The organism is Lutibacter agarilyticus, from assembly GCF_900188235.1.
Classification (GTDB): Bacteria; Bacteroidota; Bacteroidia; order Flavobacteriales; family Flavobacteriaceae; genus Lutibacter; species Lutibacter agarilyticus.
Map to the genome: position 1 here is coordinate 288357 of NZ_FZNT01000002.1, position 230686 is coordinate 519042.

Annotated in this window: 182 protein-coding genes (2 of these 182 only partly in view); 98 read left to right on the forward strand and 84 right to left on the reverse strand. The window is 31.1% G+C overall.

The features are described from left to right. From CHB67_RS03955 to CHB67_RS03975, 5 genes are all read right to left on the reverse strand, one after another. Positions 1 to 525, reverse strand: partial view of an OmpA family protein gene (locus CHB67_RS03955; protein ID WP_089380444.1) — the 5' end (the start) only. 891 nt of this gene lie to the left of the window's left edge; 525 of the gene's 1416 nt are visible here — the first part of the coding sequence; its start codon is at positions 523 to 525; its stop codon lies off the left edge, out of view. A gap of 112 nt (positions 526 to 637) precedes the next feature. Then, positions 638 to 2002, reverse strand: coding sequence for an OmpA family protein (locus tag CHB67_RS03960; protein WP_089380445.1), 1365 nt, complete (start codon positions 2000 to 2002; stop codon positions 638 to 640). Positions 2003 to 2118: 116 nt separating this feature from the next. Further along, positions 2119 to 3312, reverse strand: a complete 1194-nt coding sequence (kbl, locus tag CHB67_RS03965; RefSeq protein WP_089380446.1) for a glycine C-acetyltransferase — start codon at positions 3310 to 3312, stop codon at positions 2119 to 2121. Between the two features lie 31 nt (positions 3313 to 3343). Continuing rightward, positions 3344 to 6490: a UvrD-helicase domain-containing protein gene (locus CHB67_RS03970; RefSeq protein WP_089380447.1), complete on the reverse strand. Its 3147-nt coding sequence runs from the start codon at positions 6488 to 6490 to the stop codon at positions 3344 to 3346. 145 nt (positions 6491 to 6635) lie between these two features. Continuing rightward, complete coding sequence (locus CHB67_RS03975) at positions 6636 to 7076, reverse strand: hypothetical protein (RefSeq protein ID WP_089380448.1); 441 nt, start codon at positions 7074 to 7076, stop codon at positions 6636 to 6638. A gap of 100 nt (positions 7077 to 7176) precedes the next feature. On the opposite strand from CHB67_RS03975, the gene mfd reads away from it, so the two are divergent. From mfd to CHB67_RS03990, 3 genes are read left to right on the forward strand one after another with little or no spacing between them, the layout of a single operon-like run. After that, positions 7177 to 10554, forward strand: coding sequence for a transcription-repair coupling factor (gene mfd / locus CHB67_RS03980; protein ID WP_089380673.1), 3378 nt, complete (start codon positions 7177 to 7179; stop codon positions 10552 to 10554). Further along, positions 10555 to 11418, forward strand: a complete 864-nt coding sequence (locus CHB67_RS03985; protein ID WP_217900250.1) for a DMT family transporter — start codon at positions 10555 to 10557, stop codon at positions 11416 to 11418. Positions 11419 to 11424: 6 nt separating this feature from the next. Further along, positions 11425 to 11793 (forward strand): hypothetical protein, encoded by a 369-nt coding sequence (locus tag CHB67_RS03990; RefSeq protein WP_089380449.1) that lies wholly within the window; start codon positions 11425 to 11427, stop codon positions 11791 to 11793. Here the strand turns inward: CHB67_RS03990 and CHB67_RS03995 are convergent. Together CHB67_RS03995 and dprA are read right to left on the reverse strand one after the other, a co-directional pair. Then, positions 11790 to 12386 carry a beta-phosphoglucomutase family hydrolase gene (locus tag CHB67_RS03995; RefSeq protein WP_089380450.1) on the reverse strand — a complete coding sequence of 199 codons (597 nt, stop codon included), beginning with the start codon at positions 12384 to 12386 and terminating at the stop codon, positions 11790 to 11792. The two genes, CHB67_RS03990 and CHB67_RS03995, sit on opposite strands and share 4 nt — an antisense overlap. 72 nt (positions 12387 to 12458) lie before the next feature. Next, positions 12459 to 13562, reverse strand: a complete 1104-nt coding sequence (gene dprA / locus CHB67_RS04000; RefSeq protein WP_089380451.1) for a DNA-processing protein DprA — start codon at positions 13560 to 13562, stop codon at positions 12459 to 12461. A 96-nt stretch (positions 13563 to 13658) separates the two neighbouring features. Between dprA and CHB67_RS04005 the strand changes: the two genes are divergently transcribed. The 3 genes from CHB67_RS04005 to CHB67_RS04015 all read left to right on the forward strand — a co-directional run bounded on the left by CHB67_RS04005 (position 13659) and on the right by CHB67_RS04015 (position 17864). After that, positions 13659 to 14591 carry an HU domain-containing protein gene (locus CHB67_RS04005; protein ID WP_089380452.1) on the forward strand — a complete coding sequence of 311 codons (933 nt, stop codon included), beginning with the start codon at positions 13659 to 13661 and terminating at the stop codon, positions 14589 to 14591. A 68-nt stretch (positions 14592 to 14659) separates the two neighbouring features. Beyond that, positions 14660 to 15166 carry an acyl-CoA thioesterase gene (locus CHB67_RS04010; protein WP_089380453.1) on the forward strand — a complete coding sequence of 169 codons (507 nt, stop codon included), beginning with the start codon at positions 14660 to 14662 and terminating at the stop codon, positions 15164 to 15166. A 130-nt stretch (positions 15167 to 15296) separates the two neighbouring features. Continuing rightward, complete coding sequence (locus CHB67_RS04015) at positions 15297 to 17864, forward strand: glycoside hydrolase family 3 C-terminal domain-containing protein (protein ID WP_089380454.1); 2568 nt, start codon at positions 15297 to 15299, stop codon at positions 17862 to 17864. 136 nt (positions 17865 to 18000) lie between these two features. Here CHB67_RS04015 and CHB67_RS04020 read toward each other — a convergent pair whose 3' ends face one another. From CHB67_RS04020 to CHB67_RS04040, 5 genes are all read right to left on the reverse strand, one after another. Beyond that, entirely contained in the window at positions 18001 to 19476 is a 1476-nt protein-coding gene (locus CHB67_RS04020) for a tetratricopeptide repeat protein (RefSeq protein ID WP_089380455.1), read from the reverse strand. A gap of 102 nt (positions 19477 to 19578) precedes the next feature. After that, entirely contained in the window at positions 19579 to 20802 is a 1224-nt protein-coding gene (locus CHB67_RS04025; protein ID WP_089380456.1) for a murein hydrolase activator EnvC family protein, read from the reverse strand. After that, positions 20802 to 21509, reverse strand: a complete 708-nt coding sequence (locus tag CHB67_RS04030) for a DUF4292 domain-containing protein (protein WP_176461208.1) — start codon at positions 21507 to 21509, stop codon at positions 20802 to 20804. Before CHB67_RS04030 ends, CHB67_RS04025 begins: the two co-directional genes overlap by 1 nt. A 69-nt stretch (positions 21510 to 21578) precedes the next feature. After that, positions 21579 to 22502, reverse strand: a complete 924-nt coding sequence (locus CHB67_RS04035; protein ID WP_217900251.1) for a tetratricopeptide repeat protein — start codon at positions 22500 to 22502, stop codon at positions 21579 to 21581. A 62-nt stretch (positions 22503 to 22564) separates the two neighbouring features. Further along, complete coding sequence (locus CHB67_RS04040; protein WP_089380459.1) at positions 22565 to 24238, reverse strand: ABC transporter ATP-binding protein; 1674 nt, start codon at positions 24236 to 24238, stop codon at positions 22565 to 22567. A 268-nt stretch (positions 24239 to 24506) separates the two neighbouring features. Here CHB67_RS04040 and CHB67_RS04045 point away from each other — a divergent pair, with 268 nt between their 5' ends. Beyond that, entirely contained in the window at positions 24507 to 26369 is a 1863-nt protein-coding gene (locus CHB67_RS04045) for an ABC-F family ATP-binding cassette domain-containing protein (RefSeq protein ID WP_089380460.1), read from the forward strand. Between the two features lie 95 nt (positions 26370 to 26464). Here the strand turns inward: CHB67_RS04045 and CHB67_RS04050 are convergent, their stop codons facing one another. Next, positions 26465 to 27181: a 3'-5' exonuclease gene (locus CHB67_RS04050; RefSeq protein WP_089380461.1), complete on the reverse strand. Its 717-nt coding sequence runs from the start codon at positions 27179 to 27181 to the stop codon at positions 26465 to 26467. A 246-nt stretch (positions 27182 to 27427) separates the two neighbouring features. Here CHB67_RS04050 and CHB67_RS04055 point away from each other — a divergent pair, with 246 nt between their 5' ends. Both CHB67_RS04055 and CHB67_RS04060 read left to right on the forward strand, forming a co-directional pair. Beyond that, positions 27428 to 28138: a response regulator transcription factor gene (locus CHB67_RS04055; RefSeq protein WP_089380462.1), complete on the forward strand. Its 711-nt coding sequence runs from the start codon at positions 27428 to 27430 to the stop codon at positions 28136 to 28138. Further along, a complete protein-coding gene (locus CHB67_RS04060; protein WP_089380463.1) occupies positions 28128 to 29177 on the forward strand; it encodes a sensor histidine kinase in 1050 nt (349 codons plus the stop codon). Before CHB67_RS04055 ends, CHB67_RS04060 begins: the two co-directional genes overlap by 11 nt. Here the strand turns inward: CHB67_RS04060 and CHB67_RS04065 are convergent. The 6 genes from CHB67_RS04065 to rnpA form a co-directional block, all read right to left on the reverse strand. After that, positions 29145 to 30158: a glycosyltransferase gene (locus CHB67_RS04065; protein WP_317045690.1), complete on the reverse strand. Its 1014-nt coding sequence runs from the start codon at positions 30156 to 30158 to the stop codon at positions 29145 to 29147. The genes CHB67_RS04060 and CHB67_RS04065 overlap by 33 nt on opposite strands. Before the next feature lie 33 nt (positions 30159 to 30191). Continuing rightward, positions 30192 to 31463 (reverse strand): phosphoribosylamine--glycine ligase, encoded by a 1272-nt coding sequence (gene purD / locus CHB67_RS04070; protein ID WP_089380465.1) that lies wholly within the window; start codon positions 31461 to 31463, stop codon positions 30192 to 30194. Positions 31464 to 31481: 18 nt separating this feature from the next. Next, a complete protein-coding gene (locus CHB67_RS04075; protein WP_089380466.1) occupies positions 31482 to 32078 on the reverse strand; it encodes a sugar transferase in 597 nt (198 codons plus the stop codon). A 4-nt stretch (positions 32079 to 32082) separates the two neighbouring features. Beyond that, the gene (locus CHB67_RS04080) at positions 32083 to 33771 is read right to left on the reverse strand and encodes a DUF6909 family protein (protein WP_089380467.1); all 1689 of its coding nucleotides are present in this window, start codon (positions 33769 to 33771) and stop codon (positions 32083 to 32085) included. Between the two features lie 61 nt (positions 33772 to 33832). Next, a complete protein-coding gene (locus CHB67_RS04085; RefSeq protein ID WP_089380468.1) occupies positions 33833 to 35470 on the reverse strand; it encodes a S41 family peptidase in 1638 nt (545 codons plus the stop codon). After that, a complete protein-coding gene (rnpA, locus tag CHB67_RS04090) occupies positions 35457 to 35843 on the reverse strand; it encodes a ribonuclease P protein component (RefSeq protein WP_089380469.1) in 387 nt (128 codons plus the stop codon). Before rnpA ends, CHB67_RS04085 begins: the two co-directional genes overlap by 14 nt. Positions 35844 to 35934: 91 nt before the next feature. Here rnpA and CHB67_RS04095 point away from each other — a divergent pair, with 91 nt between their 5' ends. Continuing rightward, positions 35935 to 37113, forward strand: coding sequence for an acyl-CoA dehydrogenase family protein (locus CHB67_RS04095; RefSeq protein WP_089380470.1), 1179 nt, complete (start codon positions 35935 to 35937; stop codon positions 37111 to 37113). Positions 37114 to 37185: 72 nt separating this feature from the next. On the opposite strand, the gene glmS is transcribed toward CHB67_RS04095, so the two are convergent. Genes glmS through CHB67_RS04110 form a run of 3 tightly spaced genes read right to left on the reverse strand, consistent with a single transcriptional unit; the run spans position 37186 to position 41406 of the window. Next, positions 37186 to 39039 (reverse strand): glutamine--fructose-6-phosphate transaminase (isomerizing), encoded by a 1854-nt coding sequence (gene glmS, locus CHB67_RS04100; protein ID WP_089380471.1) that lies wholly within the window; start codon positions 39037 to 39039, stop codon positions 37186 to 37188. Between the two features lie 13 nt (positions 39040 to 39052). Then, positions 39053 to 40579 (reverse strand): DUF4270 domain-containing protein, encoded by a 1527-nt coding sequence (locus tag CHB67_RS04105; RefSeq protein ID WP_089380472.1) that lies wholly within the window; start codon positions 40577 to 40579, stop codon positions 39053 to 39055. A gap of 17 nt (positions 40580 to 40596) precedes the next feature. Further along, positions 40597 to 41406 (reverse strand): glycogen/starch synthase, encoded by an 810-nt coding sequence (locus CHB67_RS04110; RefSeq protein ID WP_089380473.1) that lies wholly within the window; start codon positions 41404 to 41406, stop codon positions 40597 to 40599. 107 nt (positions 41407 to 41513) lie between these two features. Between CHB67_RS04110 and panC the strand changes: the two genes are divergently transcribed. The 4 genes from panC to radA are packed head-to-tail and all read left to right on the forward strand — an operon-like array spanning position 41514 to position 45119. Further along, on the forward strand, positions 41514 to 42353 hold the full coding sequence (gene panC, locus CHB67_RS04115; protein WP_089380474.1) for a pantoate--beta-alanine ligase: 840 nt from the start codon (positions 41514 to 41516) through the stop codon (positions 42351 to 42353). Positions 42354 to 42391: 38 nt separating this feature from the next. After that, complete coding sequence (gene panD / locus CHB67_RS04120; RefSeq protein WP_089380475.1) at positions 42392 to 42742, forward strand: aspartate 1-decarboxylase; 351 nt, start codon at positions 42392 to 42394, stop codon at positions 42740 to 42742. 1 nt (position 42743) lies between these two features. Next, complete coding sequence (locus tag CHB67_RS04125) at positions 42744 to 43718, forward strand: lysylphosphatidylglycerol synthase transmembrane domain-containing protein (RefSeq protein ID WP_089380476.1); 975 nt, start codon at positions 42744 to 42746, stop codon at positions 43716 to 43718. A gap of 42 nt (positions 43719 to 43760) precedes the next feature. Next, on the forward strand, positions 43761 to 45119 hold the full coding sequence (gene radA, locus CHB67_RS04130) for a DNA repair protein RadA (RefSeq protein ID WP_089380477.1): 1359 nt from the start codon (positions 43761 to 43763) through the stop codon (positions 45117 to 45119). Between the two features lie 50 nt (positions 45120 to 45169). On the opposite strand, the gene CHB67_RS04135 is transcribed toward radA, so the two are convergent. Together CHB67_RS04135 and CHB67_RS04140 are read right to left on the reverse strand one after the other, a co-directional pair. Further along, entirely contained in the window at positions 45170 to 45916 is a 747-nt protein-coding gene (locus CHB67_RS04135; RefSeq protein WP_089380478.1) for a uroporphyrinogen-III synthase, read from the reverse strand. Positions 45917 to 45932: 16 nt separating this feature from the next. After that, the gene (locus tag CHB67_RS04140) at positions 45933 to 46595 is read right to left on the reverse strand and encodes a DUF4271 domain-containing protein (protein WP_089380479.1); all 663 of its coding nucleotides are present in this window, start codon (positions 46593 to 46595) and stop codon (positions 45933 to 45935) included. A 70-nt stretch (positions 46596 to 46665) separates the two neighbouring features. Here CHB67_RS04140 and CHB67_RS04145 point away from each other — a divergent pair, with 70 nt between their 5' ends. The 3 genes from CHB67_RS04145 to CHB67_RS04155 are packed head-to-tail and all read left to right on the forward strand — an operon-like array spanning position 46666 to position 49149. Further along, the gene (locus CHB67_RS04145; RefSeq protein WP_089380480.1) at positions 46666 to 47385 is read left to right on the forward strand and encodes a polyprenol monophosphomannose synthase; all 720 of its coding nucleotides are present in this window, start codon (positions 46666 to 46668) and stop codon (positions 47383 to 47385) included. An 11-nt stretch (positions 47386 to 47396) separates the two neighbouring features. Beyond that, on the forward strand, positions 47397 to 48746 hold the full coding sequence (locus CHB67_RS04150) for a dihydroorotase (protein WP_176461209.1): 1350 nt from the start codon (positions 47397 to 47399) through the stop codon (positions 48744 to 48746). A 34-nt stretch (positions 48747 to 48780) separates the two neighbouring features. After that, on the forward strand, positions 48781 to 49149 hold the full coding sequence (locus tag CHB67_RS04155; protein WP_176461210.1) for a DUF4296 domain-containing protein: 369 nt from the start codon (positions 48781 to 48783) through the stop codon (positions 49147 to 49149). Positions 49150 to 49241: 92 nt separating this feature from the next. Here the strand turns inward: CHB67_RS04155 and CHB67_RS04160 are convergent, their stop codons facing one another. Continuing rightward, the gene (locus CHB67_RS04160; protein WP_089380675.1) at positions 49242 to 50246 is read right to left on the reverse strand and encodes an NAD-dependent epimerase/dehydratase family protein; all 1005 of its coding nucleotides are present in this window, start codon (positions 50244 to 50246) and stop codon (positions 49242 to 49244) included. An 82-nt stretch (positions 50247 to 50328) separates the two neighbouring features. Here CHB67_RS04160 and tyrS point away from each other — a divergent pair, with 82 nt between their 5' ends. Beyond that, positions 50329 to 51615 (forward strand): tyrosine--tRNA ligase, encoded by a 1287-nt coding sequence (tyrS, locus tag CHB67_RS04165; RefSeq protein ID WP_089380483.1) that lies wholly within the window; start codon positions 50329 to 50331, stop codon positions 51613 to 51615. A gap of 203 nt (positions 51616 to 51818) precedes the next feature. On the opposite strand, the gene CHB67_RS04170 is transcribed toward tyrS, so the two are convergent. Next, on the reverse strand, positions 51819 to 52799 hold the full coding sequence (locus tag CHB67_RS04170; RefSeq protein WP_089380484.1) for a LuxE/PaaK family acyltransferase: 981 nt from the start codon (positions 52797 to 52799) through the stop codon (positions 51819 to 51821). A gap of 89 nt (positions 52800 to 52888) precedes the next feature. Here CHB67_RS04170 and CHB67_RS04175 point away from each other — a divergent pair, with 89 nt between their 5' ends. From CHB67_RS04175 to amaB, 3 genes are all read left to right on the forward strand, one after another. Further along, the gene (locus tag CHB67_RS04175) at positions 52889 to 53425 is read left to right on the forward strand and encodes an RNA polymerase sigma factor (protein WP_089380485.1); all 537 of its coding nucleotides are present in this window, start codon (positions 52889 to 52891) and stop codon (positions 53423 to 53425) included. Positions 53426 to 53441: 16 nt separating this feature from the next. Continuing rightward, positions 53442 to 54662 (forward strand): outer membrane beta-barrel protein, encoded by a 1221-nt coding sequence (locus CHB67_RS04180; protein ID WP_089380486.1) that lies wholly within the window; start codon positions 53442 to 53444, stop codon positions 54660 to 54662. A gap of 130 nt (positions 54663 to 54792) precedes the next feature. Further along, a complete protein-coding gene (gene amaB, locus CHB67_RS04185; protein ID WP_089380487.1) occupies positions 54793 to 56334 on the forward strand; it encodes an L-piperidine-6-carboxylate dehydrogenase in 1542 nt (513 codons plus the stop codon). Between the two features lie 141 nt (positions 56335 to 56475). Here amaB and CHB67_RS04190 read toward each other — a convergent pair whose 3' ends face one another. The 17 genes from CHB67_RS04190 to CHB67_RS04270 all read right to left on the reverse strand — a co-directional run bounded on the left by CHB67_RS04190 (position 56476) and on the right by CHB67_RS04270 (position 71537). Beyond that, the gene (locus CHB67_RS04190; RefSeq protein ID WP_089380488.1) at positions 56476 to 57207 is read right to left on the reverse strand and encodes a metallophosphoesterase; all 732 of its coding nucleotides are present in this window, start codon (positions 57205 to 57207) and stop codon (positions 56476 to 56478) included. 36 nt (positions 57208 to 57243) lie between these two features. Continuing rightward, positions 57244 to 58386, reverse strand: a complete 1143-nt coding sequence (locus CHB67_RS04195) for an ATP-binding protein (RefSeq protein WP_089380489.1) — start codon at positions 58384 to 58386, stop codon at positions 57244 to 57246. Positions 58387 to 58394: 8 nt separating this feature from the next. Next, positions 58395 to 59150 carry an SDR family NAD(P)-dependent oxidoreductase gene (locus CHB67_RS04200; protein WP_089380490.1) on the reverse strand — a complete coding sequence of 252 codons (756 nt, stop codon included), beginning with the start codon at positions 59148 to 59150 and terminating at the stop codon, positions 58395 to 58397. 105 nt (positions 59151 to 59255) lie between these two features. Beyond that, the gene (locus CHB67_RS04205; protein WP_089380491.1) at positions 59256 to 60176 is read right to left on the reverse strand and encodes a hypothetical protein; all 921 of its coding nucleotides are present in this window, start codon (positions 60174 to 60176) and stop codon (positions 59256 to 59258) included. Positions 60177 to 60268: 92 nt separating this feature from the next. Then, the gene (locus CHB67_RS04210) at positions 60269 to 60748 is read right to left on the reverse strand and encodes a hypothetical protein (protein WP_089380492.1); all 480 of its coding nucleotides are present in this window, start codon (positions 60746 to 60748) and stop codon (positions 60269 to 60271) included. Positions 60749 to 60909: 161 nt separating this feature from the next. Continuing rightward, on the reverse strand, positions 60910 to 61770 hold the full coding sequence (atpG, locus tag CHB67_RS04215) for an ATP synthase F1 subunit gamma (RefSeq protein WP_089380676.1): 861 nt from the start codon (positions 61768 to 61770) through the stop codon (positions 60910 to 60912). 97 nt (positions 61771 to 61867) lie between these two features. Then, the gene (atpA, locus tag CHB67_RS04220; protein ID WP_089380493.1) at positions 61868 to 63445 is read right to left on the reverse strand and encodes a F0F1 ATP synthase subunit alpha; all 1578 of its coding nucleotides are present in this window, start codon (positions 63443 to 63445) and stop codon (positions 61868 to 61870) included. Positions 63446 to 63490: 45 nt separating this feature from the next. Beyond that, entirely contained in the window at positions 63491 to 64033 is a 543-nt protein-coding gene (gene atpH / locus CHB67_RS04225; RefSeq protein ID WP_089380494.1) for an ATP synthase F1 subunit delta, read from the reverse strand. A 9-nt stretch (positions 64034 to 64042) separates the two neighbouring features. Continuing rightward, positions 64043 to 64543 (reverse strand): F0F1 ATP synthase subunit B, encoded by a 501-nt coding sequence (locus CHB67_RS04230; protein WP_089380495.1) that lies wholly within the window; start codon positions 64541 to 64543, stop codon positions 64043 to 64045. A 76-nt stretch (positions 64544 to 64619) separates the two neighbouring features. Next, positions 64620 to 64811, reverse strand: coding sequence for an ATP synthase F0 subunit C (atpE, locus tag CHB67_RS04235; RefSeq protein WP_089380496.1), 192 nt, complete (start codon positions 64809 to 64811; stop codon positions 64620 to 64622). 32 nt (positions 64812 to 64843) lie between these two features. Then, a complete protein-coding gene (atpB, locus tag CHB67_RS04240; protein WP_089380497.1) occupies positions 64844 to 65929 on the reverse strand; it encodes a F0F1 ATP synthase subunit A in 1086 nt (361 codons plus the stop codon). Between the two features lie 118 nt (positions 65930 to 66047). Continuing rightward, positions 66048 to 66431 (reverse strand): hypothetical protein, encoded by a 384-nt coding sequence (locus tag CHB67_RS04245; protein WP_089380498.1) that lies wholly within the window; start codon positions 66429 to 66431, stop codon positions 66048 to 66050. Further along, positions 66412 to 66651 (reverse strand): AtpZ/AtpI family protein, encoded by a 240-nt coding sequence (locus CHB67_RS04250; RefSeq protein ID WP_089380499.1) that lies wholly within the window; start codon positions 66649 to 66651, stop codon positions 66412 to 66414. Before CHB67_RS04250 ends, CHB67_RS04245 begins: the two co-directional genes overlap by 20 nt. Continuing rightward, the gene (locus tag CHB67_RS04255; protein WP_089380500.1) at positions 66617 to 67021 is read right to left on the reverse strand and encodes a bactofilin family protein; all 405 of its coding nucleotides are present in this window, start codon (positions 67019 to 67021) and stop codon (positions 66617 to 66619) included. Before CHB67_RS04255 ends, CHB67_RS04250 begins: the two co-directional genes overlap by 35 nt. Before the next feature lie 23 nt (positions 67022 to 67044). Then, the gene (porW, locus tag CHB67_RS04260) at positions 67045 to 69228 is read right to left on the reverse strand and encodes a type IX secretion system periplasmic lipoprotein PorW/SprE (protein ID WP_141119676.1); all 2184 of its coding nucleotides are present in this window, start codon (positions 69226 to 69228) and stop codon (positions 67045 to 67047) included. Between the two features lie 94 nt (positions 69229 to 69322). Next, positions 69323 to 70018, reverse strand: coding sequence for an ABC transporter ATP-binding protein (locus CHB67_RS04265; RefSeq protein ID WP_089380502.1), 696 nt, complete (start codon positions 70016 to 70018; stop codon positions 69323 to 69325). A gap of 49 nt (positions 70019 to 70067) precedes the next feature. Further along, complete coding sequence (locus CHB67_RS04270; RefSeq protein ID WP_089380503.1) at positions 70068 to 71537, reverse strand: DUF5687 family protein; 1470 nt, start codon at positions 71535 to 71537, stop codon at positions 70068 to 70070. Positions 71538 to 71956: 419 nt separating this feature from the next. Between CHB67_RS04270 and CHB67_RS04275 the strand changes: the two genes are divergently transcribed. The 6 genes from CHB67_RS04275 (at position 71957) to CHB67_RS04300 (ending at position 77902) form a co-directional block, all read left to right on the forward strand. Next, complete coding sequence (locus CHB67_RS04275) at positions 71957 to 73003, forward strand: ferredoxin--NADP reductase (protein ID WP_089380504.1); 1047 nt, start codon at positions 71957 to 71959, stop codon at positions 73001 to 73003. Positions 73004 to 73038: 35 nt separating this feature from the next. Next, a complete protein-coding gene (locus tag CHB67_RS04280) occupies positions 73039 to 73716 on the forward strand; it encodes a LysE family translocator (RefSeq protein WP_089380505.1) in 678 nt (225 codons plus the stop codon). A gap of 24 nt (positions 73717 to 73740) precedes the next feature. Next, on the forward strand, positions 73741 to 74517 hold the full coding sequence (locus CHB67_RS04285; RefSeq protein ID WP_089380506.1) for a Rossmann-fold NAD(P)-binding domain-containing protein: 777 nt from the start codon (positions 73741 to 73743) through the stop codon (positions 74515 to 74517). 81 nt (positions 74518 to 74598) lie between these two features. Then, positions 74599 to 74982, forward strand: coding sequence for a hypothetical protein (locus tag CHB67_RS04290; protein WP_089380507.1), 384 nt, complete (start codon positions 74599 to 74601; stop codon positions 74980 to 74982). 96 nt (positions 74983 to 75078) lie between these two features. Continuing rightward, complete coding sequence (locus tag CHB67_RS04295) at positions 75079 to 75648, forward strand: heme-binding beta-barrel domain-containing protein (RefSeq protein WP_089380508.1); 570 nt, start codon at positions 75079 to 75081, stop codon at positions 75646 to 75648. A gap of 112 nt (positions 75649 to 75760) precedes the next feature. Next, entirely contained in the window at positions 75761 to 77902 is a 2142-nt protein-coding gene (locus CHB67_RS04300; protein ID WP_089380509.1) for a prolyl oligopeptidase family serine peptidase, read from the forward strand. Between the two features lie 197 nt (positions 77903 to 78099). Here the strand turns inward: CHB67_RS04300 and CHB67_RS04305 are convergent, their stop codons facing one another. Beyond that, on the reverse strand, positions 78100 to 79554 hold the full coding sequence (locus CHB67_RS04305) for an ATP-binding protein (RefSeq protein WP_089380510.1): 1455 nt from the start codon (positions 79552 to 79554) through the stop codon (positions 78100 to 78102). A gap of 74 nt (positions 79555 to 79628) precedes the next feature. Then, entirely contained in the window at positions 79629 to 80084 is a 456-nt protein-coding gene (locus CHB67_RS04310) for a 3-oxoacyl-ACP synthase (RefSeq protein ID WP_089380511.1), read from the reverse strand. A gap of 52 nt (positions 80085 to 80136) precedes the next feature. On the opposite strand from CHB67_RS04310, the gene CHB67_RS04315 reads away from it, so the two are divergent. From CHB67_RS04315 to CHB67_RS04325, 3 genes are all read left to right on the forward strand, one after another. Further along, positions 80137 to 81069 carry a TIGR01212 family radical SAM protein gene (locus CHB67_RS04315; protein WP_089380512.1) on the forward strand — a complete coding sequence of 311 codons (933 nt, stop codon included), beginning with the start codon at positions 80137 to 80139 and terminating at the stop codon, positions 81067 to 81069. Positions 81070 to 81143: 74 nt separating this feature from the next. Continuing rightward, positions 81144 to 81872 (forward strand): sulfite exporter TauE/SafE family protein, encoded by a 729-nt coding sequence (locus CHB67_RS04320; protein ID WP_089380513.1) that lies wholly within the window; start codon positions 81144 to 81146, stop codon positions 81870 to 81872. Between the two features lie 174 nt (positions 81873 to 82046). After that, entirely contained in the window at positions 82047 to 83180 is a 1134-nt protein-coding gene (locus tag CHB67_RS04325) for a saccharopine dehydrogenase family protein (protein ID WP_089380514.1), read from the forward strand. Here the strand turns inward: CHB67_RS04325 and CHB67_RS04330 are convergent, their stop codons facing one another. The 4 genes from CHB67_RS04330 to CHB67_RS04345 form a co-directional block, all read right to left on the reverse strand. Continuing rightward, positions 83181 to 83726 (reverse strand): acyl-CoA thioesterase, encoded by a 546-nt coding sequence (locus tag CHB67_RS04330; protein ID WP_089380515.1) that lies wholly within the window; start codon positions 83724 to 83726, stop codon positions 83181 to 83183. Then, positions 83719 to 84084 (reverse strand): 6-phosphogluconate dehydrogenase, encoded by a 366-nt coding sequence (locus CHB67_RS04335; protein ID WP_089380516.1) that lies wholly within the window; start codon positions 84082 to 84084, stop codon positions 83719 to 83721. The genes CHB67_RS04330 and CHB67_RS04335 overlap by 8 nt, the downstream gene beginning before the upstream one ends. Before the next feature lie 135 nt (positions 84085 to 84219). After that, positions 84220 to 86397 (reverse strand): xanthine dehydrogenase family protein molybdopterin-binding subunit, encoded by a 2178-nt coding sequence (locus CHB67_RS04340; protein ID WP_089380517.1) that lies wholly within the window; start codon positions 86395 to 86397, stop codon positions 84220 to 84222. Between the two features lie 2 nt (positions 86398 to 86399). Continuing rightward, positions 86400 to 86876: a (2Fe-2S)-binding protein gene (locus tag CHB67_RS04345; RefSeq protein WP_089380518.1), complete on the reverse strand. Its 477-nt coding sequence runs from the start codon at positions 86874 to 86876 to the stop codon at positions 86400 to 86402. 234 nt (positions 86877 to 87110) lie between these two features. Here CHB67_RS04345 and CHB67_RS04350 point away from each other — a divergent pair, with 234 nt between their 5' ends. Continuing rightward, positions 87111 to 88040: an SPFH domain-containing protein gene (locus tag CHB67_RS04350; RefSeq protein WP_089380519.1), complete on the forward strand. Its 930-nt coding sequence runs from the start codon at positions 87111 to 87113 to the stop codon at positions 88038 to 88040. A gap of 1 nt (position 88041) precedes the next feature. Continuing rightward, positions 88042 to 88359 carry a heavy metal-binding domain-containing protein gene (locus CHB67_RS04355; protein ID WP_089380520.1) on the forward strand — a complete coding sequence of 106 codons (318 nt, stop codon included), beginning with the start codon at positions 88042 to 88044 and terminating at the stop codon, positions 88357 to 88359. A gap of 111 nt (positions 88360 to 88470) precedes the next feature. Here the strand turns inward: CHB67_RS04355 and tatA are convergent, their stop codons facing one another. The 4 genes from tatA to CHB67_RS04375 all read right to left on the reverse strand — a co-directional run bounded on the left by tatA (position 88471) and on the right by CHB67_RS04375 (position 92150). Further along, entirely contained in the window at positions 88471 to 88671 is a 201-nt protein-coding gene (gene tatA / locus CHB67_RS04360) for a twin-arginine translocase TatA/TatE family subunit (protein WP_089380521.1), read from the reverse strand. Positions 88672 to 88760: 89 nt separating this feature from the next. Next, on the reverse strand, positions 88761 to 89432 hold the full coding sequence (locus tag CHB67_RS04365; RefSeq protein ID WP_089380522.1) for a head GIN domain-containing protein: 672 nt from the start codon (positions 89430 to 89432) through the stop codon (positions 88761 to 88763). Between the two features lie 12 nt (positions 89433 to 89444). Then, entirely contained in the window at positions 89445 to 89837 is a 393-nt protein-coding gene (locus tag CHB67_RS04370; RefSeq protein WP_089380523.1) for a DUF302 domain-containing protein, read from the reverse strand. Between the two features lie 63 nt (positions 89838 to 89900). Next, complete coding sequence (locus CHB67_RS04375; RefSeq protein WP_089380677.1) at positions 89901 to 92150, reverse strand: ribonuclease R family protein; 2250 nt, start codon at positions 92148 to 92150, stop codon at positions 89901 to 89903. Positions 92151 to 92263: 113 nt separating this feature from the next. On the opposite strand from CHB67_RS04375, the gene CHB67_RS04380 reads away from it, so the two are divergent. The 6 genes from CHB67_RS04380 (at position 92264) to CHB67_RS04400 (ending at position 96454) form a co-directional block, all read left to right on the forward strand. Next, a complete protein-coding gene (locus CHB67_RS04380) occupies positions 92264 to 93184 on the forward strand; it encodes a diacylglycerol/lipid kinase family protein (protein ID WP_089380524.1) in 921 nt (306 codons plus the stop codon). Positions 93185 to 93259: 75 nt separating this feature from the next. Further along, positions 93260 to 93418, forward strand: coding sequence for a hypothetical protein (locus CHB67_RS17160; RefSeq protein ID WP_176461211.1), 159 nt, complete (start codon positions 93260 to 93262; stop codon positions 93416 to 93418). A 602-nt stretch (positions 93419 to 94020) separates the two neighbouring features. Continuing rightward, a complete protein-coding gene (locus tag CHB67_RS04385) occupies positions 94021 to 94458 on the forward strand; it encodes an RpiB/LacA/LacB family sugar-phosphate isomerase (RefSeq protein WP_089380525.1) in 438 nt (145 codons plus the stop codon). Between the two features lie 53 nt (positions 94459 to 94511). Further along, positions 94512 to 95420: a cation diffusion facilitator family transporter gene (locus CHB67_RS04390; protein ID WP_089380526.1), complete on the forward strand. Its 909-nt coding sequence runs from the start codon at positions 94512 to 94514 to the stop codon at positions 95418 to 95420. A gap of 2 nt (positions 95421 to 95422) precedes the next feature. Beyond that, complete coding sequence (locus CHB67_RS04395; protein ID WP_089380527.1) at positions 95423 to 95866, forward strand: GNAT family N-acetyltransferase; 444 nt, start codon at positions 95423 to 95425, stop codon at positions 95864 to 95866. Between the two features lie 3 nt (positions 95867 to 95869). Next, positions 95870 to 96454 carry an NUDIX domain-containing protein gene (locus tag CHB67_RS04400; protein WP_089380528.1) on the forward strand — a complete coding sequence of 195 codons (585 nt, stop codon included), beginning with the start codon at positions 95870 to 95872 and terminating at the stop codon, positions 96452 to 96454. Positions 96455 to 96463: 9 nt separating this feature from the next. Here CHB67_RS04400 and CHB67_RS04405 read toward each other — a convergent pair whose 3' ends face one another. The 4 genes from CHB67_RS04405 to CHB67_RS04420 all read right to left on the reverse strand — a co-directional run bounded on the left by CHB67_RS04405 (position 96464) and on the right by CHB67_RS04420 (position 100073). Next, positions 96464 to 98896: an ATP-binding protein gene (locus tag CHB67_RS04405; protein WP_089380529.1), complete on the reverse strand. Its 2433-nt coding sequence runs from the start codon at positions 98894 to 98896 to the stop codon at positions 96464 to 96466. A 68-nt stretch (positions 98897 to 98964) separates the two neighbouring features. Next, positions 98965 to 99204 (reverse strand): CBU_0592 family membrane protein, encoded by a 240-nt coding sequence (locus CHB67_RS04410; protein ID WP_089380530.1) that lies wholly within the window; start codon positions 99202 to 99204, stop codon positions 98965 to 98967. Position 99205: 1 nt separating this feature from the next. Next, complete coding sequence (locus tag CHB67_RS04415; protein WP_089380678.1) at positions 99206 to 99547, reverse strand: cupin domain-containing protein; 342 nt, start codon at positions 99545 to 99547, stop codon at positions 99206 to 99208. Positions 99548 to 99557: 10 nt separating this feature from the next. Then, entirely contained in the window at positions 99558 to 100073 is a 516-nt protein-coding gene (locus tag CHB67_RS04420; RefSeq protein ID WP_089380531.1) for a DinB family protein, read from the reverse strand. Between the two features lie 96 nt (positions 100074 to 100169). Here CHB67_RS04420 and recA point away from each other — a divergent pair, with 96 nt between their 5' ends. The 8 genes from recA to CHB67_RS04460 all read left to right on the forward strand — a co-directional run bounded on the left by recA (position 100170) and on the right by CHB67_RS04460 (position 107247). After that, positions 100170 to 101180, forward strand: coding sequence for a recombinase RecA (gene recA / locus CHB67_RS04425; protein WP_089380532.1), 1011 nt, complete (start codon positions 100170 to 100172; stop codon positions 101178 to 101180). Between the two features lie 222 nt (positions 101181 to 101402). Next, the gene (locus tag CHB67_RS04430) at positions 101403 to 101849 is read left to right on the forward strand and encodes an ATP-dependent zinc protease family protein (RefSeq protein WP_245813420.1); all 447 of its coding nucleotides are present in this window, start codon (positions 101403 to 101405) and stop codon (positions 101847 to 101849) included. A gap of 1 nt (position 101850) precedes the next feature. Next, positions 101851 to 102726 (forward strand): 30S ribosomal protein S6--L-glutamate ligase, encoded by an 876-nt coding sequence (gene rimK / locus CHB67_RS04435; protein ID WP_089380533.1) that lies wholly within the window; start codon positions 101851 to 101853, stop codon positions 102724 to 102726. Further along, positions 102716 to 103675, forward strand: coding sequence for a succinylglutamate desuccinylase/aspartoacylase family protein (locus CHB67_RS04440; protein WP_089380534.1), 960 nt, complete (start codon positions 102716 to 102718; stop codon positions 103673 to 103675). The genes rimK and CHB67_RS04440 overlap by 11 nt, the downstream gene beginning before the upstream one ends. Before the next feature lie 3 nt (positions 103676 to 103678). Next, complete coding sequence (locus CHB67_RS04445; protein WP_089380535.1) at positions 103679 to 104620, forward strand: ABC transporter ATP-binding protein; 942 nt, start codon at positions 103679 to 103681, stop codon at positions 104618 to 104620. 49 nt (positions 104621 to 104669) lie between these two features. Continuing rightward, positions 104670 to 105251, forward strand: a complete 582-nt coding sequence (locus tag CHB67_RS04450; RefSeq protein WP_141119677.1) for a TetR/AcrR family transcriptional regulator — start codon at positions 104670 to 104672, stop codon at positions 105249 to 105251. 75 nt (positions 105252 to 105326) lie between these two features. Then, on the forward strand, positions 105327 to 106112 hold the full coding sequence (locus CHB67_RS04455; RefSeq protein ID WP_089380536.1) for an SDR family NAD(P)-dependent oxidoreductase: 786 nt from the start codon (positions 105327 to 105329) through the stop codon (positions 106110 to 106112). Between the two features lie 28 nt (positions 106113 to 106140). After that, positions 106141 to 107247 carry an MBL fold metallo-hydrolase gene (locus CHB67_RS04460; protein ID WP_245813422.1) on the forward strand — a complete coding sequence of 369 codons (1107 nt, stop codon included), beginning with the start codon at positions 106141 to 106143 and terminating at the stop codon, positions 107245 to 107247. Positions 107248 to 107327: 80 nt separating this feature from the next. Here CHB67_RS04460 and dinB read toward each other — a convergent pair whose 3' ends face one another. After that, positions 107328 to 108422 (reverse strand): DNA polymerase IV, encoded by a 1095-nt coding sequence (gene dinB, locus CHB67_RS04465; protein ID WP_089380537.1) that lies wholly within the window; start codon positions 108420 to 108422, stop codon positions 107328 to 107330. 87 nt (positions 108423 to 108509) lie between these two features. Between dinB and CHB67_RS04470 the strand changes: the two genes are divergently transcribed. Further along, positions 108510 to 108902, forward strand: a complete 393-nt coding sequence (locus tag CHB67_RS04470) for a hypothetical protein (protein WP_089380538.1) — start codon at positions 108510 to 108512, stop codon at positions 108900 to 108902. 70 nt (positions 108903 to 108972) lie between these two features. Here the strand turns inward: CHB67_RS04470 and gdhA are convergent, their stop codons facing one another. Then, positions 108973 to 110316 (reverse strand): NADP-specific glutamate dehydrogenase, encoded by a 1344-nt coding sequence (gdhA, locus tag CHB67_RS04475; protein WP_089380539.1) that lies wholly within the window; start codon positions 110314 to 110316, stop codon positions 108973 to 108975. A 250-nt stretch (positions 110317 to 110566) separates the two neighbouring features. Here gdhA and pheS point away from each other — a divergent pair, with 250 nt between their 5' ends. Together pheS and CHB67_RS04485 are read left to right on the forward strand one after the other, a co-directional pair. Then, positions 110567 to 111586, forward strand: a complete 1020-nt coding sequence (gene pheS, locus CHB67_RS04480) for a phenylalanine--tRNA ligase subunit alpha (RefSeq protein WP_089380540.1) — start codon at positions 110567 to 110569, stop codon at positions 111584 to 111586. Positions 111587 to 111631: 45 nt separating this feature from the next. Beyond that, positions 111632 to 112033: a hypothetical protein gene (locus CHB67_RS04485; RefSeq protein ID WP_089380541.1), complete on the forward strand. Its 402-nt coding sequence runs from the start codon at positions 111632 to 111634 to the stop codon at positions 112031 to 112033. 6 nt (positions 112034 to 112039) lie between these two features. Here CHB67_RS04485 and CHB67_RS04490 read toward each other — a convergent pair whose 3' ends face one another. Then, positions 112040 to 116137, reverse strand: coding sequence for a PAS domain-containing hybrid sensor histidine kinase/response regulator (locus CHB67_RS04490; RefSeq protein WP_089380542.1), 4098 nt, complete (start codon positions 116135 to 116137; stop codon positions 112040 to 112042). 266 nt (positions 116138 to 116403) lie between these two features. On the opposite strand from CHB67_RS04490, the gene CHB67_RS04495 reads away from it, so the two are divergent. Continuing rightward, on the forward strand, positions 116404 to 117468 hold the full coding sequence (locus CHB67_RS04495) for a lactonase family protein (RefSeq protein WP_089380543.1): 1065 nt from the start codon (positions 116404 to 116406) through the stop codon (positions 117466 to 117468). On the opposite strand, the gene CHB67_RS04500 is transcribed toward CHB67_RS04495, so the two are convergent. The 5 genes from CHB67_RS04500 to CHB67_RS04520 all read right to left on the reverse strand — a co-directional run bounded on the left by CHB67_RS04500 (position 117457) and on the right by CHB67_RS04520 (position 121282). Next, on the reverse strand, positions 117457 to 118350 hold the full coding sequence (locus CHB67_RS04500; RefSeq protein ID WP_089380544.1) for a hypothetical protein: 894 nt from the start codon (positions 118348 to 118350) through the stop codon (positions 117457 to 117459). The two genes, CHB67_RS04495 and CHB67_RS04500, sit on opposite strands and share 12 nt — an antisense overlap. A 51-nt stretch (positions 118351 to 118401) precedes the next feature. After that, positions 118402 to 118929: a menaquinone-dependent protoporphyrinogen IX dehydrogenase gene (gene hemG / locus CHB67_RS04505; protein ID WP_089380545.1), complete on the reverse strand. Its 528-nt coding sequence runs from the start codon at positions 118927 to 118929 to the stop codon at positions 118402 to 118404. A 159-nt stretch (positions 118930 to 119088) separates the two neighbouring features. Then, the gene (locus CHB67_RS04510; protein WP_089380546.1) at positions 119089 to 119280 is read right to left on the reverse strand and encodes a cold-shock protein; all 192 of its coding nucleotides are present in this window, start codon (positions 119278 to 119280) and stop codon (positions 119089 to 119091) included. A gap of 84 nt (positions 119281 to 119364) precedes the next feature. Next, the gene (locus tag CHB67_RS04515) at positions 119365 to 120360 is read right to left on the reverse strand and encodes an NAD(P)H-dependent glycerol-3-phosphate dehydrogenase (RefSeq protein WP_089380547.1); all 996 of its coding nucleotides are present in this window, start codon (positions 120358 to 120360) and stop codon (positions 119365 to 119367) included. Between the two features lie 52 nt (positions 120361 to 120412). Beyond that, positions 120413 to 121282, reverse strand: a complete 870-nt coding sequence (locus CHB67_RS04520; protein WP_089380548.1) for a fructosamine kinase family protein — start codon at positions 121280 to 121282, stop codon at positions 120413 to 120415. A gap of 89 nt (positions 121283 to 121371) precedes the next feature. Here CHB67_RS04520 and CHB67_RS04525 point away from each other — a divergent pair, with 89 nt between their 5' ends. The 3 genes from CHB67_RS04525 to dut are packed head-to-tail and all read left to right on the forward strand — an operon-like array spanning position 121372 to position 124104. Continuing rightward, positions 121372 to 122826, forward strand: a complete 1455-nt coding sequence (locus CHB67_RS04525) for an oligosaccharide flippase family protein (protein WP_089380549.1) — start codon at positions 121372 to 121374, stop codon at positions 122824 to 122826. A 1-nt stretch (position 122827) separates the two neighbouring features. Next, positions 122828 to 123670 carry an alpha/beta hydrolase gene (locus CHB67_RS04530; RefSeq protein WP_089380550.1) on the forward strand — a complete coding sequence of 281 codons (843 nt, stop codon included), beginning with the start codon at positions 122828 to 122830 and terminating at the stop codon, positions 123668 to 123670. Between the two features lie 2 nt (positions 123671 to 123672). Beyond that, positions 123673 to 124104: a dUTP diphosphatase gene (dut, locus tag CHB67_RS04535; RefSeq protein ID WP_089380551.1), complete on the forward strand. Its 432-nt coding sequence runs from the start codon at positions 123673 to 123675 to the stop codon at positions 124102 to 124104. A gap of 98 nt (positions 124105 to 124202) precedes the next feature. On the opposite strand, the gene gltX is transcribed toward dut, so the two are convergent. Beyond that, positions 124203 to 125732, reverse strand: a complete 1530-nt coding sequence (gltX, locus tag CHB67_RS04540) for a glutamate--tRNA ligase (RefSeq protein WP_089380552.1) — start codon at positions 125730 to 125732, stop codon at positions 124203 to 124205. Between the two features lie 478 nt (positions 125733 to 126210). On the opposite strand from gltX, the gene CHB67_RS04545 reads away from it, so the two are divergent. From CHB67_RS04545 to CHB67_RS04585, 9 genes are all read left to right on the forward strand, one after another. Next, positions 126211 to 126633: a hypothetical protein gene (locus CHB67_RS04545; protein ID WP_089380553.1), complete on the forward strand. Its 423-nt coding sequence runs from the start codon at positions 126211 to 126213 to the stop codon at positions 126631 to 126633. Between the two features lie 105 nt (positions 126634 to 126738). After that, positions 126739 to 127368, forward strand: a complete 630-nt coding sequence (locus CHB67_RS04550; RefSeq protein WP_089380554.1) for a hypothetical protein — start codon at positions 126739 to 126741, stop codon at positions 127366 to 127368. Positions 127369 to 127374: 6 nt separating this feature from the next. Then, complete coding sequence (locus tag CHB67_RS04555; RefSeq protein ID WP_089380555.1) at positions 127375 to 128151, forward strand: sensor histidine kinase; 777 nt, start codon at positions 127375 to 127377, stop codon at positions 128149 to 128151. 5 nt (positions 128152 to 128156) lie between these two features. Further along, complete coding sequence (locus CHB67_RS04560) at positions 128157 to 128801, forward strand: response regulator transcription factor (RefSeq protein ID WP_089380556.1); 645 nt, start codon at positions 128157 to 128159, stop codon at positions 128799 to 128801. 47 nt (positions 128802 to 128848) lie between these two features. After that, the gene (locus tag CHB67_RS04565) at positions 128849 to 132142 is read left to right on the forward strand and encodes a DUF4175 family protein (protein ID WP_141119678.1); all 3294 of its coding nucleotides are present in this window, start codon (positions 128849 to 128851) and stop codon (positions 132140 to 132142) included. A gap of 4 nt (positions 132143 to 132146) precedes the next feature. Then, positions 132147 to 132560 carry an rRNA maturation RNase YbeY gene (ybeY, locus tag CHB67_RS04570; protein ID WP_089380558.1) on the forward strand — a complete coding sequence of 138 codons (414 nt, stop codon included), beginning with the start codon at positions 132147 to 132149 and terminating at the stop codon, positions 132558 to 132560. 34 nt (positions 132561 to 132594) lie between these two features. After that, positions 132595 to 134466 (forward strand): tRNA uridine-5-carboxymethylaminomethyl(34) synthesis enzyme MnmG, encoded by a 1872-nt coding sequence (gene mnmG / locus CHB67_RS04575; protein WP_089380559.1) that lies wholly within the window; start codon positions 132595 to 132597, stop codon positions 134464 to 134466. 300 nt (positions 134467 to 134766) lie between these two features. Next, the gene (locus CHB67_RS04580; protein ID WP_089380560.1) at positions 134767 to 135627 is read left to right on the forward strand and encodes a class I SAM-dependent methyltransferase; all 861 of its coding nucleotides are present in this window, start codon (positions 134767 to 134769) and stop codon (positions 135625 to 135627) included. A gap of 229 nt (positions 135628 to 135856) precedes the next feature. Continuing rightward, positions 135857 to 136408 carry an OmpH family outer membrane protein gene (locus CHB67_RS04585; protein ID WP_089380561.1) on the forward strand — a complete coding sequence of 184 codons (552 nt, stop codon included), beginning with the start codon at positions 135857 to 135859 and terminating at the stop codon, positions 136406 to 136408. 188 nt (positions 136409 to 136596) lie between these two features. Here the strand turns inward: CHB67_RS04585 and CHB67_RS04590 are convergent, their stop codons facing one another. The 3 genes from CHB67_RS04590 to CHB67_RS04600 all read right to left on the reverse strand — a co-directional run bounded on the left by CHB67_RS04590 (position 136597) and on the right by CHB67_RS04600 (position 138673). Further along, the gene (locus CHB67_RS04590) at positions 136597 to 137124 is read right to left on the reverse strand and encodes a hypothetical protein (RefSeq protein WP_089380562.1); all 528 of its coding nucleotides are present in this window, start codon (positions 137122 to 137124) and stop codon (positions 136597 to 136599) included. 10 nt (positions 137125 to 137134) lie between these two features. Next, positions 137135 to 137464, reverse strand: coding sequence for a hypothetical protein (locus tag CHB67_RS04595; protein WP_089380563.1), 330 nt, complete (start codon positions 137462 to 137464; stop codon positions 137135 to 137137). Between the two features lie 66 nt (positions 137465 to 137530). Next, complete coding sequence (locus CHB67_RS04600; RefSeq protein WP_089380564.1) at positions 137531 to 138673, reverse strand: DNA polymerase III subunit; 1143 nt, start codon at positions 138671 to 138673, stop codon at positions 137531 to 137533. A gap of 252 nt (positions 138674 to 138925) precedes the next feature. On the opposite strand from CHB67_RS04600, the gene CHB67_RS04605 reads away from it, so the two are divergent. The 9 genes from CHB67_RS04605 (at position 138926) to CHB67_RS04645 (ending at position 148273) form a co-directional block, all read left to right on the forward strand. Continuing rightward, positions 138926 to 140113 carry a phosphoglycerate kinase gene (locus CHB67_RS04605; RefSeq protein ID WP_089380565.1) on the forward strand — a complete coding sequence of 396 codons (1188 nt, stop codon included), beginning with the start codon at positions 138926 to 138928 and terminating at the stop codon, positions 140111 to 140113. A gap of 126 nt (positions 140114 to 140239) precedes the next feature. Next, entirely contained in the window at positions 140240 to 140698 is a 459-nt protein-coding gene (gene mscL / locus CHB67_RS04610) for a large conductance mechanosensitive channel protein MscL (RefSeq protein WP_089380566.1), read from the forward strand. A 90-nt stretch (positions 140699 to 140788) separates the two neighbouring features. Further along, complete coding sequence (locus CHB67_RS04615; protein WP_089380567.1) at positions 140789 to 141826, forward strand: aldo/keto reductase; 1038 nt, start codon at positions 140789 to 140791, stop codon at positions 141824 to 141826. A 336-nt stretch (positions 141827 to 142162) separates the two neighbouring features. Beyond that, a complete protein-coding gene (locus tag CHB67_RS04620; RefSeq protein ID WP_089380568.1) occupies positions 142163 to 143410 on the forward strand; it encodes an alginate export family protein in 1248 nt (415 codons plus the stop codon). Positions 143411 to 143421: 11 nt separating this feature from the next. Further along, positions 143422 to 144039 carry a cytochrome c nitrite reductase small subunit gene (gene nrfH / locus CHB67_RS04625; protein ID WP_089380569.1) on the forward strand — a complete coding sequence of 206 codons (618 nt, stop codon included), beginning with the start codon at positions 143422 to 143424 and terminating at the stop codon, positions 144037 to 144039. Continuing rightward, positions 144032 to 145522, forward strand: coding sequence for an ammonia-forming cytochrome c nitrite reductase (nrfA, locus tag CHB67_RS04630; RefSeq protein WP_089380570.1), 1491 nt, complete (start codon positions 144032 to 144034; stop codon positions 145520 to 145522). Before nrfH ends, nrfA begins: the two co-directional genes overlap by 8 nt. 206 nt (positions 145523 to 145728) lie before the next feature. Then, positions 145729 to 146985 (forward strand): cytochrome c biogenesis protein ResB, encoded by a 1257-nt coding sequence (locus CHB67_RS04635; RefSeq protein WP_089380571.1) that lies wholly within the window; start codon positions 145729 to 145731, stop codon positions 146983 to 146985. After that, on the forward strand, positions 146982 to 147785 hold the full coding sequence (ccsA, locus tag CHB67_RS04640; protein WP_089380572.1) for a cytochrome c biogenesis protein CcsA: 804 nt from the start codon (positions 146982 to 146984) through the stop codon (positions 147783 to 147785). Before CHB67_RS04635 ends, ccsA begins: the two co-directional genes overlap by 4 nt. An 11-nt stretch (positions 147786 to 147796) precedes the next feature. After that, entirely contained in the window at positions 147797 to 148273 is a 477-nt protein-coding gene (locus CHB67_RS04645) for a hypothetical protein (RefSeq protein ID WP_089380573.1), read from the forward strand. 221 nt (positions 148274 to 148494) lie between these two features. Here the strand turns inward: CHB67_RS04645 and CHB67_RS04650 are convergent, their stop codons facing one another. From CHB67_RS04650 to CHB67_RS04660, 3 genes are all read right to left on the reverse strand, one after another. Beyond that, complete coding sequence (locus CHB67_RS04650; RefSeq protein ID WP_089380574.1) at positions 148495 to 149517, reverse strand: DUF481 domain-containing protein; 1023 nt, start codon at positions 149515 to 149517, stop codon at positions 148495 to 148497. 66 nt (positions 149518 to 149583) lie between these two features. Beyond that, positions 149584 to 150552: a tryptophan--tRNA ligase gene (gene trpS, locus CHB67_RS04655; RefSeq protein WP_089380575.1), complete on the reverse strand. Its 969-nt coding sequence runs from the start codon at positions 150550 to 150552 to the stop codon at positions 149584 to 149586. A 73-nt stretch (positions 150553 to 150625) separates the two neighbouring features. Continuing rightward, entirely contained in the window at positions 150626 to 150865 is a 240-nt protein-coding gene (locus tag CHB67_RS04660; RefSeq protein ID WP_089380576.1) for a GlsB/YeaQ/YmgE family stress response membrane protein, read from the reverse strand. 84 nt (positions 150866 to 150949) lie between these two features. Here CHB67_RS04660 and CHB67_RS04665 point away from each other — a divergent pair, with 84 nt between their 5' ends. The 16 genes from CHB67_RS04665 (at position 150950) to CHB67_RS04740 (ending at position 193449) form a co-directional block, all read left to right on the forward strand. Next, on the forward strand, positions 150950 to 151708 hold the full coding sequence (locus CHB67_RS04665; protein ID WP_089380682.1) for a lysophospholipid acyltransferase family protein: 759 nt from the start codon (positions 150950 to 150952) through the stop codon (positions 151706 to 151708). Positions 151709 to 151733: 25 nt separating this feature from the next. After that, entirely contained in the window at positions 151734 to 152393 is a 660-nt protein-coding gene (gene trhA / locus CHB67_RS04670) for a PAQR family membrane homeostasis protein TrhA (RefSeq protein WP_089380577.1), read from the forward strand. A 76-nt stretch (positions 152394 to 152469) separates the two neighbouring features. Then, entirely contained in the window at positions 152470 to 158028 is a 5559-nt protein-coding gene (locus CHB67_RS04675) for an Ig-like domain-containing alpha-2-macroglobulin family protein (protein WP_089380578.1), read from the forward strand. 80 nt (positions 158029 to 158108) lie between these two features. Continuing rightward, positions 158109 to 160448: a penicillin-binding protein 1C gene (pbpC, locus tag CHB67_RS04680; RefSeq protein WP_089380579.1), complete on the forward strand. Its 2340-nt coding sequence runs from the start codon at positions 158109 to 158111 to the stop codon at positions 160446 to 160448. Positions 160449 to 160513: 65 nt separating this feature from the next. Further along, positions 160514 to 161251 carry a LytR/AlgR family response regulator transcription factor gene (locus CHB67_RS04685; RefSeq protein WP_089380580.1) on the forward strand — a complete coding sequence of 246 codons (738 nt, stop codon included), beginning with the start codon at positions 160514 to 160516 and terminating at the stop codon, positions 161249 to 161251. Between the two features lie 4 nt (positions 161252 to 161255). Further along, the gene (locus tag CHB67_RS04690; protein ID WP_089380581.1) at positions 161256 to 162581 is read left to right on the forward strand and encodes a sensor histidine kinase; all 1326 of its coding nucleotides are present in this window, start codon (positions 161256 to 161258) and stop codon (positions 162579 to 162581) included. Positions 162582 to 163013: 432 nt separating this feature from the next. Beyond that, positions 163014 to 165344 (forward strand): type IX secretion system anionic LPS delivery protein PorZ, encoded by a 2331-nt coding sequence (gene porZ / locus CHB67_RS04695; RefSeq protein ID WP_089380582.1) that lies wholly within the window; start codon positions 163014 to 163016, stop codon positions 165342 to 165344. Positions 165345 to 165346: 2 nt separating this feature from the next. Further along, entirely contained in the window at positions 165347 to 166063 is a 717-nt protein-coding gene (recO, locus tag CHB67_RS04700; RefSeq protein ID WP_176461212.1) for a DNA repair protein RecO, read from the forward strand. Positions 166064 to 166065: 2 nt separating this feature from the next. Continuing rightward, positions 166066 to 168513: a TonB-dependent receptor plug domain-containing protein gene (locus CHB67_RS04705; RefSeq protein WP_089380584.1), complete on the forward strand. Its 2448-nt coding sequence runs from the start codon at positions 166066 to 166068 to the stop codon at positions 168511 to 168513. Positions 168514 to 168612: 99 nt separating this feature from the next. After that, a complete protein-coding gene (locus CHB67_RS04710; RefSeq protein ID WP_089380585.1) occupies positions 168613 to 173619 on the forward strand; it encodes a LamG-like jellyroll fold domain-containing protein in 5007 nt (1668 codons plus the stop codon). Between the two features lie 319 nt (positions 173620 to 173938). After that, the gene (locus tag CHB67_RS04715; protein ID WP_089380586.1) at positions 173939 to 178996 is read left to right on the forward strand and encodes a LamG-like jellyroll fold domain-containing protein; all 5058 of its coding nucleotides are present in this window, start codon (positions 173939 to 173941) and stop codon (positions 178994 to 178996) included. Between the two features lie 697 nt (positions 178997 to 179693). After that, positions 179694 to 184979, forward strand: coding sequence for a choice-of-anchor D domain-containing protein (locus CHB67_RS04720; RefSeq protein WP_089380587.1), 5286 nt, complete (start codon positions 179694 to 179696; stop codon positions 184977 to 184979). Positions 184980 to 184994: 15 nt separating this feature from the next. Next, positions 184995 to 188888, forward strand: a complete 3894-nt coding sequence (locus tag CHB67_RS04725; RefSeq protein ID WP_089380588.1) for a M14 family zinc carboxypeptidase — start codon at positions 184995 to 184997, stop codon at positions 188886 to 188888. A gap of 4 nt (positions 188889 to 188892) precedes the next feature. Further along, on the forward strand, positions 188893 to 189126 hold the full coding sequence (locus CHB67_RS04730) for a hypothetical protein (RefSeq protein ID WP_089380589.1): 234 nt from the start codon (positions 188893 to 188895) through the stop codon (positions 189124 to 189126). A gap of 272 nt (positions 189127 to 189398) precedes the next feature. After that, the gene (locus CHB67_RS04735; RefSeq protein WP_089380590.1) at positions 189399 to 190451 is read left to right on the forward strand and encodes a T9SS type A sorting domain-containing protein; all 1053 of its coding nucleotides are present in this window, start codon (positions 189399 to 189401) and stop codon (positions 190449 to 190451) included. A gap of 196 nt (positions 190452 to 190647) precedes the next feature. After that, positions 190648 to 193449: a GEVED domain-containing protein gene (locus CHB67_RS04740; RefSeq protein ID WP_089380591.1), complete on the forward strand. Its 2802-nt coding sequence runs from the start codon at positions 190648 to 190650 to the stop codon at positions 193447 to 193449. A 48-nt stretch (positions 193450 to 193497) separates the two neighbouring features. Here CHB67_RS04740 and CHB67_RS04745 read toward each other — a convergent pair whose 3' ends face one another. Both CHB67_RS04745 and CHB67_RS04750 read right to left on the reverse strand, forming a co-directional pair. Next, entirely contained in the window at positions 193498 to 194109 is a 612-nt protein-coding gene (locus CHB67_RS04745; protein ID WP_089380592.1) for an FAD-dependent oxidoreductase, read from the reverse strand. Between the two features lie 12 nt (positions 194110 to 194121). Beyond that, complete coding sequence (locus CHB67_RS04750) at positions 194122 to 194703, reverse strand: MarC family protein (protein WP_089380593.1); 582 nt, start codon at positions 194701 to 194703, stop codon at positions 194122 to 194124. A gap of 90 nt (positions 194704 to 194793) precedes the next feature. Here CHB67_RS04750 and CHB67_RS04755 point away from each other — a divergent pair, with 90 nt between their 5' ends. From CHB67_RS04755 to CHB67_RS04770, 4 genes are all read left to right on the forward strand, one after another. Further along, on the forward strand, positions 194794 to 195363 hold the full coding sequence (locus CHB67_RS04755) for a DUF3109 family protein (RefSeq protein ID WP_089380594.1): 570 nt from the start codon (positions 194794 to 194796) through the stop codon (positions 195361 to 195363). A gap of 22 nt (positions 195364 to 195385) precedes the next feature. Beyond that, positions 195386 to 195916 (forward strand): hypothetical protein, encoded by a 531-nt coding sequence (locus tag CHB67_RS04760; protein WP_089380595.1) that lies wholly within the window; start codon positions 195386 to 195388, stop codon positions 195914 to 195916. Between the two features lie 337 nt (positions 195917 to 196253). Beyond that, positions 196254 to 197228 carry a ribonucleotide-diphosphate reductase subunit beta gene (locus CHB67_RS04765; RefSeq protein WP_176461213.1) on the forward strand — a complete coding sequence of 325 codons (975 nt, stop codon included), beginning with the start codon at positions 196254 to 196256 and terminating at the stop codon, positions 197226 to 197228. Between the two features lie 296 nt (positions 197229 to 197524). Then, complete coding sequence (locus CHB67_RS04770; protein ID WP_089380597.1) at positions 197525 to 199906, forward strand: ribonucleoside-diphosphate reductase subunit alpha; 2382 nt, start codon at positions 197525 to 197527, stop codon at positions 199904 to 199906. 303 nt (positions 199907 to 200209) lie between these two features. Here CHB67_RS04770 and CHB67_RS04775 read toward each other — a convergent pair whose 3' ends face one another. Further along, positions 200210 to 202468, reverse strand: coding sequence for an inorganic phosphate transporter (locus tag CHB67_RS04775; RefSeq protein WP_089380598.1), 2259 nt, complete (start codon positions 202466 to 202468; stop codon positions 200210 to 200212). Between the two features lie 406 nt (positions 202469 to 202874). Here CHB67_RS04775 and CHB67_RS04780 point away from each other — a divergent pair, with 406 nt between their 5' ends. Further along, positions 202875 to 204638, forward strand: a complete 1764-nt coding sequence (locus CHB67_RS04780) for a Na/Pi cotransporter family protein (protein WP_089380599.1) — start codon at positions 202875 to 202877, stop codon at positions 204636 to 204638. A 235-nt stretch (positions 204639 to 204873) separates the two neighbouring features. Then, the gene (locus tag CHB67_RS04785; RefSeq protein ID WP_089380600.1) at positions 204874 to 207123 is read left to right on the forward strand and encodes an inorganic phosphate transporter; all 2250 of its coding nucleotides are present in this window, start codon (positions 204874 to 204876) and stop codon (positions 207121 to 207123) included. Positions 207124 to 207192: 69 nt separating this feature from the next. Here CHB67_RS04785 and CHB67_RS04790 read toward each other — a convergent pair whose 3' ends face one another. Continuing rightward, the gene (locus CHB67_RS04790) at positions 207193 to 209757 is read right to left on the reverse strand and encodes an outer membrane beta-barrel family protein (protein ID WP_089380601.1); all 2565 of its coding nucleotides are present in this window, start codon (positions 209755 to 209757) and stop codon (positions 207193 to 207195) included. 141 nt (positions 209758 to 209898) lie between these two features. Then, positions 209899 to 211089, reverse strand: a complete 1191-nt coding sequence (locus CHB67_RS04795; RefSeq protein WP_176461214.1) for a porin — start codon at positions 211087 to 211089, stop codon at positions 209899 to 209901. A 491-nt stretch (positions 211090 to 211580) separates the two neighbouring features. On the opposite strand from CHB67_RS04795, the gene CHB67_RS04800 reads away from it, so the two are divergent. Continuing rightward, complete coding sequence (locus CHB67_RS04800) at positions 211581 to 211928, forward strand: toxin-antitoxin system YwqK family antitoxin (protein WP_089380602.1); 348 nt, start codon at positions 211581 to 211583, stop codon at positions 211926 to 211928. Positions 211929 to 212000: 72 nt separating this feature from the next. Here the strand turns inward: CHB67_RS04800 and CHB67_RS04805 are convergent, their stop codons facing one another. From CHB67_RS04805 to CHB67_RS04815, 3 genes are all read right to left on the reverse strand, one after another. Beyond that, positions 212001 to 213194 carry a multidrug transporter gene (locus CHB67_RS04805; protein WP_089380684.1) on the reverse strand — a complete coding sequence of 398 codons (1194 nt, stop codon included), beginning with the start codon at positions 213192 to 213194 and terminating at the stop codon, positions 212001 to 212003. Between the two features lie 34 nt (positions 213195 to 213228). Further along, the gene (locus CHB67_RS04810) at positions 213229 to 216060 is read right to left on the reverse strand and encodes a TonB-dependent receptor (RefSeq protein WP_089380603.1); all 2832 of its coding nucleotides are present in this window, start codon (positions 216058 to 216060) and stop codon (positions 213229 to 213231) included. 118 nt (positions 216061 to 216178) lie between these two features. Then, the gene (locus CHB67_RS04815) at positions 216179 to 216562 is read right to left on the reverse strand and encodes a carboxypeptidase-like regulatory domain-containing protein (RefSeq protein ID WP_089380604.1); all 384 of its coding nucleotides are present in this window, start codon (positions 216560 to 216562) and stop codon (positions 216179 to 216181) included. A 158-nt stretch (positions 216563 to 216720) separates the two neighbouring features. Between CHB67_RS04815 and CHB67_RS04820 the strand changes: the two genes are divergently transcribed. Together CHB67_RS04820 and CHB67_RS04825 are read left to right on the forward strand one after the other, a co-directional pair. Then, positions 216721 to 218052 carry a deoxyguanosinetriphosphate triphosphohydrolase gene (locus CHB67_RS04820; RefSeq protein WP_089380685.1) on the forward strand — a complete coding sequence of 444 codons (1332 nt, stop codon included), beginning with the start codon at positions 216721 to 216723 and terminating at the stop codon, positions 218050 to 218052. A 26-nt stretch (positions 218053 to 218078) separates the two neighbouring features. Beyond that, positions 218079 to 222254, forward strand: coding sequence for a proprotein convertase P-domain-containing protein (locus tag CHB67_RS04825; protein ID WP_089380605.1), 4176 nt, complete (start codon positions 218079 to 218081; stop codon positions 222252 to 222254). 9 nt (positions 222255 to 222263) lie between these two features. Here CHB67_RS04825 and dxs read toward each other — a convergent pair whose 3' ends face one another. Next, a complete protein-coding gene (gene dxs, locus CHB67_RS04830; protein WP_089380606.1) occupies positions 222264 to 224048 on the reverse strand; it encodes a 1-deoxy-D-xylulose-5-phosphate synthase in 1785 nt (594 codons plus the stop codon). A 60-nt stretch (positions 224049 to 224108) separates the two neighbouring features. Between dxs and CHB67_RS04835 the strand changes: the two genes are divergently transcribed. Further along, entirely contained in the window at positions 224109 to 224558 is a 450-nt protein-coding gene (locus tag CHB67_RS04835; protein ID WP_089380607.1) for a nucleoside deaminase, read from the forward strand. On the opposite strand, the gene CHB67_RS04840 is transcribed toward CHB67_RS04835, so the two are convergent. The 3 genes from CHB67_RS04840 to aspS form a co-directional block, all read right to left on the reverse strand. Continuing rightward, positions 224559 to 224804 (reverse strand): hypothetical protein, encoded by a 246-nt coding sequence (locus tag CHB67_RS04840; RefSeq protein WP_089380608.1) that lies wholly within the window; start codon positions 224802 to 224804, stop codon positions 224559 to 224561. Positions 224805 to 224813: 9 nt separating this feature from the next. Beyond that, complete coding sequence (locus tag CHB67_RS04845) at positions 224814 to 226604, reverse strand: chloride channel protein (RefSeq protein WP_089380609.1); 1791 nt, start codon at positions 226602 to 226604, stop codon at positions 224814 to 224816. Positions 226605 to 226970: 366 nt separating this feature from the next. Then, entirely contained in the window at positions 226971 to 228722 is a 1752-nt protein-coding gene (aspS, locus tag CHB67_RS04850) for an aspartate--tRNA ligase (RefSeq protein WP_089380610.1), read from the reverse strand. Positions 228723 to 229070: 348 nt separating this feature from the next. Between aspS and CHB67_RS04855 the strand changes: the two genes are divergently transcribed. Continuing rightward, positions 229071 to 230686 carry the 5' portion of an AMP-dependent synthetase/ligase gene (locus CHB67_RS04855; RefSeq protein ID WP_089380611.1) on the forward strand. It continues 184 nt past the right edge of the window, so only the first 1616 of its 1800 coding nucleotides appear in the window; its start codon is at positions 229071 to 229073; its stop codon lies beyond the right edge, outside the window.

Here is a 230686-nt window from a genome sequence, read left to right on the forward strand (position 1 = left end):
CCAAAACTTTGCGCCTAAACCACTATTAAAAGAGCCTTGATTTTTAAACACAACATTATTATCACGGTTTCCACTTTGCATGGTGAAACCAGCTCCTAATAACGCATAGGGATCAAAAAAACCAGTATCACCAATTAGCATATTTATATTATAGCTTGCATTTGCATCAATAGCAAAATAGGGTACACTTTTAGTTAAAGTTGTATTCCCTAACTGTGTAATTTGATTTATAGTAAAAGCTAATTCAGCATTGAAACTTTTATTAATGTAACGGGATAATGATAATTTTGAAGGAGCTGAAATATAGTTATAATGAGCATTTAAATTAAAAAATTGATCATACCATTTGGTTGGGTTACCCACATTAGAAGTCATTCCTTTAATATTTGTTGAGTAATGATCTATTGCATTTACACCAAAACCAATCATCCAAGGGTTAGCCTTATCTTGAGACCTTGTAGTTGTTATAAAAAGAAAATTAATGGCAATAAAAAAAAAGCAGCTAGTTAAGTTACACGTTTTCATATCTTTTTTTCCACTAATTTAAGTCATATATAATGAAATCACAAAGTAATTTAAAGCAAAAAAGCCATCCTTTTTGAGGATGGCTTCTTTAAAATTTATAAATTATTATAAATTATTTTACTAATTTAATTTCAACACGTCTGTTGATTGCTCTTCCAGATCTTGTTTTGTTAGAATCGATTGGCTGAGATTCACCATAACCTTTAGCAGTTAAGTTTTCAGCTTTAACTCCTTTAGAAATTAAGTAATCTTTTACTGCATCAGCTCTTTCTTGAGAAAGTTTAAGGTTGAATGCCTCACTACCAGTGCTATCAGTATGTCCTTCAATATGGAATTTTGAGTTTGGATATTCAGTAAGTATTTTAGAAGCAATATCTAAACGACCTGTTGTTTCTGATTTAAAAGAAGCTCTTGAAGAATCAAAATATACAGTTCTAGCTAATTCTTTTAAAGTTTCAGCGTGTTCTTCAGATAATTCTACTGGACATCCATTGTTTGAAGCTGGACCAGGAACTGTAGGACAAGCATCATCTTTATCAAGTACACCGTCACCGTCTGTATCTGGCCAAGGACAACCTTTGTTTGCTGCTGGACCTGCTACTGTAGGACAAGCATCATCAATATCAACTACACCGTCACCATCTGTATCAGGACAACCTTGGTTAGCTTTTGTTCCTTTTTCATTTGGACATCTATCATCTTTATCTGGAACACCATCACCATCTGTATCAGGACAACCATTGAATTCAGCTAAACCAAATACATCTGGACATTCATCTTCAGAATCGATAACACCATCACCATCTGTATCAGGACAACCATCAAATTCAGCTAAACCAAATACATCTGGACAAGCATCAAATTTGTCATATACGCCATCTCCATCAGTATCAGTTCCTCCCATTTTGAAAATAATTCCAAGAGAATGTTGAAAATGAGCTTTAAGATCGCTTTCAAAAGTTTGTCTTAATTTAGACTCTAAGTTTAAACCAACTTTGTCATTAAACCAAAAGTTCATACCTACACCTGCATTTAATGCTGCTGTATTATAATCATCCATCCAAGTGTAACCACCACCTACTAATAAGTATGGCTCCCACCATCCTAATTCAGCAACACTAGCAATTGACCATTTAACTGTACCATCAACTGTCCAGAAAGCATAATCGCTAACGCTCATATCTCCCATTTTTTCAATTTTATTGAAACTTCCCGCAGCCTCAAAACTGAATCCATCAGCTAAATGTCTTCCAACAGTTAATCTGCTAATTGCTGGAACAATATTCCAGTGATCCTCAGCATTCATAAACTCGTTGAACCAATTCCCTCCCCAATCTGTATTAGGGTTGGTTGGATAAAAATCTACTGCGTTTACACCAAAGCCTACTGCCCAAGGATTGTTTTCGTCCTGTGCATTTACATTGCTGAAACCTGTAACTAATAACAAAGCCAATAAGGCTACTTTTAAATGTTTCATTTTCAAAATTTTAAATTAAATGTTCTTTTGTTAATAAATAAATAAGCCGTTAAAACTTAATATATCTAGACAAAAATACAAAATTATCTTGAACATGGTATTTTTTTTTAATTTTTCTAAACTATATTCAACTTTAACCCAATTTTAACAAACGCTTCAATAGCCTTATCTAGATTATTTTTAGTATGTACTGCGGATAGTTGGACCCTAATTCTTGCTTTTCCTTTAGGTACTACTGGGAAAAAGAATCCTATTACATAAATACCTTCTTCCAAAAGCAAATTTGCCATTTTCTGAGCTAATTTAGCATCATACAACATTACTGGTACTATTGCTGAATCTCCTTTAACAATATCAAAACCAGCATTCACCATTCCCTCTTTAAAATAATTAGTATTCCACTCTAACTTATCTCTTAGAGAAGTATCTTTTGATAACATTTCAAAAACTTTTAATGAAGCCCCTACAATTGCTGGCGCTAATGAATTTGAAAATAAATAAGGCCTTGAACGTTGACGTAATAATTCTATGATTTCTTTTTTTCCTGTTGTGTAACCTCCCATCGCACCTCCTAACGCTTTACCCAAAGTGCCTGTAATAATATCAACTCGTCCCATTGCGTTTTTTAACTCTAAAGTACCTCTACCTGTTTTACCTATAAATCCGGCAGCATGACATTCATCAACCATAACCAACGCATCATATTTATCGGCTAAATCACATATTTTATCTAAACTAGCAACAACACCATCCATAGAAAAAACACCATCGGTTACAATAATTTTAAATCGATGCTCTTGCTTATTGGCTTCAATTAATTGTTCTTCTAATGAAACCATATCGTTATTATTATACCTATAGCGTGCGGCTTTGCATAAACGAACACCATCAATTATTGACGCATGATTTAAAGCGTCAGAAATAATAGCATCCTCTTGCGAAAATAATGGCTCAAAAACACCTCCGTTTGCATCAAAAGCTGCGGCGTATAGTATGGTATCTTCAGTTTCATAAAATTCAGCAATTTTTTCTTCTAATTGCTTATGAATATCTTGAGTTCCACAAATAAAACGAACTGACGACATTCCAAACCCATGCGTATCCATGGTATCTTTTGCTGCTTGAATAACTTCAGGGTGATTTGATAAACCTAAATAATTATTAGCACAAAAATTGATAACTTCTTTACCTGTACTTAATTTTATTACAGCGTCTTGAGACGAAGTAATAATTCGCTCTGACTTGTATAAACCAGCTTCCTTAATTTCTTGCAATTCTTTTTGTAAGTGTTGTTTTATAGTACCGTACATAATAGTTGATTTTTATAAATTTTCTTAATTTTTAAACTGCTTCAACAGTAATTTCTTCATTAATATAAACCAATAGTTTTTCAGAAATTTGATACTGTAAGCTTTCCAATACTTGAGCATATTCATTCACTTGATACCTGTGTTTTTTTTCTGGCTTTCCTGTTTTATAATCTATAATTGTTACTTTATTATCGTTAAAAACCAAACGATCTGGTATCACAATTTTTTTTTCAGAAGTTAAAATTTCACGTTCGTTAAAAACTACATTATTTTGATCAAAATATTGTGCTAATTTTTCATGAGTTACAATTTTAGTAACTAAAAAAACTATTTCGTCATAATAAGCTGAAGTAATAATTCCTTTAAACAAGTATTGTTTTACTACTTCAGAAATATCATTACTCGTTTTTATTTTTGATAAAATTTCATGAATTAAATTACCATAAACTATCGCTTTTCCTTGTTCGGTATCCCAAAGCAATGATGAATTTGCAACGATAGCTATATTGTGATTTTTCCATGAATTGCTAATAAATTGATGTTGCGTAGTATTTTTACTTTCTTCTTTTATTTCAAAGTTTCCTCTTTCAGGGTTTCCAAAGCTGTACACCAATTGTTCTGAGTTCCATAAATTTTGACTTTTTAAATAGTTGATAAAAAGTCCAGATGTGAATTTTAAATTTTCTTCAGAAGTACTTTTTGAAATTTTTAATTTTGTAACCACATATAATTGCTCAACCGCTCTGGTTAGCGCAACATATAAAATATTGTAATTATCTAACTCTAGCTCTTCTTTTCTTTCGTCAAACAATTGAATTCCTTGTTCGCCTATGTAATTTAGTTTATTGCTGTAACTTACAAGTAACGACTTTAAATTGCTTGTTTCGCTTTTATAAGAATACCAAACTTTTGGATCAATTTGATTGTAAATATCAATATCATACGGATAAATTACAATAGGAAATTCCAAACCTTTTGACTTGTGAATGGTCATAATTCGTACTGCATTTTTAGCTTCAGGAGCAACAATACTTAACTTGTCTTTTTTTAGTTCCCAATACTCTAAAAAACCACCTATTGAGACCTGCTTTTTTTGTTGATATTCAAAAACTACATCTAAAAAGAATTGAACATTTGAGTCTGATTCGTTTATCAATTGAAAACTACGAATGCAATACTCTATACTTTCGTAAAATGGACTTTGAACAAATTCGTTGTAATTAAACATGATATTGAACTTCCTCAATTCTTCAAAAAATGGCTGATTTTCTAGGTGTACAAATTCGTTTAAAAAATGATGTTTATCTTCAGTGATTTCTAGCTTTTCATATAAATAATACAAAAGCTGTACCTTGAATTCTTTATTCAACGGGTTTTGAATTACATTCAATAGATTGATGATAAAATCTACCTTCGGACTGTTTTTTAACAGCAGTGTTTCCGACGAAATAATTTCAATTCCTTGTTCTGTTAAATAATCGGCAACTTCAACTCCTTGTTTTTTTGTTCTCACCAATACGCATACTTCATTTTTTTGAAATTTAGGATCGAGATTATCAATAATTCCAAATACTTTTTTTGGAAATAAAAGTGCTTTTTCTTCTGCATCATCAACCTCTTCAACAAAGTCTATTTGCACATAACCACCTTCATTTGAGTTTAGTTTTTGATTGTTTCCTTCAGCATATAAATTACGATAGGCTTCGTTTCCTAAAAATTGTGAAATATGTGTAAAAAAAGCATTATTGAAGTTGATTACTTCGCTAAAACTCCTAAAATTCGTCCCTAAATTTGAAACTTCTTTTTCAACATAAAAAGGTTTTCCTTTAGCGTCTTTATTAGAAAGTTCTATAAATTGCTCTGCTTTTCCGCCTCGCCAACGGTAAATCGATTGCTTTGCATCGCCCACCAACAACAACTTCCCTTTTTCACCCAAATCATTTTCAGAAGTAATTGCATTTTCAACCAACGGAATTAAATTTTGCCATTGCAATACTGAAGTATCTTGCATTTCATCAATAAAATAATAGCGAAATTTCTCCCCAATTCGCTCATAAATAAATGGTGCTGGTTCGTCTTTTATGGTATCACTAATTAGCTGATTAAATTCAACGTTTAGCAATATATTATTTTCTTGTTTTATGTCTTGTAAAGCATTGTTTATGTGACTTAAAACAGCTAACGGAATTAAGCTATTCAAAAATAAATCGTTCAATGTTTTTTTCTGAAATAAAACTTCTGATTGGTTGTATAAATTCAGCAACTCAGGTACAGCTTCATCAATAGCAGATTTAATGGCATCAGATTTAGATTTTGAATAAAAAGTTCCTTCTTCAATTCGTTCCTTTAATTTTCCTTGATCAAAAAACTTTGCTTTTTTATAATCGGAAGCTAATTGCTGAAAGTGCTTTGGAATTAACGAATAATAAAAATCTTTATCTGCAACTCCCGTGTTTTGAATAATTTCTAGGCCTTCTTCTCCAATAGTTTTAAAAGCAGCTGCTATATTTTTATTTTCGGTTACAAGTTGTTGCTTTAAATTGGTGAATTCATCCTTAGGTATTTCAAGTAACGATTTTAAATATTTTCCGTGATTTTCGTTTAAAATAAGTTTGGCAAATTTTTTAAGATCTAACGAAATATCCCACGATTTATCATCGTCTAATTTTTCAATAGCATAACTTACCAAAGCCGAAGTTAGCTCTTTACTTTCTCCTATTTTTGAAATTACAATATCAACCGCTTCGTTCAATAAACTTTCGGTATCCATTTCAACTTCCGAATTCAAAGGAAGATCTAAATCATACGCAAAAGTTCTTATTAATTTATGTGTAAAACTATCAATGGTAGTAATATTAAATGCCGAATAATTTTGCAAAATGGCATTTAAAACAATTTTTGATCTGCTAAAAATAACCGCTTCGGTTAAATTGGTTTCTTCACAAATTATTGGAAGCATGTTATTCTGCTTTTTTAGCGAAAAATCTTGCAAATTTTCAATAACACGCTCTTTCATTTCACCCGCGGCTTTATTTGTAAATGTAACGGCTAAAATTTGTTGAAATTTATAAGCACTATCGCTTGATAGCAGTATTTTTAAAAATTCTTTTACTAAGGTAAATGTTTTTCCGCTTCCGGCAGAAGCATTGTATATTTGATAAGATGCTGAATTTTGCATTGTAAAAATTTAGAATGCAAGTTAGTAAAATATACGATTTTAACGTGTGATTTAATTGCAGTTTCTATACGAATAATTTTTACCTGAATTTAGCTTACAAACCAAACTTAAACCATGATAAAAATGAGACATTATCTAAAACTTGCTATCGATTAATTTTATCTACTTTTTTAATTGCAGCTTTAAAATCATCTATATCTGGTTCAATTAAAAAGAAATCTATGGCTGCTTTTACAACCTCTCTCGCAGTATCAATAGGAAACCCCAAACCAACGGCAATTCTATCCATAATAGAAGTTTTATCTATGGTTGGGTTTTTATCAATAAACATCATTTTTGTTAAATCGTATAAGCGCTCTAAACGATCCTCATAACTCACAGGTGGGTTTACAGGATAATTGGCTGGATTTTTTAAAATATCCTTGAATTCAGTTTTAGAAATATCTAGCCTTTTCGCCAATCTTTTCAATAATTCATACTCATCGGCGTCAATTATTTTATCCAATAATGCAAGTCTAACAATATTCGCAAAGTGCCCCTTATTTTCTTCGTGTAATCCTGATGGATATAAATCTGAAATTGTCATAACTTTTAAAATTTAAATTCTTCCTTATAAATTTAAGGAATTATTGTTAATTTTTTTTGCTTTTTTATTAAAATGCTACCTTTGACAAAATTTGAAGTTTTTGAGTAAGCAAAATATTTTAAAAAGTTACGAGCAATTGGTTCAAAAAAAACAATTAGCTCAATTATTATCAAAAGACAAACACCATTTTCAAATCTCGAATTTGGTTGGATCTTCATTGTCTTTTGTTGTTTCTGAAAGCTTTAAAGAAACCGAAAAACCATTCCTTTTAATTTTTAATGATAAAGAGGAAGCTGCCTATTATTTAAACGACTTAGAGCAGCTAATTGGCGAAAAAGATGTCCTTTTTTATCCAGGATCGTATAGAAGACCTTATCAAATTGAAGAAGTTGACAACGCCAATGTGTTGTTGCGCTCTGAAGTTTTAAATCGAATCAATTCGCGCAAAAAACCTGCAGTTATTGTAACGTATCCTGATGCCTTGTTTGAACAAGTGGTTACCAAAGCCGAATTGAACCGAAACACGTTAAAAATTGCTGTTGACGATAATTTAAGTCTAGATTTTGTAAATGAAGTGCTGTTTGAATACAAATTCAACAGGGTAGATTTTGTAAGTGAACCTGGTGAATTTTCTGTTCGTGGTGGAATTATTGATGTGTTTTCGTTTTCGCACGACGAACCTTACAGAATAGAATTTTTTGGTGATGATGTAGATAGCATCAGAACTTTTGATGTTGAAACACAACTTTCAACTGAAAAATTGACCAAAATTAGCATAATGCCTAATGTTGAAGACAAAACATTAGATGAAAAACGAGAAAGTTTTCTAAAATATATTTCTTCAAAAACAGTCGTTTTTACCAAAAATTTAGATGTACTTTCAAACAGATTAGACAAACTTTTTCGCAAAGCTACAGAAACTTTTAAAGAACTTTCAACCGCTATAAATCACGCAGAGCCTGTTGAGCTTTTTTGCCACGGCGAATTGATAAAAAAACAACTCAACGATTTTACCAGTGTTGAAATTTTAAATGCACATCATACAGAACTCGATTCAAAAACAACTCAAAAAATACTAAAAAACAGCTCAAAAGAAGTGGTGGTTTTCAACACAAAACCGCAACCCTCATTTAATAAACAATTTGATTTATTAATTGAGAATTTACAACAAAATACCGAAAAAGGGTTTACCAATTATTTGTTTTGTGATTCGCAAAAACAAGCCGAACGATTTCATGATATTTTTAATGAAGTAGAACAAACAGTAACCTACGAAACCATTGTTTTTCCTTTATATCAAGGATTTATTGATCTTGAAAATGAAATAGTTTGTTATACAGACCATCAAATATTTGAGCGTTACCATAAATTCAGATTAAAAAATGGTTATGCTAAAAAGCAGTCCATTTCTTTAAAAGAATTAACCAATCTTGAAATTGGCGATTACGTGACGCACATAGATCACGGAATTGGAAAATTTGGCGGACTTCAAAAAATAGATGTTGAAGGCAAAAAACAGGAAGCTATTAAATTAATGTATGACGATCGTGATATTTTATACATTAGCATTCACTCGTTACATAAAATTTCAAAATACGCTGGTAAAGATGGTAAACCTCCTAAAGTTTACAAATTAGGATCTCCGGCTTGGAAAACATTAAAGCAAAAAACAAAAACACGCATTCGTCATATTGCCTACAATTTAATTGAATTGTATGCCAAACGTAAAATGCAAAAAGGGTTTCAATACCAACCCGATAGTTATTTACAACATGAGTTAGAGGCTAGCTTTTTATACGAAGACACACCTGATCAATCATCTTCAACCCAAGATGTGAAAAATGATATGGAAAGCGAACAACCTATGGATCGATTGGTTTGTGGAGATGTTGGTTTTGGAAAAACAGAAGTTGCTATTAGAGCTGCTTTTAAAGCTGTTGATAACGGAAAACAAGTGGCTATTTTAGTACCAACCACCATTTTAGCTTTTCAACATTTTAAAACCTTTAGTGAACGTTTAAAAGATTTCCCTGTAACTGTTGATTATTTAAACCGTTTTAGAACGGCTAGTCAAAGAAAAGGTGTATTAGCAGGTTTAGAAGACGGATCAATTGATATTGTAATTGGTACACATCAACTAACAAATGCAGCAATTAAATACAAAGATTTAGGCTTGTTAATTGTTGATGAAGAACAAAAATTTGGAGTTGCCGTAAAAGACAAACTAAAAACCATTAAAGAAAATATTGATACGCTTACATTAACCGCAACACCAATTCCTAGAACCTTACAATTTTCGTTAATGGCAGCACGTGATTTATCGGTAATAAGTACACCACCGCCAAACCGTGTTCCTATTGAAAGTCATGTAATTCGTTTTTCAGAAGAAAATATAAGAGATGCTATTCGGTATGAAATTCAACGTGGCGGACAAGTATTTTTTATTCATAACCGAATTGAAAATATTAAAGAAGTTGCCGGTTTATTACAACGTTTGGTTCCTGATGCTAAAATTGGCATTGGTCACGGACAAATGGAAGGTAAAAAGCTTGAAAACTTAATGCTTTCGTTCATCAATAATGAATTTGACGTATTGGTTTCAACCACAATTATTGAAAGTGGTTTAGATGTTCCAAATGCAAACACCATTTTTATAAATAATGCCAACAACTTTGGATTGTCTGATTTACACCAAATGCGAGGACGTGTTGGTAGATCTAACAAAAAAGCCTTTTGTTATTTTATAACGCCGCCTTATCATATGATGACGGATGATGCGCGTAAAAGAATTGAAGCTATTTCATTATTTACAGATTTAGGGAGCGGAATTAACATTGCCATGAAAGATTTAGAAATTCGTGGTGCAGGTGATTTGTTAGGTGGAGAACAAAGTGGTTTTATAAACGATATTGGTTTTGATACGTATCAAAAAATACTTAGTGAAACTATTGAAGAACTAAAAGAAAATGAGTTTAAGGAATTGTACAAAGGTGAAGCCGACAGCAAACCTAAAGAATATGTAAAAGATATTCAAATTGACACCGATTTTGAAATTTTATTTCCAGATGATTATGTGAATGTAATTTCTGAACGGTTGAATTTATACAACCAATTAAGCGCACTAAAAACAGAAGAAGAATTACATACGTTTGAAACTGAAATTATTGACCGTTTTGGAGAGTTCCCAGCACAGGTTGACGATTTATTAGACAGTGTTCGTATTAAATGGATTGCCAAACATTTAGGAATTGAACGCATTATTTTAAAGAAAAAAAGAATGCTTTGTTATTTTATTTCAGATCAACAAAGCGAATTTTACAATACGCAAATTTTTAAGAATGTTATTAATTACACAACTAGCAATCCTACAACCTGCGTTATGAAAGAAAAAGAAACTAAAAACGGCTTGCGTTTATTGTTGACATTTATTCACATAGATTCTATAAAAAAAGCATTAGAAATACTTCAAAAAATATAAATGAAAAATACACATTTAAAACACCTTGTTGAATTAAACATTGCAATGATGTTTGTAAGCACTTCAGGTGTTTTAGGAAAGTTTATTGCAATGCCTCCACCCTTAACAATTTGGTGGAGAAGCTTTTTAACAATTTTTTGTTTAGGAGCCTATATTTGGTACAAAAAAATAAACTTAAAAGTCCATTCAAAAAGAGATTTAACCACCATTTTAATAAGTGGTTTTTTTATGGGAGCCCATTGGATAACTTATTTTTACGCCTTAAAACTTTCAGGGGTAGCTATTGGAATGTTGGCGATGTTTACCTACCCTATAATTACCGTTTTTTTAGAACCTATATTTTTTAAAACAAAGCTTGACTTAAAACATGTTTTTTTAGGCGGCTTGGTACTGGTTGGTATTTACTTTTTAACTCCCGAGTTGACTATAGAAAACAATGTTTCTTTAGGAGTTTTATCAGGAATTGTTTCGGCTGTTTTTTATTCCATCAGAAATATTTTAATGAAAAAGAAAACTTCAAACTACCATGGTTCTATGCTAATGTTTTATCAAATGATTGTGATAACCATTTTATTAGTCCCTGTATTTTTTATTTTTGAAGCAAATCCATCAACAAATGATTGGCTTGGTTTAGCTGCTTTGGCATTGTTTACAACCGCCATTGGTCATACGCTTTTTGTATTAAGTATGAAGCATTTTTCTATAGGAACCATTAGTATTATAAGTAGCATACAACCTATTTACGGTATTTTATTTGGCATGTTATTTTTAAGTGAAATACCTGCTTCAAAAACCATTATTGGAGGATTTTTAATTCTTTCAACAGTTGTAATTGAAAGTTATTATTCACATAAAAACAGGTAATTAATTATGGAATTTTTTAGAATTATCGACAAGCAAGTTACAGAAGAAATAATTCAAAATAAAATTACACCTGAAAATTTAGAACTTTTTACTGAAAGTATGTTCCTGCTTGAAAAAGTTAAAAACAATTTTAGCGGCGCAACGCTTTGGGGTGGATTTTTAATTAGTTACGATCAAATTAAAGGCGGTATACGATTTGCTTTATTAGATTGCCCCAACGCATTACAATGGACCATTACAACTGGTTTTTCTCCTGAAAGAACTAAAATTCTAATTCACGCCACCATAAATAGAACTCAAAAACCTTTAGATTTTATTAAGGAAGTGAATGAATTTTTAGATGAATGGGAAACAGGTTTAACTACTCAATTTTAAACCGTAAATTTCATTTCAAAATAATCGTTCACATCAACAACCATCATACCTACAGCTTCTGCAGCTTGAATTCCTAAAATTCCGTCTTCAAAAACCACACAATCTTTTGGAGCAACCCCCATTAATTCGGCACATTTTAAAAAGGTGTCTGGTGCTGGTTTAAAATTCATGACATCATCAGCGGTAATAATTGGATTAAAATAATGCTTCATCCCTAAAATAGATAAGGTTCTTTGCGCTCCAATTTGCGTACTTCCTGTACCAATAGACATGGGTAATTTTCCGTGATATTTTCGAACAACATTGGTCACCACTTTAATTTCCTGTGTTTTGGTAACCAATTCTTTATAAACTTTGGCTTTTGCTTTTCCAACCTCATCGGTATTCATATCAGTTCCAAACGATTCATTTAACTTTATAATAGTTGCTGCTTTTGGCATTCCGGTTAATGTTAAAAACAACTCTGGCGTAAAATCTATTCCAAAAGGAGCAACTGCAGTTCTCCAAGCTTCAAAATGACTTTGCATAGTATTTGCTACTGTTCCGTCTAAATCAAAAATTAATCCTTTGGCTCTTTTTGGTATTTCAATCATAAAAAAAATTTAAGTATCAAAAATAGGCATAAAATTAACTTCAACATACGTTTTAACAATAAGCTTTGTTAATTAAATGGCCTCATACAATTTACCGGGCAAAGGTTTTACAACACCTTTCATTTCTAAATTGAACAAAATAGTGGTTGTTTGGTAAATAGGTAGGTTACAATTTATTGAAATGATATCTAACAATTCTTTTCCATTTTCCATCAAAAAATCATAAATGAGTTGCTCTTTTTCATCTAACTCAACAAATAATTTCTTTTGAATTGGAGCACTTACTTTTTTCTCTACATCCCAATTCAACATTTCAATTAAATCTGTTGCTGAAGTTAAAATTGCTGCCTTATTTCGTTTAATTAAATCGTTACACCCTTTGCTAAAACTATCTGTTGTTCTTCCAGGAACTGCAAAAACATCTCTACTATAAGAGTTTGCAATATCAGCGGTTACTAAAGAGCCTCCTTTATCAGCCGATTCAATAATAATAGTCGCTTCAGAAATTCCAGCAACAACCCTATTTCGTTTTAAAAAATTTTCACGAATTAAAACATCATTATGCCAAAAATCAGTAAAAAAACCACCGTTTTTATGCATTTCTGAAATGTACTTTTTGTGTGATTTTGGATATACTTCTTCAAAACCATGCGCCAATACTCCAACAGTTGTTAGGTTGTTTTTAATGGCAGCTTTGTGAGCACAAATATCAACTCCGTAAGCAAATCCGCTTACAATAATAGGTTTGTACTGCGCAATATCTGCAATAAGTTTCTCGCAAAAATCGCGACCATAACTAGTGATTTTTCGAGTTCCAACAATACTAATAATAGGTTGATTGGTTAATTCAAAATTTCCTTCTTTAAATAATAAAATAGGAGCATCAATACAATGTTTTAATTTTTCGGGATAATTAGCATCAGCAAAATACAAGGTTTCAATGGCATTTTTCTGAATATAATTTAATTCCTTTTCGGCTGCTTTTAAGTTATTTTTGTCGAATAAATATTGCAGCGTACTTACACCAATACCGTTAATTTTTTCAAGGTTACTACGCTTCTCATTTAGTACATTTTTTGCACTTCCACAGTGAGCTATTAACTTTTTTGCGTTGATATCACCAACGCCTTTTACCCGTTGCAACGCCAAAACGTACAACAATTCTTCTTCAAGCATATTTTAACAATTTGAGTGTCAAGTTATAAAATTATTGTTAATAAAAAATAGGATAACTCTTTATTTTTAGATTGCTTTTCTCTTATATTTGTTTTGATGACTTTAGCAAACTACATAGGCGATTTATTATACCGGTATGAATGTGTAATTGTTCCTAATTTTGGAGGTTTTGTAACCAATGAAATTTCGGCAAAAGTAAACCACTTTACACATTCTTTTTACGCACCTTCAAAACAGTTAACTTTTAATGCCCATTTACAAAATAACGATGGGTTATTGGTAAATTACGTGGCTTCGGTTAAAAGTGTTTCGTATTCAAAAGCTCTTGAACTTATAGAACAAGAGGTTGCTTCTTGGAAAACTAGTATTGCTAATGAAGAATTTGAATTAGAAAACATAGGTTCGTTTCACTTAAATACTGAAGGAAAATATATTTTTGAGCCTACAAATTCAGTCAATTATCTAACTTCTTCTTTCGGATTAAGTTCGTATGTTTCACCTGCTGTTAAACGTATTGAATACAAAGAAAAAGTAACACAATTAGAAACAGTTGCACCAATTCTTCCTTCGGAAGAAAACAAGCGTAAAACACCTGCTTTTATTAAATATGCAGCTGCTGCAGCTATTGTTTTTACTTTAGGTTCGGTTGGCTGGAATCAATATCAAAAAGCTGAATACAATACGTTAGTTGCCGAAGCTGAACAACAGCAACAAAAAGTTGAAAAAACAATACAAGAGGCTACTTTTGTAATTGAAAATCCGTTACCTGCAATTACACTTAATGTAACTAAAGAAACGTATAATTACCATATTATTGCTGGAGCTTTTAGAGAACCTGTAAACGCTGAAAAGAAATTAAACGTGTTACTTAAAAAAGGGTATAATGCTAAAATTTTAGGTGTTAATAAATGGAATTTGACACAGGTTTCTTATGAAAGCTTTAACTCTAGAAATGAAGCTGTAAATTCTTTAAACACTATCAAAAAATCTGAATCTAAAGATGCTTGGTTATTAGTAAAAGAGTACTAAAACCACAACACTTTAGCTTGTCCTTTTTTTTATAAAAATAGCTATATCTTTGCTAAAACTTCAATAGCATGATAAAAACACCTAAAGAATCTTTAACTATTTTAACTGATGTTGTTTTACCAGGTGAAACAAATCCGCTAGGAAACTTGTTTGGTGGCGAATTGTTGGCAAGAATGGACAGAGCTTGCAGCATTGCTGCCCGAAGACACTCACGTCAAATAGCAGTTACAGCCACCGTAAATCATGTAGCGTTTACCAAAGCCATTAAACTTGGAAGTGTTGTAACTATTGAAGCCAAAGTATCTCGCGCCTTTAAATCGTCTATGGAAGTCTATGCTGATGTTTGGGTTGAAGACAGAGAAACTCAAGAAATTACAAAAGTAAATGAAGGTATATACACTTTTGTAGCTGTTGATAAATCTGGAACTCCCATTGAAATTCCGCAAATAAAACCCGAAACCGAGTTAGAAATAGCACGTTATGATGGCGCTTTGCGCAGAAAACAATTAAGTTTGATACTTTCAGGAAAAATGAAGCCTGCTGAAGCTACTGAATTAAAAGCGTTATTTTCTTAGTTAAATCCTTGTTTAAAACACTGTAATTAAACCAAATACACCCTTGTCCTAATTTTGTCCATATGCTTTTGTGCATATTTGATTTTTCAAATTCTAATTTTGAAATAGAATTAAATTAAATCAAATATTTATGAAACAAAAAGCACTATTTAGCTGTTTACTTTTTATTGTTATTAGCATTTCTGTAAATGCACAGGTTTGGAAAAACTCAAATGCGAATATTGATGAACGCGTTGAAAGCTTACTGTCAGAAATGACCCTTGAAGAAAAAATTAGTTACTGCGGTTCAAAAATCCCTGGAATTGAGCGATTGGGAATTTCAGATTTTGAATGGTACGGAGAAGCCTTGCATGGAATTATAGCTTGGAACTGCACTCAATTCCCACAAAACATAGCAATGGGCGCTACTTGGAACCCCGATTTAATGTTTGATGTTGCAACAGCAATTTCTAATGAAGCAAGAGCATTAAAAAATATAGGTAAAAAAGAAGTGATGATGTTCTCTCCAACGGTAAATATGCCACGTGATCCTCGCTGGGGTCGAAATGGAGAATGTTATGCTGAAGATCCTTTTTTAATGTCTGAAATGGCTAGAATGTATGTAAGAGGAATGCAAGGTAACGACCCTAATTATGTAAAAACGGTTACTACAGTAAAACATTATGTTGCTAATAATGTTGACAAAAATAGAGAAAGAATTCATTCAAATATTAACAAAAAAGATTTGTATGAATATTATTTCCCGGCTTATAAAACCTGTGTTATAGATGAAAAAGCTACAGGTATTATGACAGCTCTTAACGGTTTAAATGGTGTTCCTTGCTCTGCAGATAAATGGCTTGTAAATAATGTCTTAAGAGATCAATGGGGCTTTAAAGGTTATGTAATTGCAGATTGGGCTGCTGTTCAAGGAATTGAAATAAATATGAACTATGCCAAATCTCAACCGGAAGCTGCGGCTATGGCAATAAAAGCAGGAGTTGACCAAGAATGTTATCGAAACGAGGTGAAATTAGCTCCAATGGTAAACGCTTTAAAACCTGCAATTGAACAAGGTTTATTAACTGAAGAAGAACTAAATGTTACCGTTCGTAGATTACTACGCCTTCGTTTTATGACTGGTGATTTTGATGAAGCTTCGTTAAATCCATATTCAAAAATTACTGAAGATGTGCTTGAATCTGAAACACATAAAGCACTAGCACTTAAAGCTGCTGAAGAATCTATTGTTTTATTGAAAAATGATGACATTCTTCCTTTAAAAAAGAATAGTCAAAAAAAATTAGCTGTTATTGGACCATTTGCAAATAGATGTTGGATGGGTATTTACTCTGGAATTCCAAAAAGTAAAATAACGCCTCTTGATGGAATTAAAAATGCTATCAATGCTGAAATTAAATATGCTGAAGGCTGTTCTGTAACGGCTGATGCTTTGGATGCTGAAAAAATTGAAGAAGCTGTTAAAGTGGCAAAAGAATCTGACTATGTAGTGTTAGTTGTTGGTAATGATGAAAGTACCTCAACAGAAAATATAGATCGAAATTCACTAAAACTTCCTGGAAATCAACACAAATTGATAACAGCAGTTCAAAAAGTGAATAAGAATGTAATATTAGTTTTAATTCCAAGTGGTCCAACCGCAATTGCTTGGGAACAAGAAAATATTCCTGGAATTATTTGTGCTTGGCCAAATGGACAAGAACAAGGAAATGCTTTGGCAAATGTATTATTTGGAAACGTAAATCCAGGGGGAAAGTTAACTTCAACTTGGTACAAATCAGACAATGATTTACCTAATATGCACGATTATTCTATTCAAACTGGAAGAACTTATATGTATTTCAAAGGCGATCCATTATACCCTTTTGGTTACGGTTTAAGTTATACTAATTTTGAAATTAATTCAATAAAAACTGATAAAGAAACTGTTAATACTTCTGAAGATATTATCGTTTCAACAAGTGTTTCAAATAAAGGAAAAATGGATGGAGATGAAATTGTTCAAGTTTACATTAAAGATCTAAAATCATCACAAACCTCACCTATAAAAGCACTTAAAGGTTTTAAAAGAATTCATATTCCTGTTGGAGAAATAAAAAAAGTGGATATTAAAATTCCTTATGAAGCGTTTGCACATTACGACACTATTTCAAATCAATTTATGGTTGAAGCTGGGAAGTTTGAAATAATGATTGGTAAATCAAGCAACAACATTATTAAAAGAAAAGCTATCGAAGTTAAAGGAGGAATTATTCCTGCTATTAAAGTTGGCCAAAAAAGCGGATATTTTAACGAAAAAGACCAAAACCGAACTAAAAATTGGGATTATCTTTATAAAAACAGCGCTAATTTGAAGGTTTCTACCAAAGAAAAAGACAATAACGCTCCATGGGCTGCATATGAAATTACATTTATTGATCCTGGATTTTATGTAAACTCTTGGAATGCCGAATTAAATTTTAAATCTGCCTCAAAAAATGCGGTTATTGAAACTTCAATGGAAGGTGCAAAAATTAGTTCATATCAAGTACCCGAAAGTTTAAAACTTAAAATAAAAATCCCAATTCCACCAGAATATGGAAAACCTGTTAAACTTAAAATTAAAACTCTTGAAGGCGAAGTAATTCATAAATCAATAACAATAATTCCTCCAGGAGTTAAAAAACCGTTTGTAATTAGTGAAATAATTACTGAATAAGAATAAGAAATTTCACAACAATTGTTCAATAATAAAAGGTATTACAGCGAAATGAAGCAATCTGTTTTTCTAAAATAGATTGCTTCATTTTTACATTCCTCGCATAATGTTTTGTAGTTGCTTTTTGATTAACTTTTTATATCGTATTTATATAAGTTACTAAATTTTCATCTCTAGTTAAATTCATTTTTTTACGCAACCTATACCTAGCCTTGTTAATACTATCTGCCGAAACACCTAAAATTTGAGCCATTTCTTTACTCGAAAAATTTAATTTAATCAATGCGCAAAGCTTTAATTCATTTCGACTTAAATCACTGTGCTTCTTGTAAAGAGAATCATAAAACAAATTGTTTATTTGCACAAATCTAGCCTCAAACTCCTCCCAATTCTTCTTGGAATTTACATTAATAGTGTTCCTAATTTTATGTATAGATGCATCACCTTTATCTTGCTGAATTTTTTCTAAATCAGTCTTTATTTCATCTAACAACCTATCTTTTTCCATCAATTGTAAAGCTGTTAAAGTCAATTCTTTTTTCTTCATTTCAACTTCAGAACGCGTACGCTCTGTAATCAATTTTTTTTCTAATTGGTATTTCTTTTTTAAGGAAGTTACCACAACAATAGCTGCTATTATAAGGGTAATTAACAGAGCAATTGAAAAGCCTAACTGAAGATTTAATTTTTCTTCTTCACTTTTTAAATTTTCCAACTCTTGTTGTTTTTGAATTCGTTGGTTTTCAAGTTTAATTTCTCTATAAGAATCTTTAATTTCAAAAAGCTGCTTATTTCTTATACTTTGACTCCCAAACAAACTATCTCCTAACTGTTTAGATGCTTCCATTTGTTCAAAAGCAATTTTATTGTTTCCTAAACTGTAATTTAATTTTGAGGCTTTAGAAAGAAGTTCAACCCTTAAACCAATTCTAGTATTTTGTTTAGAAATAGCTATTAAACTTTTATTGTAATACTCCAAAGCTTTGTTTTTATTATTCATTTCTGAATAAAAATCTCCCCACATTGAGTACAATATAGAAACGTAAGAATGATTTGAAGGTGTTTGTTTTGTGATATCAATTAATAGTTCTTCAGCCTTTTTATAATTACCTTGTAACGTATTTAAGTGTGCTTTTTCAGTTAAAATATATAATTTTTGGTCTATTGGATTGTTCAATGAATCAAATAGTTGTTCGCAAATTTTTAATTGGCTTGCAGCTTCATCATATTTTTTTTGCATTCTGTACGTAATTGCTGCTGAAAAGTGTAAATTTCCTTTAGCTTTTACTGATAATTCTTTGGTTTTATTGGCATAATAAAACATTGAATCTACACAAGAATAAGCCTTTTCATAATTATGAAAAATAGAATAAAGCATTGAAAGTTGTTTGTATGCTTTGTACTTTAAACTTGGATTTTTAATTGAGTCTGCCACGTTTAAAACAATCCATAAATTATCGTAAGCATTCGGATAATCTGCTGAATCTGTTAGGTTTTTTGCTTCAATCAATTTATTTTCTGTAGAGATAAAGAGCGAATCTAATAAATGATTAGAATGTGAATTTTGAATTGTATCTTGAGATGGAATTGCAAATAGAGAACTGCAAACCATTAAATAAAGGAAGGTAAATGTGAAATGACAATTTTTCAATGATTAAGTTATTGAGTTTGGTTTCTACTTTCTTCAGAACTAATAATTACTATTTTTTACAACTTACATTCTATAAATCCAATTCTTTGGATTTTCAGTAGTTGTATTTTTTGACAATACAAATCCAATAATAGTTTTACCTGATACTTTATCTGTAAAAATTGTACCTATTTCTTGTTTTGTTTTTACTTTATCGCCTTTACTAACAAATACGTTTTCTAAATTTTTATACACGGTAATATAATTACCGTGCTGTATTAAAACCGCTTTTTTATTTCCAGTAGTTACCTGAACGGCTAAAACTGTTCCATTAAAAACTGCGCGTGCTTTACTTCCTTTATCGGTTACAATTCTAACACCATTACTTTGAATGGTTGCTGTTTTAACAATTGGATGGCGTTGTTTACCGTAATACATCGTCACAAATCCTTTTTCAACAGGCCAAGGTAATTTCCCCTTATTTGCCACAAATTGAGAAGCCAACGCTTCTGCTTCAGCCGTTAAGGCAAAAGAAGTTGATTTAGATTTTGTCTTAGATTTCGTATTTGAAGCTGCAATGGCATCTCTAATTATTTTATCAATTTGAGCATTTATACGTTCTTCTTCTTTTAAAAATTGCCTAATCTGCTTTTTGTATTTATTTTCTTTTTCTTGAACTTGACTCAATAAACCTTGACGTTGTTGTTTTTTCTTTTCAATAGCAAGTTGCTCTTGTTTTTTCTGATCTAACAGTTTTTGTTTTAACTGTTTTTTCTCTTTTAAGGTTTCGCCCATTGCTAGCAATTCAACAGTTTTAAGTTGAATTTGATCCCCTTGTGCTTTTCTAAAAGAGGTGTATTGTTTCATATACTGAAACCGCTTATATGCTTGAAAAAAGCTTTGAGAAGACAGTAAAAACATAATTCGGCTATTTTGAGATTTACTTTTGTAAGATTTGTAAATCATAGCTCCGTAATCTTTTTTTAGCGCTTCTAAATCTCTTTTGTTTTGGTTAATTTCTAACTGGTTAAGGTATATCTCGTTGGCTAGTTCTTTTGATTCTTTTGAAATTACATGAATTAACTCGTCACTAGTTTTAATTTTCCCATCAAGTTCAAGCAACTCAACCAATACATTTTTTTCCTTCCTTATAGTGTTTGAAAGTAGTGCGTTAATATATACTTTGTCTTTTTGAAGTTGAATTCTACGCGCTTCTAAAACTTCTCGTTTTGTTTTTTTTTGAGCCGAAATATGCACACTAAAAATTAGTGCTATCAAAATAAAAATGTACTTAGTTTTAAGCTGCATTATTTTAAGGTAATTTCTGTGTAACCACTTGGTATTGAAAATGGAAAGGTTAACTGTTTATTCAACTCAACCGAACGATATTCAATAGCTATATTGGTTGTTTTTTTATCATCAATAGTTACAATATCTAAATTTTTAGGAATTTGCTGCCCTTGTATATCTTGGTAATTTGGATATGAGACTAATAACAATTGTTCTTTTTCAGGATGACGAATTTCCTGCTTGTCTAATTTAAAGTTTTTTGGGTTCAGAAAAAATAAAATACCAAATAAATCATTTTCTTTTCTTGGAACTAATTGATAGGTTTTATTTATTATTGAAGAATTATATTTTCCATCTTTTAAATTTAAAACTGCCTCTCCTAATAATAAATTTTGAACTTTTTTATAATCTAAATCTGTTCCCAACCATTTACTTAGCAGTGAAAAATCTCCATCAAAATATGTGTTTTCTAATTTTTCATAATAACTAACACGTGTTGGCGTAATCATTACTTTAGCAATAGGTATCCCAAATTTGGTTGCACTCATCCAAATGGCTTTATCTTTCTCTAAACGCAGTTTAATATTTATAGAAACTGATTTATTTTTGTCTTTATACTTCGCATTTAATTTGGCATCAATTGTGTGCTGGTTAAAACCACTTTCGTAATGATTTTTAATCATTTTTTTGGTTGAAACCACTTCAATAGTATTAGAATCTATCATGTTTTTTTTGGACTTACACGAAGTAATTCCCAAGAAAACAAATACTATTATTATTAATCTATAGTTCATTTAATTATGTTGTCTTAATTTTTCAGCTTTCTGTTTGTATTTTAAAGCTTCATTTTTTTTATCCAAACCTTCATAAGCAATTGATAGCTGCTCATAATAACTGGCTTCTAGTTCATTGTTATCTATAACAAAATCAATGCCAATACTTAAAACGGCAATTGCTTCATTATATTTCACTAACTTATTTAAGGCCAACCCGTTCATTAAATACAAAAATGGCTGAGTTGGAAACAATTCCAACGCATCTTTACTGTCACTATATAACAAATCAAAACTTTCAGTACTTAGTTCTGTTTTTAAAATTTGCTGTAAAATTTTAAACTCTTTATTATTAGCGTATTCCTTTTTTAAGGTTGAAATATCAACTATTTCAGTGTTAATTTTAGGTTTATCTGTTGTTTTTTCAATGGCTTTTTTTCTATTTTCAAGATATTGTTTGTAGCCTTTTATTTTTGAAGTTGCTAAAGCTTTATCCTCAATTTCAACAATCAAAGATGCTGCTTTTTCAAAATTTCGGTTTTGCAAATACAATAAAACTAACTCATCCGAATATTCAGTGCGTGTTTCAACTATTTTTTGTTGAATTTTAATTGCAGCTTCAAAATTACGTTGCGCTTTATAAATAGCCACTTTATGTTTTAATAAATGCACATTATTTGTATCTTTCAACAACGCTTTATCTATAAATATTTCGGCTTCAAAATATTTTTTTAACTCCAAGTAATTTTTTGAAAATTCAAATTCAACTGCCTTACTGCTGGCATCTATAGCCATACATAACTCTAAACTTTCAATAGCTTTTGCATAATTATTGATTGCTTTTTGCTTTAAAGCTTCAAAAAAATGGGTTTGAAATTCTAATTTTTTTTCTTCATCTATTAATTCTTGCGCATAGAAACTACTGGAAATTGCTAGAATTCCCACAAAAATTAAATTGAATAAAAATTTACGTTTCATAGATGGGCGCAATATACAATTTATTGAAGTTAAATTCCTTTTGGAATGGCGTCAATTAATTTTTGAGTGTAGGTTGTTTTCGGTGTTTTATAAACTAGATCTGCGTCTCCAATTTCTTCAATTTTTCCTAGATTCATCACTACTAATTGATCAGACATATATTTTACAACTGCTAAATCGTGCGATATAAAAATATAGGTAAACCCAAAATCTTGCTTTAATTCATTCAACAAATTTAAAACTTGTGCTTGCACTGAGACATCTAAAGCCGAAACCGATTCGTCACAAATAATCAATTTTGGTTTTAAGGCAATGGTACGTGCAATTCCAATACGTTGACGCTGCCCACCCGAAAATTCGTGCGGATAACGGTAAAAATGTTCCTCATGTAATCCAACACGCTTTAAAATATCAAATACGTATTGTTTTCTTTCTGCGGAAGAATTCAAAATACCGTGCACTTTCATAGGTTCTATAATGGCTTTTCCAACCGGAATTCTAGGATTTAAAGAAGAAAAAGGATCTTGAAATATAATTTGTACTTCCTTTCTAAAACTTTTTAAGGCTTTTTTTGAAAGCGTAGTTACATCTTGTTGTTTGTAAAATAGTTGTCCTTTTGTAGCCTTTTCTAAATGTAAAATAGTACGACCCAATGTTGTTTTACCACAACCAGACTCTCCAACCAACCCTAAAGTTTCACCTTCAAACAAGCTAAAAGAAACACCATCAACAGCTTTTACTGTTGTTGGTTTTCCAAAGAAAAAACTGGTATCAGTATTAAAATAAGTAGCTAAATTATGTACTTCTAACAAAGGTTTGTTTGCATATATTTTTTTATGAAATTCATTTCTTTGTTCCGAAGTATACACCTCGTTTTTAATCGTTTGTTCAACAAAATCTTGTACCGTTGGCAATATTTTTATGCGCTCGGTTAAACTAGGTTTTGAATTAATTAATGCTTTGGTATAATTATGTGTTGGCGATTTAAAAACTTGCTTTGCAGCTCCTTGCTCCACAATTTCTCCTTGATACATTACTAAAACTGAATCGGCTATTTCTGAAACCAATGCCAAATCATGCGTTATAAAAATAATACTCATTTGGGTTTCTTGCTGCAGCTCTTTTAACAGTTCAATAATTTCTTTTTGAACGGTTACATCCAACGCTGTTGTTGGTTCATCGGCAATTAAAATTTGCGGTTTGCAAGCAATGGCCATGGCAATCATAACACGTTGTTTTTGACCGCCAGAAATTTGATGTGGATATTGTGTAAAAATTGTTTCGGCTCTAGGTAGTTTTACTTTGTTAAACAATGAAATTACTTCTTTTTTAGCCTCAGATTTTGAGATGTTTTTATGTTGTAATAATATTTCTAAAACCTGATATCCACAGGTTAAACTTGGATTTAAAGAACTCATTGGTTCTTGAAAAATCATAGAAATTTGATTGCCACGTATTTTTTGAAATTCCTTTTTTGAAATTTTTGTTAAGTCGGTTTCATTAAAAAGAATAGCACCTTCAACATTTGCATTTTTATCTAACAAACCCAAAACAGCTAATGAAGTCACCGATTTTCCGCTACCAGATTCGCCCACAATTCCTAAAATTTGTTGTTGCTTTAACTCAAATGAAATGTTGTGAACTACGGTACTTAGTTCATTGTTTGATTTAAAAGCAATAGAAAGGTTTTGTATTGAGAGCATTTCTTATTTTTTGATAAAAATACAATTTATTTTGAAGCTTTAATGAACCAAATAACCAAACCTAATAGGTTTTTGAAACCTGTTAGGTTTAAAGCCCGTTACTTTTTTTGCGTTAAGGATAGAGCTATTTGTTTGAGCTCTTTTTTTGTTGCTTTTCGCAATAAAAAAAAGCGAGTAGCGAAAGCCTGACCCAATGGGGAACGCCCAAATAATTTAAATTGTAGTAATGGCTTTATTTTGTGTAATTTTGCGGCAAATTATACGGTGAATGAATTACTTATCAGTTGAAAATATTTCGAAAGCTTTTGGTGAATTAGAATTGTTTAGCAACATTTCTTTTGGAATTAATAAAGATCAAAAAATTGCTTTTATTGCTAAAAACGGGACTGGAAAGACGTCTATGTTGAATATTATTGCTGGTTTGGATAGTTCGGACACTGGGCAAATTGTAAGCAGAAAAGATCTTAAAATTGAGTATTTATCGCAAGAAGATGCTTTAAATGATGCTTTAACTGTTGAAGAAACCATTTTTGATTCGGATAACCAAACTTTGAAGGTTATTGAAGCTTATGAACATGCCTTATTGCACCCAGAAGATGAAAAAGAGTACCAGCGTGCGTTTGAAAAAATGGAACAATTGAATGCTTGGGATTTTGAAACACAGTTTAAACAAATTCTTTTTAAGCTAAAATTAGACGATTTAACGCAAAAAGTTGGCGATCTTTCAGGTGGGCAACGCAAACGTTTATCGTTGGCTTTAATTTTAATTCATAAACCCGATTTATTAATTTTAGATGAACCTACCAACCATTTAGATTTAGAAATGATTGAATGGTTAGAAAGTTATTTTGAAAAGGAAAAAATAACTTTGTTTATGGTTACGCATGACCGCTTTTTTTTAGAGCGTGTGTGTAATGAAATTGTTGAATTAGACAATGGTGGTTTTTATACCTACAAAGGAAATTATTCTAACTATTTACAAAAAAAAGAAGAACGTATTGAGCAAGAACAAGCAACGGTTGATAAAGCCAAAAACTTGTTTAAAAAAGAATTGGATTGGATGCGTAGGCAACCAAAAGCTCGTACTACCAAAAGTAAGAGTAGACAAGACGATTTTTATGTAATTAAAGAAGCAGCATCTAAACGAAGAAACGACCATAAAGTTCAGTTAGAGATTGATATGGCGCGTATGGGAACTAAAATTTTAGAGCTTCATAAAATCTCAAAATCGTTTGGAGATTTAAAAATATTAGAAAAATTTGAGTATAATTTTTTACGTGGTGAACGTATTGGTATTATTGGAAAAAATGGTACTGGAAAATCTAGTTTTTTAAAAATTATTACTGAAGAAATACCTGTTGACAGCGGTAAAGTTGTTGTTGGTGAAACTATAAAATTCGGCTATTACTCTCAGGATGGAATTGTTATAAAACCGGGTCAAAAAGTTATTGAAGTTATTAAGGAATTTGGAGAATTTATTCCGTTAACTAAAGGACGAAAAATTTCTGCAGCTCAATTACTAGAACGCTTTTTGTTTAGCCGTAAACGTCAGTACGATTTTGTTGAAAAATTAAGTGGGGGAGAACGCAAACGTTTGTATTTATGTACCGTTTTAATTCAGAATCCTAACTTTTTAATTTTAGATGAGCCTACCAACGATTTAGATATTATCACCTTAAATGTTTTGGAAAACTTTTTGTTAGATTTTCCGGGTTGTTTATTAGTGGTATCGCATGACCGTTATTTTATGGATAAAATTGTAGATCATTTATTTGTATTTAGAGGTGATGGTGTTGTAGAAGATTTTCCTGGTAATTATTCTGATTTTAGAGTTTATGAAGATTCTAAACCTAAAGAACAAGCGGTTATTATAAAACAACTAGAAACGAAAGAAAAACCTGTAACCAACAAAGCAAAACTATCATACAAAGAGAAAAAAGAGTATGATGGTATTGAAGGTGAAATTGAAAAATTAAATAAGAAAAAAAGTGAAATTGAAACTCAGTTTTTAGATGCATCGCTTTCTGGTGAAGAAATAAATGAACTCTCTATTAAACTAAAAGAAATTTCAGAATCAATTGATAAAAAAGAGGAACGTTGGTTTGAACTTTCTTCTAAATTAGAAGGGTAAATATTGAGAGCTGTTGTCTTTCTGAACCTAAGTGAAGAATCTCAAATAGTAGATTCTTCATTTCGCTATCGCTACATTCAGAATGACAAAATTTTCTAAACATGTACAATATTCAGTTCCTCAATTAAAGGTTCATTGTTAAAACGCAATAATAATTGTGCAATAGCAATGGTGTCTTTTTCGCAATAGGTTACAATGCGTTTTATGTTTTTTTCTTTGTAATATACTGCGCCAACTTCACTACCAGATATATCATCTTTAGGTGAAGAAATTCCTAAAATAGCAGTTAATAATTTAAGTGATGTATAATGCTTATAATCGCCAAATTTCCACAATTCCATAGTATCTAAATGTGGAATTTCCCAAGGTTTTTTTCCGAATAAATTTAATTTTTCAGGCAATGAAATTTGCTGAATAATCATTCTTCTTGCTATGTACGGAAAATCAAATTCTTTGCCGTTATGCGCACATAAAACGTGTTGTGGTTTGTAAAAATGTTTGGTTAATAATTCTTTAAAGTCTTCTAAAATTTTAACCTCATCACCATAAAATGAAGTGACTCTAAATTTTCTTTCATCAGAATTAAAGTGTGTAAAAAATCCAACCGAAATACATACAATTTTCCCAAATTCAGCCCAAATTCCGGCCCTGTCATAAAACTCTTCCGCCGTAAATTCTTCTTTACGCTGGTATTGTGTTTTTAACGCAAAAAGTTCTTGTTTTTCTTCTGATAAATAATTGAAATTTTCAACCTCAGGTACTGTTTCAATATCCAGAAAAAGGATATGTTCAAAATTAATCTTAGTATTCATTGCAAATTTTTATTTAAATATAATAAATTCTAAAATAGTGCACTGCTATCTATTTTAAATTTCACTTAAAATAACTCTTTTTTGGTTTTTCCCTTTCAAAAAAAGCTGAAAATTGGTGTTTTTCCCACAAAAATTAAGGTTATGTAAGTTTAATGTTATGTAATTGTTATAATTTTAAATAGTATATTCGTAATGCAAACTGCTATTAATTTATGTTTACATTTGACTGTTTTTATTAAATAAATTATGAAAAACTCAGATATTAAAATACTACTTGTTGATGATGAACCTGATATTTTAGAAATTGTTGGTTACAATTTAAAAAATGAAGGGTACAAAATATTCACTGCTAAAAACGGGGTTGAAGCCCTTAAAATAGCAAAAGCAGAAATTCCTCATCTTATTATTTTAGACATCATGATGCCTGAAATGGATGGTATTGAAGCCTGTGAAAAAATTAGAGCAACCGAAAGTTTATCACATACATTAATTACTTTTTTTACAGCTCGTGGTGAAGATTATTCTCAAGTTGCTGGATTTAATGTTGGAGCTGATGATTATATTACAAAGCCTATTAAACCGAAGGTTTTAATAAGTAAAATTAAAGGGTTGTTAAGAAGAGTAAATAAAACTGCTGAAGGCGTTTCAAAAGATCAAAATCAAAACCAAATAAACGTTGGTGGTATTGTTATTGATCGTGATGAGTATATTATTATTAAAGATGGTGAAAAACTTTCACTGCCAAGAAAAGAATTTGAATTGTTTTCATTACTAGCTTCAAAACCTGAAAAAGTATTTAAACGAGATGATATTTTAAATCTTGTTTGGGGAAATGAAGTGGTTGTTGGCGGAAGAACTATTGATGTACATATTAGAAAACTACGTGAAAAAATTGGTGATGATTATTTTAAAACCGTAAAAGGTGTTGGGTATAAATTTGTAATTAATGAAGATTAAAAAAACATATTCCTTTGCTTTTTGGACTTCCTTAATTTTAACATTTACTTCATTAACTGTTTTTTATTTAAGTTCTTATTTTTTCTTAAATAGACATTTACCAATTACAACAGTACTTATATTTGTTGCAATTATATATTCATTTTCTTTTTTCATCATTCAATATAGAGTTGAGAAATTTATCAACCTACGAATTAAGAAAATTTACGACAATGTTTCATTATTAGACGCTTCAGACCTAAATAAAACAGCTGTTTCTGCCGATTTAGATAAACTCTCAAGGGAAGTTCAACAATTTGCTAAAAACAAACAACAACAAATTCGAAACTTAAATCTTAGAGAAGATTATCGTCGTGAATTTTTAGGAAATATTTCTCACGAATTAAAAACACCTTTATTTACAGTTCAAGGTTATTTATTAACCCTAGAAGATGGAGCTATGAACGACAAACGTATTGGTAAAAAATACTTAAAAAGAGCCAATAAAGGAGTTGAACGTTTAATAGCTATTGTGAAAGATTTAGATTTAATTTCAAAACTAGAATCGAATAATTTAAACTTAAAGAAGCAATCTTTTAATATTGTTCAATTGGTGCAAGATGTATTTGATTTATTAGAAATTGAAGCTAAAAAACGCAATGTAACTTTGCTTTTAAACAAGTATTATGAGTATCCAATTATGGTTATTGGTGATATTGAACGCATTGAACAAGTACTTACCAACTTAATTATGAATTCTATTAAGTATGGAAAAATTAATGGAGCAACCGTTGTTAGTATGGAAGCTATTGAAAACAGCAAAATACTAATAAAAGTTAAAGATAATGGTGAAGGAATTAAAGAGGAGCACATTGATCGCCTTTTTGAACGTTTTTACCGTGTAGATCAAAGTAGGTCTAGAGATCAAGGTGGTTCGGGCTTAGGACTCTCTATTGTAAAACACATTATTGAAGCGCACGACGAACAAATTTTTGTAAAAAGTAAGAATGAACGTGGTTCAGAATTTTCATTTACTTTGGAACAATTTAAAGCTATGTAAGTCTATTTCACTATTGTATATTTTAAATCCTGTATAGTTTTCTGTTTTCTTTAAATCTTGCATCTTAAAGTCATCTTGTTGTTTAAAAGGCGTAATTTTATCTTCAGAAAGTTTTTTAGCTAAATATTGTTGTTCCTGTTGCCCCGGCGTAGGAATAAAAAATGCTTTTTTTCCTAAAACTGCTACATCCATAATTGTTGAATAACCTGATCGTGCAATTACTAATTTACTCGAATTTAAAGCGGCTTCTAATTCTTCACTTAATAAATAGTCCTTTATTTGAATATGTTTAGCTGCTGAAATTTTTATTGAAGTATTTAAAACACCTCGTACAAATAGAACACTTCCTTTGTAGTTTTTAAGCTCTTTTAACAACTTTTCTTCTAATAGGGTTCTTTGTGGTTCTGGACCAGACAGCAATACTAATAAGTCGTATTTTAACGGTTTTTCAATAAAAATAAACCGGCTTAAAATACCTATATATTTTAGGTTGAAATTATTATCTTTTAAATGCCCTAATTTTCCAGATAAGTTCAATTCATTAGCAACATCGGGCACCCAACATTCGTCAAATTTTTTAATGATTTTTTGATGAAAAGCAGTCGATATTTTTGTTGTAAGTCCAGATAAAACTTGTAGCTGATGCGTAATATAAACGGATGGAATTTTTGAAGAATAAACGCCAAATCTATTGTCTGAAATGATGCCTTTAATTTCTTCTTTTTCAATAATTTCAGCGGTTACTTTTTGTTCTTTTTTAATGGCTAAAAAAACAAAAGGTATCCTAAAAAACAGCTTAAATTTTAAATTTTTACCGCTTTTAGCATACCTTATATTATACGATGGAAGTGTGTAGCTTTTTAAAAAAGGAAATTCTTTTTGAAGCAACAACAACGCCTCACCATCACTTGCTAAAACAGGTTCAAAACCCGCTTTAATTAGCGCTTCAATAATAGGGATGCAACGTGTTGCATGTCCCAATCCCCAACTTAATGGAGCTACAAGAATTTTTTTTTACAAGTCAAATCCAATATCTGTTCTAAAATTCATGCCGTTAAAGCATATTTTCTCAATGCTTTTGTACGATGTTTTTAAAGCATCTTTAAAATCGCTTCCGTAAGAAGTTACAGCAATTACTCTACCTCCATTGGTTACTAATTTACCATCAACAATTTTGGTTCCTGCATGAAACGGAATTGAATTTTCAACCGTGTTTACACCTAAAATTTCTTTTCCATTTTCATACGCTTCAGGATATCCACCTGAAACTAATACAACGGTACAAGCGCTTTGATTTTTAATTTCAATGGTTTTAGTGTGTAATTCTTTATTTCCTGTTGCAATTAACAATTCTAAAAAATCACTTTCAATCAATGGAATTACAACTTCGGTTTCAGGATCTCCCATTCGGCAATTGTATTCAATTACTTTAATTTCACCTTTTACAAGAATTAAACCTATAAAAACAAAACCAACATAAGAAATATTATCTTTTTGAAATCCATCAATAGTCGGTTTAATAACCAATTCATCAATTTGTTTCATTAATTCATCAGTAGCAAAAGGTACTGGTGAAACAGCTCCCATACCACCTGTATTTAACCCTTTATCGCCTTCACCAATACGTTTGTAATCTTTGGCGCTTGGCAAGGTTACATAGCTTTTACCATCGGTTAAAACAAAGCAGCTAAGCTCAATACCATCTAAAAATTCTTCAATAACAACTTTACTACTCGCTGCACCAAATTTTTCATTGGCCAACATGTCTTTTAACTCATCTTTAGCCTCTTGTAAATCGTTTAAAATTACCACACCTTTACCTGCAGCTAAACCATCAGCTTTTAAAACATAAGGAGCATCTAAAGTTTCTAAGAATTTATACCCTTCTTCTAAATTTTCGGTAGTAAAACTTTCGTACGCTGCCGTTGGAATGTTATGACGGTACATAAATTCTTTGGCAAATTCTTTACTTCCTTCTAATTGTGCCGCATATTTTTCTGGTCCAATAACAGGTACATTTTTCAGTTCATCATCCTTCAAAAAGAAATCATGAACACCTTTCACTAAAGGATCTTCAGGCCCAACAATTACCAATTCTATATTATTTTCAATAACCGCTTTTTTTACGGCCTCAAAATCTGTTTGACTGATTTCTAAATTGGTTCCTACCTCTTTTGTTCCCGCATTACCTGGTGCAATAAAAAGTTCATCTAATAAATCACTTTGTGCTATTTTCCAAGCCATTGCGTGTTCTCTTCCTCCTGATCCTAAAATTAATACATTCATAATTGTGTGTTGTGTTATCTATCTTCCTTTTCCTTGAAATACAATAACTATTGTATTCAAAATTACTTTAATATCTGTCCAAAAACTTAGATTATCTAAATAAACCAAATCGTATCTGGCACGTTTTAACATTTGCTCTAAATTATCAGCATAGCCATATTTTATTTGACCCAATGATGTAATTCCAGGCTTTAACAAAAGCATTTTTTTATATTTTGGAAGTTCTGAAATTATTTCATCCAAAAATAATTGTCGCTCAGGTCTAGGCCCCACAATACTCATTTCTCCTCCTAAAACATTCACAAATTGTGGAATTTCATCAATTCTATATTTGCGCATAAATTTACCAAATTTTGTAATACGATTTGCTTCGTCTATTGATAATAATGGATCATTTACGGGCGCACTTCCTTTCATACTTTTAAACTTATAAATATAAAATGGTTGACCGTTTTTGCCAATTCTTTTTTGTTTAAAAAACAAATGTTCTCTAGATTCTAAAAAAATAATAAGAGCCACCAGTGGTGTAAGCCAAGTTAAAATTGTAATAACTACAACTAATGAAAAACTTATATCGAATATTCTTTTGGGAAATATGTAGCGCCTTTTGTGCAACGAATTAAAATATTTGTTCTAAAATTTTATTTGTAATTACATAGGTTGGCAAAACACCTGTGGTTCCTAGGCCTCCAGAGGCTAGCGTACTACCCGTTTCTAATGGATTATCAGAAGCGTAATATGCATAGCGAACCTTAACTTTACTTGAAATATTTCCTCTAATTTTTGATGCAGCCTGAATTGCTTTTTGGTAATGAGCCCCTTCCATTTCTAAGCCTGTAACTTTCCAAGTAGAATCATGGAAGAATTTTAAAATGTCTTTATTTTGAAGGGAAGTTCCTAAAACAGTAACCATAGCTCCTGTATAAACACCAACTCCACAACCTTCAAATCCTTTCTTTTTTAGCTGATTTTTAAATGGATAATTATCGGCAGTTCCTTCAAAAATATGAGATGACGGAATCATAATATCTCCTTTTCCTCCTTCTAAAATACCAGCTTTCCCCATAATAGAAACAGATTCAACATTTAAATGGTGTTTTTTACCTTTCGCACAAATGTATGGCTTGAGCAACTCATCCATTGTTTCATAAGCTTGCTCTCCAAACGCATAATCCATTACAATTATTACAGGTTTTTCCTCGTGCTCTGCACTATGTTCTATTGTATATTGCGTTTTGCTAATATCAATTTTATCAGTATCAATTATTTGAACATTAATATTTGTTCCAGAAGTATCCTTAATATAGATTAAACCATTTTTAGAGGCATATTCCTTTACTTGTTTTCGTAAATCTTCATTATCGTCTTTACTTAACAATTCAAATAACGAAATGGTATCATTATCAACTATTTGATTTGGCAATACCAATGGCGCGTAAATAGAATTCATAACACTGTGCATATTGGCACTAATAATGTGAATAGGGCGCTCTAGTAAATTATTTTCATATAAGGCATCCTTTATACTATTTGCCCACATTTCACCATAAATATGATGTCCAATGCGCTCGCGTAATACGGGGCTAAATGTAATAGTTCGTTTTAAATTATGCACTTTTTCTTGAATGGCTAAATGTCCTAACCAATAAATAACTTGAAAAAAACGGTCTTCATTATTTTTTTCTGAAAGCTCTAAATGTACGGCTTGAGTTTCAGCAAATGTTCTACCTAAAATGCTTGCCATATGCGCCAACATAATATCGCGCTCATCTTTAGACAATTTTTTATTGTGAAGTACAACCTCTTCTAACTTTTTCCACTCTCTTATGGTTGCTGTTTCTTCGTTGATTAAAACTTTATCAGCAATTTTGTGAGACTCTATAAACAGAAAAGTTAAATGCGTAAGAATATCGTAAATTTCAGATCTTCCTCTGGTAACTTCAATATTCATTTGATCTTTATCTATTCTGAAACAATTTCTTCTTCGTTTTGGAGGAACAATTGCTTTAAAATGCGAATTTGAATAACCTTCATCGGCAGTTAAATTTACAAACCTACATTCTTCAATTCCAAAAGGAAGTCTTTCAACCACATAAATAAGTCCGTTTAATTCTACTTTTTCCTCCGCAATTGACCCATAAATTTCAGGTCGAAGTAATAACAACGATTGTCTTAAAGCATCTCCAGAAATTCCCATTGGCTTGTAAAAACCACGTGTAAATAAATGGCGCATTGAGATGTACAAACGTTCAATGGCGCTCGATGATTCTTGAGCTCTGGTTCTATTTAATATTTTTGTGTGCTGCATATTCTAAATTTGGAGTTCAAAGGTACGTATATATTGTTGAACAATAAATTACCAACTTCTTTTAGTTTTTTAAAATCTTTTGATAGTTTGAAGTATTATTTAAAAGTGAAACGGCTTCTATAATGGTTGCATCAAAAACTACTTTTTGCTGATAAATACCTTCTTCATAATGGTATCTTTTTACAATTTCTTCAGTTAATTTCGATAAAATTTCATTTTTATTTTTATCGAATTCTTTCATTTTTTCTGAATGAATATTTTTTAACAAGGCAGCATAACTCGATGTTAAATTTCCATTTAAATTTTCCTCTTCAGCAAGTTTCGTTACTTTAACTAACTCGGCTTCTGTTTTAGTTTCAACATCTGTTTGATGCTTTGAAATGTAATTTTTTAATGAATTAAAATCTGAATCGGTTAAATTAAACTTTGAAGCCTCTGAGATGGTTTTATGTTCATAGAAATAATTGGTTGCATAATTAAAAAAAGCATCTGAATTTAATAAAACTTTTGTTGTTTCAGTAGTTAGCGGTTTTTTAATTTCAACATCTGGTAAAATTCCACCTCCACCAAAAACAGTTCGTCCGTTTGCTGTTTTATAAGCCTCTCTTCCTTGGTCAGAAAATTTAGGAATAGTTCCTTTATCATCGCGATTGGTATAATCTAGTTCTTGAATACATCTTCCGCTTGGTGTATAATATTTTGAAATGGTGATTTTTAATTGCGTACCGTACGAAAGTGGTAAGTAACGCTGTACCAATCCTTTTCCAAAAGAACGCTCTCCAATAACCACGGCTCTATCATAATCTTGCAACGAACCTGCTAAAATCTCAGAAGCCGACGCTGAATGCCCATCAACCAAAATTGAAATAGGAATTTCTAAATCTAACGGCTGCTCTTTTGTTTTAAATGTATCGCTCCATTTTTTTACTTTTGCTTTGGTTGTAACTACTATTTTATCTTTAGGAATAAAGAAATTTGTGATTTTAACCGCTTCATTTAACAAACCTCCAGGATTACTTCTAACATCAATTATCAGCTTTTTCATTCCTTCGGCCTTTAAGCTTAAAAAAGCATCCTTTACTTGTGCCGAAGCTTTTTCGTTGAATTGAGTAAATGAAATATAACCAACTTCAGCATCAATCATAGTATAAAAAGGAACCGGATTTATTTCAATTTTTTTACGAGTAACTTCAATATTCAATAGCTTTTTTTGACGCTCAATTTGAAGATTTATGGTTGTATTTGGCAAACCATTCAACAATGCTGTGATACCTTCACCTTCAAAATCTGCCACCAACATGTCTCCAATTTTTATGATTTTATCACCAGGTTTTATTCCCGCTTTTTCAGCAGGAGAATTCTTTAAAATTTCGCGAATGGTTAACGTTTTATTTTTAAAGCGTGAAAGCGCTCCAATTCCGCCATAATTCCCTGTAGCTCTAATTCTTGAATCTTCAACCCCTTGCTCATCATAGTAACGTGTGTAAGGATCTAAATTAGAAAGCATGTGGTTTACCGCATTATTTGTAATTTTTGCGGGATTTATTTCATCTATATAATACATATTTAACTCTTTAAAAAGAGTGGTGTAAATATCAATTTGTTTTGCTACTTCAAAAAAATCAGATTGAAACGCAGCAGAAACAGCAACAGAAATTACCACAAAAACACCTAGTATCCATTTTTTAATTTTGCTCATCTTCCTTAATTTGGTTCAGTAATTTCACACGTAATTTTTCAAAAGTCGACTCTAAACCGGTATAATTTGGTTCATCTTTAGCCATATAAATAAACATAAATATGTATTGTTCATTTAAATTATCGGCGAAAGCATGTTTGTTTTTTCGATATACTTCGCGCATTAATCGCTTAATTCTATTACGGTTTACAGCTAATTTTACATTACGTTTAGGAACTGAAAAACCTACTTTAATAGGAAATTCATCATTGTGTTGCACTGGTAAGTAAATCAGTTGCACAGGAAACTTTTTAACACGTTTTCCTTCAGCAAATAATTGACCAATAAAAATTTTACTCTTTAACTTTTCGTCTTTTCCTAACGTATATCTCATCATTACAAATGTAAGGAATAAAAGATTTTAAAAAATGAATTTCAAAAGAGTTTAATTCCTAACTTTGTTTAAAACCAAAACTATTTAACCTATGTCACAAGATTTATTTCAAGCACCAGACTACTATCACATGGACGATTTATTAAGTGAAGAACATATTTTAGTTAGAGATGCTGCAAGAGAATGGGTGAAAAAAGCTGTTTCGCCAATTATTGAAGAAGCTGCTCAACAAGCAAAATTTCCAACATCAATTATTACTGGTTTGGCTGAAATTGGGGCTTTTGGACCTTATATTCCTGAAGAATATGGCGGTGCTGGGTTGGATCAAATTTCATACGGGTTAATTATGCAAGAAATTGAACGAGGTGATTCAGGTGTGCGTTCAACAGCTTCTGTGCAATCTTCATTAGTGATGTATCCTATTTACAATTATGGTTCAGAAGCACAAAAACAAAAATATTTACCAAAATTAGCCAATGGAGAATTTGTAGGTTGTTTTGGATTAACAGAGCCTGATTACGGTTCAAATCCGGCAGGAATGGTAACCAATATTAAAGATAAAGGTGACCATTTTTTATTGAACGGTGCCAAAATGTGGATTTCAAATGCCCCTTTTGCCGATATTGCTATTGTATGGGCTAAAAATGAAGAAGGACGAATAAAAGGCGTAATTGTTGAACGTGGTATGGAAGGTTTTTCAACTCCAGAAACACATAATAAATGGAGCTTAAGAGCTTCAGCCACTGGTGAATTAATTTTTGAAAATGTGAAAATTCCGAAGGAAAATATTTTACCTAATAAAGATGGTTTGGGCGCTCCACTTGGCTGCTTAGATTCTGCACGTTATGGAATTGCTTGGGGAGCAATTGGAGCGGCAATGGATTGTTATGATACTGCTTTGCGCTATGCTAAACAACGCATTCAGTTTGATAAACCTATTGCAGGAACTCAATTACAACAAAAAAAATTAGCTGAAATGATTACTGAAATTACTAAAGCGCAATTATTAACTTGGCGTTTAGGAGTTTTAAAAAATGAAGGAAGAGCTACAACGGCGCAAATATCTATGGCAAAACGAAATAATGTAGATATGGCTTTAAAAATAGCCCGAGAAGCACGACAGGTTTTAGGTGCTATGGGAATTACTGGAGAATATGCTATTATGCGCCATATGATGAATTTAGAAAGTGTGATTACGTATGAAGGAACACACGATATTCATTTGCTTATTACAGGAATGGACATTACAGGAATTCCGGCTTTTAAGTAGCTTTTATACATAAAAAAAGGGCGTCTAAAAATAAATTTAGACGCCCTTTTTTAGTGTGTTTTTATAAAATTATTACTCCACCGTAACAGATTTTGCTAAGTTTCTTGGCTGATCTACATTACAACCTCTCATTACTGCAATATAGTAAGACAATAATTGTAAAGGAATTGTAGTTAATAAAGGTGTAAATGGCTCTAAAGTATCAGGAATTTCAATTACGTGATCTGCAATAGCTTTAACTTGCGTATCTCCTTTAGTTACAATAGCTATTATTTTTCCTTTTCTAGATTTTATTTCTTGAATATTACTTACAACCTTTTCATAATGACCTTTTTTAGTAGCTATTACAACTACTGGCATAGATTCATCAATTAAGGCAATAGGCCCGTGTTTCATTTCCGCTGCAGGATAACCTTCCGCATGAATGTATGAGATTTCTTTTAACTTTAAAGCACCTTCTAAAGCTACTGGAAAATTATAACCTCTACCTAAATACAAACAATTTGGAGCATCTTTATAGATTGCTGCAATTTTTTCAACCTCCTTATCAATTTTCAATAATTCTTCAACTTTAGAAGGAATTATACTCATTTCTTGAATATAATTATGATAATCAGATATTGATATTTCTCCTTTTAGATGCCCTAATTTTAAAGCAATTAATGAAAGTACTGTAATTTGAGTTGTAAATGCTTTTGTTGAAGCTACTCCAATTTCTGGACCGGCATGTGTATAAGCACCTGAATCTGTTTCTCTTGCAATAGAAGAACCAACTACATTACAAATTCCAAAAACAAAAGCACCTTTAGATCTTGCCAATTTAATAGCCGCCAATGTATCTGCTGTTTCACCTGATTGTGAAATAGCAATTACAATATCATCTTTATTAATTACAGGATTTCTATACCTAAATTCAGAAGCATATTCAACTTCAACAGGTATTCTAGCTAAATCTTCAAATAAGTATTCTCCAACCAAACCTGCATGCCAAGATGTTCCGCAAGCTACAATTACAATTCTTTTTGAATTTAAAAATTTGGTAATGTTGTTATCAACACTTCCCATTTTAATAATATCCTGATCTGGCAACAATCTACCTCTATAAGTATCTACAATAGCATCAGGTTGTTCATGAATTTCTTTGAGCATAAAATGGTCAAAACCACCTTTTTCAATTTGATCTAAATTCAATTGTAACTCTTGAATATCTGGAGCAACAACTGCATTTCCATGAATTTTTCGAACTCTAATTTCTTTATTTAGTTTAATAATCGCTAATTCTTCGTCATCTAAATAAATAGCATCTTTTGTATATTCAATAAATGGTGAAGCGTCTGAAGCTATAAAAAACTCTTTATTATCATCTCCAATTCCAATAGCAATAGGGCTTCCAAGTCGTGCAACAATTATTTCATCAGGTTTACTTCTATCAAAAACAGCAATTGCATAAGCACCAACAACACTTCTTAAAGCTATTTGTACAGCGTACCCTAATTTGCATTTATTTGTCTTTTTTACTTCTTCAATTAAATTAATTAATACTTCTGTATCAGTATCGCTTTCAAAAGTATAACCTCTTTTAATTAATTCTTTTTTAAGGGTGTCGTAATTTTCAATAATACCATTATGTACAACCACTAAATTACCACTATTTGAGACGTGTGGATGTGAATTTACGTCATTTGGTACTCCGTGTGTTGCCCAACGGGTGTGTCCTATACCTAAAGTTCCTTTGGTATTATTTTTTTCGGAAATTTCTCTTAAGTCTGCTACTTTACCTTTAGTTTTATATAAACCTCCTTCATTAATTTCATTAGCTAAAACAATTCCGGCACTATCATACCCTCTATATTCTAAGCGTTGTAAACCGTTAATAACAATAGGGTAAGCTTCTCTAAAGCCTAAATAACCTACAATTCCACACATAGCATTTTAATTTTTAATTATTTATTTTAGAATAGAATATATCTAATTTTACTCTTTTATCTTCAAAGTCAGGATTTTGATTGTAAAGAACTACTCCTTTTGGTGACCAGCTGTATTCTTTAATTGTGGTATCTACTGTGCTAGTTGGTGAATCAGTTGGGTTATATACTTTAATGCCAATTGTAACTAGTTCATCAGGATCTTCAGATAATAAAACTTGAGAAATGTAATCTGTAATTGAGAATACATATTTATAAGGATTTCCGTCATCATCATACTCTAAACTAGCTCCAACTGTAGCTATACCTTCGGTCATCATATCCAAAATCTGCTCATTGTCTTCGTAATTATAAATAAATAATCGACCCGGAGCAATATTACTAGATGCATTTTGATCAACAAAAAAGGTTAAGGTTGCTCCTGTAATTAAGTACATATTTTCTCTAATTTCAGGTAAGTCTTGACCTTCAAATAAATCAATAGTAGCTAAAGAACCTGCAGCTCCTTGCACGTACAATCTGTCAGGACCACTTTCTTGAATATTTGAATTATCTCTTTCTAGAACATTTGACCTAGTGGTGCCAAAATTAAAATTGTATGATTGCTTAACTCTAACTACGCCTTCTCCAGTAACACCATCGCCATCTTTATCTTCATCTGTAGCTTCATCTTCATCATTAGAGTAATAAATGGTCATTTTTGAATTTGCCATAGACAAAGAGATAAGGTGAGACTCATTACTATTAGTTGCAGTAGCTTCTAAATAAAAACCTCTGAAATAACGTATAAATTCGTCCACAGAAGAAAATTCTGAACCAGAAGCGTTGTCAACGAATAGTTGTTGAATCATCGCTTCGTTTAATGGTAATTTTATAGTTGGAATTGAACTCGTTTCCTTTATAGTATCAGTATCATAAACGGTAATTCCATCAGGCATATATCTTTTTATATACGCAACGGTATCATTTGAGTTTACTTTAAAGTTTTCAGTAAAAAAAGGTGTTGATGATTTTTGAAAAACTTTATCTGAATAATAAACCATTGGTTTTGATGGATCTGTAGGGTCTAATGTATTTAAAAAAGTTTCTAACTCGTACACACTTAATTTAAAATCCTGATCTGTATTTCCAATAATTGAATCTATTTCAAAAACAGGCTTACCATCATCAGCATCATCTTGTGCTGTAACCTGATAAGGAATATAAATAATTACTGAATCAATTGCAGCATTCTCTCCATACGTATATAAATCACCTACAGCAGGTGGAATTATTTGAGATACTAAAGATCCTTTCAACGCTCCAAACTCGGCATCTGAATATACTCCCAATAAGTATTGAGGCAGACCGTTGGCTGGAACTCTTAAAACATTTTCAGTACTTGTGGTTGTTTCAGCAACAAAGTCACCAATGGAAAACTTATTGTTATCTATAATATCAACTCCAATATTTTTAATTTCTTTTTCACAAGAAACTATTGTAAAAAATACGATGGAAAAAAAACCAACGTATTTTAAAAAAGTTACAACTTTTGTAGTCATATATATTTTCTGATTTTTTATTGTAAAACTTGAGTTAAGTAAAAATCTGTATAAGCACCTTCAAATTCTTCCTCTGAAAAATATTCAAGTACCGGTTTTTCACTTTTACTTAAATATGCTGTTAGTTCTTCTGGTAATTCTTGACTTGCTTTAATTACAGCATCAGAATGCTCCACAGCGTTTATTAATAAATTAGTGTAGTTTGGGGTTGCTATTGTTTGAGCTTTTGACTCGTCAATTTCATCAAATTTCACTTTTTCAAGGAATTGATCATTTAACGTCCCCTCAAAACCATTATTGTAAAGCGAAGTAATTATTTTACTATCTGCAAATAATGGATCATTTTTATAATATTCTTTAATGTATAAAGGTAATAAAGAAGCCATCCAACCGTGCACATGAATAACATCTGGAGACCAATTTAATTTTTTTACGGTTTCTACAACTCCTTTTGCAAAAAATATGGCTCTTTCATCATTGTCTTCAAAAAGGTTATTATCCTCATCAGTAAACAATGCTTTTCGCTTAAAATACTCATCATTATCAATAAAATAAACTTGCATTCTTTCTTTTGGAATTGAAGCTACTTTAATTATTAATGGCATATCCATATCGTTTATAACCAAGTTCATACCCGATAAACGAATAACTTCATGCAATTGATGTCTTCTTTCGTTAATTAAACCGTATCTCGGCATAAAAATTCGGGTTTGCCCCCCCTTTCCGTGAATCATTTTAGCCACTTCAAATGAAGTAGTTGATAATTCGTTTTCAGGTAAATAAGGCACAACTTCTGAAGAAACAACCAATACTCGCTTATCTTTCATATTTCAACTCTTAATTTTAAAGATTATGCAAAATTACGAAAATTTATACAGTTTTTAGCTTTAAAAATGTAAGTTTGCACGCTTTTAACGTTTATTAACAAAAGAAAATGTTAGTTTTTGCTAAAATAAAATCTGTACAACAAAAAATTGAGTCGTTAAAGAAAGGAACTACTGTTGGTTTTGTACCAACAATGGGTGCTTTACACCAAGGACACTTATCGCTTATTGAGCAAGCAAAAAAAGAAAACGACCTAGTTGTTGTTAGTATTTTTGTAAATCCAACTCAGTTTGACAACTCCGAAGATTTAATCAACTACCCTAAAACGATTGATACAGATTTATCACTTTTGAAAGCTGTATTTTGTGATGTTGTTTTTACACCATCTGCAAATGAAGTTTATGCAAACAACGTACAATCAGCGGCATTTAATTTTGATGGTTTAGAACATCAAATGGAAGGTAAATTTAGAAATGGGCACTTTGATGGCGTGGGTACAATTGTAAAACGGTTGTTTGAAATTGTAACACCAACAAAAGCATACTTTGGCGAAAAAGACTTTCAACAATTACAAATTATTAGAAAAATGGTTGAAAAAAACCAACTATCTGTTGAAATAATTGGATGTCCTATTTACCGTGAAAAAGACGGCTTAGCTATGAGCTCTAGAAATGAAAGATTGACAAAAAAGCACAGAGCAATAGCTCCTTTTGTTTACAAAACATTAAAACAAGCTAAAATAGAGTTTGGCACAAAAAATGCTTTAGAAGTTATAAATTGGGTTGAAAATAAATTTAAAAAACAGCCTTTATTAGAGCTAGAATATTTCGAAATTGCCAATGAAGATGATCTTCAAACAATAAAAAATAAAAATGAAAAGCAAAAACACCGGGCTTTTATAGCTGTTTTTGCAGGAGAAATTAGACTTATAGACAATATAAGTTTATAAATATGAATACATTAACACAAAATTATTAATTTTGCACCATGCAAATACAAGTAGTAAAATCAAAAATTCACAGAGTTAAGGTTACCGGAGCCGATTTACAATATATTGGTAGTGTAACCATTGATGAAGACTTAATGGATGCAGCGAATATTATTGAAGGTGAGAAAGTTCAAATTGTAAATATTAACAATGGCGAACGCCTTGAAACGTATGCAATTGTTGGACCTAGAAAAAGTGGAGAGATTACACTAAATGGTCCTGCAGCCAGAAAAGTAGCTAAAGGAGATATTATTATTATTATTTCCTACGGTATTATGGACTTTGAGGAAGCTAAATCATTTAAGCCTTCTCTTATTTTTCCAAATGAAAACGATAATATGTTAACATAGTTTGAACAAAAAAATTAAAAAAACCAGTTTAATAATACTCCCAATAGCATTGGGAGTATTTTTGATTTGGTACTCTATTTCCAAGCTGTCACCTAGCGATATTCAATCTATAAAAACATCGTTTCAAACAGCAAATTATTGGTGGGTAGCATTGTCACTTACGTTTGGTATTCTCAGTCATTTATCACGGGCATATCGCTGGCAATTTTTATTAGAACCTTTAGGTTATAAGCCAAGATTCGCAAATAGTGTAATGGCAGTATTAATCGCTTATTTATTAAATTTATTCATCCCTCGTTCAGGTGAATTCGCAAGAGCTGCTACTATAAAAAAATACGATAAAATTCCTTTTGACAAAGCTTTTGGAACTATTGTTGCAGAGCGTGTCGCGGATGCCATTATGCTGCTTTCTATTATTGGAATTGCCTTTTTTTTACAAACCGATTTAATAGGAAGCTATCTTTTTAAAGACAAGGCAGAAAGTAGTATTTACTCAAAAATATTCTTTTTTGTAGTACTTCCTTTAGTTGGTTATATTGGTTACCGATTTTTAAAAAAATCTAACAACCCCTTTATTATTAAAGTAATTTCATTTGTAAATGGTTTAGCTGAAGGTGTAATTAGCATTTTGAAAATGAAGAAAAAATGGTGGTTTATTTTGCATACGCTGTTTATTTGGATGATGTACGTACTTATGTTTTACGCCGTAACATTTGCTTTGCCTGAAACTACTAATTTACCTTTTGAGGCCATTATTGTAGGTTTTGTTGTTGGCGGTTTAAGTATGGCTTTAACAAATGGTGGCTTGGGAACTTACCCTGTATTTGTGGCTAGCGCACTCGTTTTATACAATGTTCCTAACAATCCTGCCTTAGCTTTTGGTTGGATAATGTGGACCGCACAAACTGTGATGGTAATCATATTTGGACTGTTATCTTTTCAACTGATTCCTATTTATAATAAATATAAAAAATAGTTCCTTTTTCTTTCTATATTTACGTTTTTCAAATACGTAAATATGGCCAAAACTAAAACTTCTTTTTTCTGTCAAAATTGTGGTTCACAATATGCAAAATGGATGGGACAATGTAAATCTTGTAACGAGTGGAATACTATTGTTGAAGAAGTTATTCAGAAGGAAGAAAAACGAAACTGGAAACAAACTACCAGTACTAAAAAAGCAAATAAAGCTTTAAAAATAAACGAAATTTCTTTAGATAAAGAAGATCGAATTTCAACACGAAACAACGAATTAAATAGAGTTTTAGGGGGTGGAATTGTAAGAGGCTCTATGCTGTTGCTAGGTGGAGAACCCGGAATTGGAAAATCAACTTTACTGCTTCAAATTGCATTAAATATTCCAAAAAAGGTATTGTATGTTTCAGGAGAAGAAAGTCAGTCGCAAATAAAAATGCGTGCCGAGCGTTTACAAATCGCCAATACCAATTGTTTAATTTTAACAGAAACCAATACGCAAAACATTTTTAGAGCTATTGAAGAAGTGCAACCAGATGTGGTTGTAATTGACTCTATACAAACCCTTCATACCGAATATATTGAAGCTTCACCAGGCTCGATTTCTCAAATTAGAGAAACCACCGCTGAGTTAACAAAATTTGCTAAGGAAACAGCTACTCCAGTACTTCTAATTGGCCATATAACCAAAGATGGAAACATTGCTGGACCAAAAATTTTAGAACATATGGTTGATGTTGTTTTACAGTTTGAAGGCGACAGAAATCATACCTACCGAATTTTAAGAGCTAATAAAAACCGATTTGGATCTACGGCTGAATTAGGAATTTACGAAATGCAAAGCATAGGCTTACGTGAAGTTGACAATCCTTCAGAAATATTAATTTCACAAAAAGAAGATGATTTAAGCGGAACAGCCATTGCCGCAACCCTTGAAGGAATGCGACCTTTAATGATTGAAGTACAAGCACTAGTGAGCACCGCTGTTTACGGAACACCTCAAAGATCTGCAACTGGTTATGATTTAAAACGTTTAAATATGTTATTAGCAGTTTTAGAAAAACGCGCCGGGTTTAGATTAGGCGCAAAAGATGTTTTTTTAAATATTGCTGGTGGTATAAAAGTGGATGATCCAGCTATAGATTTAGCTGTAATTTCAGCTATTTTATCTTCAAATGAAGATGAAGCCATTCCGCAAGATTATTGCTTTGCCGCCGAAATTGGTTTAGCAGGTGAAATTAGACCTGTAAACCGTGTTGAGCAACGGATTTTAGAGGCTGAAAAACTAGGTTTTAATAAAATATTTATTTCAAAATTTAATAAAATTAGCAACACCAATCACACCATTAAAATTGTAAAGGTTACAAAAGTTGATGATATTTACGCAAACCTATTTGCATAAAAAAAGCCGAGTATTGTACTCGGCTTTTCAATTTTTATAATTTTATGCTCTTATTTTTTATTTGCTGTAACAATATATTTCTCCAAAGCCATTGTCATTGAAGGCGTCTCAGGAGTTGGAGCTTGTATATTACATTTTAAACCTGCATCTTGAGCTGCTTTTACAGTTGTATTTCCAAATACTGCAATTCGCGTATTTTTTTGTTCAAATTTAGGGAAATTCTGAAATAAAGAATCTATCCCTGAAGGACTAAAAAATACTAAAACATCATAAAATACATCTTCTAAATCTGAAAGGTCACTTACTACTGTATTAAATAAAATAGCTCTTTTCCAATTTACACCTAATTCATTTAACGTATCAGGAACTATGTCTTTTAACTTATCTGAAGAAGGTAATAAAAACTTTTCGTCTTTATATTTTTTAATCAATTTCGCTAATTCTGGAAATGTACGAGTACCTACATAAATTTTACGTTTGCGATATACTACGTATTTTTGTAAATAGTAAGCAACAGCTTCTGACTGACAAAAATATTTCATAGAATCTGGCACTGTAAAACGCATTTCTTCGGCAACTCTAAAAAAATGATCTACCGCATTTCTACTTGTTAAAATAACTGCAGTAAAATTGCTTAAATCTATTTTTTGAGCTCTAACAGCTTTAGCCTCTACACCTTCAACATGAATAAAAGGTCTAAAATCTATTTTTACTTTTTGCTTCTCTGATAATTCAATATATGGTGAATTTTCCGTTTTAGGAGCTGGCTGGGAAACCAAAATTGTTTTCACTTTCATAAACTTCAATTTTGTCTTAAATAGTTAATTTTAAAATAATTACTAAGGGTGCTATTTCAAGTGCGCAAAGGTACAAAATAAAATATAACAAGTTATTAAAAATGAGCTTTTTATTGTTTCTAATTACCCATGCATAGCGAACTAACAATAAAAAAACAAAAAGAATTAATGTTATTCTTGAAAAAATAATTTTATAGTTATCTGTATAAAATAAAAATAATAAAAAAGGCAAAATACTTATACACAGACTATTAAGGTAATTTGTTTTTTCATAAACCATTTTTTTATAAATTTCACTTAAATTGAAAATAGATGCTAAAAACACCCCTATTAAATATCTTAAAGCAAAATATAAAAAAACTCCAGCTAGTATTATCAAAAAATTATAAAGGTTTAAAGTCTTAAAAGTTGGTTTTAAATAAGCTAATAATTCATAAAAAAGCAAAGAAAACACCAAAAGTTGAATCACAAAAAATAAAATTTGAAACATATTAAATATATTTCTATTCTCTTTATTAGCATAAGTAGCAAAATTTTTTTTGGAAAAAAAAAGGGTGCTTGTGTAGTTTAATCGCTCGCTAAAAGACAGCTTAATAACTACTAAAATTATAAAAATAGTAAGGAATATTAAGGCAATCCAATCGTTATTTTGAGAAATTATTTCTTTTGCTTCAAACATTCACTAAGTTCTAATTTTTAACGCAAAATTAGTAATAAATTGTTTTATCTTTGCGCACTAATAAATTTATATGTCAAATACGCTTGTTATTATACCTACCTATAATGAAAAAGAAAATATTGAAGCTATAATTGATGCTGTATTTTCACAAGAAAAGCAATTTGACATTTTAATTGTAGACGATAATTCACCTGATGGTACAGCTACAATTGTTAAAAAGTTAAAACTGAAGTTTTCTAATTTATATTTAGAAGTTAGAAAAGATAAAAGTGGCTTAGGAACAGCATATATTCACGGGTTTAAATGGGCTTTAAATAAAAAATACGATTACATTATTGAAATGGATGCTGATTTTTCGCACAACCCAAAAGATTTAATACGATTATACAACGCCTGTGAAATTGATGGCGCCGATTTTTCAATAGGTTCTAGATATTTAAATAATAAAATAAATGTAGTAAATTGGGATTTTAAACGGTTATTTTTGTCTTATTTCGCATCAAAATATGTGCAAATTATAACTCAAATTCCTATTTTTGATACAACCGCTGGTTTTGTTTGCTACAAACGAACCGTTTTGGAAAGTATTAATTTAGATAAAATTAAATTTATAGGGTATGCGTTTCAAATTGAAATGAAATTTAAAGCCTGGTTAAGAAAATTTAGATACAAAGAAGTTTCGGTTATTTTTACCGATAGAAAAGAAGGAACATCAAAAATGAGCAGTGGTATAATTTCAGAAGCTGTTTTTGGTGTAATAAAAATGAAGTTACAAGGATTGCCAAAATAAAGAAAAAGATTATGGGGTTAACACTTATTAAAAATGCTAAAATTGTAAACGAAGGTGCAATTTTGGAAGGTGATGTTTTAATTGATGGAGAACATATTATTGATATAGATACTTCAATAAGTTCAAAATCTGCAAATACTATAATTATTGATGCCGAAGGAAAATATTTACTTCCTGGAGCTATTGATGACCAAGTTCATTTTCGTGAGCCTGGTTTAACAAAAAAAGCAAACATAGAAACTGAAAGTAGAGCTGCTGTTGCTGGTGGTATTACTTCTTTTATTGAAATGCCAAATACCGTTCCGCAGGCAACTACTCAAGAATTACTGGAACAAAAGTTTGAAACTGCTTCAAAATCATCGTATGCCAACTATTCATTTATGTTTGGCGGTACTAATGATAATTTAGAAGAATTGTTAAAAACAGACCCTAAAAATGTAGCAGGTATCAAATTATTCTTAGGTTCTTCAACAGGAAATATGTTAGTTGATGACGAAAAAGTATTGGAAAAAATATTTTCTTCAACAAAAATGTTAATTGCTGTGCATTGTGAAGATGAAGCAACCATTAAAGCTAATTTAGAAAGCTATTTAGAAGAGTACGGAGAAGATATTCCAATTGATAAACATCCTAAGATTAGAAGTGAGCAGGCTTGTTATTTATCCTCTTCAAAAGCCATTGAATTGGCAAAAAAAACGGGTGCACGTTTACACGTATTCCATTTGTCTACTGCCAAAGAAACAGCACTTTTTTCGAACAAACTTCCTGTAGAGAAAAAGAAAATTACTGCTGAAGTTTGTGTACACCATTTATGGTTTGATGAAAGTGATTATGCCGAAAAAGGAACCTATATAAAATGGAATCCTGCCGTTAAAACGGCTAAAGATAAAGAAGGGCTTTGGAAAGCTTTATTAGACGATAGAATTGACGTAATTGCTACAGACCACGCACCACATACTAAAGAAGAAAAAAATCAGGTTTATACAAAAGCTCCAAGTGGCGGACCTTTAGTTCAACACGCATTACCTGCATTGTTAAAAGCACACCGACAAGGAAAAATATCCATTGAAAAAATTGTTGAAAAAATGTGCCATAATCCTGCAAAAATTTTCCATATCGAAAAAAGAGGGTTTATTAAAAAAGGTTTTTATGCAGATTTAGTGTTGGTTGATATTGCTTCACCTTGGACAGTAAACAATGATAATATTTTATACAAATGTGGTTGGTCTCCTTTTGAAGGCACAACTTTTTACTCAAAAATTACGCATACTTTTGTAAATGGAAACTTAATTTACAAATCTGGAACGTTTAATGATACCATTAAAGGAAAACGCTTAGTGTTTAATAGACCCAATGAATAAAATTATTTACATATTTTTTATAAGCCTTTTTTTAATGAATTGTACCAGTAATACAATTATTAAAAAGCCTGATAATTTAATTTCTAAAGATCAAATGGTTGATGTTTTAACCGATTTATTTTTAGCTACTGGCGGAAAAAATATTAAAAACATTCATTTACAGCGTAATGTTAATTATTACCCATTAGTGTACGAAAAATATCAAATTGATAGCACACAATTTAAAGAAAGTAACTTTTATTATACTTCAAAAATTGATGAATATGATAAAATTTTAAAACGAGTTGACGATCGATTAAAAAAATTAAGAAAGCAATTTGAAGACGAAAAAAACGTACAAGATTCCATTAAAAGAATGAAAAGGGATTCGCTTCAAATGAAAAAAAGTAGAACAATTGAATAAATTGGTTAGCTAGAAATTCCTAGCCAATTTGTAAGTTCTTTTAGAAACAACTTTCTTATAATTTTATTATTTTCGGGTATTCTCAATTCGTTTTACCCCTTTTTGTAAAACCCACAAACCTCCTTAATGGTTTTAGAAAGGGGCTCAAACTTAAAATCAAGTGATTTTATTATTTTTTCTGAAGAATAAAACCGACTGGTATGAATAGTTTCTGCAGTATTTTTCGATAATAATGCGGGCTTTCCTGTAAGTATTGATTTAACTTTTTCTAAACGCCAACCCATTTCACTCATTAATTTTGAAACTTTTATACTTGGTGGTTTTTTATCGAAATTTTGAGCAATTTCAGTAAATATACTTTTAAAAGATTGGTTTTCTGAAACTAAAATAAAACGCTCATTTTTAACAACACTTTTCATTAATTGAAGCATTGCCTTTACCACATCATTTACTGCAACATACCCTGTAATGCCTTCCGTATAAAATTTAAAACCTTTATGTATTTTGCTAAATAGTTTTCCTGAACCACTAGCCCAAAATCCAGGTCCAAGTATTACTCCAGGATTTACAATTACAACCGGAACACCTTCTTGTGATGCCCTCCAAACTTCCATTTCGGCACCATATTTTGTAATGGCATAACCATAATTACTTTTTTCAATATCCCATTCTGTTGTTTCATCAATAAAATTTCCATTCAAAGATTTTCCAACAGCGGCTACCGAACTTACAAAACATAATTTTGTAACTTTATTTTCAATACAAAAATTAGCAATATTCGCGGTGCCATCAATATTAATTTTTCGCATCGCTTTGTAATCCTTTTTACCAAAAGAAATCAACGCTGCGGAATGGTATACTTCTGTCACATTTTCAAAAGCAATTTCTAAGGAAAAAACATCTGAAATATCAGCTTCAATCCATTCAATTTTATGGAATAACGCTTCAAAATTGGTTGAGTAATAACTAAAAACATTTTTTACAGCTTCTAAATTGCTGTTTTTTCTGTGAATGGCTCTTATCTTATCATTTTCTAAAGAAAGTTGATACAATAAATGCGACCCTACCAATCCTGTTCCTCCGGTGACTAAAATCATAAAACGAATGTAACAAAAATGTTTGTTTAAAGGTATTTCTACAACTAAAATTTTATCTTTGCGCAAATTAAAAATTTAGAGAATGAATTTTGTTGAAGAATTACGTTGGAGAGGCATGTTACACGATATTATGCCTGAAACTGAAGACTATTTATTAAATAACAAAACTGCAGGTTATATAGGATTTGATCCAACTGCAGATTCACTTCATATTGGTAGTTTAGTTCCTATCATTATTTTAATGCATTTTCAAAAAGCGGGTCATAATGCCATTGCGTTGGTTGGTGGAGCTACAGGAATGGTTGGAGATCCTTCTGGAAAATCGGATGAGCGTAATTTACTAGATGAAGAAACATTGGCAAAAAATGTTGCTGGTGTAAAGGGACAATTAGAACGTTTTTTAAAGTTTGATAGCGCTGTTGAAAATCCTGCAGAATTGGTAAACAATTACGATTGGATGAAAGATATTTCGTTAATTGATTTTGTGCGTGATGTAGGTAAACATATTACTGTAAACTATATGATGGCGAAAGATTCTGTAAAAAAACGTTTGGGATCTGATTCACAAACTGGAATGAGTTTTACTGAATTTACGTACCAATTATTTCAAGGATACGATTTTTACCATTTGTACAAAGAAAAAAATGTGAAGCTTCAAATGGGAGGTTCAGATCAGTGGGGAAACATTACTACCGGAACTGAATTGGTGAGGCGTAAAGCACAAGGAAAAGCTTATGCTTTAACTTGTAAATTAATTACAAAAGCTGATGGAAGCAAGTTTGGAAAAACTGCAGGTGGAAATATATGGTTAGATGCAGAAAGAACTTCACCTTATAAATACTACCAATACTGGTTAAACTCATCTGATGAAGATTCAGAAAAATACATTAAGATTTTTACGTTTTTAGATAAAGAAACTATTGAAAACTTAATTGCTGAACACAAAGAAACACCGCACTTACGTTTACTTCAAAAGAGACTTGGAGAAGAAGTTACCGTTATGACACACGGTAGAGAAGCGTATGACAATGCCATAAAAGCTTCAAATATTTTATTTGGAAAATCTACTGCTAACGATTTAAAAAGTTTAGACGAACAAACATTTTTAGATGTTTTTGATGGTGTTCCTCAGGCCGAAATTGAGCGCTCTGTTGTTGAAAACGGATTGGATATTGTAGCTGCTTTTGCTGAAACTGGTTTCTTAAAATCAAACGGTGAAGTGCGAAGAGCCTTAAAAGAAAATTCAATTTCTGTAAATAAAGAAAAGGTAAAAGATGATTTTGTAATTTCTACAAATGATTTAATAGCCGATAAATTTGTGCTACTACAACGCGGTAAAAAAAGTTATTTTTTATTGAAAGTTGTATAAATAACTTACTAATATAATTTTAAAAAGACTGCTGAAAGCGGTCTTTTTTACTTCAATAACGTCACCCTAAACTTGTTTCATGGTCTCATCATATTAGTACCATCGTTTGTTATATTTTTCTTTTCCATTGTTGAAAATAAATAATTGAAAAACACTTTGATTGTAGATTCCTGCCTTCGCAGGAATGACAATTTATATTAAAACTACTTCAACAATAACAAATTACAACCTCTAATATCTGAATTATCAAAGCGCCCCAGCACTTCAAAAGTATTATTTGAATAGGTTTTCCCTAAATCTTGTGTAGCAATAAATGAGCAAGAATTTATATTTGCCAAATCAATTACATTGATACCTCCCGATTTTCCTTCAGGTAAAATAGTCAATGCATCTTCCGTATCACGAGTTAGAATTTTCATCCAAGGCGGGCATTCAAAAATTCCGTTTCCTTTTGAATAACCCTGACTCAATAATTCCGTCATACCATATTCTGAATGAATTTCAGTCACTCCAAAACCATCACATAAAATTTCGTGCAATTCTTCTCTAATCAATTCTTTTCGGCGACCTTTCATACCACCAGTTTCCATAACTATGGTGTTTTTTAATTGAAACTTATGAGCTTCAACCAAATCTAACAATGCAAACGAAACTCCAATTAACAGCACTTTTTCACCTTTTTTATCTAATTCAATTAAATTCTGCGCTAATTCTTCCAAATTATTTAAATAAAAGCCACTTTTAGGTTTTTTAGATTGCTGAATCATATCATTCACCATATAGATTAACGATGATCCATCGCGCTCTAAATAAGATGGTAGTAAAGCTAAAACCGTATAATCTTCAATGTTTCCATAAAAATATTCAAAGCCTTTTCTAAAGCTTTCTTCATAAATAGCAACATCAGTAACCAAATGCTTACTTTGTTGCATTCCTGTAGTTCCGCTGCTTAAAAATGTTTGTTGAATGGCATTATTAGAAGCAACAATTTGGTGTGACTTAAAAAATTGAATGGGTAAAAAAGGAATTTCGTTTATGGAATTTACAGCAAAAATATCGGTTTTTAAGTGTGCTAAAAATTCGCGATAAACCGTATTTTTTTGAGCTTGAAATTGAAATATTTCCAAAGCAAATTGTTCAAACTCACTGATACCTTGAATGTTAAAAAATAAATTTCTTTTCATAAAATTGGGAAACGATACAAAAGTAATGTAAATTTACGCAACCTATCACTCTTTTAGGTATCTTATTAATAATTAATAACGCTAGTACGTTGAGTTTAAATAAACTTATAAAACAATGTGCGGATAACGACCCAAAGGCACAAGAACAAATTTATCAGCTTTTTGCAGGTAAATTATTTTCTATATGCCTGAAGTATTCCAAAAACAAACAAGAAGCGCAAGATAATTTTCAAGATGGTTTTGTTACCATTTTTAATAAAATTGGGCAATTTAAGTTTAGTGGATCGTTTGAAGGTTGGATGAAACGCGTTATGATTAACACAGTTTTAGTAAAGTACAGGAAAAAAAACGTGTTAAATATTGTTACAGAAGAGATTCCTGACGAAGTGATTGTTGACATTGATGATGATGAAATTTCATTAGACTTTTTATTAAGTTTAATACAAGAATTACCTGATAGATACCGAATGGTTTTTAACCTTTATGTATTGGATGGGCATTCTCACAAAGAAATTTCAAAAATGTTGCATATTGCAGAAGGCACATCAAAATCAAATTTAGCCCGAGCAAGAGCAATTTTAAAAACTAAAATTGAAACACATCAAGAAAGTCAGCAATCTGTATAAGAATATATAGGTAAAAGTGAGAGATTTAAAAAATATAGATAGAATATTTCAGGAGAAATTAAAAGACTATGAAGTTTTTCCTCCTAATAAATCGTGGAATGCTATTGAAAGAAACCTGAGTAGGAAACAACAAAAACGTAGACTTCCTTTTTGGGCGAAACTTTCAAGTATCGCTGCGCTATTAGTGCTATTTTTTAGCATAGGAACTATTTATTTTATGCCACAAAATAGTATTACAAAAAACTTACTTCCGAAGAAAAATACGATACCTAAAAGAATAATTGATACAGATAGTACTACAAATACTACAACAGCCTCAACAGTTGATTCTTCTAAAAAAGTAAATTCAAAAAGTAAGGTAATACCTTTAAACGCTAACCTTTCTATAGATGTACTCTCAGCTACTTCTAATGAAACAATTGCTAATACATCTATAGCTGAAGAAACAAGTATACCAGAAAAAACGATTAACAGCTTAAATTATCCGAACACCAAACGAATTCCATTTACAGGATATGCTCCAAACGCTAAACTTAACAAAAACATCACAGAAAGTAAATTTACGGTAGCAACTATTTTTGCACCAATTTTTTTCAATTCTTTTGGTGACGGTTCAGGTGTAGATGAGCAGTTTAATAATAATAAAACATCTGGAAATTCATCGTATTCTTACGGTGTTAAATTCTCTTATAAATTAAACAAAAAATTTAGTTTACAATCGGGTGTAAACCTTATTAGCTTAGGACAAACAACAAACAATGTATATGTTACTCCAGGGGTTGCTGTGGTAGGTTTATCTAATGTTTCAAACTTACCAATTTTAGGTAAAGAAAACCCTGACTTAGCAAAAGCAGCATCTAATTTCAACCCCGAAAACGCTGCAAGTTTAAATCAGGTTTTTGGGTATATTGAAATTCCTGTTGAAATAAAATACAATATTACCGATGGTAAAATTGGGGTAAATATAATTGGAGGAGTTAGTACATTACTTTTAAATAAAGATGAAGTTTTTGTTGAAACAACTTCTTTTTCACAAAGTTTGGGTAGTTCAAACAATTTAAGAGATATTAACTTTAGTGGTAATTTTGGTGTTGACGTAGATTACTCAATCTATAAAAATTTGTTTATCAATGTGACTCCAATGCTTAAAGTACAAACAAATACCTTTTCTAAAAATAGCGGGGATATTCAATCGTATTATTTAGGAGTTTATACAGGATTAAATTATAAGTTTTAGTTGGTTTATTATTTGGCTGGTTACCAAATACTGAATGAAGAAAGGCCATTTCAAGTTTGAAATGGCTTTACTTTTTTAACCGTTTTTTATTTGTAGCTTTGTTATATACCAAAACTAAACTATTTGCTTTATGGAAACATTAACCATCCAAAATACGCTGCAAAAATTAAACATACAAAAAATTAATTCAGGTACTTCTACAGGTGCTAATTTCTTTGGAAATGGAGCGGAAATTTCCTCCTTTTCTCCTGTTGACGGAAAACTAATTGGCAAGGTAACTTCAACCACAAAAGAAGATTATGAAAAAGTTGTTAAAACTGCTCAAAGCGCCTTTAAAACTTGGCGGTTAATGCCAGCACCTCAACGAGGTGAAATTGTGCGACAATTCGGTAATAAATTACGCGATTTAAAAAAACCTTTGGGTGAATTGGTTTCTTATGAAATGGGAAAATCACTGCAAGAAGGTTTGGGTGAAGTTCAGGAAATGATTGACATTTGTGATTTTGCTGTAGGCTTGTCTCGTCAATTACACGGATTAACCATGCACTCTGAACGCCCTGGGCACAGAATGTATGAACAATACCATCCACTTGGAATTGTAGGTATAATCTCGGCTTTTAATTTTCCTGTGGCTGTATGGAGTTGGAATACTGCTTTAGCATGGATTAGTGGTGATGTATGTATTTGGAAAGCTTCAGAAAAAGCACCTTTGTGCAGCATTGCTTGTCAGCACATAATTGCTGAAATTTTAAAAGAAAATAATTTACCTGAAGGAATTTCATGCATTATAAATGGCGATTACAAAGTAGGTGAATTTATGACCACAGATAAACGTATTCCTTTAATTTCAGCTACCGGATCTACACGCATGGGCAAAATTGTAGCAAGTACAGTTGGCGAGCGTTTAGGAAAATCGTTGTTAGAGTTAGGTGGAAATAATGCTATTATCATCACCCCTGATGCAGATATAAAAATTAGTATTATTGGTGCTGTTTTTGGCGCTGTAGGTACTGCAGGGCAACGTTGTACTTCAACACGCAGATTAATTATTCATGAATCTATGTACGACTTGGTTAAAAATACCTTGATTGATGCTTATAAACAATTACGAATTGGAAATCCGCTAGATGAACACAACCACGTAGGGCCGCTAATTGATAAAGCTGCTGTAAAAATGTATAAAGCTGCCTTGCAAAAAGTAGTTGAAGAAGGTGGAAATTTAATTGTAGAAGGCGGTGTTTTAAGTGGTGAAGGTTATGAAAGTGGCTGTTATGTAAAACCTGCTATTGCTGAAGCTGAAAATCATTTTGAAATTGTACAACATGAGACCTTTGCACCTATTTTATATTTATTAAAATACACTGGTGGTGTAGAAAATGCCATTGAAATACAGAATGGTGTAAATCAAGGCTTATCATCGGCAATTATGACCAACAATTTGCGTGAAGCCGAATTATTTTTATCACAAGCTGGTTCAGATTGTGGAATAGCGAATGTAAATATTGGAACTTCAGGAGCTGAAATTGGCGGTGCTTTTGGTGGTGAAAAAGATACTGGTGGCGGAAGAGAATCTGGCTCTGATGCTTGGAAAATATATATGCGCCGTCAAACAAATACCATAAATTACACCACCGAATTACCTTTAGCGCAAGGAATAAAATTCGATTTATAAACTAAGATAGGCTGTTTTAAAATTATTGAGAACCGTCATTCTGAATTTGTTTCAGAATCTCATCATCCTAAACACCAAATTGAATGACAACCTGAAACAAGTTCAGGTTGATGAAAATTCTATTTTAAAACAGCCTATTTTTTAATTTCTACCCTTTTCATTTAGGTATAATTTATACGCTGGTTCACTTTGCCAAAATTCCTTAGTATCAACATCTAAAATTGTTAACGGACCTTTTAAAGCAGCAGCAGTATCAATATTCCAAACATTTGCACGTTGTTGTGGTGTGGTTTCATTAATTCTAGATAAAACAGTATGCCCAATGTAAATTTCAGCGTAATGCTTTAATCTTTTAGGGTAATAAACACTATCAATACTTAAATTTTTATCCATTGCCAATACCATTTCCCACAAAGTTCTATCCCAGTAAAAACTTTTAGTAAACGCCTCCTTTTCAACACCATGTTCGTTTGTAAAACCTGCATGTAAAAACAACCTATTTTCAGTATCTAAATAGTAATTTTCTAAACTTTCAAAAAATTGAATATGTACATCAATTGCTCCTTTAGAAAGTGCGCTATAAGAATCTATAGTTGCTTGTCCGCCGTGCAATAACCATTGCGGATTGTGTTTTTCTTTTGTAAGCCAGTTCAAAAATAACTCATCATGATTCCCTTTGATAAATACACAATTATGCGTTGTTTTTAACTGAATTAAATAATTTACAGTAGTGGCAGCATCGCTCCAACCATCAACATAATCACCTAAAAAAATAAGGGTATCGTTAGCAGTTACGTTTGCTCTTTCCATCACTTGTACAAGGGCTCTTAAAGCGCCATGAACATCTCCAATAACCAATGTTCTACTTTTCATAAAAAAAATTAAGCTGCAAAAATAACAATTTAATAATTATTGACTGTATTTTACTTTTCGAAGTACACGAACGGCTTCTTTATATTTAACGTATGTTGAAATATCTGGTAAATTCTTTAAATAGCTTTTTGCCTCCATCAATTTTTGGTAAGCATTTGGAATGTCATTCAACACACAAAGCATATAATTTGTAGGTAATTCTTTTAAATCTAGTTCTTCAAGTTCAGTAAGTGGTAATTTATTCTTTAATTTTTCTAGTATGGCATTGCAACTATTTAAAACGTGATGCAAAATATATACATCGAATTTTGGTGGTTGAAATAAATATTCTACGGCAATATCATGCTTACCATTTTCTTTAAAATGAATTACTGTTTTCTCTAACGGATAATAATCAAATTCTTCTTTAATCCCCAAATATACATATTCAGTAATTCGGAAAGAAGTATGGTTAAATTCAATTTTCACTTCATCTAACGCTGAATAAAACAAACGAACTTGCTCAGTAATCAACTCAATATCAACACGCGAATAAAATATTTTTTTTTCTACTTGTTTCTTTTTTCCTGCCCAACACAAAACAAATTGTTCGTTGAAAACTTTATAAGCTGGGTGGTATTCATCTTTATGCCGTTCCATAAAATCGAATACGCCATCTAAGGTTAATTCAATGTTATTACTGGCATTTTTTTCAATAGCTTCAACAATTGATTTATTGGTGCTTTTTAATTCAAACCGCCCTAAAGTGGACATTGAATTACTGCCTCTTCTATAAAAAATACGGCCTCTTACATATTTCCAAATACCTTTTTTTAAAGAGGTTACTTTGTTAATTGGTCCAATGGTAACCAAACCAACAACTTTGTGCCTTGGTAAGCTAGGGAATGCAATGTTTTCGTAGAGTATTTCAGGAGGATTATTAAGATAAGAGTTAATTAAATTTTGAATTTTACTATCGTCAAAAAAATCGACACCTTCAATTTTATTGAATTGATCTTCAACCCCAACAACTATATAAGAATTATTTTCAGGGTTTGAATTTGAAAGTGCGCATACGTGTTTTAAAAATTTAGCTTTTCCTTCTTTGGTATGTAATGTTATTTTTTGCTTTTTATCATAAAAGCTATTTTCATCATTATGTGCTAATAAATTTTTTACAAGAAGTCGCCTATTAATCATCTCAACAATTATTCTTTGTTTAAAATTGTAGCACTAGCTTGTGCTGTTGGATACACCACTAAATCTTCAATATTTACATGCGCTGGTCTACTTACAACAAAATGAATAATTTCAGCTATATCTTTGGCTTGTAAAGCATCAAAACCTTTGTATACATTGCTTGCTTTTTCTGTATCCCCTTTAAAACGCACTTCTGAGAACTCAGTTTCAACAGCTCCTGGATGAATTGCTGAAACACGAATGTTATGTTTGTTTAAATCTATACGCATCGCTTTATTTAAAGCGTTTACTGCGTGTTTTGACGCGCAATACACATTTCCATTAACATATACTTCTTTGCCCGCTATAGAGCCTATATTTACAACAAAACCGCTATTTCTTTCAACCATTTGAGGCAAAATTGATTTTGAAACATATAACAAACCTTTTACGTTAATATCCAACATTGCATCCCAATCATCTATACTTCCATCTTGAATGGTACTTAAGCCGTGCGCATTTCCAGCATTGTTAATTAAAATATCTATTTTTTGAAATTCCTTCGAAAGTGAAGCAACAGCTTTAAATACTTCTTCTCTATTACGAACATCAAATTGTAAGGTGGTTACTTTTGTTTGTTTGCTTAAGGTTTCTTTTAATTCGACCAATCTATCACTACGTCTTCCGCAGAGAATTAATTGAAACTGATATTTTGCGAAAATTTCGGCGGTTGCTTTTCCTATTCCTGAAGTTGCTCCAGTAATAAATGCTGTTTTATGATTCATGTTTACTTTTTATTTTGAAATATAAAGATACAAAAAAACCATCCCTGCCAAGAGATGGTTTTTGTTAGTTGGTTAAAAAACCAACTAAAATCAACTAACCAAACTTTATTTTCTATTTTTTCTAACTTTTGTTTTTCTTTCTACTTTAGTTCGCTCTCTACCATCAATCCTTACAGCATCTGTTTTAATTTTTCCATCAGGTTTTAAATATTGAATAAAACCTCTTCCAGTAAATTCGTAGGTTGTACCTGATGCATTGTGATATAAACTAATTACTTCATCGTTTATAACGCTCAATTCGAACTCTTCTGTTACGTTAAAATCATAATCTAATGTTAAAATTTTCAGATCATCATATCCGGTTACATTAAACACTTCATAGATTCCTTCGTAATCCCAAATTACATTACCAATATCCGTGCCAATCTCATCTATTGAAGATCCAAATATTGTAATATCATCTTGTGAAAAGTATAAAAAGTTTTCATAATCAAAGTCATTTGGCTCACCTCCAATTACATCTGTTTTTTCCCAACCTTGATATTCTTGTAAAAAATATTCAATGTTATCATAAAACACTTTATCGTAATCAAAATCTCTTTTTTGGTAACCTTCAAGATAGTAAGTAACTCTGTTTCTATTATCAACTAATTTTATACTAGTTGATGATATTTCAACCACATCAAAGTCGTAATAGCCATCTATAATATGATCCACTTCTAAAAATCCATTGTAGGTATCGTAACGTCCTATTTCAATTCCATAACCATTACCCGTAAAACCGAGTCCTACAATATTGTTATTTGCATACAAATAACCATTTCTGAATGAAATTGTAAACGCCATTGATAAAAAAGGAACATTTCCAGGTCCGGTAGTTCTATTGTAGTCTACATACCATAAATCATACCCTGTTACAATTTCTTCAAGTGTTGGTGGATAATATATTGGCTCATTTGAAAGACTACAAGAAGCTATAGTTAATGCTGTTATTATCGTTACAAAAAGTAATTTTATTGATTTCATAATGTTTGGTTTTGGTTGTATTGTATAAAATTCAATTACTATGCCAAAAACAAAATAGTAAAAAAATAAAATTTAAAAACACTATAATTCAATTATTTACGTTTTTCTTTTTTTATTTCAATAAGGCTTGAAATTTTATAATAATTAGTTTTACCCTTTTGAAGATAACTAACAACAGCTTCATTATCATTTAATTCAAAGGGTATTTTTGTTGAAATATCAGGAACTTCGTTTCCAAATTCTTTTCGAGGATCAATATCTAGCTGTAGGTTTTTATTTGTATTTGGTAATACAATACTTACATTATAAGATGTCGTTTTTTTATTCAACTTTAACAAGGCACTTGTATTTCTAAAATATACAGAGTCTAATTTTATTGCTAAATTATCAATTTTAATTGAAACTAGGACGCCATTTACTCCTGGCTGACCACCCAACCATTCGGTATATGTTGCGCTAAGTACTTTAAAAGGAGGATTATTTTCAGAAATTTTTGAAGTTGAACCACAACTTATAAAAAGTAATAAACCTATTACTGCAATTCCTATACTTGTTTTTTTTAAAGTTTTCATAAGTGTATATTAACAAAGTATGTACCAAAATACAAAAAAAGAGCTTATCAGTAATTTGATAAGCTCTTTTTATATGTTTTATTAAGATTTACTACCTAACGTTACGCCTAATTGTTCAAGGCTTCAGCACTTTTTGAAAATTTGACTCCGCTTTGCTTCGTCTAATTATTCAAGGCTTCAGCACCTCCAACAATTTCTAAAATTTCGTTGGTAATTGCAGCCTGACGTGCTTTGTTGTACGTTAATAATAAATCGTTACGTAAATCTGTTGCATTATCCGTTGCTTTGTGCATAGCTGTCATACGAGCACCATGTTCTGAAGCAAATGAATCTCTAATAGATTTATATAATTGTGTTTTTAATGACTTAGGAATCAATTCTAATACGATTTCTGCTTTTGATGGCTCAAAAATATAATCAGCATTTACGGTAGATTCTCCTTCCATTGGTGCAATTGGTAAAAATTGCTCAATAGTTTCAATTTGAGTTGCAGCGTTTTTAAATCGGTTATACACCAATTCAACTTTATCATAGTGCCCTTCAGCAAATAAACTCATAATTTTTTCAGCAATAACAGCTACGTTATCAAAAGTTAAATCGTCATAAATTTCGTTATGATTTTCAACAACTGTAAAGGTTTTTGATAAAAGGTCGTTTCCTTTTTTACCAATAGTTAACAAATCAACTTGTTTTCCTTTATAGTTATCTTTTACATTTTTGACTGTTGCTTTAATTACTGAAGAATTGAAACCACCACACAAACCTCTGTTTGAAGTAATTACAACCAATAATACTTTTGAAACTTCTTTTTGTTCAGAATATACTCCGCCTACTTCGCCTTCTAATGTTGCACTTAAACTTTGTAAAAGTTCTGTCAACTTATCAGCATACGGACGCATTTGTGTAATTGCATCTTGGGCTTTTTTCAACTTTGCTGCCGATACCATTTTCATGGCACTGGTAATTTGCATTGTTGATCCAATGGATGTAATTCTGTTACGTATTTCTTTTAAGTTTGCCATTTTAATTTTATTTGTCATTCCGCACTAAATGCGGAATCTTTATATATGAACTTCAAATCATGAGATTCCCGCGAAAGCGGGAATGACAGTTTATGTTTTATGCGTATTTAGCTGAAACTTCTTTTGCAGCACTTGTTAAAGTGTCAGTAACCTCATCGGTTAATTTTCCTGCTTTTAAAGTATCTAATGTATCTCTATGTTTTGCATTCAAATATTGAATGTAGTCTGTTTCAAACTCTTTTACTTTTTCAACAGGAACTTCTCTTAATAAGTTTTTAGAACCAGCATAAATAATAGCAATTTGGTCTTCAACTTTAAAAGGATCTGCTTGCGCTTGCTTTAAGATTTCAACATTACGTTTTCCTTTTTCAATTACGTTTAAAGTTGCAGCATCTAAATCTGAACCAAACTTAGCGAACGCTTCTAGCTCACGGTATTGTGCTTGATCTAATTTTAAAGTACCTGCTACTTTTTTCATTGATTTAATTTGTGCGTTACCACCTACACGAGATACTGAAATACCTACGTTAATAGCTGGACGTACACCTGAGTTGAATAAATCTCCATCTAAGAAAATTTGTCCGTCAGTAATAGAAATTACGTTTGTTGGAATATATGCAGAAACATCACCCGCTTGTGTTTCAATAATTGGTAAAGCTGTTAAAGAACCTCCACCTTTTATTTTTCCTTGAAGTGAATCAGGAACATCATTCATTTGAGCAGCAATGGTATCATCATTAATAACTTTTGCAGCACGTTCTAATAAACGAGAGTGTAAATAAAATACATCTCCAGGATACGCCTCACGTCCTGGTGGACGACGTAATAATAATGAAATTTCACGGTAAGCAACTGCTTGTTTAGATAAATCATCATACACAATTAATGCAGGACGACCCGTATCTCTAAAATACTCTCCAATTGCAGCACCTCCCATTGGAGCATATACTTGCATAGAAGCAGGGTCAGATGCATTGGCTGCAACAATAGTTGTATACGCCATAGCTCCTTTTTCTTCTAATAAATTTGCAATACCAGCAACCGTAGATGCTTTTTGACCAATTGCAACATATATACAATATACTGGAACACCAGCATCATAAAATTCTTTTTGATTGATAATCGTATCAATAGCAACTGTTGATTTACCAGTTTGACGGTCACCAATAATAAGTTCACGTTGACCTCTACCAACAGGAATCATTGCATCAACAGCTTTTACACCCGTTTGTAATGGTTCTGTTACAGGCTCACGATAAATAACACCAGGTGCTTTACGCTCTAATGGCATTTCAAAAGTTTCACCTTGAATTGGTCCTTTACCATCAATAGGAAGACCTAAAGTGTTAACCACACGACCAACAATTCCTTCACCAACTTGTAATGAAGCAATTCTCTCAGTACGTTTTACGGTAGAACCTTCTCTAACATTTTTTGAATGACCTAATAAAACAACCCCAACATTGTCTTCTTCTAAGTTCAATACAATTCCTTCTAATCCATCTTCAAATTCAACTAATTCACCGTATTGTGCGTTTGCTAAACCGTATACACGTGCAATACCATCACCTACTTGTAAAACTGATCCTACTTCATCTAAAGAAGCTGAACCGTCGAATCCTGCTAATTGTTGTTTTAAAATTGCTGATACTTCAGCTGGTTTTATTGATGCCATTTTTTATTGTTTTTAAAACTATTTATTGTTTTTTAAAATCGAAATTTAACTTTCGTTTTCAAATTGTCTTTTTAATACTTGTAATTTATTTGCAACACTTGCATCGTATTGAACATCGCCAATACGTAATATAAATCCACCAATAATATCTGGATTAATTACATTTTCAATGGTTGCATCTTTTCCTGTAATTTCTTTTACTTTACTTAACACTTGTTTTTGTAAAGCTGCAGTTAAAGGTATTGCTGAAGTAACTTTAGCTACTTCAATTCCCTTTAATTCATCAAAAAGAAGGTTGTATTTTTTTGCAACATCTTTTAAAATAGGTAATCTTTTATTTTCAATTAAAAGGTCTATTAAACCAAAAGATAAACTTGATATTTTTGTTGAAAAAACTTCTTTTAAAGCTGCTTTTTTAAGGTCTGATTTTAAAATTGGGCTGTTTAGCAACAATTGTAAATCTGTATTTTCGTTAATTGTATTTGCAACTAACAACATATCATTGTTTACTTCAACTTCTTTATTTTGTTCAAGTGAAAAACTTAATATTGCTTTTGCATAACGTACTGCTGCTCTAGATCCGCTCATTTCAATAATTTAGCTAATAGTTACTTCTTTTAACATATCTTCAACAAGTTTTTCTTGTTTACTTTTGTCTGCTAATTCACCTCTAACTACTTTTTCAGCAATGCCTATAGACAATTCGGCTACTTGATTTTTTAAATCTGCAATAGCTGCTTGTTTTTCAGATTGAATAGTAGCTTGAGCTTGCTCTACAACTTTGTTTGCTTGTACTTGAGCTTCTTCTTTAGCTTCAGCAATAATACCTTCTTTCATTTCGCGTGCTTCTTTTAAAAGGGTATCACGCTCAATACGTGCTTCTTTTAATATACGAGCATTGTCAGCATTTAAGTTTTGCATTTCTTTACGCGCATTTTCAGCTTCGTCTAATGCATCTTTAATACCTTCTTCACGTTCTCCAACCGATTTTAAAATTGGTCCCCAAGCAAACTTTTTTAATAAAAGCACTAGGCCTACAAATAAAATTAATTGCCAGAAAAATAATCCTAAAGAAAACTGTTCTATTAACTTGTCCATTCTGTATATTTTATTTTTTTAATTAATAGTTTAAACAATAGCTACAACCAACCGTTGTAGCTATTTGTTTGTTTTGTTATGCAGCAAATAAAGCAGCAAATCCAATACCTTCAATTAACGCTGCTGCAATTAGCATCGCTGTTTGAATTTTTCCTGAAGCTTCTGGTTGACGTGCAATAGCGTCCATTGCTGAACCACCAATTCTACCGATACCTAATCCAGCACCGATTACGATTAACCCTGCTCCTACGAAATTTAAACCTGTCATAATATATATATTAATTAATTAAACATTCAATTTTAGTGATCATCATGTTCTTCAACAGCTGAACCGAAATAAAGTGCTGATAACATAGTGAAAATATATGCTTGTAGCGCTGCTACCAATAATTCAAGCAAAGCTAATGCAAATGCTAATCCAAAAGATAATGGACTACCAATCCAACTTTTGAAAATAAACATTAGTCCAATAATACTCATTAATACAATGTGCCCCGCTGTAATGTTTGCATACAAACGAATCATTAATGAAAATGGCTTAATAATAGTACCTAACAATTCAATAGGTGCTAAAATTATTTTCATTGGACCAGGAACACCTGGCATCCAAAAAATGTGTTTCCAGTAATTTTTATTTGCTGTAAATGTGGTTAATAAATAAGTTATTAAAGCTAATGCAAAAGTTACTGCAATATTGTTTGTTACGTTTACTCCAAGTGGTGTTAAACCTAATAAGTTAATAATCCACACAAAGAAAAATACGGTTAACAAATAACTCATGTATTTTTTGTAATGTTTTTTACCAATGTTTGGAATGGCAATATCATCTCTAATATACATGATGATAGGCTCTAACATACGTCCGAAACCTGTAGGCATTAAATTGTTTTTTTGGTATGATTTTGCCATACGGCTAAACATAAAAAACATGAATAAACCAACTAAGAAAATAACTGTTACGTTTTTAGTAATAGAAAAGTCTAATGGTTTTGTATTTGTAGGATGTTGATGATCGTCTAAAGTAATCGTTCCGGCAGCATCAGTTTTGTATATTTTATTGTGAAATACTTTGTAGTAATTTCCATCAACTTCGGCTACAGTTTCACCGTGGTGAAATTTTGAAGAAGAAAAAACTTTCAAGCCACCATCAATTAAAATTACAGGTAGTGGAAATCCAAAATGTTTGTGTTCTCCTTCATCAGTAGTCCATGAAAATAAACCAAAATCGTAAGAGTCTAATAAGTGATGATTAATGTATTCTTTAATTTCAACTTTAATATCTTTTTCGTCAGAATTGTTTTCTTCGGTAAATTCTTGTGCAGATACTGTATTTGTTATTACAAATAGTAATAACACAAGTATTTTAATTAATCTATTTCTATACATAAAAGCTGTAAATTAGTAGTGGTGCCTAAAAATATTTTGCAAATGTACATTTTTATATGAGAAACCAAAAAATATTTTATTTTGTTTTAAGAATAAATCTCTAACTATTAAAGACTTATCAGTCTTTATTTAACAGTTTAATTAGGTAGTAAGTTTCAACAGTTAAGCAAGTTAAATACGGTATTAAAAAAGAAGTTGCTTCTAATCTAACGACTTCGCCGTCAATATTAAATTTTGGATAAAATAAAACAAAGTAAACACCAAACTTTAAAAAGCTTCCTATCATAAAAATAAAGCCTAAAATATCTAAATATTTTTTTCTTAAAAAAAACAGTGAACCATAAATTATGATGGCCATTAAAACATTTACAACATAAGATTCAATAATTAAATTATTGAATCTTGGTAACTGTAAATAATGTAAAATACTTGTATGAAGTGCAAATGTAACTACTAAAATACCCGTTAATTTAAGTGAAAAATTAAGTACCGGATTTATCATATTTGTCGTTGATTTTTTTTAGTTGCGCCAAAACGCTCCACAAAGCAATTAATAATGAGAGTAATGTTAATATTAGTGTGTATGTTTTAGTTGTTTCAAAATGAGCATCGAGTTTTTTTCCAAAGTAGGCACCTAGATAAATAGTAATCCCCATTTGAAATGCAATACCTGTTAAAGCTAAATATTTATGAAGCTGATTTTTCTTTTGATTTTTGCTCATTTTTTAGTTCCATAACTGCACCTTTCATGGCGCAAGTTGCGTTAAATTCAGCTCCTGGTTCAACGGATAATTTACTGATAACAACATCGCCTGAAATGGTAGCTGTGGCTTTTAAAGTTAGTAAGTTTTCAACAAATAATTCACCAGAAAATTTCCCTTCAATATCGGCATTTGTACACTCAACTCTTCCAATGGCAGTTCCAGATTTCCCTATTACAACACGCCCTTTGGTTTTAATAGTTCCATCAACTTTACCGTCTATTCTAAAATCGCCTTCAGAAATAATATCACCAACAATAGTGGTGTTTGTTCCTATAATATTTCTTTCTAAAACTTGGGGTGTTTTGTCTTTTTTGTCTGAAAATTTCATTCTTACTAATTTTTTGGGGGTTGTTAAATTTTTGAATTTATAGTTTGTAATACTTCTTCAGCTTTTTTTCCTTCTTCAGTACTTGGGTAATTTGATTGCACAAATTCCAACGCTTCTTTAAAAGCTATTATACCTTCTTTTTTACCGATTGCATACGCTTTTAATAACTCAAATTTAGGCACAATTGCTTGTCCGTCATAAGTTGAAATTGCCTTGTTGGCTTTTTCAATAACAGCATCAAATAGTTCATCTTCAAATTCGTGAAAAACGGTGGCATAGATGCTTTCAGGAGAATTACTGTTATCTTCATTTGAAACTTCCGTAGGGTTTAAAATAATTTTAGCATACTTAGAATCAGAATGATTGCTTGTAATATCATTTTTATATGTGGACGCTTTTTCACTATTTTGTTCCAAATACATTTTATATAAATGATATTTTGAAGGAATTAACAGGTCGTTTTCTGGGTAAAAAGTAAGCAGTTTTTCGAGCTTTGAAATGGCTAAATCAATTTCTTTAAATTGCGATTTATAAATTAAACCTAAGTTGTAATAAGCGCCATTTCGTTCACTTACAATACTATCTATTTCAACCTGATCTTTTGGTAGATTGTCTAAATAATACGATAACTCATACTTTTTTGAAGGATCAATTTGTGGAGCTTTAGTTGAACTAGCTGTGACTGCTGCTAAATTAAGCTGCATTTTATCACTCAAACGCCAATTATCTTCTAAGGGTCTGTTTCCCCAAACTTTTCTAAACTCTTGTTCCCCAAAACCTTTGGATTGCGCATTGTAAAAATACCATTTTCCAGAATTATTGGAAACACCCATATCACCTGCTTTATAAGATGACGAACCTGAATTTAATTGAATTTGTTCTTCTTCTAATCGTCGTTCTTCTTCGGCTTTTAATTGTTGAATGTGATTGTTAAAATAAGCTGTTTGTTCATCTGGAGTCATTGCTACAACAGTTATAATACTGTCATTTCTTTTAGCAATAGCTTCGTATGTAATTACTTCGTCTAATTTATTTCGTTTTCTTATAAGGCTTCTAATTCGTTTGGTGTTTTCATTTTTTGAAATTTGTAAAATACTGTCGTAATAAGCTCCGGCAACACTAAACTTTGCTTTGTCGAAATAAATATTCCCAATGGCTTCGTAACTCAATTCTTTTTGAAAAGTATTGTTTGTACTTGTTTCAACCGATTTTTTGTAATAATCAAGCGCTGAATTTACATCGTCTTCCGCAGTAATTTCACCCAATCTAAAATACAATTCATCTAAATAATCGCGGTTGTAACGATCTTTTATCAATCGCTCTAATTCATCAACCATAGCTATTGCTTCTTCTTTATTCGAAACATTTTTTGCCTGTTCTATTTCAGCGTGAATTTTATATTTATACGGTGCTTTTTTGAAATCTATAATTTTTTGAAAAGCAATATCGGCCGAATCTTTTTCATTTCTATCGGCGTAATACTGCCCTAAAACAAATAAATTTCGGGCAGTTTGTTCTTTATTATTATCGGTTAAAACGGCTTGGTTTAAGTGGTAAATTACGTTGTCAATACTATCCGTTTTTACATAAGCCATTGCCAAGGTAGTATGAGCGGCTTCTTTATCTTTTTCTGAAAGAGTTTTAAGGTTTAATACCTTTTTTAACCTTTCAATTGCAATTTCTTCATTTTGTAAACGAATGTTGGTTTTTGATTGCCAAATTCTAGTTTCGTTGATTAAATCGGCTCTTGGATAGTTTATAATAACGTAATTAAACGCTTCTAAAGCGGGTACAAAACGTTTTGAATAATAGCGTGATTTTCCTAATAACAAATAAGCAGCGTCAATTTGAGAATTGCGCTCTTGCCTTGCTATTAACATAGAGTGTTTTTGAATGGCTTTTACAGCTTTTTTTTCAGCTCTTTCAAATTCTTGAGGAGAACTATCGGTATCACCTGTCATTCCAGGCAACGCTAATTCATCAATTTTTAAAGGCTCAATAGGTAAAATTCCCCAATAATCATCTTCATAATTGGCGCTTAAAGCCTCTAAACCCTCTAACAAAGCTTGTTCACCGTTAAATAAGACATTGTATTTAGTTGATACCGCATGGTATTGCCTATTTACAAAAGCATCTTTTTTTGTTGAACAACTTAGGGCTGAAATGAATAGTAAAAAAACTACAAATATTTTATATATATTTTTCAATAGAATCAGTTTTACGTTCCTTCTTAACTGCATATACGCTATAAATATTGTTAAAAGGGATGTAAAAATACAAAATATTGTGTACTTAAGTTAATTACACCGAAAAATAGGTTTCTAACTCTTTTAATGTTTCTTCAGAAGTATTAATATCTTTTACAAGATTCCCTTTGTCTAACACCACTATTCGCTCACAAACTTCGGTTACATGACCTAAATCATGGCTTGATATTAATACGGTTGCATTGCTTTCTATAGTTAGATCTTTTAGTAATTTTTTAAGTCTGATTTGTGTTGTTGGATCTAAATTTGCAAACGGTTCATCTAAAATTATCACTTCCGGATTTCCAATAAGTGCCGCCACAATTCCTGCTTTTTTCTGATTTCCTTTAGATAAATCGCGCAAATATTTTTTCTTCCCAATAATTTCATCGTTGAAAATTTCTTCAAACTGAACTAAAAAAGCATCGATATCTGTTTTATTCATACCACGTAATTCTCCAATAAAGTAAAAATATTCTTCCGCAGTTAAATAACCAATTAAAAAACTTTCATCAATAAAAGCAGCTGTAAAAGGTTTCCACAATTCGCTGGTATTTACTTGAATTTCGTTATTTATAATAGTTCCTGTTGTTGGTTTAATTAAATCGAGTAATAAGTTGAAAAAAGTGGTTTTTCCTGCTCCATTATTTCCTACCAAACCAAAAGCTTGACCTTTCGGGATTTCTAAAGATGTTATATTTAAAACGGATACTCCGCTATATTTTTTTGAAAGTTCTGTTACTTGTATCATTGTTGTATAAGTCTTAAAGTTGTATAGTCTAAAGTTTGAAAGTCATTTCTTATTTTTCGTTATATGCCGCTAATGTTTTGTATTTTCCTTTTTGATAAAGTTGTTCAATTTTATTTAAAAAGAAGCCTTTAAATACAATTCCTAAAACACCGCTTAATCCTAAAGTTATCAATCCTGCTTCAAAGCTTATAAATTTATAAGGCACATAAAACAATAACATTGGTAACACCATTTTAGGCAAAGCAATTAACATTTGAGTTGGATTAAATCCGTTGGTATTGCTAAACGCTTTTGCTTTTACATTTAACTCTATTGGCACTCTGTTTAAAGCACCTCCAAATAAGGTAATAAATGAATTTAGTCCAATATTAAACAAGGCTCCGGCAGCAATCATTCCGTAAATTTTCCATCCAAAATAAATGTAAGGTGTACTTAATACAAATGAAACTGCAACGGCAACCACCATTAAATACCATTTAGATTCTAAATATTTTTTATACGGAATGTTTTGACTCATTAACATTTTATAATATTCGCTATCCCACGAAGGTACCAATTGACCAAATGTTAATAAAAATCCGCCTGTTACAAATATGGAAGCAAAGGCTAAAAATGCTGGCATATTTTTATACGTTTCTTGAGTGTAAAATATGAGTCCGTAAAATAAAAACAAAAAAGACATCATCATTACTTGTCGTGGTCTTGCGTTGCGATAAATAAGTTTTACATCGTTTTTCAAAAAAACAGCCACACTTCCAAAACGATTCATCCAAGATAAATCTATTGCGTTTACTTCTTTTACTTTTTTTGAAACGGCATCGTCTAAATAAAATTCCTTTTTAATAAAGTTGAAATTAACGGCATACAATACAACCATTAAAACTAGCGGAATGATACTTAAAATAGGATTGTTATACAAGGTGTTAAAAGCAACTCCAATGGGAGCTGATACTTTATAAATATTTAAAAATTCTAAGCCGATAAAAATGGCTAATACTGAAATTAATACATAAAAATACGTGTTACTTTTATTGATTAAAAAATTGATGAAGTTATTAGAAAGCACCAAAAACAACATAGCAAAAAACCAACAAACCACGTTTAAAACAGGATAACCTTGCACTAATAAAACAATGCTAAACGGAACAAAAACAAATAAGGGTAAAAAATTAAAAAACGACAATGCTGTTTTTCCTAATAAATAATTAATAATTGTAGTACGCTTTACTGGTACAATCATTAATGGTTTTACGTTCATTACCGGAAGTTGTTGCATAAAAAACCGAAGTGCTAAATCAAAAATAAACCAGAAAATTAGAAAGTTGTTTACTAAAATTAGAGGATCGGTTTCGGGTATTGCTTTTTTAAGAATAAAAAACAAACCAGCCCCAACTAATAAAGCAATTCCTCCAAAATATAATACTGCTAAGGCTAATAAAATTTTAATAGCAATTCCCTTTTGAAAATAGGATGAACGGGCAAATTGTTTCCATTCAAAATTTAAAAAATTTTTAATCATTTGATATGTTGTTTTTATATAGGTTGCAATTTTTATAAAATGTTACAGGTAAAATTAAACCAATTTATATTCTGGGTATTGATTTTCTAATATTTTTGCTGCTTTTTGGGGTAAAACAAACGGTCTAAGTATAAATTAACAGCGTATAACTATTTTTTATTGATTTGCCTAAAGTACCGTTTTTCAATTGTCACAATTGAATTAGCCGAACTATTAATACTCATAAAAGACCACCAATAATTAAATAAGGCTAATGTTAACAATAGTTGAAATTGTTTTTAAAAATATCCCAACCCAGTTTCATGTATTTTTTTATTAAGAGCATATTCTATTTTTCTTAACTATAACTTTCTTAGGTATGTTTTTTAACAAAAATTGTGTTTAGATTAATTACTTTTGTAGCCTTAAAACTATTAATAATGGCAAAATTTCACACATTAACTATCAAAGAAATTAAAAAAGAAACGCAAAATGCCGTTTCAATTGTTTTTGATATTCCAACCGATTTAAAAGCTGAATTTGAATTTTCAGCCGGACACTATATAACGATTAAAAAAGAACTTGCTGGCAAAGAATTACGCAGAGCGTATTCAATTTGTTCAGCACCAACTAGTGGCGAATTACGCATTGCTATAAAAGCTGTTGACAACGGAACGTTCTCTGTTTTTGCGTGTACTATTTTAAAAGAAGGCGATACTTTAGACGTTTCAAAACCTGAAGGAAAATTTGTATTAGAGACTGCAAAAACCAATAAAAATAATTATTTGGGAATTGCTGCAGGTAGCGGAATTACACCTGTAATGGCAATGATTAAAGCTACTTTAATCGAAGAGTCAAATAGCACGTTTACCTTAATTTACGGAAATAAAACAACGGCTGATACCATTTTTAAAGCTGAAATTGATGCATTATTAAACAAGTATCCAACTCAATTTAATGTGCAATATGTAGTAAGCCGTGAAGAACAAGAAAATGCTTTGTTTGGCAGAATTGATACCGGTAATATTAATTTTGTAGTCAAAAATAAATTCAAACATATTTTATTTGATAAAGCTTTTTTATGCGGACCAGAAGCTATGATTGCAACTGCTAAAGAAACCCTTGCTGAAAATGGCATAAACGACATTTATTTTGAATTGTTTACCGCGCCAATTGCTACGGAAAATGAACCTCAAGATTTTAACGGAACTTGTGAAATAACAGTAGTTGTAGATGATGAAGAAACTACTTTTGAAATGGATGCTAAAACCAATATTTTAACAGCTGCTTTAAAAGAAGGTTTAGATGCTCCATACTCTTGTCAGGGTGGAATTTGCAGCAGTTGTTTAGCAAAGGTTACCGAAGGAAAAGCCGTGATGGAAAAGAATGCTATTTTATCTGAAGATGAAATTAACGAAGGTTTAATTTTAACCTGTCAGGCGCATCCAACCTCACAAAAATTAACCATTGATTTTGATGATGTTTAATAAAATATAGTAATTTCACGTTTTTAGCACTATTTATGACATTTATCGAACTTAAAGATGCAGTACTTATCGGATTTTTTCTGGCCTTTATGATTGGTCCTGTATTTTTTATGCTCATACAAACAAGTATTATAAAAGGTGCTAGAGCTGCAATTGCCTTTGATGTAGGTGTAATTTTAGGCGATATAGCCTTTATTTTAATTGCTTACTACGGAAGTAAAAGTTTATTAGAACAAATTAAAGATGATCCGCGCTTATTTTTTATTGGTGGCCTCATTTTGTTGGTGTATGGCATTATTACCTATGTAGACAAAAGTCAAAAAAGAGTGGTGCAAGATGAAACCTTAGTACTGCCCGAAAAAACCAATTATGTAAAATTACTGTTAAAAGGTTTTTTACTGAACTTTATTAACATTGGTGTATTGGCTTTTTGGTTGGGAATGATTGTAGTTATTGGTTCTAATTTACAAATGAATCCGCAGAAAATTTTCAACTATTTTATGGTGATTTTATTAAGTTATTTTATCACCGATCTTGGAAAAATTTTATTGGCAAAACAATTAAAACGAAAGTTAACACCAACTGTTATTTACAAAGTAAAACGCGGAATGGGTATTTTATTAATGGTTTTTGGAATTGCTTTAATGTTGAAAGGTTTTTTACCAAAAGAACAACTAAATATTAACAACGTAATTGAACAATCTGAACATTAATTTTAAGGTTTTATTTCACTTTTAATGAAAAAAAATATAAGTATTTTTGGTTGTGGTTGGTTAGGATTTCCTTTAGCCCAAAGCTTTGTAAATAAAGGTTTTTTCGTAAAAGGTTCTACAACTTCCGAAGAAAAAATTGAAGTACTTAAATCCAATAATATTGAACCTTTTCTTTTCAATTTAGAAGAACTTCCCAACAATATATTAGACTTTTTAAATTCAGAAATTTTAATTGTAAATATTCCTTCAAAAAATATTGAAGGATTTAAAAACCTAATTACGTTTATTGAAAAATCGAGCATCAAAAAAGTACTGTTTGTAAGCTCAACCTCTGTTTTTGAAAGTGCTAAAGAAATTATTACTGAAGCAACCATTTTAAAAGACTGTCCGTTAAAAGATATTGAAGAATTATTTCAAAAAAACACCCATTTTAAAACAACCATTCTTCGATTTTCAGGATTGTTAGGTTACCAAAGAAAACCGGGAAATTGGTTTAAAAACGGCAAAGTTATCCCAAATCCTGAAGGTGTTGTAAATATGATTCATCAAGATGATTGTATTGAAATTATAAAACAACTGGTTTTACAAAATTGTTGGAATGATACTTTTAATGCCAGTGCAGACACGCATCCAAAACGACGAGATTTTTACACCAAAGCATTTTTAGAAGTAGGTAGAACTATGCCTATTTTCAATGAAAATGATAAAAAATCGATCAAAATTATTGGAAATGAAAAGCTTAAAAAAACTTTAAATTTCGAATTTAAATATCCAAATTTAATGCAATTACCAAGTCATTAATTAGCTTTAGTTAGTAAATTTAATTGATTCTGAAAATTTTATACTGTACCTTTAGAATGCTTAATTTTCAATTCTAAAAAAATGGAAACTTCAACCTTAATAGCAAAAATTATAGGATTAATATACCTTTCGTTTGGCGTAGGAATTTTACTAAATGGCAATTATTATAAAAAAGAAATTCCAAAATTATTAGAAAATACTGCTTACTTAATTCTAGGTGGTTTTATGGCGATTATTTTTGGGGTACTTATTATTGAAAATCATAATTATTGGGTTAAAAATTGGACCGTTTTAATTACCATTATAGGTTGGGTAGCACTTATAAAAGGAATATTATTATTGGCATTTCCAACAGTAATTTCTATGTATAAATCATTTTTTAGTATTCCTAAATTATATGCTATTTTAGGTGTTTTAATTGTTGTTTTTGGATTGTTTTTCACCTATTTCGGGTATTTTCATTAAAAAAACGACTAAAGTTTAGTTAAATCTTAAAATTATTTGACAAATGTCATAAACTTAATAACTCGACTTATTTACATTTGATAAAATTTAAAAAAAATGAGTGAAATTATAGAAATAAATTACGGGCCGTTGGCTGCTTTAATTGGTGTTTGGAAAGGTGATAAAGGAATAGATATTGCTCCAGAATCTGATGGTACTGAAGAAAACCCGTATTACGAAACAATTACTTTTGAAGAAGGTGGCGATTTAACCAATGGTGAAGAACAAGTTTTGGCTGTATTGCATTACCGAAAAATTGTAAAGCGTAAATCTGACGATGGAATTTTTCACGATGAAACAGGTTATTGGATGTGGGACGCAAAAGAAAATGTAATTATGCATTCTTTAAATATTCCTAGAGCTGTAAGCTTATTAGCTGGTGCAAAATTAAACGATTCAAATTATAAAAACGGAAAACTTTCTATTGATATTTCCGCAGGAATTGATAATGAAGATTGGGGCATTGTACAATCGCCTTTTATGAAACAAAAAGCCTTAACAAAAAACTACCGTCAAGAGCTTACTGTTGAAAATGGAAAAATGATTTGTTCTGAAACCACTATGCTAGAAATTTATGGAAGAGCGTTTGAACATACCGATAAAAACGAATTAACACTTCAATCATAAAAAGGGAACTCAATTGCCTTTTATTGGTAATATTTACGTTGTATTAACTAATTTATAACCAAAAAACTAGTAGTTTTTTGGTTATTTTTGTTTCGAACAAATTACAATTATCATGAAAAAATATTTTTTATTAACACTCATTGGAATTTTTATGTTCTCTTGTAAGAATGCTGATGCGCCAAAAACTGCCAAATTGAAATACCCTGCAACAAAAAAAGTAGACACAATTACCAACTATTTTGGTACTGATGTAAAAGATCCTTACCGTTGGCTAGAAGACGATATGTCTGATGAAACTGCTGCTTGGGTAAGTGCTGAAAATGAAACAACTTTTGGTTATTTAGCACAAATTCCTTATCGTGAAGCTTTAAAAAATAGATTAGAAAAATTATGGAATTATGAAAAAGTAGGTTCCCCTTTTATTGAAGGAAATTATACTTACTTCTACAAAAATAACGGCTTACAAAATCAATATGTATTGTATCGGTTTAAAAAAGATGAAGAGCCTGAGGTGTTTTTAGATCCTAATACATTTTCAAAAGATGGTACTACTTCATTGTCTGAAATTTCGTTTTCAAAAAATGGAAAATTAGTTGCTTATACCATTTCTGAAGGAGGTTCAGACTGGCGTAAAGTTATTATTATGGATGCCATTTCAAAAGAAATTAAAGAAGATACGCTTATTGATGTAAAATTTAGCCAATTGGCTTGGCACGGAAATAAAGGAATTTTTTATTCAAGTTATGAAAAACCTAAAGGAAGCGAATTATCTGCAAAAACCGATCAACATCGCTTGTTTTACCACAAACTTGGAACTGCTCAAAAAGAGGATGAAATTATTTTTGGAGACAAAGAAAAAAGGAGATATGTAAACGGATCTGTAACTGAAGATGGAAAATTTTTAATTATTAGCGCTTCGGTTTCTACTTCTGGAAATGAATTATATTATAAAAGTTTACTAACTAAAAACAGTAACATAAAACCTATTATTTTAGGCTTTGAATATGATACTTCTGTATTAGATCACAAAGGAAATAAGTTTTTATTGGTAACCAATGTTGATGCACCTAATAAACGTGTTGTTGCAGCTCCGGTACACAAACCTATGTCTGAAAATTGGGTAGACATTATTCCTGAAACAAAAAATGTTTTATCGCCTTCAAAAGCAAGTGGTTTTATTTTTGCTAAATATATGGTTGATGCTGTTTCACAAGTAAAACAATACGATTACAAAGGAAAATTAGTTCGTGAAATTAAATTGCCAGGGGTTGGTACTGTTGGTGGTTTTGGTGGAAAAAAGAATGCTAAAACATTGTATTATTCATTTTCAAATTACATTACGCCAGGTTCTATTTACTCTTTTGAACCTAAGAAAGGGATTTCTAACTTATACAAAAAACCAGCAATCGATTTTAATTCTGATAATTACGAAACCAAACAAGTTTTTTATACTTCAAAAGACGGTACAAAGGTTCCTATGATTATTTCTTACAAAAAAGGAACAGAACTAAATGGCAAAAACCCAACTATTTTATATGGTTATGGTGGTTTTAATATTAGTTTAACTCCAAGTTTTAGTATTGCAAATGCTGTTTGGATGGAACAAGGCGGAATTTACGCTGTACCAAATTTACGTGGTGGTGGAGAATATGGTAAAGTTTGGCACAAAGCAGGTACTAAATTGCAAAAACAAAACGTATTCGACGATTTTATTGCAGCTGCGGAATATTTAATAGAAAACAACTACACCTCATCAGAATATTTAGCTATTAGAGGTGGTTCTAACGGAGGTTTATTGGTTGGTGCTGTAATGACACAAAGACCCGATTTAATGAAAGTAGCATTGCCTGCTGTTGGTGTTATGGATATGTTGCGTTACCATACATTTACTGCGGGTGCTGGTTGGGCGTATGACTACGGAACTGCAGAAGATTCTAAAGAAATGTTTGACTATTTAAAAGGATATTCTCCGGTACATAATGTAAAAGAAGGTGTTGCATATCCTGCAACTATGGTAACTACCGGTGATCACGATGACCGTGTAGTTCCTGCACATTCATTTAAATTTGCGGCTGAATTACAAGACAAACAAACGGGAGATAATCCAACCTTAATTCGTATTGAAACCAATGCTGGTCACGGAGCAGGAACACCTGTTTCTAAAACTATTGAACAATACGCTGATATTTTTGGATTTACCTTGTACAATATGGGTTTTAAAGAATTACCAAGTGAAACAAAAGTAAAAGGGTAGTTTCTTAAATTTATAAAGGCTGTTTAAAAAGTATTGAAACCGTCATTCTGAACTTGATTCAGAATCTCACCATACTGATAATCAATTAGTATGCGAACCTGAAATCGAAGATTCACGAATTCCATACTCTAAAATAAAAAATGGATAAGTAAACAAGTTCAGGTTGACAAAAATACTACTTTTTAAACAGCCTTTTTTTAATGGGTAATAGCCATTGATATATTAAATTTCCTCTCAACTGCATTTCTTCCAACTGTATAACAATAAAGACTACTTGGTGTAAAATCATACATTAAACCATCATCTTCTTTAATTTCCTCAATATTAAGTGTAGTTACTAAAGTTCTATCCAAATTATTCTTTTTACAAAAAGATTTAAGATTGGATAATTTATTCAAACTTTTAACATAACGATTACTCCATTTAATTTCTACAGCCCAAATTGGTTTTTGCTTTTCATTTGAAAGCCTAACAATATCTACTTCTCCGCTTTTCCATCTTGCATAATAAGGGGTAAATTCAGTATTATGACCCCATTGAGAAAAAATAGCAGTTTCAACCATATTACCTATAAATTCATCATCTTTTTCAATAGGCGCAAATAAAGCACCTCTTAAAGATGGATTTGTCAAATATATTTTAAAAGAAGTAGCTCTTTTAAATTTTTTTGCATTTTGATCAATTTTATTAATAACACGAATCAAAAAAGCTGCTTCTAAATATTCAATATATTTTTTAATCGTATTTTTTGCTACACCAGAATTTATTGAAAGTTGTTCATAAGTAAATTCATTTCCTGAATTATAGGCAATAGTTGTAAATAAGGCATTCAACTCCTGTACATCCTGAATACCATAAAGACTAGGTAAATCTCTTAAAAGAACTTTATCTATAATATCACTTCTAATATATCTTCCAGGATCCGATTGCATTTCTTTTGACAAAGAAAGCTCTGGATATCCACCAAAATTAATGTAATTTAAAAAATGTTGGTTAAACTCCTCAATATTATCTGTTTGAAAATAGTTTCCTTTTACACCTTTCCATTCTTTACTTGTTAATTTTATTAAATGTGATAAATTTTTTAAATCTATATATTCATGAAAAGTTAATGGAGGTAACATAAAATCTGTAAATCTTCCTGCGCCAGATTCATTACTTTTTAGTTTTAAAGCTGCTGCAGCTGAGCCAGATACTATAAATTTTATTTTGTGATAACTATCAACTAACGTTTTTAAATGTATTTCCCAATTTTTCAGATATTGAATCTCATCAAAAATGATGTAATGTTCTTCAGAAGCAATTTTACTATTTATCTCTAAAAAATGTATCAACATTTCTTCTAATGAAAGTCCAGTATATATAGGATTCTCAATAGATAGATAAACAATATTTTTTGGAGGAACATTATTATTTATTAAATCTTGAACTAAATGAAAAAGCATTACGGTTTTACCAACTCTTCTAGGCCCCATTAATACAACAGCCCTTTTCACGTTCTTTTCATAAACTAACGGCGCAAAAAGATCAAAATAAAGTCGTTTCTTCATTGAAGAATAATACTCATCTATTTTAGATGTTTTCCACCAAGGATTCTCAAATTTAATTTTATTAATTACCTGTTCTTTTGAAAAATATTTTAAATTAGCCATAAATAAGGTTATTTAATTAACTCTATTTACAAATATAACCAAATAAGATTAAAAATTTGATCTTATTTGATTTTTTATAAAATTTCAATTACAACAGCCTGATTAAAAGGTATTAAATCGCCTATTTTTTTTCCTAATAACTGTTTTCCTATGGGAGATTGTGCTGAAACTACAAAATAATCGTGTTGTTCAACCACCACTTTACCAACGCTAATAGCTAAAAAATAAATGCCTTTAGTTGTTTTAATCAAGCTTCCTAAACAAACAACTTCCGAAGTATATTCAATCGTTATTTTATTTAAAACTTCTTGCATCAAGTTCACTTCAGCCAATTGCTGACCTGCTTTTTCCATTTCTAATTGAATCATTGCTCTTCCTGTTTCGTGCTTATCACCTGCTGAACTTTTGGTTTCAGAAAATAAGTCGTTTTTGTTTGAAGCAATACTTTTTGAAATGGTTGTGTGCTTGTTTTCAACAAAATGAATACAAGCATTTAATAATTGCTGTTTTATGTTTAAATCTTTCTTCATATAGAATGGTTGTAAAAATAACTATTCCTAATTTTGCAAAACAAACAATTCAATGAAAATTACAGGAAAACGATATTTAGATTATAGTTCATTCATTAAATTACATTTTGGTGAACGTGTACAAAAAATTTCATTAGATATTGGTTTTTCGTGTCCAAACCGTGATGGTTCTAAAGGATTTGGAGGTTGTACCTACTGCAATAATAACACCTTTAATCCAGATTACTGCGAACCACAAAAAAGCGTAAAACAACAGTTAGAACATGGTATTGAATTCTTTTCAAGAAAAGGAAAAAATAACAAATACTTAGCTTATTTTCAAGCGTATACAAATACCTATTCCGATTTTGAATCGCTTAAAAAATTGTACGATGAAGCCTTGAGTGTACCTAAAGTTGTTGGATTGGTAATTGGTACACGTCCTGATTGTATTTCCAAAGAAATTATTAATTATTTAGATAAATTGTCTAAAAAATACTTTATTTCATTAGAATTCGGTGTTGAAAGTACCAACGAAAAAACTTTATTGGAAGTAAATCGTTGCCATACGTTTGAAGAAACCAAAGCCACTTATGAATTGTGCAGAAACAAAGGTTTTCACTTAGGTGCACATATAATTTTAGGCTTACCTGGTGAAACTAAAGAAGATTTATTACAACACGCTTTTGAGCTTTCAAAACTACCAATTGCTACCTTAAAACTGCACCATTTACAAATTGTAAAAAATTCTGTAATGGCGGTACAATACAACCGTAATCCTGAAAAATTAAATTTATTTACTGCTGAAGATTATATAGAATTTATCGCTGAATTTATTTCAAACATTCGACCAGATATTATTATCGAACGCTTTATTAGCGAGGCTCCAAAAGACTTGTTAATTGCGCCAAAATGGGGCGGACTTAAAAATTTTGAAATTGTTGCTAAAATTGATAAACTTCTGGTAGAGAAAAATACCTGGCAAGGAAAAAATTACACAAACTAACTTCGTTAAAAAAATTGTAACTTTAATTAGTTGCTTTTAAATATCGTTTTTTACTTATTTCAAAAACCTGGGTTTTGGATTATTTATTATTATTTATTTTATTAGCCTTATTGGCTGAAATTTTAGGAACCATTGGTGGTTTTGGTTCTTCACTATTTTTTATTCCAATAGCTAGTTTTTTTTTAGATTTTCATTCTGTTTTAGGAATTACCGCAATTTTTCATGTATCAAGTAACATTACGAAAATTGCTTTTTTTAGAAAAGGTTTTGATAAAAAATTAGTACTTTATTTGGGGATTCCAGCGGTTATTTTTGTAATTATTGGCGCTTATTTAAGTAAGATTATTCAATCTTCAATACTAGAAATTCTGTTGGCAATTTTTTTAATTGCAACTAGCTTAACTCTTTTATTCTTCAAAAATATGAATATAAAACCTACAACAAAAAACTCGGTTATTGGTGGTGTTTTTTCAGGCTTAATTGCAGGTTTAATTGGTACTGGAGGTGCTATAAGAGGTTTAACATTAGCTTCATTTAATTTAGGCATGCAAACTTTTATAGCAACTTCTGCATTGATAGATTTAGGCATTGATTTTAGCAGAGGCATTGTTTATTATACAAATGGCTATATTCATACACACGACTTATATTTAATTCCATTTTTATTAGTTGCTAGTATTGTAGGTACGTATATAGGAAAGAAAATACTTGAATCTATTTCCGAAGAAAAATTTAAATCTATGGTGTTATTTTTAATATTAATAACTGGTATTACCATACTTATAAAAATTGTATTTTTTTAATAATTATAGGCAGCGTAATAGTGCTATCGAAATAAATTGTAACTTTAAAAAATGTCATTTCTACTAATTCTACATATTTCTGAAATGCCTTGGATATTAATTCCGGGTTTGTAACTTTTTTAGCTATTTTCAATTGCTATTTTTAAAATTTTAATCCTTATTAACTTCACAATTATGTATACAATTATTGTATTAGGCGCGGGCATGGTAGGTAGTACTATGGCGGTAGATTTAGCTAAAAATCATTCTGTTTCAATTACTGATTTCAATATAAAAGCCCTAGAAAAAGCAACTAAAAAATGCAATAAATTAAAATCTATTCAGTTAGATGTAACTAATAAAGAAAAACTTCAACAAATAATTAAACCATTTGATTTAGTAGTTTGTGCTGTTCCAGGTTTTTTAGGTTTTGAAACTTTAAAAAACTGTATTGAAGCTGAAAAAAATGTGGTAGATATTTCCTTTTTTTCTGAAAATTCTTTAGAATTAAATGCATTGGCTAAAGAAAAAAATGTAACAGCCATTGTAGATTGTGGTGTTGCTCCTGGAATGGGAAATATTATTTTAGGTTATTATAATGAATTCTTAAAATTAACCGATTTCGAATGTTTGGTTGGTGGTTTACCAAAGGTTAAAAAATGGCCATTTAATTATAAAGCACCTTTTTCACCCATTGATGTAATTGAAGAATATACGCGTCCAGCAAGGTATGTTGAAAACGGTTGTATAGTTACCAAAGAAGCTTTAACCGATTGTGAATATGTAGATTTTGAAGGTGTTGGAACCTTAGAATCTTTTAATTCTGACGGATTGCGTTCAATTATTTTTACCATGCCGCATATAAAAAATATGAAAGAAAAAACGCTGCGTTATCCTGGTCATGTTGAATATATTAAAGTGCTAAAAGATAGTGGATTTTTTAGTAAAACACCCATTAAAATAAATGATTCAAGTATTTCTCCTCTTGATTTTACTTCAAAAATTTTATTTAATGAATGGAAATTAAACGACACCGAAGAAGAACTTACTGTGATGCGAATTACCTTAAAAGGAACCGATGAAAAAGGTGCTCAAAAAATAATAATTTACAATTTACACGATGCATATTGTACAATTACCAATACCTCATCAATGGCAAGAACAACGGGTTATACAGCAACCGCAGCCGCTAATTTATTTTTAGATGGTTTATTTACTGAAAAAGGTGTTTTTCCGCCAGAATTAGTTGGAAAAAATACCGCTTGTTTTAATTATATTTTAAACTACTTAGAAGAAAGAAATGTGTTTTATAAAAAAATTGAAATCTAGCTACATAGAAATTTTAACATTGTAGTTTTTTAAAACATCTTTATAATCTTTTGCTTCAAAATTTTCTCTGCTAAACTCTATTTTACGTGCATTTCTCATTTTAATATGTTTAATTGAACGCAAAAAACGACGCAATCCAGATTCATCTTTAATTAATAAACCTGGAACTTTTACCGATTTTCCATCTAAATCTTTAGCAACCATTGAAAAATAAGAAGAATTACAATGTTTAACTTCACCCGAGCGTATATTTTGAGATTCTACCCGAATACCAACTACCATTGATGATCGCCCAACATAATTTACACAAGCTCTTAAAGTAACCAATTCTCCAACTTCAATTGAATTTAAAAAATCAACTCTGTTTACAGATGCAGTTACACAATATTGCCCTGAAAATTTTGAAGCTGATGCAAATGCAGCTTTATCCATTAAAGATAAAATATGGCCTCCATGAATTTTTCCACTAAAATTAGAATGTGAAGGCAACATTAACTCTGTTAAAATTACTACTGAATCATCAGACGTTTTAAAATTATTATTCATAAATATTATTTCTATCGGTTTTTTCAACTTTGGTTACGTAATATTTTGTATCACCCAACCAAAAAAAAGTTTTAAAACGCTCTTTATAAGTTAGTCTAACATAAGCGCCTTGATAATCGCCTAATTGTTGAATTAATTTTTTTTCGTGATCTTCAACCGAAAATTTAAATATTTGTCCTTCAGAAACTCCTTGGCTAATTTCGCCTTCCCAAGTTTTAAAAATTACACCTTTATGGCTAAATTTCACCAATTCACCAGCTCTGTAACCTTCACTATAGGTAATGTAATAAATAGCTAAAAAATATAATGTACCTCCTATAAGTAAAATACCTAACACCCAAAATAGAAACTTTTTCATAGTAGTTATTTAAAAGAAATTCAGTTAAATGAATTTCAAAGTTAATTTTTTAAATAGAATACACGTATAATTCGACTGTTTTTTACAAATAAATAACAAATTGTTAATTAAATATTGCTTTGTTAATTTTGATAGTTAAGCCTTTTTTAGTGCTTCTAAAATTCTTTTTGAAGTAACTGGCATTCTATATACTCTTGCACCAGAAGCATCAAAAACAGCATTTGCTATAGCGCCACCAACACAAATAATTGCAGGCTCTCCACCACCTTGTGGTTTTGCATCCATTTTATCTCTAAAAACACAGGTTATTTCAGGTGTTTTTGAAAATTTATTAATTTCATAATTTTTGAAATTTCTAGTTTTTACGTTTCCACCACTGAATTCAACTTCTTCAAACAAAGCGTATCCTAAACCCATAGTAATACCACCTTCAGTTTGAACTGTTGCTCCGTGTGGATTTACAACTTGCCCCATATCTTGAGCACATACAATTTTTATAGGCTGAACTTCTCCTGAATTTTTATCTACAAACACTTCGGTAATAATTGCCACACAAGTACCTGCATCTTCTCCTAATGCAATACCAAAGCCATGGCCCTCTTTCTTTTTCCGATTCCAGTCAAAAGTTTCAGCAGCCAATTGAAGTGTTGCAGTCATATTTAAATGGTCCAAGTTTTTTAACCTAAATGCCAACGGATCCATTCCTATTTTATAAGCAACACTATCAATATGAGATTCTCGTGCAAAAGTGGTTGAATTATTTCCGGGAGCTCTCCAAGCACCAGTTCCAACTGGATGAACACTTTGATTTTTTAATTTATTGGTATGACTATCACCTTTTACATTTTTTTCATTAAACATCCTAGTTCTATGGTTTTCAATACCATAAAAAAGCGATGTTCCACGAGTTCCTGCGCAATAAATATCAAAATCCCACATGGTTAATTTGCCTTCTTTATTTACTCCTGAAGTAACATTCATTACAGCTGCTGGCCTAAATCTATCATACATAAATTCTTCTTTTCTACTCCAAACCAATTGTACAGGTTTTCCGCAGGATTTTGAAATTAAAGCGGCTTCAATAGCTTGTTTGTTGTAGATTTTTCCACCAAAACCACCGCCAATAAAAATTTGTTTTACGTGTACTTTTTCAAGCTCAATATGTAAGGCATTTGCCAATTGCTTTTGCAAACCAAAAGGTGTTTGTGTTGAAGCCCAAATAATTAACTTTTCACCTTCAAAATAGCAAGTTGCGGAATGGGTTTCCATAGGCGCGTGTGCTTTATAACCATCGTGATATTTTTCTTTTAAAATGGTTTTTGAAATTGCTCTTCCAATGGTTAAATCCCCACCATCTTTAAATACATTATAATCTGTGATTTGGTCTTCTAAATGTTGAAAAATAGTATCAGTATCAGTAGTTGGTTCAGGTGTATTCCAAGTTACTTTTACTTTTCGAGCAGCTTTATTGGCAATTTCTAAATTGTTATGCACCACCGCAACCAAATCGCCTTCATTAATTAATGTGATGCCTTCAAAAGTTGTCAATTCTGAAGCATCAACAGCTATTTTTTTTGAACCATAAACAGCTGGCCTAACAACTTTGGCATACACCATTTCTGGTAATTTAATATCTCCTGAATATTGGGCTTTTCCGGTAACTTTTGACAACGCATCTGTACTTATAATTGACTGTCCTATAAGTTTAAAATCGCTCGACTTTTTAATTTCTGGCTTTGTAGAAAGGCTTTTAACTATTTTTTTCCCTTTGGTAATTTCAGCAAACGTAATTTTTTTTGAAGGATTATTTTTAACAAAAATAACACCCTCTTCAATGGTTAAAGCCGTTTTAGTTACTTGTAACTTTTCAGCGGCTAAATCCAATAAAATTTCACGAGCTTCAGCAGCAGCAGCTCTTATTACTGGATCGGCAAAACGCGTGGTTAAGGAACCCCAAGTTCCGGCGTCATACGGACATAATTCTGTATCGCCCATCACCATATCAACAGCATAAATTGATACTTGTAATTCATCGGCCAATACTTGTGCTAAAGAAGTAATAATTCCTTGACCCATTTCAATTTTCCCAGTGTAACAATCTACACGTCCATCTTCTTTTACTCTTAAATATGCATTGAAATTTGAAAGATCTTCCTTATCATTTTGTCCCCAGCCATTTAACAACGATAATTTTCCGATACAAAAAACAACAATAATTCCGCCACCTAATTTTTTTAAGAAGTCACGTCTATCTAACTGAATAGGTTCATTTACATCGTTAAAATATAATTCATCAATTTTTTCAGGTTTCATAATTAAAAGTTTTTATTCATTTCTATTCCAGCTAATTGAATGGCTTCAACAATTCGATTGTACGATCCACATCGGCATAAATTTTCTTCCATTCCGTTGATTACTTCATTGCGTGTTGGTGTTGGGTTTTTTAGTAACAATCCGTAAGCATTCATAATCATTCCCGGCGTACAAAATCCGCATTGCAATGCATCTTTTTCAACAAATGCTTTTTGAAGTGGATGTAAATTTCCGTTTTCTTCCAAACCTTCAATAGTTAAAATAGTTTTATTTACAACATCTTCAACAGCTAACATACACGATCTTAAAGCTTCATTATTAATAACCACAGTACAAGCACCACAATCGCCTAAACCACAGCCAAATTTTGTACCTGTTTTATCTAAATATTCTCTAATAACTGTTAATAAAGATTCATTTCCTTCAACCTCAACAGTGACTGGTTTACCATTTAATGTAAAACTAATAGATTGTTTCATTTTAAAAATTACTTATCATTTATCCTTTAAAATTACTCAATAATTCAATAATTATCTAAGCTTCGTTTAGTTAAAAATCACCAATTCTGTTATTTAAAATTATTCTAATTTATAATTTCAACTAAAACCTGTAACATTTTGTAAAAATTAACAACATATTAATTGAGAACGATTTTTAAGATTTTTAAAAATTGTATCTTTAATAACTATTTTAACCTTTAAATTTTTTGAAAAATGATTGGATCGTATGTTTTTATTTTTATTGTTGTTGTACTAGTTGCCACTGGTTTATTTACCGTAAAACAACAAACAGTTGCTATTATTGAACGTTTTGGTAAATTTCAAAGTTCAAGAAATGCCGGCCTTCAATTAAAAATACCGATTATTGATAAAGTAGCCGGACGTGTAAGTTTACGTGTGCAACAATTAGATGTAATTGTTGAAACCAAAACCAAAGATGATGTTTTTGTGCATTTAAAAATATCGGTTCAGTTTTTAATTAGACCCGATCACGTATATGATGCTTTTTACAAGCTTCAAAATCCTGATGAACAAATTACCGCCTTTATTTTTGATGTGGTGCGTGCTGAAGTTCCAAAAATGATTTTGGATGATGTTTTTGAAAAGAAAGAAGAAATTGCCTTAGCTATTCAACGTGATTTAAAACAAGCAATGCTTAATTATGGATATGATATTATTAAAGCTTTGGTAACAGATATTGATCCTGATGAAAAAGTGAAAATTGCCATGAACCGAATTAACGCTGCTGACCGTGAAAAAATTGCTGCACAACACGAAGGTGATGCACAACGTATTTTAATTGTTGAACGTGCCAAAGCAGAAGCTGAAAGTAAACGTTTACAAGGAAAAGGTATTGCAGACCAACGTAGAGAAATTGCACGTGGTTTAGAAGAAAGTGTGGTAGTTTTAAACAGAGCTGGTATTAATAGCCAAGAAGCTTCTGCATTGATTATTATTACCCAACATTATGATACGTTACAAAGTATTGGTGCTGATACAAAATCTAACTTAATTTTGTTACCGAATAACCCGAATGCTGCTAGTACTATGTTGAATGATATGGTTACAAGTTTGGTTGCTGCTAATAAAATGGTTGAAACGGATGCAGCCATAGCTGAAGTCACTAAAAAAACAAAAAAGTAACATGATAGTAACAACAACAAATACATTAGAAACACATACTGTGAAAGAGTATTTAGGTATTGTAACTGGTGAAACTATTATTGGCGCTAATATTTTTAAAGATTTTTTTGCCGGAATTAGAGATATTGTTGGCGGACGATCTGGTTCTTATGAACGCGTTTTAAGAGAAGCTAAAGACACTGCCTTAAAAGAAATGCAAGAACAAGCACAAAGACTTGGTGCAACTGCAGTTATTGGTGTTGACTTAGATTATGAAACCGTTGGACCAAACGGCGGCATGTTAATGGTTACCGCCTCAGGAACTGCTGTTAAATTTTAATATTTAAGTTATCAAAATAATAAGATTCTGAAACAAGTTCAGAATGACATATTTTAAAAAAAAAATCCTGTACAAATTGTACAGGATTTTTTTAATTTATAGTGTTATTAACTATTTTTTTTCTTTAACTTTTTTACTCTCATCCTCTTTATCTTCATCTTGAGTAGCTTTTTTAAACTCTTTTATTCCGCCTCCAAGACCTTTCATTAATTCTGGTAATTTTTTACCCCCAAACAATAATAAAATTGCCAAACCAATAATTATCCATTGCCAAGGACCAACCATTCCTAAAAATATAGTAAGTGCATTCATTTTTTAAAATTTTGAGTTACAAAGATAGTAATTAATTCAAAACTAAGTTCATCTTTTAAAAACTCAGTTTATGTAAGCTTTTTTATCAATTATTTTTGTTCAATTTTACCACCAATAACTTTCTTTGTTTTTAAAGCTTCCGGATTTCCTTTGTAATAAATAGTTCCTCCAAAATTAACTTTAGCGTCTAACATTTCAGAAACGGTAACTTCAACCACTGCTCCTGCAGATGATACTGCTGTTGTTTGAATACTTTGAACTTCAAAACCTTTATAAATTCCTCCAGTATTTGCTTCAATTTTTTGATTTTGAACTGTACCTTCAATATCAATAATTCCTCCTGAAACACATTTAACAGTTAAATATTTAATGGCTAATGACATTTCAATATGTGCACCTTCTTGTGTTTTTAATTCTAAATGTTGCTGCTTTATAATTTCATTAGAAAAAATATGTGAGCCTTCATTAGCATCTAAAGTTGCAATATTATCTTGATAATATAATTTTATAGTTACATCATCGTATTTAAATCCTTCAATAAGTTTTAAACTAAACTTTAAAGTTCCATTTTTATTTTTAACCGAAACCTGGTTGGCTTTAGTACCTGTAACTACTACCTTTGTTTCATTAGCTTTTATCAATTCAACTTCTAAGCCACTAAAAACTTTTAAGGTGTTAAAATCACCTAATTTTGTTTCTATTGCTTCTTGTGAAAACAGCAGTGATGTTGTTAATAATAGTAATAATGTTAATTTTTTCATTCTTAGTATTTATTATTTTAAGTTATCAATTACTCGTTTCACTTTAGCTTGAATTTCAATTGCTAACTTACCAAGTTTTTCATTTTCTACTGAATTCATAGCAGCAATTGGATCAACAGCTGAAACTTCAATATCACCATTTTCATGGGCTTCAACAATAAAATTACAAGGAAGAAAAACACCTATTTTATCTTCACTTTTTAAAGCTTCGTAAGCAAATTGAGGATTACAAGCACCTAAAATGGTATACTTTTTAAAATCAACATCAATTTTATTTTTTAATGTTTTATCAATGCTAATTTCTGTAAGCACTCCAAAACCCTCTTTTTTTAATTCGGCTGTAGTTAATGCTATAGCCTCATCAAATGAAATGTTTCCTAAAATTTTACTAAAATAATAACTCATCCTATTCAGTTTATATTGATATATATAACTAACAAATTAACCAATAATTGTGCCTTTTTAAACTTATTTTTCTACTTTTTCAAGTAAGGTAAAATCTAAATGTTTACGTTCTAAATCGGTGTGTTTTACTTTAATTAAAACGTGATCTCCTAATTGGTATAAATTTTTGGTAGCTTGACCAACTAAAGCATATTGCTTTTCGTCAAATAAATAATAATCATCTTTTATTTCACGAATACGGACCATTCCTTCACATTTATTTTCAATAATCTCAACGTAAATTCCCCATTCGGTTACTCCTGAAATTACACCCTCAAATTCTTGATCTTTATGATCGGCCATGTATTTGACCTGCATATATTTGATAGAATCTCTTTCAGCTTTTGAAGCTAAATATTCTTGGTTGGAAGCATGCTTACATTTTTCTTCATACGCTTCAGCTTTTGGAGATTTTCCTCCGTCTAAATAATGCTGTAATAAACGATGTGTCATTACATCAGGATAACGACGAATTGGTGATGTAAAATGACTGTAATAATCAAAAGCCAATCCGTAATGCCCAATATTTTCAGTGGTATAAACAGCTTTACTCATAGACCGAACTGCCAACGTTTCAATCATATTTGCTTCGCCTTTTCCGTGTACATCTTTTAATAACTGATTTAAGGTTGAAGACGTTGTTTTTTTATCTTTTGTATCAATTACATTTTTATACCCAAATTTACTTACAATGGTTTGTAATGAAGCTAGTTTATCTAAATCTGGCTCATCGTGCACACGATATATAAATGTGTTTTTACTTGGTACTCCTTTTTTACTTCCTATAAATTCAGCCACTTTTCTGTTGGCCAACAACATAAATTCTTCAATTAATTTATTAGCATCTTTAGCTTCCTTAAAAAATACACCTATAGGCTCTGCTTTTTCATTTAAATTAAATTTAACCTCTACTCTATCAAAAGTAATAGCACCTTGCTGTAAACGTTTCTTTCGAAGTTTTTTGGCTAATTCGTTTAATTTTAAAATAGCTGTTACAATTGCTGGCTGCACTGTGTATGCTTCACCTGTTATTGAAATTTCTTGTGAAACTTCACAATTTAACTGCTGGTTGAGCGAAGTAGAAACCTCTTTCTCAGTATTTTTTTCAATAATTTCTTGTGCTTCTTCATACGCAAAACGCTTATCAGAATACGTTACTGTTCTTCCAAACCACTCGTTTAACACATGCCCTTTTTCATTCATTTCAAAAACAGCTGAAAAAGTTAATTTTTCTTCATTAGGACGTAAAGAACAAACTCCGTTAGACAATACTTCTGGAAGCATTGGAACCACACGATCTACTAAATAAACCGATGTTGCTCTTTCATAAGCTTCATCTTCAATAATTCCTTTTTCTTCAACATAATGTGAAACATCGGCAATATGAATTCCTATTTCATAGTTTCCATTTTCTAATACTTCAAAAGACAAGGCATCATCAAAATCTTTCGCATCTTTCGGGTCAATGGTAAAGGTTAAATCTTTATGCATATCTCTTCTTTTTGAAATTTCTTCTTCAGTAATTTCAAACGATAATTTACCCGCTTCCTCTTCTACATTATCAGGAAATTTATACGGTAATCCATATTCTAATAAAATAGAATGAATCTCAGTTTCGTGATCTCCAGGCATTCCTAAAACCTCAACAACTTCTCCAAACGGATTTTTAGAATTTGTAGGCCAGTCGGTCATTTTAGCCAATACTTTTACACCATCTTCAGCACCTCTTAATTTATTCTTCGGAATAAAAATATCAACATACATTTTTGAATCATCAGGTACTAAAAAACCAAAGTTTTTATTGAGTTGTAATACGCCAACAAATTCGGTTTTTGCACGTTGAATTATTTCAACAACATCACCTTCTTGTTTACTACTATTTCTACGGTTATATAAATAAATTTTTACCGTATCCTTGTCTAAACCTTTGTTTAAGTTTCGCGACGGAATGTAAATATCTTTCTCTAAATCGTCACAAACAAAATAAGCATTTCCATTACTAGTAGCATCTAAAATACCAATATAATATTTGTCTAATGGAATAATTTTAAACTTTCCACGCTCTACTTCATCAACTTTTTGCTGGCCTTTTAATTCTTCTAATTTTTGAATAATTTGATTTCTCCCATTCGCATCTGTAATTTCTAATTTAGCTGCTATTTGCTTATAATTTAAACTTTTATTAAAATCTTGATTTAATAATTTTAGTATATTTCTAGTTAAATCTTTGATAACGTTTCCTTTCTTTTTATATATTTTTTTCTTCTTCGACATTAAATTCATTTTTTTAATTATTTCAAAAGTACTATTTTTTAAACTTGATTGTGTTAATAAAACCTTATATAAACTTGAATTTGTATTTTGCATAAAATTTGATTTTTTAAATTATGCCAAAACAATGGTTTGTAATTGTGAATCCTACTTCAGGAAACGGTGCTTCAAAAAAGCAATGGCCACGTATTTATAAGGAATTAAAATCGCAACAATTTCAATTCGAATATGTATTTACTGAGCATAAAAATCACGCAATAGAATTGGTAAAAAATGCTATTGATAAAGGGTTTACAAAAATAATTTGTGTTGGCGGAGACGGCACGCTTCATAGTGTTGTTAACGGAATTTTACGATTAAATATTCCTATTATTTCCGAAGTAAAAATTGGCGTAATTCCTATTGGAACTGGAAACGATTGGGTTAAAACCTACGGTATTTCAACCAATTATAAAAAAGCAATTGAAATTTTAAAAACCGAACATACTACACCTCAAGATATTGGTAAAATTAACTTAACTAACACAAATACAAATATTTACTTTAATAATTTAGCCGGAATTGGATTTGACGGGTACGTTGTTAACAAAGTTCATAAGTATAAAAATTTAGGTTCTTTAGCTTATTTAGCCGGTGCTTTGTTAAGCTTGTTTAGTTATAAAAAACCATTGCTTGAAATTAGTTTTAACAATACCGTTTTAAAACAAAAAACCTTGTTGCTTTTTATTGGTATTGGTAAGTATTGCGGTGGCGGAATGCAACTAACGCAAAAGCCTGATCCTTTAAACGGTTTATTTGATATTTCGTTTGTTAAAAACATTTCATTAGTACAATTACTTATAAATATTCCAGCTTTTTTTAATGGAAAAATTACCCAACATAAAATTGTTGAAAACTATAAAACTTCTGAATTAAAAATTAAAGTAGCAGCTAACCAAGAAGCTTATATACAAGCAGATGGAGAATTGATTGGTTCAGGTAGTTTTTCAGTGAGTTTACTTCCAAAAGCATTGACTTTTATTGTACCTAAAAAATAAATTGTTAAAAAAATCTTAAAAAAATTGTAACGAACTCAAATTTTTTTCGTCTTTATTATATACAAGACATTAATTATGAAAAGGTTGTATAAAATTATTGTGTTATTTGTTATTATTTTTATCGTAGGAATTTTCCTATCTATAAAAACAATCAACAGTTCTTTTTCTTCTGAAGATCATATAGAAACTGTTTCGCTTCCATCAACAGCTTTAAAACTTTCAATTCAATTATAATTTAATACTAATTTTTTAAAACTATAAAATAGTTTTAAGAAGTACTACTATTTTAAAAGAGTCAATTCTAGTGTAGTTTTAAACTTTATGAACATATATATATATTATAAAAAAGAATTTTAAAAATTTAAAAAAATATTTTTTGTTATTATAGTGTGTTAACATGTACAATAAAAAGATGAATTTAAATTTTGATATATCACTTATAGAATACTATGAACATTTACTAAAACTTTAAACACTTAATAATCAATAAAATTATAGTAGTTATGAACAGTGTGTTCATAGTGTTAGTTAACAGCTTTTTTGTATAACAATTCGTGTTTACGATGTTAACAACCATTCAAAAACTGGTTAACAACTTTAAATGAAAAATCAATAAATAAATTTGCATAATTCATGTCAGTTTTTGCATTAGACTTTTATTTAGATATATCAAAAAATAGTTTTCTTTTTTAAGGCTAAACTTATCCACAATGTTAATAAAATGTAAAGCTATTGTAAATCAGTTTTTTAAAAAATGCTATTAACAATTAATTTTTTTACTGTTAATAAGCGTGAATTTGTATTTTTGTGCTCTAACTTATTAACAAAACATATTTATGGTAATTGCAATTGGTAATGATCACGCAGGTACAGAGTACAAATTCGAAATTATTAAATTATTAGAAAGCAAAGGTATTAAAGTTTTAAACTTTGGAACCGATACAAATGATAGTATGGATTATTCTGATGCAATACATCCAGTTGCTGATGCTGTTGAATCTGGTAAAGCTACGTATGGTATTATTTTATGTGGAAGTGGTAACGGAGCTCAAATGACAGCTAATAAGCACCAAGGTATTAGAGCTGGTTTGGTTTGGAACAATGAAATTGTTGAATTAATAAGATTACATAACAATGCTAATGTGTTAACCATTCCTGCACGTTTTGTATCCTTACAACAAGCTTTAGATTTTGTTGAAATATTTTTAAATACAGAATTTGAAGGCGGTCGTCACCAAACACGTATTGATAAAATACCAACAGGTTGTTGTTAATCAATTATGAATTAAAAATTACGAGTTACATTTAACGATTATTAATTAGAGAAATGAGTCACAATCACTCACATCACCATCCAACGCTATCTGGTAAAAATTTATTACTCTCAATTATATTAAATATCATCATTACAATAGCACAATTGGTTGGTGGTTTTATATCGGGAAGTTTAGCGTTAATATCTGATGCTATTCATAATTTTTCGGATGTTATTTCTTTAATAATAAGCTATGTAGCAAATATTTTAGCAAATAAAAAGAAAACAAGTGAAGCGTACACTTTTGGTTACAAACGAGCCGAAATTTTTGCTGCTTTTTTCAATGCGATTTCTTTAATAGTAATTGCAGTTTTTTTAGCAATTGAAGCTGTTAAACGTTTTTTTACTCCTCAAGAAATTCAAACAGATTTAGTAATATGGTTGGCAATTTTAGGAATTGCTGTAAACGGATTTAGTGTTCTTTTATTAAAAAAAGATGCTACACATAATTTAAATATGAAATCTGCATATCTACATTTATTAACAGATATGTTAACTTCAGTAGCTGTTTTAATTGGTGGTTTATTAATGAAATACTACCAAATTTATTGGATAGATGCCATATTAACTTTAATTATTTCAGGATATTTAATTTATATGAGTTGGGATATTTTAATAAAATCGGTTAAAATATTAATGCTTTTTGCTCCTGAACATATTAAAATTGAAGAAGTTGCTTTGGAAGTACTAAAAATTGAAAGCATTAAAAACATTCATCATGTTCATATATGGCAATTAAACGATCACGGCACACATATAGAAGCTCATATTGAATTTGAAAAAGATATTAAGCTTTCTGAATTTGATGTGATTTGCGAAAAAATTGAAAAATTATTATTAGATAAATACGGTATAGATCATTGTAATTTTCAACCAGAATTTATCAGAGACGATGAAAAAGATTTAATAAAACAAGATTAATAATGTTTGAAGTTATCATTAAATCCTTTTCACAACTTTCAACCAATGAATTGTATGTAATTTTACAATTAAGAAGTGAAGTTTTTGTGGTTGAACAAGACTGTGTGTATCAAGACATTGATTTTAAAGATCAAAAAGCGTTGCATGTTTTGGGTTTTAAAAATGATAAATTGATAGCCTATACACGTATTTTTAAATCCGGAGATTATTTTGAAAAAGCAAGTATTGGAAGAGTTGTTGTTAAAAAAAATGAGCGTATTAACAAGTACGGTTATCAAATAATGAAAGCTTCAATTGAAGCTATTTCTACTTTTTTTAATGAAACTGAAATAAAAATTTCAGCTCAAAAATATTTAAAGAAATTCTATGAATCTCTTGGTTTTAATATGATTGGAGAAACGTATTTAGAAGATGGAATTCCGCATATAGGAATGATAAAAAAGTAAGCTATGAACAATTCAAAAGTTAAGATAAAAAGCATTAAAAATTTATCGGATAATTGGTATAAATTAGACAAGGTAGATTTTGATTACCAAACAAAAGATGGTAAATGGCAATACCAACAACGCGAATGTTATGATCGTGGTGATGGAGCCGCTATTTTACTCTACAATCCTTCAAAAAAAACAGTCATTCTTACCAAACAATTTAGAATGCCAACGTATCTAAATGAAAATGAAGATGGTATGATGATTGAAGTTTGCGCTGGTTTATTAGATGCTGATGATCCTTTAACTTGTATTAAAAAAGAAGCCGAAGAAGAAACAGGTTTTAAAATTGACCATCCAAAAAAAATATTTGAAATCTATTCTACACCGGGAGCTGTTACTGAAAAAATTCACTACTATATTGCTGAATATAGTGATGAAATGAAAATTAGCGAAGGTGGTGGTTTAGAAGAAGAAACCGAAGAAATTGAGGTAATAGAAACTGATTTTAACAATGCTTTAGAAATGATTTCAACAGGTGAAATTTGTGATGCCAAAAGCATTATTTTATTGCAATATGCTCAAATTCATAAATTGGTTGAATAAAATATCTAGTTAGGGTGCTACCAATCCACTTACTAATTTTTCAATTAATGCAATTAATTGGTTTGTTTTAATGGGTTTTGAAATATAATCGTTACATCCTGCAGCTACAGCTTTTTCTTTATCTCCAGCCAATCCAAAAGCAGTTTGTGCTATAATAATAACATTTTTATTAAATGTTCTAATTTGCTTTGTAGCTTCATAACCATTCATTTCTGGCATTTGAATATCCATGAGTATCACATCTATATCCGGATTTTTTTTAATTTTTTCAATAGCTTCAATTCCAGTTTTAGCGCTAATTATTTCGCTACTGATACCTTCAATAGCTATTGATAAAAGTGCTTCAGAAGTTTCATCATCTTCAGTAATTAATATTTTTAATCCATTAATTTTTGATGTAGTTGCATTTAATTCTTCTAAGGTATTTTCTACATTGGATATTGTTTTTTTTTCTTCAGTATATGGTAAAGTAACATAAAATGTAGAACCAATACCTTCTTCACTTTCAACTCTAATTTCACCACCTAAAATTTCAATAAAAGCTTTAGAAATTGTCAATCCTAATCCTGCACCTTGTCGTGCCATTTTATCATAAATATCAGCTTGAACAAAGCGTTCAAAAATAGCTTTTTTTCTATCTTCTGGAATTCCAATTCCGGTATCTTTTACGTAAAATTCAAGGTATTTTTCTTTTTTAATATATCCAAATTCAATAGTACCTTTAGCTGTGTATTTAATGGCATTTTTAACCAAATTTGTTAGTATTGCATATACTTTTTCAGTATCTGTTTTAATAATAGCTTTATTTTCTGGAAGTCCATTTTTAGCTATTAATGTTAAGCCTTTTGCTTTAACTTCGGGTTTAAAAAAATTATAGATAAATTCAATTTGATGATTAATATTAGTTTCTTCTAACTTCACCTTCATTAATCCAGACTCAATTTTAGAAATATCAACAATATTATTGATTATATTAAGCATTCTTTCCCCACTTTTTTCTATAATTTTAATGTATTCTTGCTGTTTATTACCCGACAAACTTGGGTTTTTTAATAAGTTTGAAAACCCAAGAATTCCGTTCATAGGAGTTCTAATTTCATGACTCATATTGGTTAAAAAAGCAGATTTAAGTCGGTCACTTTCTTCAGCTCTATTTTTAGCAACAATTAATTCTTTTTGTGTTTTTTTAAGTTCAGAAATATCATAAACAATAGAGTATAAAAGATCTTTACCTCCAACCCTTATTTTTTCTGAATACACTTCAACATCTTTAATAGCTCCATTTGCTATTTTATGTTTAAAATAAAAATGTTTCAATTTAGAAGAAAGTACATCTTTAATAGTTGATTTTAGTTCATCTAAAGGAAGGGTGTTTATTTCAGATAAACTCATTGAAGTAAGTTGCTTAAAAGTATATCCGTAAAATTGAACAGCAGCTTCATTTGCATCTACAATTAAGCCTGTTTCTGGATCTAGCAACAACATTACCGATTGATTTTTTTTGAATAATGAACCATAGCGAAGTTCACTTTCATTTAATTGTTCGGTTCGTTTTTTAACTAATTTTTCAAGATCTGTGTTAAATTCTTGAAGTAATTTTTCTCGTTCATCAACTTCTTTTGTGTAAAAGTTTATGGTTGTAGTAATTCTTTTTTTGAAATAATGTATTGTTAAAAAGGCAATAATAAGTGAGAACAGTAAAACCAATAAGATAATTGAAATTTGATTCCAAATCATTTTTTTTCCTTTTTCTAACTCTGCAGCTACAAGCGCATCTACATCATCAAGATAAATGCCTGTAGCAATAATCCAATTATATTTTTTATACAAACGTGCATAGGTAAGTTTTTGCGCTATTTTTTCGCTGTTAGGTTTTTTAAACCAGTAGTTAAAAAATAGTTTTCCATCCTTTTTTACGCCATTAAGTTCAGTTAAATAAGGTTTATTTCCTTTAACATCGGTCATGTTTGTTGATAACAACATGCCTTCGGTTTCATTTAAATTTGGATGTATTAAGCGTATTGCATAATTATCTCCTCCTTCGTAATTTAATATTTCATTCACCCATATATAACCCGAATTAATAAGTTTTGTATTATGAATATGTAAATATATTTCTTCTTTTACAATACTATCTATTGCATCTCTATTATGTAATAAATTTTGATTTTCTTTTTCTAATCTTGTCAATAATATGTGCTCTTCAATTTCAATATCTTGAATAATTGCATCAACTTGGGTTTGAATAAAATCTTTTTTTGATTGAATTAATAAATTTTCAAACTCACTAACTTGATATTTAATAAAATTTGAAGAATTTGTAAAAAGAACATAAAAGATAGTTGCTAAAAAAATTAGCGTGATAAAAGCAATTGAGATGTAAAAGGGTTTAACTATTCTTTTGGGCGAAAAAGACCTGTATTTAGTATCTAATTTATTCATTCATAGCTGTTTTATGAAATAAAGATATAAATATTTTTTTTAAAGTCTTTAATTTTTTTTTATACTATTTATGACATTTTCTCATATTTTATTAATGAAATTAGCGTTACAAAAGCCCAAACACCTTCTAATAGTATAAAAGGCATATAATTCATTAAAATAGATGCCAAACAAGCTAAACTTGCACCAATTAAATTTAATAAGATAAAAGATAAATCTTCTTTTTTAATTTTACCTAATACGTTTAATACGTACGCTAACAATATTTGAAAAACACCTAAAAAACCTAGCCAGTCTGTAGTTGTCATATTAAGATTCAGCAACTTTAACAACACGGTCAACTGTATCTAATTTAGATAAAGTTAAACGAACTATGCTATCTTCAACAGCAACTAAATCGTGTGGTACACTTGCTTCTAATGAAACCAAATCTCCTTTAATTAATTTGTAAACGGTACCTTCTACACCAAAATCAATTGCACCTTCAAAAATTTCAACAGTAATTGGAAAAGCAGTTTTATGCTCTTTCATTAGTTGCTCTTTTTTCATAACCACTCTAATTTCTTTGGTAGTTTCGGTTTCAAATAAAACAGAGATTGCTGCTTTATTTTCATTGTAAACTATATTTTCGGCAAGTGAAGATTTTTTCATAAGTATAATTTTACCAACCAACATATTTTGGTGGTTGAATGTTATTTAAATTCAAATATACAATTATTTGTCCGCGGTGGTGTGTAACGTGATCTTGCAATAAGTTTAAAATTTGCAATTTACTTTTTCTTCCTGCAAAAAAATCTACTTCAGTTGTTAAATCATTTAGCTGAACATTTTTTACAATGTTGGTAACCTTATCAAAAGCAATGGTTAATTCTTGAAGTATTTCAGCTTTTGTTTTTGGATTTATTTTTTCAGATTTCATGTAAGTTGAATCCACAAAATTTGTTTCACTTAACCAAATCATATTATTTCTAATATGAATTAATTGCTCCATAAACGTCATTTGACGCTCAGTTGGTTTGTAGTTATAACTTTCTTCAGGCATTGCTTCAGCAATTTCTAATAAGTAATTTTTAGAATTTTCCCACTTCAGTAAAAAAGCCGAAATAACATCGTTTTGCGCATTCATATTTAAATAAGTTAAAAGGGTAATTAGTAAAAATAGGGTGTATTTTTTCATATTAAAAACAGTTAATAGTTTTATAAACAAAGGCTAAATATAGTCAATACTTTTTTATATTTTAGCATCGAATAAATTAATAGATTTTAAAAGATTATGGCAGAAGACAAAGAAAAAGTTGCAAAATTAAAGGCATTACAATTAACACTTGATAAATTAGATAAAGCCTATGGAAAAGGAACTGTAATGAAAATGGGAGATGTTGCTATAAGTGATATTGAAGCTATTTCAACAGGATCTTTAGGATTAGATTTAGCTTTAGGTGTTGGAGGGTATCCAAGAGGTAGAGTTATTGAAATTTATGGACCAGAATCTTCGGGTAAAACTACGTTAACATTACACGCAATTGCTGAAGCTCAAAAAGCCGGTGGTATTGCCGCTTTTATTGATGCTGAACACGCTTTTGACCGTTTTTATGCTCAAAATTTAGGGGTTGATATTGATAATTTAATTATATCTCAACCAGATCACGGTGAACAAGCATTGGAAATTGCTGATAATTTAATTAGCTCAGGCGCTATTGATATTGTGGTAATTGATTCAGTTGCCGCCTTAACACCTAAAAGTGAAATTGAAGGTGAAATGGGTGATTCAAAAATGGGATTACACGCACGTTTAATGTCACAAGCTTTACGTAAACTAACAGGGACTATTCATAAAACAAATTGTACGGTAATTTTTATCAACCAATTACGTGAAAAAATTGGCGTTATGTTTGGGAATCCTGAAACTACAACGGGTGGTAATGCACTAAAATTTTATGCATCAGTTCGTTTAGATATTAGAAGAAGAACGCAGCTTAAAGATGGCGATAGAGTTATTGGTAATAGTACCAAAGTAAAAGTGGTGAAAAATAAAGTAGCTCCACCTTTCCAAATTGCAGAATTTGATATTATGTATGGAAAAGGAATTTCAAAAACGGGTGAAATTTTAGATTTAGCTGTTGAGTTTGGAATTGTAAAGAAGAGTGGCTCTTGGTTTAGCTATGGCGAAACAAAATTAGGTCAAGGTCGTGATGCTGTGAAAGGATTAATTTTAGACAATCCTGAATTAGCTGAAGAATTAGAAACAAAAATCAAAGATTTTATTAATAATCAGGAAGATTAATTTATAATCTTAATATTTATAAAATTAGAAGGAGGTACATTTAAAGTTACCTCCTTTTTTTATTCAATTTTGTTTATAAACTATTTTATAACAGTATTTTACAAGTAAAATTTAATATAAATTATTAAAAGTTTTGATGTTCTTAATATTAGTCTAATTTTGACAAATTATTATAAATTTGAAATACGATTTTTTTAAAGCTAGTAACTAACACTTTATTTTTTGAAAACGAAACCAATAAAAATACTACTTGGCAGAACCGATATTGTTGATTTTCCTGGATTGGAATTATTTGGAATTGATATAAAGATTGATACAGGAGCGTATACATCAAGTTTTCATTGTCATCATATAGAAATTGTTAACAATGTATTAAAATGTCAATTTTTAGACCCAAAACACCACAAATACCACGATAAATATTTTACATTTAAAGAATTTATTCAAAAAAATGTAAAAAGTTCAAATGGAATAACAGAAAGTAGATTTATAATAAAAACGGATATTCTTATTTTTAATGAAATTCATACCATTGAATTGTCATTAACAGAGCGTGGATCAATGACTTACCCTGTTCTTTTAGGAAGAAAATTTTTGTCTAAAAAATTTATTATTGACACTGCTAAAAAAAATCTATCATATAAAAATTTAAACAAAAAAAACGAATAAAATGAAAATTGTTGTTTTATCTAGAAATCAAAATTTATATTCTACCAAAAGGCTCATAGAAGCTGGTAAAAAAAGAAATCACGAAATGTTAATTGTAGATCATACCAAGTGTGATATTATCATTGAAAAGAAAAAACCAGCCATACGTTACAAACAAGAGTTATTAACAGGTGTTGATGCTGTAATACCAAGAATTGGTGCTTCTGTTACCTTTTTTGGAACTGCTGTTGTTCGTCAGTTTGAAATGATGAAAGTATTTACTGCAGTTGAATCTCAAGCGCTAATGCGTTCACGAGACAAATTAAGAAGTTTACAAGTATTGTCTAGAGCCGGTTTAGGATTACCTAAAACAGTTTTTACAAACTATTCAAAAAATGTAGAGGATGTTATAAAAAGTGTTGGCGGAGCACCTTTAGTTATTAAAATTTTAGAAGGTACTCAAGGTTTAGGTGTGGTTTTAGCTGAAACACATACAGCCGCAACTTCAGTATTAGAGGCTTTTAACGGTTTACAAGCACGTGTAATTGTTCAAGAATTTATCAAAGAATCAAAAGGTGCTGATATTCGTGTTTTTGTAGTTGATGGTGTTGTAGTTGGCGCTATGAAAAGACAAGGTAAAGAAGGAGAATTTCGTTCTAATTTGCATCGTGGTGGTTCCGCAGAAATTGTAAAACTTTCTATAGATGAAGAAAATGCAGCTTTAAAAGCTGCTAGAGTTATGGGCTTAGGTGTTGCTGGGGTAGATTTACTCCAGTCTGCGCGCGGACCATTAATTTTAGAAGTTAACTCTTCACCAGGTTTAGAAGGTATAGAGGAAGCTACAGGAATTGATATAGCAGGTAAAATTATTCATTATATTGAACGTCATGCCGAGTGAGTTTAAAATTCTCAATAAAAAGGTTGAGTTAGGAGAAACCGTTACAATTAATATGGATATTGCGCGTTTAACTACACGCTCTAAAATTGACATACCTGTTATTGTTTCAAGGGGTAAGGTTGATGGTCCTTGTTTATTGTTAATTGGAGGTATTCACGGCGACGAAACCAATGGAATAGAAATTGTACGTCAGCTCATTGCTTCTGGTCAACACAAGCCTAATAAAGGAACTATTATTTGTATTCCGTTATTAAATGTTTTTGGTTTTTTAAATCAATCAAGAGAGTTTCCTGACGGAAGAGATTTAAACAGAATGTTTCCTGGCTCTAATACAGGTTCATCAGCAAGTAAATTTGCTTATTATTTAATGAAAGAAGTGATTCCGAAGGTAGATTATTGTATAGATTATCATACTGGTGGTGCGCAACGTTTTAATTATTCTCAAGTAAGAATAAATGGCACTGATGAAGCAACCCTAGAATTAGCAAAAGTGTTTGGTGCTCCTTTTATTGTGTTTAGTAAAAGTCAGGAAAAAACGTTTAGAAATTCTATGGTTAAATTAGGTAAAAAAGTACTGCTTTTTGAAGGAGGAAAATCCTTGAATCTTGATAAAAAAGTCACAAAATCTGGTATTCAAGGTGCATTAAATGTCATGCATTTTTTAGGATTACGCGAACATGTTTCACAAATTTTAGATCCTTTGGTTCAAAATCCACCTGTTGTAATTCAAAGCTCAAAATGGATTAGAGCTACGCATTCAGGTATGTATAGATCCTATATTAGTGCAGGTCAAAAAGTTGAAAAAGGAGCTAGACTGGGTAGTATTTCTGATCCTTATGGTGCTTATGAAAAGGTTTTTAAAAACCCACAAGAAGGATATATTTTAAATTCAAATCATTCACCAGTTGTTATTCAAGGTGATGCTTTATTACACATAGGCTTCGAATAAAAAGTGTTAAAAGTTAACAACATATCATTTGGTTACACTTCAAAAGAAGTATTAAAAAATATTAGTTTTCAGGCTAATAAAGGTGACTATATTGCCATTGTTGGTGAAAGTGGTTGTGGAAAAAGTACCTTATTAGAAATTATTTACGGCTTATTGCATATTGATAAAGGTACTGTATATTGGAACGAAAAGAAGCTTTTAGGCCCTAATTTTTACTTAATTCCTGGTGAAGATTTTATGAAATATTTACCTCAGGACTTCGATTTAATGCCCTACACCACTGTTGAAGATAATATTGGTAAAAACCTTTCTTATTTAGATGAACATAGAAACCAGCGCATAGCCGAATTATTAGACGTTGTTGATATGGTTGAGTTTTTAAAAACAAAGGTTAAAAATTTAAGTGGTGGTCAAAAACAGCGCGTGGCAATTGCAAAAGTACTAGCAAAAGAACCTGAAGTTTTATTGTTAGATGAGCCTTTTAGTCATATTGATAATTTCAGAAAAAATAAATTACGTAGAAGTTTATTTAAATATTTAAAATCAAAAAATATTTTGTGCTTGGTAGCCACGCATGATACTACTGATGCACTTTCTTTTGCGGATAAAATTATAGTTTTAAAAGATACTAAAATTGAAACTATTGGTACACCTGAAGAAGTTTATAACAACCCAACCTCAAGTTACGTTGCTTCATTTTTTAATGAAATAAATGAAATTCCATTAGCAGCAATTGATAAGAATTCTACAAGTAAGGCAACAAAATTGGTGTACCCAAATCAACTTACAGTTGTACCTAAATCTAGTATAAAAGCAACGGTACTTCATTCTTATTTTAAAGGAAGTTTTTATTTAATTGAATCAAACTTAAACGGAACCACCCTCTTTTTTGAACATACGGAACAACTTCAAACAGGCGCAAGCATTTTCTTAAAAATTCATTAAAATTTAAACTTTATGTACCTGTTTTAAAAATTTACAGTACATTTGTTGAGTGATTACTCAATCTAAATTTGAAAAAAGACTGTTAATTTTAGAAACAGCAACAAAACTTTTTGTTGAGCGTGGTTTTCACGCAACTCCTACTTCTGCAATTACAAAAGAGGCAGGTATGAGTGCTGGAATTTTGTTTCATTACTTTAAAACCAAAGACGATTTAATTGTTCAACTGTATGTTGACTTAAAAATGGAGTTCACAGGCAGTGTTTTAAAAGATGTAGATACCTTAAAAGCAGGGATAAGTAAGTTGCGTTTAATTTGGCTAAATTCTTGGAAATGGGGCTTAGAAAACCCGTTAAAGTTCGATTTCCTTAGGCAGGCAGACAATTCTATCTATTCTGAAAAAATTAAAAGTCATCCAGATATTGTTGAAAAGTACGCGTGGTTTTGCAACTACATTGAAACGTACAAACAAGAACGATTTGTAAAAAATACCGACACCATTTTTATCATGAATATGATGTTTGGTATGATTGTAGCAATGGTAAATCAACTACGATGTAAACCTGAATTAAAAACAGATACATTATTTTTAGAACAGGCTTGGGAAATGTTTTATAACTCGTTAAAACCTTAACCATTAAAAAAATTTGAACAAATTATTGAGTGAATACTCAGTCAAAAGATATAATTATAACTAAAAATCAACTACATGAATAATACAGCATTAATTACTGGAGCATCAAGCGGAATTGGAAAAGAATTTGCCATTATTCATGCAAAAAATGGTGGAGATTTAGTTTTGGTAGCTCGTAGAGAAGATAAATTAATTGCTTTAAAAAATGAAATTGAACAACAGTTTAAAGTAAACGTTGAAGTAATTTCAAAAGACTTATCTATTGTAAATGCAACTACTGAAATTTATACAGAAGTGAAAAAAAAAGAGATTGAAATTAACTACTTAATAAACAATGCTGGTTTTGGTGGTATTGGTAAATTTCATGAGCGATCACTCGAACAACACATATCAATGATCAACCTAAATATTGTAGCATTAACATCATTAACTAGATTATTTTTACCAGATTTTGTGAACCGAAATAATGGAAAAATACTAAATGTTTCTTCTACTGCAAGTTTAATGCCTGGTCCATTACAGGCAGTATATTTTGCGACTAAAGCATACGTAAGTTCTTTTAGCAATGCTATTGCCGAGGAATTGCATGATACCAACGTTACTGTTACTAATTTAATGCCTGGCGCAACTGAAACTGAATTTGGAAATATTTCGGGAATGGATAAAACAGAAATATTTAAAGATACTGCTTCAGCTACTTCTGTTGCTTTAGATGGTTATAACGCTATGTTGAAAGGAAAATTAGATGTTATATCAGGGCTTACTATGAAGCAAAAAATAATGATTGGTAGCATTCCATTTAGTCCTAAAAAAATGGTGTTGAAAATGACAAGAAAATTACAAGAAGTAAAAAATGGTTAAAAAGCTATTCAAACTAATAAAAAAAATTATGATTGGAATGATATCTATCGTTGGAGTTATTACGCTTGTAGGTGTTACTTTTATCAATGTGAGTCCTCAATTTGGTGCAAATTCAAATGATTTAAGTTTAGAACGTATTAGGAAATCACCCAACTTTTTAAACGGAGCATTTAAAAACGCAGAAAAAACATTACAAAGCACAGGATTTAAGTGGAGCACCATTCCTAAGTTTTTTACTGATGGAAATAATAAAACACCTGCAGTTGATTTACCAATTGAAAAGTTGACCAAATCTTTTTTTTCTAATAAACCTTTAGCACCTAGAATAACCTGGTTTGGACATTCTGCAGCTTTTGTAGAATTGGAAGGATTGAATATTTTTATTGATCCAATGTTAGGTGATGTTCCTGCTCCTCACCCATTTTTAGGATCAAAGAGGTTTCAAAAAGAATTGCCAATTGCTATAGATTCTCTACCAAGTATTGATGTGGTATTAATTTCACACGATCATTACGATCACTTAGATTATGGTTCAATAGTGCAATTAAAAGATAAGGTTGCTAAATTTTATGTTCCTTTAGGAATTAAAGCACATTTGACTTCTTGGGGAGTTGCTGCTGATAAAATTACAGAGTTTGATTGGTGGGAAAGCATAAATTTCAAGGGAATTGAATTTGTATCTACACCAGCACGTCATTTTTCTGGTAGAGGTGTAACCAATAGAAACAGTACCTTATGGTGTTCTTGGGTGTTAAAATCAGCTATTTCTTCTATTTTCTTTAGTGGTGATAGTGGTTACGGAAAACACTTCAAAGAAATTGGGGAGAAATACGGTCCGTTTGATTTTACAATGATGGAATGTGGGCAATACAACGAGCAATGGTCTCAAATTCATATGACTCCAGAAGAAACCATACAAGCAAGTATTGATGTTAAAAGCAACTTGGTAATGCCAATTCACTGGGGAAGTTTTAAACTTTCGTTACATAGTTGGGACGACCCAATTGTTAGAGCTACCGCAAAAGCGAATGAACTAAACGTAAAAATTACCACACCAATTATTGGTGAAGGTATTGTTTTAAATCAGGACAATTTCCCATCAAGCACATGGTGGGTTTCAAAAATAAAGAAATAAGATATTCGCATTTAAAACAACATTCTCTAATTTTCTGTTCAAGTTATGGATCCTTGTTTTCAAAGGAACGATAAGGTTTATTAAAACTCAAATTTCAATTGTACATCAATAGGTTTTTCAGGTTTTTTTTTAGAATGAATATTTAAATTTGTAACTGATATTCCTAGTAAACGAACAGAGTTTTGTACTTTTTCTTGAAACAATAGTTCTTTTACAGTTTCTAACAACACCGCTTTTTCTTTAATAAAAAATGGTAACGTTTTACTACGTGTTTGTGTGGTAAAATCACTGTATTTTATTTTTAAGGTAATTGTTTTTCCAGAAACTTTTGATTTAGATAAACGTCGTTCTAATTCTTCAGAAATTTGTTCTAATTTTTCTAGCATAAAAATTTCAGAGGTCAAATTGGTTTTAAAAGTATGTTCGGCTGCAACAGATTTTCGTTCTCTGTTTGGTTTTACCTTGCTATGATAATTACCTCGCACTAAGTTGAAATAATGGGCTCCAGAGCTCTTAAAATGAGCTGTTAAAAATGCTTCATCTTTAGCTTTTAAATCTTTTCCTGTAAAAATACCTAAGTTAAACATTTTTGCTGCGGTAACTCTTCCAATTCCAAAGAACTTTTCAATGGGTAATGCTTCTAAAAAATCGATAACCTCTTCTGGCGGAATAGTTTTTTGCCCGTTAGGTTTATTAATATCTGAAGCTATCTTAGCCACAAATTTACTGTTTGAAATTCCTGCGGAAGCATTTAAATGCAATTCATCAGCAATACGTTTTCTAATTTCTTTAGCAATTAAACTAGCTGAGGGATTCCCTTTTTTGTTTTCGGTAACATCTAAATAAGCTTCATCTAAAGAAAGCGGCTCCACCAAATCGGTATAGTCAAAAAAAATGGCTCTAATTTTTTGTGAAATTTCTTTATAGCGTTCAAATCTAGGTTTTACAAATATTAAATGCGGACATTTTTTACGTGCCAAAACGCCGCTCATTGCAGATCGAACACCATATTTTCTGGCTTCATAACTTGCAGCGGAAACTACACCGCGTTCACTTGCACCACCTACAGCTAAGGGTTTTCCTCTTAATTCAGGATTATCTAATTGCTCTACTGAAGCATAAAAAGCATCCATATCTACATGAATTATTTTTCGATATGTGTATTCTTCAGTCATAAATTTACAGCTATCTTTTGATAGCTGCATTAAATATAAAAAATTTGTACATTAGCCCACTATCAATACTAATTAAAAATAACTATTATGAAAAAAGGACTATTAATGATGACCATGGTATGTTTTATTGGTTTTTCAAATTCAGTGAATGCTCAAAAACTACCGAGCGTAAAAATGCCAAGTACTACAGATGTTAATGCTACTCAAATGCAAGCATTATTTGAAACTCCAGAAGTGCAGGAAAAAGTGAAAGAACAATTGATGGAAAACCCTGAATTAAAAAATACAGCGATTGATTATTTAAAAAACAATCCTGATACTGCTACGGAAATGGCTAAAGTAATTAGCAAAAACCCTACATCAAAAAGTAAAATTATAAAGTATATTATGGATAATCCAGCGTTAACTAAAAAAGTAATGGATTATATTAAAAGCAATCCTGATTTGTTGCAAAAAGCAATGAAGTTAGTAGGAATGTAATCTTAATTTCAATCAAATATAAAAGGGTGCAATTCAATATTGCACCCTTTTTTTGAGTCTTATTTTTCAGTTAAACCACTCCTTGAGCCAACATTGCATCTGCTACTTTTACAAAGCCAGCAATATTTGCACCCGTTACATAATCTATATAACCGTCGCTTTTTGTACCGTATTTAATACAATTTTCGTGAATATTTGACATAATTTTTTGTAGTCTTTCATCAACTTCTTCACGAGTCCAAACAATGCGTAAAGAGTTTTGAGACATTTCTAACCCTGAAGTTGCAACTCCACCTGCATTGGATGCTTTTCCTGGAGCGTACATAATTTTTTCAGCTTGAAATGCGTGAACTGCATCAGGAGTTGAAGGCATATTAGCTCCTTCACTTACAACATAACAGCCATTTGCCAATAACTTTTTGGCATCTTCAATATGTACTTCATTTTGAGTTGCACAAGGCATCGCAATATCACATTTAACAGCCCAAGGTCTTTCTCCTTTAAAGAACTTAGCTTTTGGATATTTAGTTAAGTATTCGCTAATTCTACCTCGTTTTTTATTTTTAAGCTCCATTACAAATGCTAATTTTTCAGCATCTATCCCATCTTCATCATAAATATAGCCTGATGAATCAGAAAGTGTTACTACTTTAGCACCTAATTGTGTTGCTTTTTCACAGGCATATTGTGCCACATTTCCAGAACCAGAAATAGTTACAACTTTACCTTTAATAGTATCTTTTCTAGTTGCTAACATACTTTGTGCAAAATACACCGTACCATAACCTGTAGCTTCAGGACGAATTAAAGATCCACCCCAAGACATTCCTTTGCCTGTTAAAACACCTGTAAATTCATTTCTAAGTTTTTTATACATGCCAAATAAGTATCCAATTTCTCTTCCTCCTACGCCAATATCTCCAGCTGGAATATCTGTATTTGGACCAATATGACGGAATAATTCACTCATAAAACTTTGACAAAATCGCATAATTTCACCATCAGACTTTTCTTTAGGATCAAAATCAGCGCCACCTTTACCACCACCCATTGGCAATGTAGTTAAGGCGTTTTTAAACACTTGTTCAAAAGCTAAAAATTTTAAAATGCTTAAATTTACAGTTGGATGAAAACGCAAACCACCTTTGTAAGGTCCAATTGCCGAATTCATTTCAATTCTAAATCCCCTGTTTACTACAATTTCCCCCGTATCATCAATCCAAGGAACTCTAAACATCAATACTCTCTCTGGCTCACACATTCTTAATAAAATATTTTTGCCATTGTAAATTTCCTGACTAGCAATATATGGTATAACCGTTTCGGCTACCTCTACCACTGCTTGTAAAAATTCTGGTTCAAATTGGTTGCGTTGCTTCACCAAATTCATGAACTCTTTTATTTTTGATTCCATAATTTATGACGTATTATGTTATTTTTTATACAATTTACTACACAAATATACTTAAAATATGAATAATCCTCAAAAATACAAACAAGTATTAACGAAATAATTAACGAAAACTAAAACGTTTTCGTAATACATTGTCTATACAAATATGTTAAGTGATTTTAGTTACAAAAAACTTCTTTGTTTCTGAATTTGTTTCTGTAATTTGAATACCAATAAAAATGTGTAAATTTGCACCTTAATTTTACACAAAATGTTAGATAAAGTAAAAGAACTTATTGGTGAAGTATCTTCATTTAATGCTGGAACAAAAGAAGAAATTGAAGCGTTCAGAATTAAATATTTAGGAAGTAAAGGGTTGTTGAAAGACTTATTTACTGAATTTAAAAATGTTGATGCTGCATTACGTAAAGATTTTGGACAAGCACTAAACAAGCTAAAAACATCTGCTGAAGATAAAGTAACTTCTTTAAATGAAGTACTTGAAAACGCCGTTGAAGATAAAGGGTTTTACGGTGATTTAACAAGACCATCTGAGCCTATTGAGTTAGGTTCTCGTCATCCAATTTCTTTGGTTCGAAACAAAATTATTGATGTATTTTCAAGAATTGGTTTTACCGTTTCTGAAGGTCCAGAAATTGAAGATGATTGGCATAACTTTACCGCTTTAAATTTACCAGAATATCACCCAGCACGAGATATGCAGGATACGTTTTTTATTGAAACTGATCCAGATATTTTATTGCGTACGCATACATCATCAGTGCAAGTACGTTATATGGAAAATAACAAACCACCTATTAGAACCATTTCACCAGGTCGAGTGTTTAGAAACGAAGATATTTCGGCACGTGCACACTGTATTTTTCACCAGGTTGAAGGTTTGTATATTGATACTGATGTTTCTTTTGCCGATTTAAAGCAAACCTTGTTGTATTTCACTAAAGAAATGTTTGGAAAATCTAAAATTCGTTTGCGTCCATCTTATTTCCCATTTACAGAACCAAGCGCTGAAGTCGATATTTACTGGGGATTGGAAACGGAAACAGATTATAAAATTACAAAAGGAACAGGTTGGCTTGAAATTATGGGCTGTGGTATGGTAGATCCAAATGTTCTTAAAAATGCCAATATTGACCCTGAAATTTACTCAGGATATGCATTTGGTATGGGAATTGAACGTATTGCAATGTTGTTATATCAGATACCTGATATTAGAATGTTTTATGAAAACGATGTACGTTTCTTAGAGCAATTTAAATCAGTAATATAAATTATTAAATTCCGCTCTAGAGCGGAATTTTTTTTACCAGTAATTATGAAGAAAGATATTGAATTACCAGAAGTATCAAACGTTTTTATGGCTGTTGTTAAAGAGTACAACAACGAATTTAAATGTGACGATTGGAACGCTTATATTATCAACAATAAAACTGTTGATTTAGAAATGGTGCTTATTGTTTCTAAAGGATACGACGAAGATAAATTACTTGAAACCGCAGTTTTAAGGCATAAAATTGAAAAGCTACCAGCACAATCGTATGCAAAGGTTGAATTATTACAAGAGGATGTTTTAAAACTAGCTAATTTTTTTAATGTTACTTTTTTTGAAGGTTCAAAAATGTACGATAAAAAATATTTGTTTGAAAAAGGAATTATTAAAGAAGGAAATTTACGCAATGTACCTTTGTTAAATAAACGAGGTATTTTAATAAAATAAGCCTATTTAAACTTTTATTTCGTCCTTTAATAAGTATTTAAATAATACTGCTTTTAGTTTATTTAAATCAATAGGCTTTGTTATAAAATCATCACAGCCAGCATTTAAAGCGGTTTCTTTATCCTCTCTGGTTGAGTAAGCTGTTTGAGCTACTATAGGTAAATTAGGAAAGTCTTTCTTTATATTTTTTGTTGCTTCAAGTCCGTCCATTACGGGCATGTTAATATCCATTAACACAAAATCAATGGTGCTATTTTTACACATTTCAATGGCTTCAACCCCATTTTTAGCATGCAATAAATCACAATCAATACTTATTTTTTCAGTCAATAATATTTCAATAAAAAGATAATTAACTTCTTCATCTTCAACAATTAGAATGGTGTTTTTTTCCTTAGTAGCTACATTTTTTTTCTTTTCTTTCAAAGTTTTATCTACAGGATTATAGGGTAACGAAATCATAAAAGTAGCGCCTTCCCATTTTTTTGATTTCACAGAAATTTCACCTCCTAATAACTCAGTATTTTCTTTTGCTATAGACAATCCAAGACCTAAACCACCCACATTTTGAGCGAGATTTTTTTCTTCTTGTGAAAACCTATCAAAAATAATTTCTTGTTTTTCAGGTGCGATACCAATACCTGTGTCTTTTACAAAAATTTCCAAGTTTGTATTTGTTAAGGTGTAACCAAACCTTATTTCACCTTTATTGGTGAATTTTAAAGCATTTTCTAGTAAATTACTTATAATTTTATTTAGTTTGGATTTGTCGGTTAAAATGGTGCTTTCAGCATCTGTTAACCCTTTTTTAACGTACAGGGGTATTTTATTTTCTTTTGCCTTGATATCAAAAATTGAGAATAGTTCAAGTAATAAATCGTTTAAACAAACGGGTTTTTCAATTACTTTTACTTGGTGTGTCCCTAACCTAGAAATTTCTAAAATATCATCAATAACACGTAGTAATTGTTTTCCACTATTTTGAATAATATTTATAAAATAACTTTTTTTAGTATCTGAAAGTTCAGGATTATTTAAGAGTTCTGAGAAACCTAAAATACCGTTCATTGGAGTTCGTATTTCGTGCGACATATTGTTCAAAAACTCTGTTTTTAATCGGTTGCTTTCTTCTGCTTGTTCTTTTGCATTCAACAATTCAACAGCTTGTTCTTCAAGTTTTAAAATGGCTTTTTTACGCACCGTAATATTTCTGTGCGAACCAAATAATCGTATTGGCTTTCCTTCTTCATTTAACAATGCTTCTGCTCTGGCTAAAATCCAAATATACTTACCACTTTTATGTAGTAATCTAAATTCAGAAATATATTGACCTTCAGGATTTTTTAAATATTCATCAATATAATTAGTTGCTTTTTCAAAATCTTCTGGGTGTAATAAGTTTTTCCATACATCAATCGTATTTTCAAGTTCATGAGGCTCATAACCAAGTTGACGTTTGTAATATTTAGAATAATAAATTTTATTTGAAATGATATCCCAATCAAAAATACCTAAACCAGTGGCTGTGTTTACCAATCGGTAACGTTCATCACTTCTTTCAGCTTTTTCTTTTGCTAATTTTAATTCATTTTCTACTTTTTTAATAGCGGTAACATCAATAATAGAAACAATTGCTTTTCCATTTGTATCAATTTCAGAATTGATGATTACGGAAATAATAGTACCATTTATTGTTTCTAATTCTGTTTCATTTGCATAATTTTTGACATTTGAAACAACCGCAATAATATCTTTTCTAAGTTCATCAACTTCTTTTTCAGTAGGTCCTTCTCTTAAATATTTGGCAAAGTCTTCAATATGAGTTGCTCCGAAAAGATTTAAGGTACTTTCATTTGCGCTTTTTAAACTTACTTTAGCTAAGCATTCTTTAAAAAAGTCTGGATTTTTAATAAAATATGCATCTAAGTCTTCAGGTTTAATACCTTTGTTTACAATGTGTTTTTTTACTTCTTCAAAGTCAATTTCAAGAAGTGCAACCGGACTTTTTTCAAATAAATTTCGATACTTATTTTCACTAGTTACTAATAATTTATTTTTTTGTGATAACTTTTGAGTAATTTCAATTAATTCATTATTTTTTGTTTCTAGTTTTCGATGAGAATCTTTTATATATGAAATATCAGTTATAAGAGCAAAAGACCCAATTATTTCCTTCTTTTTATTGTAAAGTGGTGAAGGTTTTAAAAGGCAAGTAACTAAAGTTCCATCGCTTTTTAATAAGTCTATTTCATAGCTAGAAGAGAGTCCTTTTTTTCGTTTTGCTAATTCGGTTTTAAAGGTTTGTGCCCCTTGTTTATTTACAAAATTAAATACTGATTTATTTATTATTTCAGGTTCTTTTAAGCCTAATATTTTACATAATTTTTCATTTACATTTATGGTAATTGCATCTTTGTTAATAATCCAAAAACCTTCATTAGCAGTTTGTAAAATCTGGCTTAAATAATCTTCCTTATCTTTTATAGTTTTATAAGCATTTTTAAGATTATTTTCTGCGTTTTTTCTTTCGGTAATATCTTCTTTAATTGCTAAGTAATTAACAATTTTACCAAACTTATTTTTTATTGGAGTTATGGTTACATTTTCCCAAAAATGTTTACCGCTTTTAGTTTTATTTTCAAATTCACCCTTCCAAATATTACCTGCGGAAATGGTTTCCCACATTTTTTTATAGTATTCTTTTGGCTGACTTTTGGAACCTAAAATACTAGGGTTTTTACCTATAGCTTCATTTGAAGTGTAACCTGTTAATTGGGTAAATTTTGGATTTACATATTCTATTTCAGCATTTAAATTGGTAATTATAATTACGTTTTCACTTTGCTCTACAGCTGTAGAAAGTTTAATATTTTCAGTTTCTCTTTTTTTTCTTTCTGAAATATCTCTAGCCAAGCCTATAATTAAAGATTCTCCATTTAATTTTGTGTGTCTAGTTCTAATTTCAATATTAAAAATAGTGCCATCTTTGCGTTTGTGTTTACTTTCAACAGTAACTGAATTTTCTAAAGGTAGATTTACCCAAAAATGTTGAAGATCTTTAGTGTTAATGTGTTTAGTATCAATATCTAGCACATTCATTTTTAGTAATTCCTCTTTACTGTATAAAGTTTGTTCACATGATTTATTATTTACTTTTAAGATATTTCCTTTTAAATCTGAGATATATAAGGCGTCACCAGCTTGTTCAATTATTGTTTTAAATTGGGTATTGCTTTCATTTAATTTTTTTTCAACAGCTTTTTTGTGTGTAATGTCTCTTATAGCTACCACTCTTTTCGTCCCATTTTTATAGGCAACATTTTTAGCTTCAATTTCAACAGAAAACACTTCTCCATTTTTTTTTATTCCTTCAACTTCATACGGAGCAGCATAACTTTTTTTTAATTTTTTTTGAATTAATTCCTGATAGTTTTTTGGAAATAAAAGTGTAATTACATCTTTACCTAAAAGTTCCTTTTTTTTGTATCCAAACATTTCTTTAAATGCTTTGTTACAATCAAATGCAATGCCTTTTGTATGTACCAATATGCCTTCAAAAGTTAAATTGGCTAATTCATGAATTTCAGTTTCTTTTTGTTTTTTTATTTTTTTGAAAATTAAATTTTCAAGGACTTTTTCAACTTTAAGAGCAACAATTTTAATAATTGCTTCTATGGTTTCTAAATGTTTAAAAGGTGTACTATCCATTAAAACAATGAGTCCAATAGGCTCTTTTTTTGAACTCCACAAAGGGAATCCAATATAACTGTTTATATTATTTTCAATTAAAAAGTTATCTTTTGGAAATTTTTGTTGAACTTCAGTTGAATAAATGCATAAATTTTTATTAATAACATTTTCACAAGGTGTGTTACTTAAATTATATGAAAATTTCGGTCCAAAAACGCCTTTATTATTTAAAACAGCTACTTTAACCAAATTGGGTTCGTCAATAGAATATGTATTTATAAATACGTAATTAATTTTCAATAACTGAGATAAAAATGTTGAAACTTCTTGAAGTAATTCTATACCAGAACTTTTATAGCCATGTGATGATATAAATTGTAGTGTTTTTTCTATATAGTTTTGTTCCAGCGGCATTGTTGAGGTTTTTTTTAATAAACTTTATAAAAAATACTACGAAAGTTTAAGTCTTAAATTTATGAAAGAGTAATTCAAATTTAAACTTTTTGAAAAAAATGTTGAATGATAATTGTCATCATATTAACCTTATAATTTTATTAAATATAACAATTTAACCTTGAAATTCAGTATTTTGACGATTTTCATCAATATTAATTTAAACAAGCGCTGTTGATTCATATCAAATTAAGTATTTTAGCTTTTAAATATTAGCTTTTTACTATATGAAAACTTCTTTTACCTTTTTATTTGTATTTTTTTTACAAGTACTATCAGCCCAAAATATTCCACTTTATGTGGGTACTTATAACGAATCAGGAAGTAAAGGAATTTACTATTACGATTTTAATAGCGAAACAGGTAAGTTAACTAATAAAAAACTAGCTGTAGAGGCTTTAAATGCTTCTTTTTTAGCTATTTCATCTAATAGAAAGTATTTGTATACCACTAGTAAAACTGATGACCAAAAAGGGTTTATAAATGCTTATGCTGTACAAAATGATAATTCGTTGATGTTTTTAAATTCAGTAAGCAGTAGAGGAGATGGGCCTTGCCATATTCAATTAAATGAAGCCGACACAAAATTGGTTGTTTCTAATTACGGTGGAGGTACTATTGCGGTTTGTAATATAAACCAAACTAATGGAACTATTGAAGATGCCTTTCAGGTAATTGATCATAATACGCCAGGTATAAAATCACACGCGCATTCTGCTAAATTTTTGAATAATAACTTATTTGTAGCTGATTTAGGTCGTGACTTTTTAGCGCAATATGTTGAAGATGAAGGTTCTTATTTATTGAAAAAAAATTATGATATGGCACCTAAAGCGGGTCCTAGACATTTTGATATTTCAAAAGGTGGTAATTATATTTATGTAATAAATGAATTAAATTCTACCATAACTGCATTAAAAAAAGGTGCAGTAGGTACTTATACCGAAATTCAGACTATTAGCACGTTAAAAGATGGCTATATTGGAATGAATGCATGTGCCGATATTCATTTATCTAAAGATGAAAAATTCTTATATGGTTCAAATAGGGGAGAGAATAGTATTGTTGTTTACAAACGTAATACAGAAGACGGAATGCTTGAAAAAATTCAATCAATATTTGTTGAAGGAGATTGGCCACGTAATTTTACGTTAACTCCTAATGGCAAATTTTTATTAGTAGCCAATAGACGAAGTAATAATATTAGTGTGTATAAAGTAGGTGAAAATACGGGTACATTAACCTATTTATATACCGAAACTACTTCAGCGCCAGTGTGTTTATTGTTTTAATTTAAAATAATAAATATTATCATTGCTATTATACCTAAAAGAGGTTAAATAGCCGCTTTTTTCTGAATCAAAAACAACACCTAATTCGTCAAATTCTGAATTAAATTCGTTAGCCTTTTTAGGATATGACCATCGGCCATCAATTCTTTCAATTTTAAAAATATTAAAATCGCCTGCACCTCTTACGGCTTTTGTAATATAATCTTTTCCAGCTTTAATAACAGTATAGTTTACAGGTCTGTCTTTATTAGTAGAAAGATTAGATGAAAAGTAAATAGTATTTTCATTAAAATAGGTTGGATTTATAATATCAAAATCGGGATGCGAAATATAAACCACTCCTTTTTTAATCCATTTACCTAGGTCGTTTTTTGCGTATTCCATAATATGAATGGTTTTTCTTTCGGTACTAACAACAATTAAGTGGTTTCCGTTTTTTGAAATACAAGGGTCGGTATATGAATAATTTTTATTGCAAAAAGATAAACTTTCAATACCAGATACTTTTTGATCCTCAATAATTCCCTTATAAATAGTTGAATTGTAATAGCCTGTACTGTCCTTTGTTTTAGAGATTCCCGTAAAGTAAATCTCATTTTTGAATGTTGAAGCAGCACCAAAATCAAACCTAGCACCTAGATTTATTTTTTTTGATTTTGATTGTAAATCAGAGTAGTACAACCTGTAGGTTTCAGCTTTATAGTCAGATACATAAATTAAGCCATTTTTATAGATGGTTGGAAAAACATTTCCTACTGATGTATTTGATAAATAGGTCTCAAATAATTGTATACTATCAGTTTCTTCAATTAAATAACGTTCTTGTGCTTTGGTAATAAAAACAAAAAAAAGTGCAATGATGCAAGTATATGTTAATTTCATAGAATGAATTTAATTACATGAACTTCAAAGATACTAAACATTTATGTTGATTTATAATTTACAAACTTGTTCAGCAAAAGCAGTAACTTTTTCCCAATTGGTGTATTCAATTTTGGTGTTTTTATCAGTTGGACCTTTGGTCATCCACATAATAAATTGAATCATAATTCTATCAAAACGCTTATATTTTTTATAATCTAGCATCCCTGCAAAAACAGTTTTCATAGTTGGCTTCCAATCGTTTTTTTTGAAGAATTTAATTACATACGGATTGGTATTTGCCTCGTTTTTTTCAGGCTTTCTAGCCACTAAATTTACCGAGAAAAAAGCAGTTTTAATCGTGTCAAGTTGGTCTTTGTTTGCATTTATAAAAGCTATTATTTGTTCGTTATGTACACCGTATCTAATGCTCGATCCAATAATTATTTTATCATAATCAGTTATTTTTTTATTGAACTCTTCAATAGAAAACAGGTCAATAGCAACATTGTTTTCCTTAAAAACAGTAACAATGGTATTGCATATTTTTAATGTTTGACCATCAATGGTTGCATACAAAAGAGCAGTTTTAGTAGCCATATAAAAAATGTGCTAGAGTTTAGTTAGCAGCACTCTAAAATTAATAAATTATATAGCTGTTTTGTATGATATATGTCAACTAAAATGAAAGTAAAAAGCATAAAAAAAGCGCACCTAACAAGGAGCGCTTTACTTTCTAAAAAGTTTTAAATAATATACTTATATTACTTTTACATTTACTGCGTTTAAACCTTTTTTACCTTCTTTAAGTTCAAATTCTACTGCGTCACCTTCTCTAACTTCATCAATTAGTCCTGAGATGTGAACAAAATAATCTGTGCTTGATCCGTCTTCAATGATAAATCCAAAACCTTTAGATTCATTGAAAAATTTTACTGTACCTTTTTTCATTGTTAAATAATAATATTATACTACAAAGGTAGTATTATTTGAATTGAATGCACATTTTTATTGAAAAAAATTGAAAATCAGTGTTTAATCCACTAATTCAGTCAATTTTTTAAAGATTTTTTTAGGGTTTTTATTTTGATATAAAATAGCATATACAGCATTTATTATGGGTGTATTGGCAGGGTTTTCTTCGTTTAATAAATACGCACTTTTTGAAGCATAGTAGCCTTCAGCAACCATACTCATTTCCATCATGGCGCTTTTAACAGTGTATCCTTTACCAATCATATTACCAAACATTCTGTTTCTACTAAATATAGAATATCCAGTAACCAATAAATCACCTAAATAGGCTGAATTATTAATGTTTCTCTTCATTTTATGGCGTTTTTTAATAAAACGTTTCATTTCACGAATTGAATTTGACATTAATACTGCTTGAAAATTATCTCCATAGCCCAAACCGTGTGCAATTCCAGCAGCAATTGCAAAAATATTTTTTAACATGGCAGCATATTCAATACCAATTATATCGTCAGAAGTTTTTGTTTTGATATAATGACTCGATAAATAGTTGCTCATTAACTCAGCTTTATCTAAATCTCTACAAGAAATTGTTAGGTACGATAATCGTTCCATAGCGACTTCTTCTGCGTGGCAAGGACCTGAAATTACCCCAATATTGCTAAACGGAATATTTAATTTTTGGTTGAAATGCTCACCAACTATCAATCCGCTTTCAGGAATAATTCCCTTAATTGCTGAAAAGATAATTTTTGAAGAAAAATCTACGGTAATTAAATCTAATTCTGTTTTTATAAATGCTGAAGGAATGGCGAAAATTAAAATATCAGCATAGCTAACGGTTTCATTTATATCGCTAGATAAAAGAAGTTTATTTACATCAAATTCCGCCGAACTTAAATAATTAGGATTGTGTTCGTTTTCTTTTATATAATCTATGGCACTCTGACTTCTCAAGTACCATCCAACTTCATCTAAATTTTCACAGAGCATTTTTACAATTGCAGTAGCCCAACTTCCTCCTCCAAAAACGGCAATTTTAGGGTGTTTACTCATGATATATTACTTTTTATGGGGTAAAAGTAACTATTTTACACAAATAGCGCTCTTAAAATTTAGTTATAATATTTTCAATGTTTCCTAAGTACGATTTTCCAAAGAGGTTTAAATGCACTAATAGTGGATACAAATTGTAAAAGTTATTCCGAAGGTTAAAACAAGGTGCTAACGGTAAAATTTCTTGATAATTATGATAAAATTCTGTAGAAAACCAACCAAATAGTTGCGACATAGCAATGTCCATTTCTCTATGCCCATAATACACTGCAGGATCAATTAAAACTGCTTTTTCGTTATTTGAGCATATAAAATTTCCGCTCCATAAATCACCATGTACAGCACTTGGTTTTTCTACAGGGAAAATAGCTGGTATTTCAGCATACAACTCTTCAAATTGTTTTAAATGTTTTTGTTGAAGTTTGTTAGTTTCAAATGCTAATTTTACTTGAGGATTTAATCTGTTTTCAATAAAAAAGTCTGAAAAGGTTTCACAATAATTGTTTTTTTGAAATAATTCTCCAATAGAATTAGAATGATCTAATCCAAATTTAGTATTGGTTTGTTGGTGTAAATTTGTCAATTGTTCTGCAAAGTTTCTCCAAAAATTAGCAGTTTTTTCTCCATTTTCAACCCATTCTAATACCAAAAATATGTCATTTTCAAAATTTCCTTCAAAAATAATTTCAGGAACTAAAGCATTGTTTTTTTCTAAAAACTGCAATCCTAAAACTTCCTCTTTAAAACCATTTTTAAAAATAGTAGCTGAGTTTAATTTTACAAAAAATGTGTGTGTAGTTGTACTTACTTTATAAGTTTCATTAATAGAGCCACCACTAATAGTTTGCCAGTTAAAATTACTCTTAGTTGATGTATAGTTTTGTAAAAGCTGTTCTATATGTTGTTGAAGTCGTAATTTCATAACCGAAAAATACAATATAATTCAATAAAATTTAAATGTTGTATTCCATCAATACTTTTGTACTTTTATCCAGTTAATTTTATGCACTTTTGAGCACACTTAAACGATTTTTTCAAGATACTGTTATTTATGGAATTGCCGCAGTTTTACCGCGCGTAATTAATTTTTTATTAGTACGTGTTCATACGGATGCGCTTGCTGCAGATAAGTATGCTGTAAATAGTGATTTTTATATTTGGGCAGCACTTTTTGCTGTGTTGCTAACCTTTGGTATGGAAACCGCTTTTTTTAGGTTTTACAATACCGAAAAGAAAAAGGATGCTATTGTTGCTACTACTTTTATAAGTATGTTGGTGGTTGCTGTGCTTTTTGTAGTGTCAATAGGTGTTTTCTTCGACTTTTTTCAGCAATTTTTAGATTTTGAAAATAATCCGTTACGCCTAAAATTATTTATCGGAATTTTAGCATTAGACACCATTTCTATGGTGCCATTTGCCTATTTACGCGTCACCAACCGTCCCATAAAATATGCGGTTATAAAACTGATTAACGTAGGTGTGATTGTTTTGGTTAATTTATTGTTTTTAAGATATATACCTATCTTTTTAGAAGAAGGAGTTGGGTTTCCAGCATTTTTTGAAAACGCCTACAATAGTACTTCAAAAGTTAATTTTATTTTTATTGCCAATATTTTAGGAAGTGCCATTTCATTTATATTATTACTACCGTATTTATTGAAATTTAAATTCCAGTTTGATGTTCAATTGTTGAAGAAAATTTTAGCTTACAGTTGGCCAATTATGGTGGCTGGATTGGCTTATGTAATTAATGAAAATTTAGATAAATTTTTAATAAAACGAATGATTGGAGCTTATGAAATGGGAATTTATAGTGCGTGTTATAAATTGGCCATTTTTATGAATTTATACATTATGGCCTTTAGATTGGGTGCTGAACCGTTCTTTTTTAACCAAGCTTCTAAAAAAAATGCCAAGAATACGTATGCTTTAATTATGAATTATTTTGTAATTATTGGCGCGTTGGTCTTCATTGGAATTGTTGGGTATATTGATATCTTAAAGCATTTCATCAATTCAAATTATTGGGGAGCTTTAGCTATTGTTCCAATTGTATTATTGGCCAATTTATTTTTAGGAATTTATTATAATTTAGCCATTTGGTATAAGCTAACCGATAAAACACGTTACGGAATGTATTTCTCTATTATAGGAGCCGTTATTACCATTGTTTTAAACGTTTGGTTAATTCCGGTTACTGGTATTATGGCTGCTGCTTATGCAACCTTAATTGCGTATGCGAGTATGACTGTTGTATCTTATATAATTGGTAAAAAACATTATCCTATCAATTATAACCTTCAAAAAATAGCCATTTATTTAATTGCATCAGTGGTTATTTGTTGGGTTTCATTTAATTATTTTAGAGGTAATTTTTGGGTTTCCACTTTGTTAATTACTGGTTTTTCAGCAATTATTTATTTCAAAGAAAAAAAGGATTTATTGGCAATATTTAATAAAAAATAATATGAAAAACTGGGTTGCATGTTTCTTGTTTTTTTTACTCAGTTCTTTGTTATTTGGTCAGGAAACTGCTGTAAGAACACACACAGCAACTTCTAATGTTTCAATTATTGAAAAGGTATTTGTTATTCCAGAATTAAATTCAATCTCGCATAAAATTTGGGTGTATCTACCGCCTGATTATGTAACGTCTTCAAAAAAATATCCTGTAATTTATATGCACGATGCTCAAAATTTATTTGATGCAGCAACTTCGTACAGTGGTGAATGGGAAGTTGATGAAAGTTTGAATAAATTATTTAACAAAACAGGTAAAGGTTTTATTGTTGTTGCGGTTGAAAATGGGGGTGATGAACGCATTAATGAATACACTCCTTGGCTACATAAAAAATACGGTGGAGGTAAAGGCGATTTGTATATAAATTTTATTGTAAATACCTTAAAACCGTATATTGATGCAACATACCGAACAAAACCTCAGCAAAAATTTACGGGATTAATAGGAAGTTCTTTAGGTGGATTAATTTCATATTACGGTGGACTGAAATACCCAAAGGTTTTTGGTAAAATTGGTGCTTTATCTACTTCTTTTTGGTTTTCAAATGAAGTTGTTATTTTTACCAATAAAAAAGGAAACTTAAACAAGGTAAAATTAATTTTATTAGTTGGTGAAAAAGAAGGTGAAGATGTAGTTTTAGATACCAAAAATATTGAAAAACAATTGCTAGAAACAGGTTTCAAATCAAAAAATTTAAAAACTAAAGTCAATCCTGAAGGCCAACATAATGAAGCCTTTTGGAAAAGTGAATTTTCAGAAATTGTACAATGGCTTTATAACATTCAATAACTATGCAAATACAAATTATCAACAAATCAAAACACGAATTACCTAGTTACGAAACCATTGCTTCCGCAGGAATGGATTTACGTGCTAATATTTCAGAAGCAATTACATTAAAACCTTTGGAACGTACTATTATAAAAACAGGCCTGTTTATTGCTTTGCCTGTTGGTACCGAAGCGCAGGTGCGACCGCGTAGTGGTTTGGCAGCTAAAAAAGGAATTACAGTATTAAATGCGCCAGGAACTGTAGATGCAGATTACAGAGGTGAAATAGGGGTGATTTTAGTGAATATTTCTAATGAAGATTTTGTGATAAATGATGGTGAACGCATTGCGCAGTTGGTAATTGCAAAACATGAACGCGCCGAATGGGATGTTGTTGAAGTGTTAAGCGAAACTGAACGTGGCGCTGGCGGATTTGGTTCTACTGGAGTCTAAAAAACTGAATAAAAAAACCTAACAGGTTTTTAAAATCTGTTAGGTTTAGTATTAAAATATCTATAAAACCCTAGATAGTTTAGGATAACGAGTTTGAATTACAAGGCGGTAATAGCGTTGTTAATTCTGTCAATAGTTGCTTGTTTTCCAATCATTTCAGCAATATCAAAAAGGTGAGGACCTTTCATAGCTCCTACTAAACTCAATCTAAAAGGTTGCATTACTTTTCCAAAACCAATTTCTTTTGAAGTAATCCATTCCTTTACAATAGTTTCAATATTTTGAGAATTAAAATCTTCAATACCATCTAAAATAGCAACTAATTCTTGCATTAAAGCAGGTGTATCTTCTTTCCATTGTTTTTTTGAAGCTTTTGCATCGTATTCAGTTGGGTTTTCAAAAAAGAAATTACTTAAATCCCAAAAATCAGCTACAAACGTAGCGCGTTCTTTAATTAAAGAAACCACTTTTTCAGTATATTCTTTTTCTACAACAATTCCTTTTTCTGTTAAAATTTCAGCAAATAATTCGGCCAATTCAGCATTGTTTTTTTTCATCATATATTGCTGATTGAACCATTTTGTTTTATCAGGATCAAAACGAGCTCCAGATTTATTAACTCTACCTATGTCAAAAATAGCGCTTAGCTCTTCAATGCTAAATAATTCTTGTTCTGTGCCAGGATTCCATCCTAATAAAGCTAAAAAGTTAACCACCGTTTCGGCGAAATAACCATCTTCTTTATAACCTCTAGAAATAGCACCTGTTTCTTCATTTTTATAAGCTAAAGGAAATACTGGAAAACCTAACTTATCACCATCACGTTTGCTTAATTTACCTTTTCCTACTGGTTTTAAAATTAAAGGTAAATGAGCAAATTCAGGAGCATCCCATCCAAAAGCTTCGTATAAAGCAATGTGTAGTGGGAGTGAAGGCAACCATTCTTCACCACGAATTACGTGGCTAATTTCCATTAAATAGTCATCAACAATATTTGCCAAATGGTAGGTTGGCATTCCATCACTTTTAAATAAAATTTTATCATCTAAAATTTCTCTTTTAAAGCTCACATTTCCACGTATCATATCAGTTGAGGCAATTACAGCTTCTTCACCATGAATTATGGGTTCGTACATTTTAAAGCGTACTACATATTTTTCGCCATTGGCAATTCGCTGTGCAACTTCATCTTTAGTGAGTGTTAACGAATTGGTTAATTTTTCTCTGTTGTGCCAGTTGTAAATAAATGTTTTTCCTTTTTCTTCGTGATCTTTTCTGTGGAAATCTAACATTTCAGCAGTGTCAAAAGCGTAATAAGCTTTTCCGTTCGCTATTAATTCTTCAGCGTATTTCTTGTAAATTTCTTTACGTTCTGATTGACGATACGGTCCAAACTTTTCATTTTTACCTGGTCCCTCGTCAAAAGGAATATTACACCAATTTAAGGCGTCAATTATATATTGTTCTGCATTGGCAACATAGCGTGTTTGATCGGTATCTTCAATACGTAACACAAATGTACCATTGTGTTTTTTTGCAAATAAATAATTAAAAAGTGCAGTTCTTACACCGCCAATATGTAATGGTCCTGTTGGACTAGGAGCAAAGCGTACTCTTACGTTTTCCATTTTCTGAATAATTTTAGAGTGCAAAGATAATTTAACCAAAGTAATTAGGAAGTTTTAACGCAAAAAAAGGTTGTAATTTATTACAACCTTTTAAAATCTGCCCAATTTCGATTTTAGTGTCCTTTCATATTAAAAAGGTTATGTTTTGGGGACAACTAGTGTTTTTAATGAAAAACTCTATTGGTTCTCTCTATTTGAGTTTCTTGTGGTGAGTTTGACATTACTTTATTAAGTACAAATAAATTTAAAATAAATAACACAGCGAGTATTAAACCTATAATTAGTAATTTAATGTTTTTAAAATAAAGAATTTTTTTTAGTGTCATAATGATGAAATTTATAAAGTGTAAAGGTAAGAAAGCATCCAATTTTAGGATAAGGTAAAACCCTACTTATTTGGGGGGATATTTCCCCTTTTTTATTTTTTATAGCTTATAATAAAAGTTTAACTTTAGCCATCATTAAAAAATAACTATTTATGAAAATAATTACTTCAGAAGAAGCAAAAAAATTAAATGAAAATTTTATAAAAATTAAAGGTAAAGCACTTGATAAAATTGTTGAAAAAGAAACAGGTAAACCTAAAGAGAAAGATGCTATTTCCTCTTGGTTTTCATTAGACGAATTAAAAGAATACATTGCCTATGTTGAAGATCAAGGTAAAGAAAAAGACATTAATGTAAACGGTTTAAGAATTTATTTTGGATCGTATAGCAATAATGAAAAAAATAAAGAGAAAAAAGGATTGTCAACCGTATTTTTAGTGCCAACACAAGCTAAAGTAGGTGCGCTACAAAAAGATGGATTGACAAGAATTGAAGCACCATCTGATATTACGGATATTGATGGCATGAATTCAGGTGGTTTAGGTCAACCTCCAAGTGCAATTTATCCTCAGTAATAAACATTTTTCAAAAAACTCTTTATATTGGCTTTTCCTTCTGGTTCATTTTGTAGGTAACGCTTTTGGGATGAATTTCAACAAACTTTACTTTTAAAATTACTTATGTGGTTATATATATATCCTTTAATTTATTTTATTACAATATCAGTCGGATTTGTTTATTATCATAAATTTAAACAAGATGTAGCCTTAATGTTTTTTTTAGGGTTTTTAATTTATTCTTTTTTTACAGAGGTAATTGGAAACTATTGTGGACGTATTTTAGGTATAAATACCTTTTATATATATAATCTGTGGCATATAGTAAACCACTTATTTTATATGATTTTCTTTTTGTACTTAATGAAGGGCACTTTTAAGGGTAACCTTTTGAAATGGCTATTGGTTATTTACATAATTATAGTCTCTATCGATATTATTTTTATTGAAAATTTTATAACACAGGGACTTATTAATATAATGATAATTGGTAGTTTATTTGTTGTAATCTCAGTAATGTTATTTTTTATTGAATTAATAAATAGAGATGAAATATTAGAAATTCAGAAAACATTAGTCTTTTGGATAGCTATAGGTGTTTTGTTGTTTAATATTGGCTTTATTCCAATAATAATTATTGCTGAATTTATAGCTTATAGAGGTATATTTAGTTATATCATTTTAACGTTAAATATAATTATGAGTTTTTGCTTTATCACCGGTTTTATAGTAAGTAAAAAGGAATGTAATTAGTAATTTATGGAACAAACTGAAATACAACTATTGGTTTTTGTAACCACCATTATTGTTCTAATATTGGCTATCACACTAATTGTTTTCTTTTTCTATTTTCAACAAAAAAAGACCGCTTATTTAATAAAACAACGCGAAACTCAAAAGCGTTTTCAAGAAGAAATTAACAAATCTAGGTTAGAAATTCAGGAGCAAGCATTGCAAAATATAAGTTGGGAAATTCATGACAATGTTGGTCAGTTACTTTCTACAGCTAAAATGCAATTGAATATGGTGCAATTTTCCTTGCCCGAAGAAAATCAAGAAGGTATTCAGGAAACAGGAGATCTTATTGGAAAAAGTTTACAAGAACTTAGAGGTTTGGCAAAATCTTTAAATCCTGAAACTATAAAAAACAAAGGCTTACTAACTTCAATAACACAAGAAATTGAGCGTTTCAATCGTTTAAACTTTATAAATGCTTCTATTGAAGTTTCTGAAGATTATTACGATTTAAACAATGAAAAAGAAATTATTTTATTCCGAATCTTACAAGAATTTTGCAATAACACCTTAAAGTATTCTAAAGCTAAAAATTTGAACATAGTATTTAATTATTATAAAGACAACGTATTTATTGTAGCCGAAGATGATGGTGTTGGTTTTGATGTGAATGATACTTCAAAACACAAGGGAATTGGTTTGACTAATATGAAGAACAGAGGAGAGTTGATAGGTGCAACCATTGAATTAAAATCAGATATCAATAGCGGAACTAAATTATATATTAATTGCCCAAAATAATACCAATGAAAAAAATAGATGTAATAATAGTAGACGATCATATGTTATTTTCTCAGGCACTAAATAGTTTGGTGTCTAAATTTGATGAGTTTAACGTTATTAAAGTACTAAATGATGGCGCTGAAGTAGTTGATTATTTTAAAAACAACAATCCTGAACCCGATGTTATTTTAATGGATATTCAAATGCCTATTATGAATGGTATTGAGGCTGCCAATTGGTTAAAAAATAACAGACCTACTATGAAAGTAATTGCACTTTCTATGGAATGTGAAGAAGAAACAATTTTAGCAATGTTACGCGCTGGTGCTAAAGGATATTTGTTAAAAGATATTCATCCTTCGGTTTTAAAACATGCCATTAATGAAGTACATACCAACGGTTTTTATTATACCGAAAATGTTACAAGTACTTTACTTAATGCCAATACTTTGGGTCTTAATAAATCTAATATTGTTTTAAAAGATCGTGAATTAGAATTTTTGAAATTAACTTGTTCAGAATTAACGTATAAACAAATTGCCGAAAAAATGTTTTTAAGTCCTAAAACTGTTGAAAATTATAGAGAAGCTTTATTTGAAAAATTAGAAGCAAAAACACGTATCGGACTAGTTTTATACGCAATAAAGCAAAAGATAGTTATACTGTAATCAATTTTCGTTATTTTTAACCGTTCTATGGCTATAAAAATAACAACTTGAGTAATTATACATTTATACAAAAAAAACTTCATCAATTCATTCGTAAATATTATGTTAATGAATTGATTAAGGGTGTTTTATTGTTTTTTTCAATTGGGTTGTTGTATTTTATGTTTACACTGCTTGTTGAACACTTTTTTTGGCTAAAACCTACCGCCCGAACCATTTTATTTTTATTGTTTATTAGTGTTGAAGTAGCTTTAGTTGTTTTTTATATTTTGTTACCCATTTTTAAATTATGGGGTTTTCAAAAAGGAATTAATGATATTGAAGCTTCTAAAATAATTGGAAATCATTTTCCTGAGGTTAAGGATAAGTTATTGAATATGATTCAGTTACGGAATAATAAGTGCGATTCTGAATTAATAGAAGCTAGTATTGAGCAGAAATCCAGTGAGTTAAAACTAATTCCGTTTAAACGCGCTGTTGATTTTTCAACCAATAAAAAATACATTAAATATGCTTTAATACCTGTTGTTATTTGGTTGTTTGTGTATGTTTCGGGTAATACTACCATTTTTAACGAAAGTTTTTCAAGAGTGGTTCATTATCAACAGCAATACCAACCACCTGCTCCATTTTCTTTTCAGGTGTTAAACGCATCTTTTGATGTGATAGAAGGACAGCCTTTTACGTTAGAAGTTCAAACAGTTGGTGATGTAATTCCTAGCGATGCTAAAATATATTTCAACAATGAAAATTATTATTTGGAAAACTTAGGGTTTGGAAAATTTCAACATACATTTTCAAGCATTAATCAATCCTTCTTTTTTTATATTGAAGCAAATGGCGTTGTTTCTAATGCTTATAAAATTAATGCAATTGCCACACCTGTAATTACCAATTTAACTATGGTTTTAAATTACCCAGCTTATACAGGTAAAACTAATGAAGTCATAAAAAATACGGGAAATGCAATTGTTCCGCAGGGAACAAAAATAGATTGGCAAATAAATACTCACCAAACAAATCAAGTTTCATTTATTACAAAAGATGCTGTAATTAACTTCAATAAATCAACCAACGATTATTTTAGTTTTAGTAAGCGAATTTTTAAAACTGAGCACTATAAAATCAATACCTCAAACAGTCAATTAAAAAATCATGAATCATTGGCTTTTTCGGTGGAAGTAATTCCAGATGAATTGCCAACTATTTTGGTTAAGTCAGATATTGATTCCATTACACGTGGACCAGTTCAATTTGTAGGGCAATTAAGCGACGATTACGGAGTTGAAAAATTGCAATTAGTGTATTATGATAAAAACCACCCAAAATCACATAAAACACATCAAATAAATATTGTTAAAAGCTTATTTACAGACTTTTATTATGTTTTTCCTGAAGAAATTCAATTAGATGAAGGTGTGGAGTATGAGTTTTATTTTGAAGTGTTTGATAATGATCGTATTAATGGAAGTAAAAAATCTAAAAGTCAAAAATTTAGTTATTATACAAAGACAGAAAAAGAAGAAAATATTGCCTTGTTGAAAGAGCAAAAAGCAACCATTAATAGTATTTCTAAATCTCTTGAAAAGTCAAAAAGAGAAAATTCTGAATTAAAAAAGTTTCAAAATGAATTACAGCAAAAAGCTGATATCAATTGGAATGATACAAAAAAGTTAGAAGAGTTTGTAAAGCGTCAAAATCAATATCAAGAAATGTTTGAAAATCAAACCGAACAGCTTCAAGAAAATTTAAAGGATAAAAAAGTAGGTGAAGATTTAGTTGAGAAAAAGCAAGCACTTCAAAAAAGAATTGAAGAAACCAAACAACTCGCCAAACAAGAAAAATTATTGGATGAATTAAATAAGCTAACCGAAAAAATTGAAAAAGAGGATTTGGTTGATAAATTAAAAGATATTGCCAAAAAAAATAAACGAAACGAACAAAGTTTAGAACGAATTTTGGAATTAACTAAGCGGTTTTACGTTGAGCAAAAAGCAAATCAAATTTCTAAAAAATTAAAAGATTTAGGAAAAGAAGAGGAGCAACTTTCTAATGAAACTGAAGCGCTTAATTCACCAGAAAAGCAACAGGAGATTAATAAACAATTTGAGGGTATTAGAAAAGAGTTTGAAGAGTTGAATGAAATGAATGACGATTTAAAACGTCCTATGGATATTCCTAATGATGAAGATAAACTTAATGAAATTTCAGAAGATTTGGAAAAGGCTTTGGGTGAGTTGAAGCAAAATAATAATAGTAACGCTAAAAAAAGTCAGAAAAAAGCTTCAAAAAACATGCAAAAATTAGGCAAATCTATGGAGTCTTCTATGATGCAAATGGAAGGTGAAATGATAGATGAAAATATTGAAGATTTACGTAAAATTGTAGAAAATTTAATTGAGTTTTCTTTTCATCAAGAAACACTAATGGATCGTTTTTCTGGAAGTGATTTAAATAACGCAACATTTCCCGAGAGCATTAAAGAACAATATATATTAAAAGAATATTTTGAACATATTGATGATAGTTTGTATGTTCTGTCTTTGCGTTTGGTAACTATGGGGGTGAGTATTCAGAAAGAGGTTTCTAATGTGCATTACAGTATGGATAGTTCTCTAGAAAATTTTTCTGACAATAGGTTTGAACAAGGAATTTCCAATCAACATTTCGCATTAACTTCAGTAAATATTCTGGCAAATCAATTAAGTGATTTGTTAGAGAGTTTAATGAATGCTTCTGCAAGTATGGGGAAGGGTAAGGGTAAAGGTTCTAAGCCTGGTTTTGTGTTGCCTGATATTATTAAGAAGCAAGGTGAATTATCTGATCAAATGAAGAAAGGTTCTGAAAAAGGTAATAAACCAGGTGATAACAACCCTGGAGAAAATGGAATAAAACTAGGTGAAAGTAGTGAAGGAATGGGTGAGGAAATGAATGGTGAATTATATGAAATATACAAAGAGCAGGCAAAGTTAAGGCAAGCTTTGGAGGAAATGCTTGGCGATAAAAAAGGAGGTTCTAAAGGCGGAAGTGATGATGTTTTAAAGCAAATGCAAGATTTGGAAAAAGAAATGCTAGAGCAAGGTTTTACAAAAAATATTGCAGATAAAATGCTGCAATTACAGTATGAACTTTTAAAATTAGAGGATGCCGAATTAAAACAAGGGGAGGAAAAAGAACGAAAATCTGAAACAAATATTCAAACTTTTGAACAACGTGCTATTCAAAAATTAAAACTTCAAAATCAGTATTTTAATTATAATGAAATATTAAACAGACAATCATTACCTTTGCGCACTATTTATAAAAAGAAAGTACAGGAGTATTTTAAAACTGTTCAATAATATTATGATTCAATTTAATTACGAAATAGACTATAAATTAGAAGATGAAAAAGACACAGTAGCTTGGATTTCTAACTGTATTCAGTCTTATGGTTTTACAGAAGGAGAAATTAATTACATTCTTTGTGATGACGAATATTTGCTAAAATTAAATATAGAGTTTCTAGGGCACGATACTTTAACTGATATTATTAGCTTTGATTATACATTAGGGAAGTTAATTAGTGGTGATATTTTCATTTCTGTTGAAAGAGTACTTGAAAATGCTTTAAATTTAAATCAATCATTTGAAAATGAATTAAATAGGGTGATGATTCACGGTATTTTGCATTATTGTGGTTTTAAAGATAAGTCTGATGACGAAAAAGCTACAATGCGTGCAGAAGAAGACAAATGTTTAAAGTTGATAATTTCTTAATTAACGTTCCACGTGGAACACAATATGTTTATTTATGTTTAATACTGTTTATGATGTTATAGTTGTTGGTGGTGGTCATGCGGGTAGCGAAGCTGCTGCAGCAAGTGCTAATATGGGTGCAAAAACATTATTAATAACAATGAGTTTGCAAAACATTGCGCAAATGAGTTGTAACCCTGCAATGGGTGGAATTGCAAAAGGGCAAATAGTTCGAGAGATTGATGCGCTTGGTGGTTATAGTGGTATTGTTACCGATGAAACTGCTATTCAATTTAAAATGTTGAACAAATCTAAAGGTCCTGCCATGTGGAGTCCAAGAGCTCAGAGTGACCGTATGCGTTTTGCTGAAACTTGGAGAAATATGTTAGAGCATACTGAGAATGTGGATTTCTTTCAGGATATGGTAAAGGGTTTGTTGTTTGATGGTGATAAAATTGTTGGTGTGAAAACTACCTTAGGAATTGATATTAAAGCGAAGGCTGTTATCATTACCGCAGGTACTTTTTTAAATGGTTTAATCCATATTGGAGATAAAACTTTTGGTGGAGGTAGAGCGGGTGAAAGTGCTTCTGTAGGGGTTACTGAAGATTTGGTAAAAGTTGGTTTTGAAGCGGGTAGAATGAAAACAGGTACACCTCCAAGAGTTGACGGAAGATCGTTAGATTATTCTAAAATGATTGAACAACCAGGCGATGATAATCCTGAAAAGTTTTCTTATTTGTCAAGTACAAAACCGTTGGCTAATCAACGTTCTTGTTATATGAGTTATACTTCTTTAGAAGTGCATGATTTACTCAGAACAGGCTTTGATCGTTCTCCAATGTTTAATGGCAGAATACAAAGTATTGGACCTAGATACTGTCCTTCTATTGAAGATAAAATTGATCGTTTTGCATCTAAAGAAAGGCATCAAATTTTTGTTGAACCAGAAGGTTGGAATACTGTTGAGGTGTATGTAAATGGTTTTTCAACTTCGTTGCCTGAAGATGTTCAGGATAAAGCATTACGTAAAGTTGCGGGTTTTGAAAACGTGAAATTTTTCAGATATGGTTATGCTATTGAATACGACTTTTTTCCACCTACACAATTACAGCATACGCTAGAAACCAAATTGATTAAAGGATTGTATTTTGCTGGTCAAATTAACGGAACAACTGGTTATGAAGAAGCAGCTGCACAAGGTTTAATGGCGGGTATCAATGCTGCGTTAAAAATTCAAAATAGAGCCCCTTTTATATTGAAAAGAAATGAAGCTTATATTGGAGTTTTGATTGATGATTTAATCACAAAAGGAACTGAAGAGCCATATAGAATGTTTACGTCACGTGCTGAATATAGAACTTTATTGCGTCAAGATAATGCTGATTTAAGATTGACACCTTTGTCGTTTGAGATTGGTTTAGCGTCAAAAGAACGTATGGATCGTGTGATAGAAAAACAACGTAAAACAGATTTATTCGTGAAGTTTTTAATTGAGACTAGTGTAAAGCCTGAGGTGATAAATCCTATTTTAGAAGACAACAAAACGGCGCCTGTTACACAGTCTATGAAGATGTTTAAAATTGCAGCACGTCCTCAATTGAACTTTCAAGACTTGCAAAGAATACCTTCTGTTGCTGAATTTATTTTGGTGGAAAATATAGATAATGAAATTATAGAACAGACTGAAGTGCATGTAAAATATGCGGGATATATAGAGAAAGAAAAGAATCAAGCGGATAAATTAAATCGTTTAGAAAATGTATCTATTCCACCTAATTTTGATTATCATAAAGTCGCTTCGTTGTCTATTGAAGCGCGTCAGAAATTAACCAAGATTAAGCCAATTACTATTTCACAGGCAAGTAGAATTAGTGGAGTTTCACCAAGTGATATTTCTGTTTTGTTAGTGTATATGGGGCGATAAGTTTTATGTGTTCCACGTGGAACATGTGATTTTTAATTTAAAAGTTGAACAGCGTATTATTGAAATTACAATGTCATTCCTGCGGAGGCAGGAATCCAAAACAATGTTATTAGCAATAAAAAAGGAGTGTTAAACGTTCGTCTCTTCGAGTGGTTTTGCAAAGAGAATTATAAATTGAAAGAGGTAAATAATTAGCAAAACAGTATCGAGAAGAGTTTAAATTATAGACAAAAAAATGATGAAAATATTAAAGAGTAAAAGCGTTCAATAATTCGTAATTAATTAAAGCTATTTTTTTAAATGAATTCAGAAAAACACCCTTATGTAACTTGTGAAGATTATACAGTTTCAAATCAAAAATTTGATTTATTGTACAATGCGCAATACAGCATGTTAGAAACTTTTCCTAAACCAACAGGAGAAGAATTAGCATCGTATTACGAAAGTTCAGATTATATTTCACATACAGATTCAAAAGAAACACTTACAGATAAATTGTATCAAACTATAAAAAGGGTTGCTTTAAAGAATAAATTAAACCTGCTTAATTCTTTTCAAACAGAAGAAAAAAAGGTATTGGATGTTGGTTGTGGTACAGGTGAATTTTTATTAACGTGTAAAAATAATGGTTGGAATGTAGTAGGGGTAGAGCCAAATAAAAATGCGCGAGAATTAGCCATTTCAAAATTAAATGAAAACAATGCACCTAAAATAGTTTCAGAATTACAAGATATTTCTTTACAGCAATTTGATGTAATTACTTTATGGCATGTTTTAGAACATGTGCCAGATTTAAACAGTTATATTTATAAATTAAAATCGTTATTAAAACCAAATGGTGTTTTGGTAATTGCAGTTCCCAATTATAAAAGTTACGATGCTGTTTATTACAAACAATTTTGGGCTGCTTTTGATGTACCAAGACATTTATGGCATTTTTCAAAAAAATCGATTCAGTTGATATTTTCAGAATTTGATATGAAAGTTGAAACAACGCTGCCAATGAAGTTTGACTCTTTTTATGTTTCATTATTAAGTGAAAAATATAAAACAGGAAAATCAAATTTCATTAAAGCTTTTTTTATAGGTTTTGTATCAAATTTAAAAGCTTTGAGTTCAAAAGAGTATTCTTCTCTAATTTATATCCTAAAAAACATCTAAAAAGCATTTTTAAGTATTTTAAAGCGTTTTAATGATGTAGAGTATATAGAATGTATTCGTTTTTTTATAACAGCGCACACGCGGCTTATTTGAATCCTTTTTCAATAGAAGATAGTTATTGTTGTGATTTTTAGTATAAATAAACGTAATACTGATAATTATTACTTTCGGCTTTGATATTTGTTACTATATTCGCCAAAAAATAAATCTCAATCTTAAAATTTAAAAAATGAAAAAATTATTATTAGTTGTCGTTGCTATTGTGCTTGTATCATGTAGTCAAACCAAAATTGCTTATATTGATGTTGCTGATGTAATGAGCGAATACAAAGCAATGATTGCTTTAGAAACTGAAATGACAGCGAAGCAACAACAAGTAGCCGGACAATTACAAGCTTCACAAGCTGCTTTTCAAACTAAAGTTCAAGAGTATTACAAAAATGCTCCAAGTATGTCTGCTTCAAAAAAACAAACAACTGAACAAGCTTTACAACAAGAAGGACAACAATTACAAGGTCAACAACAACAAGCATCTCAAATGTTAGAGCAAGAAAACATTACTAAAAGTGAGGTTTTAATTAAAACAATTGATAGTATTGTTGCTGATTATTCTAAATCTAAAGGTTTTGGTATTGTTTTAGGAACTCAAGGAAATGGAACCGTAATGTATGGTGATGATGCCTTAAATATTACAAGTGATGTAGTAGCAATTTTAAATGCTGATTTTGATGCGGCAGAAGAGGTGGCAGCAGAAGTTGTTGAAGAAACTCCTGCAGAGTAATATTAAAACAACTATAGTTGGATCCTCGTTTTCACGAGAATGAAATCTATAAAAAAGCTGTCTAAAAAGTAGTTTGAAAACCGTCATTCTGAACTTGTTTCAGAATCTCACCATATTGATGATTAATCATTATGAGAACCTGAAACAAGTTCAGGTTGACCAAATTTTTACTTTTTAGACAGCTTTTTTTATGACTTAGATTTAGCTCCTGAAAATTGATGTTCTTTTATTTTAAACAACACATTAAATGTGGTTAAACTACCGTAAATACGTGTTATGTATTGCTGTAAATCTACCTTGTCTTGATCGTCTAATTTACTAGCGTTTATTTTTTGTTCCATAACTCTAACGCGATCGCGCACCATTACAATTTTATGAAAAAAGGTTTCCATAGGAATTTCTTTGCTTTGTAAATTGGTGTCTTTTGGTTCTAAAATTAATTTTCCGCCTTTCCATTTATCAGCAATCGGAATGACCTCTGAAATATCCGACCATTGTTTTAGCATATTTTTTAGTGTAGTTTCAACTTCAAAAAAGCTAATGGTATCAACTTCATCTTCAACAGCTTCAATAACTTCAAATTCACTGTTTAGATCAATAGTTTCTAGGCCGTTTTCAATAAAAGTAACCCAATAATGTTTGGAGGTTACGTTGGTTACAACACCCATACCAAATTCTGGGTGATTTATGCGCGAGCTAATTCCTAAAATTCTCATAATCAGTATATTAATTTAGTAAATAAATACCTATAATGTTCAATATAAAGTAAACCGTAATGTTCATTGCGCCAGGATAATCTTTCGCAATGCGTTGTCCAGCTAAAAATTGTAATAATGTAAGTGCTGAAATTTCCATCCCAATAGTTGCAATAAAAGTTGTGTCTTCGATCACTAAAAAATACAAGCCTAAACTAATAAAAATAAGTGCTCCAATTTCAAAAAGCACAATATGCAACAAGAGTAAAGAAATCATTTTATGTAGAATTGTATTTTTAAAATGATTGGAATAATAAGCTACAGTTCCTTTCCAGTCACTTATTTTTTCTAAAACCGACATAAAATACGTGATTATAAAAAAAAGTAATACGAGAATTGCAGCCGAATTTTGATTGAAAAGTGACATTTATGATTGTTCTTTTGAATGAAGTAATCGTGTTAATTTTATAGATAAATCCAGTAAAATTATTTTAGGATTTCCGTTTCGTTCTATATGATAAATAGCGTCGTTTAATTCCTTATTTATTTCCATAATATTTCCACTATGAATAAAAGGTGCAAAATTTTCTAATTTAAAACCAGGAGATTTTGGTTCTAAAAACACCAAAGGTTCAGCGTTATAATTCAGCAATAAAGCTTGTCTAAAAAATTGCAAACAGTAATTTAAAAAACGTTTTTGAGTTTCTCTTCCGCTTTTAGCAATGGTTTCGCTCCATTCAATTAAATCTTGAATTACTGCAGCATTTCCTTTTGCTTTAAAGGCAGCTCGTACCCAAACAATAAACCACTGTTCAAACTGTTCGTCTGAATTATCGTTGTGTAATAAATGTAATGCTTTGTTAAAATTTCCGTCGGCTTGGTGCGCAATTTGTGCAGCAATTGGCGGATCGGTTCCTTCTAATGCTACTAAGCCTTTTGTAATATCAGTTTCAGAAAGCAATGGAAATTGTAATATTTGACACCGTGATTTTATGGTGGTAATTAACTGGTCTTCATCTTCGGCAGTTAAAATAAATACTGTTTTTTCAGGTGGTTCTTCTAAGAGTTTTAATAATTTATTGGCAGCTGAAGTGTTCATTTTATCAGCCATCCAAATAATCATTATTTTATAACCACCTTCGTAACTTTTAAGTTTTAAACTTTTTACAATTTCTTCAGCTTCATCAACACCTATTTGACCTTGTTTGTTTTCAATACCAATAGATTGCAACCACTCAAATAAATTTCCATAAGGATGATCGGTAACAAATTGGCGCCATTCTTCTAAAAAATTATTACTTACAGGTTTGCTTTTAATTTTGTCGTTTGAAGCCACAGGAAACGCAAAATGTAAATCGGGATGCATTAATTTAGAACATTTTATTGCACAAGTTTCTTTATCGTTGCTAGTGCTGCACAAAATATATTGCGCATAAGCAATTGCCATAGATAACACACCAGCACCTTCTTTTCCTATAAATAGTTGCGCATGAGAAACTCTACCATTATCGGTAGATTTCATTAAATGATTTTTTAAATGTTCTTGCCCTAAAATATCCGAAAATTCCATTAAAGCGAAAGTAAACAATTTTTCAATTTTTTAGATTGTTTCTGCTTTCAATATTTTTAATGAAACTTAATTCAGTGTTAATTCTTCAAAAAATAATAATTCATTATATAATTGTTAGTTAAAAGGGTTATTGATTGAGGACTAGTATGTTGTATTTAAAATATATTATGAATAGTACATGAAATCGCTTTCGTAAAAAACTGTAAACGTTCTATGAAATTAATTTATATTTGTAGAACAAAATAAAATATAATGAAAACAATACAAGACATAGATTTTAAAGGTAAAAAAGCCTTAGTTCGTGTAGATTTTAATGTTCCTTTAGATGAAGATTTTAATGTAACAGATGCAACAAGAATTCAAGCAGCAAAACCAACTATTATTAAAATATTAGAAGACGGTGGTGCAGTTGTTTTAATGTCGCATTTAGGACGACCAAAAGGAGTTGAGGATAAATATTCTTTAAAACATATTACAGAAAAAGTTTCTGAAATAATTGGTGTTGATGTGAAATTTTCTTCAGACTGTGTTGGAGAAGAAGCTGAAAAAGCTGCTCAAGACCTACAAATGGGTGAGGTATTGGTATTAGAAAATTTACGTTTTCATCCTGAAGAAAAATCAGGAGATGTTGCTTTTGCTGAACAATTATCAAAATTAGGTGATGTTTATGTAAACGATGCTTTTGGTACAGCTCACAGAGCACACGCTTCAACAACTATTGTAGCACAATTTTTTCCTGAAGATAAATGTTTTGGAAGTTTATTGGCACAAGAAATTGTAAGCTTAAAAAAGATTTTAGAAGAAGGTGAAAAACCAGTTTTAGCAATTTTAGGAGGTGCAAAAGTATCTTCAAAAATTACTGTTATCGAAAATATTTTAGACAAAGTTGATCACTTAATTATTGGTGGTGGAATGAGTTTTACATTTATTAAAGCACAAGGCGGAAGCGTTGGAGATTCTATTTGTGAAGATGACAAACAAGAATTGGCTTTAGAAATTTTAAAACAAGCAAAAGAAAAAGGGGTGCAAGTGCATATTCCTGTTGATGTTGTTGCTGCTGATGCTTTTAGCAACGATGCTAATACACAAGTTTGTGATATTAACAATATTCCTGATGGTTGGCAAGGACTTGACGCCGGACCAAAATCAAGAGAATTATTTGACGCAGTAGTAAACGAATCTAAAACCATTCTTTGGAATGGTCCTTTAGGTGTTTTTGAAATGGAATCTTTTGCAGCTGGTACAATTGCTTTAGGAAACTCTATTGCAAATGCAACTAAAAACGGAACATTCTCACTTGTTGGTGGTGGAGATTCTGTTGCAGCAGTAAAACAATTCGGTTTTGCTGATAAAGTAAGTTATGTTTCTACCGGTGGTGGAGCAATGTTAGAAAGCTTAGAAGGTAAAACGTTACCAGGAATTGAAGCTATTTTAAAATAAGCTTTACCCTAAAAAAGAACGTCATGCTGAACTTGTTTCAGCATCTCATGATAATATAAAAACCATTTTCTATGTATTTAGAAAATGGTTTTTTACAATATAGAAATTCATTAAAAAACGTATACCATGAAATTAAATTTACTAAAAGAATTTAAAGAGTTTGCAGTTAAGGGTAATATGATTGATATTGCGATTGGAGTAATCATAGGAACAGCATTTAATAAGGTTGTAGATGTGTTAATAAAAGAAGTTTTTCTTCCACCTCTTTCTTATTTAACTAATGGAACTAATTGGGAAAATAAGCGATGGATTTTAAGAGAAGCTGTTATTGAAAATGGCATTGCAAAACCCGAAGAAATAGCAATTGGATATGGAAAATTGTTTGAAGTACTAGTTGATTTTCTAATTATTGGAGTTACCGTTTTTTTAGTAGTTAAGTTTATGAATATCATACGTAATAAATCTCAAGATCCTAAAAATGAAACAGTTGCTACGCCCAAAGATATTGAGCTGTTAAATAGAATTACCGAGCTTCTTGAAAAACAAGTTGAGATGGCTGAACAAAAAGAAGTCAAAAAAAAATAAAACGCTACGAGAACAAACATATCTAAACTGTAATTATATTACTAATCAGTTGTTTAGTTTTTTTACATTTGAACATAAATAAAATTAAAAATGAAATATTCAAACATTCCAAATACCAATATAAAAGTTAGTAAAATTTGTTTAGGAACTATGACTTTTGGTCAGCAAAATACGGAACAAGAAGCACATGAACAATTAAACTATGCAGTTGAACAAGGTGTAAATTTTATTGATACTGCCGAAATGTATTCGGTGCCTCCAAGTAAAGAAACCCAAGGAAATTCAGAAAAATGTATTGGTTCTTGGTTAAAACATCAAAAAAGAGAAAACATAGTTGTAGCGTCAAAAGTAACCGGACCTAGCGATTTTTTTGGTTATGTACGTGATAATTTAGGCTTTTCAAAACCTGCAATTTTAGACGCTTTAGATAACAGTTTACAACGCTTACAAACCGATTATGTAGATGTGTACCAACTGCATTGGCCAGATAGAAATGTGCCAATGTTTGGGCAACGCAACTACAAGCACAACCCAAATGAACAATGGGAAGACAATGTAAACGAAGTTATTGAAACCTTAGACGGATTGGTAAAACAAGGTAAAATTCGTCACTATGGCGTTTCTAACGAAAGCTCTTGGGGTGTAATGCATCATTTAAGTAAAAGTACGCAACATAATTTAACCCGTTGTAAAACCATCCAAAATCCGTATTCGTTATTAAACAGATTGTTTGAAATTAACTTGGCCGAAGTATCCATGAGAGAAAAAGTAGGTTTATTAGCCTATTCTCCATTAGCGTTTGGTGTACTTACAGGTAAGTATTTAAACGGACAATTACCTGAAAAATCTAGGATTAAATTATTTCCACAGTATAGTCGATATAATAGCGAACAATGTACTTTTTTAACGCAAAAATATTCGGATCTGTCAACTCAATTAAACATTTCATTAACCCAGCTTTCTTTAGCATTCATAAACCACCAACCCTTTTTAACAGGAAATATTATTGGAGCAACAACATTGGAGCAATTAAAAGAAAACATTGGCAGTATTCACGTGGAACTTTCAGAAGAAACATTGCTAAAGATTGATGAAATTCAAGCGTTACAACCCAATCCGGCACCTTAATTTAGTCTAAACATTTGGGCGTTCCCCATTGGGTCAGGCTGTCATTATTCGCTTCTTTTAGGTTTTTTAAACATAAAAAGAGCTCAAACTTAGAACTGGTACTGAGCTCAGTCGAAGTGTTCCATATTTAACACAAACGCCTAATAAATAGATAATTAAACTATTTTTAATGCTAGTTTTTATTTATTCATAATTTATGTAAAAAGAAGGTTAATGGTTGTTTAATCAGGGCCCTTTTTAATAAAAGATAAAAACATCTTAATAACTGATATTAATCATAATATATATTATTTTAATGTTCTTTTTTTGTATTTAAATTAACTAAATCAAACAATAATGAAAACTAAACACTTATTATTACTAATTGTAGTACTTGTCTCTTCAAAAATGGTAGCGCAATTTACACTAAGCGGAGAATTTAGACCTCGTACCGAATTTAGAAATGGATTCAAAACATTAAGACCAAATGACGCTGACCCAGCATTATTTACTTCACAACGTGTACGTTTAAATACAAAATTTGCTACTGAAACTTACACATTTTATGTAAGTATTCAAGACATTAGAGTTTGGGGTGATGTAAAGCAATTAAACACCGCGGATAAAAATGGCCTAGCAATACATGAAGCCTGGGGATTGGTAAATTTTGAAGGAATGTCTTTAAAAGCAGGTCGACAAGAAATAGTGTACGATGATCATCGTATGTTTGGTAATGTAGGTTGGGCACAACAAGCAAGAAGCCATGATGCACTTTTACTATCTTTTGGTAAAAGCTTTAAATTAGATGTAGGTTTAGCATTTAATCAAGATGGTGAAGCATTATTTGATAATACCTACACAACAGCAGGTAGTTATAAAGCAATGCAATATGCTTGGTTCAATAAAAAATGGGATAATTTTGCGTTAAGTTTATTATTCCTAAACAACGGTTTACAATATATTGATGTTGTTGATAGTGCTAACAATGAAATTCGTTACAGTCAAACATTAGGTTCTCATTTAAAATATAAAATTACGGATAATTTAAATGCAGTCGCAAACCTATACTACCAAGCAGGAAACGATGTTGCAAAAAGAGATGTAAATGCATTTTTAGTTGGATTAGATTTAGGCTATAAAGCATCAAATACATGGAGTTTTGGCCTTGGTTTTGAAATGCAATCAGGTAACGATTTTGATGGAGATGCTTCAAAAAATAAAGCCTTTTCTCCATTTTATGGTACCAATCATAAATTCAATGGTTTTATGGATTATTTTTATGTTGGTAACCATTTCAACAGTACAGGTTTAATTGATGTTTTTGGAAAAATTTCTGCAAATTTGGGTGAAAAATCTAATTTGTCATTATTTATTCATAACTTCACTTCTTACGCTGAAGTTGCTAATGGTGTTGAAAAACAGTTGGGTACAGAGCTAGATTTAGTGTATGGCTATAAACTTTCAAAAGATATTTCACTAGCTGCAGGGTATTCTCAAATGTTTGCTTCAGAAGGAATGGAATATCTAAAAAATAATTTTGACGGAAATTCAAACAATTGGGCGTGGTTAATGTTAACCATTAAGCCTACGTTATTTAGTAATTAATTTTTTATTCTATGAAAAAATTATTTCGAGCATTAATTCCCCCCAAAGAATGGCGGTTACCAGTAATTATTTTATTGGGTGCTATTTGTGGGTTAGGCATGTATGCAATGGTGGAGTCTAAGGCAATTTCTTATTTGTCTGACGATCCAAAAACCTGTGCAAACTGTCATGTAATGACACCGCAATACACCACTTGGCAAAATAGCTCGCATCGCCAATGGGCAAGTTGTAACGACTGTCACGTGCCGCAAGACAATGTATTTAAAAAGTATTTTTTTAAAGCAAAAGACGGCTTGTATCATGCTTCAGTTTTTACCTCGCGTACCGAGCCAGAGGTAATTAGAATGCACGAAGCAGGTGATAAAGTGGTTCAAAGTAACTGTATTCGTTGTCATGGAGATCAAGTTGTAGATGCCAGAACAGAAAGTTTGGTTGAAGATCATTACGAAAACAGAACTACCAGAAAATGTTGGAGCTGTCATCAAGAAGTTCCACACGGAAGCATACACAGTTTATCTTCAGTAAAATATTACGGAAAAATTGATGAAAAACACAATGCTACAGTACCAGATTGGTTAAAATCATATTTAAAAGAATCAGATAATAAAAAGGATAAAAAAGATGAGTAATATAAGAAAACCTTGGAAAAATTGGGTGCTATTTTTAGCGTCTTTAGTAATTGTGTTTTTGTTAGGGCTATTAGTTTCTTCAATAACAGAACGTAAAATGGAGGCAAAATTTGCATATACTCCAATGACGAAAATTAACAAGTTAGAACCTAGAAACGAAGTTTGGGGCGAAAACTTTCCACGTGAATTTCAATCGTATTATAAAACGGCCGATACTACATTTCGTTCAAAATATAATGGAAGTGCAATGATTGATATGTTAGAAGAAGATCCACGTTTAGTGGTACTTTGGGCGGGATATGGTTTTGCAAAAGATTACAATCAAGGTCGTGGTCACGTATATGCTATTGATGATATTAGAAATACCTTAAGAACAGGTGGACCAACAGGACCAGATGATGGGCCAATGCCAGCAACTTGTTGGACGTGTAAATCTCCTGATGTTCCACGTTTAATTAATGAAATTGGTGTTGATGCTTATTACAAAGGAAAATGGGCTGGTAAAGGAGAGGAAATTGTAAACCCAATTGGCTGTGCAAACTGTCATGATGAAAAATCAATGCGTCTTACCATTACACAACCTGCTTTAATTGAAGCTTTTGAGCGTCAAGGAAAAGATATTACAGAGTCTTCTCATAATGATATGCGTTCTTTAGTGTGTGCACAATGTCACGTTGAGTACTATTTCAACAAAAATTTACCAGACAAAAAAGGAATTCCTTACTTAGTTTTTCCTTGGGATGATGGACAAAAAGTTGAAGATATGGAAAAATATTACGACAATATAGGATTTAGCGATTGGACACATGCCATTAGTAAAGCGCCTATGTTAAAAGCACAACATCCAGGGTACGAAGTTTACAAAATGGGTATTCACGGACAAAGAGGTGTTTCTTGTGCCGATTGCCATATGCCTTATAAAACTGAAGGTGGACAAAAATTTACAGATCACCATATCCAATCTCCTTTAAACAATGTGGCTAATTCTTGTCAGGTTTGTCATAGAGAAGAAAAAGATGAGTTAATTAAAAATGTATTTGATAACCAAGATCGTATTATTGAAAACCGTGATCAATTAGAGCGTTTATTAGTACGTGCTCACGTTGAAGCTGGTAAATGTTGGGAGTTAGGTGCTACTGAAGCGCAAATGAAAGATATTTTACACGGTATTCGTTTAGGACAATGGCGTTGGGATTATGCAGCGGCATCACACGGTGGTTCGTTCCATGCACCTGTTGAATTGGGTAGAGTTGTTGGTAAAGGAATTGATATTACACAAGAAACCAGAATTAAATTAGCAAAACTGTTAATGGAATTAGGTTTTAAAGGTGATGTTCCTTATCCAAATATTGAAACAAAAGCTGCAGCGCAAGAGTTTATAGGTTTGCCTATAGAAAAATTAGAAGCCGACAAAGCTAAATTCAAAGAAGAATTGTTACCAAAATGGAAAGAAGCTGCTGCAAAAAGAGAAGCAACTTACTAACATAGAATCGTATTATTAGATATGAATATTGAAAGATGAGTATTGAGAAAAGTAAATCTCAATACTCATTTTTTTTAGCTATTAAAAATCAAATTGTATATTCGCTTTTAGGTAATCCAAATAATAAGGGATTTACAATATTTCACATATTCTCACCAACAATTAAAAACTAAAAACTAAAAAACCATTCCTAACTACCAACTAACATGAGTGAAAATAATAGTAACATTCAACGTAATCTTTGGGAAAATCCCTGGGGTTATATTGAATCTTTTTTTATAGGGTTTGGTTTAATGCTTACAGGCTTTTTAATTGAGGCTTTTGTAACAACAAACGGCAATATATTTACAATAAAATATCCGTATAATGTAATTGCATTGGCGGGTTACATTATTGTATTGTTTATTTGCTATAAATGGTTTACTTCAAGTCAAGTTATTCGGTGGTTAACAAAAGTTCCTGCATCTATTTCAAGTATTGTATTAATTACAATTTTGGTTATGATTATGGGAACCGTGCCTCAAGTTCCTTCAACAAATAATTTTATTAATAAGTTTGGGTTAAATCATATCACAACCAACTGGGCATTCCTATTAATTTTATTTCAATTTTTAACCTGTTTAGGACTCGTTTCAATCAAAAGAATATTACAATTTAAATGGGATAACTTTGGTTTTGTTTTAAATCATGTAGGTTTATTTTTAGCACTTACAGCAGGTGTTTTAGGTTCGGGAGATTTGCAACGATTATCAATAAATGTGTATGAAGGAAAACCAAGTTGGATTGCAACTGATGCTGAACGAAATGAAGTTGAATTGCCTTTTGCCTTTTATTTAAAAGACTTTTTAATTGAAGAATACAACCCTAAATTAGCGTTGGTTGACAATAGCACAGGAAGTATTTCGCATAACGATGGCAAAAATTTATACCTAGTTGAAAAAGGCGAAACCTATTATTTTAACAACTTTGAAGTAACCATTGAAAATTATTTGCCAAATGCCATTCGTTTTGGAATGCGTTACGAACCAGTAAATGAACAGGGATCGCCACCAGCAGCCTACATTTCAGTGAAAAATATTGAAAACGATTCAATTCAAAAAGCTTGGATAAGTAGTGGAAGTTTTAGATATCCATACGAATCCTTAAAAATTAGTGAAGCATATTCTATGGTAATGACCATACCTGAGGCTAAGAAATTTAGTTCAGATATTGATATTTTAACAAAAGATGGCGAACGTATAAGTACCATTTTAGAAGTAAATAAAGCATTCAAATACAAAGGATGGAAAATATACCAGCTAAGCTACGACGATAAAATGGGGAAATGGAGTAATTTAAGCGTTTTAGAGCTTGTTAAAGACCCGTGGCTCCCTTTGATATATTTAGGTATTTTTATGATGATTGCAGGTGCTATTTATATGTTTTGGGTAGGTAATAAAATAACTAAAAACGAAAACGAATGACTTGGATAGATTTTCCTTTTTATAGCTCAATAACCGCATTTTTGTGGATAACAGGCCTTGTATTTTTATTTATTTCTTATAAAAAGCAAGCCATCACCAAAATAGCACACATTTTATTTATGGCAGGCTGGGCTGTACTAATTACATTCGTAATAAAATTATGGATAGAATTAGACAGGCCTCCAATGCGAACTTTGGGTGAAACCCGTTTATGGTACGCTACATTTTTACCTGCAATTGGTTTTTTAACCTACATTCGTTGGAAATACAAATGGTTTTTAGCCTATAGCATACTTATGGCAACGATGTTTTTAACCATTAATTATTTAAATCCCGAAACCTATTCAAAAACCTTAATGCCCGCATTGCAAAGTCCATGGTTTATACCACACGTGTTGGTGTATTTATTTTCTTATGCTGTATTAACCGCATCAAGCGTTGTTGCCATCAAAGGATGGTATGATAGTTACAAAGGAAATTTCAACATAGAAAGCTTAAAACTTGCCGACAATTTAGTATACATAGGTTTTGCTTTTTTAACCTTAGGGTTGCTTTTTGGTGCTTTATGGGCAAAAGAAGCTTGGGGGCATTATTGGACCTGGGATCCAAAAGAAATTTGGGCATTTTTAACTTGGATGGGCTATTTAATTTACATTCATTACCGCTATTTTCACAGTCATAAAACCAAGCAAGCATTAACTATTTTGGCATTGGCATTTGTGGTGTTACTAGTTTGTTGGTTTGGCGTAAACTATTTACCGGTAGCCAATACAAGTGTGCATACCTATACGCAATATTAAAACCAATATTTATGGAATATTTTACATTAGCAAGAGTTTTACACGTAGTAGCAGTTGTTTTGTGGATTGGCGGTGTTTCAATGGTAACAACGGTAATTATTCCGGCAGTAAAAAAAATGAAATCAAAAGAAGAGCAAATAGAAACCTTTGAAAAAATTGAAGGAAGATTTGCCATACAAGCAAAAATAACCACACTTATTACCGCAATTACTGGTTTTTATATGGTATATGTATTGGACGCTTGGTACCGCTTTTTAGAGCCTCGTTTTTGGTGGTTTCACGCTATGGTAATTGTATGGGTACTTTTTACGGTAGTTTTATACATTTTAGAACCTTTTGTATTACACAAACTATTTAAAAAATACGCAAACCAAAACCCCGAAAAAACCTTTAAGATTATGCACAGAGCACACTGGTTTTTATTGTTGTTAAGCTTAATAACCATTGTAGGAGCAGTTGCAGGTTGCCACGGATGGTTTTTCTTTTAAATTCATTTTATTTGGGCGTTTCCCTTCGGGTCAGGCTGTCATTACTCGCTTTTTTTAGTTTTATTTTAAACTAAAAAAGAGCTCAAACATGCCATTCCATCCTTAACGTAAAAAATAATAGCAAGCCTAACAGGTTAATTAAACCAATTAGGTTTTTAATTTTTCAGCTTCAAAACAAACTGTATTTTAGTTTCTGTGTATTTTATAATATCTAAAAACAATTAATTATAATCCCAACCTAAAGTAGTTTGAAACGTATAATCTCCTTTTGTAGCACCAGTTACGGGCTGATTGTCAAAGTTGTAAGTTAAACCAGATTTTATATATATGCTAGAAGTAATGTCGTATTTTAAGTTAAATTTATAATCAAAACGCACCCTTCCTTTTTCAGTTAAACTGGGTGATAAAGTAGCGGAAGTAAGAATACTAAAATCACCAATATCATATTTATTTAATTCCGCAGAAAAATAAGATTCTAAACTGCTTTTACTATCACTTGAACTCGTATAAGATTCATTATTAAAAGCTAAACCAGCTCCAGTTCCAAAATAAAGATTATTGGTTTTTGTCACAAAATAACCAGCACCTAAACTTCCTGTTGTACGTAATTTTAATTGTTGATCACTATTAGATAATAAATCAATAGCACCAGACAAGTACCAATCTTTAAGTAAAAAACGTTGTACATTTATGTTAGCTTCATACCTACTAATATCATCGGTATTGTCTTGCCTACTATAAACCAAGTGAAATGAGTTTAAAAAATTCCATTTAGATGCTTTATAATTAATTTTGGCATTCATAGTTAGCTGTTTGAAATTGTTGGCCTTTGTGAGCGAAAAACCGGTGTCAAATGCTAATTCTATTCGTTTTAAAAAAGAACCACTAGTAAACGGATCTAGCGAAGTAATTTTGTTTAAACTTGTTTTTATGGTTTTACCTTGATGAACTAAAATAACATCTTTCGTATTTATAGAATCAGAATGAATAGAAGTATTAAATCTTCTTCCATCAGTCAAAGTCATAATAAATTCTCTTTTACTATAAATTTCTTTTACTTTCCACCACTTAATTTTAAAATCACTATCGCTATAAGGAGTTTTAAAAACAAGCACACTTTGGTCCATACTTTTAACTTCTCCAATTAAAATTTGGTTACTAGCCAATTTTATGGAATCTTTTTGAGAAAACCCATAAAAACTTAGCATTAAAAATAAAAGAGAAACAGTTATTTTTTTAAACATATTTTTGTAGCGTAACTATTTACGTTGTTAAAAATACATTTTTTCTTTTAAAAAGGAAAAATTAAATTAATAGCCAATCTTTTCACGAACTCTTTTAAGTACTTCACCAGCAACAGCTTTTGCTTTTGTAGCACCAATAGCTAAGGCTTTGTCAATTTCTTCTAGGTTTTCCATAAAATAGTTATAACGAGCTCTTTCTTCAGAGAATTTATCAACTAAAAGTTCATAAAAAGCTTGTTTTGCGTGTCCGTAGCCGTAATTTCCACCTTCATAATTTGCTCTCATTTCAGCAATTTGTGCTACCGAAGCTAATAATTTATACAAGGCAAATAAGTTACAAGTGTCAGGGTTTTTAGGGTCTTCTAACGGCGTAGAATCTGTTTGAATTTTCATTATTTGTTTGCGCAATTGCTTGTCTGGCAAAAACAAATTGATAATATTTCCGCTCGATTTACTCATTTTTCCTCCATCAGTTCCTGGAACCCACATGGTTCCTTCTTGTATTTTTGCTTCTGGCGGAACCAAGGTTTCTCCCATTTGATGGTTGAAACGATTGGCAACATCACGTGTAATTTCTAAATGTTGTAATTGATCTTTTCCAACAGGAACAACTTCAGCATCATATAATAAAATATCTGCAGCCATTAGCATTGGATAGCCAAATAAACCTGCGTTTACATCTTCCAATCTATCTGCTTTGTCTTTAAAACTATGTGCTAAAGTCAAACGTTGGTAAGGAAAAAAGCAACTTAAATACCAAGAAAGTTCCGTTGTTTCAGGAATATCACTTTGTCTATAAAAAACAGTTTTAGTCACATCTAAGCCAAAAGCAAGCCAAGTTGCGGCTGTGCTATACGTATTTGCCCGTAATTCTTCACCGTTTTTTATTTGGGTTAAAGAGTGCATATCAGCAATAAATAAAAATGATTCATTTGCAGGATTATTAGCCATTTCAATAGCTGGTATAATTGCGCCTAATAAGTTTCCTAAGTGTGGTGTTCCGGTACTTTGTACTCCGGTTAAAATTCTTGCCATTTAATTGTTGTTTACTTTCCGCAAAAGTACATATTTCAACCGCATAAAAAAAGCGGCAATTACCGCTTTAAATCTATTTTTTCTTAATAGCGCCTGCAATTGCTAAAATAACTACCGCACCAATAACGCCTTCTAATAAATCTCCAAAAGTACCATTTAAAATTACAATCCCTAAAAAACCAAAAATCCAACTACCTACCAATCCACCAATAATTCCCAATAAAATGTTTTTAATAATACCATAGCCGCCGCCTTTCATAATTGTTCCGGCTAGCCAACCTGCAATTCCTCCAATAATAATTGAGTAAATCATAATTTTACATGTAAAAAGTTAATATGCGATGAAATTAACAAAATAAAAACGAAAAGTGCAGCTAAATTTTTACATTTGATGCTTATGAAAATTTTTAAATTCATTTTTTACATAGTTTGGCGATGCTGGTTTTACGGTTGGGTATTGTTTACAATAATTCCAATTTTCCCTGTATTACTAGTTGTTACATCATCAGATAAATTGTATCCAGTATTTTTTAAAATAACACAGGCTTGGGCAAATACCATTCTTTTTGTCATGGGTTTTAAAGTAAGTTTGTTTGAAGAGGAAAAATTAGATGATAATAAGAGCTATATTTTTTGCCCAAATCATACTTCTATGATTGATATCATGCTTATGCTTTCAATAGCTAAAAATCCGTTTGTTTTTGTTGGAAAAAAAGAACTAACTAAACTTCCAATTTTTGGATTCTTTTACAAACGAACCTGTATTATTGTAGATAGAAATAACAGTAAAAGTAGAACAGCTGTTTTTGATGCAGTAAGAAAAAGATTAAGCAACGGATTGGATGTTTGTATTTTCCCTGAAGGTCTAGTTCCTGATGATGAATCTATAGTGTTGAACGAGTTTAAAAAAGGCGCTTTTAGATTGGCAATTGAGCACCAAATTCCTATTGTACCAATTAGTTTTTACGATTGTAAAAAAAGATTTTCATACACTTTTTTTAGTGGTAGCCCAGGGAAGTTAAGAGTCAAAATTCATGCATTTATTTATACGGAAGGTTTATCTTTAAAAGAGTGCGCTGCGTTAAAAAACAAAACTTTCAATTTACTTTATAACGATTTAATTTCCGACGAGAAATTACAACAACAACGTAATTAATTTGGTTCAACATTGTTTAACAATTATGAAAAAGAAGAACATCACTTATTACGATCCAAAAGAGGAAAAATTAAACGTAGTTTCTCATTTTATAGGCCTTATTTTAAGTGTAATCGCTTTAATTTTATTAGTTGCTTATGCACTTAATTATGGAAATAGTTGGCATGTAATAAGTTTTTCAATTTACGGTGCTAGTTTAATTGTGTTGTATTCGGCATCAACAATGTATCATTATGTTCAAACGCCTAGTTTACGTCAAAAATTAAACATTTTTGATCATTCAGCAATTTACATTTTAATAGCAGGTACTTATACGCCTTTTACCTTGGTGGTTTTAAAAGGTTGGGTTGGGTGGACCATTTTTGGAGTTTCGTGGGCGTTGGCCATTTTTGGGGTTATTTTCAAATTATATTACACCGGTAAATACGATAAAATTTCAACCATAGCCTATGTTTTAATGGGTTGGTTAATTGTTTTTGCAATAAAACCCTTGGTCAACAATTTTCCTATTGAAGGTTTGTTGTGGTTATTAGCTGGCGGACTCTTTTACACAGTTGGCGCTATTTTATACAGTATAAAAAGCATAAAATACAACCATGCCATTTTTCATATTTTTGTATTATTAGGAAGTTTCTCTCACTTTATGGCCGTATTTTTTTACGTATTGCCTATTCATAAAAATTAAACAACGTTTTTTTAATTATCTCCTTGTTTTTTAGTATTTTCAATGAAAATTTGCTGAATTTTAAAAACCTTCATTTATGAAACTTCGTTATGTATTAATCGCTCTAACTTTTAGTGTGCTTTTATTTTCTTGTAAAAAAGAAACTCCGCAAGAATCAACCAATAATTTATTTCAATTTAAAGAGTATATAAATTACACCACATCAGGCGTAGTTTCAATTGCTGAACCTATTAGAATTGATTTAGCAAAAGAAGTTGAATCTTGGGAGTCAAATCAAGAAATTGAAACGGATTTAATAACAATTAGTCCAAGTATAAATGGAAAATTATCAGCCTTAAATACACGAAGTTTATTATTTCAACCTTCAAAAAATTTACAACCAAATACGGAATATACTGTAACCGTGAAATTAGGTGAAATGTATGCAAACATTCCTTCAAAATATAAAACCTATACCTTTAAGTTTAAAACTATAGCACAAAATTTTGCCGTTGCAACTACCAATTTTCAATCGTATAATAAAGAGTGGCAATACATTGAAGGTAGCATTAAAACAGCCGATGTTTTAGCGTTTGAAAAAGTAAAAACTATTATTTCAGCAACACAAAAAAATAAAAACTTGGCTATAAAATGGAAAGAGTCAGACTCAATTCATACAAATTTTAGCTTCAAAATTGATAGCGTTCAGCGTTTTGAAGACGATTCTGAAGTGTTACTTTCTTGGAATGGAAAAACAATAAACGTTGATAGCGAAGGACAATCTTCATTAAGAATTGCAGGAAAAAACAACTTTTCAATTTTAAATATTGAAGTAATTCAAACTCCTGAACAATTTTTGAAAATTAATTTTTCAGATCCACTAAAAAAACAACAAAATTTTAATGGTTTAGTGGCTATTAAAAATGCTGAAAACTTAAAGTTTGTGGTTGATGGAAATATCTTAAAAGTGTATCCAAGCACCAGAATTGCAGGAAATGTGTTGGTTGATGTTTTTCAGGGTATTAAAAGTGTTGATGGTTATAAATTAAAAAAATCATTTTCTGAAACAGTTGCTTTTGAACAGTTAAAACCCGCAGTTAGGTTAATTTCAAGTGGCGTTATTTTACCAAATTCAAACAATCTAAAAATAAATTTTGAAGCCGTTAATTTAAAAGCAGTTGATATACGAGTTATCAAAATTTTTGAAGACAATGCGTTGCAATTTTTACAGCAAAATAGCTTAGGAAGTAACAACAGTTATAATATTAGAAGAGTAGGAAGAAGAGTTGCTAAAAAAACAATGAATTTAGTAACAAGCAACGTTGAAAATAATGGAAAATGGAAAGCCTATGCGGTTGATTTGTCTGAAATGATAAAAGCCGATCCGGGTGCAATTTACAGGGTTGAATTCAGCATAAAACAGAAATATTCATTATTTAAATGCGAACGAAGCGAAGTTGAAACTTCAACTACTGAAGACTTTTTTGAGGAAGATTTTTATGAAGAGGATGTTCAGTTGTCAGACGATTTAGATGAAAGAGAAGAGCAATATTGGGACAATTTAATTTACAATTATAACAACGACTATTATAACTGGAGAGATCGTGAAAATCCGTGTAAAAAAGCGTATTATTTTAATGAAGATAATACAGTTTCTATTAATATTTTAGGTTCTAATTTGGGTGTAATTGCTAAAAAAGGCGAAAACAAATCGTACTTTTTTGCAGTGACAGATATTTTAACAACGCAGCCAATTTCAGAAGCTACAATTAGGCTTTACAATTATCAGCAACAAGAAATTGCAAAAGCAACCACCAATAATGAAGGAATTGCAAATGTTGAGTTGGGTAAAAACGCCTTCTTTGCAATTGTTTCAAAAAACAAGCAAAAAACTTATTTAAAATTAGAAGATGGTTACTCGCTTTCGTTAAGTAAATTCAATGTTTCAGGAAAAAAATTACAGAAAGGTTTAAAAGGCTTTTTGTATGGAGAACGTGGTGTTTGGCGACCAGGAGATTCCATTCATTTAACATTTGTTTTAAACGATAAGGCAAATCCGTTACCAAAAGAGCATCCTATAAAATTAGAGGTAACTGATGCTCGTGGAAAATTAGCCTTTAAAGAAATTACAACCAATAACGTAAACGGAATGTACCAATTTACAGTGCCAACTTCGAGCAATGCACCAACAGGAAATTGGAATGGCACAGTAAGCGTTGGTGGTGCTAAATTTCAACAATCGTTAAAAGTTGAAACCGTTAAACCAAACCGCCTAAAAATTAATATTGATTTTAAAGATGAGGTGCTTACAAATAAGCAGCCAATTAACGGAACTTTAAGTGTAAAATGGTTGCACGGCGCGGTTGCAAAAAATATAAAAACTGAGGTAAATGCTAAATTTAGTTCAAACTTTAATGCGTTTAGTAAGCAATATCCAACATATATTTTCAACGATCCTACGAGAGATTTTTCTTCGGAAGAAGTGAAAATATTTGATGGAAAATTAAACGAAAAAGGAGAAGCAATTATCAATAAGAAAGTAAGCTTAAAAAATAAAGCTCCGGGAATGTTGAAAGTTGCATTTTTAACCAAGGCTTTTGAAAATGGAGGTGATTTTTCAATGGATGTAATTACTAAAAATTACGCGCCTTATACTTCTTTTGTTGGGTTGAATTTACCGAAACCAAAAGCATATAATTCGTATGATACTGATGAGAATATTGAATTTGATGTGGTTTCAATTGCTGCGGAAGGAAAACCAGCACCAAATACACAATTAGAAGTTGAAGTATTTCAAATTCAATGGCGTTGGTGGTGGAGCTCAAGCTACGAAAGTTTATCATCATACAGCGGAAGCAGTTATCACAAACCATATAAGAAATTACAATTAACCACCAATTCCGCAGGAAAAGCAAACTTTAAATTAAACATTTCAGATGATGATGGCGGACGCTATTTAATTAGAGTAATCAATAAAAAGAGCGGACACGCAACAGGCGCAACAACCTATTTTTATAAAAACTGGTGGAAACGTCCAACCAACGATCCTGAAGCTTCAAAAATGTTGGTTTTTTCTTCAGACAAAGATACGTATAATGTAGGTGAAAAAGCAGTGATTACATTTCCGTCAGGAACCGAAGGTCGCGCTTTAATTAGTATTGAAAACGGAACAGAAGTATTGCAAACTATTTGGAAAAAAACAGTAAAAGGAGAAACAAAAATTGAAATTCCTATTACCAAAGAAATGACTCCAAATGTGTTTGTAAATATTTCATTACTGCAACCACATGCGTCAACAGCTAACGATTTACCGTTGCGTTTGTATGGAATTATTCCGTTGTTAGTTGAAGATTCAAGCACACGTTTAGAGCCACAAATTTCTATGCCAGAAGTGTTGAAACCTGAAGAAGAATTTACCGTAAAAGTAAGTGAGAAAAACGGCAAAAGAATGTCGTATACCATTGCAGTTGTTGAAGAAGGTTTATTAGATTTAACCAGATTTAAAACGCCTAAAATTTGGGATGCATTTTATACGCGTGAAGCTTTAGGTGTAAAAACCTGGGATATTTTTGATGATGTAATTGGGGCTTATGGAGGTAAAATTGAACAAGTTTTATCAATTGGTGGTGATGGTGATGCAGCTGGTGGGAAAAACAAAAAAGCAAACCGATTTAAACCCGTAGTTCGTGTGTTAGGGCCTTTTACGTTAACAAAAGGGAAAGCAGCAAAACACAGTATAAAATTACCAAAATACATTGGTTCGGTTAGAACCATGGTAATTGCTGCTGATAATTCAAATGGAGCTTACGGATCTACAGAAAAAGCAACACCAGTGCGTAAACCATTAATGGTGTTAGCAACCTTACCGCGTAAATTAAGTCCGGGAGAAAAAGTAACATTACCTGTCACTGTTTTCGCTATGGAAAATTCCGTTAAAAACGTAGCTGTTAGTTTAAAATTATCTGAAGGAATAACCATAGTTGGTGAAAAAACACAACAACTTTCATTTGAAAATCCAGATGAAAAAATGGTGTATTTTGAGTTAGATGTTTCAAACGCTAAGGGAATTGGAGACGTAGCGATTATTGCGCAAGGCAATGGTCAAAAATCATCATACGAGGTTGAAATTGATGTAGTAAATCCAAATCCTGTTTCTTCAAAAGCAATTGCAGCTGAATTAGAGCCAAATGTAACGCAAACTATAAATTTTGAAACCTTCGGAATTAAAGGAAGTAATTATGCCGTTATTGAGTTTTCAACATTGCCATCTATGGATATTTCAGGAAGGTTACAGTATTTAATTCAATATCCACACGGTTGTGTTGAACAAACAACCTCAAGTGTGTTTCCGCAGTTGTATTTAGGTGAAATTATGGAGCTTACAATTCAGCAAAAGCAAGAAATGACCAAAAATGTAGAGAAAGCAATTGAACGCTTAGGGAATTTTCAATTGCCAAATGGCGGTTTAAGTTATTGGATGGGGCAAAATTCAGCCAACGATTGGGGAACAAGTTATGCAGGACATTTTATGATTGAAGCTTCAAAAATAGGCTTTGTACTGCCATTAACTTTTATTTCAAATTGGTTAAAATACCAAAAACAAGCGGCTCGAAATTGGAGACCTACATATAAAACCTATAATTCAGATTTAGCGCAAGCATATCGTTTATATACTTTGGCGTTGGCAGGACATCCAGATTTATCGGCAATGAATAGATTGCGAGAGTTTAGTGAACTTTCAAACAATGCAAAATGGCGTTTGGCAGCTGCTTATGCATTGGCAGGTCAAAAAGAAGCAGCGACTAAAATTGCGAATACGGCAAATATTAATTTTGAAACTAAAAACAACGATTATTACACCTATGGTTCTGTAGATAGAAATAGAGCAATGGCTATGGAAACAATATTGTTGACTGGTGATGTTCAGGCAAAGGAATTGGCAAAATACATTGCTAAAAGATTGTCTTCTAACAATTGGATGAGTACCCAAACCACTGCGTATAGTTTATTGGCAATGGCTAAAATGGTGGAATTGAATGGCGGAAAAGCTTTGAATTTAAAGTATACAATCAATAACGAAAAATCGAAGTCGGTTACTACTAAGTTTGCCATTGCACAGCAACATTTAAAAATTAATGAAGGTGTAAACAGTATTTCAATTACAAATAACGAACGTAATTTAGTATTTATAAATGTGTTGAATTCTGGTATTCTTCCTTTAGGTGAAGAGATTTCAGAAAAAAGAGGTTTAGGTGTTCAAGTTCAATATAAAGATACGCAAGGGAAAATAATTGATGTTTCTAAACTTTCTCAAGGAACTGAATTTGAAGCCTTAGTTACTGTAAGTAATTTAAAAGCTGAAGATGTATACGATATTGCATTGACTGAAATTTTTCCTTCAGGTTGGGAAATTGTAAATACACGTTTTACCGATTTTGGTGCTACAACCGTTGGAGCAGCTAATTTTACCGATATTAGAGATGATCGTGTGAATTTTTACTTCAATTTAAATGGCAAAGAAACCAGAACATTTAAAGTGCTGTTAAACGCTTCTTATTTGGGGAATTATTATTTATATGGTTTACAAGCTGAAGCAATGTACGATAATGAGTATTTTACACGTACAACAGGAAAATGGATTGAAGTGGTGAAGTAAATTAAGTAACGTCAAGCTGAACTTGTTTCAGCTTCTCATCATGCGATTCCGAATCAAGTTCGGAATGACGAATTTTGATAATGATTGATAAAATATTAAAACATAAAATCAAATTAATAATAGCCGTTATTTTAGTAACGGCTTATTATTTTGCATTGCCAAAACAACTATTTAAAGACCCTACATCAACAGTTATTGAAAGTGCCGAAGGACAATTGTTAGGAGCAAAAATTGCAAGTGATGGGCAATGGCGGTTTCCACAAAACGATCGTGTTCCACCCAAATTTAAAGCGTGTATTGTTAAGTTTGAAGATGCTTATTTTTATAAACATCTGGGATTTAATCCCATTTCAATTGTAAAGGCTATAGTTGAAAATTTCAAATCGAATAAAGTAAAAAGAGGCGGTAGTACGTTAACGCAACAAGTAATACGATTATCTAGAAAAAATCAAAAAAGAACCTATTTTGAAAAACTAAAAGAATTAGTTTTAGCTACACGGTTAGAGTTTCGCTATTCAAAAGAAAAAATACTTTCGCTATATGCTTCTAACGCTCCATTTGGCGGAAATGTTGTTGGTTTAGATGTGGCTTCTTGGCGTTATTTTGGGCGGTTTTCAAACGAACTTTCTTGGGCAGAAAGCGCAACGTTGGCGGTTTTGCCAAATGCGCCAAGTTTAATTTATCCTGGGAAAAATCAAGAGCAATTATTGCAGAAAAGAAATCGTTTATTACAAAAATTATTGAATGAACATATCATTGATACGTTAACCTATCAATTGGCAATTGAAGAAGCATTACCCCAAAAACCTTATAGAATTCCACAAGTAGCAACTCATTTATTGCAAAAAGTGGCGAAAAATCAACGAGGTGAAAAAGTAACAACTTCGATACAAATGAATCTTCAACAGCAAATAAATGCTATTGTAAAAAAACATTATTCAGAATTAAGTCAGAACCAAATTAACAATATGGCGGTATTGGTTTTAGATGTAAAAACTAGAAAAGTATTGGCGTATGTAGGAAATTCCCCAACTACACGTCAGCATCAAAAAGATGTGGATATTATTAATAAACCGCGAAGTACTGGGAGTGTTTTAAAGCCTTTTTTGTATGCTGCTATGTTAGATGCTGGGGATATTTTACCCAATACATTGGTGGCAGATGTGCCAACTCAAATAGGAAGTTATAGGCCAGAGAATTTTAATAAAAAATTTGATGGAGCAGTTTTTGCAAGTGAAGCACTTTCAAGATCACTAAATGTACCTGCCGTTAGAATGTTGCAAAGCTTTGGTTTAGACAGGTTTCATCATTATTTAAAGGCATTAAAATTAACCGATATTAAGTACAATGCCAATCATTATGGGTTGTCGTTAATTTTAGGTGGAGCTGAAAGTAATTTATGGGATTTATGTAAAAGTTACGCATCCATGGCTTCCACCGTTAATCATTACGATGATACGCAAGGTAAATACTATAAAAAAGAGTTTATAGAACCTTCTTATTTGGCTAATTTTAATCCAGAATTTGGAGCAACTTCATTAGAAAAAAACATTTTTGACGCAGGTTCTATTTATTTAACTTTTGAAGCTTTAAACAAAGTAAACCGTCCCGAAGAAGAGCAAAATTGGGAGTTTTTTAATGAAGCTAATAAAATTGCGTGGAAAACAGGTACTAGTTTTGGATTTAGAGATGCTTGGGCAATTGGAACTACCAAAGATTTTGTTGTTGGTGTTTGGGTAGGAAATGCAGATGGAGAAGGCAGACCTGGATTGGTAGGTGTTTCAACTGCGGCCCCAATTATGTTTGAAATATTTAATTATTTACCCAATAGTAATTGGTTTGAAGCTCCTTTTGATGAATTGGTTCAAATACCAATTTGCAGTAAAAGTGGTTATAGAGCTGGTGAATATTGTGAACAAAAGAACACGGAGTTTGTGCAGCAATCAGGATTAAAAACAGCATCTTGTCCGTTTCATTTTTGGGTACATTTAGATGAAAATGAAGAATTTCAGGTAAATACTTCTTGCGAAACATTGCCAAATATCATTCATAAAAGTTGGTTTGTTTTACCACCTTTAATGAGTTATTATTTTAAAAAAAAGAATCCGTTTTATAACTATTTACCAAGCTTTAGAAAAGATTGTTTGGGCGAAAATAGCACCACAATGGATTTTATAAATCCTAAAAAAAATACCACATTTTATTTGGCGAAAGATTTCAAAGAACAGGAGCAAGGAATTGTGTTTAAGCTAGTACATTCAAACCCATCAGCATTAGTTTTTTGGTATTTAGATAGTGAGTTTATTGCCACTACACAAAATATTCATGAGTTAGAAATGAAACCTAAAAAAGGAGCTTATATGCTTACTGCAATTGATGAACAAGGTAATGAAATTCAAAAAAAAATTGAAATAAAATAACCTTTTGAACATCAAATCAAAAGTTGTATCTTGCAAAAAAAAATCTAAGATCTATCCAGAAAACTATGTTACAAATTTTATTAGTTGATGACGAAAATGATGCTTTAGAAGCTCTTGAATGGAAATTAAATAATTACATTGATAATGTTGAAGTTACAACTTGTAATTCGCCAATTAAAGCGATTGACATTATTAATGAAGGAGGTCTTGATGTAGTGTTTTTAGACATACAAATGCCAGAAATGGACGGTTTTACCATGATTGAAAAGCTAGAAAATAGAGATTTCAATTTAATTTTTACAACAGCACATGACGAATTTGCCTTAAAAGCAATCAAAGTCTCAGCAATTGATTACTTATTGAAGCCAGTTGATAAAGATGAGTTGCTTGAAGCAATGGAGAAAATTAAAAAACCAAAAAAAGGCGATTTATTAGAAAATAAATTACAGTTATTATTAAATAATTTAAATGACAGTAATGATAAAATTAATATTTCTGCTGACGGTAAAGTATATTTATTAGATAGAGACGATGTTGTTATGTTGAAATCGGATAAAAGCTACACAACAATATATTTAAAAAATGAGCAACAAATTTTAGTTTCTAAAACCTTAAAAGAGGTTGAGAAAAAATTCTTGTTTTCACAATTTTTTAGAGTTCATAATTCTTATTTAATTAATTTAAATCATGTTAAGGAGTACTTAAAAGGTCTTGGAGGTGAGTTGATTATGACAAATGGATTAACGGCAAGTATTAGTAGAAATCGAAAAGCTGAGTTATTTAAGAAACTTTATTTAGACTAAAAGAATGTTATTAGATTTTCATTCTGAAATATATTCGTGGATAAGAGGAGGACTTTTCATCTTATTCATATACCATTTGTTGATATATTTTCAAAATAAGAATAATCTATATTTATACTACAGTTTATATTTATTTAGTATTACCCTTTTTCTTTGTCAATCTTTTATTGCAGAGGTAATTCCTAATTACACAGAGTATGCTGATTTTACCATACAATTTTTAGCTTACGGGGCTTATATTGCTTTTGCTAGGGTTTTACTAGATTCTAGAAGTAAACTTTTAGAATGGGATAAGTATTTAGAAATAGAAATTAAAGTTTTACTCGTTCTATCACCTATCTTTTTATTAATTCAGTTACTTTTTGGTTACGAATTTCAATTAAAGGCTTTTATTGTAATAGCTCCAATTATTACAGCTTTTACCATTTATACGTTTTATATTATTTTAAAAAGAATAAAAAACAACAATACAATTAATTTTGTAATAGCTACCTTATTTTATTTAGTGTTTGCAAATATTAGTTTTTTAGAATTAGTTATCGGAAAAGAAGCTTTTACTAATTTTGGTGTTGATCCTGTATTTTTTATTTATGTTGGTGTTTTGTTTCAATGCTTAATATTATCAGTAATTATAGGTTCAATTATTAAAACAATTGAACAAAAAAGTAAAAATGCGGAAGTAAAGTTAGCGGTAAAATTAAAGGAAATGGAAGAGCTGAAAATGACAGCACTTCAAAGTCAAATGAACCCTCATTTTTTGTTTAACTCATTAAATTCCATTAATAATTTTGTATTAAAAAGTGATGTTGAAAAAGCATCAGATTATATTACAAAATTTTCGAGATTAATACGTGTAATTTTAAATAGTTCTTCAAGTCCAACATCTACATTAGCCGAGGAGTTAGGTATTTTAGCCTTGTACGTAAAGTTAGAACAAATGCGTGTAAATGGAGGCTTTAGCTATAAAGTAAATATTCAAGAACATATAAATTTAGAAACTATAAAAGTTCCTCCTTTATTTTTGCAGCCTTTTATTGAAAATGCAATTTGGCACGGGATTATGAAAAAGGAAGGTGAAAAAGCAATCAAATTATCAATAAAAAAAGAAGATAATATGGCGGTTTGTATTATTGAAGATAATGGTATTGGAATAAATAAAGCCAAAGAAATTAACCACATGTCTCAAAAGCGTAAATTCTTTGGTGCAAAGGCAACAGAACATCGAATTAAAATTTTATACAAAAACAAAGATGTACTTATTGAAACAAAAGACATTTCTTCAAGTCAAGAAACGGGTACAAGAGTTTCAATAAAATTTCCTTTAGAATAACACTATTTTTTATTTCGAAATAGCTTCCATAAATTTTATAAAGCATAATATAAAAAATATTTTTTTGCTTAGTTCAACCTTAATTTTTTAACTAAAACAGTTAACATATTGATTAATAGTATGGTAAAAAGATTCTTTAACGTTAATTGATTATGCCATTTATTTAATTAAACTTACCATTTATTTAGTTTTAAAGTTGTTTTGTGAATTTCACTAAAAAGAATAGCAGAACACTCGTATATTTGTATTGTAATTTCGTCAAGAGGGGTTTTGGCACTTTACATTTAAAACATTAAATAAGTCTTTGGGGTTGATTTATTTATTCCTTGAACATTGTAAGAACGTATTACAATGTTCAAGGTTTTTTTTTGAATTAAATTTTTTAAGAAATAAATACCTTTCCGTTTTTAATAGATATATTTGAAATAATTTATGAAGAAAATTACTCAAATATTTTTAATCTTATTTGTACAGCAAATTTGGTCTCAGATTGATTATTCTGAAAGTTGGCAAGACTTTTATTCGTACAATAATGTAAAAGATTTTTTAAAGGTTGATACCGATATTTTTGCAATAGCTGATAATGCTTTGTTTAAGTATAGTTTAAATTCAGGTGAAATCAACAAAATATCTTCTGTGAACGGTCTTTCAGGAGAAACTACTACAAGTATTTATTATAGTGAAGCGTACGATAAAACGGTTATTGGTTACGAAAATGGTTTGTTAGAAATAATTGATGCCGATGGAACCATTACAGTTGCAAAAGATATTTTAAATTTTAGTTACTCTGGGAGTAAACAAATTAATAGTATAACAGGTTTTGAAAATAAATTGTATTTAGCAACGTCATTTGCGATTATCGTTTATAATTTAGAAACGCTACAATTTGGTGATACTTATTTTATTGGGAACCAATCAACTGAAATTGAAATTAATGACATTAAAATATTTGAGGATGTTATTTATGCAGCCACAGAAGATGGTATTTTTACAGCAGATGTTTATAATCAAAATTTAATAGACTATAATAACTGGACACATAGTTTTAGTGGAAACTTTAGGTCTATCGCAATTTTTAATAATGAAGTTTATACAGCACGCGATAGAAATTTATACTTAGTTGAAAACAATACATTGTACTTAAAAAACACAAGTACTCAAACTATTAGAAGCGTTGAAGCATCATTAGATTATTTAACCATTGGAACACAACGTACAGTTACCGTTTTTAACAATAATTTAGTTGAAGTAGTTAGCCATACGTCAATATCTACCGATTTATTTTATTACAATTTAAATACAGCTTATTTTGAAAATAATGAACTTTTTATTGGAACCTCAGAGTTCGGAATTTTAAATAGTAATTTACAGCAAATAAACGATTTTATAGAAATTCACCCTGAAGGTCCAACATCAAATGCTCCTTTTTCAATTGCGGCTAAAGAAAATCAACTATGGGTGGTTTATGGTGGTTATAATGCAGCTTATACACCTTTAAATGGGTACTATCCTATAAGTCATTTTAACGGTGATCATTGGTTAAATAAGCCTTATAATGATTTTAAAGTTAAAAATTTGGTGAATATTACTTTTGATATATTTAATATAAATAAAGTATATGTGAGCTCGTGGGGTGCTAGTAATCCGAATGATATATCAAATACTGGAGGAATGTTGGTTATTGAAGATGATGAAGTGACCGACTTTTGGAATTATACAAATAGTGGTTTAGAAAAATTGAATTTGCCTCAATCACCAAATTATATTTCAACAAGAATTAATGGTTCAGGAATGGATAATAAAGGAAATTTATGGATTGCGAATGCTTGGGTTGACAATAGAATAAAAAAATACAGTGAGGGTGGAAGTTGGTCTAGTGTTGATATGAGTACCACAATTACAAATACAGCATTAGGTTTAAATGAACTTGAGGTTGATAAAACCACAACAGTTTGGATTGGATCTAGGCGAAATGGGGTTTTGGTGTATAATGAATCAGGGAATAATAAAACATCTTTAACAACTGAACAAAATAGAGGGTCGTTGCCAGATTTAAATGTAAGAACCGTAAAATCTGATAGTAGAAATAGACTTTGGATAGGTACAAAAAAAGGGATGGTGGTACTTTATAATGCGTCTAATGTTATCAATCAAGCTGTTGTAAATGCAGAACCTGTAATAATAATAGACGATGGAATTCCGAAGAAATTATTAGGAGACCAATCTATAAATTCAATAGCAATTGATGGTGCCGATAATAAATGGTTTGGAACTGAAATAGGAGGGGCTTTACAAACCAATCCAACAGGTTCAACTACGTTACAAAATTTTAACAAAGACAATTCACCACTACCTTCAAACAATATTTTAAAAATTGCAGTTGCTGATAATTCAGGGTTGGTATACTTTGCTACAGATAAGGGTATTGTAGCCTTTAACAGTAATGTTGCAGAGTATGGGGAAAATTTACAAGAGGTTTATGCGTATCCAAATCCTTCAACAAAAAACAATGAATTTATTACAATTGATGGAAGAAATGGAACACATTTACCAAGAGGTACCAATATAAAAATTGTAGATACTGCAGGTAATTTAGTGTTTGAAACAAATATTAAAGAAGGTCAAGAATTGTTTGGAGGTAAAGTTGTTTGGAACAAAACAAACTTAGCTGGTAAAAAAGTAGCTTCAGGGGTATATATTGTTTTGTTAACTGCCAACGAAAATTCAGAAACTGAAGTTGCTAAAATTGCTATCATTAACTAATAATGATTGAAACTACCAAAGCAATTGTATTAAATACAATAAAGTATGGAGACACCAGTTTAATAGCAACTTGTTATACTGAAAAATGTGGTGTAAAATCGTATATGCTTAGAGGTGTTTTAAAAGCTAAAAAAGCAAAGATTAAAACAGCATATTTTCAACCATTAATGCAATTAAATTTAACGGCCAATCATAACAACAAAGGTTCTTTAAATAGTCTTAGAGATGTTGAAGTTGTTCATTTTTACAGTTCAATTTATGTGAACATTAAAAAACAAACTATAGCCCTATTTTTATCTGAAATTTTAAATCAATCTGTTAAAGAAGAAGAATATAATAGTGCATTATATACTTATTTAGAAACCTCATTTTTATGGTTAGATATGCATGAGGATGTTTCAAATTTTCATTTACTTTTTTTATTGAATTTAACTAAGTTTTTGGGTTTTTATCCTGAAATAAATACAATTCAAAATACTTATTTTGATATGGTAGAAGGTAGGTTTACAGCTATAAAAGAGCCCAACGCTATATTTGGTGAAAATTTAGATCAATTTAAGAAGCTGTTAGGCATAAATTTTGATGTTCTTCACCAAGTTAATTTTAATGCGGCTAGTAGACAGGTCGTATTAAATATGCTCATTCAATATTTTGAATTACATTTGAGCGGTTTTAAGAAACCTAAATCTTTAGCCATTTTTAAATCGGTATTTAGTTGATTATGAGATTTTTAGTTGTTATTTTTTTTATTACATTTTCAATTCAATCACAACAAGTTAAGGTGTTAGAGTTAGGGGTAGATTTTCCTATTGAAAATGTTACTATTTATAATGAAACCAAGGAGACAATAGTATATACCGATAAATACGGAATTGCTGATTTATCAGTATTTAAAGAAAGTGATATTATTTCATTTTATCATATAGGTTTTTTTGAGTACGAAATTTTAAAAAGAGAACTAGGTGAAATAGAGTTTGTGGTTCATTTAGTGAAAAAATCAGAGCAATTAGATGAGATTGTATTATCAGCTTCTAAAGGCAACGAAAAAAGAAGTAGGATTGCAGAACAAATTGCTGTAGCTTCGGAAATAGATATTAAAAAGTTGGCACCTCAAACATCAGCCGACTTGTTGGCTAATTTACCAGGAATAAAAGTTCAAAAAACCCAATTTGGCGGTGGAAGCCCAGTTTTAAGAGGTATGGAGGCTAATCGTGTTTTATTGGTGGTAGACGGCGTTAGAATGAATAATGCCATCTACAGAATGGGGCATTTACAAAATTCTATTACAGTATCACCTAATATTATTGACAGAACAGAGGTTATTTTTGGACCATCATCAGTAGTTTATGGGTCAGATGCTTTAGGAGGTGTAATTCATTATTTTACAAAAACACCTAAAACAAGTTTAAATAATGAAGTTAAGGGTGAAATTTTTTCGAGGTACAGTTCTGTAAATAATGAAATTACTACTCAGGCTAATGTTGAGCTTCAATTTAAAAAATGGGCTTCGTTTACCAGTGTTTCATATAGTGATTTTGGTGATTTAAGAATGGGTAAAAGTAGAAATCACGGGTTTAAAGAATGGGGAAAAGTCTATGAATATTCAAATAATACAGATACGTATTACAACACAAACCCGGTTCAAAATGAAAATCCAACACTTCAAAAAAATACAGGGTTTAAGCAAACTGATATATTGCAAAAATTTGCAATCCCATTTTCAAAAAATACCGATTTCACCTTGAATCTTCAATATTCAACTTCGTCAAATATTCCAAGGTTTGATAATTTAACGCAATATTCAGATGGTAGTTTAAAGTTTGCGGAATGGTATTATGGACCGCAACAACGATTGTTAGTTTCGCCTCAATTAAAAATTAATCCGTCTAAAAAATGGTTAGATTATGGTACAATTACATTAGCGTATCAAAATATTAAAGAGTCGCGAGTGCAACGAAAATTTACAAGTTTAGATCGTTCTTATAGAGATGAACAAGTTGATGTATTTAGTTTGAATGGAGATTTTTTTGTTCCATTAACAAATGATAATAGTCGAATTTTTTCCTACGGAATTGAAGCAACGCATAATAATGTAAATTCTGAAGCAATTGGTAAAGTATTGGATATTTATAACAATACTGTTGTTGGTTTTACTGATGAATTTACGGTACAATCTCGTTATCCTGATGGAGGAAGTACCTATACAAGTGCTGCGGCTTATGTAAATTACAGACAAGATATTAGTGAAAAGTCAACCTTAAATACAGGGGTGCGATTTATAAATACACATTTAACGGCAAAATGGATTGATGATACCTTTATTACCTTGCCTAATATGGGTATTTCATTAAGTAACTCTTCACTAACAGCAACCATTGGCTATATTTTTAAACCAACTTTAGATTGGCAAATAAACGGAATTGTTTCTTCAGGTTTTAGATCTCCAAATATTGATGATATTGGGAAAATTAGAGAGAAAAACGGAGATGTTACGGTGCCGAATATTTATTTAAAGCCTGAATATGCGTATAATTTTGAAACCAGCGCTATAAAATATTTCAATCATAAAAAATTTCATATAGGTTTAGATGTATATTATACCTTATTACATAACTATATTACACGTGATTATTATGAAATGGATGGTTCTTCAACTATTATTTATGATGGAGAAGAGGCCAATACAATGGCAAATGTAAATAAAGGCAATGCATACATTTATGGAAGTACTTTTAGTTTTAAGGGAAATTTTAATCCTATGTGGTATACTAAAGGCTCTATAACTTATACCAAGGGTATGGCTTATGATACTAAAAACAGATTATCATCTATCCCTCCTTTATTTGGTATGTTAGAACTTGGATTTGAAAAAAAACGTTTTCAAGTAGGTGTTAATTGGGTTTTTAACGGTGAAAAAACTCTAGAAACATATAATTTAGTAGAAGGTATTGATAATCTTGAAGAAACGCCTTACAATCCTTTATTAGACACTTATTACGGTACTCCAAGCTGGAATATTTTTAATTTAAATGCAAATTACAAAGTAAATAATAATGTAAGCCTATTCGTAAACATTGATAATATTTTTGATATTCATTACAAAGAATTTGCTTCAGCAATTAGTGCTCCAGGACGTAATTTTTCAGCTTCCTTGTTGCTAAATATTTGATGATATATGTCATTTATTTATGAAAAACAACCATTTATAGATAAATAATTCTATTTTTTTTAGTAAATTTATAATCTACTAGTCATTAATGTTATAATTATGGGGTTGTTTAATAACGCATTAAAATGCTTTAATGTTAAATTAATAGCACTTTTATTATTTGTTGCCTTTACAGGGAATGCTCAAGTGATGCAAGTTAATATTCTTGGTGGAGCAGAAGTGGCCTCGGGAACTACAATTTCAATAACTGCAGGAAATAGTATAACTTTCAGAATTACCAATACTAGAAGTAATTGCGGAACTTTAAAGGTTGAAGATATTATATTAAGTGACCAAGCTAATTTTTCAGTTTCACACAAAAAACTCTCTTATAAAGTAAAGTCATCAGCTTGTAAAAACGGTAATAAATATCTAGATTTTACAGTAACTAATACTAGTGGAGGCTGTGTTGCTTCAACAAATATAACTATAGAAAATAACAAAGATACTCCAGATTTTTCATTTACAGTAGCTATAAATTCTTCTCCAACAATTTATGTTTTAGGGGGTAGTCCTTGGGCTGATATTAACCATGGAGATACAGCAACTTCACCAACTAACGGAACGTATTTTGGTGTGGTTGAAGAAGGTAATACGGTAACTAGAAGATATTTTATAGCTAATATTGGAAGTTGTGATTTAGATATAACATCATTAAGTAGTTCAAATCCTGATTTTATAGTATCATCTCCTTATACAATTCCTTATGTGGGCATTCCTTCTTATTATTATATTGTTATTGATGTGGCTTTTGCCGTAGATAATTTAACCCCTGCGGGTACAAACACCTCTATTATTAGCGTTGGAAATACAGATAATACAACATTTACGTTTACGGTTAGCGGTGAAGTATTTGATTTTAATATTCCTGGTCCGGGAGGTATTACTGCCGATTTTAGATTATGGCTAAAAACTACAAGAGGTATTACAAAAGATGGAAGTGATAAAGTTTCTGAATGGAAAGATTTAGGGACCAACCCAAAACATGCTACTCAGCCTACTTCTTCAAATCAACCAACTTATATAGACAGTATTGCTTCAAACATTAATTTTAATCCTGTAATTAAATTTGAAAACGATGGAGGTAGTTTAGAGCAGTATTTGTACAATGATACAAATGGATTTTATAGTCAGGATATGTTTGTTGTAATGATTCCTAATGAAACGATGACAAATACTTCTTCTAGAAATACCATTTTTGCTGGGGTTTCTAAAAAAGATATAAACGATAATACATTTGATGTTGATGATATTACTGGGGTAGGTTTCGGAGATTATACAATTAGAAGTTCAACCGAAGTATTAACTTACGCACAAGATGTAGATACATCTGTAGGAGTATTTAATAGTATTGTTGAAACAGGTTCTACCTATAGTAGTACCATTCCTGGAGTTTTAAATGTTAGAAATAATGCAGCAGCTACGGGACAAGAAATACTCTTTAAATCTAATGTTTTAACAACTGTTACAGCTTATGATGATATTGCTTATTCAAATGTAGGATATGTAGATGGCTCTTTGTGGCAAGGAACTCCTTATTGGATTGGTAGAAATCACGGAATACAAGGTAGTTTAAATGGAAGTATTGCTGAGGTTATGACTTTTGCTGAACGTCTTTCGGATACAAATAGGCAAAAAGTTGAAAGTTATTTAGCAATTAAGTACGGAGTAACTTTAGGAGTTTCAACCCAAGCTCAAAAAAACTATGTAAACTCTTTTGATACTGCTATTTGGGATATTTCATCAAATTCAGACTTTAATTATCACGTTGCAGGTATTGGAAGAGACGATGGCTCTGATTTAAATCAAAAGCAATCAAAAAGTATTAATAACACCAACGAAGTAACTATAGGTTTAGGAGGTTTGTTTACAACAAATACAGTAAATCCAAATGAGTTTAAAAAAGATGGTGATTTTTTAGTTTGGGGTTGTAATAATGGCGCTTTTACAGGATCAAATACCAATACAGTTACAATAGCAACTGGGCTTACAACTAACTTAACAAGAATTGATCGCAAATGGAAAATTGTAGAATCAAATGAAGATGTTGATGGAGAAGTAGGGAATATTTATATGGGTATTCCAGCAACAGCTTTTAGTAGTTTTACTAAAAATGCTACTGAAGAATATGTGTTAATTGTTGCCGATAATGAAAATTTTGCGAATGAAGATATTATTGATGTAATTCCACTAAAAATTAATATTGATGCTGCTGGAAATCCTATTTTAGATAAAGAAGGAAATCAAGTTTACAATACTTGGTATGATTTTCATGATACAAAGTTTTTCACATTTGGAAAAGCAACTCAATTAACAGGAAATAAATCAGTGAGTTTATCGTCTGGAGATTTTTTAGTTGGCGAGTACAATCTTAATTTAAGTGAAGATGCTTTTACAATTTCAGTATGGGTAAAAAGCCCGCCAAATGCAAGTACAAGAGCCATTTTGGCAAAAGGGAATAAAATGCAGTTGAGGCTAAATAGTACAAATAATATTGAGGTATTGGTTGATGAGGTAGATGACAATAGCCCTTCTTTTGTTTCTAATATGGCGCTAGATTCTAAGTGGCATCAATTAACCTTTGTATACAATAGTGGAACCATTTTTTTATATGTTGATGGAATCTTAGATCATTCTGTTCAAAATATAATTCATCCATCACCAAATTACAATCGCTTTACTGTTGGAGGTGTTTATATTGATAAAAACACTATAAACCATCCATTTATTGGAGAAATAGATGAGGTTTATGTTTGGGATCACGGATTAACACAAGAGCAAATTAGAAGCTTAATGAATCAAGAATTAGAGAGGTTTAATAGTGGGGGAATTGTTTATGCAACGGGTAAATTTCTCCCTCAAGGAGCTTCAAGTAACGAAGTAACTACAATTCCTTGGAGCGACTTAAGAGCGTATTATGATTTTAATTCATTTTATGGTTCAACAGTAGAAGGGCTAACAAATGATCGTTATTTTTTACGACTTAATTATCTAACCAAAGCAAAGTCTATTGTTGATAGTCAAACAGCACCATTGCCTTATATATCTGCTGAGGAAGGTCCTTGGGATTCACCAGCAACTTGGGTAAATGGAACAGAAAATATTTTACCAAATAGTTTAGGGTTAGATGGTTCAACTTATATAGATTGGAATATTGTTTATTTGGAACATAACATTAACTCAGGAGATAGAGACATAAAAGTACTTGGTTTAATTGTTCCCCAAAACGTGCAATTTACAATTGCAGATCCAGTAGTTACAGATCCTATTGAATTAAATGACGGACAAGGATTAACAATAACTCATTATTTAGAACTAGATGGTGTTATAGATTTGGTTGGCGAATCACAATTGGTTCAGTCTGAAGGGAGCGTTTTAGATGAAGATAGTGGTGGTTATATAGAGCGCGACCAACAAGGAACAGCAAATAGTTTTAATTATAATTATTGGTCGTCATCGGTTAGTGTTGTAGGTGGGAATATAGCAACATTAGGTACAGGTGTAGAAAGTACAAATACAGGTGCTTCAGTTTCAGAATTTTTACTAGACGGAACAAATTCTACAAGTTCTTTAACCGTAGATTTTGGAGGGGCTCATACATATGCTGATGGTTCATATACTGGGGCTAAAAGAATTAGTACGTATTGGTTGTATAAATTTTGGGGAGCATCAGAAGATTATAATGCTTGGTCTCCAATAAATGAAAACAATACCTTGTTACCTGGAGAAGGTTTTACAATGAAAGGAACTTCAGGAAATGTAACAATAGCAACCAATCAAAATTATGTGTTTAAAGGGAGACCAAATAATGGTGGTATTACGCTAGCTATTTCCGAAGGACAAGAAAGGTTAATTGGAAACCCATACCCTTCAGCAATTGATGCTGATGAATTTATTTTAGACAATATTAAAACTGATCAAACTTTTATTGATGCTAGTGGTGAAGAAAAAACAGGAAGAAGAACAGAGAATGTATTTAACGGAGCTTTGTATTTTTGGCATCATTTCGGTGAACAAGATTCGCATAATTTGAAAGAATATGTTGGTGGGTATGCAACTTATACACTTTTAGGAGGAACAGAGGCATATTCAACAGATGATTTAATTAACAATGCAACACCTTTGGTAGGAGGAGGAAAAGTTCCAGAGAGGTATATTCCTGCAAATCAAGGTTTTTTTGTAAGTGCTTATTTACCATCAACAATAGTGGGAACAACAACTACTGTTGATGGAGGTACAATTATGTTTAAAAACAGTCAACGTGTATTTGAAAGAGAGCGTTTTACAGGAACTAATGATGGCTCGTTATTTTTTAAAACAAGTAAAAAATCAACGATAATAAAGCAAGAAAAAATGGATAAACGTTCAAAAATTAGATTGAAGTTTAATTCTCCTAAAGGATATAATAGGCAGCTGTTGTTAGGTTTAGATGTAAATGCAACCAATAATTTTGACTTAGGTTACGATGCTCCAATTGCAGATATAGGAAGTGAAGATTTATTTTGGGTATTTAACGAGGCGAAGTTTGTTATTCAGGCTGTTAATAATTTTAATAATGAACAAGAGTTGGCGCTTGGTTTAATAACAAAAAGTGACGGTGTGGCTAGCATAGAGGTTGAAAGTTTGGAGAACATAGCCGAAGGTATTGAAATTTATATTAAAGATAATTTGTTGGATGAGATACATCAAATTAATAGCAAGCCATTTGAAATTAATTTATTAAAAGGTGAATATTTAGATAGATTTTATTTAATCTTTAAATCGAAAAAAGTTTCAAAAGAAGAAAATGGAATTGAGGAAGCTATAAAAGAGGAAGAAGCTACTTTAATTCAAGATGTTCAATTGTATATGAATAATACTTCAGCTAAACTTCAAATAAGTAGAAATACTGAGGTTAAAATTATTGAAATTCAAGCTTTTAATAATTTGGGACAACTTATGAGTGCTTGGAATAAAGGTTTTGATACTTTTGAATTTTCACTTCCATTTAATAAAGAATCAGGAGTATATTTTATTCAAATAAAAACAAATATCGGATTAATTAACAAAAAGGTTATTGTTAAATAAATAGGTGTTATTCATTGATAGTTAGGTTGTTATTAGTTTTTTTAATTGATAAATTATTTTTATGTTTATTTTTTTGTAATTTTGTAATTCCAAAACCCCACAAATTATGACAAAAAACTACATTCCCTATTCCAGTACTTTTTATTTTAAAAATCTAGTTAAAAAATACGTATAGTATATTTTAATGGTCTTTAACTATTTTGTAGTCAGTAATTTAATTCTGAATTGCAATATGTAGTAACTATTTTAAAACATATATAACTTTAAAAGTTTTTAATTATTAATTGAGTTTTTAAATAACATCATAAACCCCTATGTTATGTTAAAATCAATAAAATTGGCAATTTTAGGTTGCTTTTTTATAATCCCACTTTACGCCCAAACTACAATTGATTCATTTGATTTTGAATCAGGTATTGAAGGTTGGTCACAAAGTGCTATGGATGATTTTGACTTAATTAGACAATCTGAGGGGACACCCTCAAATAATACGGGGCCTAATACTGCTTCTTCAGGTAATTTTTATATGTTTGCTGAAATGTCTAGCCCTAGAGAAAGTGGAGATAGTGCCATTTTTACTAGTCCTGTGATTGATTTGTCAGGATATATGCAGCCAACGTTTTCTTTTGATTATCATATGTATAGCAGCAACAGTATTAGTGATGTTGGAACTTTAGCTCTTGAAATAAATGAGAATAACACTGGTTGGCAATCAACTTCTTTTTCGTTAACAGGAAGTCAAAATTATGATCAAGATACTTGGTTGCCAGGACTTGTAGATTTATTGGCTTACCAAGGGAGTTCAGTGCAATTTAGGTTTGTAATTACTAGGGCAAATACTTGGCAGGGAGATATTGCTTTTGACAATATAACTATTGAAGGTACAGCTTTGGTTGCTGGTGTTGAAATTTATGTAGCTGGAAATGGTTTTGAGATTCCAACCGGAACCACAGCTATTTCAATAACAAATGGAACCGATTTTGGAGGTGTTAATTTGGCGTCAAGTTCAGTAGCGCAAACTTTTACAATAGAAAATTGGGGTTTAGATGATTTGGTATTAAATAATTCACCTTATGTATCAATTACAGGTGCTGATGCTGGACATTTTTCGATAGATGTAGCCTCAACAACATCACCTATTACTTCTGCAAATTCTACCACATTTCAAGTTACATTTTCACCACTTTCACTAGGTACAAAAACGGCAACTATACAAATTTCTAATAACGACACAGATGAAGGTTTATACAGCTTTAATGTGCAAGGTACAGGAGTTCAAAACTTTTTTGATAGCGATGGTGATGGAGTTTTTGACCATGTGGATATTGATGATGATAATGATGGTGTTTTAGATGCTTTAGAAGAAAGTGCTTGTAAAAGTTCTTCCATATCAGTTCCTGCAAACTATAAGTTTTTAAATGAAACTTTTGGAACTTTAGCTCCAGGTGCTAGAACAACAATTAATACTTCGTACAATGCAACTACCACTTATTGTTATGAAGAAGGAATAGGAACAGGTTCTTCTTGTGGATCTACCTGGATTCTTGATGATGGAGAATATGTAGTTGTTTCCAAAATTACTGGTACAGATACAGCTGACCCAGATAATATACACGGAGATTTAGCTTGGACAAATGTTTTAGATCATACGGCTGATGATGGAGATACAGGTGGAATGGCTGTTTTTAATGCTGCTTGGGATCCTGGTGTTTTTTATGAAACTACAATAACAGGTATTTTACCAAATGTTCCAATTACGTATAGTTTTTGGGTGTTAAATATTATGGCAGAATCTAAGTTTCCGGGTTCTATTTTACCTAATGTAACAGTACAATTTGTTGATTTATTTGGAAACATTATTACAAGTATTGATACAGGTGAATTTGGTAGATGTGCTTCAGGTGTTAACGATAATTCTTGTACTGCCAATGAATGGCAAAATTTTACTCGTGATGATATTGTTTTGGGTAATGTAGATAAATTTATAGTTCGATTTATAAACAATGCTCCCGGTGGAGCTGGTAACGATTTAGCGCTTGATGATATTGTAATTTCACAAACATTATGTGATAAAGACAGTGATGGTGTTGCTGATGTTTTTGATTTAGACAGTGATAATGATGGGATACCTGATGTTGTTGAATCTGGTTTAGGAATTATAAGTTTAGGTACAGCAAAAATACCTTTTCCTTCGGGTTGGGTTGATGCAAATGGAAACGGAATGCATGATGCAGCAGAATCAAATGTTATTTTAGATTCAGATAGTGATGGAACTCCAAATTATTTAGATTTAGATAGTGATAACGATGGAATTTTTGATGTTGACGAATCTGGTGCTGGAAATACAGCAAATGCAACTTTTCAAAATGGTGATGGAGATATTTCAGGAAATGGTGTAGGGCAAGGTCCCGATACTGATTATGTTAGAGAAACCGACTATGAATCTGATGGAACCTTAGAATATTTTACCGACGGAATTTTAGATGTGTACGATTATTTTAACGGAAGTACTTTTGAGACCGCTTACGGAAACGAAAATCAAGGTGTAGGAAATACGTATTATGTGTTAGATTCTGATGCTGATGGTATTCCAGATTATATGGATGTAACTTCTGATGGGGTAACTTTTGATATTTCACATACCTTATATGCCAATTTAGATGCTGATAACGACGGTATTATTGACGATACAAATGATAGCGAAGGTGATGGTATTGTAGATTTATTTGATACCGATGATAGCGCTTTTGGTTCTCCACGTGATCTTGATCGTTGTTTAAACTTGTATTTTGATGGAAGAAATGATTATGCTGAAGATAGTGCAGTTATCAACGCGTGGGGTGAAGCAACTATGATGTGTTGGATTAAAATGGATCCTGCTTCCGCAGGAATTCAACATATAATGGGGCAAAATGAGTTTAATATTCAGTTAAATGCCAACAAAACTATTTCAGCACATGCAAGTGGTAATACTCTAAATTATAGTACTCCTTTAAACGTAAATCAATGGGTGCATATTGCAACTAGCTATAGCAGTTTAAATAATGAGTTTAAGTTGTTTATAAATGGCGAAGAAATAGCCATTGAGACTGGTGTTTCAGGAGCCTTATCAGCAGATACTTCTTTATTTACTATAGGAAAACTACCAGGAGTAAATAGTAATTTTTACCACGGATATATAGATGAAGTAAGAGTTTTTAACAAAGCACTTTCTAATAATGAACTTCAAAAAATAGTATATCAAGAAATTGAAAATAATGGTGGAATTGTAAGAGGAAGCATTATTCCTATGAATGTTACAAATTTTATTGATGAAGATACTGTAACTCCTTTAGATTGGACCTATTTGCAACGCTATTTTAAAATGGATGTTTATAAAGATGATATTATTGATGATTTAAGTACTCCTGCAGTTGATGTTGGTGCCGGAGCCACAATTTACAATATGAAAATTATTGATGTGCAAACAGCTCCATTACCATTTGTAACCAATCAAACAGGAACACTTCCTACGGCAGTAAATCATACAATTAATGGTGTTAATGGAAACGATGCTATTGCTTATGATTGGTCTATTGTAAATATTTTACATGATGCTGTTTATTACAATAATTATCAAAAACATTTGGGCTTAATTGTAAATAACTTAGATGCTGGTTCAAATCCAATAGAGTATAGTATTCAAAATAATTCAGAGTTAAATGTAAGTTGGTATTTAAAGTTAGATGGTTTTATTGATTTAGAAGGCGAATCACAATTAGTTCAAGGTGCAGAAAGTGTTTTAGATGAAGATAGTGTAGGCTATATTGAGCAAGATCAACAAGGTACGCAAAGTAGTTATAATTATAATTATTGGTCATCATCAGTATCTCCAATAGCTGCTGGCGCAGGAACTAACAATACAAGTAATACCATTTCTGAAGTTTTGTTTGATGGAACTATTGCAAATAATCCTGCTGCAATAAATTTTCAACCAGAACATACTGCTGCTGATGGAGCGGTTACATCACCTATTACCTTAAGTTCTTATTGGTTGTACACCTTTAATGGTTTAGACAACGATTATAATTCTTGGGTTTCTATTGATGAAGACTCTTCGGTATTAGCAGGTGAAGGATATACAATGAAAGGAACTTCAGGAGTGGCGGCTATTATTGATAATCAAAATTATGTATTTAAAGGAAAGCCACACAATGGAGATATAACATTAAGCATAGCTTTAAATGATAATAGATTAGTTGGAAATCCATACTCATCTGCAATGGATGCAAATGCATTTATTTTAGACAATATAAGTGATAGTGGAGGTAATGCAGCTACTAATGTTTTTAACGGAGCCTTATATTTTTGGGATCATTTTTCTGGTCATACCCATGTGTTAAGTGAATATGTTGGAGGTTATGCTACCTATACTTTAATGGGAGGAGCAAAAGCGTATGCAAATGATGAACGCATACAAAATAATGGCTCATCAGGAGTTAAGGTTCCTGAAAGATATATTCCTGTAAATCAAGGTTTTTTTGTAAATGCCTCCTTAGATACGGTGTCGAATTCTATCAGTACTTCGGTAACAGGTGGAGCTGTAATATTTAAAAATAGCCAAAGAGTATGTGTTACTGAAAACTCAGGGAATTCAGTGTTTTTAAAATCAGCACATTCAAAAGAAACTACTAAGCAATTAGTTGTTGAAGAAGACACACGTTCGAAAGTAAGACTACTATTTAAATCTCCAACAGGTTATGAACGACAATTGTTAGTGGGAGCTGATGCAAATGCAAGTGCTAATTTTGATTTGGGTTACGACGGGTTTTTAATAGAAGATAACGTAGCTGATATGTTTTGGGCTTTTAGTGATGCAAAATTTGTAATTCAAGCGGTTGATACATTTAAATTAGATCAAGAGTTGAAAATAGGTTTACGTATTGAGAGTGCTGGTATTGCAAGTATAAGTATTGATACACTAGAAAATATTGATGAAGGATTTGAATTGTTTATTCATGACAATTTAACAGGAAAAAATTATGATATAATTAAAAATTCAGCAGAAATACACCTAGAGCCTGGTGAATATATGGATAGATTTGATGTGCGTTTTAAAGCTGAAAAAACACTTTCAGTTGAAAATGAAGCAGCATTGAACGGAATTCACGTGTTTGTAAATAATAGTTCAAACGAACTTCAAATTAAAAATACATTAAATACTGAAATTAAAACAATCTGTTTGTACAACAGTTTGGGGCAGCTTCAACATAAATGGCAAAAAAACCTTGAAAATGCACAAATATCATTGCCAGTTAATAACAAAGTACCTGGAATGTATTTAGTTCAGGTAAAAACAAATACAGGATTATTTAACAAAAAGGTTATTGTTAATTGATTAGGTGTTATTCATTGGTATTTAGTTACGAGTTTTATTTTTTTAACCTACACAATTCAGTGGTTACAGCTATGTTTATATAGTACCCTAGGCTAACTTCAAAATAAATAGTAAAAAATACCTCGAAACTATACGAATATAATTGCTTGTTTCAAACAAGATAACAGTTGTTTATTTAAATTGACACTTATAAGATGGTTTTTACTAAAAAAATAGTAATAAATTGAATACTTTTTTCATTAAAAATATTAAAACTTTAACTAAATAATACTTCTAAAAAAGTTCTAATTCTTCATTTTTTAGAAGTATTTGAATTTTTCTCATTTTAAATAAAGCGCATAATAATCACAATAAAATACCTGATTTTTATCATAAATGGTTGTTTGGGATCTTAAATTGATTTTGTAAATAACACATTGTTAGTCTATTATGAAAAATGTTAACAAGTGGAAGTTTTGTTAATAACTAATAATTAATTACTTTTGAATCAACAATTAACCCTATTTTACCCCAAATATGAAAAACAAATTACTAGCTGTAGGTTCATTTGCAACTTATTCTCAGATACCCCCTTTTCAAATTATTCTAAATCGTTTAATCTCTTTCCAAATTTAATTCTATTTGTAAAATCAATCTATTATAGTAGTCTATTACTATGATTACAAATGTTATTTAAATACGTTTATAATTTAACCCAATGAAAACATATATCTTTTTAAAAAAATACTTTTTAGTCTTTTTTTTATTTTTAGTTAGTTCAACTGTATTTAGTCAAGGAATTCTTCAAGTTTTAGATAGCAAGAAAAATAATGTTGCTCGTAACTCTGTAACTGATTATGGTGATATAAATTTAAATTCAAGTAAAGTTTTTAACTTTAATCTAAAGAATATTGCTAGTGGAAAGGGGGGGAAAGGTCTTAAGAAAGTTACAGTATCAATCTCTGGGAATGATTTTTCAGTAACAAATTCTAACCTCGGAAATTTAAAAAAAGGTACTCAGGTTACACTACCAATAAAATTTTCTCCAACTTCTGATGGTTTAAAAACAGCAGTTGTTACCATAAGTTATAGCAATGGAGTGCAGTCTTCATATAAGTTTATTTTACAAGGGAAAGGGCAAGCTGCAGATAAATCCCCAGAAATTAATGTTTATGATGCTGCAAATTCAGCTAACATCGATGATGGAGATTTGACACCTTCAGTACTGAATAGTACTGATTTCGATACTGTTGATGTGGGGTCTTCTTTAATGTATACTTTCAGAGTAGAGAATACGGGGCATCAACAATCGAGTTTGAATTTATCAAATCCAGTTTTTACAAGTAATGTTGACGGTTATTTTACAGTATCAACTATGGGTAGTTCTTCGCTACCTAAAAATAATACTACTACTTTTACAATAACTTTCACTCCCTTGTCAGTAGGTACTTTTACAGCTGACATATCAATAGAGAATAATGACTCAGATGAAAATCCTTATAATTTTAGAATTCAAGGAACTGGAACTGCACCTCAACCTGATATTGATATTCAAGGAAATAGTATTTTAATTGCGGATACTGATAGTACACCTGATGTTAATGATGGTACTAACTTTGGTACTACTGACACAACAACACCTGTGGTAAGTACATTTACAATGCAAAATAATGGTACTGCAGACTTAGTAGTTAGTGGTATTAGTAGCGATAATGGTGTTTTTTCAATAGGAGCGCTTACTTATTCTATAACAATAGCAAGTGGTTCTTCATATGATTTTACAGTTTCGTTTTTACCTACAACAAATGGAACGGAAACAGGAACTATAACTGTAAATAGTAATGTTAGTAGCCCTTTAGATATATATACTTTTGTAGTTTCAGGTACGGGTATAGCACCTCTAACTGAGGGCCCTGGAGGGGTAACATCAAATTTAAAATTATGGTTAAAAGCAAATGAAGGGGTTGTTGTAAATGGAAGTAGTGGGGTAACTTCTTGGTTTACGCAGGCTTATGGTTCAAACGCAACAGTTAATACACCTGGTCAGGAACCTACTTTTAGAGATGAAGAAACTTACAATGTAAATTTTAATCCTGTAGTTGAATTTTCAAATGCATATACTTCAGTAATTAAAGATACTGATTTTTCTTTTGATAACACCACTACTCAATTTTTAGAAGGAAATTCTGGTTTTTACTCACAAGACATATTTGTGGTATTTATTCCAGATGATATCCCAATTAATACTTCATTTGGTTTTATGGATATGTTTTGTGCTGATGCCAATATATTAAAAGATGAGGAAGATGCTACAGGTATCGGGTTAGGAGATTATTCAGGTAGAATATCTAATGAAATAATTAGTTATGCTCATAGTACTTATAATAAATCTACTCCTGGTGATGGATATGCTGTAGCTGAAATTGGTACAGGGTCCAGTTATGATAATGTGGGGATAATAAACGCTCACAATAATCTATCATTACCTCAACAAGAATTAAGTTATAATGCTAACTCTATTGGAAATACCCAAAACAACTCTTTGGATCAAATGATCAATGTAAATGATACAAAATTTTGGATAGGAAGAAGTGAAGGTTGGGAGGCTAGTTTAAATGGAAGAATAGCTGAAATAATCACCTATTCAACAAGGAAAAATGATACAGATTTAACCCAAGAACGTAATAGAATTCAATCATATTTAGCTGTAAAATATGGAATCACTTTAGGTGTGAATGGAGCTAGTCAAGATTATGTTGATAGTGATGGGACCATAATTTGGGATCAATCTGCAAATAATGGTTTTAATTACGACATTGCAGGTATTGGTAGAGATGATGTTTCCGAATTAAATCAAAAACAATCTAAAAGTGTAAATACTTTTTTTGATGGAGTTGGAGAAAGTAGAGGTTTATTAACTATTGGTTTATCAGATATTCATAGTACAAATAATTTAAACACGGCAACATTTAATAGCGACCGACAGTTTTTATGTTGGGGAAATAACAATGCAAGTTTAGACGGAACTGCAGTAAGTATTGAGGTTGATATGAGTAAAGGGATAACGCCTTTAGACGACACCGATTTGAATACCCCAGTTTCTTTTGAAGCAATTCAAAGAGTTTGGAAAGTTATTGAAAATGTTGGAGATGGAGTAGATATTCCAACTGTTAAAGTTTCTATTCCAACAAATGCAGTACGGTCTGCTATGCCACCAGATGGTAGGTATTTGATGTTTATTTCAGATACAGGAATTTTTGACCCAACAGCAGATTATAGAGTAATGACAGAGTCTGGAGGGAATTTATATACGGAGTATGATTTTGATGGTGCAAAATACATCACTTTTGGCTGGGCTCCAGAAAAAGAATACGAAAGATCCATTTATTTTAATCCAGTAAATAAGCATTATATTGATATGGAAGATAATTTAGATTTGAATGCTACAGAATTTACGGTTTCGGCGTGGATTAATAGAGGCATTAATTCTGCAAATACATCTATTTTATCTAAAAGAAATGTTGGTTATACCGAAGGTTACGATTTTAAAATTAATGGTTCTGGAAAATTAGAAATGTCTTGGGGGGCTTCGGGATTAGAAAAAATAACTTCAAATACAACTATTCCAGAAAATGTTTGGCATCAAGTAGCGGTTATTTATAAAGATAATACAGCTAATATTTATATTGATGGTGTTTTAGACGAAACGGTTTCAGGTTTAAGCAATCCGGTAAATACCAACAGTTCCTTTTTTATAGCAGCAGCTTGTAAAAATACTCCTGAAGCTTATTTCCACGGGAATATTGATGAGGTTAGAGTTTGGGATATAGCACTTTCAGAAGAGCAGTTGCGTTATATTATGAATCAAGAAATTGAAGAAAATGCAACGTTTGTTGGTGGGAAAATTATTCCAAATACAATAACGAATAATGAATTTAACACGACTCTTTGGGATAAATTAGCAGGGTATTACCCAATGTCTGTATATACGTATACAAATACTAAAGATGAATCAGGTAAAGGACACCAAGGTGCTTTACGTAATTTAAATACAGTTGATTGGCAAACAGCACCGTTGCCATACCAATCGGAGAATGATGGCTTATGGAATACGCCTTCAACTTGGTTAAATAATACGGTACAAGATATTCCTAATGGGGTATCTATTGTGGATTCTTCAATTTCAGTTGATTGGAATATTGTGGAAACTTCACATAACATTGCTTCTGAGTATCTAAGAAATATAACGATGTTGGCTTGGATTCAAAATGGGCAAACGCTAACTATGGACGGAACAGTTGATTTAACTACTGGAGTTGGTACAGGAAATGGTATTACCGTGACACATTATTTGTATTTAGGTGGAATATTAGACCTTGAAGGGGAATCACAATTAGTACAAACTGAAGGAAGTATGCTGTTCTCATCTTCAACAGGTTATTTAGAACGAGACCAGCAAGGAACAGGAAATAGTTTTAACTATAATTATTGGACATCTTCAGTAGGACCAATTGGAGGTGCAAACAATGCACCATTTCAAATTGGTAATGTATTGTTTGATGGAAGAGATCCTTCAAAAGCAATAGTTTATAATGCATCAGCCTATGCTGCAGATGCTGGTCCTATAGGGGTAAACCCAATAATAATGAGTACGTATTGGTTGTATAAATTCCATGGACCAGAAAACAGTTATAATGCTTGGGCTAATACTAATCAAACAACTACATTCAATTCAGGTGAAGGTTTTACTATGAAAGGATCATTGGGTGCTGTTCCAATTTTGAGTAGTTTTCAAAATTATGTATTTAGAGGAAAACCATACAATGGAGATATTACATTAACCTTAGATAAATCTTTAGCTAGTGGAGCAGATGTAGGTAGATTAATAGGGAATCCTTATTCTTCAGCAATTGATGTTACTGAGTTTATAAATGATAATATAACTACTACCAGTGGAACAATATATTTATGGGATCATTTCGGAGAAGAAGGATCTCATGTGCTAAAAGAATATGTTGGTGGTTATGCTACACGAAATATTTTAGCCGGTGCTCCTGCAGTTTCAAATGATTATCGTATTAATAATAACAATGGTTCAGGTACAAAAACACCTGGTAGATACATTGCTGTTGGTCAAGGATTTTTTGTAAACACTTCTGGAGGTTTTCCTGGGGGAGATATTATTTTTAAAAATAGTCAACGCGTATTTAAAACAGAGGCAGAGTTAGATAGTGGTAGTCCTTCAAAACCAATATCAGTATTTATGAAAACTGAAAAACTAAAAAGAACAACGCTACAAAGTGAAAAAACAGCACCCTTACAAAGACCAATTATTAGGTTGACTTATGATTCTCCTTTAGGGTATCATCGTCAAATAGTTATTGGGACAGATGAAAATACTACAAATGGAGTTGATAACGGTTACGATGCTTATATGGTTGATGTTGCTAAAGAAGATATGTTTTGGACTATACATGATACTAAATTTGTAATACAAGGTGTGCCTAACTTTAATTTAGATCAAGAATTTCCATTAGGTTTAACAATAAGTAAAACAGGTTTAGCAACTATTAAAATTGACGGCTTAGAAAATATAGATCAAAACCTAGATATTTATATTAAAGATGCTTTAACTGGTTCTACTACTCAAATTAATAACGAACCATTTGAGATTCTGTTAGATGCTGGCACTTACTTAGAACGTTTTTTATTGACTTTTTCACCTCAAAAAACACTGAGAGTTGAAGATGAAGTTTTAGAAAATGGTATTCAAGTATTTATGAATAATACAGTGTCGGAAATTCAAGTCAGAAATACAATGCAAGCAGAATTGTTAAGTATTAAACTGTACAATAGTTTAGGGCAATTACAAAGTACTTGGAATAAAAATCTTGAAGTAACTTCAATTGCTTTACCAGTAAATATGATTTCAACAGGGATGTATTTAGTACAAATAAATACAACTACAGGAAGGGTTTCTAATCAAATAATCATCAACAATTAAACTTACCCCAAATTAATGAAAACAAAATTACTTTTGGTGCTATTTTTATGTAGTACAATTTTTGTGAATGCTCAAACTAATATTGAATTAGCCGATAAATATTTAAAAGAAAGAGGAGAATTGGCCTTTACCTTTACAGCCAATTCAGTTGCTGAAATTCAGCAATTGGCTAAAATAATTTCTTTTGATCACGGACAAGATGGAAATAATCCACTTACAATTAAAGCAATTGCTAATAATAAGAATTTTAAAAAGTTTTTAGAATTTAATTTACCTTTTACAGTTGATACAGAGCTTAATGATCCAAAGGATGTTGTAATGTTTAATCCTAAAGTTCATAAAAAACAGGCTGTTTCAGCTAAAAGTACAGCTACATATCCTTTATCATTTCCTTTAACAGCTTATCCTACTTATGACCAATATGCAAGTCAAATGGCGGCATTTGCAGCCAATCATCCTGCAATTTGTGAGCTGGTAGATATTGGAGGAACAGTTCAAGGAGATAAGAGGCTATTATTTATCAAACTATCAGATAATGTTTCAACAAGAGAGGTAGAACCACGTGTTATGTACACATCTTCTATGCATGGTAATGAAATTGCTGGATTTCCATCGATGCTAAATTTAATAGATTATTTTATTACTGCTTACAATGACACAAACCATGCAGACCATACAAGGATTAAAAATTTATTAGATAATAGTGAGGTATGGATCAATCCATTAGCGAACCCAGATGCAACTTATTGGTTAAGTAACGATAATTCTACAGTTGCAAATTCAAGGAGAGAAAATGCTAATAACGTAGATTTAAATAGAAATTATCCTGATAATGTTGCTGGAGCTCATCCAGACGGAGAAGTTTACCAAACAGAAACACTTGCTTTTATGCAGTTAGCCAATGATTACCATTTCGTTATATCTGCTAATTTTCATGGAGGAACAGAAGTGGTAAATTACCCTTGGGATAACACATCAAATAGACATCCAGATGATGATTGGTATTTTTTTATTAGTAAGGAATATGCTGTTAATTGTCAAAACAATAGCGTTGTTGGTTATATGGATGCCATGTATACAAATTATACTTGGCCTGGTGTAACTAATGGTTCTGATTGGTACACCGTTTTTGGAGGTAGACAAGATTATATGAACTTTCATAAGCAATGTAAAGAGTCTACAGTAGAATTATCAAATTTAAAAGTACCTCCTTCTACAAATACCTCTGATAATAATGAGATTATAGATATTTGGAATTACAATCAAGAAGCTTACATTGAATATTTAGTTCAAGGTATATACGGATTTAGAGGTGTTGTAAAAGATGCTGTAACAGGAGATCCTATAAAAGCAACAATTACCTTAGTAGGGCATGATGCACTTGGTTCTTGGGTTGAAACCGAATTGCCATTAGGTGATTATTATCGCCCTATAAAAGCAGGAACATACAATATTTTATATGAGGCAGATTGTTATCAATCATATACTTTAACCGATCAGACAATTAAAGATTATGAAACTATTGATTTAGGTGATATATTATTGACACCTAGTATAGCAACTCCTACTAATTTGAATACAGCAAGTGTAGCTGCTTCAACAGCAACAATAGGTTGGGATAATGCTGGGGTTAGTTCATATGATATTCAATATAGAGTTAATGGAGCTTCTACATGGATAGCAACCACTTCAACTACAAACTCATTAAATTTAACTGGATTAACAGCTAATACAACCTATGAATTTCAAGTGCGAAGTGTGTGTGGTTCAACTTATTCGAATTATAGTAGTTTAATAAATTTCACAACAGCATCGGTTAGTTATTGTAATTCTTCAGGAAGTGTTACGGAAAGAGGTATCACAAAAGTTGAATTTAATAGCATTACTCAGACAAGTTTAACTACTAATATATATCAAGATTTCACCAACTTATCAATTGAAGTACTTGCTGGAAATACATATCCGTTAAAAGTTAATTTAACAACAACAGGTCTTAATGGTCAAAAGAAATTGTATGCCAGTGCTTTTATAGATTTTGACAATAATGGGGTGTTTGATACGACTACCGAGAAATTTGATTTAGGAACTGTTGCAAAAGATAACACAGATACTCAATCATCTATAGCCCCTAATATAAACATACCAATTACATCACATGTTGGTAATGTTAGAATGCGTATTTCTACCAAAGAGGGGGGGTACCCAACAAGTTGCGAAACTGGTTTTGATGGTGAAGTTGAAGATTACACAATAAATATTAAACATACTGCAACCTGGACTGGCACAACAAATAACAACTGGTCAACTGCAACAAACTGGTCTCCAGCAATTGTACCTACTGCAGCATCAGATATTGTTATACCTTCAGCAGCTAATATTAGTATTGATGCTAATGTTGCGGTGAGTAATTTAACTATAGGTTCAGGGGCAATTATAACGGTAAATGAAGGAGTAGTTTTAACTAATACCGGAACCATTACAAATAACGGTTCAATTGTGTTAAAATCAACTGCTGCAGGAACAGCATATTTGTTAAGTGACAGCAGTGTTGCAAATGTAACTCAAGAACGTTATTTAACTAGTAACCAAAGAGGTTGGAGAATATTAAGTAATCCGTTGTCTACAACTACTTTTGGCGCCTTAGCTTCAAATAGTCTTATAGATCTAGGTCCAAGTGCTTCTGGAGCATATAATTCAGCCAACAATACTTGGTCTAGTGGAGTTGATACAGATAATATGGTTACTCAACAAGGTTATAAGGTATTTGTTAGAGGTTTGGCGAGCGAGGTATCAGGTTTAAATTACAGTGTTACACCTCCAAGCAATGTAACTATTAAAACGGTTGGAACAGCAACTAATACAGTACCAAGTTCAATAACCACAACAGCAGGAAAGTATTACTTAGTAGCCAATCCGTATACAGCACCTGTAAGTGTTTCAAGTATTTTAACAGCAAGTTCTGGTTTAAGTTCTGCAGTATCCTATTATGATCCATCAAAGGCTTCAAATGGGGCTAGCGAGTTAATAGTTAAAAAAGGAGGGTACAACGCCAATCCAGTTTCAGGAACTTCTGGTAGCGCTTCTGATGTGGTAATACCACCAATGGGTACTATATTTGTACAAGCAACTACCGCTGGTAGTATTAATATTCCAAAAACGGCTATTTATACAGGTACAATTAGTGGTGCTGCTGGTAATTATAACCATAAAACAACAAATACTAAAAATAGTACTTCAACTGCTCTAACTATAAATGTAATTAGCAATGGTGTTAATTACGATCAATTGCAACTTAAATTTAAAGAAGTTGGAACTACTGGGAGGAATATTGATTTTGGTAAATTACCAAATACAATATTAGATTTTTATAGTATTACTGCAGATAGTAAAAACATGGCGATTAGTGAGTTGGAGTTGGTAGAGCAAATAATTCCATTGGGTATTTATTCTAAGGAAAAGCAAAACTTCACATTAACTATCGAAGAAAATAGTATTCCTTCAGAATTTGAGGCAATTTTAGAAGATAAACTTTTAAATACAAAAACCATTTTAATTGAAGGAACTGATTATAATTTCAATATCGATAATGCAGCTAATAGTCAGGGTGAAGAACGTTTTACACTTTCATTAAAAGCTTCAAGTTCATTAGTCGTTCAAGATGAGGTATTGGATTCAGCAATAAAAATTTGGCCAAATCCAGCTAGTAGTCAATTCAATATTTTAAATAAAAACAGCAATCAAGACACTACTTTTGAGATTTACACCATTACAGGGCGGTTAATTGAAGCTAAAAAAGCGCTTTCAGGTGTAACTACAGTTGTAGAAACAACAGGTTGGGCAGCAGGTGTATATATATTAAAAGCTACAAGCATAAGAAATCAAGTAATTAAAAAGTTAATAATTGAATAAACTCATGAAAACAAGATTTATTCACATAATAATCAATGTGTTTTTGTTTCTATTAAATAATAATTTAATAGCGCAAAGAGATGGTGGAAGTAGAGGGGTCACTGATCCGGGAACTGATCCAGACGCAGTTCCTATTGATGATTATTTATGGGTTTTAATTGTAATTGCTTTAGTTTTTGCAGTTAAGAAATTAAACTTTTTTGCAAGAGATTCAAACCCTTCGGAACTGAAGCTTTAAAATAAAATCATCAATAAATTGAAGATATTCTTATAAGTTTCGATCTGTTGATTAAAATAAACGGGTTAAAAAAACTATCAAATGGTAAATAAAAGCAAATAAATGGTATTGTTTAGTTTATTTTCCATACATTTATACTATGAAATTAAATAAACAATAAAACAATACCCCTAAAATAGTATTGCAAACGTAAGTTAAGTAAGCTATTTAGTTGTTTAATTGTAAATATTTCATTATTAATTATTTTTTAACCTGTATAAAACCCCTCGGTTATGAAAAAAATATTACCTCTACTGATTCTTATTTGTTGTTTTTCAACAAGTATAAATGCTTTTGAAAGCATAATATCAACAGTCTTTACCGCCGATTTAAGTATAGAAAATACTAAAAAAGCCACAACTGATGTCAGACCAAAATTTAGAATTGGGTTTGATGCACCTCAAATCAATCACCGCCAGTTATTATTAACTATTGATGAAAACTGTACTGATGGAGTGGATTGGGGATATGATGGTGAAACACCTCAAGTATTAGCCGATGATATGTATTGGTTAATAAACAATAAAGAATATGTAATTCAAGGAACAGATTCTGTTTTTAGTGGAAAAGAAATTCCTTTAGGTGTTTTTACAACAAATGGAGGTGTAATTACTATTAAAATAGATGCATTAGAAAATCCAATTACAGGTTTGAAAGTGGGTTTAAAAGATACAGCCTTAAATGTAATTCATAAACTAGAAGAAGCCGATTACCAAGTAACTCTAGAAGCAGGTACATATCACGATCGATTTTTAATTGTTTTCTTAAGTACTGACAGTACTGAATTGCCAACTTCTGAAGATACAGCAGTTGAAACAACAGAAACAGTAGAAGATGAAGAATGCGCATTGCCATCTCCACCACCTGGTTTTACAGATACTGAAGCAACAGAAGAAGATACTAGTAATTCAGAAGAAACTGAAGAAGGTAATGTTAATGAAGCTAAAGACGATGAAATAGAAGAGACAGAAGCTTCTAATAATGAAGAAAACAATACTAGAGAAAGAGAAAATAACAATACAAATCAAAACTATTTAAATAAAAATAAGCTGGTTATTTATATTAACAATGGTCAAAGTATTTTAAATGTAAAAAATAAAAGAGGACTTAAAATTGTAAGAATAACCTTATTAAATAGAAATGGTCAAAAGGTAAATGTATGGAATGAAAATCTTGACAATGAAACTATTCAACTCCAATTACAAGTTCCTAGAGGCATCTATTTAGTAATGGTACAAACAAATAATGATCGAATTATTAAAAGAGTATTAATTCAAAATTCTTAAAACTATAAAAAAGTAAACTTTTGTAAGTAAAATTAGTACAAAACGACTCACACCCTAAAGCATTTATTTTCATATAATAATGAAAATAAATGCTTTAGGGTATTTTTTTATTTCAAAAAAAACGTTAATATTATATAGTTTGGTTTTATGTTATAAAATAAGTACTATTTTTGCACGAAATTAGGTATTAATTAATATGGGGTATATTAAAAATATTATTAAAATAACAGTAGTTGCTTGCTTTTTTATACATGCTGGGTTTGGGTATGGGCAAACAACTATTATAGAAGATGATTTTGAAAGTGGCTATGGTAATTGGAATGCTGTTGAGAGAGCAACAATAGTTGATGCATCTCCTCTTAATAGTGGAAGAGCTGTTCTATTTGACAATGATAATGGAAATCAAAGTTTCTCCATAACTACTGTAAATAATTTAGATTTAACACCATATACTTCTGTAGATTTTATTTTTGATTTCAGTGCTGATTTTAATAATAATGATGGTTTTACTCTTCAATTTTCTAATGATGGAGGATCGACGTGGATAGATGTAAGAGTATTAGTAAATAATTTGAACTTTATAAATGGTGATTTTTTTGCATACAAAGTAAAAGTCAGAAGTTCAGATTTTAATTTTACAACAGCATCTAAATTTAGAATTCAATGTGATGTTAAAAATGCGACAAAACTTTATTTAGACAATATATTAATTAGAGAAAGCAGTGATGATTATTGCGAGCAAGATCCAGGTAATTCTAATAAAGATGACTACATTAGTAAAGTGCAGTTTAATACGATCAATAAAAATAGTGGGAATATTAATTCTGGTTATTCAGATTTCACATATATTTCAACTGATGTTTTTTTAAATGATTCTCATGATTTAACTGTTACTATAAATCTTAATAAACCTAATAGTAAAAAGTATAATTTATATGCTTGGTTTGATTGGAATAAAGATGGAAACTTTAACAATACAGATGAACGAGAGAGTTTTGAGCTATCTGATAAAAGTCCTCAAACGGTTACTAAGAGTATAACAATACCAAGTAATGCCGCTATAGGTAATATTCGGATGAGGATTATGCTTATATGGAATTTTAATGGTGAAATAACAGCTTGTACAGATGCAAATGGAGGTGAAGTTGAAGATTACACCATAAATATAATTAACGGCTGTTCAATAAACTCTTGGACAGGAGCGGTTAGTTCAGATTGGAATAATCCAGTAAACTGGAGTTGTGGAACAGTTCCTACAATTACTACCAATGTTTTAATTCCTGCAAGTGTAACAAATTATCCTGAAATTGCAGCTGCTGATGCAGGTGGTTTAGCAAATGATATTGAAATTGAGAATGGTGCAACATTAACGGTTTTTGATAATAGTATTGAAGTAGATGGAACTTTATTGTTAAATGGTGTTGTTGATTTAGAAGGTGAAGGACAGTTAATACAAAAAGATGGAAGTATTTTAGATGATGCAAGTACGGGATATATTACACGAAGTCAGCAAGGTACGGCTAATTTATACTCCTATAATTATTGGGGGTCGCCAGTTGGTGTAACCAAAGAATCAGGTGATATTAGTATAAGTGATTATAGCTATACTGTTCCTGCAGTATTACCTTCAGTTACCTTTTTAACTTCAGGTTATAATGGTAGCTCAAGTCCTTTATCACTAGCAGATTATTGGATTTGGAAATTTGCAGATAGACCTGCGGGAAATTATTCCGAATGGCAACATATGCGAAGTTCAGGTGAAATTAAAGCCGGAGAAGGTTTTACTATGAAAGGAACAACTACTGGAGATGTAAGTACGCTTCAAAATTATACATTTAGAGGTTTACCAAATAATGGTGCAATTTCTTTAGCGGTTAGTGGAGGAAATGAATATTTGGTTGCAAACCCATATCCTTCAGCTATTGATGGCTTCCAGTTTATAAATGATAATAACCCATCAAACCCAGAAGGTTCATTGTTAACCGGTACGCTTTATTTTTGGCAACAATTTAAAGGAACAAGTCATAATTTAGCAGATTATGAAGGTGGTTATGCTACGTTAACTCTTTCAGGAGGTTCTCCTGCAGCCGTGGCAAGTATAGGTGACTTGCCCGATGATTTAACTAAACTTAAAACTCCAGGTCAATACATACCTGTAGCTCAGGGATTCTTTACATCGAGTGATGCTGATGGAGGTAAGATTAAATTTAATAATGGTCAACGATTTTTTGTACCTGAATCTTCTGGAAGTTCAATTTTTATGAAGTCAAGTAACTCTAAATCTAAAACTGTAAGTACTGCTAAAGAATATCAAGATGTTCGTCCAAAATTTAGATTAGGATTTAAAGCACCTCAAATTAAACATAGACAACTGTTATTAACTATTGATGAAAAGACCACTAATGCTGTTGATTGGGGGTATGATGGCGAAATGAATGGTGTTTTGGCGGATGATATGTATTGGGCATTAGATAATAAAAAATACGTAATTCAAGGTTTGCCAGATGCTAATATTGATCGAGAGATACCTTTAGGTATTAAAATGAGTAAAGCAGGATTAGCAATCATTCAAATTGATGCGCTTGAAAATGTTGATGAAAGTGTTGAGTTGTATATTAAAGATGAATTATTAGGAACTACTACTAAAATAAACAATACTCCTTTTGAAATTGAATTAGAGGCAGGTGAATATACCAATCGTTTTTCATTGGTATTTAAGCAAAATAAAACATTAGATATAGAAGACGAAATTTTAAAAAATGGGTTGTTTGTTTATGTTAATAATATAGCACAAGAGTTAAGAATTAACAATACAACAAATGTTGAATTGTTAGCTGTAAATTTATACAATAATTTAGGTCAAGAATTAAGAGTTTGGACCAAAAATCTTGAGGATACACAACTCGTATTACCCGTTAATAATTTGGCAACAGGAATGTATGTTGTTCAGTTAAAAACATCAACAGGTGCTATTACAAAAAAGGTAATTATTAAGTAAAAATTAAAACATAAAAAAAGGGCTATTTTATTAAAAATAGCCCTTTTTTTATGCAACAACATCATGAATCATAGTATGATTTCCATCATTCCATTCGGTTAAAATATCAGTAGCAACGGAAGCACCACTCCCCGCTGCAATGGCATATTGACTTCTCCAACCAGCAATAACACCTGCAACGTACACTCCTTTGCAAATTAAATGGTTTTCATTCTTCAACATTATTTTTTCTTTAAATGAAGGAATGTTTGGGTGTGGTTGCACATACTGTGTTAAGCCTTCAATATTAAATAAATTTGACGGACTTACAGCAACTACAATGTTGGTTGCAGTGTACTTGTTTTTATTGGTAATTATGGTAATTTCAGAATCGATTTGTTGAACTTCAATTACTTTTTCTTTTGAAATTTGTTCAACATGCGGGTATAAATCGGTTAATTGCTGCAATCCTTCAGTTAAAATATCAGCACCTTTTGTGTCTTTTTTAAAGCCTAAAACATTGTTTAAAATAGCATTTTGTAAAGCTGAATTTTTTTGGTGAGAAATAATACCTACAGTTTTATTTGCTGCAAAAGGTTTATCTTTTGCCGATCCTAAAATAAGTGCGCACGAAAGTCCTGCAGCACCTCCTCCAATAATTAAAGCGTCAAAATGTTTCATGATATAAAAGCTTTATGAGAATAATCCTTGAATGTTAGATGTAAATAGTTTAACGGCAATGGCTAATAAAATTACACCAAATATTTTTTGAATAATGTTAATGCCGTTCTCTCCAATTAATCGTTCAATTTTACTTGAAGTTTTTAAAACAACATACATAAAAAATACATTAATAATAATAGCTATAATAATATTTACAGTTGCGTATTCTGCTCGTAATGATAATATAGCGGTTAAACTTCCTGGTCCAGCAATTAATGGAAAAGCTAAGGGAAATACAGAAGCTGTCATTGAGTTGGTTTTTTCTTCTTTGTATAATGATATTCCTAAAATCATTTCCAAAGCTAAAAAGAATAAAATTAGCGAACCTGCAACGGCAAACGAATTAACATCAATACCAATTAAATTTAAAATGCTTTTTCCTAAAAAAAGAAAAAGAATCATAATAATTCCGGCAACAACAGAAGCTTTTTCCGATTCTAAACTTCCTACTTTTTTTCGTAAATCAATAATAATAGGTATGTTGCCAATAACATCAATTACAGCAAACAGTACCATAGTGGCAGTAATTATTTCTTTAATATTAAACCCCATAATACTCGTTTTTAAATTTGGTTGGCAAATGTAGTTAATCATTTATAGCCTTTAACAAAAGTATATAAAAAAATAGTTTATTTTTGCGGCATGTTTCAATTAGGAAAAACCATAGTTTCAGAAGACATTATTGAGAAAGATTTTGTCTGTAATTTAAATGCCTGTAAGGGTAAGTGTTGTATTGATGGCGAAGCCGGAGCTCCGTTAGAAGAAAGTGAACTTCAAATATTACTTGATATTTATCCAAAAGTAAAACCTTTTTTAAGACCAGAAGGAATAGCAGCTATTGAAGATCAAGGATTATTTGTTACTACAGAAGGTGAATATGAAACCACCTTAATTGATGGTAAAGATTGTGCCTATGTAATTTTTGATGAAAATAACATTACCAAATGCGGTATTGAAGAAGCATATAATCAAGGAGAAATTAAATGGAAAAAGCCAATTTCGTGCCATTTATATCCTGTTCGTATTATGGAATATAGCGAGTTTTCAGCAGTAAATTACCACAGTTGGCCAATTTGTGACGACGCCTGTACTTTGGGTAAAGAGCTGCAAGTGCCAGTATATAAATTTGTAAAAGAAGCCTTAATTAGAAAGTTTGGGAAAGATTGGTATGCTGAATTGGAAACGGTTGCTGAAAATTATAAGCCTGAATAATTAATGTAAAAACAAAAAAACTATGAAAACATTATTTAAAAACATCGCAATTTTAACAATTTTATTAGCAACAATCACTGCCTGTGATGAAATTGAAGATTTGGCAGATGTAACAAAAACGGTGGAATTAACGAAGCAATTTAAAGTAGAATTAGAAGGCGGAGATAACGCTGTTGAAACGGGAAGTTTTAATATTAGTATTTTAACACCTGCTGTTGAACCGTATGCTGATAAGTTAAAAAATGTAGCAATTGAAAAAATAACATTTGAAGTTTTAAACTATACAGGTGATGCATTAGCAGAGTACAAAGCGCAATTTACTGCTGATGGAACACCGTTTATAAATGAAAGTTTTTTTGGCTTTGAAGCTGATGCTAATGATACTATTTTTGAAGTAAACGATACGTCAGCGTTAAATACTGTAGCAACAAAATTATTAAATAACGATAGCGTTACTGTATCTTTCAATGCAGAATCTACTAATTTAGAAGTTGCGGCTAGTTTTACAATTGATGTAAAATTCTATATTAAAGTAACAGCAAATCCCCTTTAAAAGGAATTATTTTCTCGTATAAAGTTATATTTTTTGAAAGTACTTGCATTTTTTTGTAAGTGCTTTTTTTATGTTTTACGCCATACCTCCTCTTGTGAAAATTTGGTTTTCAATATTCTCAGCAAAACCAGTAGTTAGTTGAATCTCAGGGAATATATATTGTTGATTATCAGTATTTAAGACTGATTAATCGTTTATTCTAAAATAGCGTAAAATGTTAAAAACTTACTTGCAAATGTGAATAAGTAACCCTTTTTTATGTTTAAATTTTTCCAATCTTTGTTTTCTCATTCGAGACAAATTACAACTAACTAATTCTAAAAAAATCACAGCTATAATGTCGTTTATTGAACCAATTTTACAAGAAAATAAAGATCGATTTGTAATTTTTCCAATTCAACACCAAGATATTTGGGAATGGTATAAAAAACAGGAAGCAAGTATTTGGACAGCTGAAGAAATTGATTTACACCAAGATGTAATAGATTGGGAACAAAAATTAAGCGATGATGAGCGTTATTTTATCAAACATATTTTAGCCTTTTTTGCTGCTTCAGATGGAATTGTAAATGAAAATTTGGCTGAAAACTTTGTAAGTGAAGTTCAATATTCCGAAGCAAAATTCTTTTATGGTTTTCAAATAATGATGGAAAATATTCACTCTGAAGTGTACTCATTGTTAATTGATACCTATGTAAAAAATGAAGTTGAAAAAAATGAGTTATTTAAAGCTATTGAAGTTTTTCCTGCAATTAAATTAAAAGCAGATTGGGCCTTAAAATGGATTGACAGTCCAAGTTTCGCAGAACGTTTAATTGCTTTTGCAGCTGTTGAAGGAATTTTCTTTTCAGGTAGTTTTTGTTCAATTTTTTGGTTGAAAAAAAGAGGCTTATTGCCAGGGTTAACTTTCTCCAACGAGTTAATTTCTCGTGACGAAGGTTTACACTGTGATTTTGCGGTGCACTTGCACAACAATCATATTGTAAATAAAGTGCCTAAAGAGCGTATTACCGAGATTATTGTAGATGCTTTAAATATTGAACGTAAATTTATTACAGAATCATTGCCTGTTAGTTTAATAGGAATGAATGCTAAATTAATGACCCAATATTTAGAGTTTGTAACCGACCGTTTATTAAGTGAATTTGGTTGCGATACAGTGTACAATGTTTCCAATCCGTTTGATTTTATGGAAATGATTTCATTAGAAGGAAAAACCAATTTCTTTGAAAAAAGAGTCTCTGAATACCAAAAAGCAGGTGTGAAAAGTGGTACAGGTACCGGAGAAATTAGTTTCGACGCAGATTTTTAAGATAATTTTAAATCAAGAATTACGATTACCCCAAGCGTATATTCAAAAACACAAAAATATTAAATAGTAGAGACTATAGCTTTGAAGTGAAATTATTACTTCAAACAATTTAGTTCTTTAGACCAAATAGTTGTCATTTCTTAGAAGGTAGGAATTTATGCTGTATGGTTTGGATTCTTGTTTGAACATGAATCACTAGACTGGAATAATAAGCTTATAAAACTAAAAACTAACTAGAATTTGTATTTTGAGTTCATTTGTAATTCAAAATTCGTAATTCAAAAATTAACTACAGAATGTTTGTATTAAAAAGAGACGGAAGAAAAGAGCCAGTGATGTTTGATAAAATTACGGCAAGAGTAAGAAAAATGTGTTATGGACTAAATAACTTAGTAGATCCTGTGAAGGTTGCTATGAGGGTTATTGAAGGCCTATATGACGGGGTTACTACTTCTGAATTAGATAATTTAGCAGCTGAAACTGCTGCAACTATGACCGTTCAGCATCCAGATTACGCTCGTTTAGCTGCAAGAATTGCCGTTTCAAACTTACACAAAAACACAAAAAAAACATTTAGCGATGTAATGACGGATTTATACAATTATGTAAATCCACGTACAGGTAAAAAAGCACCATTATTGTCTGATGAAGTATATAAAGTAATCATAGGTAATGCTGCAAAATTAGATTCAACCATAATTTATAACCGTGATTTTGGGTATGATTATTTCGGATTTAAAACATTAGAACGTTCGTATTTATTAAAATTAAATGGCGAAATAGCCGAGCGTCCGCAGCATATGTTAATGCGTGTTGCCATTGGTATTCATTTAAATGATATTGATGAAGCTATTGAGACGTACGAATTAATGTCTAAAAAAATATTTACACACGCTACACCAACGTTATTTAACTCTGGTACACCAAAACCACAAATGTCATCTTGTTTTTTATTACAAATTCAGGATGATAGTATTGATGGTATTTATGATACCTTAAAACAAACCGCTAAAATCTCGCAATCTGCAGGTGGTATAGGTTTGTCTATTCACAATGTACGTGCAACAGGTTCTTATATTCGCGGAACAAATGGTACTTCAAACGGAATTGTACCAATGTTAAAGGTTTATAATGATACGGCTCGTTATGTAGATCAGGGTGGAGGAAAGCGCAAAGGTTCTTTCGCAATTTATATGGAACCTTGGCATGCAGATGTTTTTGACTTTCTAGATTTACGTAAAAATACAGGTGCCGAAGAAATGCGTGCACGTGATTTATTTTATGCCATGTGGATTCCAGATTTGTTTATGAAACGTGTAGAGGAAAACGGAGATTGGACCTTAATGTGTCCAAATGAATGTCCGCACTTATTTGATACCTATGGCGATGAATTTGAAAAATTATATACAAGCTACGAGCAAGTAGGTAAAGGAAGAAAAACCATTAAAGCACGTGAACTTTGGGAAAAGATTTTAGAGGCTCAAATTGAGACTGGAAACCCTTATATGTTGTATAAAGATGCAGCAAATAGAAAGTCGAATCAAAAAAATTTAGGAACCATTCGTTCTTCAAATTTATGTACAGAAATTATGGAATATACGGCAAAAGATGAGGTTGCTGTTTGTAACTTAGCATCCATAGCTGTACCAATGTTTGTTGAAGAAAATAAAGATGGTGTTAAGTTTTTCAACCATAAAAAACTATTTAAGGTCACTAAAAAAATTACTCGAAATCTAGATACGGTAATTGACCGTAATTATTATCCTGTAAAAGAAGCCGAGAACTCAAATTTCCGTCACAGACCTGTTGGTTTAGGAATTCAAGGGTTGGCTGATGCATTTATTATGTTACGTATGCCTTTTACAAGTGATGAAGCTAAAAAACTAAACGAAGAAATTTTTGAAACTATCTATTTTGCAGCCGTAACCTCATCTATGGAAATGGCAAAAGCAAAAGAGCCGTATTCAACTTATGAAGGTTCACCTATGTCGCAAGGTGAATTTCAGTTTAATATGTGGGGTGTTTCAGAAGACGATTTAAGTGGGCGTTGGGATTGGAAATCTTTACGTAAAGAAGTCAAAAAAAATGGGGTAAGAAATTCATTATTAGTCGCTCCAATGCCAACAGCCTCCACTTCACAAATATTAGGTAATAATGAAGCTTTTGAGCCTTATACTTCTAATATTTACACGCGAAGAGTTTTAAGTGGCGAGTTTATTGTTGTAAATAAGCATTTATTAGAAGACTTGGTTGAACTAGGGCTTTGGAACAACGAAATGAAAGAGAATATTATGCGTGCTAACGGATCTATTCAACATATTGATGTTATACCACAAGAATTGAAAGAATTGTATAAAACAGTGTGGGAATTAAGTATGAAGGACATTATTGATATGTCTCGACAAAGAGGTTATTTTATTGATCAATCTCAATCCCTGAATTTATTTATGCAAGATGCGAATTATTCAAAGTTAACATCTATGCACTTCTACGCTTGGAAAAGTGGTTTAAAAACTGGAATGTACTATTTAAGAACAAAAAGTGCGGTAAACGCTATACAGTTTACACTTTCAAATAAAAAGAAGGTTGAAGATGCTCCATTAAGTCCGGAAGAATTAAAAGCTATGCTAATAGCTTCACAAAACAATCCAGATGATTGTGAAATGTGTGGTTCATAATTTAAAACGTGTAATTACCTCAAAGTTAATAACTTGTGAATAACTGTGTAGCTGAAATGTTATATGAAGAGTTAATTTTAGGATCTTTGCTAAAGAGAATTAGTTTGATGAAATTATTTGAACTGTGATTAGTAAACCGAATAAATAGTCAGCCCAATAAAAGAGTCTTAATTTTAAAATTAAGACTCTTTTTTAGTTGTAATAAGAATTCTTCCGAAGAAAAAAGTTGAAAGACCTTAAAATAAGATCAAAAAAAACCTCATCCTAAATAATTAAGATGAGGTTTTTTGAAGTAGCTTATTACTATTTCTTATTTGAATACAATTCTAATAAATCCATAGTAGCTTTTATTAGGTCTTCAGTTTCTAATAAAATACTAAAGTAAAGCGTTGTGTTTTTAGGGCTAGATTCTGTTGTTCTAGTACGTTCAACTTGTTTTTGAGCGTAGGCAGAAACATCATTTAATAAGCCTTGCTTTTCTTCAATTATAGCATCAATTTGATCAAATGCTCTTTCATCAAAAATAGTTCTTATTTTGCCAAATAAATGGTTTAGTTTTCCATCTATCTCTTTCAATTCCTTAGCCTGATTCACTTTTAAACCTTTGTGGTTGTTGTTAATGTGTTTATGACTTACTTTAGAAATAAATGAAACAGATTGCGCAATGTCTTGTAAATCTCCAATTACATCAATATAAAATTTACTTGCGCTAATAGATGATTCGTCTAAGTTTTTAATAAAATAGAAAATGTTGTTTTGTAAATCTTCAATTTCAGTTTCTAATTTAACAACCGTATTCTTAGCTTTTTTAAGTGAAGTTAAATTTTCCTTTATTAAGCCATTAATGGTGTTTTCATTAATTTTACTTACACGTTTTAATACTTTAGAAATATTGTCTGCACTTTCTTCAATAACTCCTTTTACAGATTTACTTTCAGCATTGCTTAAGCTATCTTCAGCTTTTATTTCTTTTGATTTTTTAATGTGATTTAAGGAATTTCGAACTAATAATACAACTGCAATTAATAACAAAATAGCAATCATTGTGGCGCCTCCTAAATAAATTAAATAAGCTGCAACTCCAGAAGCAACAAATGCACTTAAGGCGGTAAAGAACCATCCTCCAATAACATTTAATACACCAGCAACTCTATAAACAGCACTCTCAGTTCCCCAAGCTCTATCTGCTAATGAGGTACCCATGGCAACCATAAACGTAACGTAGGTGGTTGATAGTGGTAACTTGTATGAAGTAGCTATAGAAATTAAAACCCCAGCAACCATTAAATTTACAGCAGCACGCACCAAATCAAAAGCTGGTAACTCATGTGTTTTTCCATGTGTTAATTCAATCACAGGTTTTTCAAATTGTTTTTCAATTTTCTGTTGAAGTGCATTAGGGATGAGTACTGAAAAATATCTTGAAGTTAAAATAGAACCTCTCACCATTATTCTCGATAAAAAAGTAGGCTCAAATCGCTCTTTTGTGTCACTTTGGCTTGATAAATCTAAAGATGTTTTTACTACATTTTTGGATTTTGAAGAAAACCATAATGTTAATACCATTACCATTCCAGCAATAAATAACAATACAGTTGGGGTAGGTACTTTTTGACCTAAAACATCCATTGCAAACTCTGTAGCAGGAACTCCAGAACCTATCCAAGCTTCATAAGATTGCCAAGCAGCAATTGGTACTCCAATAAAATTTACTAAATCATTACCAGCAAAGGCCAATGCCAAAGCAAAAGTACCAACAACAATAATAATTTTATAAATGTTAGTTTTAAAGGTTGCTATTAAAGTATAAGATAATGCAGACCATATAACAAAACTTATAGCAACTATTGAGAGTACATTGTTTTCTAAAAAATCTTTAATGGTAGCACCTCCAATAACATCAAAGCTTTGTTTGGCAATGTCTGCTCCTTTAATACCTTTCATTAATATAAAATATACAATGGCAGTTAGTGCAACTCCACCAAATAAGGCTCCAACCCAATTTGCTTTTTTCTCAAAATTAAACGATAATAATAAACGTGAAATATATTGCACCAGCGCTCCAACAGAAAATGCTACTACCACAGAGAGTAGAATTCCAAAGATAATCTGTGTAGCTTTATCAGTATTAATGTAGTTGGTAACTGTAGAAAAATCACCACCATCAGCACCAATTTTAATCAACGCAACAGCAACAGCTGCTCCTAATAATTCAAATACAATTGAAACTGTAGTTGAGGTTGGCATACCCAGTGAGTTGAAAAAATCTAGCAAAAGAATATCTGTAATCATTACAGCCATGAAAATAATCATGATATCACTAAACATAAACATACTAGGGTTAAAGATCCCTTTACGGGCAACTTCCATCATACCGCTAGAAAAAACAGCCCCGCAGGCTATACCAATACTAGCAACAATCATAATAGTTTTAAATGATACCGCTTTTGAACCAATTGCTGAGTTTAAGAAATTTACAGCATCATTACTTACTCCTACAACTAAATCGGCAACAGCCAAAATTGCTAGAGCAACAATCATTAATAAATAAATGTTATCCATTTTTAAGAATTTAAAAAAGTAAATGTAATAAGTTAATTGAATTTATACTAAATAAAAACTCTATATGTTTAAAATTCATATCTAGGGAGTTAGGTGAAAAAATTGTTAAAATCACTTTTGTGGTTTCAATTTAGCATAAAATTATTAAAGTCGCAAAGAACTAAAAGATTTATGGATCTAATGTTAACTTTACGTTAACAATAAACTTAATTTAAGGCTTAGATAAAAAGGTGAAGTTCAAAAACACCTAAAAATGTATAAATCCTTAGAAATTTTAGAAAAATATACCATTTATTGTGACTTAAAATACAATATAAATGATGGTGTTTTGATTTTAGTTCTTGGGAGTTAATGTTTTTATATTTTAATTATTAGCTGTATGTTTATGCAGTTCATTACATTTTTTATGATTAGACGACTTTTTTTTGGATTATTTTTGGCTGTACTAGCCGTTGTATTATACTTTAACCCAAACTTTAAAACCATTGCCGCAGGAGTTGCAATTTTATTGTTTGGTATGATTATGTTAGAAGAAGGTTTTAAGGTTTTTACTAAAGGACCACTTCAAAATTTACTAAAAAATGCCACTAATAAATTATATAAAAGTATTACCGTTGGTGCTACAGTAACAGCCTTAATTCAGTCTAGTTCTTTAGTTTCTGTAATCACAATTTCATTTATAAGTGCTGGTTTAATTAGCTTATCAGGTGGTTTAGGGTTAATTTTTGGAGCAAATATTGGTACCACAGCTACCGCTTGGTTGGTTGCTGGTTTTGGATTGAAAATTAAAATTTCAGCACTAGCTATGCCTATGTTGGTGTTTGGAATTATATTTTCATTTCAAAAAACAAAAGCATTAAAAGGTGTAGGAAATGTATTGGCGGGTTTAGGGTTTTTCTTTCTAGGAATTCATTATATGAAAGAAGGCTTTGATGTTTTTAAAGAATATATTGATTTAACCCAATTTGCGGTTTCAGGGTATTTAGGCGTTATTATTTATACAGGAGTAGGAATTGTTCTAACTACCATTTTACAATCTAGTAGTGCAACATTGGCGTTGATTTTAACAGCTTTAGCAGCTGGTCAGCTTGAATACGAGAATGCTTTAGCGCTCGCCATAGGTGCTAATGTAGGAACTACAATTACGGCAGTTCTAGGTTCGCTAAGTTCAAATATTGCAGGAAAAAGACTGGCAATGGCTCATTTAATTTTTAATTTGGTTACAGGTATAGTTGCTTTGGCTATTATTTTTCCATTGGCAAATCTTGTAGATTATTTAGCAAATGTTGTTGGTATTGCATCCAACGATTATACATTGAAACTAGCTGTATTTCATACCATATTTAACGTTTTAGGTGTATTGCTAATGATTCCATTTATTTCTAGGTTAGAAGCCTTCTTAATTCGTTTCTTAAAAGAAAAAGATGTAACAGCTATAAGCATTAGTACACCAAAATATTTAAATGAAACCATCTTGAATTTTCCTGGAACGGCAATTTATTCGTTGTTTAAAGAATCTAGATATTTATTTAAAAATGCCATTTTTGAAATTGTAGCCCACGGTTTAAATATTCATAGAGAAGATATTAAATCAGGAGAAAAAATCAAGAAAATCATTGAAAAATCTACTGAAGATATGGAAGTAGATGTTGAAGAGTTATATTATGCAAAAGTAAAAACTATTTATGGTGAAATTTTGAAGTACGCAACCACTGCTCAAAGCGAATTAAAATTAACCAAAAAGCAACATAAAGCTGTTACTGAAATAAAAGTCGCCAATAGAAAAATGGTTGAGATTATTAAGGATGTGCGTGAACTTCATAAAAATGTAACTTTGGCTCGAAATTTAAACAACCCCTACTTAATAAAAGAGTACAATAGCTTTAGAAAAAAAATAACCAAAGTACTGCGCGTTATTTATTTGTTTAAAGAAGATTCTGAAAAATATGCAAATCAGTTAAAGCGTTTAAAAGACGAAGCGAAAGAAAACGTCCGACAAAGTAATAAATCTATAGATAAATTAATTCGTAAAGATTTAATTTCAGCAGAGATGGCTTCATCACTTTTTAACGATTATTCTAATGTGAATGATATTAATAAAAAACTAATTGAAGTTGCTGAATTATTATACGGAAATAAGGATTCATTATTTGAAAATGGAAACTCCTAAAACAAAAAAAACGCCTAACCTTTTTCTGCTAGTACATTTGTAATTCAATATTTTTTTTACTCTTTTTTGCGCAAATACTTTGCTTAATTTTAATAAGTTAGGTTTTATTTATTTTTTAATTACATCATTTTTATAAACTTTAATTTTTAAAATAAAATCACAACAAATTAATATTGAGTTAACATTGATTTATGTTATTGAGAGTAATTTTGCGCTATTAAACATTAGTTGAAAAATGGGAGATATTTACACAGTTATGCTAATAGCTTTAACAATATTAGCTGTAATTGATTTAGTGGTTGGTGTAAGTAACGATGCAGTAAACTTTTTAAACTCAGCAATTGGTTCAAAAGCCGTTTCAGTTAAAAGTTTAATGATTATTGCTAGTCTGGGCATTTTTTTTGGTGCTATATTTTCTAGTGGAATGATGGAGGTTGCTAGAAAAGGAATTTTTGTACCTGGAGAGTTTTATTTTGATGAAATTATGATCATTTTTTTGGCTGTAATGCTTACTGATGTTTTGCTGCTAGATTTGTTCAATTCATTAGGTATGCCCACTTCAACCACAGTATCTATTGTATTTGAATTGTTGGGTGCAGCTGTAGTAATGGCTTTGATAAAAATAAATGCAAGTGATTCACAAACATTCACCGACTTAGGACGCTATATTAATTCGGAAAGTGCTTTAAAAATTATTATAGGAATATTACTTTCGGTAGTCTTTGCCTTTACCATTGGAGCTATTGTTCAATTTATTTCGAGGTTAATTTTTTCTTTTGAATATGAAAATAAGCATAAATATGTACGTATTGTTTTTGGGAGTGTTGCTTTAACTGCTATCACCTATTTCATTTTTATGAAAGGGTTAAAAGGAACTCCTTTTTACCAAGATATTGAAGGAGTTTTAGCTGGAAATGAAATGTATATTATATTCATAAGTTTTGTTTTATGGAGCCTAATTTCATTTTTTTACAGCGCCATTTCAAAGAAGAACAACCTTATTTTAGTTGTAATTATTGGTACTTTTGGATTGGCGCTTGCCTTTGCAGGAAATGATTTGGTGAATTTTATTGGTGTGCCAATGGCTGCATTTAATTCTTATGATGCTTGGTTTAAATCTGGAATTGCTGCTTCAGAATTTTCAATGGGTGTATTATCTCAAAAAGTAAGAGTTCAACCTTTAATGTTGTTTATTGCTGGAGCCATTATGGTGGTAACTTTATGGTTCTCAAAAAAGGCCCGTTCAGTTACTGAAACTGAAATTGGATTGTCAAGACAAGGAGAGGGGCATGAGAAATTTAAATCTAATTTTTTATCGCGATCAATAGTGCGTGGAACTCTTAAAATGAGTGGTGCATTTAGTTTTGTATTTCCAAAATCCTTAGGCAAAAAAATTAATCATCAATTTGAAAAACCTGTTATTCACTTAACAAAAGATCAATTAAAAAATCAGCCTGCGTTTGATTTGGTTAGAGCCTCGGCAAATTTAATGGTGGCAGGTATTTTAATCTCAATTGCAACTTCGTTTAAACTACCGTTATCTACAACATATGTTACTTTTATGGTTGCTATGGGTACATCTTTAGCGGATAGGGCTTGGGATAGAGAAAGTGCGGTTTATAGAGTTGCTGGAGTTATAAATGTAATTGGAGGGTGGTTTTCAACAGCAATATTGGCATTTGTTGTTTCGGGTACTTTTGCCTTTTTAATTCATATTGGTGGTAGCCTAGCTGTTATTGGTTTATTTGCTTTAGTTGCTTTTTTATTATTAAGAAGTTACTTCAATTATTCTAAAAAAGTGAAAGAACAAAACCAAATTAAAAAAATTAAAAGTGAAGAAAAATCAACGATAAATGATGTTATTGTTGAAAGCTCAATACATATATCAGAAGTAGTAAAAAAAGTCAACGAGCTATATGCATCCACTATTAAAAACTTGATAAAACAAGATTTAAAAAAGTTATCGAAAATTGAAAATAAGGGTAAAAATTTAAATGAAGAAGTAAATACACTAAAATCAGATGTTTTCTATTTTATAAAATCACTGGATGATAACATGATGAAAGCTAGTAAATTTTATTTATTAGTTGTTGATCATTTACAAGATATTGTTCAATCTATTGAATTTATAGGTTCTACTAGTTTTAATCACGTAAATAACAATCATAAAAACTTAAAAAAATCTCAAATAAAAAATTTAAATACAATAAATAATATTTTAACTGAATTGTTAACTCAGATAGAATCGGATTTTAGATCAAGAAATTTCGATAATTTAATTCAAATTATTGATGATAAGCAACGTTTGGTTGATAGGGTTTCACAATCTATAGAAGAACAAATTGAACGTATTAGAACCGATGAAACAAGTCAAAAAAATGCAACATTATATTTTGGTCTTTTATTAGAAACAAAAGATTTAATTCAATCTTTAATTAATTTATTGCAATTGTATCAAGAGTTTCAAATTACAAAAGAGAGGTAAATGATAAATTGACATAAAAAAAGGGAATTGATTTTATCAATTCCCTTTTTTTATGCTTAAAATATTGTTCTATTTAAAATGTTTTTCAGCTTCAAATGCTTTTGCTTTTTTCGCTTTTTTACCTGCCATATTCAATGAATATGTAACGCCTAATTCTACAATTGGCCCGTTACGCACATAAGATGTTTCTTGGTAAAAAATTTGTTCATCACTACTGTTGAATGCATTGGTGTCTAAACCTTGAATATTTGAACCAAATATATCTAAACCTCTTAATGAGAAGCTCCAATCTTCTAATTTTGTTGGCTTGTAGCTTAAGGCAGCATTTGCTATTTGATACGAATCGTTTTGACCTTGTGATGTAATGGTTGCAGATTTTATGTTGTAATCCATATTAAATTTAAATTCGTTTGTTAAGTTCAAATTAAGATTTGCTTTTAACGACCAGTTAGTGCTATTGTTGTCAATATCATATCCAAAAACCTCCCCTTTTATGCTGTAATAATATAAAGAACCACCTAAAAATAAATCGACATATTTACCTAAGTAAACATCGGCATTTATTTCACCACCAAGTGATGTAGAGTTACCAGCATTTGTGTAACTTCTAATTAAAACATTTTCCTGTAAAATGTCGTGTAAATCTGGGTTTTCAATTGCTGTTGTTGTTGTGTTTACTCTAAAAACAGCATTGTTAACACCTCGATAAAAACCAGTAATATCAAGGGTTGTCTTTCCAACTTTAGTGTCATAAGTTAATTCTACATTATTGGTGTATTCTGATTCTAATTCAGGGTCTCCAAGTACATAAACCTCGTAGTGACGACGGTATAAAAATGGTGATAATGTTGTTGCTGACGGACGGTTAATTCGTCGGCTTGCAGCTAATATCAAACTATTTTCATCAGAAACAGGATAGCTTAAATGTAGCGATGGAAAGAAATCTAGTTTTGTGCGGTCAAAATCAGATGCTCCAGAGTTGTTAAATAAGTTCAAATAATCAGTATTTGTTACGTGCATTTTTTGATCTTCGTACTCAATTCTTAATCCAACTATGTAATCTAATTTTCCGGTTTTACCTGTAAAATCAGCATATCCAGCATAAACACCTCTACTCATATCAATAGCGTTGTTTAAGTCTTTTGTAACTAAATCATTATCAAAAATAAAGTCTCCCGCAATAGCTACATTATTACTTCTAACACCTAGTTTTAATGAATTAAAATCATTGTATTTGATAGCATAATCAGCAGAAAAAATAAATCCATGAAGCGGTGTATCATCTGCCATTGAATATTGTTGCTCAACTGTTGAACCAGCAATATCAGCAATAGGATCGTAAGCGTAATTTTGATTGGTTAGTTCTCTGCTTAATTGAGAATTTTCATAAGATCCTGCAATTTTTAAATTTTTATCTTCACTAATATCTAATGAATAATCGGCATTAAACGTGTTGTATTGTCCGTATCTATTGTCAATATTTGGATTGTATATCCAGTCTTCAGAAGCAAGGTCTTTGTTAGAACCATCGGCATCAGCATAATAGTTGTTGTAAATATAGTAAGCTGCTCTTCCTCCAGTTCTGTTCCCGTAAGAATACGTAAGCGAAAGTTTGTCTTTTTCACTTAAATTGAAATCTACTCCTGCGTTTGCGGTATAATACTCGTACCATTCAGGACGCTCACCAGCAGCATCCATATGAAAATATTCACCTTCAGGATATTTTACCAATACACGCGCATCTCCAATTCTTTTTCCGTTAACGTTTCTTTTATTGTAATTAAAACCACCATAAAACGAAATATTTTTAGTATTGTACATTAAGTTGATACCACCACCATAACGGTCGTTATTCATTTTATAATCACTGTATTTATCATTAAGATTAGACCAAGGCGAACCTCCAATTAAACCATTTGCGTTTAATGATAAACCTTCAACACCATTAGTTTTAGTAGTAATATTTATAATTCCACCTTTTCCTTGTGCGTCAAAACTTGCTGTTGGAACCGTAATAACATCTACTTTGTTTACATTGTTTCCAGCAATTTGAGTCAATAATACAGTTGCGTCTATTTGTGTTGGTTTTCCGTTTAAATATACTTGAAAATTACTTGTTCCTCTTACTGAAACTTCACCACTAGGATCTACAGAAACTGAAGGTAATTTATTTAAAACATCAGCAGCAGTTCCTCCTTTAGCCGTTTCAAAATCGTTAGGATTGTATGTTTTTCGATCTATTTTTGTAGACTGAATTTTGTTTGTTGCTGTTATAGCTACTTCATTTAATGCTTCTGTTGAAGGTTTTAAATAAACGCTGTTAACAGTTACTTTTGAATCTTGTTTATTAATAACAATGTTGTTTATCGTTTTTGTGTTGTATCCCATAAATGAAATTTCAACAGTGTACGTTCCGTAAGGAATAGCAGTAGCTTTGAATTTTCCATGTTCATTTGAAACAATTCCTTGTATTGTTTTTGAAGATAAAGCATCGGTAATAACTATTGTTGCGTACGGAATTTCTTCTTTAGAATCTTTATCTAGTACCTCGCCCGAGATACTTCCTTGTTGTGCAAAAAGTGAACTAGTTGCAATAAAAATGAAAAGTGATAAGGTTTTTAACTTTTGAATCATTTTAAATTTGGTTTTTAAATAATTTGCGAATGTAACATAAATTACATTTTAATGCCATTAAAGATTGTTAACAACTGTTAATTAAGCATAAAAAAAAGGGAAACACAGTCTGTATTTCCCTTTTTTTTGTTTTGATTGTTTTTAGAAATGGATATCAAATTGTAATCTCCACATAATAATATCGTTTGCAGGATTAATATCTATCACGCTAACATCAGTTTGAACTTTTAATTTGTGTCCTACAATAAATTTTGAAACTCCTAATGTATATTGATTTTCAGGAACTTTACCTGTAATGTCTTGGTCTAATTTCACACTAGAATATCTTCCTGAAACTTCCCAGTTGTTTTTAAATAAATAGCCACTTTGAAGGTTAATTCCTTTTCCAACTTGAACAATAGCACCTGTTTTGGTTCCATCAGAATTTGTTGCAAACGGATTTTTAGCATCTCTATCTGCATATTCACCCATAAAACTAAATCCTCTGTATTTAAATATAGCGTCAACAAATACATCGTTTATATTTGTTTCATATAAACCATAATCAGTTTCCATATAAGATCCTTGGTTTCCTCTAACTCTTACAGCATTATTGTTATGGTTATAAGTTACACCTATAGCTAATTTAGGTGTAGGTTCTCTTTTTAAATCTGATCCAAAATAGTCTCCGTTACTAGTAAAATTACCAAATGGTAACAGCTCTACACGTCCGGTGTATTGAAGTCCACCTTCATTTCCTGTAGTTACGTTACGCCCTTCACCTTGTGAAATTGAAAATATTTCTCTTACTACAAAATTATTTGAAATGTTAAAGTTATGTCTTAATTGAATACCTATATCTCTATCAATATTAAATCGAGCGTTTAAAATTGAACGATCTACCATTTGCATGTTTGCTGAAGAAATTACACGCTCCCTGTTTCCTGGTAATTTAGTTTGACCGAACCAAAAATATAGATTTTTAGCAAAATTATATTTCATAACGGCGTCCATAATGATTCTAGGTGTATTTCCTGTGTACTTAGAAGTACCTGAAATATCTCTATTAGAAAGGCCTAATTCAATTTTATATTTAAGTTTTGGTGTAAAAGCAAAACCATCAAATTTTAAACGAGATCTTCGGATTAAAAAACTAGTTTCGTTAGAAGCGCCATCTTCCCACATAGAAGATGCTAAAAACTGTACTCTGGCTCCAACTTTCATTGTCCAAGTGCTATCTTTTCCCACTAAATTAAAGATACCTTTTCCAAATTTTGGAGTTTTTGTCTCTTGAGCAGTTGCAATAATACATGTAAATGCAAATACCGCAAGTAGTGTACTTTTTAATTTCATTTTAAATAATTTAATTTTAGTCGATGCAAAAGTCAATTGTATATGTTAACTAAATGTTAATTAGATGTTACTATAAAAATAACGTTTAAAAATGAAAAAAGCTACCTTTTAGAAATAAAGGTAGCTTTACATTTCAAAATTAAGTTGACTAAAACTAATATTATTTAATGAAATGTTTGTGAACTGTAGAAAAGCGCACAAGGCAAATATCAGAACTGTATTGTAATTCTATATTATGTTAGTATTATGAAATTATTAATTGTTTTACCTGTAAAATACAACCGTTTTAATGTTGTGTAAAATAGTTGTTTTGTAAAATCCAAATTTTTGAGCATTTCTGAGTGTGTCTTAAGTGCTTAAATAGCAGTTGTTTAAAGTGTTTTTTGAAAAACTTAATGTAAACTTAATGTTAAGAAAAGGTAAATTAAAGGTAAATTTGGTATTTTTGAGATATAAATAAAAACAGCTTATTCACATTAAAATTTATAAATATGAAAAATTTAATAATTGCATTTGTTTTACTTTTTAGCGTTACTGCTTTTTCTCAAGAGCAAAAAATAGATTATAAAAAAATTGACAACGATATAGTGCAGGCAACGTATTATTTTGCTGATAACAGTACCGTTGTTGAAAGAGAAGGTTTTTTTAATAAAGAAGGAAAATTACACGGAACTTGGGTTAGTTATGATGAGCAAGGAAATAAAACAACCATTGCTAATTATGAAAACGGTAAAAAAGAAGGGGTTTGGACGTATTTTAAAAAGGATAAAATAAATGTTGTAACCTACAAGCAAAATAAAATTGTAACTGTAGAAACGAAGGATCTTATTGTTAATTAAGCTCTAAGTATTACTTATACAAGAAAAGGCAGCCAATTGGCTGCCTTTTCTTATTGGTAAAATATTTAGTTGTTATTCAACAGTCCATCCTGCTCCCCAAGTTGCATAATCAGTTCCTGTTGCGTTACCATCACCAGAAATAAAATCAGCTTCAGTAAATGTAAATCCTGTATCGTTTTTCATTTTAACAGTAACGTTGTTAAAAGTAACATCAACAATTTGTAATACGTCATCTAAAACTCCTTGTCCTGTTGGGTTATTTCCAGTAGTATCACCGTCTAGATCAAATCCTTCAGCAAAATCGTTTAACACAATATTTGTGAAAATTCCTTGAGTTCCGGCTCTTAATCTAATAGCTTCACTAGCATCATTAGCGCTTACAACAGTTACGTTTGTAACTTCAGGAGCAGAGAAAAATTTAGGGCTTGAGTTGTTACCTATATCAGTATTATAACCATCACATTCAAAAGCTTTATCGTGATCTACACCGTGTTTTATGTAAGCGTTTGTAACTTTTCCACTGAAACCTTCTGTCCAGTCAATAGAATCATCGTAAGCGTTTATCACCGAAACGTAGTTGACGTTTACAGTTCCACCAAAAAATTCAAGACCATCATCTAAACCTTCAAACATTTGAATGTACTCAACAGTTGTTCCGTTTCCAACACCGTAGAATGAGAATCCATTATTTTCAGAAGAACCATCTGCCTTTCCGCCAGAATATTGTACACGTACATAACGTAAGGTTCCAGAATTATCAGCGGCATCTGATCCACCGTAAGGTAAACTTCCAATTTCAGAAGTTGAAGTACCCGTTGCAACAGAGTTGATAGGTGCTTTTCCTAAAATGATTAATCCACCCCAATCTCCAGCTTTTGGAGCTGATGAATTAGAAGTCATTACAATTGGATTTTCTTTGGTTCCGTTTGCTTCAATTTTTGCACCTTGAGCAATTGCAATATAAATATCAGATCCAGATGCTAATGCGTTGATAGTGGTTCCGGCTTCAATAGTTAAAGTAGTACCTTCAGCCATTACCAAAGCACCATTTAAAATGTAGTTATTTGTTGCTTCTAAAGCTAAATCTACAGTGTATGTTCCAGAGATGTTAATAGTTTCTCCAGTACCAGGATTGTTTCCTCCACCGTTAACGATGTTTGTTACAGAATTATCTGTGTTATTAATAATGATATCAGCAGTATCATCTTCACCGCAAGATATAAATAGCGTTGAAGCTATTGCTAAAGTTAAAAATGTATTCTTCATTGTTTTTGATTTATTTAAATTCATGTTTATTTTTTTATAATTTATATTTTAATTGTAGTCCGAAGTTCATTCCGTATTTATAGTTTGCAAGTATTACTTCTTCATTGTTTGAGATTTCTCTAATTATTTTAACATTTGGGTTTAATAAGTTTTTTGCTCTAAAATTTAACTCAAAGTGTTCTCCAATTTGGTTTTTCCAAACAAAATCTAATGTTGAAAAACCTTTTTCAATTTTGTTACCTAACTGGCCAGAACCTAAGGCGAAAATTCGATCTGAAAAGTAACTGTACACTAAATTCATTGTCGGAATTACTTTTTCTCCAAAGTTTGGACTGTAATTTAAATCGGCATTGATAAGTAATGGAGAAGCGCCTTGTAGTTGGTCATTTTCACGATTAAAGGCCGTACTATAGTTTCCTTGAATGGTGTTGAATAAATCTTGCTCGGTATGCATATATGAAATATTAAAACCAGCTGCAAGCATTGTTTCATCTTCAGTGTTTTTTAAAAGGTCTTTTTTTAATTCTAACTCAGCACCAAAAATGGAAGCTTTGTTACCCGTTCTAAAAAAACGTTGTGTACCTGTGGCATCATTTGCTACTACTAAGTTTACAGGATCTTTAATTTCTTTTGCAAAAACACCAAACGAAATTAGTTCATTGCTACTCATAAACCACTCATATTTTAAATCGAGGTTTAATACTTTAGAGTATGCAACATCTTTTACATTTACATAATTAACACCTTGTTGATGTCCTAATAAATCAGGGTTACCACCAATTCTTTGTGTTACACCTTCGTAAACATAAGGGGCCATTTCTTTAAATTCAGGAAATGAAACAGTATTGCTGTACGAGAAACGTAAGTTGATTTCATCGTTTAAAGCATATTTTATGTTGATGCTTGGTAAGTACAATGTTTCAGTAACTTCTGAAATTCCAGGATTGTTAATTAAGTTAATTACATCGTATTCAATTTTTTGGTTGAACCACTCTGTTCTAATTGCAGGTACTAACAACCATTTTTCACCTAAAGTTATTTCTCCTGAAGCATATCCAGATGCTACTGAAAGTTCTGCATTATACGTGTTTTCAGGTAAACCAGGATTGTTTGTTGGGCCTATGTAAAAAACACCTTCACCAGAAGGATTAATAGGTCTAAACACATCCGTTTCATACAAACCATTCGCCCAATTTTCATAGTTGAATATTTCGTTGAAATTTTTAGGATCAACAATTAAGGAGTCGTCTATGTTTTTGTAGCCATAACGAATGTTTTGGAAATCACGCTTTTTAAAACGATCGCTAGCACCTATGTTAAGTGTAAAAGCATCCGAAAAAATCATTTTTGCATTTATTCTTCCGTTAAACTCTTCATCAATAATTTTTTCAAAATAACGTTGGTTGTCAAAAGAGTTGTTTGTGTAAAATGACGGACTTGTACTTGGGTCGTTGTCTAAGTAGTTGTAGTATTCTTCTAACGATAAACGTTTTCTGTCTGGTTCGTGAGAAAATACGTTGTTATAGCCTAAACCCCAATCAAAAATTAGTTTGTCATTGTTTACTTTATGCGTTCCCATTAATTGGTTTACAAACACTAAATTTTGATTGAACTGCACATTCATTTGGTAAAAACCAGCATCTGTATTTATTTGTGCATCTCGGTTGGTACCTAAACCTTTTGTTCCGTAATAACCCACTTGATCGTTACCACTATTTATAAATAATGAATTGTAAGATAGTTTGTGATTGTCATTAATTTTATAAATAAAATTACCCATTACATTACTAGTAGTTTCGTAGTTGTACAAGTCAACATTTGGGTACGATTTTTTCAATACGTTGGTGTAATCAGCTTCAACACCTTGTAAAAAAGAATATTCGTTTTGAAATGATCCTGTTAGAAAAAAGCTAAATCTACCGTTTTCACCCACGTCAAATGATTTTCCTCCAGAAGCGCTAATTTTTGAATTTATAGGAGTGTATCCGTCAATAGGATCTGGACCGTGAGACAATACAACAGCATAAGGATTATGGTCATATCTTCCATAAAACCCAAAGAAACCTGTTCCACTATTTTTTACAAAATCTTCACTTATGGCATTGGTGTTAATTTCTGAAGCTACAGTTACTTCAAAAAAACCATTTCCAGTATATTCTTTTGAAGTTATATTTACATTTCCAGCGGCAAAATCACCGTAAAAATTAGCAGCATACGCTTTACTTACTGAAACGTTTTGAATAACATCTGAAGAAAATAAATTCAAATCCATATTCTTCTTGTTAATATCGTTTGAAGGCAATGTTAAACCATTCATAGAAGTATTTAAATAACGATCGCCCAATCCACGAACATATACGTTGCTTGAGCCTTCTTTAGAAATACCCGCTATTTTTGTAATGGCAGTTGCAGCATCTCCAACACCTTTTCTGGCAAGCTCATCAGAACCAATACTTTGTTTTATTTCAACAGCCTTTTTTTGATCTGTCAATAATGCCGTTTCTGATTCTTTTCTGGTAGTTGCAGAAATTTGTATTTCATCTAACGAAACACCTTGGCTAGCGCTCATTGTTTTATTAATAACAATAGTTTCGCCTTCTTTTACAATTACATTTTCAACTTCAATAGTTTCGTAACCAATAAAACTAAATACCAATGTGTAGGTGCCTGGGTCAGCTTGTAATAAATAAGTTCCTTCAAATTCAGTGGTTACACCAATAGTGCTTCCTTTTATAAAAACATTGGCAAATGGTAACGGCTCGTTTTCAAACTCTTTGTCAAATACGGTTCCAGAAATAGTTCCTTTAGTTTGGCTAAATGTTATAGTGGTAACAAGTAATAATATTGCGATAAAAATTTTTCTCATTTTCTAATAATTTCTTGCTGCAAAGAAATTGTACTAGCGTAAATGAAAAGTTAACGGGTGGTTATAAAAAGATAACTAAAAAGTTAAGTAAATGTTAACCAAAATAAATAGGAGAGTTTTATTTTATTTGTGAAACCGCCATAGCTGGTTCAAAAGGTAATGCACTTAATATTTGATTGCAACTAGAAGTAGCATTTGAAGTAACTACTACATTGTTTAATTCAATGTTTTTGTAGCCTGTGAAACTAAAAATTAAATCGTAAGTACCTGGTTTTAGGTTGAAAGAAAATGATCCATCTATTTCAGAAGTAGTAGATGAATTGCTATTTTTAATGGTGATTGTAGCAAAAGCCAACGGTTCGTTATTGTACTCGTTGTCAAGTATAATTCCTTTAATTGTTCCGTTTTGAGAAGTGTTTTTTACAAGCGAACTCATTTCAAAAGACTGACTGTAAGTTAGCGCACTAAAAAGTAAACAAAAAGCTAAAAAATATCGTTTCATATCACACCTAATTATAACTACAAATTACGTTTACCAATGTTAACTAAAGGTTATTTGTAAATTATAAAAAGGTAAGTTAAATGTTAAGTTTTACCGTTTTTTGAAATATGTTACTGTGAATAATTAAGTATATTGCAGCAAATTTTTTTAAAATGAAAATGAACTGGAGTCAATTATTATCACTAAAACGATTTGGAGATACACAACCAAGAATACGTAAACATCAAAACGAAACAAGGTTAGGGTTTGAAGTAGATTATGACCGTATTATTTTTTCTGATTCTTTTAGAAGCTTACAAGATAAAACACAAGTGGTTCCGCTTTCAAAAACCGACTTTGTTCATACACGTTTAACACATAGTTTAGAAGTGAGTGTAGTGGCACGTTCTTTAGGAAGAATTGTTGGTGAAAAAATTTTACAAAAGCATCCAAACTTGGTTGCTGAAGGCTACGGAATTAATGATTTTGGTGCTATTGTAGCTTCGGCAGCATTGGCACATGATATTGGAAATCCTCCTTTTGGACATAGTGGTGAAAAGGCTATTGGTGAATATTTTAAAAATGGCCAAGGCAAAAAATATAAAGAAAATTTATCAGCCAAAGAGTGGCAAGATATTGTAGATTTTGAAGGAAATGCCAATGGGTTTAGAATATTAAATGAAAGCAAGCAAGGTATGGATGGTGGTATTCGTATATCGTATGCAACGTTGGGCGCATTTATAAAATACCCAAAAGAGTCGTTACCTAAAAAACCAACCAATCAAATTGAAGATAAAAAATACGGAATCTTTCAATCAGATATTCCTTTTTTTAATGAAGTAGCTAAAGAATTGGGCTTAATTGCCACGGGGACAAATGGAAATGTAGCGTATAAAAGACATCCGTTAGCTTATTTAGTTGAAGCTGCCGATGATATTTGTTATACTATTATTGATTTTGAAGATGGTATTAATTTAGGCTTAATTGATGAAGAGTTTGCGCTGGAATATTTAATTAAATTAGTAAAAGACACCATTGATTCTAAAAAATACCACCAATTAGAATTTAAAAAAGACCGACTAAGTTATTTACGTGCTTTAGCTATTGGAACGTTAATTAATGAAGCTGCCATTATGTTTTTAGAAAACGAAGATTTAATTTTAGAAGGCGCATATCCATATTCTTTATTAGAGAAATGTAAGTACGAAGCACAAATCAACGATATTATTAAATTAAGTGTCGAAAAAATATATAGAAGTCGTGAAGTGGTTGAAAAAGAATTAGTTGGATATTCGGTTATTGCAACTTTATTAGATGTTTTTTTAAAAGCTACTAACAGGAAATATGAAAATTCATTAACGAATTACGATAAATTAGTATTAAATTTATTGCCTGAAAGTATACAGAAACCTAAAGAAACCTTGTATTTAAGAGTATTAACTATGTGTGGTTACGTGGCAAGTTTAACGGATGGATCTGCTTTACAATTGTATAAAAAGCTAAAAGGGTAATACTTTTCAATAAAAAAAAAGAAGCTATGAAAACAAAATTAAAATTTCTGCTAATAATTATTTTAGCGGGAGTATTCTCTATCAATTATTTTCAATTTAATAATAAGAGCGCTGTTTCTAAATTTTCAAAAATGAATAATTTAAGGGAAACACACGAAAACTATTTATCTAATAGTCCATTTAAAGAAACACTTCAACTTTCCAAAGCTGAACGTAAATTAAGAGGTATCCCTCCAAATAAATATTACGAACGCGAGTGGGAGCTAACTATGAATCCTGCTACAGGTTTGCCAGAACCAAACAAAGTTTTAGAACTACAAAAGCAACGAAATAGCACCTTAAAAAGAGCTCCGGGAGATGGTGATGTTACAAATAATTGGATTGATAGAGGTCCAAATAATGTTGGAGGAAGAACCCGAGTTGTTTTATTTGATCCAAATGATGTAGATTATAATCGTGTTTTTGCCGGGGGTGTAAGTGGAGGTCTTTGGGTAAATGAAGATATAACTAATCAAAATTCTTCGTGGACTTTGGTGCCTGGTGTACCAAGTAATATGAATATTTCATGCATTACAGTTGATCCGTTGAACTCCAATATTTGGTATATAGGAACAGGTGAACAATACACCTTTGGTGCTGCGGTTGGTAACGGTGTTTATAAAACTACTAATGGTGGTGCTAACTGGGTAAATATACCAGTGCAACTGGCAGGAGGTGGAACTTCAGGTACTGATTTTGCTAGCATCTATTATATAAATGATATTATTGCGTGGGATAATAATGGTACTACACAACTATTTTTAGGTGTTGGAACGCATAGGTATGGTGATGCCTCAAACCCTGTTAATTATTTAGGTTATCAAAATGCTGGTTTGTATACATCTTTAAATGCAGGAAGTAATTGGAGTAGAATTGAAACACCTGCTTTAGAATTAACATTGGGTAGTGGTTATTATACCATACCAAACGATTTTGAAATTTCAGCAGATAGCACTGTTGTTTGGATGGGAACTATAAAAACACCTGGAAGTTCAAGTGGTGGCGGTAAAGTATTTAGTACAACTGACGGTGCTACTTGGACAGAAGCTGCAGCGTCTCCCTTACCATTTTCAGACAGAGTAGAATTGGCTGTTTCATCTTCAGATAATAATAAAATATACGCATTAACTCAAGGTACTACTACAACAGGAAACGATGCGGGACCACATATTTATGTAACTAAAGATGCTTTTTTAAGTATTGATGAACTGCAAAAACCAGAAGATGCAGATGCTACTATAACAGCAAACGATTTTACACGCGGACAAGCTTATTATGATTTAGTTATTGAGGTTGATCCAACAAATGATGATATTGTGTATGTTGGTGGAATTGATTTATTTAGAACTTCTGTAGGAAATTTAATTACAGCTCCTAGTGATTGGAAACAAATTTCAAAATGGACTAACTTTAACGGTTTAGAGAATATAGGCTGTGCTATTGTGCATACCGACCAACATGCCTTTACTTTTAGACCAGGTAATGCTAACCAAGCAGTTATTGGTTGCGATGGAGGTGTTTATTTTGCTTCAGATTTAGTAAATGCTAAAAGTTCTGATGTAATTTCTGCTAGAAACAAAGATTACAACGTTACGCAGTTTTATTATGGTAGTTACGGCCAAGATGTTAACAATGAATTACTGTTGGCAGGAGCGCAAGACAATGGTACTCAGTTGATAAATGGAGCTTCCGAAGGAGCAAATTCTAGTATTGAAGTAAAAGGTGGTGACGGTGCTTTTTCTGAAATTGATAAGGATGGAAATTATATGATTGCTTCTTATATTTATAGCGTTCATGATTATATAAAATTACCTTATAACGGAACTTCTTTATACGAAATTGATGGTGGTACTCCGCAAGAAGGAGATTTTATAAATCAAGCAACATTAGACCATCATTTAAATATGATGTATTCAAATGGAGGTAGTAAAATTAACCGATATAAATTAGGAGATGAGGGGCTTATTGGAACTAAAGATCAATTGTCAAATGCTTTATTAACGGGTTCTCCAACTGCTTTTAAGGTTTCACCAGAATCTACAACAAGTACTATTTTATTTGTTGGGACTGATAATAGTAAATTATTAAAAATTACCAATGCAGATGAGCTTTCAGGAATTATTACTTGGGAAGAAATAACAGGACCTTCGTTTATTGGAAGTGTTTCTGATATTGAATTTGGAGCTAATGAAAATGAAATATTTCTAACCATGCATAATTACGGCGTTACTAGTATTTGGTATTCTGCTAACGGGGGTACAGATTGGGTTGGTAAAGAAGGTAATTTACCCGATATGCCGGTGAAATGTATTTTACCAAGTCCGTTAAATGCAAACGAAGTAATTGTTGGTACTGAATTAGGGATTTGGTCTACCAAGAATTTTAATGATGCATCTCCAACTTGGGTAAGCTCTTATAACGGAATGCGCGATGTAAAAGTGGTAGATTTAGATTTACGTACTGCCGATAATAGTATTTTAGCAACTACTTTTGGAAGAGGTTTGTTTACAGGTAAATTTTCTGCACCTGAATTTACAATTACAAGTTCAAGTACAACGGTAACTTCGTGTACAAATAGCGCTGTTTTTAATTTCGATTTTAATACGTATCCTGAATATACAACCAAAACTAATTTCTCTGTAACCGGAGTGCCTTCAGGAGTAAATGAAAGCTTTAGTCCAGTATCATTAAATGGTGTTGGCACATTTATAATGACACTTGATAATATTGGTTCTTTGGCTATTGGCGAATACCCTATGACGGTTACAGGTGATGGATTAGGAACAAATTCAATTGACGTTATTTTAAAAATTGTTGATGCTGTTGCTTTAAGCACGGTTACAACAACAGCTCCTTTAAACGAAGCTACAGCTATTTCAAATGAAGCGGTGAATTTTGAATGGAATGCTATTGCTGAAGCAACTTCATACACTGTTGAAATTTCAACCGATGCTGGTTTTAGTTCTATTATAGAGTCTGAAACTACAACAATAAACAGTTATAAATTGCAATCAACGTTAACTGCGGGTACCGTTTATTATTGGAGAGTGCGTGCTGTAAATGATTGCGTAACCGCTGATTTTTCTGAAGTACAAAAATTTCAAACTCAATTAAATTGTAATAATTTTAGTAATTCAACATCAATTCCAATTCCAGATGGAGCAGGTGCAGGGGTTGAAGGAACTCCAGTAATTTCAACCATAAATATTCCGTCAAGTATTATTTTAAACGATGTAAATGTTACTGTAAATATTACACATACTTATATTGAAGATTTAAAATTAGTACTAAAATCACCTTCAGGTACTCAGGTTGTATTGTATGCTAATAATTGTGGAGGTCAAGACAATATAAATGTTATTTTTGATGATGCTGGTACAACAGCTATTAACTGCGGAAGTTTATTTCAAGAACTGGTAACACCTTTAAGTGCGTTGTTACCTTTAAATGCTGAAAATGCGCAAGGAGACTGGACTTTAACAGTTACCGACAACTATAATAATGATACCGGAACATTAAATAGTTGGGCTATTGAAGTTTGTGAAACAGCTACAAGTACAAATTCTACTCTGTTAAACACAGGTTTTACTGTAGAAACAACTACTCCTTATGTTTTATTAGCTTCAGAATTAAAAGCTAGCAGTATAGGTTCTTTAGCTAGTGAGCAACTATTTATGCTTTCACAGTTACCAGCAAAAGGTGAGATTAAACTGAATGGAACCGCTCTTTTAATTGGAGCAACTTTTACACAAGACGATATAAATACGGGTAAGGTTGTGTATGCAAACACAAGTAGTGTAACAACTACCGATAGTTTTAAGGTTGATATTACCAATGCAACAAACGGTTTTGTTCCTAATCAAGAAGTAGTTATAAATATTGATAGTTCTTTAGGAGTTCAAGACGATGTATTTTTAAAAGCCGGAATTTCAATTTATCCAACAGTTTCAAATGGTGAATTTTCAATTTCAGCAACTTCGGCCATTGGAAAAATGAATGTTGAAATTTATACCATTGGCGGACAAAGAGTATATACTTCAACAGTAAATTTTGAAAGAGGAACTAAGCAGCAAATTTTTGCTAATGAATTAGCTACTGGTGTTTATATTTTGAAGTTGTCAACTACAGAATTTTCCGGAAGCAAAAAAATTATAATTCGTTAATAAATAGTTTTAAGCTGTTGAAGAAAGTAATTTTAGAATACGGGATTTTAGATGTTTTTTTGATAAATAAATAGTTTCAAATAGCTCGTCTACTTTTCCGTGTTCTATAAATTCATCAGGAATACCAAGTTGTTCAATATGATGATTTTGATACTTGTTTTTTGAAGCAAATTCTAAAATAGCACTCCCAAATCCACCAACAATAGTGCCGTCTTCAATAGTAATAATGGTATTAAATTTTTCAAAAATTTGATGTAATAATTTGTGATCTAAAGGTTTTACAAAACGCATATTGTAGTGTGCAACTGCATTCTTAAGAAACTCATTTTGCAATTCAATAATGGTATTTCCAATTGTTCCAATTGTTAAAATAGCTATTTTATTTCCTTCGGAAATACATGTACCTTTTCCTATTTCAATGGTTGAAAAAGGTTGCTGCCAATCTATCATAAATCCTTTCCCTCTTGGATAACGTATGGCCAACGGAAACTGAACTCCCAGTTGTGCAGTGTACATTATGTTTCGTAATTCAACCTCGTTTAAAGGTGCAAATAGCACCAAATTAGGAATGCAACGTAAATAAGCTAAATCAAAAACACCGTGATGTGTAGCGCCATCTTCACCTACAATTCCTGCGCGATCAATACAAAAAACTACTGGTAAATTTTGCAATGCTACATCGTGAATTATTTGGTCGTACGCGCGTTGTAAAAACGTAGAATAAATAGTGCAAAACGGCATTAATCCTTGCGTTGCCATACCTGCAGCTAAAGTAACCGCATGTTGTTCAGCAATTCCAACATCAAAAGCTCTTTCCGGAAATTCATCAATCATTAATTTTAACGAAGAACCTGTTGGCATTGCAGGTGTAATTCCCACAATTTTTGGATTTTCTTTAGCCAACTCAACCATTGTTTTTCCAAAAACATCTTGAAATTTTGGCGGTTCAATTTTAGTGCTTTTAGCTTCTAATTCCCCGGTGATTTTATCAAATTTTCCTGGTGCGTGGTATTTTACCTGATCTTGTTCTGCTTTTTCTAACCCTTTTCCTTTGGTGGTTATAATGTGTAAAAATTTTGGTCCTTTAATAGGTTTTAATCGTTCTAATTCGGCAATAACAGCTTCAATATTATGACCGTCAATAGGACCAGAATAATTAAAATTTAAAGCTTCAATAATGTTATTTTTTCGAACTTTTTTACCTGCCTTTACATTGGTGAAATAATTTTTTAAAGCGCCAACACTAGGGTCAATTCCCATCATATTGTCGTTTAAAATAATCAACAAATTAGCATTGGTAACTCCTGCATGATTTAAACCTTCAAAAGCCATTCCGCTAGCAATAGAAGCATCTCCAATAATGGCAATATGTTGTTTGTGAACGTCACCATTTATGTTAGAAGCAATAGCCATTCCTAATGCTGCCGAAATAGAAGTTGATGAATGTCCTGTTCCAAAAGTATCATATATACTTTCGCTTCTTTTAGGAAAACCTGAAATTCCACCTAATTGGCGATTGGTGTGAAATAATTCTTTTCGTTTGGTTAAAATTTTATGTCCGTAAGCTTGATGACCAACATCCCAAATTAACAAATCGTTGGGCGTATCAAACACATAATGTAATGCAATGGTGAGTTCAACTACACCTAAACTTGCACCTAAATGGCCTTCTTTAGTAGCAACAATATCAATAATAAAATCGCGTAGTTCTTTTGCAACTTGTGGTAGTTGTTCTTTGGAAAGTTTGCGTAGTTCTTTCGGACTGTTAATATGTGCCAATAAATTTGTATTCACTATATGCAAAACTACACTATTTAAATTGTTTGTTGAAATAATAAAATTTACTTTTGAAACATGATAAATCCTTTTGATGATGTTTATTTTATGAAGCGAGCGTTGCAAGAAGCGCAATTGGCTTTTGATAAAAATGAAGTTCCGGTTGGAGCAGTAATTGTAATGAACAATCAAATTATTGCACGCGCTCATAATTTAACCGAAATGCTAAATGATGTTACTGCACATGCCGAAATGCAAGCCTTTACTGCTGCAGCCGATTTTTTAGGAGGTAAATATTTAAAGGAATGTACTTTGTATGTAACATTAGAACCTTGCCAAATGTGTGCAGGAGCGAGCTACTGGACTCAAATTGGAAAAATAGTATATGGTGCTTCCGAAGAAAAAAGAGGATTTATAAACTTGAATACAACGCTTCATCCAAAAACAAAAGTACTTGGTGGTGTTTTAGAAAATGAATGTAGTGAAATTTTAACACGTTTTTTTATTGAAAAACGCAATTTAAACTAACTACCTATTTTCTTCTTTTTTATTGTGTGCAGCTAAATCTTTTTGATATTTTTCAAACGTAAAATCTTTGATATTTTTATTTTTATAGCGGTGGTAAATAAATAACGGCATAAATACAAAGGCAATAACTAGTACCGTTATTCCAATAATAATTTCTCCTTGGTTATTTCCGGGTTCTTTTATGTAAAAGCCATAGGTTAAAGTACCAAGAATTAGCACTAATAAAAAGATTAAAATTGATTTCATAAGCGTAAATTAAGCTGTTACATGTATTAATTTTCTTCTATAAGCCGTAAGAAGTCTCGATTTTGAAATAAAACCATAGTATTTACCATCTTTAATTACAGGTAAATTCCAAGCGACGGTTGTTTTAAATTTATTCATAATTACTTCCATAGAATCCTTGTCGTAATTAATAATGTCAGGTACACTATGCATTAAGTCTAATACCTTTTGTTTTTCATATAATTTAGTATTAAACATAATACTCCTTATATCATCTAATGTAATAACTCCTAAAAATTCATTTTCACTGCTAACTACTGGAAAGTGATTTCTAGAGGATTTTGCTACGGCATTGTTCACAATTTCACCTAAGGTCATTTCGGGTTTTAGTACAATAAAATTAGTTTCAATAACCTTGTCAATATCCATCAACATCAACACATTTTTGTCCTTGTCGTGTGTTATTAATTGTCCTTTTTTTGCCAATTCAGAAGCGTAAATATTGTGTGGTATGTAATGTTTAGTTATTAAATATGAAATAGAAGAAACAATCATTAACGGAATAAATAATTCATAACCACCAGTAAGTTCAGCAATTAAGAAAATCGCAGTTAACGGTGCTTGCAAAATTCCAGCCATTAAACCAGCCATTCCTACCATCGCAAAATTAGTTGAAGACAATTGGTGACCAAAAATTTGACTATGATTGATAATTGACGCAAATATATAACCCGTAATACTTCCTGTAAAAAGGGTTGGAGCGAAAACACCACCAACACCACCAGCACCAAAAGTTAAAGAAGTTGCAACTACTTTAAAAGTTACCAAGCCTATTAAAAGTGCTGTAATTATTAAAAAATTATCAGGTTCAATATGAAAAATATTGTTTGTAACAATAGGAATGATGTTGCCTTTTAAAACATTGTTAATGGTTGAATATCCTTCACCAAATAAAGGCGGAATTAAAAACACCATAATCCCTAATGATATTCCTCCAAAAAGCAATCGTTTATGAGCTCCTTTAAAATCTCTGAAAAAGGCTCCTATTTTAAAATAAACTTTACTGAAATAAATGGAAGTAGTTGCTGAAAAAACACCTAATAAAATATAAAATAGCACATCATTTAAATGAAATTTATCTTCAATATTAAAGTGCAATAATACATCATCTCCAAAAAAGAAATATGAGGTTAACACCGCTGTAATAGATGCCAATAATAAAGGAATCATGGAAACCATGGTTAATTCTAAACTGAAAATTTCAACAGCAAAAATAATAGCCGCAATGGGCGCTTTAAAAATAGATGACATAGCTCCTGCAGCGGCAGCTCCAATAAGTAATGTTCTTGTGGTTTGGTTTACGTGCATTAAACGCGCAAAATTTGATCCTAAAGCAGCACCTGTTGCCACTGTTGGACCTTCCAAACCTACCGATCCTCCAAAACCAACAGTTAACGGTGCTGTTAAAATTGAAGACCACATTTGGTGGCGAGGCATAATCCCTTTTAATTTTGAAATAGCAAATAATGTAGAAGGAATACCGTGACCAACTTTTTTCTTAATTACATATTTTTTAACCATACGAACTAAAAACAGCCCTATAAGTGGAAAAATAAAATAAAAAGCTACGTGAATATCTTTGATAAATTCGCTCTCTAATAAATGTTGAATAAAATGTGTTAAGTTTTTTAAAAGTACAGCACCTAAACCTGCTAATAGCCCAATAATGGCACTAGCAATTCGAACAAACTGTTTATCAGAAATATGTTGGTATTTCCAAATTAGGAATCTTTTAAGGATGTATTTTAATTTAGTTGACATTAGAATTTTTTATAAAAAAGAGTTTGCAAAAGTATCCAAATTAAAGGATTAAACTATCCGTTTAGGACAATTTTTACATTTCTTTTCTCCTTTTTTTTTATATTTTTTGCAACACTCTTCTTTGGGCTCTTTTTTGGCTTTTTTCTTTGCTGAAGGAGACCAATCAAAATCATAATTAAAGATAGATGCAGTTTTTATTATGTTCACGTTTTAGCTTGATTTATTTTTTTATGAATATACAAATACTTTGAAAATCAACCTCATAAAATTTCAGAAGGCGAAATTAAATAATTAATCGTACACCTCCAAGTTCTTTAAATATACGGTAAAAAAAACCTCGATAAAATTTTATCGAGGTTTGTATTGTTATTGTAAGTTTAGTTTTAAACTTAGTTCTTTTAGTTGTTCATCATCAATAGTTGATGGGGCGTCAATCATAACGTCTCGTCCACTATTGTTTTTAGGGAATGCGATAAAATCTCGAATTGTTTCTTGTCCACCTAAAATGGCAACCAATCTATCCAACCCAAATGCCAAACCACCGTGAGGAGGTGCACCATATTCAAAAGCATTCATTAGAAATCCAAATTGCTCTTTTGCTTCTTCAGGTGTAAATCCTAAATGACTCAACATTAATGCTTGAGTTTCTTTATCGTGAATACGAATTGAACCACCACCAATTTCATTTCCATTCAATACTAAATCATAAGCATTTGCTCTTACTTTTCCTGGATCTGTATCTAAAAGGTGCATATCTTCAGGTTTTGGAGATGTAAACGGATGGTGCATTGCGTGGAAACGTTCAGTTTCTTCATCCCATTCTAACAATGGAAAATCAATTACCCATAAAGGAGCAAATACTTTAGGATCACGTAAGCCTAAACGTTCTGCCATTTCCATACGTAAAGCACTTAATTGCGCTCTAACTTTATGCGCACCACCACTTAATACACAAATTAAATCTCCAGGTTTTGCACCAGTAGCTGCTGCCCATTTCGCTAAATCTTCTTGGTCGTAAAATTTATCTACTGAAGATTTAAAAGTTCCATCTTCGTTACATTTTACATACACCATTCCTAAAGCACCAATTTGCGGACGCTTAACCCATTCAATTAGCTTATCAATTTCTTTACGTGTATAGCTTGCTCCACCAGGAACTGCAATACCAACTACCAATTCAGCATTGTTAAATACACCAAATTCTTTGTGTTGAGCAACTGCGTTTAATTCTCCAAACTCCATTCCAAAACGAATGTCTGGTTTGTCGTTTCCGTATTTTTTCATTGCTTCATCATAGGTCATACGTGGAAATGCAGCAATTTCAACACCATTTACTTCGCTTAATAAATGACGTGTTAAACCTTCAAAAGCATTTAAAATATCTTCTTGTTCAACAAAGGCCATTTCACAGTCAATTTGTGTGAATTCTGGTTGTCTGTCGGCACGTAAATCTTCATCTCTAAAGCATTTTACAATTTGAAAATACTTATCTAAACCACCAACCATTAGTAATTGCTTAAATGTTTGAGGCGATTGTGGTAATGCGTAAAACTGCCCTTCGTTCATTCTACTTGGCACCACAAAATCACGAGCACCTTCAGGCGTAGATTTAATTAAAACCGGAGTTTCAACTTCAATAAAACCAGCATCTGATAAATATTTACGAACTTCAATAGAAACTTTACTTCTAAAAATTAAATTGTCTTTTACGGGGTTTCTACGAATATCTAAATAACGATATTTCATACGAAGCTCATCACCACCATCCGTTTCATCTTCAATAGTAAAAGGAGGGGTTTTAGAAGCGTTTAAAATGTCAAGTTTTTTTACTAAAATCTCAACTTCACCCGTAGGAATATTTTTATTTTTTGAAACACGTTCAATCACTTCACCCGTAATTTGAATCACAAATTCACGACCTAAAGTTTTTGCTTTTTCAACCATTTCTTTAGGAGTGCGCTCTTCATCAAAAATCAATTGCGTAATACCGTAACGGTCACGTAAATCAACCCAAATCATAAATCCTTTATCGCGCGATTTTTGCACCCATCCTGCCAAAGTAACTTCTTGGCCAACATTTGCTAATCGTAATTCTCCATTTGAATGTGTTCTATACATTTTCTAAGTTTTTAAGAAAGTGCAAATTTAGTTAATTAAACAATATTTTAAGATGATATGTATAATTTTTTGGGCGTTCCATTTGCTTGGGCAAATGGCAGGCTTTCGCTACTCGCTTTTTTTTGCCTAAAAAGGCAAAAAAAGAGCTCAAACAAAGCCTGTGCTGAGCCGAGTCGAAGTGCTCAATCCTCGAACGCAAAACACCTGTTTTTTATAGCATAAAAGGTAAAATTAAGTTAAATAACTAGGTGTGTAACAAACCCTCTAAGTACTTCAACTAAATTATTCGTAGCTTTGTACGCTTTGAATTAGATAAAACTTTTATTTAATTAGATATGATTTTAGTGTATGAATTATAAACACTTAGTTGAAGATATTAAAGACAATGTTGTACGTTTTAAAAATAAAAACGCCATTTATTTTAAAAATACAGTGCAAAATAGTTGGGAAGGAATTACTTGGGAAGACTTTGGAAAACGCATTAAAAACCTATCCAAATCATTATTAAACTTCGGCATCAAAGAACAACAAAACGTTGGGATATTTTCTGAAAATATGCCAGAGTGGATTATTGCTGATATTGCTGTGATGAGTATTAGAGCAGTAACCGTTCCTATTTATGCAACCAACTCTAAAAAAGAAGCCGAATACATTATTAATGATGCTGAGGTGAGCGTACTTTTTGTGGGCGGACAAGAAGAGTACAATAAGGCTTTTGAAATTGCTAAAACTAATAAGTTCTTAAAACTTATCGTTGCCTTAGACAAAAGTATTTCAATTCAAAAAGATAAAAACTCTATTCATTTAGCTGATTTTGTAACTGCCGATTTTCCAGAAAGCTTGGAAACTGAGTTACAAAAAAGACATTATGAATGTGATTTAGAAGATTTAGCCAGTATTATTTATACTTCAGGAACTACCGGTGAACCAAAGGGTGTTATGTTAGATCATAATAATTTTGGAGCTTCTTTAAAAGCACATGATTATGAGTTGGAAGTTTCAGAGAAAGATTCATCGCTAAGCTTTTTACCGCTAAGTCATATTTACGAGCGTAGTTGGGTGTTTTTCTGTTTGCACAGAGGAATTGAAGTGTATTTCAATCAAAATCCAAAATTAATTGCCGAGGTTTTAAAAGAAGTAAAACCAACGTTAATGTGTACAGTGCCTCGTATTTTTGAAAAAATATTTGCGGCAATTCAAGACAAAAGAAAAGAAGCTTCACCCACTAAAATGAAATTAGCGAGTTGGGCGTTGGGTATTGGAAATGCTTATTTTAATAAGTACAAACGACTTGATAAAAAAGTGCCACTTGCTATTAAAATGAAGTTTAAAATTGCCGATAAATTGGTGTTGAGTAAACTGCGAGATGTTTTTGGTGGTCGCATTAAATTTATGCCTTGCGGAGGCGCACCTTTGGCGGCAGATATGGTGTCGTTTTTTCATTCATTCGGATTGAATATTAAATGTGGATACGGTTTAACTGAAACTACAGCAACAGTTTCATTATTTGGATACCAACATTTCGAATTTAATTCCGCAGGAAAACCAATTCACGGTACTCAAATTAAAATAGGAGAAAACAACGAGGTGTTAGTAAAAGGACCTGGCGTTATGCGAGGTTATTACAAAAAACCAGCAGAAACAGCTGAGGTTTTTACAAAAGATGGTTGGTTTAAAACAGGTGATGCTGGTACAATGGATGCTGAAGGAAACCTAGTAATTACCGATAGAATTAAAGATTTAATGAAAACTTCTGGAGGAAAATACATTGCACCTCAAAAATTAGAAACGGCTTTAATTAACGACTCTTTTATTGAGCAAATTGCCGTAATTGGCGATCAACAAAAATATGTAACAGCCTTGGCCGTTCCTAGTTTTGAGAATATAAAAAAGTATGCCATTGAGCATAAAATTAGCTTTAAAGATATTGAAGAATTAATCAATCACAATCAAATAAAAGATTT

Bases quoted from the DNA above. Each gene is read 5' to 3' on its own strand.
- CHB67_RS04620 (WP_089380568.1), top strand. From the start codon at position 142,163: ATGAAAACTAAACACTTATTATTACTAATTGTAGTACTTGTCTCTTCA.
- CHB67_RS04195 (WP_089380489.1), bottom strand. From the start codon at position 58,386: ATGATTAATAGGCGACTTCTTGTAAAAAATTTATTAGCACATAATGAT.
- CHB67_RS04660 (WP_089380576.1), bottom strand. From the start codon at position 150,865: ATGATTTACTCAATTATTATTGGAGGAATTGCAGGTTGGCTAGCCGGA.
- CHB67_RS03995 (WP_089380450.1), bottom strand. From the start codon at position 12,386: ATGATTGAAATACCAAAAAGAGCCAAAGGATTAATTTTTGATTTAGAC.
- CHB67_RS04615 (WP_089380567.1), top strand. From the start codon at position 140,789: ATGAAATATTCAAACATTCCAAATACCAATATAAAAGTTAGTAAAATT.
- CHB67_RS04530 (WP_089380550.1), top strand. From the start codon at position 122,828: ATGAAAAACTGGGTTGCATGTTTCTTGTTTTTTTTACTCAGTTCTTTG.
- CHB67_RS04665 (WP_089380682.1), top strand. From the start codon at position 150,950: ATGAAAATTTTTAAATTCATTTTTTACATAGTTTGGCGATGCTGGTTT.
- CHB67_RS04510 (WP_089380546.1), bottom strand. From the start codon at position 119,280: ATGAAAAAAGGTACAGTAAAATTTTTCAATGAATCTAAAGGTTTTGGA.
- CHB67_RS04520 (WP_089380548.1), bottom strand. From the start codon at position 121,282: ATGAAATTACGACTTCAACAACATATAGAACAGCTTTTACAAAACTAT.
- CHB67_RS04415 (WP_089380678.1), bottom strand. From the start codon at position 99,547: ATGAAAAAATCTTCACTTGCCGAAAATATAGTTTACAATGAAAATAAA.
- nrfH (WP_089380569.1), top strand. From the start codon at position 143,422: ATGAAAAAATTATTTCGAGCATTAATTCCCCCCAAAGAATGGCGGTTA.
- CHB67_RS04395 (WP_089380527.1), top strand. From the start codon at position 95,423: ATGTTTGAAGTTATCATTAAATCCTTTTCACAACTTTCAACCAATGAA.
- CHB67_RS04495 (WP_089380543.1), top strand. From the start codon at position 116,404: ATGAAAACTTCTTTTACCTTTTTATTTGTATTTTTTTTACAAGTACTA.
- CHB67_RS04250 (WP_089380499.1), bottom strand. From the start codon at position 66,651: ATGAGCAAAAATCAAAAGAAAAATCAGCTTCATAAATATTTAGCTTTA.
- CHB67_RS04675 (WP_089380578.1), top strand. From the start codon at position 152,470: ATGAAACTTCGTTATGTATTAATCGCTCTAACTTTTAGTGTGCTTTTA.
- CHB67_RS04410 (WP_089380530.1), bottom strand. From the start codon at position 99,204: ATGACAACTACAGACTGGCTAGGTTTTTTAGGTGTTTTTCAAATATTG.
- CHB67_RS04295 (WP_089380508.1), top strand. From the start codon at position 75,079: ATGAGTGAAATTATAGAAATAAATTACGGGCCGTTGGCTGCTTTAATT.
- CHB67_RS04350 (WP_089380519.1), top strand. From the start codon at position 87,111: ATGATTGGATCGTATGTTTTTATTTTTATTGTTGTTGTACTAGTTGCC.
- CHB67_RS04385 (WP_089380525.1), top strand. From the start codon at position 94,021: ATGGTAATTGCAATTGGTAATGATCACGCAGGTACAGAGTACAAATTC.
- CHB67_RS04150 (WP_176461209.1), top strand. From the start codon at position 47,397: ATGGGGTTAACACTTATTAAAAATGCTAAAATTGTAAACGAAGGTGCA.
- CHB67_RS04140 (WP_089380479.1), bottom strand. From the start codon at position 46,595: ATGTTTGAAGCAAAAGAAATAATTTCTCAAAATAACGATTGGATTGCC.
- CHB67_RS04705 (WP_089380584.1), top strand. From the start codon at position 166,066: ATGAGATTTTTAGTTGTTATTTTTTTTATTACATTTTCAATTCAATCA.
- CHB67_RS04775 (WP_089380598.1), bottom strand. From the start codon at position 202,468: ATGGATAACATTTATTTATTAATGATTGTTGCTCTAGCAATTTTGGCT.
- CHB67_RS04270 (WP_089380503.1), bottom strand. From the start codon at position 71,537: ATGATTAAAAATTTTTTAAATTTTGAATGGAAACAATTTGCCCGTTCA.
- CHB67_RS04560 (WP_089380556.1), top strand. From the start codon at position 128,157: ATGAAAAAAATAGATGTAATAATAGTAGACGATCATATGTTATTTTCT.
- CHB67_RS04105 (WP_089380472.1), bottom strand. From the start codon at position 40,579: ATGACTACAAAAGTTGTAACTTTTTTAAAATACGTTGGTTTTTTTTCC.
- CHB67_RS04685 (WP_089380580.1), top strand. From the start codon at position 160,514: ATGTTACAAATTTTATTAGTTGATGACGAAAATGATGCTTTAGAAGCT.
- atpE (WP_089380496.1), bottom strand. From the start codon at position 64,811: ATGACAGGTTTAAATTTCGTAGGAGCAGGGTTAATCGTAATCGGTGCT.
- CHB67_RS04005 (WP_089380452.1), top strand. From the start codon at position 13,659: ATGACTTTAGCAAACTACATAGGCGATTTATTATACCGGTATGAATGT.
- CHB67_RS17160 (WP_176461211.1), top strand. From the start codon at position 93,260: ATGAAAAGGTTGTATAAAATTATTGTGTTATTTGTTATTATTTTTATC.
- panC (WP_089380474.1), top strand. From the start codon at position 41,514: ATGTTAGTTTTTGCTAAAATAAAATCTGTACAACAAAAAATTGAGTCG.
- CHB67_RS03990 (WP_089380449.1), top strand. From the start codon at position 11,425: ATGGAATTTTTTAGAATTATCGACAAGCAAGTTACAGAAGAAATAATT.
- CHB67_RS04515 (WP_089380547.1), bottom strand. From the start codon at position 120,360: ATGAGTAAACACCCTAAAATTGCCGTTTTTGGAGGAGGAAGTTGGGCT.
- recA (WP_089380532.1), top strand. From the start codon at position 100,170: ATGGCAGAAGACAAAGAAAAAGTTGCAAAATTAAAGGCATTACAATTA.
- CHB67_RS04375 (WP_089380677.1), bottom strand. From the start codon at position 92,150: ATGTCGAAGAAGAAAAAAATATATAAAAAGAAAGGAAACGTTATCAAA.
- CHB67_RS04815 (WP_089380604.1), bottom strand. From the start codon at position 216,562: ATGAAACGATATTTTTTAGCTTTTTGTTTACTTTTTAGTGCGCTAACT.
- ccsA (WP_089380572.1), top strand. From the start codon at position 146,982: ATGACTTGGATAGATTTTCCTTTTTATAGCTCAATAACCGCATTTTTG.
- CHB67_RS04155 (WP_176461210.1), top strand. From the start codon at position 48,781: ATGAATTGTACCAGTAATACAATTATTAAAAAGCCTGATAATTTAATT.
- CHB67_RS04805 (WP_089380684.1), bottom strand. From the start codon at position 213,194: ATGAAGAATACATTTTTAACTTTAGCAATAGCTTCAACGCTATTTATA.
- CHB67_RS04210 (WP_089380492.1), bottom strand. From the start codon at position 60,748: ATGAAAACTTTAAAAAAAACAAGTATAGGAATTGCAGTAATAGGTTTA.
- amaB (WP_089380487.1), top strand. From the start codon at position 54,793: ATGGAAACATTAACCATCCAAAATACGCTGCAAAAATTAAACATACAA.
- CHB67_RS04135 (WP_089380478.1), bottom strand. From the start codon at position 45,916: ATGAAAGTGAAAACAATTTTGGTTTCCCAGCCAGCTCCTAAAACGGAA.
- CHB67_RS03970 (WP_089380447.1), bottom strand. From the start codon at position 6,490: ATGCAAAATTCAGCATCTTATCAAATATACAATGCTTCTGCCGGAAGC.
- CHB67_RS04825 (WP_089380605.1), top strand. From the start codon at position 218,079: ATGAAAACAAAATTAAAATTTCTGCTAATAATTATTTTAGCGGGAGTA.
- glmS (WP_089380471.1), bottom strand. From the start codon at position 39,039: ATGTGTGGAATTGTAGGTTATTTAGGCTTTAGAGAAGCTTACCCTATT.
- CHB67_RS03985 (WP_217900250.1), top strand. From the start codon at position 10,555: ATGAAAAATACACATTTAAAACACCTTGTTGAATTAAACATTGCAATG.
- CHB67_RS04170 (WP_089380484.1), bottom strand. From the start codon at position 52,799: ATGAAAAGAAATTTATTTTTTAACATTCAAGGTATCAGTGAGTTTGAA.
- CHB67_RS04470 (WP_089380538.1), top strand. From the start codon at position 108,510: ATGAAAAAAGGACTATTAATGATGACCATGGTATGTTTTATTGGTTTT.
- gdhA (WP_089380539.1), bottom strand. From the start codon at position 110,316: ATGGAATCAAAAATAAAAGAGTTCATGAATTTGGTGAAGCAACGCAAC.
- CHB67_RS04765 (WP_176461213.1), top strand. From the start codon at position 196,254: ATGTCGTTTATTGAACCAATTTTACAAGAAAATAAAGATCGATTTGTA.
- purD (WP_089380465.1), bottom strand. From the start codon at position 31,463: ATGAATGTATTAATTTTAGGATCAGGAGGAAGAGAACACGCAATGGCT.
- CHB67_RS04545 (WP_089380553.1), top strand. From the start codon at position 126,211: ATGAAAATAATTACTTCAGAAGAAGCAAAAAAATTAAATGAAAATTTT.
- trhA (WP_089380577.1), top strand. From the start codon at position 151,734: ATGAAAAAGAAGAACATCACTTATTACGATCCAAAAGAGGAAAAATTA.
- CHB67_RS04015 (WP_089380454.1), top strand. From the start codon at position 15,297: ATGAAACAAAAAGCACTATTTAGCTGTTTACTTTTTATTGTTATTAGC.
- CHB67_RS04790 (WP_089380601.1), bottom strand. From the start codon at position 209,757: ATGATTCAAAAGTTAAAAACCTTATCACTTTTCATTTTTATTGCAACT.
- CHB67_RS04380 (WP_089380524.1), top strand. From the start codon at position 92,264: ATGCCAAAACAATGGTTTGTAATTGTGAATCCTACTTCAGGAAACGGT.
- CHB67_RS04030 (WP_176461208.1), bottom strand. From the start codon at position 21,509: ATGATAGATTCTAATACTATTGAAGTGGTTTCAACCAAAAAAATGATT.
- CHB67_RS04840 (WP_089380608.1), bottom strand. From the start codon at position 224,804: ATGAAATCAATTTTAATCTTTTTATTAGTGCTAATTCTTGGTACTTTA.
- CHB67_RS04835 (WP_089380607.1), top strand. From the start codon at position 224,109: ATGATAAATCCTTTTGATGATGTTTATTTTATGAAGCGAGCGTTGCAA.
- mscL (WP_089380566.1), top strand. From the start codon at position 140,240: ATGAAATTAAATTTACTAAAAGAATTTAAAGAGTTTGCAGTTAAGGGT.
- CHB67_RS04725 (WP_089380588.1), top strand. From the start codon at position 184,995: ATGAAAACAAAATTACTTTTGGTGCTATTTTTATGTAGTACAATTTTT.
- CHB67_RS04605 (WP_089380565.1), top strand. From the start codon at position 138,926: ATGAAAACAATACAAGACATAGATTTTAAAGGTAAAAAAGCCTTAGTT.
- porZ (WP_089380582.1), top strand. From the start codon at position 163,014: ATGAAGAAAATTACTCAAATATTTTTAATCTTATTTGTACAGCAAATT.
- CHB67_RS04485 (WP_089380541.1), top strand. From the start codon at position 111,632: ATGAAGAAAGATATTGAATTACCAGAAGTATCAAACGTTTTTATGGCT.
- CHB67_RS04635 (WP_089380571.1), top strand. From the start codon at position 145,729: ATGAGTGAAAATAATAGTAACATTCAACGTAATCTTTGGGAAAATCCC.
- aspS (WP_089380610.1), bottom strand. From the start codon at position 228,722: ATGTATAGAACACATTCAAATGGAGAATTACGATTAGCAAATGTTGGC.
- CHB67_RS03975 (WP_089380448.1), bottom strand. From the start codon at position 7,076: ATGACAATTTCAGATTTATATCCATCAGGATTACACGAAGAAAATAAG.
- hemG (WP_089380545.1), bottom strand. From the start codon at position 118,929: ATGGCTACTAAAACTGCTCTTTTGTATGCAACCATTGATGGTCAAACA.
- CHB67_RS04390 (WP_089380526.1), top strand. From the start codon at position 94,512: ATGAGTCACAATCACTCACATCACCATCCAACGCTATCTGGTAAAAAT.
- CHB67_RS04190 (WP_089380488.1), bottom strand. From the start codon at position 57,207: ATGAAAAGTAGAACATTGGTTATTGGAGATGTTCATGGCGCTTTAAGA.
- trpS (WP_089380575.1), bottom strand. From the start codon at position 150,552: ATGGCAAGAATTTTAACCGGAGTACAAAGTACCGGAACACCACACTTA.
- kbl (WP_089380446.1), bottom strand. From the start codon at position 3,312: ATGTACGGTACTATAAAACAACACTTACAAAAAGAATTGCAAGAAATT.
- CHB67_RS04020 (WP_089380455.1), bottom strand. From the start codon at position 19,476: ATGGTTTGCAGTTCTCTATTTGCAATTCCATCTCAAGATACAATTCAA.
- CHB67_RS04055 (WP_089380462.1), top strand. From the start codon at position 27,428: ATGAAAAACTCAGATATTAAAATACTACTTGTTGATGATGAACCTGAT.
- CHB67_RS04755 (WP_089380594.1), top strand. From the start codon at position 194,794: ATGTTTCAATTAGGAAAAACCATAGTTTCAGAAGACATTATTGAGAAA.
- CHB67_RS04645 (WP_089380573.1), top strand. From the start codon at position 147,797: ATGGAATATTTTACATTAGCAAGAGTTTTACACGTAGTAGCAGTTGTT.
- CHB67_RS04200 (WP_089380490.1), bottom strand. From the start codon at position 59,150: ATGAATCATAAAACAGCATTTATTACTGGAGCAACTTCAGGAATAGGA.
- atpG (WP_089380676.1), bottom strand. From the start codon at position 61,770: ATGGCAAACTTAAAAGAAATACGTAACAGAATTACATCCATTGGATCA.
- CHB67_RS04160 (WP_089380675.1), bottom strand. From the start codon at position 50,246: ATGATTTTAGTCACCGGAGGAACAGGATTGGTAGGGTCGCATTTATTG.
- CHB67_RS04025 (WP_089380456.1), bottom strand. From the start codon at position 20,802: ATGCAGCTTAAAACTAAGTACATTTTTATTTTGATAGCACTAATTTTT.
- CHB67_RS04340 (WP_089380517.1), bottom strand. From the start codon at position 86,397: ATGAAACCTGAAAAAATTGATGAATTATATTTTAACGATGTAAATGAA.
- CHB67_RS04730 (WP_089380589.1), top strand. From the start codon at position 188,893: ATGAAAACAAGATTTATTCACATAATAATCAATGTGTTTTTGTTTCTA.
- dut (WP_089380551.1), top strand. From the start codon at position 123,673: ATGCAAATACAAATTATCAACAAATCAAAACACGAATTACCTAGTTAC.
- CHB67_RS04365 (WP_089380522.1), bottom strand. From the start codon at position 89,432: ATGAAAAAATTAACATTATTACTATTATTAACAACATCACTGCTGTTT.
- CHB67_RS04820 (WP_089380685.1), top strand. From the start codon at position 216,721: ATGAACTGGAGTCAATTATTATCACTAAAACGATTTGGAGATACACAA.
- atpB (WP_089380497.1), bottom strand. From the start codon at position 65,929: ATGTATAGAAATAGATTAATTAAAATACTTGTGTTATTACTATTTGTA.
- CHB67_RS04335 (WP_089380516.1), bottom strand. From the start codon at position 84,084: ATGAAAAAGTTTCTATTTTGGGTGTTAGGTATTTTACTTATAGGAGGT.
- dprA (WP_089380451.1), bottom strand. From the start codon at position 13,562: ATGCTTGAAGAAGAATTGTTGTACGTTTTGGCGTTGCAACGGGTAAAA.
- pbpC (WP_089380579.1), top strand. From the start codon at position 158,109: ATGATTGATAAAATATTAAAACATAAAATCAAATTAATAATAGCCGTT.
- CHB67_RS04230 (WP_089380495.1), bottom strand. From the start codon at position 64,543: ATGGACAAGTTAATAGAACAGTTTTCTTTAGGATTATTTTTCTGGCAA.
- CHB67_RS04145 (WP_089380480.1), top strand. From the start codon at position 46,666: ATGTCAAATACGCTTGTTATTATACCTACCTATAATGAAAAAGAAAAT.
- CHB67_RS04690 (WP_089380581.1), top strand. From the start codon at position 161,256: ATGTTATTAGATTTTCATTCTGAAATATATTCGTGGATAAGAGGAGGA.
- CHB67_RS04110 (WP_089380473.1), bottom strand. From the start codon at position 41,406: ATGAAAGATAAGCGAGTATTGGTTGTTTCTTCAGAAGTTGTGCCTTAT.
- CHB67_RS04785 (WP_089380600.1), top strand. From the start codon at position 204,874: ATGGGAGATATTTACACAGTTATGCTAATAGCTTTAACAATATTAGCT.
- CHB67_RS04290 (WP_089380507.1), top strand. From the start codon at position 74,599: ATGGAAACTTCAACCTTAATAGCAAAAATTATAGGATTAATATACCTT.
- CHB67_RS04045 (WP_089380460.1), top strand. From the start codon at position 24,507: ATGAATTACTTATCAGTTGAAAATATTTCGAAAGCTTTTGGTGAATTA.
- CHB67_RS04245 (WP_089380498.1), bottom strand. From the start codon at position 66,431: ATGATAAATCCGGTACTTAATTTTTCACTTAAATTAACGGGTATTTTA.
- CHB67_RS04400 (WP_089380528.1), top strand. From the start codon at position 95,870: ATGAACAATTCAAAAGTTAAGATAAAAAGCATTAAAAATTTATCGGAT.
- CHB67_RS04285 (WP_089380506.1), top strand. From the start codon at position 73,741: ATGAAAAAAAATATAAGTATTTTTGGTTGTGGTTGGTTAGGATTTCCT.
- CHB67_RS04325 (WP_089380514.1), top strand. From the start codon at position 82,047: ATGTATACAATTATTGTATTAGGCGCGGGCATGGTAGGTAGTACTATG.
- CHB67_RS04300 (WP_089380509.1), top strand. From the start codon at position 75,761: ATGAAAAAATATTTTTTATTAACACTCATTGGAATTTTTATGTTCTCT.
- rimK (WP_089380533.1), top strand. From the start codon at position 101,851: ATGAAAATTGTTGTTTTATCTAGAAATCAAAATTTATATTCTACCAAA.
- CHB67_RS04720 (WP_089380587.1), top strand. From the start codon at position 179,694: ATGAAAACATATATCTTTTTAAAAAAATACTTTTTAGTCTTTTTTTTA.
- CHB67_RS04080 (WP_089380467.1), bottom strand. From the start codon at position 33,771: ATGCAGCACACAAAAATATTAAATAGAACCAGAGCTCAAGAATCATCG.
- CHB67_RS04355 (WP_089380520.1), top strand. From the start codon at position 88,042: ATGATAGTAACAACAACAAATACATTAGAAACACATACTGTGAAAGAG.
- mnmG (WP_089380559.1), top strand. From the start codon at position 132,595: ATGTTTAATACTGTTTATGATGTTATAGTTGTTGGTGGTGGTCATGCG.
- CHB67_RS04050 (WP_089380461.1), bottom strand. From the start codon at position 27,181: ATGAATACTAAGATTAATTTTGAACATATCCTTTTTCTGGATATTGAA.
- CHB67_RS04590 (WP_089380562.1), bottom strand. From the start codon at position 137,124: ATGAGAATTTTAGGAATTAGCTCGCGCATAAATCACCCAGAATTTGGT.
- gltX (WP_089380552.1), bottom strand. From the start codon at position 125,732: ATGGAAAACGTAAGAGTACGCTTTGCTCCTAGTCCAACAGGACCATTA.
- CHB67_RS04845 (WP_089380609.1), bottom strand. From the start codon at position 226,604: ATGTCAACTAAATTAAAATACATCCTTAAAAGATTCCTAATTTGGAAA.
- ybeY (WP_089380558.1), top strand. From the start codon at position 132,147: ATGATTCAATTTAATTACGAAATAGACTATAAATTAGAAGATGAAAAA.
- CHB67_RS04255 (WP_089380500.1), bottom strand. From the start codon at position 67,021: ATGAAATTTTCAGACAAAAAAGACAAAACACCCCAAGTTTTAGAAAGA.
- CHB67_RS04600 (WP_089380564.1), bottom strand. From the start codon at position 138,673: ATGGAATTTTCGGATATTTTAGGGCAAGAACATTTAAAAAATCATTTA.
- CHB67_RS04750 (WP_089380593.1), bottom strand. From the start codon at position 194,703: ATGGGGTTTAATATTAAAGAAATAATTACTGCCACTATGGTACTGTTT.
- CHB67_RS04760 (WP_089380595.1), top strand. From the start codon at position 195,386: ATGAAAACATTATTTAAAAACATCGCAATTTTAACAATTTTATTAGCA.
- CHB67_RS04550 (WP_089380554.1), top strand. From the start codon at position 126,739: ATGTGGTTATATATATATCCTTTAATTTATTTTATTACAATATCAGTC.
- recO (WP_176461212.1), top strand. From the start codon at position 165,347: ATGATTGAAACTACCAAAGCAATTGTATTAAATACAATAAAGTATGGA.
- CHB67_RS04770 (WP_089380597.1), top strand. From the start codon at position 197,525: ATGTTTGTATTAAAAAGAGACGGAAGAAAAGAGCCAGTGATGTTTGAT.
- CHB67_RS03960 (WP_089380445.1), bottom strand. From the start codon at position 2,002: ATGAAACATTTAAAAGTAGCCTTATTGGCTTTGTTATTAGTTACAGGT.
- CHB67_RS04740 (WP_089380591.1), top strand. From the start codon at position 190,648: ATGGGGTATATTAAAAATATTATTAAAATAACAGTAGTTGCTTGCTTT.
- CHB67_RS04500 (WP_089380544.1), bottom strand. From the start codon at position 118,350: ATGAAATTAACATATACTTGCATCATTGCACTTTTTTTTGTTTTTATT.
- CHB67_RS04710 (WP_089380585.1), top strand. From the start codon at position 168,613: ATGGGGTTGTTTAATAACGCATTAAAATGCTTTAATGTTAAATTAATA.
- CHB67_RS04305 (WP_089380510.1), bottom strand. From the start codon at position 79,554: ATGGCTAATTTAAAATATTTTTCAAAAGAACAGGTAATTAATAAAATT.
- CHB67_RS04315 (WP_089380512.1), top strand. From the start codon at position 80,137: ATGAAAATTACAGGAAAACGATATTTAGATTATAGTTCATTCATTAAA.
- tyrS (WP_089380483.1), top strand. From the start codon at position 50,329: ATGAATTTTGTTGAAGAATTACGTTGGAGAGGCATGTTACACGATATT.
- CHB67_RS04345 (WP_089380518.1), bottom strand. From the start codon at position 86,876: ATGAAACAATCTATTAGTTTTACATTAAATGGTAAACCAGTCACTGTT.
- CHB67_RS04735 (WP_089380590.1), top strand. From the start codon at position 189,399: ATGAAAAAAATATTACCTCTACTGATTCTTATTTGTTGTTTTTCAACA.
- CHB67_RS04455 (WP_089380536.1), top strand. From the start codon at position 105,327: ATGAATAATACAGCATTAATTACTGGAGCATCAAGCGGAATTGGAAAA.
- CHB67_RS04280 (WP_089380505.1), top strand. From the start codon at position 73,039: ATGACATTTATCGAACTTAAAGATGCAGTACTTATCGGATTTTTTCTG.
- CHB67_RS04265 (WP_089380502.1), bottom strand. From the start codon at position 70,018: ATGATACAAGTAACAGAACTTTCAAAAAAATATAGCGGAGTATCCGTT.
- atpA (WP_089380493.1), bottom strand. From the start codon at position 63,445: ATGGCATCAATAAAACCAGCTGAAGTATCAGCAATTTTAAAACAACAA.
- radA (WP_089380477.1), top strand. From the start codon at position 43,761: ATGGCCAAAACTAAAACTTCTTTTTTCTGTCAAAATTGTGGTTCACAA.
- dinB (WP_089380537.1), bottom strand. From the start codon at position 108,422: ATGACTGAAGAATACACATATCGAAAAATAATTCATGTAGATATGGAT.
- CHB67_RS04585 (WP_089380561.1), top strand. From the start codon at position 135,857: ATGAAAAAATTATTATTAGTTGTCGTTGCTATTGTGCTTGTATCATGT.
- CHB67_RS04095 (WP_089380470.1), top strand. From the start codon at position 35,935: ATGTCACAAGATTTATTTCAAGCACCAGACTACTATCACATGGACGAT.
- rnpA (WP_089380469.1), bottom strand. From the start codon at position 35,843: ATGAGATATACGTTAGGAAAAGACGAAAAGTTAAAGAGTAAAATTTTT.
- CHB67_RS04405 (WP_089380529.1), bottom strand. From the start codon at position 98,896: ATGAATAAATTAGATACTAAATACAGGTCTTTTTCGCCCAAAAGAATA.
- CHB67_RS04440 (WP_089380534.1), top strand. From the start codon at position 102,716: ATGCCGAGTGAGTTTAAAATTCTCAATAAAAAGGTTGAGTTAGGAGAA.
- nrfA (WP_089380570.1), top strand. From the start codon at position 144,032: ATGAGTAATATAAGAAAACCTTGGAAAAATTGGGTGCTATTTTTAGCG.
- CHB67_RS04780 (WP_089380599.1), top strand. From the start codon at position 202,875: ATGATTAGACGACTTTTTTTTGGATTATTTTTGGCTGTACTAGCCGTT.
- CHB67_RS04085 (WP_089380468.1), bottom strand. From the start codon at position 35,470: ATGAGCAAAATTAAAAAATGGATACTAGGTGTTTTTGTGGTAATTTCT.
- pheS (WP_089380540.1), top strand. From the start codon at position 110,567: ATGTTAGATAAAGTAAAAGAACTTATTGGTGAAGTATCTTCATTTAAT.
- CHB67_RS04330 (WP_089380515.1), bottom strand. From the start codon at position 83,726: ATGAATAATAATTTTAAAACGTCTGATGATTCAGTAGTAATTTTAACA.
- CHB67_RS04010 (WP_089380453.1), top strand. From the start codon at position 14,660: ATGATAAAAACACCTAAAGAATCTTTAACTATTTTAACTGATGTTGTT.
- CHB67_RS04490 (WP_089380542.1), bottom strand. From the start codon at position 116,137: ATGCCGCTGGAACAAAACTATATAGAAAAAACACTACAATTTATATCA.
- CHB67_RS04555 (WP_089380555.1), top strand. From the start codon at position 127,375: ATGGAACAAACTGAAATACAACTATTGGTTTTTGTAACCACCATTATT.
- CHB67_RS04580 (WP_089380560.1), top strand. From the start codon at position 134,767: ATGAATTCAGAAAAACACCCTTATGTAACTTGTGAAGATTATACAGTT.
- CHB67_RS04650 (WP_089380574.1), bottom strand. From the start codon at position 149,517: ATGTTTAAAAAAATAACTGTTTCTCTTTTATTTTTAATGCTAAGTTTT.
- atpH (WP_089380494.1), bottom strand. From the start codon at position 64,033: ATGAGCGGATCTAGAGCAGCAGTACGTTATGCAAAAGCAATATTAAGT.
- CHB67_RS04595 (WP_089380563.1), bottom strand. From the start codon at position 137,464: ATGTCGGTTTTAGAAAAAATAAGTGACTGGAAAGGAACTGTAGCTTAT.
- panD (WP_089380475.1), top strand. From the start codon at position 42,392: ATGCAAATACAAGTAGTAAAATCAAAAATTCACAGAGTTAAGGTTACC.
- CHB67_RS04275 (WP_089380504.1), top strand. From the start codon at position 71,957: ATGGCAAAATTTCACACATTAACTATCAAAGAAATTAAAAAAGAAACG.
- CHB67_RS04800 (WP_089380602.1), top strand. From the start codon at position 211,581: ATGAAAAATTTAATAATTGCATTTGTTTTACTTTTTAGCGTTACTGCT.
- CHB67_RS04460 (WP_245813422.1), top strand. From the start codon at position 106,141: ATGATTGGAATGATATCTATCGTTGGAGTTATTACGCTTGTAGGTGTT.
- tatA (WP_089380521.1), bottom strand. From the start codon at position 88,671: ATGAATGCACTTACTATATTTTTAGGAATGGTTGGTCCTTGGCAATGG.
- CHB67_RS04205 (WP_089380491.1), bottom strand. From the start codon at position 60,176: ATGAAATCAATAAAATTACTTTTTGTAACGATAATAACAGCATTAACT.
- CHB67_RS04745 (WP_089380592.1), bottom strand. From the start codon at position 194,109: ATGAAACATTTTGACGCTTTAATTATTGGAGGAGGTGCTGCAGGACTT.
- CHB67_RS04715 (WP_089380586.1), top strand. From the start codon at position 173,939: ATGTTAAAATCAATAAAATTGGCAATTTTAGGTTGCTTTTTTATAATC.
- CHB67_RS04370 (WP_089380523.1), bottom strand. From the start codon at position 89,837: ATGAGTTATTATTTTAGTAAAATTTTAGGAAACATTTCATTTGATGAG.
- CHB67_RS04420 (WP_089380531.1), bottom strand. From the start codon at position 100,073: ATGAAAAAATACACCCTATTTTTACTAATTACCCTTTTAACTTATTTA.
- CHB67_RS04810 (WP_089380603.1), bottom strand. From the start codon at position 216,060: ATGAGAAAAATTTTTATCGCAATATTATTACTTGTTACCACTATAACA.
- CHB67_RS04795 (WP_176461214.1), bottom strand. From the start codon at position 211,089: ATGAAATTAAAAAGTACACTACTTGCGGTATTTGCATTTACATGTATT.
- CHB67_RS04310 (WP_089380511.1), bottom strand. From the start codon at position 80,084: ATGAAGAAAGATTTAAACATAAAACAGCAATTATTAAATGCTTGTATT.
- CHB67_RS04040 (WP_089380459.1), bottom strand. From the start codon at position 24,238: ATGCTCTCAATACAAAACCTTTCTATTGCTTTTAAATCAAACAATGAA.
- CHB67_RS04060 (WP_089380463.1), top strand. From the start codon at position 28,128: ATGAAGATTAAAAAAACATATTCCTTTGCTTTTTGGACTTCCTTAATT.